Origin of the sequence: Albibacterium sp., assembly GCF_035514885.1 — a bacterium.
Lineage (GTDB): Bacteria > Bacteroidota > Bacteroidia > Sphingobacteriales > Sphingobacteriaceae > Albibacterium.
The window spans coordinates 460555-691240 of the sequence record NZ_DATJCH010000012.1; the positions used below are offsets into that span (position 1 = coordinate 460555).

Annotated in this window: 215 protein-coding genes (2 of these 215 running past the window's edge); 84 read left to right on the forward strand and 131 right to left on the reverse strand. The window is 36.0% G+C overall.

From position 1 onward, the window contains the following. The 6 genes from recC to VL047_RS05990 all read left to right on the forward strand — a co-directional run. Positions 1–2348: the 3' portion of an exodeoxyribonuclease V subunit gamma gene (gene recC / locus VL047_RS05965; protein WP_325359182.1), read on the forward strand. The gene continues 841 nt to the left of window position 1, outside the view; only the last 2348 of its 3189 coding nucleotides appear in the window; its start codon lies beyond the left edge, outside the window; its stop codon occupies positions 2346–2348. A 3-nt stretch (positions 2349–2351) separates the two neighbouring features. After that, positions 2352–5768, forward strand: coding sequence for a UvrD-helicase domain-containing protein (locus VL047_RS05970; protein WP_325359183.1), 3417 nt, complete (start codon positions 2352–2354; stop codon positions 5766–5768). A gap of 57 nt (positions 5769–5825) precedes the next feature. Beyond that, entirely contained in the window at positions 5826–6428 is a 603-nt protein-coding gene (locus VL047_RS05975; RefSeq protein WP_325359184.1) for a hypothetical protein, read from the forward strand. A gap of 138 nt (positions 6429–6566) precedes the next feature. Further along, positions 6567–7790: a nucleoside permease gene (locus tag VL047_RS05980; RefSeq protein ID WP_325359185.1), complete on the forward strand. Its 1224-nt coding sequence runs from the start codon at positions 6567–6569 to the stop codon at positions 7788–7790. A gap of 28 nt (positions 7791–7818) precedes the next feature. Then, complete coding sequence (locus VL047_RS05985) at positions 7819–9498, forward strand: GMC family oxidoreductase (RefSeq protein WP_325359186.1); 1680 nt, start codon at positions 7819–7821, stop codon at positions 9496–9498. Between the two features lie 20 nt (positions 9499–9518). After that, complete coding sequence (locus tag VL047_RS05990) at positions 9519–10085, forward strand: gluconate 2-dehydrogenase subunit 3 family protein (protein ID WP_325359187.1); 567 nt, start codon at positions 9519–9521, stop codon at positions 10083–10085. On the opposite strand, the gene VL047_RS05995 is transcribed toward VL047_RS05990, so the two are convergent. Continuing rightward, complete coding sequence (locus VL047_RS05995) at positions 10082–12181, reverse strand: cation-translocating P-type ATPase (RefSeq protein WP_325359188.1); 2100 nt, start codon at positions 12179–12181, stop codon at positions 10082–10084. The two genes, VL047_RS05990 and VL047_RS05995, sit on opposite strands and share 4 nt — an antisense overlap. A 111-nt stretch (positions 12182–12292) precedes the next feature. On the opposite strand from VL047_RS05995, the gene VL047_RS06000 reads away from it, so the two are divergent. After that, positions 12293–13138, forward strand: coding sequence for a helix-turn-helix domain-containing protein (locus VL047_RS06000; RefSeq protein WP_325359189.1), 846 nt, complete (start codon positions 12293–12295; stop codon positions 13136–13138). Here the strand turns inward: VL047_RS06000 and coaA are convergent, their stop codons facing one another. The 6 genes from coaA to VL047_RS06030 all read right to left on the reverse strand — a co-directional run bounded on the left by coaA (position 13139) and on the right by VL047_RS06030 (position 19358). Next, positions 13139–14095, reverse strand: a complete 957-nt coding sequence (gene coaA, locus VL047_RS06005) for a type I pantothenate kinase (RefSeq protein WP_325359190.1) — start codon at positions 14093–14095, stop codon at positions 13139–13141. Between the two features lie 33 nt (positions 14096–14128). Next, the gene (locus tag VL047_RS06010; protein WP_325359191.1) at positions 14129–14509 is read right to left on the reverse strand and encodes a methylglyoxal synthase; all 381 of its coding nucleotides are present in this window, start codon (positions 14507–14509) and stop codon (positions 14129–14131) included. Between the two features lie 4 nt (positions 14510–14513). Next, positions 14514–15746: a nucleoside recognition domain-containing protein gene (locus VL047_RS06015; protein WP_325359192.1), complete on the reverse strand. Its 1233-nt coding sequence runs from the start codon at positions 15744–15746 to the stop codon at positions 14514–14516. Positions 15747–15801: 55 nt separating this feature from the next. Further along, complete coding sequence (locus tag VL047_RS06020) at positions 15802–17703, reverse strand: long-chain fatty acid--CoA ligase (protein ID WP_325359193.1); 1902 nt, start codon at positions 17701–17703, stop codon at positions 15802–15804. Between the two features lie 63 nt (positions 17704–17766). Beyond that, positions 17767–18093 carry an iron-sulfur cluster assembly accessory protein gene (locus tag VL047_RS06025; RefSeq protein WP_325359194.1) on the reverse strand — a complete coding sequence of 109 codons (327 nt, stop codon included), beginning with the start codon at positions 18091–18093 and terminating at the stop codon, positions 17767–17769. 77 nt (positions 18094–18170) lie between these two features. Continuing rightward, positions 18171–19358: a cysteine desulfurase family protein gene (locus VL047_RS06030; protein ID WP_325359195.1), complete on the reverse strand. Its 1188-nt coding sequence runs from the start codon at positions 19356–19358 to the stop codon at positions 18171–18173. 85 nt (positions 19359–19443) lie between these two features. Here VL047_RS06030 and mce point away from each other — a divergent pair, with 85 nt between their 5' ends. Then, positions 19444–19857 carry a methylmalonyl-CoA epimerase gene (gene mce, locus VL047_RS06035; RefSeq protein ID WP_325359196.1) on the forward strand — a complete coding sequence of 138 codons (414 nt, stop codon included), beginning with the start codon at positions 19444–19446 and terminating at the stop codon, positions 19855–19857. Between the two features lie 2 nt (positions 19858–19859). Here the strand turns inward: mce and VL047_RS06040 are convergent, their stop codons facing one another. Next, complete coding sequence (locus VL047_RS06040) at positions 19860–21998, reverse strand: S46 family peptidase (RefSeq protein ID WP_325359197.1); 2139 nt, start codon at positions 21996–21998, stop codon at positions 19860–19862. 72 nt (positions 21999–22070) lie between these two features. Here VL047_RS06040 and VL047_RS06045 point away from each other — a divergent pair, with 72 nt between their 5' ends. Beyond that, the gene (locus VL047_RS06045) at positions 22071–23858 is read left to right on the forward strand and encodes a chloride channel protein (protein WP_325359198.1); all 1788 of its coding nucleotides are present in this window, start codon (positions 22071–22073) and stop codon (positions 23856–23858) included. Between the two features lies 1 nt (position 23859). Here the strand turns inward: VL047_RS06045 and kdsB are convergent, their stop codons facing one another. Genes kdsB through trpS form a run of 3 tightly spaced genes read right to left on the reverse strand, consistent with a single transcriptional unit; the run spans position 23860 to position 26227 of the window. Then, a complete protein-coding gene (gene kdsB / locus VL047_RS06050; protein WP_325359199.1) occupies positions 23860–24606 on the reverse strand; it encodes a 3-deoxy-manno-octulosonate cytidylyltransferase in 747 nt (248 codons plus the stop codon). A 2-nt stretch (positions 24607–24608) separates the two neighbouring features. Next, entirely contained in the window at positions 24609–25223 is a 615-nt protein-coding gene (locus tag VL047_RS06055) for a deoxynucleoside kinase (protein WP_325359200.1), read from the reverse strand. Between the two features lie 8 nt (positions 25224–25231). Beyond that, positions 25232–26227: a tryptophan--tRNA ligase gene (gene trpS, locus VL047_RS06060; protein WP_325359201.1), complete on the reverse strand. Its 996-nt coding sequence runs from the start codon at positions 26225–26227 to the stop codon at positions 25232–25234. A gap of 230 nt (positions 26228–26457) precedes the next feature. Between trpS and VL047_RS06065 the strand changes: the two genes are divergently transcribed. After that, positions 26458–27993, forward strand: coding sequence for a SulP family inorganic anion transporter (locus VL047_RS06065; protein WP_325359202.1), 1536 nt, complete (start codon positions 26458–26460; stop codon positions 27991–27993). 71 nt (positions 27994–28064) lie between these two features. Here VL047_RS06065 and VL047_RS06070 read toward each other — a convergent pair whose 3' ends face one another. Continuing rightward, positions 28065–28352, reverse strand: coding sequence for a HigA family addiction module antitoxin (locus VL047_RS06070; RefSeq protein WP_325359203.1), 288 nt, complete (start codon positions 28350–28352; stop codon positions 28065–28067). A gap of 10 nt (positions 28353–28362) precedes the next feature. Beyond that, positions 28363–28647, reverse strand: a complete 285-nt coding sequence (locus VL047_RS06075) for a type II toxin-antitoxin system RelE/ParE family toxin (RefSeq protein WP_325359204.1) — start codon at positions 28645–28647, stop codon at positions 28363–28365. A 175-nt stretch (positions 28648–28822) separates the two neighbouring features. On the opposite strand from VL047_RS06075, the gene VL047_RS06080 reads away from it, so the two are divergent. The 3 genes from VL047_RS06080 to VL047_RS06090 are packed head-to-tail and all read left to right on the forward strand — an operon-like array spanning position 28823 to position 30829. Then, a complete protein-coding gene (locus VL047_RS06080) occupies positions 28823–29740 on the forward strand; it encodes a DUF5655 domain-containing protein (protein WP_325359205.1) in 918 nt (305 codons plus the stop codon). Positions 29741–29752: 12 nt separating this feature from the next. Then, the gene (locus VL047_RS06085) at positions 29753–30262 is read left to right on the forward strand and encodes a GNAT family N-acetyltransferase (RefSeq protein ID WP_325359206.1); all 510 of its coding nucleotides are present in this window, start codon (positions 29753–29755) and stop codon (positions 30260–30262) included. Between the two features lie 54 nt (positions 30263–30316). Next, a complete protein-coding gene (locus tag VL047_RS06090) occupies positions 30317–30829 on the forward strand; it encodes a hypothetical protein (protein ID WP_325359207.1) in 513 nt (170 codons plus the stop codon). Positions 30830–30869: 40 nt separating this feature from the next. Here VL047_RS06090 and VL047_RS06095 read toward each other — a convergent pair whose 3' ends face one another. Then, on the reverse strand, positions 30870–31268 hold the full coding sequence (locus tag VL047_RS06095) for a cupin domain-containing protein (protein WP_325359208.1): 399 nt from the start codon (positions 31266–31268) through the stop codon (positions 30870–30872). Between the two features lie 414 nt (positions 31269–31682). On the opposite strand from VL047_RS06095, the gene VL047_RS06100 reads away from it, so the two are divergent. Beyond that, positions 31683–32423 carry a hypothetical protein gene (locus VL047_RS06100; protein ID WP_325359209.1) on the forward strand — a complete coding sequence of 247 codons (741 nt, stop codon included), beginning with the start codon at positions 31683–31685 and terminating at the stop codon, positions 32421–32423. 64 nt (positions 32424–32487) lie between these two features. On the opposite strand, the gene VL047_RS06105 is transcribed toward VL047_RS06100, so the two are convergent. Beyond that, positions 32488–33687 (reverse strand): endo-1,4-beta-xylanase, encoded by a 1200-nt coding sequence (locus tag VL047_RS06105; RefSeq protein WP_325359210.1) that lies wholly within the window; start codon positions 33685–33687, stop codon positions 32488–32490. A gap of 150 nt (positions 33688–33837) precedes the next feature. Between VL047_RS06105 and VL047_RS06110 the strand changes: the two genes are divergently transcribed. After that, complete coding sequence (locus tag VL047_RS06110) at positions 33838–34032, forward strand: hypothetical protein (protein WP_325359211.1); 195 nt, start codon at positions 33838–33840, stop codon at positions 34030–34032. Positions 34033–34053: 21 nt separating this feature from the next. Here VL047_RS06110 and VL047_RS06115 read toward each other — a convergent pair whose 3' ends face one another. From VL047_RS06115 to VL047_RS06150, 8 genes are all read right to left on the reverse strand, one after another. Then, the gene (locus tag VL047_RS06115) at positions 34054–34416 is read right to left on the reverse strand and encodes a VOC family protein (protein WP_325359212.1); all 363 of its coding nucleotides are present in this window, start codon (positions 34414–34416) and stop codon (positions 34054–34056) included. A gap of 219 nt (positions 34417–34635) precedes the next feature. Beyond that, the gene (locus tag VL047_RS06120) at positions 34636–35106 is read right to left on the reverse strand and encodes an SRPBCC family protein (protein ID WP_325359213.1); all 471 of its coding nucleotides are present in this window, start codon (positions 35104–35106) and stop codon (positions 34636–34638) included. A gap of 216 nt (positions 35107–35322) precedes the next feature. Continuing rightward, positions 35323–36117 (reverse strand): DJ-1/PfpI family protein, encoded by a 795-nt coding sequence (locus tag VL047_RS06125; RefSeq protein WP_325359214.1) that lies wholly within the window; start codon positions 36115–36117, stop codon positions 35323–35325. A gap of 80 nt (positions 36118–36197) precedes the next feature. Beyond that, positions 36198–36764 (reverse strand): Crp/Fnr family transcriptional regulator, encoded by a 567-nt coding sequence (locus VL047_RS06130; RefSeq protein ID WP_325359215.1) that lies wholly within the window; start codon positions 36762–36764, stop codon positions 36198–36200. Further along, positions 36757–37149 carry a hypothetical protein gene (locus VL047_RS06135; RefSeq protein WP_325359216.1) on the reverse strand — a complete coding sequence of 131 codons (393 nt, stop codon included), beginning with the start codon at positions 37147–37149 and terminating at the stop codon, positions 36757–36759. Before VL047_RS06135 ends, VL047_RS06130 begins: the two co-directional genes overlap by 8 nt. Positions 37150–37233: 84 nt before the next feature. Next, complete coding sequence (locus VL047_RS06140; protein WP_325359217.1) at positions 37234–37764, reverse strand: NAD(P)H-dependent oxidoreductase; 531 nt, start codon at positions 37762–37764, stop codon at positions 37234–37236. Positions 37765–37833: 69 nt separating this feature from the next. Further along, the gene (locus VL047_RS06145) at positions 37834–38283 is read right to left on the reverse strand and encodes a GyrI-like domain-containing protein (RefSeq protein WP_325359218.1); all 450 of its coding nucleotides are present in this window, start codon (positions 38281–38283) and stop codon (positions 37834–37836) included. 70 nt (positions 38284–38353) lie between these two features. Next, the gene (locus tag VL047_RS06150) at positions 38354–39484 is read right to left on the reverse strand and encodes a DUF2914 domain-containing protein (RefSeq protein ID WP_325359219.1); all 1131 of its coding nucleotides are present in this window, start codon (positions 39482–39484) and stop codon (positions 38354–38356) included. Between the two features lie 68 nt (positions 39485–39552). Here VL047_RS06150 and VL047_RS06155 point away from each other — a divergent pair, with 68 nt between their 5' ends. The 4 genes from VL047_RS06155 (at position 39553) to VL047_RS06170 (ending at position 41744) form a co-directional block, all read left to right on the forward strand. Further along, on the forward strand, positions 39553–39771 hold the full coding sequence (locus VL047_RS06155; RefSeq protein WP_325359220.1) for a hypothetical protein: 219 nt from the start codon (positions 39553–39555) through the stop codon (positions 39769–39771). A gap of 192 nt (positions 39772–39963) precedes the next feature. Continuing rightward, on the forward strand, positions 39964–40530 hold the full coding sequence (locus tag VL047_RS06160; RefSeq protein ID WP_325359221.1) for a Crp/Fnr family transcriptional regulator: 567 nt from the start codon (positions 39964–39966) through the stop codon (positions 40528–40530). Between the two features lie 78 nt (positions 40531–40608). Next, complete coding sequence (locus tag VL047_RS06165) at positions 40609–41349, forward strand: SDR family NAD(P)-dependent oxidoreductase (protein ID WP_325359222.1); 741 nt, start codon at positions 40609–40611, stop codon at positions 41347–41349. A gap of 254 nt (positions 41350–41603) precedes the next feature. Next, entirely contained in the window at positions 41604–41744 is a 141-nt protein-coding gene (locus VL047_RS06170; RefSeq protein ID WP_325359223.1) for a hypothetical protein, read from the forward strand. A 7-nt stretch (positions 41745–41751) separates the two neighbouring features. On the opposite strand, the gene VL047_RS06175 is transcribed toward VL047_RS06170, so the two are convergent. The 3 genes from VL047_RS06175 to dinB all read right to left on the reverse strand — a co-directional run bounded on the left by VL047_RS06175 (position 41752) and on the right by dinB (position 44394). Next, positions 41752–42246, reverse strand: coding sequence for a DinB family protein (locus tag VL047_RS06175; RefSeq protein ID WP_325359224.1), 495 nt, complete (start codon positions 42244–42246; stop codon positions 41752–41754). A 99-nt stretch (positions 42247–42345) separates the two neighbouring features. Beyond that, the gene (locus tag VL047_RS06180) at positions 42346–43287 is read right to left on the reverse strand and encodes a YafY family protein (protein WP_325359225.1); all 942 of its coding nucleotides are present in this window, start codon (positions 43285–43287) and stop codon (positions 42346–42348) included. A 12-nt stretch (positions 43288–43299) separates the two neighbouring features. Further along, positions 43300–44394: a DNA polymerase IV gene (gene dinB, locus VL047_RS06185; protein WP_325359226.1), complete on the reverse strand. Its 1095-nt coding sequence runs from the start codon at positions 44392–44394 to the stop codon at positions 43300–43302. Between the two features lie 166 nt (positions 44395–44560). Between dinB and VL047_RS06190 the strand changes: the two genes are divergently transcribed. From VL047_RS06190 to VL047_RS06200, 3 genes are read left to right on the forward strand one after another with little or no spacing between them, the layout of a single operon-like run. Beyond that, positions 44561–45676, forward strand: a complete 1116-nt coding sequence (locus tag VL047_RS06190; RefSeq protein ID WP_325359227.1) for a fatty acid desaturase family protein — start codon at positions 44561–44563, stop codon at positions 45674–45676. Positions 45677–45688: 12 nt separating this feature from the next. Then, a complete protein-coding gene (locus VL047_RS06195; protein ID WP_325359228.1) occupies positions 45689–46405 on the forward strand; it encodes a lysophospholipid acyltransferase family protein in 717 nt (238 codons plus the stop codon). 47 nt (positions 46406–46452) lie between these two features. Then, positions 46453–47205, forward strand: a complete 753-nt coding sequence (locus VL047_RS06200; RefSeq protein ID WP_325359229.1) for an ABC transporter ATP-binding protein — start codon at positions 46453–46455, stop codon at positions 47203–47205. Here VL047_RS06200 and VL047_RS06205 read toward each other — a convergent pair. Genes VL047_RS06205 through VL047_RS06225 form a run of 5 tightly spaced genes read right to left on the reverse strand, consistent with a single transcriptional unit; the run spans position 47200 to position 52502 of the window. After that, complete coding sequence (locus VL047_RS06205) at positions 47200–47343, reverse strand: hypothetical protein (RefSeq protein ID WP_325359230.1); 144 nt, start codon at positions 47341–47343, stop codon at positions 47200–47202. The two genes, VL047_RS06200 and VL047_RS06205, sit on opposite strands and share 6 nt — an antisense overlap. A gap of 14 nt (positions 47344–47357) precedes the next feature. After that, positions 47358–49184 (reverse strand): ABC transporter ATP-binding protein, encoded by a 1827-nt coding sequence (locus VL047_RS06210; protein WP_325359231.1) that lies wholly within the window; start codon positions 49182–49184, stop codon positions 47358–47360. Positions 49185–49229: 45 nt separating this feature from the next. Then, positions 49230–49898, reverse strand: a complete 669-nt coding sequence (locus tag VL047_RS06215) for a hypothetical protein (protein WP_325359232.1) — start codon at positions 49896–49898, stop codon at positions 49230–49232. Positions 49899–49942: 44 nt separating this feature from the next. Then, entirely contained in the window at positions 49943–50563 is a 621-nt protein-coding gene (locus VL047_RS06220; RefSeq protein WP_325359233.1) for a response regulator transcription factor, read from the reverse strand. Next, on the reverse strand, positions 50547–52502 hold the full coding sequence (locus VL047_RS06225) for a sensor histidine kinase (RefSeq protein WP_325359234.1): 1956 nt from the start codon (positions 52500–52502) through the stop codon (positions 50547–50549). The genes VL047_RS06220 and VL047_RS06225 overlap by 17 nt, the downstream gene beginning before the upstream one ends. Before the next feature lie 206 nt (positions 52503–52708). On the opposite strand from VL047_RS06225, the gene VL047_RS06230 reads away from it, so the two are divergent. After that, positions 52709–53299 carry a hypothetical protein gene (locus VL047_RS06230; RefSeq protein ID WP_325359235.1) on the forward strand — a complete coding sequence of 197 codons (591 nt, stop codon included), beginning with the start codon at positions 52709–52711 and terminating at the stop codon, positions 53297–53299. A gap of 45 nt (positions 53300–53344) precedes the next feature. Then, positions 53345–53884, forward strand: coding sequence for a hypothetical protein (locus tag VL047_RS06235; RefSeq protein ID WP_325359236.1), 540 nt, complete (start codon positions 53345–53347; stop codon positions 53882–53884). 124 nt (positions 53885–54008) lie between these two features. On the opposite strand, the gene VL047_RS06240 is transcribed toward VL047_RS06235, so the two are convergent. After that, positions 54009–54518, reverse strand: a complete 510-nt coding sequence (locus VL047_RS06240; RefSeq protein WP_325359237.1) for a hypothetical protein — start codon at positions 54516–54518, stop codon at positions 54009–54011. 2 nt (positions 54519–54520) lie between these two features. Next, positions 54521–55306: an SAM-dependent chlorinase/fluorinase gene (locus VL047_RS06245; protein ID WP_325359548.1), complete on the reverse strand. Its 786-nt coding sequence runs from the start codon at positions 55304–55306 to the stop codon at positions 54521–54523. Positions 55307–55476: 170 nt separating this feature from the next. Between VL047_RS06245 and VL047_RS06250 the strand changes: the two genes are divergently transcribed. Genes VL047_RS06250 through VL047_RS06265 form a run of 4 tightly spaced genes read left to right on the forward strand, consistent with a single transcriptional unit; the run spans position 55477 to position 58729 of the window. Beyond that, complete coding sequence (locus VL047_RS06250; RefSeq protein WP_325359238.1) at positions 55477–56448, forward strand: PhoH family protein; 972 nt, start codon at positions 55477–55479, stop codon at positions 56446–56448. A gap of 9 nt (positions 56449–56457) precedes the next feature. After that, entirely contained in the window at positions 56458–57414 is a 957-nt protein-coding gene (locus tag VL047_RS06255) for a phosphoribosylaminoimidazolesuccinocarboxamide synthase (RefSeq protein ID WP_325359239.1), read from the forward strand. A gap of 14 nt (positions 57415–57428) precedes the next feature. Beyond that, a complete protein-coding gene (locus VL047_RS06260; RefSeq protein ID WP_325359240.1) occupies positions 57429–57818 on the forward strand; it encodes an STAS domain-containing protein in 390 nt (129 codons plus the stop codon). Then, on the forward strand, positions 57815–58729 hold the full coding sequence (locus tag VL047_RS06265) for a ribonuclease Z (RefSeq protein ID WP_325359241.1): 915 nt from the start codon (positions 57815–57817) through the stop codon (positions 58727–58729). Before VL047_RS06260 ends, VL047_RS06265 begins: the two co-directional genes overlap by 4 nt. A gap of 2 nt (positions 58730–58731) precedes the next feature. Here VL047_RS06265 and VL047_RS06270 read toward each other — a convergent pair whose 3' ends face one another. Then, the gene (locus tag VL047_RS06270) at positions 58732–59145 is read right to left on the reverse strand and encodes an acyl-CoA thioesterase (RefSeq protein WP_325359242.1); all 414 of its coding nucleotides are present in this window, start codon (positions 59143–59145) and stop codon (positions 58732–58734) included. Positions 59146–59246: 101 nt separating this feature from the next. On the opposite strand from VL047_RS06270, the gene rpsO reads away from it, so the two are divergent. The 7 genes from rpsO to lysA all read left to right on the forward strand — a co-directional run bounded on the left by rpsO (position 59247) and on the right by lysA (position 67341). Beyond that, positions 59247–59525: a 30S ribosomal protein S15 gene (rpsO, locus tag VL047_RS06275; RefSeq protein ID WP_325359243.1), complete on the forward strand. Its 279-nt coding sequence runs from the start codon at positions 59247–59249 to the stop codon at positions 59523–59525. Between the two features lie 122 nt (positions 59526–59647). Further along, the gene (locus VL047_RS06280; RefSeq protein WP_325359244.1) at positions 59648–61774 is read left to right on the forward strand and encodes a polyribonucleotide nucleotidyltransferase; all 2127 of its coding nucleotides are present in this window, start codon (positions 59648–59650) and stop codon (positions 61772–61774) included. Positions 61775–61790: 16 nt separating this feature from the next. Continuing rightward, on the forward strand, positions 61791–62462 hold the full coding sequence (gene rpe, locus VL047_RS06285; RefSeq protein ID WP_325359245.1) for a ribulose-phosphate 3-epimerase: 672 nt from the start codon (positions 61791–61793) through the stop codon (positions 62460–62462). A gap of 205 nt (positions 62463–62667) precedes the next feature. Beyond that, entirely contained in the window at positions 62668–63735 is a 1068-nt protein-coding gene (serC, locus tag VL047_RS06290; RefSeq protein WP_325359246.1) for a 3-phosphoserine/phosphohydroxythreonine transaminase, read from the forward strand. Between the two features lie 20 nt (positions 63736–63755). Beyond that, positions 63756–64706 (forward strand): D-2-hydroxyacid dehydrogenase, encoded by a 951-nt coding sequence (locus VL047_RS06295; protein ID WP_325359247.1) that lies wholly within the window; start codon positions 63756–63758, stop codon positions 64704–64706. Between the two features lie 133 nt (positions 64707–64839). Beyond that, positions 64840–66153, forward strand: coding sequence for an aspartate kinase (locus tag VL047_RS06300; RefSeq protein WP_325359248.1), 1314 nt, complete (start codon positions 64840–64842; stop codon positions 66151–66153). Positions 66154–66168: 15 nt separating this feature from the next. Beyond that, positions 66169–67341 (forward strand): diaminopimelate decarboxylase, encoded by a 1173-nt coding sequence (gene lysA / locus VL047_RS06305; protein WP_325359249.1) that lies wholly within the window; start codon positions 66169–66171, stop codon positions 67339–67341. Positions 67342–67374: 33 nt separating this feature from the next. Here lysA and rnhA read toward each other — a convergent pair whose 3' ends face one another. Next, on the reverse strand, positions 67375–67842 hold the full coding sequence (gene rnhA / locus VL047_RS06310) for a ribonuclease HI (protein WP_325359250.1): 468 nt from the start codon (positions 67840–67842) through the stop codon (positions 67375–67377). A gap of 110 nt (positions 67843–67952) precedes the next feature. On the opposite strand from rnhA, the gene VL047_RS06315 reads away from it, so the two are divergent. Continuing rightward, entirely contained in the window at positions 67953–68525 is a 573-nt protein-coding gene (locus VL047_RS06315) for a DUF6580 family putative transport protein (RefSeq protein WP_325359251.1), read from the forward strand. A gap of 580 nt (positions 68526–69105) precedes the next feature. Here the strand turns inward: VL047_RS06315 and VL047_RS06320 are convergent. The 4 genes from VL047_RS06320 to recQ form a co-directional block, all read right to left on the reverse strand. Then, entirely contained in the window at positions 69106–69300 is a 195-nt protein-coding gene (locus tag VL047_RS06320) for a hypothetical protein (protein WP_325359252.1), read from the reverse strand. 54 nt (positions 69301–69354) lie between these two features. Next, positions 69355–70698, reverse strand: a complete 1344-nt coding sequence (gdhA, locus tag VL047_RS06325; RefSeq protein ID WP_325359253.1) for an NADP-specific glutamate dehydrogenase — start codon at positions 70696–70698, stop codon at positions 69355–69357. A 298-nt stretch (positions 70699–70996) separates the two neighbouring features. Continuing rightward, positions 70997–71812: a 3-deoxy-8-phosphooctulonate synthase gene (gene kdsA / locus VL047_RS06330; RefSeq protein ID WP_325359254.1), complete on the reverse strand. Its 816-nt coding sequence runs from the start codon at positions 71810–71812 to the stop codon at positions 70997–70999. 27 nt (positions 71813–71839) lie between these two features. After that, positions 71840–74029 (reverse strand): DNA helicase RecQ, encoded by a 2190-nt coding sequence (recQ, locus tag VL047_RS06335; protein ID WP_325359255.1) that lies wholly within the window; start codon positions 74027–74029, stop codon positions 71840–71842. A 93-nt stretch (positions 74030–74122) separates the two neighbouring features. Between recQ and VL047_RS06340 the strand changes: the two genes are divergently transcribed. After that, positions 74123–75088, forward strand: coding sequence for a KpsF/GutQ family sugar-phosphate isomerase (locus VL047_RS06340; RefSeq protein WP_325359256.1), 966 nt, complete (start codon positions 74123–74125; stop codon positions 75086–75088). Between the two features lie 60 nt (positions 75089–75148). Beyond that, positions 75149–76231, forward strand: coding sequence for a mannose-1-phosphate guanylyltransferase (locus tag VL047_RS06345; protein ID WP_325359257.1), 1083 nt, complete (start codon positions 75149–75151; stop codon positions 76229–76231). Between the two features lie 3 nt (positions 76232–76234). On the opposite strand, the gene rlmB is transcribed toward VL047_RS06345, so the two are convergent. After that, on the reverse strand, positions 76235–77002 hold the full coding sequence (gene rlmB, locus VL047_RS06350) for a 23S rRNA (guanosine(2251)-2'-O)-methyltransferase RlmB (RefSeq protein WP_325359258.1): 768 nt from the start codon (positions 77000–77002) through the stop codon (positions 76235–76237). 333 nt (positions 77003–77335) lie between these two features. On the opposite strand from rlmB, the gene dnaB reads away from it, so the two are divergent. Beyond that, a complete protein-coding gene (dnaB, locus tag VL047_RS06355) occupies positions 77336–78895 on the forward strand; it encodes a replicative DNA helicase (protein ID WP_325359259.1) in 1560 nt (519 codons plus the stop codon). Here the strand turns inward: dnaB and VL047_RS06360 are convergent, their stop codons facing one another. After that, complete coding sequence (locus tag VL047_RS06360; RefSeq protein ID WP_325359260.1) at positions 78896–79237, reverse strand: tetratricopeptide repeat protein; 342 nt, start codon at positions 79235–79237, stop codon at positions 78896–78898. Positions 79238–79297: 60 nt separating this feature from the next. On the opposite strand from VL047_RS06360, the gene VL047_RS06365 reads away from it, so the two are divergent. The 4 genes from VL047_RS06365 (at position 79298) to VL047_RS06380 (ending at position 82344) form a co-directional block, all read left to right on the forward strand. After that, positions 79298–80035 carry an electron transfer flavoprotein subunit beta/FixA family protein gene (locus VL047_RS06365; RefSeq protein ID WP_325359261.1) on the forward strand — a complete coding sequence of 246 codons (738 nt, stop codon included), beginning with the start codon at positions 79298–79300 and terminating at the stop codon, positions 80033–80035. Positions 80036–80072: 37 nt separating this feature from the next. Beyond that, positions 80073–81044, forward strand: coding sequence for an electron transfer flavoprotein subunit alpha/FixB family protein (locus VL047_RS06370; RefSeq protein WP_325359262.1), 972 nt, complete (start codon positions 80073–80075; stop codon positions 81042–81044). A gap of 77 nt (positions 81045–81121) precedes the next feature. Continuing rightward, positions 81122–81727 carry a bifunctional nuclease family protein gene (locus tag VL047_RS06375; protein WP_325359263.1) on the forward strand — a complete coding sequence of 202 codons (606 nt, stop codon included), beginning with the start codon at positions 81122–81124 and terminating at the stop codon, positions 81725–81727. A gap of 62 nt (positions 81728–81789) precedes the next feature. Further along, the gene (locus VL047_RS06380; RefSeq protein ID WP_325359264.1) at positions 81790–82344 is read left to right on the forward strand and encodes a NifU family protein; all 555 of its coding nucleotides are present in this window, start codon (positions 81790–81792) and stop codon (positions 82342–82344) included. Positions 82345–82377: 33 nt separating this feature from the next. Here the strand turns inward: VL047_RS06380 and VL047_RS06385 are convergent, their stop codons facing one another. Next, positions 82378–83556: a prolipoprotein diacylglyceryl transferase gene (locus VL047_RS06385; protein ID WP_325359265.1), complete on the reverse strand. Its 1179-nt coding sequence runs from the start codon at positions 83554–83556 to the stop codon at positions 82378–82380. Positions 83557–83665: 109 nt separating this feature from the next. On the opposite strand from VL047_RS06385, the gene VL047_RS06390 reads away from it, so the two are divergent. Then, positions 83666–83884, forward strand: a complete 219-nt coding sequence (locus tag VL047_RS06390; protein ID WP_325359266.1) for a hypothetical protein — start codon at positions 83666–83668, stop codon at positions 83882–83884. A 42-nt stretch (positions 83885–83926) separates the two neighbouring features. Here VL047_RS06390 and VL047_RS06395 read toward each other — a convergent pair whose 3' ends face one another. From VL047_RS06395 to VL047_RS06405, 3 genes are all read right to left on the reverse strand, one after another. Next, the gene (locus tag VL047_RS06395) at positions 83927–85213 is read right to left on the reverse strand and encodes a citrate synthase (RefSeq protein ID WP_325359267.1); all 1287 of its coding nucleotides are present in this window, start codon (positions 85211–85213) and stop codon (positions 83927–83929) included. A gap of 257 nt (positions 85214–85470) precedes the next feature. Beyond that, positions 85471–87702: a Tex family protein gene (locus VL047_RS06400; protein ID WP_325359268.1), complete on the reverse strand. Its 2232-nt coding sequence runs from the start codon at positions 87700–87702 to the stop codon at positions 85471–85473. 93 nt (positions 87703–87795) lie between these two features. Continuing rightward, a complete protein-coding gene (locus VL047_RS06405) occupies positions 87796–88290 on the reverse strand; it encodes a Sec-independent protein translocase subunit TatA/TatB (protein WP_325359269.1) in 495 nt (164 codons plus the stop codon). Between the two features lie 170 nt (positions 88291–88460). Between VL047_RS06405 and VL047_RS06410 the strand changes: the two genes are divergently transcribed. Continuing rightward, positions 88461–89822 carry an MATE family efflux transporter gene (locus VL047_RS06410; RefSeq protein WP_325359270.1) on the forward strand — a complete coding sequence of 454 codons (1362 nt, stop codon included), beginning with the start codon at positions 88461–88463 and terminating at the stop codon, positions 89820–89822. Between the two features lie 18 nt (positions 89823–89840). Here VL047_RS06410 and VL047_RS06415 read toward each other — a convergent pair whose 3' ends face one another. The 4 genes from VL047_RS06415 to VL047_RS06430 form a co-directional block, all read right to left on the reverse strand. Next, positions 89841–90092: a hypothetical protein gene (locus tag VL047_RS06415; RefSeq protein ID WP_325359271.1), complete on the reverse strand. Its 252-nt coding sequence runs from the start codon at positions 90090–90092 to the stop codon at positions 89841–89843. A gap of 259 nt (positions 90093–90351) precedes the next feature. Continuing rightward, the gene (locus VL047_RS06420; protein WP_325359272.1) at positions 90352–91644 is read right to left on the reverse strand and encodes a gluconate:H+ symporter; all 1293 of its coding nucleotides are present in this window, start codon (positions 91642–91644) and stop codon (positions 90352–90354) included. 3 nt (positions 91645–91647) lie between these two features. Then, positions 91648–93141: a gluconokinase gene (locus tag VL047_RS06425; protein ID WP_325359273.1), complete on the reverse strand. Its 1494-nt coding sequence runs from the start codon at positions 93139–93141 to the stop codon at positions 91648–91650. A gap of 83 nt (positions 93142–93224) precedes the next feature. Further along, a complete protein-coding gene (locus VL047_RS06430; protein WP_325359274.1) occupies positions 93225–94904 on the reverse strand; it encodes a MutS-related protein in 1680 nt (559 codons plus the stop codon). Positions 94905–95381: 477 nt separating this feature from the next. On the opposite strand from VL047_RS06430, the gene VL047_RS06435 reads away from it, so the two are divergent. Beyond that, a complete protein-coding gene (locus tag VL047_RS06435) occupies positions 95382–95666 on the forward strand; it encodes a hypothetical protein (RefSeq protein ID WP_325359275.1) in 285 nt (94 codons plus the stop codon). Here the strand turns inward: VL047_RS06435 and VL047_RS06440 are convergent. The 12 genes from VL047_RS06440 to VL047_RS06495 form a co-directional block, all read right to left on the reverse strand. Then, positions 95663–97621: a nucleoside-diphosphate sugar epimerase/dehydratase gene (locus VL047_RS06440; RefSeq protein ID WP_325359276.1), complete on the reverse strand. Its 1959-nt coding sequence runs from the start codon at positions 97619–97621 to the stop codon at positions 95663–95665. The two genes, VL047_RS06435 and VL047_RS06440, sit on opposite strands and share 4 nt — an antisense overlap. Before the next feature lie 160 nt (positions 97622–97781). Next, positions 97782–98597, reverse strand: coding sequence for an NAD(P)H-binding protein (locus VL047_RS06445; protein ID WP_325359277.1), 816 nt, complete (start codon positions 98595–98597; stop codon positions 97782–97784). Beyond that, positions 98584–99771 (reverse strand): galactokinase, encoded by a 1188-nt coding sequence (gene galK / locus VL047_RS06450; protein WP_325359278.1) that lies wholly within the window; start codon positions 99769–99771, stop codon positions 98584–98586. The genes VL047_RS06445 and galK overlap by 14 nt, the downstream gene beginning before the upstream one ends. Before the next feature lie 14 nt (positions 99772–99785). Next, positions 99786–100751: a glycosyltransferase gene (locus VL047_RS06455; RefSeq protein ID WP_325359279.1), complete on the reverse strand. Its 966-nt coding sequence runs from the start codon at positions 100749–100751 to the stop codon at positions 99786–99788. Between the two features lies 1 nt (position 100752). Next, complete coding sequence (locus VL047_RS06460; RefSeq protein ID WP_325359549.1) at positions 100753–101703, reverse strand: glycosyltransferase family 2 protein; 951 nt, start codon at positions 101701–101703, stop codon at positions 100753–100755. Positions 101704–101705: 2 nt separating this feature from the next. Then, on the reverse strand, positions 101706–102293 hold the full coding sequence (locus tag VL047_RS06465; protein ID WP_325359280.1) for a DUF4199 domain-containing protein: 588 nt from the start codon (positions 102291–102293) through the stop codon (positions 101706–101708). A 12-nt stretch (positions 102294–102305) separates the two neighbouring features. Further along, complete coding sequence (locus VL047_RS06470; protein WP_325359281.1) at positions 102306–102977, reverse strand: hypothetical protein; 672 nt, start codon at positions 102975–102977, stop codon at positions 102306–102308. A gap of 10 nt (positions 102978–102987) precedes the next feature. Continuing rightward, on the reverse strand, positions 102988–104256 hold the full coding sequence (locus VL047_RS06475; protein ID WP_325359282.1) for a dihydroorotase: 1269 nt from the start codon (positions 104254–104256) through the stop codon (positions 102988–102990). Between the two features lie 196 nt (positions 104257–104452). Further along, positions 104453–105727: a glucose-1-phosphate adenylyltransferase gene (locus VL047_RS06480; RefSeq protein ID WP_325359283.1), complete on the reverse strand. Its 1275-nt coding sequence runs from the start codon at positions 105725–105727 to the stop codon at positions 104453–104455. Beyond that, positions 105724–107142, reverse strand: a complete 1419-nt coding sequence (locus VL047_RS06485; RefSeq protein WP_325359284.1) for a glycogen/starch synthase — start codon at positions 107140–107142, stop codon at positions 105724–105726. The genes VL047_RS06480 and VL047_RS06485 overlap by 4 nt, the downstream gene beginning before the upstream one ends. A gap of 2 nt (positions 107143–107144) precedes the next feature. Then, positions 107145–109064 carry a 1,4-alpha-glucan branching protein GlgB gene (gene glgB, locus VL047_RS06490; RefSeq protein WP_325359285.1) on the reverse strand — a complete coding sequence of 640 codons (1920 nt, stop codon included), beginning with the start codon at positions 109062–109064 and terminating at the stop codon, positions 107145–107147. A 14-nt stretch (positions 109065–109078) separates the two neighbouring features. Further along, complete coding sequence (locus VL047_RS06495) at positions 109079–111529, reverse strand: glycoside hydrolase family 31 protein (protein ID WP_325359286.1); 2451 nt, start codon at positions 111527–111529, stop codon at positions 109079–109081. A gap of 364 nt (positions 111530–111893) precedes the next feature. Here VL047_RS06495 and hisG point away from each other — a divergent pair, with 364 nt between their 5' ends. The 9 genes from hisG to VL047_RS06540 are packed head-to-tail and all read left to right on the forward strand — an operon-like array spanning position 111894 to position 119996. Further along, positions 111894–112745 (forward strand): ATP phosphoribosyltransferase, encoded by an 852-nt coding sequence (hisG, locus tag VL047_RS06500; RefSeq protein ID WP_325359287.1) that lies wholly within the window; start codon positions 111894–111896, stop codon positions 112743–112745. An 18-nt stretch (positions 112746–112763) separates the two neighbouring features. Next, positions 112764–114071, forward strand: a complete 1308-nt coding sequence (gene hisD / locus VL047_RS06505; RefSeq protein ID WP_325359288.1) for a histidinol dehydrogenase — start codon at positions 112764–112766, stop codon at positions 114069–114071. A 1-nt stretch (position 114072) separates the two neighbouring features. Beyond that, positions 114073–115125, forward strand: a complete 1053-nt coding sequence (hisC, locus tag VL047_RS06510; protein ID WP_325359289.1) for a histidinol-phosphate transaminase — start codon at positions 114073–114075, stop codon at positions 115123–115125. A gap of 2 nt (positions 115126–115127) precedes the next feature. Further along, the gene (gene hisB, locus VL047_RS06515) at positions 115128–116282 is read left to right on the forward strand and encodes a bifunctional histidinol-phosphatase/imidazoleglycerol-phosphate dehydratase HisB (protein ID WP_325359290.1); all 1155 of its coding nucleotides are present in this window, start codon (positions 115128–115130) and stop codon (positions 116280–116282) included. Positions 116283–116290: 8 nt separating this feature from the next. Then, a complete protein-coding gene (gene hisH, locus VL047_RS06520; RefSeq protein WP_325359291.1) occupies positions 116291–116896 on the forward strand; it encodes an imidazole glycerol phosphate synthase subunit HisH in 606 nt (201 codons plus the stop codon). Between the two features lie 16 nt (positions 116897–116912). Then, positions 116913–117647, forward strand: a complete 735-nt coding sequence (locus tag VL047_RS06525; protein ID WP_325359292.1) for a 1-(5-phosphoribosyl)-5-[(5-phosphoribosylamino)methylideneamino] imidazole-4-carboxamide isomerase — start codon at positions 116913–116915, stop codon at positions 117645–117647. Next, entirely contained in the window at positions 117617–118408 is a 792-nt protein-coding gene (hisF, locus tag VL047_RS06530; RefSeq protein ID WP_325359293.1) for an imidazole glycerol phosphate synthase subunit HisF, read from the forward strand. The genes VL047_RS06525 and hisF overlap by 31 nt, the downstream gene beginning before the upstream one ends. Positions 118409–118430: 22 nt before the next feature. Beyond that, the gene (gene hisIE / locus VL047_RS06535; protein ID WP_325359550.1) at positions 118431–119015 is read left to right on the forward strand and encodes a bifunctional phosphoribosyl-AMP cyclohydrolase/phosphoribosyl-ATP diphosphatase HisIE; all 585 of its coding nucleotides are present in this window, start codon (positions 118431–118433) and stop codon (positions 119013–119015) included. A gap of 45 nt (positions 119016–119060) precedes the next feature. Next, the gene (locus VL047_RS06540) at positions 119061–119996 is read left to right on the forward strand and encodes a WD40 repeat domain-containing protein (RefSeq protein ID WP_325359294.1); all 936 of its coding nucleotides are present in this window, start codon (positions 119061–119063) and stop codon (positions 119994–119996) included. Here the strand turns inward: VL047_RS06540 and VL047_RS06545 are convergent. Then, positions 119977–120768, reverse strand: a complete 792-nt coding sequence (locus VL047_RS06545) for a C40 family peptidase (RefSeq protein ID WP_325359295.1) — start codon at positions 120766–120768, stop codon at positions 119977–119979. The genes VL047_RS06540 and VL047_RS06545 overlap by 20 nt on opposite strands. 83 nt (positions 120769–120851) lie before the next feature. Here VL047_RS06545 and VL047_RS06550 point away from each other — a divergent pair, with 83 nt between their 5' ends. Beyond that, on the forward strand, positions 120852–121322 hold the full coding sequence (locus VL047_RS06550; protein WP_325359296.1) for a universal stress protein: 471 nt from the start codon (positions 120852–120854) through the stop codon (positions 121320–121322). A gap of 40 nt (positions 121323–121362) precedes the next feature. Here VL047_RS06550 and VL047_RS06555 read toward each other — a convergent pair whose 3' ends face one another. Then, positions 121363–121713, reverse strand: coding sequence for a 4Fe-4S dicluster domain-containing protein (locus tag VL047_RS06555; protein ID WP_325359297.1), 351 nt, complete (start codon positions 121711–121713; stop codon positions 121363–121365). A gap of 133 nt (positions 121714–121846) precedes the next feature. On the opposite strand from VL047_RS06555, the gene VL047_RS06560 reads away from it, so the two are divergent. From VL047_RS06560 to VL047_RS06590, 7 genes are all read left to right on the forward strand, one after another. Then, positions 121847–122911 (forward strand): acyl-CoA reductase, encoded by a 1065-nt coding sequence (locus tag VL047_RS06560; RefSeq protein WP_325359298.1) that lies wholly within the window; start codon positions 121847–121849, stop codon positions 122909–122911. Positions 122912–122932: 21 nt separating this feature from the next. Then, positions 122933–123136 carry a fructose-6-phosphate aldolase gene (locus VL047_RS06565; RefSeq protein WP_325359551.1) on the forward strand — a complete coding sequence of 68 codons (204 nt, stop codon included), beginning with the start codon at positions 122933–122935 and terminating at the stop codon, positions 123134–123136. A gap of 1 nt (position 123137) precedes the next feature. After that, on the forward strand, positions 123138–123818 hold the full coding sequence (locus tag VL047_RS06570) for a cell division ATP-binding protein FtsE (RefSeq protein WP_325359299.1): 681 nt from the start codon (positions 123138–123140) through the stop codon (positions 123816–123818). 154 nt (positions 123819–123972) lie between these two features. Next, positions 123973–124578 (forward strand): nucleotide exchange factor GrpE, encoded by a 606-nt coding sequence (locus tag VL047_RS06575; protein ID WP_325359300.1) that lies wholly within the window; start codon positions 123973–123975, stop codon positions 124576–124578. Positions 124579–124586: 8 nt separating this feature from the next. Then, positions 124587–125744 (forward strand): molecular chaperone DnaJ, encoded by a 1158-nt coding sequence (gene dnaJ, locus VL047_RS06580; RefSeq protein WP_325359301.1) that lies wholly within the window; start codon positions 124587–124589, stop codon positions 125742–125744. A gap of 85 nt (positions 125745–125829) precedes the next feature. Continuing rightward, on the forward strand, positions 125830–126738 hold the full coding sequence (locus tag VL047_RS06585; RefSeq protein WP_325359302.1) for an ABC transporter ATP-binding protein: 909 nt from the start codon (positions 125830–125832) through the stop codon (positions 126736–126738). Further along, complete coding sequence (locus VL047_RS06590; RefSeq protein WP_325359303.1) at positions 126738–128054, forward strand: ABC transporter permease; 1317 nt, start codon at positions 126738–126740, stop codon at positions 128052–128054. The genes VL047_RS06585 and VL047_RS06590 overlap by 1 nt, the downstream gene beginning before the upstream one ends. Positions 128055–128075: 21 nt before the next feature. Here the strand turns inward: VL047_RS06590 and VL047_RS06595 are convergent, their stop codons facing one another. From VL047_RS06595 to VL047_RS06605, 3 genes are all read right to left on the reverse strand, one after another. Continuing rightward, positions 128076–129416, reverse strand: a complete 1341-nt coding sequence (locus VL047_RS06595; protein ID WP_325359304.1) for a dihydrolipoamide acetyltransferase family protein — start codon at positions 129414–129416, stop codon at positions 128076–128078. A gap of 105 nt (positions 129417–129521) precedes the next feature. Beyond that, entirely contained in the window at positions 129522–130769 is a 1248-nt protein-coding gene (locus VL047_RS06600; RefSeq protein ID WP_325359305.1) for a competence/damage-inducible protein A, read from the reverse strand. A gap of 27 nt (positions 130770–130796) precedes the next feature. Further along, positions 130797–133394 (reverse strand): putative LPS assembly protein LptD, encoded by a 2598-nt coding sequence (locus tag VL047_RS06605; RefSeq protein WP_325359306.1) that lies wholly within the window; start codon positions 133392–133394, stop codon positions 130797–130799. Positions 133395–133607: 213 nt separating this feature from the next. Here VL047_RS06605 and VL047_RS06610 point away from each other — a divergent pair, with 213 nt between their 5' ends. Together VL047_RS06610 and VL047_RS06615 are read left to right on the forward strand one after the other, a co-directional pair. Beyond that, positions 133608–134408 (forward strand): N-acetylmuramoyl-L-alanine amidase, encoded by an 801-nt coding sequence (locus VL047_RS06610; protein ID WP_325359307.1) that lies wholly within the window; start codon positions 133608–133610, stop codon positions 134406–134408. A 67-nt stretch (positions 134409–134475) separates the two neighbouring features. After that, positions 134476–135420 carry an MlaD family protein gene (locus VL047_RS06615; RefSeq protein ID WP_325359308.1) on the forward strand — a complete coding sequence of 315 codons (945 nt, stop codon included), beginning with the start codon at positions 134476–134478 and terminating at the stop codon, positions 135418–135420. Here VL047_RS06615 and VL047_RS06620 read toward each other — a convergent pair. Continuing rightward, positions 135394–136410 (reverse strand): D-alanine--D-alanine ligase, encoded by a 1017-nt coding sequence (locus VL047_RS06620; protein ID WP_325359309.1) that lies wholly within the window; start codon positions 136408–136410, stop codon positions 135394–135396. The two genes, VL047_RS06615 and VL047_RS06620, sit on opposite strands and share 27 nt — an antisense overlap. 142 nt (positions 136411–136552) lie before the next feature. Between VL047_RS06620 and VL047_RS06625 the strand changes: the two genes are divergently transcribed. The 6 genes from VL047_RS06625 to VL047_RS06650 all read left to right on the forward strand — a co-directional run bounded on the left by VL047_RS06625 (position 136553) and on the right by VL047_RS06650 (position 142052). Further along, complete coding sequence (locus VL047_RS06625; RefSeq protein ID WP_325359310.1) at positions 136553–137317, forward strand: PASTA domain-containing protein; 765 nt, start codon at positions 136553–136555, stop codon at positions 137315–137317. 11 nt (positions 137318–137328) lie between these two features. Further along, entirely contained in the window at positions 137329–138372 is a 1044-nt protein-coding gene (mltG, locus tag VL047_RS06630) for an endolytic transglycosylase MltG (protein ID WP_325359311.1), read from the forward strand. 1 nt (position 138373) lies between these two features. Further along, positions 138374–138781, forward strand: coding sequence for a thioesterase family protein (locus tag VL047_RS06635; RefSeq protein WP_325359312.1), 408 nt, complete (start codon positions 138374–138376; stop codon positions 138779–138781). A 6-nt stretch (positions 138782–138787) separates the two neighbouring features. Beyond that, on the forward strand, positions 138788–139777 hold the full coding sequence (locus tag VL047_RS06640) for a YihY/virulence factor BrkB family protein (protein WP_325359313.1): 990 nt from the start codon (positions 138788–138790) through the stop codon (positions 139775–139777). Between the two features lie 67 nt (positions 139778–139844). Further along, on the forward strand, positions 139845–140765 hold the full coding sequence (locus VL047_RS06645; protein WP_325359314.1) for a sugar phosphate isomerase/epimerase: 921 nt from the start codon (positions 139845–139847) through the stop codon (positions 140763–140765). A 201-nt stretch (positions 140766–140966) separates the two neighbouring features. Continuing rightward, positions 140967–142052: an acyl-CoA desaturase gene (locus VL047_RS06650; RefSeq protein ID WP_325359315.1), complete on the forward strand. Its 1086-nt coding sequence runs from the start codon at positions 140967–140969 to the stop codon at positions 142050–142052. On the opposite strand, the gene VL047_RS06655 is transcribed toward VL047_RS06650, so the two are convergent. The 5 genes from VL047_RS06655 to VL047_RS06675 are packed head-to-tail and all read right to left on the reverse strand — an operon-like array spanning position 142049 to position 147539. Beyond that, positions 142049–142372, reverse strand: coding sequence for an AtuA-related protein (locus VL047_RS06655; protein WP_325359316.1), 324 nt, complete (start codon positions 142370–142372; stop codon positions 142049–142051). The genes VL047_RS06650 and VL047_RS06655 overlap by 4 nt on opposite strands. Continuing rightward, a complete protein-coding gene (locus VL047_RS06660) occupies positions 142369–143697 on the reverse strand; it encodes an acyclic terpene utilization AtuA family protein (protein ID WP_325359317.1) in 1329 nt (442 codons plus the stop codon). The genes VL047_RS06655 and VL047_RS06660 overlap by 4 nt, the downstream gene beginning before the upstream one ends. 3 nt (positions 143698–143700) lie before the next feature. Next, positions 143701–144996, reverse strand: a complete 1296-nt coding sequence (locus VL047_RS06665; RefSeq protein ID WP_325359318.1) for a citrate:proton symporter — start codon at positions 144994–144996, stop codon at positions 143701–143703. Between the two features lie 9 nt (positions 144997–145005). Next, on the reverse strand, positions 145006–145887 hold the full coding sequence (locus tag VL047_RS06670) for an alpha/beta hydrolase (protein ID WP_325359319.1): 882 nt from the start codon (positions 145885–145887) through the stop codon (positions 145006–145008). Between the two features lie 35 nt (positions 145888–145922). Continuing rightward, positions 145923–147539, reverse strand: a complete 1617-nt coding sequence (locus tag VL047_RS06675; RefSeq protein WP_325359320.1) for a carboxylesterase/lipase family protein — start codon at positions 147537–147539, stop codon at positions 145923–145925. Between the two features lie 124 nt (positions 147540–147663). Here VL047_RS06675 and VL047_RS06680 point away from each other — a divergent pair, with 124 nt between their 5' ends. Next, complete coding sequence (locus VL047_RS06680) at positions 147664–148446, forward strand: NUDIX hydrolase (protein ID WP_325359321.1); 783 nt, start codon at positions 147664–147666, stop codon at positions 148444–148446. Here the strand turns inward: VL047_RS06680 and VL047_RS06685 are convergent. From VL047_RS06685 to VL047_RS06700, 4 genes are all read right to left on the reverse strand, one after another. After that, positions 148429–151617 carry a DUF2723 domain-containing protein gene (locus VL047_RS06685; RefSeq protein WP_325359322.1) on the reverse strand — a complete coding sequence of 1063 codons (3189 nt, stop codon included), beginning with the start codon at positions 151615–151617 and terminating at the stop codon, positions 148429–148431. The two genes, VL047_RS06680 and VL047_RS06685, sit on opposite strands and share 18 nt — an antisense overlap. Further along, a complete protein-coding gene (locus VL047_RS06690) occupies positions 151614–151961 on the reverse strand; it encodes a PadR family transcriptional regulator (protein ID WP_325359323.1) in 348 nt (115 codons plus the stop codon). The genes VL047_RS06685 and VL047_RS06690 overlap by 4 nt, the downstream gene beginning before the upstream one ends. A gap of 367 nt (positions 151962–152328) precedes the next feature. Next, the gene (locus VL047_RS06695) at positions 152329–152877 is read right to left on the reverse strand and encodes an SAM-dependent methyltransferase (protein WP_325359324.1); all 549 of its coding nucleotides are present in this window, start codon (positions 152875–152877) and stop codon (positions 152329–152331) included. Positions 152878–152922: 45 nt separating this feature from the next. Further along, positions 152923–154308, reverse strand: coding sequence for an APC family permease (locus VL047_RS06700; protein WP_325359325.1), 1386 nt, complete (start codon positions 154306–154308; stop codon positions 152923–152925). Positions 154309–154656: 348 nt separating this feature from the next. On the opposite strand from VL047_RS06700, the gene VL047_RS06705 reads away from it, so the two are divergent. From VL047_RS06705 to VL047_RS06735, 7 genes are all read left to right on the forward strand, one after another. Next, entirely contained in the window at positions 154657–155286 is a 630-nt protein-coding gene (locus VL047_RS06705) for a DUF6266 family protein (protein WP_325359326.1), read from the forward strand. An 80-nt stretch (positions 155287–155366) separates the two neighbouring features. After that, on the forward strand, positions 155367–155741 hold the full coding sequence (locus tag VL047_RS06710) for a hypothetical protein (RefSeq protein WP_325359327.1): 375 nt from the start codon (positions 155367–155369) through the stop codon (positions 155739–155741). Between the two features lie 2 nt (positions 155742–155743). Further along, positions 155744–156262, forward strand: a complete 519-nt coding sequence (locus tag VL047_RS06715; RefSeq protein ID WP_325359328.1) for a CHAP domain-containing protein — start codon at positions 155744–155746, stop codon at positions 156260–156262. A gap of 5 nt (positions 156263–156267) precedes the next feature. After that, entirely contained in the window at positions 156268–156768 is a 501-nt protein-coding gene (locus VL047_RS06720; RefSeq protein ID WP_325359329.1) for a hypothetical protein, read from the forward strand. Between the two features lie 124 nt (positions 156769–156892). After that, positions 156893–157222 carry a helix-turn-helix domain-containing protein gene (locus tag VL047_RS06725; protein WP_325359330.1) on the forward strand — a complete coding sequence of 110 codons (330 nt, stop codon included), beginning with the start codon at positions 156893–156895 and terminating at the stop codon, positions 157220–157222. Continuing rightward, positions 157219–158076, forward strand: a complete 858-nt coding sequence (locus VL047_RS06730) for a hypothetical protein (RefSeq protein ID WP_325359331.1) — start codon at positions 157219–157221, stop codon at positions 158074–158076. The genes VL047_RS06725 and VL047_RS06730 overlap by 4 nt, the downstream gene beginning before the upstream one ends. Before the next feature lie 135 nt (positions 158077–158211). Further along, the gene (locus tag VL047_RS06735) at positions 158212–159747 is read left to right on the forward strand and encodes a capsule assembly Wzi family protein (RefSeq protein WP_325359332.1); all 1536 of its coding nucleotides are present in this window, start codon (positions 158212–158214) and stop codon (positions 159745–159747) included. Positions 159748–159779: 32 nt separating this feature from the next. Here the strand turns inward: VL047_RS06735 and wecB (VL047_RS06740) are convergent, their stop codons facing one another. From wecB (VL047_RS06740) to VL047_RS06825, 18 genes are all read right to left on the reverse strand, one after another. Then, positions 159780–160868, reverse strand: coding sequence for a non-hydrolyzing UDP-N-acetylglucosamine 2-epimerase (gene wecB, locus VL047_RS06740; protein WP_325359333.1), 1089 nt, complete (start codon positions 160866–160868; stop codon positions 159780–159782). 2 nt (positions 160869–160870) lie between these two features. Then, on the reverse strand, positions 160871–161638 hold the full coding sequence (locus VL047_RS06745) for a WecB/TagA/CpsF family glycosyltransferase (RefSeq protein ID WP_325359334.1): 768 nt from the start codon (positions 161636–161638) through the stop codon (positions 160871–160873). Then, on the reverse strand, positions 161631–162143 hold the full coding sequence (locus VL047_RS06750; RefSeq protein ID WP_325359335.1) for an acyltransferase: 513 nt from the start codon (positions 162141–162143) through the stop codon (positions 161631–161633). Before VL047_RS06750 ends, VL047_RS06745 begins: the two co-directional genes overlap by 8 nt. Then, on the reverse strand, positions 162144–163403 hold the full coding sequence (locus tag VL047_RS06755) for a hypothetical protein (RefSeq protein WP_325359336.1): 1260 nt from the start codon (positions 163401–163403) through the stop codon (positions 162144–162146). Further along, entirely contained in the window at positions 163400–164446 is a 1047-nt protein-coding gene (locus tag VL047_RS06760; RefSeq protein WP_325359552.1) for an O-antigen ligase family protein, read from the reverse strand. Before VL047_RS06760 ends, VL047_RS06755 begins: the two co-directional genes overlap by 4 nt. Before the next feature lie 220 nt (positions 164447–164666). After that, positions 164667–166112: a lipopolysaccharide biosynthesis protein gene (locus tag VL047_RS06765; RefSeq protein ID WP_325359337.1), complete on the reverse strand. Its 1446-nt coding sequence runs from the start codon at positions 166110–166112 to the stop codon at positions 164667–164669. An 8-nt stretch (positions 166113–166120) separates the two neighbouring features. Continuing rightward, on the reverse strand, positions 166121–167119 hold the full coding sequence (gene pseI, locus VL047_RS06770; RefSeq protein WP_325359338.1) for a pseudaminic acid synthase: 999 nt from the start codon (positions 167117–167119) through the stop codon (positions 166121–166123). After that, positions 167109–167639: an acyltransferase gene (locus tag VL047_RS06775; protein WP_325359339.1), complete on the reverse strand. Its 531-nt coding sequence runs from the start codon at positions 167637–167639 to the stop codon at positions 167109–167111. The genes pseI and VL047_RS06775 overlap by 11 nt, the downstream gene beginning before the upstream one ends. 3 nt (positions 167640–167642) lie before the next feature. Next, positions 167643–168680 carry a hypothetical protein gene (locus VL047_RS06780; protein WP_325359340.1) on the reverse strand — a complete coding sequence of 346 codons (1038 nt, stop codon included), beginning with the start codon at positions 168678–168680 and terminating at the stop codon, positions 167643–167645. Further along, complete coding sequence (locus VL047_RS06785; RefSeq protein WP_325359341.1) at positions 168677–169867, reverse strand: ATP-grasp domain-containing protein; 1191 nt, start codon at positions 169865–169867, stop codon at positions 168677–168679. The genes VL047_RS06780 and VL047_RS06785 overlap by 4 nt, the downstream gene beginning before the upstream one ends. A 56-nt stretch (positions 169868–169923) precedes the next feature. Continuing rightward, positions 169924–171717, reverse strand: a complete 1794-nt coding sequence (locus VL047_RS06790; RefSeq protein ID WP_325359342.1) for a cytidylyltransferase domain-containing protein — start codon at positions 171715–171717, stop codon at positions 169924–169926. A gap of 14 nt (positions 171718–171731) precedes the next feature. Then, entirely contained in the window at positions 171732–172997 is a 1266-nt protein-coding gene (gene pseC / locus VL047_RS06795; protein WP_325359343.1) for a UDP-4-amino-4,6-dideoxy-N-acetyl-beta-L-altrosamine transaminase, read from the reverse strand. 21 nt (positions 172998–173018) lie between these two features. Beyond that, positions 173019–174047 (reverse strand): UDP-N-acetylglucosamine 4,6-dehydratase (inverting), encoded by a 1029-nt coding sequence (gene pseB / locus VL047_RS06800; RefSeq protein WP_325359344.1) that lies wholly within the window; start codon positions 174045–174047, stop codon positions 173019–173021. Between the two features lie 63 nt (positions 174048–174110). Beyond that, positions 174111–176450 carry a GumC family protein gene (locus VL047_RS06805; protein ID WP_325359345.1) on the reverse strand — a complete coding sequence of 780 codons (2340 nt, stop codon included), beginning with the start codon at positions 176448–176450 and terminating at the stop codon, positions 174111–174113. A gap of 34 nt (positions 176451–176484) precedes the next feature. Next, complete coding sequence (locus tag VL047_RS06810; protein ID WP_325359346.1) at positions 176485–177285, reverse strand: polysaccharide biosynthesis/export family protein; 801 nt, start codon at positions 177283–177285, stop codon at positions 176485–176487. A gap of 72 nt (positions 177286–177357) precedes the next feature. After that, positions 177358–178749, reverse strand: coding sequence for an undecaprenyl-phosphate glucose phosphotransferase (locus VL047_RS06815; RefSeq protein ID WP_325359347.1), 1392 nt, complete (start codon positions 178747–178749; stop codon positions 177358–177360). Between the two features lie 60 nt (positions 178750–178809). Beyond that, positions 178810–180459, reverse strand: coding sequence for a hypothetical protein (locus tag VL047_RS06820; protein ID WP_325359348.1), 1650 nt, complete (start codon positions 180457–180459; stop codon positions 178810–178812). A 2-nt stretch (positions 180460–180461) separates the two neighbouring features. Beyond that, the gene (locus VL047_RS06825; protein WP_325359349.1) at positions 180462–181160 is read right to left on the reverse strand and encodes a hypothetical protein; all 699 of its coding nucleotides are present in this window, start codon (positions 181158–181160) and stop codon (positions 180462–180464) included. 312 nt (positions 181161–181472) lie between these two features. Here VL047_RS06825 and VL047_RS06830 point away from each other — a divergent pair, with 312 nt between their 5' ends. Next, positions 181473–182105: a response regulator transcription factor gene (locus VL047_RS06830; protein WP_325359350.1), complete on the forward strand. Its 633-nt coding sequence runs from the start codon at positions 181473–181475 to the stop codon at positions 182103–182105. Positions 182106–182131: 26 nt separating this feature from the next. Here VL047_RS06830 and VL047_RS06835 read toward each other — a convergent pair whose 3' ends face one another. From VL047_RS06835 to VL047_RS06845, 3 genes are all read right to left on the reverse strand, one after another. Further along, positions 182132–182875, reverse strand: a complete 744-nt coding sequence (locus VL047_RS06835; RefSeq protein WP_325359351.1) for a hypothetical protein — start codon at positions 182873–182875, stop codon at positions 182132–182134. A gap of 281 nt (positions 182876–183156) precedes the next feature. After that, positions 183157–184449 carry a nucleotide sugar dehydrogenase gene (locus VL047_RS06840; RefSeq protein ID WP_325359352.1) on the reverse strand — a complete coding sequence of 431 codons (1293 nt, stop codon included), beginning with the start codon at positions 184447–184449 and terminating at the stop codon, positions 183157–183159. A 20-nt stretch (positions 184450–184469) separates the two neighbouring features. Further along, on the reverse strand, positions 184470–185459 hold the full coding sequence (locus VL047_RS06845; RefSeq protein ID WP_325359353.1) for an SDR family oxidoreductase: 990 nt from the start codon (positions 185457–185459) through the stop codon (positions 184470–184472). Between the two features lie 137 nt (positions 185460–185596). Here VL047_RS06845 and VL047_RS06850 point away from each other — a divergent pair, with 137 nt between their 5' ends. Genes VL047_RS06850 through VL047_RS06860 form a run of 3 tightly spaced genes read left to right on the forward strand, consistent with a single transcriptional unit; the run spans position 185597 to position 188501 of the window. Beyond that, positions 185597–185959, forward strand: coding sequence for an EamA family transporter (locus VL047_RS06850; RefSeq protein WP_325359354.1), 363 nt, complete (start codon positions 185597–185599; stop codon positions 185957–185959). A gap of 3 nt (positions 185960–185962) precedes the next feature. Continuing rightward, positions 185963–186889 carry a glycosyltransferase family 2 protein gene (locus VL047_RS06855; protein WP_325359355.1) on the forward strand — a complete coding sequence of 309 codons (927 nt, stop codon included), beginning with the start codon at positions 185963–185965 and terminating at the stop codon, positions 186887–186889. 28 nt (positions 186890–186917) lie between these two features. Next, positions 186918–188501, forward strand: coding sequence for a hypothetical protein (locus tag VL047_RS06860; RefSeq protein ID WP_325359356.1), 1584 nt, complete (start codon positions 186918–186920; stop codon positions 188499–188501). A 5-nt stretch (positions 188502–188506) separates the two neighbouring features. On the opposite strand, the gene rffA is transcribed toward VL047_RS06860, so the two are convergent. The 32 genes from rffA to VL047_RS07020 form a co-directional block, all read right to left on the reverse strand. Next, entirely contained in the window at positions 188507–189637 is a 1131-nt protein-coding gene (gene rffA / locus VL047_RS06865) for a dTDP-4-amino-4,6-dideoxygalactose transaminase (protein WP_325359357.1), read from the reverse strand. A 15-nt stretch (positions 189638–189652) separates the two neighbouring features. Next, positions 189653–190285 (reverse strand): acetyltransferase, encoded by a 633-nt coding sequence (locus VL047_RS06870; protein WP_325359358.1) that lies wholly within the window; start codon positions 190283–190285, stop codon positions 189653–189655. 6 nt (positions 190286–190291) lie between these two features. Then, positions 190292–190942, reverse strand: a complete 651-nt coding sequence (locus tag VL047_RS06875; protein ID WP_325359359.1) for an HAD family hydrolase — start codon at positions 190940–190942, stop codon at positions 190292–190294. Positions 190943–190948: 6 nt separating this feature from the next. Further along, complete coding sequence (locus VL047_RS06880; protein WP_325359360.1) at positions 190949–191926, reverse strand: ATP-grasp domain-containing protein; 978 nt, start codon at positions 191924–191926, stop codon at positions 190949–190951. Continuing rightward, positions 191911–192756, reverse strand: coding sequence for an NAD-dependent epimerase/dehydratase family protein (locus VL047_RS06885; RefSeq protein ID WP_325359361.1), 846 nt, complete (start codon positions 192754–192756; stop codon positions 191911–191913). The genes VL047_RS06880 and VL047_RS06885 overlap by 16 nt, the downstream gene beginning before the upstream one ends. Before the next feature lie 11 nt (positions 192757–192767). Beyond that, a complete protein-coding gene (locus VL047_RS06890) occupies positions 192768–194663 on the reverse strand; it encodes a DCC1-like thiol-disulfide oxidoreductase family protein (RefSeq protein WP_325359362.1) in 1896 nt (631 codons plus the stop codon). Positions 194664–194698: 35 nt separating this feature from the next. After that, the gene (locus VL047_RS06895; protein WP_325359363.1) at positions 194699–195370 is read right to left on the reverse strand and encodes a CatB-related O-acetyltransferase; all 672 of its coding nucleotides are present in this window, start codon (positions 195368–195370) and stop codon (positions 194699–194701) included. Between the two features lie 25 nt (positions 195371–195395). Continuing rightward, on the reverse strand, positions 195396–196757 hold the full coding sequence (locus VL047_RS06900) for a hypothetical protein (RefSeq protein ID WP_325359364.1): 1362 nt from the start codon (positions 196755–196757) through the stop codon (positions 195396–195398). 1 nt (position 196758) lies between these two features. Further along, a complete protein-coding gene (locus VL047_RS06905; protein WP_325359365.1) occupies positions 196759–198150 on the reverse strand; it encodes a lipopolysaccharide biosynthesis protein in 1392 nt (463 codons plus the stop codon). Position 198151: 1 nt separating this feature from the next. Then, positions 198152–198841: an acylneuraminate cytidylyltransferase family protein gene (locus tag VL047_RS06910; RefSeq protein WP_325359366.1), complete on the reverse strand. Its 690-nt coding sequence runs from the start codon at positions 198839–198841 to the stop codon at positions 198152–198154. 31 nt (positions 198842–198872) lie between these two features. After that, on the reverse strand, positions 198873–199922 hold the full coding sequence (locus VL047_RS06915; protein WP_325359367.1) for a nucleotidyltransferase family protein: 1050 nt from the start codon (positions 199920–199922) through the stop codon (positions 198873–198875). Continuing rightward, a complete protein-coding gene (gene neuC / locus VL047_RS06920) occupies positions 199919–201019 on the reverse strand; it encodes a UDP-N-acetylglucosamine 2-epimerase (RefSeq protein ID WP_325359368.1) in 1101 nt (366 codons plus the stop codon). The genes VL047_RS06915 and neuC overlap by 4 nt, the downstream gene beginning before the upstream one ends. 4 nt (positions 201020–201023) lie before the next feature. After that, complete coding sequence (gene neuB, locus VL047_RS06925; protein ID WP_325359369.1) at positions 201024–202043, reverse strand: N-acetylneuraminate synthase; 1020 nt, start codon at positions 202041–202043, stop codon at positions 201024–201026. Beyond that, the gene (locus VL047_RS06930; protein ID WP_325359370.1) at positions 202040–202660 is read right to left on the reverse strand and encodes an acetyltransferase; all 621 of its coding nucleotides are present in this window, start codon (positions 202658–202660) and stop codon (positions 202040–202042) included. Before VL047_RS06930 ends, neuB begins: the two co-directional genes overlap by 4 nt. Beyond that, positions 202650–203792, reverse strand: a complete 1143-nt coding sequence (locus tag VL047_RS06935) for a LegC family aminotransferase (protein WP_325359371.1) — start codon at positions 203790–203792, stop codon at positions 202650–202652. Before VL047_RS06935 ends, VL047_RS06930 begins: the two co-directional genes overlap by 11 nt. A 1-nt stretch (position 203793) precedes the next feature. After that, a complete protein-coding gene (locus VL047_RS06940) occupies positions 203794–204981 on the reverse strand; it encodes a UDP-N-acetylglucosamine 4,6-dehydratase (protein WP_325359372.1) in 1188 nt (395 codons plus the stop codon). A 10-nt stretch (positions 204982–204991) separates the two neighbouring features. After that, entirely contained in the window at positions 204992–206383 is a 1392-nt protein-coding gene (locus tag VL047_RS06945; protein ID WP_325359373.1) for a UDP-glucose 6-dehydrogenase, read from the reverse strand. An 18-nt stretch (positions 206384–206401) separates the two neighbouring features. Beyond that, entirely contained in the window at positions 206402–208897 is a 2496-nt protein-coding gene (locus VL047_RS06950; RefSeq protein WP_325359374.1) for an SLBB domain-containing protein, read from the reverse strand. A 154-nt stretch (positions 208898–209051) separates the two neighbouring features. Beyond that, positions 209052–209939: a glycosyltransferase family 4 protein gene (locus VL047_RS06955; RefSeq protein WP_325359375.1), complete on the reverse strand. Its 888-nt coding sequence runs from the start codon at positions 209937–209939 to the stop codon at positions 209052–209054. A 55-nt stretch (positions 209940–209994) separates the two neighbouring features. After that, positions 209995–210900, reverse strand: a complete 906-nt coding sequence (locus VL047_RS06960) for an NAD-dependent epimerase/dehydratase family protein (RefSeq protein WP_325359376.1) — start codon at positions 210898–210900, stop codon at positions 209995–209997. Continuing rightward, the gene (locus tag VL047_RS06965; RefSeq protein WP_325359377.1) at positions 210897–212063 is read right to left on the reverse strand and encodes a glycosyltransferase family 4 protein; all 1167 of its coding nucleotides are present in this window, start codon (positions 212061–212063) and stop codon (positions 210897–210899) included. Before VL047_RS06965 ends, VL047_RS06960 begins: the two co-directional genes overlap by 4 nt. Before the next feature lie 11 nt (positions 212064–212074). After that, the gene (locus tag VL047_RS06970; RefSeq protein ID WP_325359378.1) at positions 212075–213661 is read right to left on the reverse strand and encodes an alginate lyase family protein; all 1587 of its coding nucleotides are present in this window, start codon (positions 213659–213661) and stop codon (positions 212075–212077) included. Continuing rightward, positions 213658–214743 carry a non-hydrolyzing UDP-N-acetylglucosamine 2-epimerase gene (gene wecB / locus VL047_RS06975; protein ID WP_325359379.1) on the reverse strand — a complete coding sequence of 362 codons (1086 nt, stop codon included), beginning with the start codon at positions 214741–214743 and terminating at the stop codon, positions 213658–213660. Before wecB (VL047_RS06975) ends, VL047_RS06970 begins: the two co-directional genes overlap by 4 nt. Positions 214744–214774: 31 nt before the next feature. Then, a complete protein-coding gene (locus VL047_RS06980; protein ID WP_325359380.1) occupies positions 214775–216883 on the reverse strand; it encodes a bi-domain-containing oxidoreductase in 2109 nt (702 codons plus the stop codon). Further along, complete coding sequence (locus VL047_RS06985; RefSeq protein ID WP_325359381.1) at positions 216858–217847, reverse strand: hypothetical protein; 990 nt, start codon at positions 217845–217847, stop codon at positions 216858–216860. The genes VL047_RS06980 and VL047_RS06985 overlap by 26 nt, the downstream gene beginning before the upstream one ends. A 46-nt stretch (positions 217848–217893) precedes the next feature. Beyond that, positions 217894–218973 (reverse strand): glycosyltransferase, encoded by a 1080-nt coding sequence (locus VL047_RS06990; protein WP_325359382.1) that lies wholly within the window; start codon positions 218971–218973, stop codon positions 217894–217896. Positions 218974–219108: 135 nt separating this feature from the next. Further along, the gene (locus VL047_RS06995; RefSeq protein ID WP_325359383.1) at positions 219109–221277 is read right to left on the reverse strand and encodes a hypothetical protein; all 2169 of its coding nucleotides are present in this window, start codon (positions 221275–221277) and stop codon (positions 219109–219111) included. A gap of 55 nt (positions 221278–221332) precedes the next feature. Next, positions 221333–222598 carry a hypothetical protein gene (locus VL047_RS07000; RefSeq protein ID WP_325359384.1) on the reverse strand — a complete coding sequence of 422 codons (1266 nt, stop codon included), beginning with the start codon at positions 222596–222598 and terminating at the stop codon, positions 221333–221335. A 2-nt stretch (positions 222599–222600) separates the two neighbouring features. Continuing rightward, positions 222601–223659, reverse strand: coding sequence for a Wzz/FepE/Etk N-terminal domain-containing protein (locus VL047_RS07005; protein WP_325359385.1), 1059 nt, complete (start codon positions 223657–223659; stop codon positions 222601–222603). Between the two features lie 17 nt (positions 223660–223676). Further along, positions 223677–224801: a glycosyltransferase gene (locus tag VL047_RS07010; RefSeq protein WP_325359386.1), complete on the reverse strand. Its 1125-nt coding sequence runs from the start codon at positions 224799–224801 to the stop codon at positions 223677–223679. Beyond that, complete coding sequence (locus VL047_RS07015; RefSeq protein ID WP_325359387.1) at positions 224802–225689, reverse strand: glycosyltransferase family 2 protein; 888 nt, start codon at positions 225687–225689, stop codon at positions 224802–224804. It abuts the gene before it with no gap. A gap of 21 nt (positions 225690–225710) precedes the next feature. Next, positions 225711–226214 carry a hypothetical protein gene (locus VL047_RS07020; protein WP_325359388.1) on the reverse strand — a complete coding sequence of 168 codons (504 nt, stop codon included), beginning with the start codon at positions 226212–226214 and terminating at the stop codon, positions 225711–225713. Between the two features lie 81 nt (positions 226215–226295). Here VL047_RS07020 and VL047_RS07025 point away from each other — a divergent pair, with 81 nt between their 5' ends. Next, the gene (locus tag VL047_RS07025; protein ID WP_325359389.1) at positions 226296–227876 is read left to right on the forward strand and encodes a hypothetical protein; all 1581 of its coding nucleotides are present in this window, start codon (positions 226296–226298) and stop codon (positions 227874–227876) included. 82 nt (positions 227877–227958) lie between these two features. Here the strand turns inward: VL047_RS07025 and VL047_RS07030 are convergent, their stop codons facing one another. Together VL047_RS07030 and VL047_RS07035 are read right to left on the reverse strand one after the other, a co-directional pair. Further along, positions 227959–229392, reverse strand: coding sequence for a glycoside hydrolase family 30 protein (locus tag VL047_RS07030; RefSeq protein ID WP_325359390.1), 1434 nt, complete (start codon positions 229390–229392; stop codon positions 227959–227961). A gap of 15 nt (positions 229393–229407) precedes the next feature. Continuing rightward, on the reverse strand, positions 229408–230686 hold the 3' portion of the coding sequence (locus tag VL047_RS07035) for a RagB/SusD family nutrient uptake outer membrane protein (protein ID WP_325359391.1). The gene runs 134 nt beyond the window's last position; 1279 of the gene's 1413 nt are visible here — the last part of the coding sequence; the start codon falls outside the window, past its right edge — the gene reads right to left on this strand; its stop codon occupies positions 229408–229410.

Here is a 230686-nt window from a genome sequence, read left to right on the forward strand (position 1 = left end):
GTGTTATTCAAGATACCTTTGGTTTGTTTTTCAAGGAGGATGACTTTCTAAATGAATACGACGATAATGGTATTGAACCTGAACCTAGAAACTTATTAGGTAAGATTCAAAATGATATCTACAATAATGCTGTATCTGATGAGCGAAATAAGCTAAGTCTTAATGATATAAAGGATGGTTCCATAAGCATGAACTCATGTTATACTGCAGTTAGGGAAGTAGAAGTTTTATATAATCATCTGGTCCATCTGGTAGATCAAAATCCCGGAAGTTTATCTCCGCGAGATATTGTCGTAATGGTAAGTGATATCGATACCTATGCGCCCTATATAAAAGCTGTTTTTAGATCTGCTCCCTATACTTTCCCATTTACAATTGCTGATGAGAGCATTCAAGCAAGTGATGGATTGATTGGAACCCTCCATGCACTTCTAGCTTTAGAAGAGAGTTTTAAGGCTGAAGATATCTTGCAGTTATTGGAGTGGAGTTATATTCGTAATCGTTTTAAGATTGAGAATGTAGAGCTAATAAGAAAAGTAGTTGATGATGCTAGTATTCGGTTTGGCATAGAGGGTAATCTGTCTGATGATACTGTTCATGTAAGCTGGCTGAACGGCTTGAAGAGAGTTATATACGGTATCTGTATGAAAATGGATGATGAGTATGAGCTAAATGGATATAGTTTTTATCCCCTGGATATTGTAGAAGGAGAGCAGGCGTTCGAACTCATTCGTTTCTCTCACTTTGTAGAGATATTAATTGAAACAATCAAAGAACAGCAGAAGGATAGAACACTTATTGAATGGGGTGATTATATTTTAAGAACTGTTTCAAATCTTATTTTTCAATCTGAAGAAGAAGTTAATGATGACTATCAGTTATTGATTAATTATGTGAAAAAACTAAATCTGATTAGCGAAAATCTACAAGAGAAGATTAGTTACAATGTGTTCAAATACAATTTCCTTAGTAACATATCCGGCGAGGTACGCACTAATAATTTCGCATCGGGCGGGATTACATTTTGTTCTCTAATTCCAATGAGAAGTATCCCTTTTAAAGTAGTTGCTTTACTAGGTTTAGGCTTTGATAAATTTCCACGGAAAGAGGATCCGCTCAGCTTTAATATTATGCAGCAAGATAAGAGAAAAGGCGACAGAAATATTAAGGAAAATGATAAACATCTGTTTTTAGAAACTATCCTTTCTGCTCAAGAACATTTATACCTAAGCTATATTGGTAAGAATATAAAAGACAATAGTTTGCTGCCCCCATCTGCAATTGTGGATGAGCTGATTGACTATATTATTTCCGGAATAGAAGTTTCAGATGATTCATCTATTCGAGAGCAACTTGTTATTCAGCATCCCTTGCATAATTTTACACCACAGCCCCTGGGTACCTATAATTATCTAGCTGCTAATGAGAAACGAGGAGAGAAATTAAATTCCAGTGATTTTCATATAAAGGAAAGCTTAACATTGGAGGAGGTATCCGTAAAGGAATTAATTAATTTCTTTAAAAATCCCTTTGAATACTATTACAATAAGGTTCTGAACATATATTATAGAGAGGAACGTGTTTTATTGCCTGATACCGAGATATTCGAATTGGACGGTTTACAAGAATGGCAGATAAAGCAAGACTTCCTTTTCTTAGAACAAGAGGAATTACCAGACTATATTCAGCGTGGTATTAAAAAGGGAGGATTACCCCTAAAAAATATATCTCATACTTTATTAAGTAATATTTATGAAGCTATTGAGCCTACAAAGAAACTGTTAGAAGAATATATAAATGGTCAGGAAGAACGTAATATTCCAATCGAACTCGAAATTGAAGGGCTAATACTAACAGGTGAGATAGATAAGGTATTTGGTGATAGAATAATATTGGTCAGCTTTTCAAAGAATAGTACTAAATATCGATTAGAGTGCTATTTAAAACTGTTAATCGCTGTTGCCAGTGGATTTGAAGGTGAAGCTTATTTAATCGACGGCTTTAAAAACTGCATATATAAAACAAATTCTTCTGAACTTAATAAAGAGACAGCAAAGCTGAAATTAGCAGAATTACTCAAAGCGTTTATACAGGGACAGGAAAGTATCTTTATTTTCCATCCGAAATTTAAGAATGATCCTGATGAACTAGCTCAATTTGATGCAAAAAAGTATAAAACCATGCTAAGCAGTATTTTTGACAACTATAAAAGCCCCTGTACAGATCAATACCTAATCAATGAATATAATAATGGTTTGTTTGAAAAGGAAGAATCATATCAGGAGTATATAGATAATGCTGAAATAGTTATGGCTGAAGCTTTTAGATTATTTAAAATAAAGGAATAGCTCATGGAAACGCGAGGTCATTTAAATTTTGTAGCGTCAGATGTTCCATTGAGTGGTAGCAATTTAATTGAAGCCAGTGCTGGAACGGGTAAGACCTATTCAATTGCTATTCTTGTTCTAAGATTGATACTTGAACAAAAGCTTAGTATCAAGAAAATATTGATGGTAACTTTTACCAAAGCTGCCGTGGCAGAATTAGAAGAAAGAATCCGCTTATTTGTACGAACTGCGTATAGATGTGCCAATAAAGAGAAGATTGATGATCAGACCATTAGATTATTGGTAGAAAGATCAATTGGTCAATGGGGTGATGAAGAAGTTATTGAATTATTAAAAGAAGCAAAGTTATTGCTGGATGAGACTTCGGTAATGACCATACATAGCTTTTGTCAGAAAACGTTAAATGAGTTTGCTTTTGAAACCAACCAGCTTTTTGGTGCAGAAACCTTGCAAGATACCTCGTCTCTAATACAAGATGAGGTAAACAAGTTTTGGCGTGAAAGAATAACGACGCTTAATCCCGGTCTATTAAAGTTCTTAAACAAAGAGCGATTCAAAAAGGAGGGAGATAAGTTAAGCAGAAAAGTATTAAAGAAATTCATAGAAACCCACCTAAACGGTCAGCGATATATTGATTATGATCCACAGGTACATTATTCTTTTCCTGAAAGTGAATCAGAAGCTGTTCTTACTAAGCTACTTGCTATCGAAGAAGAGGAAAAGTTGCTTCTAGAGGATTTATACAAAGAGATTTTAGATTCAGCCAATGAACTTATCGAGCGGTGTAATTCCAATAGCTACGCACAAAAAAATGTATTGCAATATGTTCATCAGCCAGAAGCTTTTCTTAAATTCTTGAAGGAGAAATCGGGATTAGCTAATATTATAAAAGTTTTTCCAGATTGGCTTGAGAAAATTGAAGAGGCCAATGTATTTCAAAATAATATATCCAGACATGTAAGTGACACCCTCAATACACTTTACTGCTTGCTGATTCAAGATTCAATTCAACATATCATTCATCATAAGGATAAGAATAATGTTCTTTCATTTAATGATATGATTGAACAACTGCATCGATCTTTAACAAAAAAAGATAATGAGAAGTTAGTAGCCGAACTTCAAGAGAAATACAGTGCTGTTTTTATTGATGAATTTCAGGATACAGATAAACTTCAATATGAGATTTTCCGCGCAGCCTTCGGACAAAATACAACTCTTTTCTATATTGGAGATCCCAAGCAATCTATTTATGCCTGGCGGCAGGCAGATCTGAATACCTATTTCAAAGCTAGCAATGAAGTAGATACTAAATATGGAATGAATCATAATTATCGTTCCTCTGCTCCTTTAATAGAGGCGATGAATTTGTTTTTTAAACCTTCGGATGATTTTGATACGTTCTATTATCAGGGGGAGAAGGAAGGAATAGTTTACCATCATGTAGATTCTCCTGGTAATGGTAAAGGCGCGTTGCTATATACTGGCCAGATAGATTTTCCAATAACAATAATTGAAAGTAATCTTGCAGATGAACGATACCAAGCAGTAGTTGATCAAATTATACAACTATTGGACAACAACGATCATCTTATTGAGAGAAATGGCGAAAAAAGAAGAATTGAAGCTTCTGACATTGGAATTCTTGTAAGAAGTAACATTGAAGGAAAGAAAATAAAGTCCCAATTAGCTAAACGTGGCATTCCTGCCATTACTATTGATGACAGTAAAGTTCTGCAAAGCCAGGAATCAGTATATGTGTATCATCTTTTAAATGCATTTCGCGAAAGTAATATCTATACGATTAATAAAGCATTGTTGAACCCTTTAACAGGATATAACCGTATAGAGATATTGCAATTAGATCAGGATGCAGAATTAGAAAACTTTAAAAGATATGGGCTGCTATGGAAAGAAGCGGGTATTTATGTAACGCTCATGCAGTTTATTATTGATTATGGTGTTAAAAGAAGCTTATTAAATGATGCTTCAGGAAATGGCAAAAGGATTATTACTAATATATATCAACTTATAGAGATACTCCATAAAGTACAATCAAGTAAAAACTTTTCACAAACTGAATTAATAAATTGGCTTAAACGAGGCTTGGAGGGGATGAAATTAGAAGGAGATGAGTTTGAGCAAAGAATTGAAAGTGATGAGAAAGCGATTGAGATAGTTACCATTCATAAAAGTAAAGGCTTGGAATATAATATTGTCTTTGCACCATTCTTAGATTTGAAATCAAAAAATGATCGTGACTTCTGTAGCTTTAAGAATGACTCTACCGGAGAATACCTGTTTGGTATCACAGAAAACCTAAGCGATGAGTATTGTGAGATGGTTGAAAGGCAAATAGAACAGGAGAATCGACGACTTATTTATGTTGCCATAACCCGTGCTGTTTATAAATGTTATATAGGCCATCTTCCGCGCAACCAAAATACTTCTTTAAGCCCCTTTATCAAAGCGGTTCAACCTTCTGCGGAGGAAGCCCGGCTTATTAATTTTTCTCAACCAAAAGAGGCACCCCGCGATTATCAATATTCTAAGTCAGCCAAACAACAGTTATCTGTTCCCAGCTATGCAGATAAATTCATTTTGAATGAAAAATATTGGAGAAAACTAAGTTATTCCTCTTTGGCGAAAAAACCGATCTATGTTAAAAAGAAGAATGACTTAATGGATTTAAAGGACTATGAATCTTTTATTTTCAAAAAGCTACAAAAGGGCAATATAACGGGGAATCTCTTGCATCATATTTTCGAAAACATTGATTTTACAAATGATCATTCTTGGGAACGAAATGTACATGCTTCCTTAATCAGGTTTCTGCCACGGCAATTAGAAAATTATAAAGCTTCACTAATAGAGTTGATTGGAGAAGTACTACATGCAAAAATTGAAATTAATGATCAAGAATTTAGATTGTCAGAGTTAACAAAGGATAAACGTCTGAATGAATTGGAATTCGATTTTAATGTTCCCGCGTTTAATACTCAGACTTTAAATTCGCTGTCTACTACGAAGTACCCATTTAGTGTCAATTCCTATGGAGAGCTTGAGGGCATCATGAATGGGAAAATGGATTTGTTCTTTGAGCATAAAGGTTTGTTTTATATCTTGGACTGGAAGTCTAACTTTCTAGGAGACTCACTGGACTTTTATTCTAAAGAGGTTTTAGATGAAGTGATGATTGAAAACAACTATCATTTACAATACCTTATCTACACGGTAGCAGCTAAAAAATACTTAGAACAAAGAATGCCGACTTTTGATTATGAAAGTCATTTTGGCGGTGTTATCTACCTTTTTGTTAGAGGGCTCAGAAAGGACAGTAATTCGGGTATATTTGTTCGTAAGCCAGAATTAGCTCATATCAAGGATTTGGAAAACCTTTTATCATATTCATATAAATAAAGGAATTTCTATATTTAACTTCACAGTTGAATTCATCTGACTGTAAAACAATTTTTTATGAAAGGAATAATTTCATTTAGTTTAATGCTACTTATTTTAACTGGTTGCGGAGTTGGCCAGCAAGCCAAAGAAATGAAGACTTTGGCTGATTGCACCTATCAGATCGTGAAGATAAATAGTATTCATATCTCAGGAACAGATGTTCAGCAGCTGATTTCAAAAAAAGATATGAGCTTAACGAATATACCTTCCTTAGCACTGGGATTTTTAAATAAAAATATTCCATTAAAGGCGGATCTGACCATTGAGATATCAAACCCGACTAGTAATTATGCTGCTATTAATTATTTCGATTATGAAATATTAATTAACAAACAAAAGTTAATGGAAGGGTCAATAAATCAACGTATAGATGTTGCTCCCAACGGAGTTCAAGAAGTTAGATTAGAGCTTAACAAAAACATTTATGAGTTCTTGGTAAATGATACTATTAGGCATGATATCCAAGAGTTTATAGCTGGTACAAATCAATCCAAAAAGAAAACTACTATAACAGTACGCGTAAAACCCGCTATTATTATTGCTGATCAACTGGTACATTACCCTAGTTTTATTGATATCCAGCGCGAGTTTAGTAATGAGTTTCTCCTGCAATTATAGGTTTCTTTTCCAGGATAGCCAATTTAGTTCCTTTCTTAATAATTAAAAATGGGAATAAGTCTTTAGAAAAAGTAGTATATTTAATAATCAAAATAGATCAATAATCACTTAATCAAAAACCATCAATCAATTTTCTTTATGAACACAAGCATTCGCTTAAAATTATCATTCATGATGTTCCTTGAATTTTTTATTTGGGGAGCATGGTTTGTAACGCTAGGCACATTCTTATTTGGCATCTATAATGCTACAGGAACTCAAGTCGCAACAGCTTTCTTAACACAATCTTTTGGTGCAATTCTAGCACCGTTTATTATTGGAATTATTGCAGATCGTTATTTTCCGGCTCAACGTATATTTGCTGTACTACACATTGTTGGCGCACTTCTTCTTTGGTTTGCCGGACAATCCCCAACATTTGAAGGCTTTTTTCCGTTAATTTTAGTGTACATGATCTTGTTCATGCCTACATTAGCTTTAGCAAATTCAATTGCATTTAGACAAATGACCAATACCGAAAAGGAATTCCCGCCAATACGTATTCTAGGAACTGCAGGTTGGATTATCGCTGGTCTGTTAATCAGTTACCTTGCCTGGGATAGCCAAGATTCAGGTCAATTGGGAAATACTTTTAAAATGGCTGCTATTGCTTCAATGATATTGGGTTTATTCTCCTTTTCATTACCCAACACTCCACCAATGAAAAAAGGTGAGAAGATATCTATCGGAGAAATATTAGGTTTAGATGCGCTGCGTTTACTTAAAAACAGATCCTACCTGATCTTTTTTATCTCTTCTGTCGCTATTTGCATTCCTTTAGCTTTTTACTATAATTTTACCAATGCATTTTTATCTGAAGTAGGCGTAGCAGCACCAACAGCTATTCAGTCGCTCGGACAGGTATCAGAATTCTTATTTTTGCTGGTTATGCCCTTTCTTTTTGTACGCTTTGGGGTTAAGAAAATGCTCGCATTTGGTATGTTCGCATGGGTTCTTCGTTATGTATTCTTCGCTTACGGAAACGCCGACGCCGGCTATTGGATGTTAATTGGAGGAGTGGTTCTTCATGGTATTTGCTATGACTTTTTCTTCGTAACTGGTCAAATTTATACTGATAACTTAGCAGGAGACCGATTTAAATCGGCTGCTCAAGGTATGATTACATTAGCAACCTACGGTGTTGGAATGTTAATCGGATCTTTAATTTCAGGACCAATAGTAGATAATTATTTAAACAGTGATGGTACACATAACTGGCAAAGTATATGGCTAATACCGGCTGCTATTGCAGGAGTAGTTATTTTATTATTCATTGTATTTTTCCGAGACAGGAATCAGAAACAAGCAATTTTAGAAAGTTAATTATATATAATACCTAAATTATTAAATTATGGCAGATAACACGTATGATGCAATCGTAATCGGCTCTGGAATTAGTGGAGGATGGGCTGCAAAAGAATTGACAGAAAAGGGACTAAAAACAATTGTCCTGGAGAGAGGGTGGAATGTTGAACATGTTAAAGATTACCAAAATAATACAACCGATCCTTGGGAATTCCCCCATAGAGGTGGGCGTACTCAAAAAATGATAGAGGATTATCCCGTATTAAAACGTGATTACCCTCTAAATGAGAAGAATCTAAAGTTCTGGGTGAATGAGAAGGAGAGCCCTTATACAGAAGTTAAACGTTTCGACTGGTATCGTGGTTACCAAGTGGGAGGGCGTTCATTAACTTGGGGCCGTCAAAGTTACCGTTGGAGTGATTTAGATTTTGAAGCAAATGCTAAAGAGGGCATAGCCATCGACTGGCCTATACGCTACAAAGATATCGCACCGTGGTATAGTTATGCAGAAAAGTTTGCAGGAATTAGCGGAAACCGAGATGGAATTGCTGCATTACCTGATGGAGATTACATGCCTCCAATGGATATGAATGTTGTTGAGAAGGATGTATCAGAGCGCATAAAAAAACATTATAATAGCAACCGACAAATGATCATTGGTCGTACAGCAAATATTACGGTACCTCATCACGATCGTACCAATTGCCAATACCAAAACAAATGCTGGCTAGGCTGTAATTTTGGTGCTTATTTTAGTACTCAATCTGCTACCTTACCAGCTGCTGTTAAAACCGGTAATTTAACCTTGAGACCATTTTCTATAGTTACTCAAATACTTTATGATAAAGACACTAAAAAGGCAACCGGTGTAGAAGTATTAGATGCTGAAACAAACGAGACATATAAATACTATGCTAAAATTGTTTTTGTATGTGCATCTACATTTAACTCTAGCTGGGTTTTAATGAATTCTGCGACTGATGTATGGGAAGGCGGACTAGGAAGTAGCAGCGGAGAGCTAGGTCATAATGTAATGGATCATCATTTTAGATTAGGGGCAAGCGGTATAGTTGAAGGTTTTGATGATCGATATTATTATGGATCAAGACCTAATGGTGTATATATACCACGTTATCGAAATGTCGGAGACGACAAACGTGACTATTTACGCGGATTTGGATATCAAGGTTCTGCAAGCCGGAGCGGCTGGTCAAGAAACATTGCTGAAATGAATATTGGCGGTGCCTTAAAGGATGAACTAAGTGAACCAGGACCATGGTCGATAGGAATTACCGCTTTCGGTGAGATTCTACCAAATCACAATAACAAGATTACATTAGACAAGGATAAAAAGGATAAGTGGGGATTGCCAATTCTGGCAATGGATTGTGAGTTAGGTGAGAATGAATTGAAAATGAGAAAGGATATGATGGAGGATGGAAAAGAAATGTTAGAAGCTGCCGGTGTGAAAAATGTGTCCACCTTTGATTCAGGATATTATTTCGGACAAGGAATTCATGAAATGGGTACTGCTCGTATGGGTCTTGATCCTAAAACATCAGTCTTAAATAAGCATAACCAAGTTTGGGACGCTTTAAACGTATTTGTAACAGATGGTTCATGCATGGCTTCAGCGTCTGCTGTAAATCCATCTCTTACCTATATGGCATTAACAGCTCGTGCAGTAGATTATGCCGTTAGTGAATTGAAAAAACAGAATCTATAATATCCATTAAGAAAAGCATCATGAATAGAAGAGAAGCAATTAATCGGGTAGCATTAATTTTTGGTGGTACAATTATAGGTGGACAGTTATTCCTCGAAGGATGTACTCGTCCTGCCACAAAAGAAGTTGCAAGCCTATTTGAAAAAACTCAGACAGACTTCTTAGGAGACATCGCTGATACAATCCTTCCTGCAACAAAAACTCCTGGAGCCAAGGAGGCAGGAGTAGGAGAGTTTATGCCAATAATGGTACGCGACTGCTATACTGAACAAGATCAAAAAACATTTATGGAGGGTCTCTCAAAACTTGAAGAGACCTCCAATACGAAATACAGCAAGAACTTTCAACAGCTGAGTGCTGAGGAAAGAACCGCTCTATTAATTGATCTGGATAAGGAGCAACAAGAATACCACAGAAATAAGAAGGAAGATGAACCCAATCACTATTTCAGAATGATAAAAGAACTGACCATGTTAGGTTACTTTACATCTGAATTAGGTACAACCAAAGCCTTAAGATACAATCCTATCCCTGGACGGTATGATGGAAATATTCCTTATACCAAAGGAGATAGAGCTTGGGCTTAGTCCAGTCTTTTAATCTTTAAACGTAGCGAGTTACCAATAACTACCACATCAGAACATGCCATTGCCAAAGCTGCTAACATTGGGCCTAAAAAGCCCAATGCAGCTAATGGTATTGCGAAAACGTTATAAAAGAAAGCCCAGAATAAGTTCTGTTTAATCGTAATCAATGTATGCTTTCCTACCTTTAATAAGGTGATCACCGATTTAAGATCATTATTAAGCAATACAACTTTAGCAGATTGAATGGCTACCTGACTGGCATTCCCTAATGATATACCCACATCAGCCGTAGTTAAAGCAGGCGCATCGTTAATACCATCCCCAACCATCGCAGTTGTTCCCTTTTCTTTATAAGAATCAATAATATCCAGCTTTTCCTGCGGTAGTTTCTCAGCGTAAACAATTTCAATTCCCAGCTTCTTCGCTACCGATTCACATTTCTCTTTCCGGTCACCGCTTAATAGTATGGGTGTAATCTTTTGTTCTTTTAAAATATCAATCAGCTCTTTGGCATCGGACTTCAATTGATCTTCAATGGAAATTTTTACCAATAAACTATCGTTCCTTTTTAAATAGATATCAAACTCGTCATCTTCCGATCCTAAGATTTTATTAGACCCAATTTCATAGGTATTGCCATCTTTATCAGTAGCTTTTATACCTAATCCTTTAATTTCCTTTACCTCAGTAAATATAAATTTCTTTGTAACCTGATCCTGCAGTTCTTTTACCAGTGATTTTGCAATAGGATGATTAGAATAGCTCTCTAAGCCAACAACAATAGAAGCCGCTTCCTCTTTGCTTATATCAATTACATCCATTGCCTTGATATTGAAATCGCCTGTAGTTAAGGTCCCTGTCTTATCAAAAACCATATATTTCAAGTTGGCCATCTCTTCAACGGTAGCACCGCCTTTGATTAAAACACCTTTTTTTGCTCCTCTACCCAAACCTACCATTACAGCAGTTGGCGTAGCTAATCCCATAGCGCAAGGGCAGGAAATAACCAATACGGCGATGGATCGCATAATTGATTCGCCTAAATCAATATTAAAAGCAAAGTAAGCAAGAATGAAGGTAAGAGCAGAAATTCCTACTACGACGGGTACAAATATACCGGCAACCTTGTCGCCTAATCTTTGAATAGGAGGTTTCGATGATTGGGCACGTTTCATAATCTCAATAATTTGAGAAAGAACGGAGTGCTTTCCAACCTTTGTAGCACTAATTTTAATGGTTCCATGCTCAACTACTGTTCCCCCAATTACTGAATCATATTTTGTCTTTTCGACCGGCACACTTTCTCCGGTTATTAAGGACTCATTGACCGAAGCATCTCCCCATATAATATCACCATCTGCCGGTATTTTATCACCTGTATTGACCAGCAAAATATCCCCACTCTGAATCATCCTTGAGTCAATGACTTCATGTGTTTCGCCTTGAACGCGAGTAGCTTTAACCTGTTGGTATTTAAGCAAATCTTTAATTGCAGAGGTAGTTTGCGAAACAGATCTTTTCTCGAAAAGGTTTCCCAACAATACCAAAGTAATAATTACGGCTGTTGTTTCGTAGAACATGTAATTAGCACCTAACTCAAATATGGTTCCTACTAAACTATATATAAATGCAGAAGTGAATCCGATATAAATAAGAACATCCATATTGGGCATTCCATTCTTAAGTGAGTTAAACGCACTTTTTCCAAAATGCACAGTACCTAATATAAAAACAGGTAAACAAAGAGCAAGCTGGATATAAGGATTATGCAACCAATGGAATGGAAGGAACATATGCGAGAACAGAGGAATCGCGAAGAACAGACTAAAGTAAAAGCGATTCTCTACTTTGTCATAGAATTTTTCCTGCGGAACTTCTTCATGTTCATAAACCTTAAAGCCTAAGCCCTCAATATCTTTTATAATAATGGGTAGCGATGAATCCTCCGCTCCTGAAAACTTAACCTCTTCATTTGCAAAATCAACATGTATATCTTGTAGTCCTTTTTTCTCCAATAATTTATGGACAGAAAGCGCACAGTTATTACAATGCATTCCTGTCACATTTAATTCTACTAAGTCTTGTTCCTGGCTCATGATAGTCTTCTTCTAATTACAATATCAAAATTACAGCAAGCAATTCTTTATTTAGATAATAAAGTCGGGAAATAATGGTACTTTTCACGGAAATTCAGATATTTGGTTCTTATGAAAGATAAATCCATTCCAATTTATAAAAGCTCATCGAATATATTAGATGAGGATGATTTTTTCAATATAAAATGGCTTGATTTGAATATCGATTCATTGGAGAAAATCAAGAAACCGCATCGACATGACTATTTCAGTATTTATTTTTTAATTTCCGGAGAGACCATTCAGTTTATCGATTTTCATGAATATAAGGTTCAGGCCAACGCCTTAATTGTGATGCGACCAGAACAAATCCATTTCCATGTAAAGGCGAAAAATGCGAAACTCCTCCTTATTAACTTCAAAGAGCAATTCTTGATATCCTTACAGAGTAGAAACAATTGGCACGATATATTTGCAACAGATGTTATAGAGCTTGACAGCGATATCATGCATTCCTTTATGAATTTCATCAATTTAATGATTGAGGAGTACGATGAAGACTTAAAGAACAAAGAGATTCTGGCAAAATTATTCAGCGCCTTGTTAGATAAGATCTCTCTCCACCTTAAGAGAAATGATTCTCTTGAGAAAAGAAAAGAATACAACTCCATTTATAAAGGCTTTAAGCAATTGGTAACCGTTCATGCACTTGAAGAAGTCAAGGTAAGTGACTATGCTAAACGTTTATTTGTATCGCCCGGACATTTAAATGATGTAGTTAAAGAGATAACCGGAAAAAACGCAAAAACACTCATCAACGAGCAGCGTATTTTAGAAGCGAAGAGATTGTTATTCTGGACAAACACTCCAATTCGGGAGATAGCATACAAGACAGGGTTTGATGATCCGGCCTATTTTACACGATTTTTTAAGAAGTATACCGGCTTATTACCCAGTGATTTTCAGCAAAAAGACTAATTATATTTTACGGATACTAATTTGTTTAATGGAATGATTTTCATCTTTTTCAAGAATAAGATTAGCACGATAGCGGGTCGGTAAAATATTCTTCAAAAGATTCGGTTTATTGATCTCGTTCCAAATGGATGTAGCAGTGTTTACAGACTCTTCATGGTCCAGAGTAGCATATTTATGAAAATATGAATCTACCTTCTTGAAAGCTGTATCCTTTAGCGACATAAATCGGTCTACATACCATTTTAATAAGTTCTTTTCGTGTGAATGTACATAAATGGAATAGTCGAAGAAATCAGAAACGAAAATCCTTGGACCCTTATGCTTCTTAGATAGATTAACTTGCAACACATTGATTCCTTCAATGATAACAATATCCGGCGAGTCGATTAACTGATCCTGACCCTCCATAATATCATATTCAAGATGAGAATACGTAGGAGCAGAGATTTCTTTTTTGCCCGATTTAATATCAGCCAAAAACCGGATCAGCTTCCTTGTATTATAACTTTCCGGGAAACCCTTTCTGTTTAATATTCCCTTTTCTTCCAAAACGCTATTCGGATAGAGAAAACCATCGGTAGTTATCAGATCCACCTGTGGTTTATTAGGTGCTAATGAAAGCAACTTTTGCAGAACCCTCGCCGTTGTGCTCTTACCCGCTGCTACGCTACCGGCAATACCAATAATGAAAGGAAGTTTATGTGTTCTATCCTTCAAAAACCTACTTACTTCAGAATGGAGTTGTCTTGCTTCATTAATATGAATATTCAGTAAATGACTTAACGGGAAATAAATTTCCTGTATTTCCTGAAGCGTTAATGGCTCATTCAAAGCATTTAGAGAACCAATATCTTCGTTGGATAGATTATAGGATATCGATCCATTTAACTTTCTCCAGCGTTCACGTTTAATCCCAATATAGGGGGAGTATTGTTCGTTCTTATTAAATTGGATCATTATAATAAATTTGCATTTATTTAAAAGCCATATTTATAATTCACTCTGCAAACCCAGCAATATCAACTTAGCAGTACTAGGATTCGTTCCTAATGGTACATTGTGCACATCGCAAATACGCATAAGCATTTGAATATCGGGTTCATGCGGGTGCTTTCCTAGTGGATCTCTAAAGAATAGAACTGCACTTAAATCACCTACTGCAGCCATAGCCGCGATTTGCGCATCACCGCCTTTCGGACCACTTAATTTAAGTTCAACCGGCAGGTTGGTTTCAATAATTCGTTGTCCGGTTGTGCCCGTAGCTATTATATGAAATTTGTTAAGTTTATCATGATTGGCTTTAGCAAATTGAATCATCTCATCTTTTTTCCCATCATGAGCAATTAATGCAATAGTCTTTTTGTTTTCCATAGTATTATCCAAAAAATATATAAGCTACAATTATAGCAGCAATTATCCCAGCTAATTCAGCTAGAAGTGCGCAGGGTAGTGCATGCCTTGTTTTCTTAATAGCAACTGAACCGAAGTACACTGCTAAAACATAAAAAGTCGTTTCTGTAGAACCTTGAATCACACAGGCCACTCTGGAAGCAAAGTCGTCTGCACCATTAGCATTCATTAATTCAACCATTAACCCCCGGGCGCCGCTTCCGCTTAACGGTTTCATAAATGCCACCGGTAATGCCTCTACAAATCGGGTATCCGCACCAAACCAAGCTACAATTGAACTAACTCCCTCAACAAGGTAATCCATTACTCCAGCCTCTCGAAATACACCTACAGCAACTAAAATACCCACTAAATAAGGGATTATTTTTATTGCTACCTCAAAGCCTTCCTTAGCACCATCTATAAAGTTTTCATATACATTTATTTTTCGGTACATCGCCAAGGCAATAAATGATACAATGATTGCAAACAGCGTAACATTTCCTCCAACTTTTGAAATCGTACTGATTTGCTCTTGTGGCAATGTGTTAAAGTAAAATAATAAACCACCGATAAACAAGGATATACCTCCTAAATAGGCAAGAATTACTTTGTTAAATAGATTGATCTTCTGATAAATAGCTACCGTTATTAACCCTACAATGGTAGAAAAGAACGTAGCGATAAGAATAGGTATAAAAATATCAGCAGGGTCGGCCGCACCTGCTTCCTTTCTATAGGCCATGATACTAATGGGTAATAGTGTTAAACTAGAGGCATTTAACACCAAAAACATAATCTGAGCATTGGTCGCTGTCTCCTTATCAGGATTCAGTTCCTGCAATTCTTTCATAGCCTTTAAGCCTAATGGAGTAGCAGCATTATCCAATCCCAACATATTCGCTGAAAAGTTCATTAGGATAGAGCCCAAAGCAGGGTGGTTTTTAGGAATTTCAGGAAACAATTTATGAAAGAATGGACTAACGGCTTTTGAAAAGAGCTGAACCATTCCTCCCTTTTCACCAATTTTCATAATCCCTAACCAAAAGGCCATTAAGCCAATTAATCCCAATGAAATCTCTGCGGCTACTCTTGCACTATCGAATGTTCCTGTGATAATACGTTGGAATATCTCAACATCGCCAAGGAAAATAAGTTTAAATAGGGCAACGACAAATGCGATAAGAAAAAATGAGATCCAGACGTAATTTAAAGCCATATTGACGATTGAGTCAGTAAATGTAAGATTTTAATCAGCTAAATAAAATCAGATTCTAATCACTTTTATAAAGTTCATCAATTTCTTTTGCGTATTTTTTCTCAATCACTCTTCGTTTGGCTTTCATTGTAGGGGTGAGCTCTCCTTCATCAATAGAGAATGGATTGCGTTTAACCAAGAACTTTTTAATCCGTTCAAACTTAGCTAATTCGTTCGATAGCTTTGTTATATCTTCACTAAGCCAGCTGAAGATATCTGCATCTGAAATAAATTGCTCAGGCTTTTCAAAGAAATCTTTTTTGATATTGAGATTCGCCATCAAATTCTCCTGCGACGGAACTATGATGGCTGTAATATATTCTCGTTTATCACCTATTAGAAATATCTGTTCTATTTTCGGACTTTTTAGATAGGTATTTTCGACCGGAGTAGGATAGATATTTTTACCAAGCGAATTAACCAGCATATTCTTTAAACGGTCGGTAATCTGAAGGTTGCCTTTATAAAATCTTCCTATATCTCCTGTATGGAGCCAACCTTCTTTATCAATTACATTGGCTGTTTCTTCTGGCTTATTCCAATAGCCTTTCATAACACAATGTCCGCGAATGATAATTTCGCCTTCCGCACATTCAAATGAAGGATCAAAAGAATCAAAACTTTGAACGGTATAAATCTCATTCGTTTCATAGTTTTGAATTGCTATCTCAATACGAGGCACAACTCTTCCTACTGTACCGTACACTTGTCGGTCATATTCCGTGATTGATACTACAGGTGATGTTTCTGTTAAACCAAAACCTTCCAATACTTTTATACCCAAATCACCGAAAAACTCACCAACGTTTTGAGATAAGGCACCACCTCCAGAAATAAGAAATTTAAGCCTGCCGCCTGTTTTCGCTTTTATTTTACTGAATACCAGGCGTTCTGCAATACGCTGTCTTAAGAGTAAGACAGGACCTGCTTGTTTACCATTTTCCTGTACCTCCCTAAACTCTTTTCCAACTGCCAAAGCCCATGTAAATATCTTAGCTTTCATGCCGCCTCCTTGCGTGCCCCCTTGAATTGCTTTATCATGAATACGTTCTAATAAACGTGGTACACAGTTTAATACAGTAGGTCTAACCTCTTCCATGTTTTTGGCAAGCAGCTCTAAACTTTGTGCAAAAGCAATTCGACAACCGCAAGCAAAACATATATGATAAGTTGCAGTTCTTTCAAAAACATGCGAAAGAGGAAGAAAGGATAGAAATAAATCAGTTGGCTCAATAACAGGGATCAAATCCAAGCTTGCGCGAACATTATTCACAAGGTTTGAATGCGTAAGCATAACACCCTTTGGTATTCCTGTAGTTCCGGAAGTATAAATAAGGGTAGATAAATCTGATGGGATGATGGCTTCACAAGCTGCAATAATTTGCCTTTTATAATCCGGATACACCTTCTTACCCTCTTCAATAAGCGAAGAAAAAGAACTTACACCAACCTTTAAATGCGCATCTTTTACTATTTTTTCATAATCATCAAATGCTGTAATAATCCGTGTTAATGATTCACAGCTATTGACGATTTTAATAATTTTTTTCAATAGAAAATGACTCCCTACTAAAATTATTTTTGCACCACTATCATTCAAGATATATTCCGTATCATTTTCTGGAAGAGTAGGATAGATCGATACATTGATCGCACCGATTTGTTGGAGGCCTTGGTCAAAGTAAAGGTACGTCGGGCTATTTTCAATTAATAAGGCAACTCGGTCACCTTTCTGTATTCCTATTGAAATTAGGTAAGCTGAAACCGCGTTGATATACTCGTATGCAGTTTTATATGATATTTCTGTCCATTCCTGTCCAATTTTCTCCAGCAGAAAAGAATGATCTTCCGAATGGATGTTTTTAACGACATTGCGTAGCAAGTCCGGCACTGTCATTTCTGGCGTAACAGGATTCATATTTTCTATGTTTATAGGTCATTACAAACATAGAAAAAAAATAATCTAAAGAAAATTAAGGATTTAAACAGCGAAACTTTCCCCACAAGCACATGAACGAGAAGCATTCGGATTATTAAAGACGAAACCTTTACCGGTTAGTCCATCCGAAAAATCCAATTCAGTACCAGCTAAATAAAGAAAGGATTTAATATTTAATACTAGTTTGATCCCCTTATCTTCAAATACTTGGTCGTCCTTTTGTTCTTGATTGTCGAAGTCTAATTTGTATGTCAAACCTGAACAACCTCCACTATCAACGGCAACGCGAACGAAATAAGAAGGATCGTAATTCTCTTCTTTCATTACTTCTTCTACACGTTGCTTGGCTTTATCAGTAATTGTAATCATAGTTATTAAATAGTTTTACAAATATCGACATTATTTATTTAAGCAAACAATTCTTTAGTCATCCTAAAATGAAATTACTATTCAATTAATCCCCTTTTAAACAGTTGCCAGGCTGGAGATTCATCTCTAAGTTCTTTTACTTTTTGTGAAACCAGCGTAATTGCCTGATCAATTTCTTCTTTCGTATTGAATCTTCCCAAACTAAAACGCAAAGAAGCATGTGCATCGTCTTTACTGAGCCCCATTGCCAATAAAACATGCGAAGGATCCAGCGAACTTGTAGAACATGCAGAGCCAGAAGCCATAGCAATATTACCCAGACTTACCATAATATGTTCTGCCTTTAAAAATCTAAAGGTAATATTAGTTACATGCGATAATCTACTATTAGTAAGTCCATTAACACTTGTAGCTTCAAGCTCTAATAGAGATTCTTGTAAGTGATCTCTTAATATTTCCTCCCGCTTACTTTCTTCCAGCATACTCTCTTTACAAAGTAAAGCTGCAGCACCCAGGCCAACAATCCCAGGAACATTCAAGGTTCCTCCTCTCAAGCCATTCTCCTGTCCGCCACCCATCATCAAAGGCTCTAGTTGAATCCTTTTCGACTTTCTTTTTACATAAAGAGCACCCACTCCTTTAGGCCCATAGATCTTATGTGCACTGAAAGCCATCATATCGATTCCTGCATTTTTTAACGAAATAGGCAATTTACCAACCGCTTGTGTCGCATCGCAAAAGAAAAGCACTTTATTTTCTGATGCGATATCTGCAATGTCTTTAATAGGGTGAATAACACCGGTTTCATTATTAGCATACATCAATGCAATGAGAACCGTGTCTTTTCGAATGGCATTTTTTAAATCCTGTAGGTCGATATTTCCGTGATTATCTACTGCTAAATAAGTCACTTCTGCACCTTGTTTTTCAAGCGAACGACATACATCTAAGACAGCTTTATGCTCGGTTTGACAGGTGATAATATGCTTACCAATGGATTGATATCGGCTATATATGCCTTTAATGGCAATATTGATAGATTCCGTAGCTCCGGAAGTAAAGGTTATTTCCCGGTCTTCCACACCAATTAAATCTGCAACCCTTTGTCGGGCTGTTTGTACTGCTTCTGCAGCTATTAATCCAAATTTATGATTTGTACTAGAGGCGTTTCCGTAGTTTCCCGTAAGGTAAGGCATCATCTCCTGTAAAACTCTTGGGTCAATCTGTGTTGTTGCATTATTATCTAAATAAATAGAAGCTACCATCACGATTTATTTATTTTTAAAAAGATTGTGAACTTTTATATGTTAATTAAGCAAATTTGATGAATTAATTCTATTTAAAACAACGATGGAGAAAATTGAACACATAGGCATAGCCGTTAAGGATCTGGATCAAGCAATTAAGAACTACGAACAGCTATTACAAAGCCCCTGCTATAAAACTGAAACCGTTGAAAGTGAATATGTTAAAACAGCGTTCTTTAAAGTGGGAGAGAGTAAGATTGAATTGTTGCAAGCATTAAATAATGAAGGCCCTATCCATCAATTCATCGAAAAAAGGGGAGAGGGTATGCATCATATTGCCTATGAAGTAGAAGATATTAAAAAAGAAATGGCACGTCTTAAAGAAACTGGATCCCGTTTATTAAACGAGGAACCTAAAAAAGGTGCGGATGATAAATGGGTATGCTTTATTCATCCAAAAGATAATAATGGCGTGCTAACCGAGCTGGTTCAGTCGATTAGCACATCCAATTTGTAAAATCAGATACCGATTTCTTTTAATAGGAAATCAGCATGATCAATTTTATCAGCTACCCAAAGCACATAGCGTATATCAACACCAATTGAGCGACTATAGCTTTCATTCCATGCAAAATCATTAATGGTTGCATCGTAAGCACGGTCAAAGTTGACACCAATCAACTCTCCCTTAGAATTCATAATTGGCGAACCAGAATTTCCTCCGGTTGTATCCATATTGTATAAGAGGTTGACAGGTACATCGCCCAACTCTTTCATTGCATAGGGTCCGAAATCCTTAGCTTCCCAAACTTCTCTGATTTTCGAAGGGTAGCGGAAATCAGGCAGACCAAGCTGTCCTTTTTCAATAATACCACGGATTGTCGTAAATGGCTTTACATAGGTTGCATCAGCAGGAGAATATCCACGTATATAACCATAGGTTAAACGCAAGGTGCTATTAGCATCCGGAATAAAGTCCCTTTTTTGAAACTGTTCCTTCACTGCCACATAATCACCCATTAGCTGATTTAAAACACCCTCTCTTCTGTCCATTTCAGGTTTTAATGCCAATTGTTGAGTTTCAAGATCCTTCTGGAAAAGTAACAGATTATCCGAATAATCACTAAGCGACTTTGGAGATCGTAAAAGTTTAGTGAATACAAAATCCTTATCCTTTAATTTACTTTCAGATAAAGATGCATTTGCAAAAGCAATCAGATTTGATCTTTTCCCTACAGCGGTAACCGGTTGATTATTAGAAAATTTAGACGCATCCAATAGCATTTTAGTGAAGATAGCACTGTCTGCACTAAAGTTATAACTTTCATAAAGACTATTCAGAATATCTGTAAGGCGCGGTAAATTACGTTGAAATGTTTCCTCCTTGTTATCACTGCTTTCTACTGCCAATTTAAAAGCATTCAGCTGTCTTGCTACATTCAGTAAACGAGTACTTGAATAGATCTGATTAAACCATAGATCACGCTCAGCATCGCTGAAAATATCCTTATAAAGATTATCAATATCAGTCATCAGACTTCCGTATTTGCCTTTTAAGCTAGCGTCATTCTCAATAAACTGTGCCAGTGCCAAATCCTCTTCTTGTTTACTTTTAAGAAGCTCGATCGACTTTAAGCCCTTCATCTTACCGCGGTAGTTTTTCATCACGTTCGCATTGCTTTTAATACGTGTGGCCAAACTAATTTCAATTGCCCGATCATCTTTACCAGCCTTCATCATTTCGTTGTTTTGAAAATCATAAAGAGCGGCTGTGTAGGGAAGTAAGAATTTTTCCTGATATTCAATGTATTGAGCCGGACGATGTCTGAATGTTCTGCCCGGGTAGCCTAATATAAAAGCAAAATCTTCCTCTTTCACCCCATTTGGATTTACCTTTAAGAACTTCTTAGGCTTGTATGGAACATTATCAACGGAATAAGCCGCTGGTGAACCATCAGGCGCTACATAAGCACGTAGAAAAGAGAAATCTCCTGTATGTCTTGGCCATATCCAGTTATCCGTATCTCCTCCAAACTCACCTATAATTTGCTGAGGTATATATACTAAGCGTACATCTTCAATGGTTTTATATCGGAAAAGAACATAGCTCTTACCGATAAACATTTCCGATACTTCAGCCTTTATCGAAGGATCTTTTTCCTCTGCTTCTTTCGCAATATTTAAACGTTCCTGTGTAATCAGGTGAATTCTTTCAGCAGGATCTGTCGATGATTGAGCAGCTTGCAGTACCCGATTCGATACATCTTCATAACTATCCGTAATACGAATCGTTAAGCCTTGTGCTTGTATTTCATGTTCCTTTTGACGAGCTACAAAACCATTCGTTAAGTAATCGTTTTCAGGTGTACTTGCCAGGCGCACAGCACCAAAAGCACAATGATGGTTAGTAATGATTAAGCCCTCATCTGATATAAAAGAACCCGTACAGCCACCTACACGTACCAAAGCATCAACTAAACCCACCTGTCCGGGATTAAAAATATCAGTCTGACTAATTTCCAGTCCGGCTTTCTTTAAATCAACTCGATTTAAATCGCTCAAAGGAAACATTCCCTCATCCAGGAATGTAAATGAATAGGTACCAACACTTGCAAACAGTAGAAATATGACCAGTACTTTTTTACTAAAAATCTTCATAAACATTATTCAATATATTCCGTTTAATTAACTTAGCAAAGTTAACAATACATCCATAATTAAGTCGTATGAATGATTAAAGAAGCTACAGCCATTGCTAACAGGTTAAATCAGTGGAGGATACAGCGGATATCCAACAAAAATTTCTTAATAATATTAGCCGTAATAGTCGGCATTACAGGAGGTTTAGCTGCCTCTGCGCTAAAAGCACTCACCCTATATATTGCCACAATCTTACAAAACGACGTTTCTTGGGATTTCAGAGGTTATCTCTATTTGTTCTTCCCTTTAATCGGTATTATGCTAAGCGTTCTCTATGTTCGCAAGTTTATAAGGGCAAAAAAGATGGAACATGGCATTACACCCATTCTGTATTCCATCTCCAATAAATCAAGCAGAATGCCTGTGCACAATGTTTATTCGCAAATCATTACCAGTGCACTAACAGTCGGTTTTGGTGGTTCAGCAGGTTTAGAGGCACCCATTGTTGCAAGCGGTTCAGCTATCGGATCTAATATCGGACGGTTTTTCGGATTGAATTACCGTGAAGTTACCATGTTATTGGCCTGTGGTGCTGCAGCTGGAATTGCAGGAGCATTTAACAGTCCGGTAGCAGGAATGGTATTCGCCATAGAGATCCTCCTTCCTGAATTCTCAATTCCTGCCTTTATTCCTTTGTTAATTGCCGCAGCAACCTCATCTGTAGTATCCAGACTGCTGTATAGTGAACCATTATTCTATCTTGTAACCGATAGCTGGGCATTCGATGCTTTGTTCTTTTATATTCTATTAGCTCTATGCGTTGGCCTCTTTTCTGTATTTTTCAATAAATTAAATCATGCTGCCAAGGGATGGTTTCAAAAAATCAGCAATCAATATCATCGAGTTATCATCAGCGGATTGGTATTGGGAGTGATGATCTTTATATTTCCAGCTTTATATGGCGAAGGTTATCTAGCTATACAAGAATTATTGGCTGGGAAAAGTACTTCCTTATTGGGCAATAGTATATTCGCAAGCTATCAGAATATTGGCTGGCTAGTTTTTGTATATGCTCTTGTAACTGTTTTTGCAAAAGCCTATTCAACAGTAATAACCTTACATAGTGGTGGTAATGGTGGTAATTTCGGGCCTAGTTTGGTGATGGGAGGTATACTGGGTTTTGCATTTGCTTACGGCATTAATTTAACCGGACTGGTTGAATTAAGCGTTGCTAATTTCATTGTAGCAGGAATGGCAGGGGCCTTGAGCGGAATTATGCATGCACCCCTCACAGGAATATTTCTTATAGTTGAAATCACAGGAGGATATGCTTTAATGGTTCCTCTAATGATTGTTTCGGCCATTACTTATTTTATCAATAAAAGTGTCCTGAAATATTCAATATACACACAAGCTTTAGCTGAGTCTGGCGATTGGCTTCCTCATGAGGATAGAGATAAAACAGTTTTAAAAATGATGAAACTGCGTTATGTCCTGGAACGAAACTTTACCATCTTACATCCCGATGAAAAACCAATGGACAGACGCTTGGATATTCTTCATACGAAACGAAATATCTTTCCGGTAGTTGATGATAATCAAACCTTAATAGGTGTTATCTACAGCGAAAAACTCTTTGAGATATTGATAGGCGAGGCGTCGGCAGATAAAACAATGAAAGAACTTGCTCAACCTCCTCAGGATATTATACGTATTGATGCCAATATGTATGAAGTTATGCGGAAAATGGATCGTGAAGACATCTGGATACTCCCTGTAACCGATGCAAATAATAAGTATCTTGGATTTATATCTAAATCAGCAATATTCAATAAATACCGTGCCTTGTTAATGCGTTTAGGCAATTATCTGGAGTAATTTACAAGAAGTCTTTAAATTCTTTTAATGCGAGGGTGATATCATCCGGACTGTCGATACCATACGATTGATAGCTTGTTTCGGCAGTCTGAATAGAATAACCATTCTCTAACCAACGCAATTGCTCCAATGCCTCTGCCTTTTCAAGTGAAGATATTGGCAGTTGAGGTAGTTTCTGTAGAGTTTTTACGTCAAAGCCATAAATTCCGATATGCTTAAAATAAGCTTGCTTTTCCAGCCATTCATTTTCGGGAATATCTCGCTGATAAGGAATCGTATTTCTGCTGAAATACAAAGCCTTTCCATTGCTATCTATCACCACTTTAGGTGTATTGTGATTAAAGAGTTCCTGATAGCTGTCTACCTTTTTAACAAGGGTTGCTATTTCAGTTCCAGGAGTATTAAAACATGCAGCCAGTAAGTCAATTTGCTCTGGCTGTATAAACGGTTCATCTCCTTGAATATTGATAACAATGTCGGCATCCGGAAAATGATTAGCCGCTTCAGCACAGCGATCTGTTCCGCTACTATGTGTTCTGGAAGTAAGAATAACATTTCCACCAAAAGACTGTACGTGATTCGCTATTCTATCATCATCTGTAGCTACTACAGCTTCATTTAAACTCTTGGATAGCAGGCATCTTTCATACACCCGTTGAATCATTGATTTACCTGCAATATCAACCAGCGGTTTTCCGGGGAAACGACTTGAAGCATAGCGGGCGGGGATAATACCAATGATATTCATGATTAAAACAAACCGTTTATTTCTCGATTCACACTATCCAATACATAAGATAAATCGTCCGTGTTATTCTCGAAATCCAGTTTATCTTTATCGAGAACCAACAACTTCCCGCCATCATAAGAGCTAATCCATTTTTCATACTTATCGTTCAATTTCGACAAATAATCTAAACGAATACCAGCCTCATAATCGCGGCCACGTAATTGAATATTATCAACCAAGGTAGGGACAGAAGCTCTCAAATATATTAGCAGATCTGGAGGTTGAATAAACTCTAAAACACTTTCAAAAATATTGCTGTAATTCTGAAAATCGCGAGCCGTCATCAAACCCATATCATGCAGGTTTTCTGCAAAAATATAGGCATCCTCATAAATAGTACGATCTTGTATAATGTTCCTTTGCACTTTTTGAAGCTCCAGCATATGACGGAACCGACTATTCAAAAAGAAAATTTGAAGGTTAAACGACCAGCGTTTCATATCATTGTAAAAATCTTCCAGATAAGGATTATGCTCTACAGCCTCAAACTGAGGCTCATATCCCATGTGTTTAGATAACAAACGAGTAAGAGTAGTTTTACCCGCGCCGATATTTCCAACAATCGCTATATGCATGTTTTTGTTTAAAATGATTTGATGCCAATTAACTCCCGTACGTCTGATATAGTTTTTTGAGCAGAAGCCCGTGCCTTTTCAGCACCTAAATTAACTACTTTTTTAACATATTCACGATCGTTTGCAATATCATTGATCCTTGAACGCATCGGTTCTGTGGCAACAATCATGTCTTCCGCTAATTGTTTCTTAAAATCGCCGTAGCGAATCTGACAAGTATTGTATAACTCATCGAAATGAGCAACTGTATCATTCGATGAAACTACAGCCATCAAATCAAACAGATTTTGAATATAATCCGGCTTAGCTTGATTTTCAGTTGTCGGACCTGAATCTGTTACAGCTTTCATTACCTTTTTGCGGATAGCCTCTGGAGTATCCGAAAGGAAAATAGCATTTCCCTCACCTTCAGATTTACCCATCTTGCCTTTTCCATCCAGACCCGGAATCTTAACCAGTTTCTGCGTTGAACTAAAAGCATAAGGCTCTGGAAAATAATCTTGGTTATAAAGCCTGTTAAAACGATTACCAAACGTTCTGGCCATTTCTAAATGCTGTTCCTGATCTTTCCCAACAGGAACCTTCGTAGCCCGGTGTATAAGAATATCAGCCGCCATTAGTGTAGGGTAGGTCAATAAGCCTGCATTAACATTATCCGGATTTGCCCGCACTTTATCTTTAAAAGAAGCACTACGTTCAAGCTCACCCATGTAAGCATTCATATTTAAGTACAAATAAAGTTCTGTAATTTCAGGGACATCCGACTGAACGTAAATAGTTGCCTTTTCAGGATCGATTCCTGCAGCAAGGTATTCAACCACCACCTGACGAACATTTTTATGCATTTCGGCAGAAGTAGGATGTGTAGTAAGCGCATGCCAATCGGCAATAAAGAAGAAGCAGTTATAATTTTCCTGCATCTCAATGAAGTTCTTTACTGCACCATAATAATTTCCTAAGTGTAATTTCCCGGTACTCCGGATACCGCTAACGACTGTTTCCATATGGATGCGAAAATACAGATTTTAAGGAAACTTTGGGTAAGGGTGGAGGTCAATTATAATTTATTTGTATTTCAATTTTTTATTTTCCATTTCATAAACACAATATAAAAAGAATATAATTTTAATGGAACCCCTACATTTTCCAAATTTAATTTTGGTTTCTTTGTTGTGCCCGAGGATCTCACTTCAGGTATATTTTACTTTTCTTGCCAATTTAGGTACATACGTTTATGCAGAAGATAATCAATCTGTTTGATTTCAAGCAGAATATAAATTATAAAAATGAAATTCTAGCAGGTTTAACTGTCGCTATGACGATGATTCCAGAATCATTATCCTTTGCTATTCTAGCAGGTCTCTCACCTTTAACAGGATTATATGCAGCCTTTTTGATGGGTCTTGTAACAGCTATCCTGGGTGGGCGACCCGGTATGGTATCTGGTGGTGCCGGAGCAACAGTTGTAGTACTTATTGCTTTGGCTTCGTCACATGGTGTAGAATATCTATTTGCTGCTGTAGTTTTAGCTGGTATCCTCCAAATGTTGGTAGGCCTTTTTAAATTAGGCAAGTTTGTTCGCTTAATACCACATCCCGTTATGTATGGTTTTTTAAACGGTCTGGCAGTTATCATTTTTATGGCGCAAGTAGCACAATTTAAAGTAGTGCAGAACGGTATTGAAACTTGGATGCAGGGACCGACACTCTATTTGATGGCTGGCTTAACTTTGCTCACCATTGCGATTGTATTTTTACTGCCAAAATTTACTAAGGCCGTTCCAGCTTCCCTTGTAGCCATATTAGTCGTGTTTGGAATCGTTTATTTCTTCAATATAGATACAAAGAAGGTAATTGATATAGCTTCTGTAAGAGGCTCGCTACCTTCTTTTCATATACCGCAAATCCCCTTCGATATAGAGACCCTGAAAATAATCTTCCCCTATGCTTTAGTCATGGCAGGCGTTGGATTGATAGAAAGCCTCCTAACATTGAACATGGTGGATGAGATAACCAATACAAAAGGACAATCTAATAGAGAAGCTGTAGCTCAAGGTATTGCAAATATAACTAATGGTTTCTTCGGAGGAATGGGTGGTTGTGCGATGGTTGCCCAAACTTTGGTGAACATAAGTGCGGGAGCCAGAGCAAGACTTTCGGCAATTATCGGTGCTCTTACAATTTTACTGATTATTTTAGTGGGAGGTCCAGTAATTGAACAAATTCCAATGGCGGCTTTGGTTGGTGTGATGATGATGGTAGCCATCGGAACTTTTGAATGGGTAAGTTTTAGAATTATCAATAAAATGCCGCGTCATGATATCTTTATAGGTATGCTGGTAGCATTGATTATAGTACTCTTACACAATTTGGCGTTGGCGGTATTGATTGGTGTTATTATTTCGGCTTTGGTATTTGCATGGGAAAGTGCTAAAAGAATACGCGCAAGAAAGTACTTAGATGAAAATGGAATCAAACATTATGAGATTTTTGGTCCACTTTTTTTTGGTTCTATTGCTGCCTTTACAGAAAAATTCGATGTGCTGAATGACCCACAAGAAGTAATAATAGATTTTAGAGAAAGCAAGGTTGTCGATATGTCTGCGATTGAAGCTCTGAATAAAATTACGGAGAAGTATAAAAAGAAGGGTAAAAAGTTGCGTTTACGCCATTTAAGTCAAGATTGCAGACAGTTACTTAAAAATGCTGAATCGGTTATTGATGTGAATATTATTGAAGATCCTACCTATCAAGTAATGACCAATAAATAAAGATTGAATAAATATTCAATCTAATCCAATAAACGGCGATACACATGAGCAAGTGTTAAACTGGAGTTTAACTACCTACGATAAGGTTCTAGCTTAAATGTTTTAGCTTTTTCAGCAGCGATATGCAAATTATACTTTGTTTGCATATTTGCCCATATTTCGGCTGTTCCACCAAATACTAGAGATATCCGATATGCCATATCTGGAGTTATATCTGATTTTTCATGAATAATATTATTTAGCATTTGACGAGATATGCCAAGCATTTTTGCTGTTTCACCTATTTTTAATTCGTGAGCCTGAATAATTTCTTCCCTTAATATCTCACCGGGATGGATATTCCTCATCTTTCTGTCCATTTCTTTCTTTTTAGTGATAATCAATATAATCTAAATCATAAGCATGTTGGCCATCAAAGTAAAAAATAATACGATAGTTCTTATTCACTTTGATGCTCCAATAGTCTTTTAAATCGCCAGATAGTTTATGAATATTCCAATTTAGAAATACGCTAAAATCTTCTGGAACATGTTCGGCACTATCTATGATTTCAAGCATACGTTCAATACGATTCACATGTTCAGTAGGCAACTTGTTTACTTTTCCTTCTTCCCAAAGTAGTCTTAATCCTTTGTGTTTAAAGCTTTTTATCATGCTAACGATGTAAAGTGTAAATTTACACTTGTTATTTATGAAATGCAAATAATTTGGTTGTTATTACTTGTATTTAATAAGGTAATTCTTTTTTCTGTTACCCATTCCCTCGATCTTTTTTATCTAATCCGTTTAGTTGTTACATTTATAGAAGTTTAACGAAACTGGAATTAAAATGGCGATATACAAACTTGGACCACAACTTGACTTCATAAAAGAACTTTCCTTTAAACTTGAAAGGGATATTCAGAAGATTATTGAAAATAATTTGAATTCACTTTTGCACCTTGATTTTATAAAAACAGAGTTTGCGTTGCACAATTTTCGTATTGATACTCTAGCCTTTGATAGAGAGAACAAATCTTTTGTAATTATTGAATACAAGCGCGATAAAAATTTTAGCGTTATAGATCAAGGTTATGCTTACCTCTCTCTTATGTTAAATAATAAAGCTGATTTTATACTTGAATATAATGAGAGTCAACAGACCACATTAAAGAGAAGTGATGTTGATTGGACGCAGTCGAGAGTGATTTTTATTTCCCCATCCTTCACGAACTATCAGAGGGAAGCAATTAATTTTAAGGACTTACCAATTGAACTTTATGAAATAAAGCGATTTGAAAATGATACGATTTCGTTTGAACAGATTCAAAAATCAACAACAAATGAAAGCATAAAGACAATTTCGAGAAACGATAAAATTGTTGAAAATGTTAGCAAAGAAGTTAAAGTCTTTACAGAACAGGACCATTTGCAAAAAGTTGACTTTGAAACTAGAGAACTTTATGAACAGGTAAAAGAAAGGCTCATTAGTTTAGACGACAATGTAACAACACAACCTAAAAAGCAGACCATTGGGTTTAAGGTAGATAACAATATTTTCTGTGACATTGTATTGCAATGGAAAGGATTAAAAATCTATATTAATTTAAAAAGTGGCGATTTGCAAGATCAAAAACAAATAGCAAGAGACGTTTCAAATGTTGGACACTGGGGAAACGGTTCTTATGAAATTAAACTTAGCGATTTGGATGACATCGATTATGTGTTGAGTTTATTAAAGCAGTCATTAAGAAAAAATAAAAAATAGCTGTCCCAACTAATGAAAATAGAAAACAGTACTTTAAACGACATAGAGACGATCTTTGAATTTTACCATGCTGCTACAAATTATCAGAAAAGTAAGCTCGTAGTGCCTTGGCCGGACTTCGAAAGAGAAATGGTGAAGACTGAGATCTTGGAAAATCGACAATGGAAAATCATCATTGACGGCAAGATTGCCTGTGTTTGGGCAACAACATTTAGCGATCCTCAGATCTGGGAAGAGCGAAATGAAGATCCAGCTGTGTATATCCATAGAATAGCAGTCAATCCGGATTTTAGAGGGCAGAGTTTAGTTGCTAAAATCGTTGATTGGGCGAAACAGCATGCAAAAGATCATAATAAAAAGTTCATTCGCATGGATACTGTAGGAGAAAATATAGGACTTATCAGCCATTATTCAAAATGCGGTTTTGACTTTCTGGGTCTTTTAAAACTGAAGAACACTGATGAACTTCCATTACATTATCACAATGCAACAGTAAGTTTATTTCAAATAGAGATTAAATAGATTAGACTTATTAGTATTTTCAGCCAATAGATTAATACAGTCATAAATTAATACATGAACAACGAGATTTTATTTAGCGAACAACAGAGATTTAAACAGTGGTGGTTCTGGTTAATTTTTCTTGGGATTGATGCATTGTTCTTAATAGGAGTATACAAGCAAATAATTGATGGACAGCAATTTGGTGATAAGCCTATGAGTAACGAGGGACTTATCATTATTACAATCATAGTTGTTCTGCTTACCGTTGCATTTGCACTTATTAAGTTAGAAACTCAGGTAAAGCATGATGGTATCTATGTCAGGTTTTTTCCGTTTCGTATCTCTTTCAAGCATTATCCGTGGGACAGTATCTCCAGTTCATTTGTAAGGAAATACAGACCTCTTGTTGAGTATGGTGGTTGGGGAGTAAGATTTAGTGTTTTTGGAAGCGGAACGGCTTACAATGTTTCAGGTAATATAGGGTTACAACTTATATTTACCAATAAGAAGAAATTATTGATAGGTACAAAAAAGCCTGATCAATTAACTGAAGTACTTAATAAAATCGGACAACTTAAAAAGTAAATTACAATTGAAGAATTCCGAATAAAAATAATCGTTTCACTCATTCATTTGATGCTTCCCAAGCTTTATAACAATCGCTTAATTTAGGATTCTCATCAATCGTTATTGGTAAATCGTCGGTTCCTGCATAAAAAACAATGATCTCAGCAGGAGAGTCTCCTGTATTCTCACCAAAATGACAAGTATTTACTAACTCAACCAGGGCATCACCTTCTTTTAAAAGCAGCTCATTATTTTGTTCATCCACTACGGTTAATTCACCCTTTGTTAGTACGCCGGCATTGATAACCAAATGTTTGTGAATACTTAATCTAGAATGGGGAGGGATCGTTATTTTCAGAATCGTTATTTTGGGTTTCCCATCCGGATACTCTGGTAAATCATTCCCATTCCAACTTTTATTTGATTCTATTAGGGTAACTTTTTCTATCTTGTCCATACTTTGTAAATAAGTATGACAAATAATTTTACTTTTAGTTTTACTTTCAACCTCGATCTACTCAATCGAATATAGTAGTCTATATAACTGGTATGTAACATCTAAGGACCTTGTAATACATATCAGAGTTATTAGAGAATTATTCCTGTGGTATGTCTACGCTTTTTTGGCTTTTATAGCGTAGATATAGCAGTGTAATCTTTCTGTAAGTTTTCTGTAATGTAGGAGAAGGTATAGAGATGGATCGTTTAATGTACGTTCTGTTAATGGAGAACGTATATTTTAGCTGTTCCTAATCATTTAATCCTGTTGTTAATCAAATGCCCGTTTCATTAAGCAATTTTCTCACAAACTAGCCTTCCGCATATAATTCGCCAATCTTTGGTTTTGTTTCACGCATTAAATTTTAAGATTATGGCAATTATTAAGAATGGTAAAATTCATGGACGGATTGGAAACTATGTTTATCGCGTATTGAACGGACAGGAAATCATTCAATCCTACCCGCGTACGGTGAAACCTCGAAAAGGCACTATCGTGGAAAGTAAAAGATTTGGGAAAGCATCCACTCAAAGTTCAAGGGTTTTCAGATTGCTGAAATTTTTTTCTTTAAGCCTTCAAGAAGGGTCACTGTATTGTAGTATGGTTAGCTTTTTTAGAGGTAACTTCTTTTCTAAAACAGAAATCAATAAAGATCCGGCTTATGATGATTGGAACGTAGTTCCTGGTTTTGAAAGAATGGTTATTAATTCAAAAGTACAGATTAGTGATATACTTCTGGAAAATCCAAAAGTAACAATAGCTGGGGATAATTCTACAATTAGTATCGCTGAATTTAAGGCTGATCCTTCAAAAAAAAGTTTGATGAGTGATATGTCTTATTTGGGTTTCGCGTTCGCGTTAATCCATTATGATTTCGACGATGAGTATGCTGAGGTAATTCATTATTTTGAATCGGAACGTTTCAATATTTCGAAAGGATTTGAGGAACAGAATTTTGAAATCCCATTGCTCGCAGGAAAAACTCCAATTGAAAATGGTATGCTGCTTCTTGCTTTCGGATTGAGGTTGTATGTGACTCCGGAGGGCTATGGCTATTTAAATAATAAGAGCTTTAATCCTTGTGCTATATTGGGTGTTTGGTATAAGAGGTAGGGGGGAGAAGTATAATGGTTATAAACAACGAACTCCCTAATGATTAGAGAGTTCGTTGTTTTATTTAATTTGAACTAGCTTCAATAACCGCTGTGAAAGCTGGTTTTGGTTTCAGGTCTCCAGTAAATAAAAGGGCGTCTTGTCCTCTACGCCAAGATCTAGTATCGCTAATGCCCCATAAAGTAACACGATCAATAACATCTGAGTGGCGCATAAAAATCTCAAACAGTTTTCTGTATACTTCAGCTTGTTTTTCATAATTCTCTGCTGGTATAGATCTGTCGCCTTGGTTCACACCGAAAGCGCCACTATTATTCCCAGTTGCTGTTACGTCTAATTCTGTAATAGAAACTTTTAGACCAAGAGATGCGTAATTTTCAATGGCTTTTTCAACGTCTTCCAAATTGGTGTCTAAGTGCCAGTGTCCTTGAATACCAACACCAGTAATTGGAGCTCCTTCTGCGATAAGACGCTTCAATAATAACATAGAACTGGCGTGTTTACCTGTATTTTTAACGGCACCTTGCTCAATATTGTAGTCGTTATAGTAAAGATCTACATTCGGATCAGCTTCGTGAGCCCATTTAAATGCTAAGGTTAGTACTTCTGGTCCAACAACCTTATACCAGCTAAAATCTCGTAGGTTTTCTGTTGTTCCGTCACCACCATCGGCAATCGATTCATTGGCAACATCCCATCCGATAACCGAACCTTTGTAGTGTCCGGCAACAGTCATAATATGATCCTTAAGACGTTGAAGTACTACTTCGCGACTAGCTAGCTCTCCCTTGATGCTATTACGCCACATTTCAGACATAGATGGGCGAGGGGCATTGGGGTCTCTGTTTCTTGTTGGGCGTGTTGGAGGGCCAGTAACTGGTTCAGCATCTGTGTTATCTGCTTGAAAGAACCAAGGAGCTGTTTGTGAATGCCACAATAGAGTATGTCCCCAAACCTTTATGCCATTCTCCTTACACCAAGCAACCATGGCATCTGGAGATTCAAAATTATACCTGCCTTCAGAAGGGTGTATGGGTTGCGGTTTCATGGAGTTTTCAGGTGTATTAATGTCATAATGTGCTTTGACATTTGCTAACTCTGCTTCCGAAAGCCCTCTTAAATCGGTTGAAGTTCCTATGAGAAATTTACCAGCGTAGGCTTCTTTTAATGTTTTTTGTGGGTTTGTGTTGGTCTGACCGTATACTGTTGTGGAACATAGTGCCACAGCTAGTATAAAGTTTGCAATGTAATGTCTTTTACTCATGATTTTTTTACTTATGGTTTATTTGGATATATTTTACCTTTAAAGATACTTTTTTAACTTATATAAACTTGTTTTTTTTATATAAACTTGCTTTTATATAACTATTATGGATGAATTGTTGCCGACTTTTACAAGAATAAAATAAAGATTATGAAATCTGATTTCATCCACATTAAGGAAAAAAAGATAGCTTACTATACAAGGGGTAATAAACATAATGCACTCTCTGAAAATGGATTATGTGAAGTGATTGTAGATTGCGGACATTATGTGCCGGAGGAGCAACCTCAGTCCCTTTTATTGGTTTTCAAAAAGTTCTTGCAATCCGTTCATTTAGGATCGTGATAGTTGGTAGGCAGGCCACTATTAGTCAAGTTGAAAATGTGGGTTGAAAATTAAGCCAATTACATTTCCGAATGGGTCTTTCAGCGTTGCTGTCATTATTTCACCACCAACGTTGAAAGGTTTTTCATTTTCGATCGCTCCTAATTCAATAAGTCTGTCAAAAGTCTTTTGTATATCTTCTACACCCCAATACGAAACTACACTTTCAACTTTATTTAAAGTCGGATTTTCTTCCGGTTGAAGGCCTAATTCGTATCCTTTAATGTTGAAGCCGACATAATAAGGTTCGTTGAAATAGGGCTTCGTTTCAAACGCTTTTGAGTACCATTCTGTTGCTTTTTGAATGTCTCCAACTTTATAAATTGTTGTTCTAAGTCCTAACATATTTCTTGCGATTTGTTTTTCTTGTCACTTTGTTGGTGTGTGTAGGTCTTGGATTATACTAACGTTCCGCGGCTATGCGCCGGGCGGGGTTTTTACTAAAATGGTCCTTTTGGAAACGAACATTTCTCGTATCCGTAATCTGTCAACCGAAGGACGGATTACGCCTGGCGCATAGCCGTTGTTGGCGGTTCGTTGTTTTTAGTCATTAAGTTTGTCAATTTAATGTCCGTGATTAACAACTTCTTTTGGGTACTTATCTGCAATTAAATTCAAATTAATACCGTGTTCCAAATATGCTTTTAGTCCGTCCAATACAGTCGTAAACCCACCTGTACTATCTTTAATTTTATCAATAAGTTCATCGCCCTTTAAGTTAAAACCATAGTTCTTAATCACAACATAAGTCTTATCTTCTGCTATTTCTATAAATTCGAAGTCTATGGTTGTCATTGGCTCATCCCATTCTATTGTTATTTTCTTATTGGGGATTATCTTTTTTACGTGTGCATTAATTGAAATTCCGTACATCTCCCATTCCCATTTCAAAGTTTTACTTTCTTCTAATTCTCCACTTGACTTTGTGAACCAAAAATTTGTAGTGATTTTAGGGTCGATGAATGCAAGAAAAACTGTTGATACAGGTTTCCTGATTAACATTTGAGTTTCTACTGTTAGAATGTCATTTGTCATACTATTATTTTTAAAGTTTCAATTTCTTCGTTGAACCGTCCGTTATAATGACCGCCAACATCTGTATTAACGAAATCATATTTCGCCAATCAACGTTATATATGTATAGCGTTTTATTCTTAAGTAAATATATTAAAACATTGACTAGTAGAGAAATATATTAATCATTTGCAAAATAGCGAAACTATTAATAAAGTATTCTTGTTAATATGAGATTTATTCTTTCGATAAATATTCAGTTAATGCTTCTAAATATAGTTTGTTAAAGGAAGAACCAGAAAATGGATTCTGACTGGTCACTAAATTTCTGTCCTTTACCGCATAGTTTGCTTTTGGTAGTCCACTTCTATATTTTAACCCTAATCTTCTTAATCCCCTTGCTGTTTTTCTATTTTCAGGTTTTCCTTTCATGATGAAACGTTCAATAACGAACTCCTCAATGGGTGAGACCGAATTAACTTTGAAACCGATGTATGGGTTTTCATTTTTTGGAATAGTTAATATCAGACTTGGAGCGTGGCAAATAAGTCCAGTTGGTTTATTTTCCTTTGCAAAATACTTTAAAAGGATTGGTATGTTATTATCATCTTTCAAGTCTACCATTAAGCCTTGTCCACCAGGAATTATTAAGCCTATATACTCTGATTTTTTTTCGAGAGCCTTTTCAAGTGTTATTGGATTGTTAAACAAACTATTTGTCTTAGTAAATGATATTGCCTCCTTTTTTACATTTAAGCTGTTTTTCCAATATTTGTCTTGAATGCTTTCTTCATCTATTGTTGCAACTATTCCATTTGGTGTTGCGATATCTACGGTATATCCAGCTTCGGTTACCGATTTGTAGGCAAGATAAAACTCATTTAGAAAAACCCCGGTTTGTCGAAGCTTTTCTCCGTTGTTTAATTCTAAGGTATCTGCTGCACTCATTATGAATAATATCTTATTACTTTGTGCAGAAACCTTTACTGTGGCCATGGCCATAACGATAATCACGCTTATTGTTTTCTTCATTTTATCCTATTAAATTATTTTTCGTGTTAAGACAAAATTCACGAGAATAAAATTTGAAAACATTTACATAGGTAAAGATTTTACCTTTTTGCCCTTATTCGGCTCAATTGAGTTGGAGTAATACCTAGATAGGAAGCGATATGGTACTGATTAATTAGGTTTTCTAAATCAGGATGTTCTTTTTTGAAAATTTCATAGCGTTCGGTCGCTTCAAGAGTAACGAGTTCAATTTCACGTTTCTCTTTTATGGTAAATTTGTATTCTGCTAATATTCGAGCAAGACTTTCAAACTTTGGATACTCTTTATAAAGAGAGGTGAGTTGATTAAAATCAGCAAAAAAGAGTGTGCAGTCTGTTAAACACTGAATGTTAATTAGGTTTTTCTGCTTTGTTGTTATTGAGGAGTAAGCTGCAACAAAGCTTGATGGCGTGAAAAATGTTTTATTGTATTCACTTCCCGATTTATCACGAAAAAAGGCTCTTAAGACTCCGTTTGAGACAAAAGCTAATTTTGTTGAATATTCTCCTTCTTTGGCAAGATAATCAGACTTCTTCAACTGAATTTCAGAGAATAGTGAAGTGAATACTTTCATTTCACTATCTGTAAAATGGATTAAGCTTTCTAGATATATTTTTAGTTTATTCATTTTTTGAAGAACCTACATAAGTCAATATTTCAACTGTGTGCGTTCCATTAAGTCCACTTTCGTCTCTTAACCTCTGGAATTCTTTGAATGATGGAACATTCAAGATTTCAGTTTGAACTTCCTCGTTACGATAAGTAGAATAGTGAACGAATGTAGTATTATCATCTTTTGTGTAAATATTATATTCAAAAGTCGATGTATCAAGGTTTTTAAAGTCATCAAGAAATTTTTGAATATTCTTTTTGTTCTCTTCAACAAATGCTGGTTTTACCGTGTAAGTTACAATTACGTTTATCATTGTTTGCTTTGATGGGTCAAAAAATTGAGTGTTGCATAAATAGCCATTGCGAGTCCAAGCTATAAGAAGTTGGTGATTTCGAAGCACAAAGTACTATTTAACTACTGAACCGCCAATTTATTGTAGGTGCTGTTGATGTGTGTTGTTTGGGATTATACTAACGGTTGGGTTTTAGTTTATTAAATTTATTAAAGCATTTGTAAATACATATATTTTTTTTTCAGTTTCCTTGTCAGTTAAATTTCCTTGTTCGTCAAATTTTCCCTTAATTCCTTGAATTAATAAACAAGTTTCGTCTGTAAATTTTGCCATTATTGTTTTCATTATTAGTTGTAATTCTTCGTGTCCTTTTTGTCCACTTGCAGAAGCCGTTATTATTCCAATTGGTTTGTCCGAAAAAATTGTTGTCGAAATACACCATTCAATTGAGTTTTTCAGTCCACTTGGAATACTAAAAACATATTCTGGTGTACAGAAAATTATTCCGTCTGCTTTTTCAATATTTTTTCGAAATTCAATTATTTGTTTTGGTGGATTGTCCGAAAGTTCAGGGTCAAAATGGGGTAAAGTTTTTAGGTCGTTATAGATTGTCAGGTTAAATTCTTTGCTTGTCAAACTTGCGATTTTTTCAACAAGTCTTAGGTTTGAAGAAATTGAACTCGCACTTCCAATAATTGCTAAAATGTTTTTCTTGTTTGTCATTAAATTCTATATGTTTTCTGTCCTTCGTGAACTTCGGTACAATGACTGCTAACGGTTTGCGTCTTTACTTTAATTGTTTATAGAAATGAAAATGTCAATTTCTGCATTGTTCCAATCGAGACTTCTCTCATCATATACTTCAAAGTCGAAACCAAATTTCCGATTGAGATTAGAGTTCCAAATTCTTGTCCAGGCATCAGCAATACAACCTGTCATTTGACCTTTGGCAGTTTCTTTATGATAGTTTTGTTGAGGAATTATGATTTCGTCTAAACTTTTAGGTTTTTCAGTGTTTTCATCAACTTTACATCCGATGAAATATGAAAAAAGTCCATTTTCGTCCTGCTCATAATCATAGTAAACAGCATAAATAGTTTCAGAAATTTTATTCGGTATAAATCCCGCTATTTTGTTTTCTTCAAAATATTGCCATAACTCACCACAGTCTTTTCCAGATTGTCCGTTTTCGTTTTTTGTTTTTCCGTTTAGTTTTAATCCTATTAATTTAAAATTGGTCATTTTATTATTTGAATAGGTTGACATCATAATAACAATATAAGGAGATTCAAGGAATTAATATCCCTTTTGACTAAAACGTTCTTTCCTTTAAATCTATTTGTTTTGTGCTAGACCCTGAAACAATTTCAAAATCAACCACACCTAAAACAAGCTCTTCGTCTACAGTAATGACTTCTACTTTCCAGATTCCGTTCTTAACATTGTTTTTGTAGGTATATCCTCGATAGCCGCCTGTTCTGCCGCCTTTGATTTCATAGGCAATGTCTTCTACAATTTCCCAGTTTTTAGTAGTCGGGTTTAACCATTTCCAACGATGCGCAATGGCTTTTTCCAGGTTGGTAGGAGCGAAGATGGATGTGAAAATATAAACATCTTCATTTGGACGGTGTGTGAACTCCAATCGGTGGTCTCTCCAGAATATATACCATTCATCTGCCTCATAGATAACTTTGTACTTATCATTGCTTATTTCTACCTGGTGGGCAACAATACCCTCTTCCAATGCTAAGGGAACAGGAGGGATTAGTTTAAAAAAATAAAAGAAGTTTAATGTTGTATAAAGTATCAAGATCATGCTGATCATTTTCCCTAAATGAACTTCTTTGCGGGTGCTGGGACTTACTAGGTAGATAAAAATTAGTAGGCTGAAAATATAAGCTAAACTAGTAAATCCAGAGATCAGAAAAATATCTTGATTCATCTTTCTGATAAAAACGGGAATTATAAAGCTGAAAAATGTAAAGCTTAAGAAATAGAGTACGCTAAATTGCAAGTATTTATTTGAGATTCGTTTTTTCAACAATTCGTTTGCGAATAGTATAAAGACTAAAATGATGAAAAATGAAGCTGTTTTTGATAGAGAGACGCTCCTTGAGAAATAAATGACGTAGGCACTTGAAAGTGCACCAAAAGAAAATTGTATGGCTAAAGGAAGGTAGATCTCGAATCTCTCGATAAAGGTGTTTTTCCACTTTTGATCATCAGCTAAATTAAGAAGATAGATATTTACCGTTAGGAATATCATGTGGAGGCAAAGGATACTAAGATCATATATTCGATCTATTCTGCCTAGGGTCATGGTGTCAAAGATGAATCCTCCCATGAAAAATAGTACAGGTAGGTGCTTTTCATGCTTTCGAATGTATCTTCGAAATGCACTGTTTCTAAGTCGTACCAATTTTCTTTTCGTCTTTATTTCCACCGACTTAAATTAAGGTTTTTTTAATCTAATATAATTTTGGGTTTATACATAATATCTGTCTTTATTTCATGAAAATAGTTCTATCCATCCTTATTAGTTTTATATCCCTTGCAACCTACGGCCAGGTTGAAAGAGCAAGTCAATATTATCAGTTAACGTTGCACGGGAAGGCTGAAGATAATGGAAATTCTTTTCATTGTATTGATACGGCCAAGTATGCTGATATACCAGAAAGTGTTATCCAGCCAATACTCTTCTTTAAAATAGGACTTCCATATTCTGCTTGATTTTTATTGTAAGTCTTTATAAAGGCTTTTTGTGTATTTTTCTATATTTTAGTCATTGGCATTAAGTGGCAGTAGTATTTGGCCGGACATGATCACTTATCTGGTGGCTTAAATAAATCGGTAATGAGCTATCAGAAGTTGTTTTTACCAAATGGTAAATAAGCCAAAGGATATAATTTTTAACTTGCACATATGGAAGAATTAATTGGATATATTCTGCAATTTGGAAATCTTAACAAGCAGCAAATTGAACTTGTAATAAGCAAGGGACAAATCCTGCAATTAAAAAAAGAAGATTATTTTTCTGAGGCGGGCAAAATTCCAAAGGAGGTTGGATTTATAGTAGAAGGTGTTGTTCGTGGTTGTTATTACAATAATACAGGTGAAGAAATTACCCGTTGTTTCATCAGCGAAAACAGCCTTGTATGTGATTATGTCAACTTCGAGGCAGATACCTCATCTTCTGAGTACTTGCAAGCTATTACAGATTGTTGTCTTATCGTATTTTCAAAAAAGAATTGGGAAGAGCTATCCCATACTATCGTGGGTTGGGACAATATCAAGAATAAAATGGTACAGCTGTGCATGTACCAAAAGTCAAGGAAAGGCCCGGTAATTTCGCAGGACGCTACCACAAGGTATCTTGAATTTTTGGAAAATTACCCTTTATTTCCGAACCGTGTTCCATTATCATACATAGCTTCCTATTTAGGAGTAACCCAACAGTCTCTTAGCAGAATACGGAAAAACATCCGCTGATGCGCTTTTTACCATTTGGTAAATGATCCCACTGTCTAATACCTGATTTTTGTATTGAAAATTTTAAGATTACAAAATATGAAAACGGTATTAATTACAGGATCAAACAAAGGCATCGGTTTTGAAACTGCCAGACAACTTTTAGAAAAGGGATTTTTCATATTCATTGGGAGCCGTAATATTGAGAACGGTTTGGAGGCAGTTCAGAAACTTAATACGGAAGGATTTTTAAATGTCGAAGCCGTAGAACTGGATGTTACTGACCTTGCATCGGTACGTTCAGCACGGGAAGAATTAGGTAATAAGGTTTCGGTTTTGGATGTACTCATCAATAATGCAGGTATCAACGGAGGAAGCGATCCTTACACCGTACTGGAAGCCACAAGTGACGAATACATGGCTGCATTTAAAACAAATTTGGTAGGTACAGCGAACGTTACACAAGCTTTTATAGATCTGCTCAAAAAATCCTCAGAACCAAGAATAGTCAACTTGAGTACCAGCGTAGGCTCTCTTTCATTGCAAAGTAATCCGGAATGGCCTGCGTACAGCTATGCTAAATACGGAGTTTACGCAATATCAAAAGCTGCTCTTAATATGTACACAATCCAGTTAGCATATGAGTTGCGTGATACAAATTTTAAGGTAAATGCCGTTTGTCCGGGACTTACGAAAACTGACTTTACATTCTTTAATGGTGGCGAGGTCAGTGTTGCTGCCAATAGAGTAATCAAATACGTCCTGATTGATAATAATGGTCCGACCGGTAATTTCTTTAGTGAAGAAACCAATCCTGCTACAGGAGAAATTCCTTGGTAAAAGAATACGCCGACAGCACAAACCTATTTATTCTAAAGATTTTTTTTAGATATCATTCTATCAATCATAGGTAAAGAAGTTATGATAAAAAAAAAGAGGTTGAATAAATTTCAACCTCTTTTTGCGTTTCTATTAAACAATAGGGGGAGGTTACGCTCTTAGATATTGATAGACAGTATTTGTATTCAATACGTAATCACGGGGAATAACTTTGCTTCAAACCTAATTAATACAGTTGGAAACCTTATTTCAATTTGGCCGAAGGTGCCGATAAAGATGATACTGAAAAAGATGTTTATTGGAAATATCCATCGGAAGCTTTCGGCCAATATTATTATGGTGCAACGCAGGCTCTTTCTTTAATTATTACTGCTGTGAAACATAAAATTATCTGATCGTTCTTTAAAAAGATTCGTCGGCGCTTGGTCCGTAGCTTCCGGGAATCGGGATATCTAACAAGCGTAAGAATACACCAAGCTGTGCTCTGTGGTGAATAATTTGCGATAGAGACATTCTAATAATGTCTGCTTTTGTTCCTGTACTCAATATGGTATCACCATTTCTTAAAGTCCATGTTTCTGAAAATGGTTCCTCTTTGGCATTCTCCAATTGGCTTATTCCATCCGCTAAATTGTTTTCCAACTCGGCCAATAGCTCTTGGGTGGTATTAAGGTCTTTTGGTTGATAAGGGGTGCTGGCAAAATCCAGTTCAGTAGTGTTTAATGCCATGCCAACCCAAGATGGAAGGTCTGCAATATGGGTAGCTAAGCTTTTTATAGTCATACTCTTAGGATGTGGCTGCCAGCCAAATTTATCGTCTGGTATACGAGATAGCATCTCTCTTGTTGCTTTGCTTTCGTTTTTTAGTTCCTTTAAGAATACTTCAGACATTTTCATAATAAATTGTTTTTAAGTGTGATGAATTTACTTTTTTCTAATTGTACAACAAAGAAACTATGAGCTGCTGACAACCCTGTGTCAGTAGGAAAAATAATTTTATATTTTTTTTGAAATTTCTGCAATTAAATCCCGTACATCTTGTTTTAGGGAGTCGGGTGATATAATGTTTGCACCTCGGGCAAGGGTTAAATACCAGCTGGCAATACCTTTTAATGAAGCAGAAAGGAATGTCATTTCTATTCGATCGTCTTTTTCTTCTTCGGATACAAAGCCATAATAGTATTTCTGTGTAGAAAGGTATTTAGAGAGCCTTTTTTCAACACTCAGAATTACGGTTTGCAAGTTGTCCTGTTCCGATTTGATCTTTAAATACTCTTTTAAGGTAGGGTGCTGTGTTTGAAAACATTCATCTAACATTTTGAAATCGATTATTCGGTCGGCTCTAAAGGTTCTGTAATCGTTTCTTAAACGACAAAAGGCAATGAAATACCAAAAGCCATTCTGAAGGTAAATTCCAATGGTTTCAATGGGTCGGTTAGTGGTTTTTTGAGCATTTAAATCTTTATATTGTAAGGATACAAGCTTTTTTCCATTGATGGCATTTAAGATATTTTGTAGAAATTGGTTGTTACCGGATTCTTCTTGCGGATTGTTATTAAGAACAAGAATATGTGGTTCAATATCTTCAAGGTATTCTTTCTCTACGTTTCTTAGTACAGCCTTGATTTTGAATAATGCCGATGCATAAAGTTGATAGTTTTCAGCATCGGTGTACTTTTCTATAATTTTTGAAGCCATTAAAAAGGTGGTGGCTTCTTCTTTTGTAAATTGAACAGGAGGTAATCTGTATCCATCCATAATTGAATAGCCTACTCCGGCTTCTCCGATTATTGGAATGCCGGCTGCTTCTAAGCTTTTTATATCACGATAAACGGTTCTTAAACTGATTTGAAAACGGTCTGCAATCTCTTGTGCTTTTATAACACGTTTAGATTGTAGCTGAATAAGAATAGCAGTTATGCGATCTAATCGGTTCATTTTGGAATTGATTTACTTAAATAAACGTAATTGTTTGGGGTTTTTATCTATGACAATGACTTCATGAAAATTGGAAAGGGTAATTCCTAATAACCTGACTCTTTTGTCTTCGGCCGATAACTCTTTTGATAATAATTCTTTTGCTGTTTGCAGAATGATTGATAGATCACCCGTATTATGAGATAAAGATTTGCTCCGATTGATAATTGAGAAGTCATTAAAGCGAATCTTTAGGGTGATGGTACGACACTTAAGCTGATGTTTTTGCAAGCGGCTTGCTAATCTCTCAGCGATTTTTTCCAGTTCAAAATCCATATCTACTAATCGGGTTAAATCGTGCTCAAAAGTATCTTCTACGCTGATCGACTTTGTTTCTCGATTAGGCTGTACAGGCCTGTCATCAATTCCACGAACTATCCTATAATAAAAATGTCCTTGCTTACCGAAGTGTTTTACCAATTCATGTTCGCTCAACCTTTTCAGATCAGCCCCGGTATGGAGATTCATTTGTCCCATTTTGCGGGCCGTAACTTTTCCCACTCCATGAAATTTTCCAACAGGTAAAGCCTCCATAAAAGCTTCAATTTTTGAAGGCCCAATAAAGGTTATACCATCTGGTTTATTGATGTCGGAAGCAATTTTTGCTACAAATTTATTAATCGAGATGCCAGCGGAGGCTGTGAGTTGCAATTCTTCCCGGATGGCTTCCCGAATCTCTTTTGCGATATCAAGTGCAGAGCCAATACCTAATTTATCATAACTTACATCTAAATATGCCTCATCTAAGGATAGGGGTTCTATGAGATCTGTGTATCTTCTGAAGATTTCACGAATGCTACCGGATACTTTTTTATAGACGTCAAAACGAGGACGCACAAATAAAATATGCGGACAAAGACGTATTGCTTTGTGTGAAGGCATGGCTGAACGGACGCCGAAAACGCGTGCTTCATAACTAGCAGCCGCGACTACACCACGGCCCTCGGGAGAGCCACCAACAGCCAGAGGTTTGCCTCTGTATTCAGGAAAATCGCGCTGCTCTACCGATGCAAAAAATGCATCCATATCAATATGGATTATTTTACGGTAGGTTCTTTCGTCGTTCATGAATAGGTATTACTGGCTTAAAGTTGACAATAATTTAAGATTATTATCTTTTATAATTTGTATTTTTACAATACTAAATAAAAGTATGACCATTTGTAATGGATAGCACGATTTTTGCAAAATGCTTTCCAATATAATTAAAACAGTTTATTTTTAGAGATCAAGCATGGAACAAACATTTATTAGACCTACCTATCAGAAAGCCGGCCCAGATGATTTTTTTAGAAAGCTACAAAAGGAAGTTCAGGATAATGTATTAACTGATACGTCTATTCAACGCAAAAATGTTATTAAATCTGTCGGTGTATTAGTGTTTTATTTTATTCTTTACGCTTGTATATTGGTTTTTGGTAATAATACAGGGCTTCTTTTTCTTGCTTATATTTTTTTAGGTTTCTCTACCATGGTTTTGTTTATCAACGCTTTTCATGATGCGGCACATGGTGCAGTTTTTAAAAATAAAAAGCTGAATAAACGGTTTATGTATGTTTTAGAGCTGTTTGGTAGCAATAGTTACATTTGGTCTAAAAGACATTTGCTATTGCACCACCCTTATCCAAATGTTCAAAACTGGGATACTGATATCAAACAAAGTGATATTGTTCATCTCTTTCCTGAAAGTCCGATCTTAAAGATTCATAAATATCAGCATATTTATATGTGGTTTATTTATCCATTTTATACTTTAAACTGGTTGTTTAATAGAGATTTTAAAGACTTCTATGGTACGAAAGATAATTATTTAAAGCGGATACTTCGTATTCCTAAAATAGAGTACTATAAGCTTTTCGCTGCTAAAATATTCAATATTTTTTATCTGATTGTAATTCCGATTCTTGTTTTAGATCAGCCTTGGTATTTGATTTTACTGGCATGGCTGGTTATGCATATTTCGGCAAGTATGCTTGGGGTAATTGCATTAATTTCAACCCATGTTGATGAAGATGCAGTTTTTCCAATGCCACCAGAAGATGGTAAGATGAATACTACCTGGGCACTTCATCAATTAACGGTAACCAAGGATTTTAGCGCTGATAATAAACTGGCTAATTTCCTTTTTGGAGGGTTTACCCACCATGTTGCCCATCATTTGTTTCCGCATGTTGCCCATACATACTATCCTAAAATTACTCCTATTATTCGTCGCTACGCAGAAGAATATGGTTTTCCGTATACTTGTTATCCGGCGTATCAGGCAATTCGTTCGCATTATTTCTTGTTAAAAAAGAGTGGGGTAAAGGGTGGATTAAAAGAAAGTATATTTGCTCATGGTGAAATTTAGTGTGGCGTAAGAATGAAACACCTTCATAGAAGTTTCTATTTAGCGTTGGTTTTAATCTTCTTTATTTCTTTCAGGCCTGCTTTTTATTTCTTAGGGAAGAATGTCTCTAAAAATCGTTCCCGAATTATACGGTTAAGACGAACATTAGCTTCCTTAGCTTCCCGTTTTGCTGGTTTTAATTATAAATTCAGTATTGATCAACCTATTGATTGGTCTCGTAATTATATAATTTGTGCAAATCATACTTCAAATTTAGATATAACAGTGTTGATGAAGGTTTGTAAAGCTGATTTCAGCTTTATGGGTAAAGAGGAATTATTGCATAATCCGGTAACAGGATTTTTCTTCAGAACAATTGATATACCGGTTAACCGCACAAGTAAAATATCTTCTTATAAAGCATTTAAAAGAGCTAAAGAGTATCTGGATGAGGGGAAAAGCATTGCCATTTTTCCGGAAGGAGGGATATCAGATGAGTTTCCACCGGTATTACAAAAGTTTAAGAATGGAGTTTTTAAATTAGCAGTGGATGCTAATATTCCGATATTGCCGATTGTTATAGAGGATGCCTGGAAGATTTATTGGGATGATGGTGCGAAAAATGGGACTAAGCCCGGAACGGTGAAGGTACATGTTTTGAAACCCATCGAAACAGCTGGATTGAATTTAACGGCTGATGAATTACATGAAATGGTATATAAACTGTATAAAGAAAATTGGATTATTTAATTAGTAACAAATTGATCAATTAGGTATCTAACAGTAAAATAATTGAGATGACAGAGCAATCACTTATAGATATTACAGATATTGGTAGGAAGTATGTTATAGGAGCAGAAACTATTCATGCGATAAAATCAGTTTCTTTGAAAGTTAAAAAGGGCGAATTTGTAGCTTTGATGGGACCTTCCGGTTCAGGGAAATCGACTTTAATGAATATTCTGGGATGCTTGGATACACCTACGCGTGGTGAGTATTTGTTGAATAATATCCGTGTTAGTGAAATGTCAGAGGATGATTTAGCCGACGTAAGAAATAAGGAAATTGGCTTTGTGTTTCAAACGTTTAACTTACTTCCTCGTTCTACTTCTCTTGATAATGTTGCTTTACCTTTGGTATATGCCGGTGTTAGTAGAGAGGCTAGGACTCAAAGAGCACAAGCTGCACTTGAGAATGTTGGATTGGGAAATCGGGTTCATCATAAACCAAATGAGCTTTCCGGAGGTCAAAGACAAAGGGTAGCAGTTGCGCGAGCTTTAATTAATAATCCATCGATTATATTGGCCGATGAGCCTACAGGTAACCTGGATACTAAAACATCCATTGAAATAATGGGCTTATTAGAAGAAATTCACTCTAAAGGAAACACCATTATTTTGGTTACGCACGAGGAAGACATTGCTCAGCATGCACATCGTATCGTAAGGATGAGAGATGGTTTAATTGAAGATGATTATCTGAATGATTCTATTAAGCGTGTTTCACTTCGTTTAGAAGAATTAAACAATGATGAAAATACTACTTTATAAAGCGTTTTTTAATACCCAATAGCGAAAACCAAGAACTAGCTTTTGAAAGTTATTCAATGCCATAGGGTCTTTACCGGCATATCGGGGTAAAAGACTGTTATTGATCTTTAATAAAGTTTTAAAAAATAGCTTCTTCATTCTATAAATACATTTTAAGAATGAATTGGTTTGGTCTCTGTTTGTAATTCTGATAGATACTTATACATTCCCCCTTCTTGCTGAATAAGTTCCTGATGAGTTCCGCTTTCTATAACTTCACCTTCGCTGATTACGATGATTTTATCTACTTGACGAATGGTAGATAAACGGTGTGCAATGATGATGGATGTTCTGTTTTTTAATAGTTCTTCAAGTGCTTCTTGAACCAAACGTTCTGATTCTGAATCGAGAGAGGAAGTAGCTTCATCGAGAATTAAGATTGCAGGATCTTTGAGAAGTGCTCTGGCAATGGCAATTCTTTGACGCTGACCGCCAGATAATTTAACTCCCCGTTCACCGACCAATGTTTCATAACCTTCGGGAAATCCGGTAATGAAGTCGTGGGCATTAGCTCTTTTTGCAGCTTCAATGACTTCTTCTTTTGAAGCATTTAAATCTCCATAAGCAATGTTTTCGCGGATGGTTCCACCAAATAATAATACATCTTGCGGAACAATAGCAATCTGGCTTCGGATATCGGTTAATGAATAGTTTTCAGCCGGACTGCCATCGAATAATAATTGTCCGCTTTGTGGATTGTAGAACCTTAAAATTAATGAGGCTATGGTTGATTTTCCTGTACCACTTGGTCCTACAATTGCTAACTTTTCACCTGCCTTAACAGAGAAAGAAATATCCTTTAATACAGGAGATTCTAGGCGAGAAGGGTAGGAGAAGTTTATATGCTCAAAGCTTAAGTTTCCGGAAATACGTTTCCTGTCTGCACTATTAATAGGGTTGACTGAAATGTCTTCTTGCTTTTCTTCTAATAGCTCAATAACTCGTTCACTTGCACCTACGGCTTTTTGAACATTGGCATATAAATCAGGAAAGCTGCCCATAGAACCTGCTACGAACATGGAGTATAAAATATAGGTGGTTAAATCGCCAACGCTCATTTCACCATTTAATACCAATACTGAACCATACCAGATTACTCCGATTACAGCTCCGAAGATGCAGAAGATGATAAAAGAAACGAATACTCCTCGATAATTGGCGCCGCGCATAGCAATACGCACTACTTCAGTGAGCGATTTCTTGTATCTTCCTGCTTCAAAAGCTTCATTTACAAAAGCTTTTACGTTAGAAATTCCTTGTAAGGTTTCCTGAACAATGGTGTTCGATTCAGCTAACTGATCTTGTGTTTGGCGGGAGAGTTTACGGATAAAGCCTCCGAAAAATACTGCTGCAATAATCATTACAGGAAGTACTGCAAGATTTAATAAAGTAAGCTTTGGTGATACGATGATTAAGAATGCTATTCCTCCGATCATGGTGATGATTTGTCGGATCATCTCAGCCAGAGTCGTGGTCATGGTAGTCTGGATTTGTGATAAATCTGCAGACAGACGACTGTTTAGTTCACCTACCCAACGGTTTGAAAAGAAATCCATGGGTAGAGTGATGAGGTTAAAATAGGTATCGCGACGGATATCGGCAACTGACTTCTCTGATACCTCTACAAATAAGCGGATTCTGAAGAATGATATAATTGCCTGAGCAAATAGAATTATGAATGCGATATAACCAATGGTTGCTATGTTTGAAGGAAGCCAGGTGTACGTTTGTTTAGATTGCGCGGCATCTATCATTGCACCTAAAAGAGCAGGAAAAGCCAGTAAGGTTACGCTCGATAGAAAAAGGAATATCATTCCAACTATAAACTTGAATTGATACGGTTTCAGATATTTTAAAAGCTTTTTAACGCTTTTGAGATTCTCTTTGTTTAATTTGGGTTTTGGAAGTTCTTCTTTTGTGCTCGAAACGTTGCGTGCCATATATATTCATCTAATAGGCTCCAAAAATACATAATATCTATCAGTCTATTTAATTTGTTTGTAGAATGGTAAATAGGTGTTTATAATTTTTTCGCCGGGGGCATGTATAGAGACGGATGTTACTTGATCGTTATTGATTTCAAAAGCAATTCCTGAAGCTACATCGTCGATTAGTGTAATTTGTGTAGAAGATGAGGTTTCAATACCCTCAATGCTTTCTGCATTTGGGTAAGCTGTTTTTAATTCACCAAGGGTGCTTGTAGATGTGACTCCTTTTTCTGTAATAAAATTGACATGGCTTAGTCGCATAATTTGTATGGTTTTGCGCATATCTACATCTGCATCACAAACAGCATAAACATCCAGTTCCTTTTTGGGAGATCTTTTATCTAAGTGCCACATGTTCCAGCTTTTACACATGGCAGCATCTGAGCTGTCAGCCTTTCCTAATATATCGAATAATTGAGCTTGCTCTACTTCTTGTTTTAATTCAAACCTTCCCAATGACTTTCCGGCAATTACAAAAATTGTATCACTATCGGATAGCTTCAACTTAACACTGTCTACAGCTGTGTTTTGTGAGCTATCAACTTGCGATACTTCCTGTGAGTTTTGAGCTGAATTACCAGTACATCCTATAATAAATTGGGAAGATATAAGTAAAACGATTAAGAATGGGAAAGATGTTTTTATAAGGCTCATTGACTTTTTCATAATGATGTTTCTGCTAGAGAAACAAAGATTCTGCCAAGGTGCGATTAAATTAGCTTTTTTTCTAAGGCTATTCTGACCAAAACGGCTGTGTTTTTAGCATCCAGTTTTAAAAGTAGGTTTTTTCGATAGCTTTTAATGGTTTCAGGACTTAAAAATATTCGTTCGGCAATTTCACCATTTGTTAATCCTTCGGCAACCAGTTTAAGCAACTCCTGCTCACGCTGACTTAGCCATATATGTGTCTCTTTCGGACGTTTCATTAAAATGTCGATTTCATGGCTAAGAAATGTCTTGCCAGCTGCGACTGCTTGTATCCCTGCTAATATTTCTTCGGTCATAGCATTCTTAATCAGGTAACCGGAAGCACCGTTGTCGAGCATCTGCTTTACAATGCTGTACTCATTGTGAGTGGTTAGAGCTAGTATTTTTATTTCCGGAAATTGCGTTTTTATTTCCTTGCAGAAATCCAATCCGCTCATATCCGGTAAGCTTACATCTAGAAGCAATACATCCGGTTTACAAAAGCCTAAGGAGTTCCGGCAATCTGATGCACTATGCGTTACACTGACTACGGTGGCTAACCCTGACCCGGTAATCAGCCCCTGCAATCCTTCTGTGAGGATTTTATGGTCATCTACAATGGCTACCCTAATTATGTGGTTCATTTTTTGTAAGTTTTAGCTCTATATGTACTTCCGTTCCCTGACCTGATGAATATATCTCCATTTTACCCTGAAAAGCAGCCACCCGCTGGCGGATATTTTGTAAACCCATTCCTTCTTTTACATTCTGTTGGTCAAAACCCTTACCATTATCCTGTACCGTGAATGATATGCGCTTGTCTTCCTGTACCAGTTGCACATTGATCTGAGTAGACTCTGTATGTTTTAGTGCGTTGTTGACCAGTTCATGGATGCAACGATAGACCATGATTTCCAGATTGTCTGACAGGCGGGCTTCGTCTCCAAAATAATGAAAGTGCACAATCGGGATGGCAGCGCAGAAATCTGATAAAGAAACCTTCAATCCACAACGAAGAAGTGATTCGGGCATCATATGGTGTGCTACTCGACGGAGCTCTTGTATGGAATCATCCAACATGCCTAAGGCTTTTTGAAAACGAGAAACATCTACAGCCTCCAGAACGGCATTGCCTTTCACTTGTGGCAAGTTGATCTTTACCAGAGACAGCATACTGCCCAAACCATCGTGTAAGTCTCTGGCTAGTCGGGTACGTTCGGCCGTTTCGCCATCCAGTGTAGCTTGTACCGCCACGAGTTGTTTTTCCTGTTCTAATCGTTGAGTCTCTTCCTCGGCAAGTTTTCGCCGGCTGACTGCCAGACGGTAGCGTATTACAGCTAGAGCTAATGCAATGAGCAAGAGAAGACCTCCAGCCAATCCAAGCCATAAATATAGCCTTCGTTGCTTTTGCAGGGCATCGATCTGAAGTTCCTTCTTTTCGCTTTCGTATTTTACTTCCATTTCAGAAAGTGTATGATGAAAGGTTTCATTATGTTGTTCTTGGAGGGTTGTAAAAAACTGGTTTACATAATGCTCTATAGAGTCTATTTTACCTAGTCGTCCATACGCTAATGCAAGATGGATATAAGCATGTTTAGTAAGATTGGTATCCGTTGAATCTACTTGTATAACTTTTAATCCAGCAGCTATACTTTCGTTGTATTTACCTGTATAATAATATATTGCGGACAAAATAGTTGCACTTGTACTTACAAAAATGGGAAATCCGGCATCTTCGGCTAATTGTAACGATTGTTTCGCTATAGGTAGAGCCGCATCATAATCTTCATAATAATTATATGTACTTGCTAATGATGCCAAGGCTTGGTTTTCTCCATACTTATTACCTATTTCCTGATAGATTTTCAATCCCTGTTTGATTGGTTGCGCGGCTTCTTCCATGCTCTTTTCCTGACCTCGATAAATAGATCCGAGTACAGTATATATGTCGGCTAATCTAGTCTGATTCCCACTTTGTATTGCTAATTCTTCTGCCTTTGTATAATAAATTAGAGCTTGGTCGTAGTTGCTCAACATTCGATAAACACTGCCTATACCTGTATATGCTTGGCATAGTTCATAACTATCATTTAATTTTTCAAGTATGGCTGCTGATTCTTTGAAATAGCTCATCGCCAGGTCATACATATTTTGATAGCCATATAAACTACCATAAACCCTATCTATGATTGCTTCTAATTTTGTGTCTTTGAGTTTTTGTGCGATTAGCATTGCTTTGTCTAAATAAGCTTCTGCTGAATCGTAAACAGACCCCTTGATATAAGCTAAGCTCATATTTTGATAAAATAGGGCTTCCATTTTCTTATTTTCAGTTTGTATAGCTATTGCCAGGCCTGCTTTTGCATGATCTAATGATTTCTGCATATTAAAGTTCGAGTAATTGTCTGCCAGCTTCAGATATAACTCAATTTTTTCATTCTCTGTAAGCTTTTCTGAAGTTAATACTTGCTCTAGTGAGTCTGTCGACTGTCCATAGCCGATTAAAGGTAGTCCTGGCAAAATTAGGCATAAGATGATGCGTAACACGTGCCGTATGTACTTATGTATATGTTTTGTCGTCATACTGTTTATTTAATTGGCTTATTTCTAATAATATATAACAAAGATACAATGTACGTATACCTGATAAAAACCCCCTTTGGGGGGTATTGTATAAAAAGTTGTCGATTTAACTTTGCTTTCGTCATTCGGGGAAAGAGGCTGACGAGCCGACCCGGTTAGAAATTATTAAAACTAAAATAAAGAAAAACATGAAAGCAATTAAAAAAATGATGTGCCTATGCTTTATACCGCTATTTGTCACATCCTGTTCAAAAGAAGCTGACCTTGACGGTCCTGAAGGTACTGACGATTGTTTGTATAAAGTTACGATAGATGGACATACTACCCTTCCAAATCAGTTTGGCCAAGACAAAATTGTGATTACAGCGGGATCCGGAGAAGATGGTTTTGGATTTAGAATAACCCAAGCAAAAACAGACCCCAGTGAGGAGTCGGTGATGGACGTTATTGCAACTAATGGTTTTTTTAATACTAAGACGCCTGTTGGAGATTATCCTGTGAGTTTTTTTGGTGCAACATCATTTGAAACAGGTGATTATGACTATCTGCCACTTTATGGTTTTGATGAGGTGGGCGAATGGGGTAATGCAATATTTACTCTTGTAGAGAATTCTGATCAAAGAATACGTATAAAAGTATCAGGGACTGTGATGAAACAAGATAAGGTAGGAGGGGACGTTGAGGAGATAGGACTTGTTCCCGTGGAAGCAGAAATAATAGTTGGCCGTAAGCATTATGTTGAAGCTACTGTTGATGGGGCTCCAGTTGGGGGGGCTGTTTGTAAATGTCAAAATTAGAATCATCACTTTATTACTTTGTTTAACTAAATAAGTATATAAATTATGAAAAAAGCAATTTTTACCGTCTTGGTGATTTTTATCACGGGAGCTGTCTATGCACAGCAATTTCAAAATGGAACAACTATGGCAAATGCTGGTATAGGGTTAGGAACTTCTTTAGGTGGATTAGGTAAGGCGCGTCCTGCTATCTCAGTATCTGTTGATCATGGGATGTGGGATATCGGCGGCCCGGGCGTGATCAGTCTTGGTGGTTATATAGGTAATACCGGTTATAAATATAATTATCTGGGTTATACTGCTAAATGGAATTATACCATTATAGGTGCGAGAGGTGCCTATCATTATAATGGTTTTACGAATGCTCCAAAACTTGATGTTTATGGTGGAGCTATGCTTGGTTATAATATTGTTAAATACTCTTCTGATGGAGATGATGGCTCTTTAGGGAATAGTTATGGAAGCGGTTTGGGTCTTTCGGGTTTTCTAGGTGGACGGTGGTACTTCGGTGAAAACGTAGGTGCCTATGCTGAGCTGGGTTATGGAGTATCTGTATTAAATGCAGGGGTTACCTTTAAGTTCTAGCATCTAATAGTTCTTATAATCTTCTTAAACTTTACACAATAAAACCTCTGAAAGTCAGAGGTTTTATTGTGTAAAGTTTAAGAAATACTTCGCTTTCTAAATAAAATTTCTCCGAGGTTTTTCACTATGAGCGTTTTCTGTTTTTTATTAGAAAAAGAACAAGTACAATTACGAGAAGAATACTGAAAAGAGAAACAACCAGGTAACGACTTGATGTTTGTTGAAGTTGCTGGATTTTTAGCAATTGTTCTTCTTGTTTCTTTTCAAGTTTGCTGATGGTACTAATATAGCCATTGATACGCTTGGTGGATTGTTGTGCTTCGGAGGAAATAAAGGTTTTCTCCATGTCTTTATAATCTAATAATACTTTAGTTTCCTTAAATATATTATTATCAGTTCTGACAATCTCTTTTAGAATATCAATGGAGGCCTGCATATCTTTTTTTGTCTTTAAACCGAATATGCCAGTTCGAGCCTTTAAGCTTTGATCAAACTGTCCGAAGCGAGCACTGCGTTGCTCAAGCAAAGAATTTACTCGTTGACGTTGCACTTCATAGGCTAAGGTATCTTGAGCAAGAAGAGGTTGATAGCTTAATAGTACAATTGCAAAAAAGAAAAATACCTTGTAATTCATTTCTACTTTTTATTTTCGAATTCAATTCTGACAATATTATCAGTTTGTAGTCCTAATAATCCACTGGCATTTCCTTTATTGATAGCAATTTCAAGGTAATTACTAATGCCGAACAGGCAAAGCTTTTCTCCTTCAGGAACTTCGTTATAATGCCAGCTTAACTGATTGATTGTTTCGTTTCGTTTAAAATAAAGTGTGAAAGGGCGTTCTTTTTGAACTTTTGTAAATAATTCTTTATGAATATTGGTAATAACGTTTTGAAATGAATCAATATAAATTACACTTCCCTGAATCGCATCAGGTTCTACAATAGGTTCAAAAACACGACGTTGAACCAGTTCTGTAACTGGCTCGCCAATCTCTGATAGTTTGCCTCCTTTTGCTAAATGACAGGCAGCTTTTGCAAAGATATCAGTGAGTGGAAAATGAAGAAACTTTAAATCTTGAATAATGGATAGTTCTACGATTTCTTCTGGTTGATTTTCAAAAATTAATGAGAAGATTCCGTTGTCTGCACCAATAAAATAATACCCATTATATTTCAGCGCCAAATATTTAGTATTCTCATTGTAAACTGAATCGATACCAATTAAATGGACTGTCTTTTTAGGAAAATAAGGGTAGGAGTTTTTTAAAATAAAGGCAGCTTGTTGCAAATCAAATGGTGCAATATCATGAGATATATCAATGATCCTTACGGTAGGATGTAGCGTCAAGATGCTTCCTTTTAATGCAGCTTGATAGAAGTCCTTGTGTCCTAAATCAGTAGTTAAAGTAATTATACCCATCATTAAAAACGTCTCCTCAAATCCAAATTTGGTTTTAACTCATTTTTGCAAACATAAGCAGAATTATTTTGCTTTTTTTTATGCTCCATTATTAGTAATCTTGCGTAAGGAATTTGATCTGCAAAGATTCAAATTTATTACATATAATTTAGCCTTCTAAAAACATTAATTTGAGTGAAGTAAAAATTAATCTAGAACAAATTGACCCACAAATACTATGGGGTCCGGAAAATGAATATTTCAAATTAATAAGGAAATATTTTCCAAAAATAAAGATGGTTGCGCGAGGTACCAATCTTACTATCTTGGGAGATGCTAAGGAACTTGAAGAATTTAGATTGTATTTCGATGCTGTAGTGGCTCATGTTGAAAAGTATAATAATCTTACTGAAAGAGACATCGAGACGATTTATGATTCTAAAAATTCTGTAAAAGAAGTAGAGAAGAGTTCGGTAAAAAGTAAAGAGTTAGTTGCGCCCGGAGGAGGAGAGCCGATTGTTTTTGGTCCCAACGGTGTGGTTATTAAAGCAAGGACACCCAACCAGAGAAAGATGGTTGATAGTATCCAGAAGAATGATATTATTTTTGCTATTGGACCAGCAGGAACGGGTAAAACTTACACAGCTGTAGCATTGGCTGTCAGAGCTCTTAGAAATAAGGAAATTAAAAGAATTATTCTAACTCGTCCGGCGGTTGAAGCTGGAGAAAATCTTGGTTTCTTGCCTGGGGATTTAAAAGAAAAGGTAGATCCGTATTTAAGACCTCTCTATGATGCCTTGGATGATATGATTCCTGCAGAGAAACTTAAATACATGTTGGAGAACAGGGTGATTGAAGTTGCACCACTGGCATTTATGAGGGGAAGAACATTGGACAATTGCTTTGTTATTTTAGATGAAGCGCAAAATGCAACGGATATGCAGATGAAGATGTTTTTAACAAGGATGGGACCAACGGCCAAATTTATTATCACGGGAGATGTTACTCAGATAGATTTGCCAAAAAAACAACAATCAGGATTAAATACTGCTATAAAGCTGTTGGATAATATTGAAGGTATTGATGTTATTTATTTAAGTGGAAGTGATGTGGTACGGCATAAACTAGTTAAAAGTATATTATCTGCATACGGGGATATTTAACAAAATAGGATGAACGCTTTAAAAGAAACCGGTTTTAATTTCCCACGTCAAACAGCCTTTTATAAAGGGAAAGTAAGGGATGTATATACCATCGATAATAAATACCTGGCAATGGTTGTTAGCGATCGAATTTCGGCATTTGATGTCGTACTGCCACGTGCTATTCCATATAAAGGGCAAGTTTTGAATTTAATTGCTGCAAAAGCATTAAAAGCAACAGAAGATATTATTCCAAATTGGCTGATTGATGTGCCTGATCCAAATGTGAGTATCGGGCGTATTTGCATGCCCTTTAAAGTAGAGATGGTAATCAGAGGTTACCTTTCTGGACATGCATGGCGAGAGTACCAATTAGGAAAAAGAGAAGTATGTGGAGAAAAACTTCCGGATGGGTTGAGTGAAAATGATAAGTTACCGGAGCCTATTATTACTCCCACAACAAAAGCTTCGGTAGGGCATGATGAGGATATCTCTGAGAAAGAAATATTGGAGCAGGGAATTGTAAGTAAGGAAGATTATACTAAATTAGTAAAATATACAAAGGCTTTATACAAGAGAGGGACTGAGATTGCAGCAGAGCGTGGATTGATATTAGTAGACACAAAGTATGAATTTGGGAAGATAGAAGATCAGATATATTTGATGGATGAGATTCATACACCGGATTCCTCCAGGTATTTTTATGCAGATTCTTATGATAGTTTGCAAGAGAGTGGAGACCCGCAAAGACAATTATCCAAGGAGTTTGTTCGTAAATGGTTAATTGAAAATGGATTTCAGGGAAAAGACGGGCAGAGTGTGCCTTTAATGACTGATGAGGTAGTTCAATCTATTTCGGAACGGTATATCGAATTATATGAACATATAGTTGGTGAGAAATTTGACTATCCACATTCTGAAAATATTAATGAGAGAGTGGAGCAGAATATAGTAAGAGCGATAAATAAATTGGAAGATATAAAATAGAAATAAGGAGCAACATGAAATTTACAATTGATAGGCATGAGCGTTATGTGGTTTTAAAACCACATGAAAAAGTATTGGATGGGAGTGCTGCACCACAGGTTAAATCGGAGTTTATTCGAATTAATACAGATGGGCAAAGAAATATTGTTTTGGACCTCTCTGAAGTAGACGAAGTTGATTCATCAGGTTTACGCTCTGCATTAATGGCTCATAGAATGTGTAAAGCGATGGGCGGGATTTTCATTCTTGCACATGCAAATCCTGCGATTACTCAACTGATTGATATTTGTAAACTGGATGACGTGTTAGTGTCGGTACCTACAATTCAAGAAGCAGAGGATATTGTTTTTATGGAAGAGTTGGAAAAAGAATTTAGAGGGTCTTCGGCATCAGAAGAAGGATGACATTTGAATTAACGATATTAGGTAGTAATTCAGCCACGCCCGCATACGGGCGTAACCAAACATCTCAGGTATTAAATATAAATGAGAAGCTATATTTAATTGATTGTGGTGAAGGTACACAGCACCAGTTGCTTAAGTATAATATCAAGTCATCCAGAATTAAGTATATTTTCATTAGCCATTTACATGGAGATCATTATTTAGGCCTGATTGGTTTGATATCTTCTATGCATTTAATTGGGCGCAAAGAAGAATTAACGTTGTTTGGACCTCCGGAATTAAAGGAGATCATAGATCTTCATTTGCGTTATTCTGATACTAAATTACGATACCCCCTAATATTTAATGCTGTTCAACCTTTTGAGGAGCAAGTAATTTTAGAGAATGAAGATGTTAGCGTTCGAAGCTTTCCGCTTGATCATCGTATTCCATGTACTGGTTTTCGTTTTGATGAAAGACCGCGATTGGCTAAAATTAATATACAGGCAGTAAAAGCTCACGCTGTTCCTACTGAATGTTTATCACTTTTAAAGCAAGGGATTGACTGTGTCTCAGATGATGGAAAGGTTTATAAGTCTTCAGAGTTTACTTATCCGCCACCTTCGACGCGTAGCTATGCATTTTGCTCTGATACATTGGATTCTGGTAAATACCATGATTCTATCAAGGGTGTAAGTTTATTATATCATGAAGCTACGTTTTTAAATGATCTCTTGTTGCGGGCTGCGGAAACATATCATACAACAGCTTTGCAAGCAGGTATAATTGCTGAAAAGGTATTAGCAAAGAAATTGCTTATCGGTCATTTTTCAGCTCGCTACAGAAACTTGGAACCTATGGTTGATGAATGCAGGAGTGTTTTTCAGAATTCTTTTTTAGCGTTGGAAGGGACTACTTATTCTATTGATTAAAATTAAATTGAATATTTATTAATCATTTCTTGGGTTACGGGGACTGATTTTCCGGTTTTGAGGTCAATTAGTGTATAATCAAACCAGCCGTCGCACGCTGTTTTTCTTGTTTTAGTGATTTGTATTTCGAAGTTAACTCTGCATCCTTTTGAGTTTATACTTTCGATTCCTGTTTCGACCGTAAATTCCTGACCCATTGTTAATGCTCGCTTATAATCGATATGAGCAGTTCGAACTACCCATCCGTAACCGTTATTCATAAATTCTTCCATGCTCATGCCATAGCATTCATGCATTTGATCATAACGAGCAGCCATTACATAATCGAAGTAGCGACTATTATGAACATGTTGAAACATATCGATGTCATCGGGCCTGACTTTGTAGGAAGTTTTAAAACGGGAATAGATCTTCATGTCGTTAAATTAAAAAATTATAATCCAATTCATTGTAATATAAGATATATACCTTATTTTTGCATAAAATTAATTAATTACACTTTAATATTATTCAGGTAATGTATTTAAGTAAAGAGTACAAAGCGGATATTTTTAAAACATTCGCAGAATCAGAAACCAATACGGGATCTACAGAAGGACAAGTTGCCTTATTTACACATCGTATTGCTCATTTAACTGAGCATTTAAAGAAGAACAGAAAAGATTTTTCTACTCAGTTAGCACTTCAAAAATTGGTAGGTAAACGCCGTGGTTTATTAGCTTATCTTTATAAAAAAGATATTGAAAGATACCGTGCAATTATCAAAGCCTTAAAACTGAGAGATATTATTAAATAGAAATCAGGAAAATTTTGAGAAAGCCATCCCAAACGGAGATGGCTTTTTATTTTTGTAAAACACAATAAAATATATTAACAAAATACGGCTTGAAGATGAAACCGTATTACATCGAAACAAAAATGAGTTACAAAGAATTTAAAACAGCATTCGATTTAGGCGATGGTCGCCAGATTGAAATCTCTACAGGGAAACTGGCTAAACAGGCCGATGGTTCGGTTGTAGTAAAACAAGGCGATACCATGTTGTTGGCAACAGTTGTTTCTGCTAAAGAAGCTAAACCTGGAACAGATTTCTTGCCGTTATCTGTAGATTATCAAGAAAAATATGCTGCAGCTGGTCGTATACCAGGTGGATTTTTACGTCGTGAGGCACGTTTGTCTGATTATGAAATTTTAATTTCACGGTTAGTAGATAGAGCGCTTCGCCCATTATTTCCAGAAGATTACCACGCAGATACACAAGTTATGATTAGCTTAATATCTGCTGATAAAGATATAATGCCAGATGCTTTAGCTGGTTTAGCAGCTTCTGCTGCATTGGCAGTTTCAGATATTCCATTTAATGGTCCTATTTCTGAAGTGCGTGTTGCTAAGATTGACGGTCAGCTTGTTCTTAACCCGACTCTATCAGATTTAGAGCGTGCAACGTTAGAGTTTATTGTTGCTGGTTCGGCTTCTGATATTGGAATGGTTGAAGGAGAGTCTAAAGAGATTTCTGAAGAGGAAATGCTTGAGGCTATTGCTTTTGCTCATAAAGCAATTAAAGTACAAGTTCAAGCTCAGCTTGATCTTGCAGAGATGGTTGGCAAAAAAGTAAAACGTGAATATAATCATGAGCCTTCTAATCCTGAATTGCGTGAATCTATTTATGCAGCAGCTTATGATAAAGTTTACGAAATAGCTAAGCAAAGTCTTCCAAAACAAGAACGTTCGGCACAGTTTAAAGAAATTCTCTCAGGGTTTTTAACTGAAGATTTGGATGATGATACTGTTTTCTTAACTAAAAAGTATTTTCATGATGTGCAATCAGCAGCTGTTCGTAATTTAGTTCTGAATGAAGGAATTCGTTTAGACGGACGTAATTCTCGTACAGTTCGCCCAATTTGGAGCGAAGTGAATTATTTACCTGCTGCTCACGGGTCTGCTGTGTTTACACGTGGAGAAACTCAATCATTAACTTCTGTTACATTAGGAGCGAAGGATTCAGAGCAAATGATAGACGGTGCGTTTATTCATGGATACAATAAATTTATATTGCATTACAATTTCCCATCATTCTCAGTAGGCGAAGTTCGTCCTAATAGAGGTCCGGGCCGTAGAGAAGTTGGTCATGGTAATTTAGCGATGCGTTCGTTGAGACAAGTTTTACCGACCGGTGATGAGAATCCATATACAATTAGAGTCGTTTCAGATATCCTAGAATCAAATGGTTCATCATCTATGGCTACTGTTTGTGCTGGTTCATTGGCGCTTATGGATGCAGGTATAAAAATCAGTGCTCCGGTATCTGGAATTGCGATGGGTTTAATCATGGATGAGGATACAGGTAAATATGCAGTATTAAGCGATATTTTAGGAGATGAGGATCATTTAGGAGATATGGACTTTAAAGTAACAGGTACTGAAAAAGGTATTGTTGCTTGTCAGATGGATTTGAAAATAAATGGTTTGAAATGGGAAGTTCTTACTCAGGCTTTAGATCAGGCAAAAGAAGCTCGTTTGCATATTTTGGGTGAGATGAAGAAGACGTTGGTTACTCCTCGTGAAGATTATAAACCACATGCTCCTAGAATTGTTAGCTTCTCAATAGATAAAGAATTTATTGGTGCTATTATCGGACCTGGTGGTAAGATTATTCAAGAGATGCAACGTGAGACCGGTGCTACTATTTCAATTGAAGAAGTAGATGGAAAAGGTATAGTACAAGTATTTGCTGATAATAAGGCAGCTATTGATGATGCGGTTGGCCGTATTAGAACAATTGTTGCTAAGCCTGAGATTGGTGAAATCTATGAAGGTAAGGTTAAGTCAATTATGCCTTTTGGTGCATTTGTTGAAATTATGCCAGGAAAAGACGGTTTACTGCATATCTCTGAAATAGATTGGAAACGTTTAGAAACCATGGATGGCATCTTTAATGTAGGAGATGTGATTAAGGTTAAGTTACTGGACATTGACAAACAAGGTAAATTTAAATTATCTAGAAAAGTATTGATTCCGAAACCGGAAAGAGACGATTCTAAATAAGAATATCAATATTAATATGAAACATTTAATCTCTCCTTCTATTTTATCAGCAGATTTTGCTAATCTAAAAGATGATGTCGATATGATTAATCGCAGCAATGCTGATTGGTTCCATGTCGATATTATGGATGGAGTATTTGTTCCGAATATATCATTTGGCTTCCCTGTTTTATCGGCTATTAACCGGTATGCAATGAAGCCTCTTGATGTTCATTTAATGATTGTTGAACCAGATAGATACCTTCAGCAATTTAGAGATTATGGTGCTCATAATATCACCGTTCATTTCGAAGCTTGTACTCATTTGCATCGTACAATTCAAGCCATCAAGGATGTTGGTTGTAAAGCTGGTGTTGCTCTTAATCCGCATACCCCGGTTGCTATGTTGAGTGAGGTGATTGAAGATTTGGATCTTGTTTTAATAATGTCTGTAAATCCGGGCTTTGGTGGACAACAGTTCATTGAGAATACCTATCAGAAGATTCGTCAATTGAAGGCATTGGCAGCTGGCAAGAATGACAGTTTGCTTATTGAAGTAGATGGCGGTATTAATTTAGGGAACGCAGGTGAACTTCTTAGAGCTGGAACAGATGTTTTGGTTGCAGGAAATGCTATATTTTCAGCGAAGGATCCAGAAGATGCAATTGATGAATTGAAAAACATCTCAGTGTCAAATATTCGAATATAAATTGTTTTACATAACGTAATTTGAAAACGGAGGAGATTATCCTCCGTTTTTTTTTATATTCTATATTAAATCCTTTGATAAATTAGATATTTTGTATTTATCTATTTATATTTTAGTTTATTTCATAAAATTATGTTAATAATAATGATAAAATGAAAATTAATATTTAATTTTATCGCGATATTTAACTTAAATTTTACAACGAATGAAACATAATTTTGGTGCTGGACCATGTATTTTGCCTCAAGAGGTTTTTAAACAAGCTTCTGAAGCAGTAATTAACTTTAATGATACTGGCTTATCTATTTTAGAAATTTCACATCGCTCCAAAGAATTTGAGGCAGTAGTGGCCGAAACAGAATCTTTGATTCGTGATTTGCTTTCGGTACCGCAAGATTATTCTATTTTGCTATTACAAGGCGGTGCTCGTCAGCAATTTGCAATGGCTCCTATGAATTTATTAAAAGAAGGTGGAAAAAGTGCTTACCTTGATACAGGTAGTTGGGCTAGTTATGCAATAAAAGAAGCAAGAAATTTTGGATCGGTAGAGGTAGTTGCTTCAGGTAAAGACAATAATTATACAATTATTCCGAAGGAATATTCTATTCCGGTTGACGCGGATTATTTCCACTATACATCTAACAATACTATTTTTGGAACGGAACTTTTTGAGGTTCCTAATTCGCCTGTTCCTATTGTTTGTGATATGTCTTCTGACATCATGAGCCGTAAGATAGATGTTTCAAAATTTGGTTTGATATACGCAGGTGCTCAAAAAAATGTTGGACCGGCTGGGCTAACAATTGCTATTGTTAAAAATGATCTGCTTGGAAAGACCGGAAGAACCATTCCTTCTATATTCGATTATCAATCGCATATTAATGCAAAATCAATGTATAATACACCTCCTGTATTCTCGATCTATGTTGCTATGCTAAATCTTAGGTGGTTACGAGCAAAAGGTGGAATAGAAGAGATTGAAAGAGAGAATATTGTTAAATCTCGCACTTTATATGATGAAATCGAACGTAATCCGTTGTTTAGAGGCCCTGCAGCAATAGAAGATCGTTCAAGAATGAACGTTGCGTTTGTGATGGAAAATCCTCAATTGGAAAGTGAGTTTTTAGCGTTTGCGCAAAAGAGAGATTTGGTTGCTTTAAAAGGACATAGAAGTGTAGGTGGATTTAGAGCATCTTTATATAATGCATTGCCAATATCAAGTGTTCATTTGTTGGTTGATGTAATGCAGGAATTTGAAGAAAATAATAGATAATAAAAAAATAGAATTTAGAAATGAGAATACTGGCTAATGATGGAATAGATGATCGTGGTAAATTGTTACTTGAAGATGCAGGTTTTCAGGTAGATACTACTCATATTCCACAAGACGAATTAATAGAGAAATTACCTCAATATGATGTTATAACTGTACGTAGCGCAACAAAAGTTCGTAAAGAACTAATTGACGCTTGTCCGAATTTAAAGATCATTGCAAGGGGAGGGGTAGGAATGGACAATATTGATGTTCAATACGCTCGTGATAAAGGAATTGCTGTAATTAATACGCCAGCTGCATCGTCAATATCTGTGGCTGAATTAGTTTTTGCTCACTTATTTAATGGGGTACGCTTTTTATATGACTCTCAAAGAAAAATGCCTGTTGAAGGTCAGACTAACTTTGCAGGATTAAAAAAGGCTTATGCTAAAGGTGTGGAATTGCGTGGAAAGACATTAGGAGTTATAGGTTATGGTCGTATCGGGCATGAGACGGCTAAAATGGGATTGAGTTTAGGGATGAATGTAATAGTAGCAGATACTTTTCCGGTTAATACTGAAGTTTCTTTAACATTCTTTGATGGACAATCTGTAAAATTCAATGTTAAACAGGTTCCTTTGGATGAATTATTGCAAAATGCAGATTTTATAAGTCTTCATGTTCCTTTCTTAGGTAAGCCATTGATTGGTGCTGAAGAATTCTCGAAGATGAAAAACGGAGTTGGTATCGTGAATGCTTCAAGAGGTGGAATTATTGATGAAACTGCCTTATTAGATAGCTTAGATTCTGGTAAAGTTGCTTTCGCAGGTTTGGATGTGTTCGAAAATGAACCTCAACCAAATAATTTGCTATTAACGAATGCTAAAATATCTTTATCTCCACACATTGGTGCAGCTACAAACGAAGCTCAACAGCGTGTAGGAGAGGAGCTTGCAAGTTTGATTATTGCCAAACTGGCGGGTTCATAAATTAACAATATTCATAAAATTATAATTGTTCAGGTTATTTAATTAAGAAAGTTCTATATTAAATAACCTGAACTTGGTAAAATGGCTTGTCTTAATAAGCTTCATATAAGCTGGCCTTTAATATTTATATCCAATGAGAATCCTAAAATTCGGGGGAACATCCTTAGCGACTGCCGAAAGAATGAAAGCACTATATCAGATTGCAAAATCAGATAATAGACAAATCATCGTTTTATCAGCCGTTTCAGGTACTACAAATGCTTTAGTTGAAATCAGTTCAGCCTTTCAGCAAGATAAAAAGGAAGTTGCTGACTCAATAATAAAAGAATTGAGATCAAAGTATGATGCTTTTATTCAGGAATTATTTACAACGAAGGAAGGGTTGGAGAATGGAAAGGAATTAATTGACTATCATTTTAAGCTTATAAATTCTTTTTCGGGACAACAATCTACCCACATTGAGGAGAAGGTTATTCTTGCCCAGGGTGAATTACTATCTACTACTTTATTTTATTTCTATTTAACAGAAATAGGTGTTAAATCACGCCTATTACCTGCGCTTGATTTTATGAAAATAGATGAAGATAATGAACCTGATATTGATTTTATTAGGGAGAATCTTCAAGAATTGCTGGATAAAGATGAAGAGTGTCAGTTGTTCATTACGCAAGGTTTCATTTGTAGAAATTCATTCGGAGAGATAGATAACTTACGTAGAGGGGGAAGTGATTATACTGCATCTTTAATCGGTGCGGCAATTCAAGCTGATGAAGTTCAAATCTGGACTGACATCGATGGTATGCATAATAATGATCCTCGAGTTGTTAATGGAACGAAGCCCATTGAACATATTAGCTTTAACGAGGCTGCAGAGTTAGCCTATTTTGGAGCAAAAATTTTACATCCTCAAAGTGTTTTTCCAGCACAGCGTTATAATGTTCCTGTAAAGATTTTAGATACATTGGATCCATCGGCACCAGGAACTACAATTAGTGCTGAAGGTACTATAAAAGGTGGAGTACGAGCTATTGCAGCTAAAGATGGAATTACTGCTATTAATATCCATTCTTCAAGGATGTTGTTAGCTTACGGATTTTTACGTAGAGTTTTTGAGATTTTCGAACGCTACAAAACACCGATTGACATGATTACAACGTCAGAGGTGGCTATCTCATTAACAATAGATGAAACCAAACACCTGGAAGATATTAAAAAGGAACTAGAGGATTTCGGTGAGGTAGAACTTGATTATGATCAAACGATTATATGTGTAGTAGGCGATTTTAGTTCAAGTACACACGGTTATACTTCACGAGTTTTGGATGCAGTAAAACATTTGCCTGTTCGAATGATATCATATGGAGGAAGTGAATATAATATATCTCTTCTTGTAAATACAGCAGATAAAGTTGAAGCGCTCAAATCATTGCATAATCGTTTATTTTAAGGTATAGTATCAGGTATGTTTAACGATCATTTAGTAAAGGAATTTCAGAATAAAGAAACTCCGTTTTATTATTACAATATATCTTTATTAGAAGATACTCTTCAAACTGCTAAGAAGGAAGCCGATAAACATGGATTTCATGTTCACTATGCGTTAAAAGCTAATTTTAATGATAGGGTATTGAAATCAATATGTGATGTTGGTTTTGGAGCTGACTGTGTAAGTGGTAATGAGGTTTTAAAAGCTGTTGAAATTGGATTTGATGCGAGCAAAATTGTTTTTGCTGGCGTAGGTAAATCAGATAAAGAAATTATAGCAGCTCTTGATAATGATATCTTTGCTTTTAATGTTGAGTCTATTCAGGAATTAGGAGTAATAAATGAATTAGCACAAGCTAGAGGTAAGAAAGCTCGTATTGCATTGCGGATTAATCCAAACGTTGATGCACAAACGCATCATTACATAACTACCGGCTTAGAGGAAAATAAATTCGGTATAAAGATTTGGGAGTTAGATTCTTGTATTAAAGAACTAAAGGCCTTAAATAATATAGAACTGATTGGAATTCATTTCCACGTTGGTTCTCAAATTACAGATCTCAATGTTTTCAAAAGTTTGTGTGTTAAAATTAACGAATTAAACACTTGGTTTGAGGAGCGGGATTATTATTTAAAGGTATTGAATGTAGGAGGGGGGCTTGGTGTTGATTATCATAACCCTGATCAAAATAGCATTTCAGACTTTGAAGCATATTTTAATATTTTTGATCAGTTTTTAGATCGAAGAAAAGATCAGGAAGTTCACTTTGAATTGGGTAGAGCACTTGTAGCACAATGTGGAAGTTTAATTAGCAGAGTTCTATATGTGAAGACCGGCTTAAAGAAGAATTTCTTAATCCTGGATGCAGGAATGACTGAACTAATGCGTCCGGCATTATATCAAGCTTATCATAAGATAGAAAAGTTAGAAATTAAAGATTCACAAACCAACGAATCTGTGACTGCTAACTATGATATTGTTGGACCTATCTGTGAAAGTACAGACTGTTTTGCCAAAGAAGTTGTTTTACCTGAAACAAGCAGGAATGATTTAATGGCTATCCGTACGGCTGGTGCCTATGGAGAGGTAATGGCTTCCCGCTATAATTTACGTGAAGAGATTCGCTATGTTTATAGTGATGAAATATAAAATTCGATAATTATAATGGAGCAAACGAGCTTGTTATAAGAGCTTGCTTTGCTCCATTTCAAAAACAGTATCTACTTTCCAATTCAATTGGTCTTTAGATGCCTGTACTGCTAATTCATCACAACGTTCATTTTCTAAATGTCCGGCATGACCTTTAACCCAAGTAAAGCTTACCTGATGTTGTTTATATATGGCATAGAATCTTAACCATAGATCTTTATTCTTTTTCCCCGCGAATCCCTTTTTTATCCACCCATACAACCATTTCTTTTCCACAGCATCAATTATATACTTTGAATCCGAGTAAATCATTATTTGTTGATTCGGAATTTTAATAGATTCCAGAGCAACAATTACTGCTAAAAGCTCCATGCGATTATTGGTAGTTTTTCTAAAACCTTCTGAAATTTCCTTATAGTGTTGTCCTTTCCTTAAAATTGCGCCATAACCACCAGGTCCCGGATTTCCACTTGAAGCTCCATCAGTAAAAATTTCTATCATGAAGCAAAGATAATAGATAAGCTCTTAAAGAATGCCTTTATTAATAGACTTTAAATTCACCCTAATTTATATTTTTGTTATCTTTACGCATAAAAAAATAAAATACAATTATGTCGCTCGAGAAAATTAATATTAGAACTTGGATTATCTTATTTATCATCATTGGTTTTGCAGCTTTGCGTGGATTGAGTCCTGATAGGTTTGGAGAACTAGCTAATTTCACCCCGGTTGGAGCAATTGCTCTTTTTGGAGGTGCTTATATCAAGAATAAATATCAGGCATTTCTTCTTCCTTTATTGATTCTATTAGTTTCTGATGCTTTTATTAACTATGGTTATTTCGGAGAGTTCACGCTTCTTTACGAAGGGATTTTTTGGGTATATTTAAGTTTCGCCTTAATTGTTCTATTGGGCAGAACCATTCAACGTGTAAAACCAACCAGTATTCTTTTATCAGCGTTTGCAACTGTTCTTATACATTGGGTAGTAACAGATATTGGTGTATGGATAAACAATCCGGTATATGCGCAAAGTCCAGCAGGCTTTTTAGAATGCCTTGTAATGGCAATACCATTTGAGAAAAACTTTCTTGCAGGTACTCTATTATATAGTGCTGCCATGTTTGGAGGCTTCGAATTGTTGAAATCTTATTTTCCAAAACTATCGTTGGTGCGTACAGTATAAATAGTCTGAAAAGATATTAGCAGATTCTGTAAATAGTATTATAATATTTTAGAGCTGATCCTTCCTTAGGATCAGCTCTTTTTTTTATGTCCATAGTCTGGGAACGACTCCTTATAATCATCCCTTCATTGTTGACAATCTTAGTGCTTTGAATCATGGAATTCATATTGTTATGTGTTTCTTAAGCCAAGTGATTTTCTTTATCAAATTACGGATTGATAATATCCAAACTTCATTTCAAACAAACGTTATTAATGGAAGGTAGGTAGATCTATGCGAGCATTGCTGTAAGCTTAACATGCATTTCGAACAAGCTGAGAGTATTCATAATAGTGGGGAGTCTCTACATTGAACTGAGGAAGTTGTTATAAATTTGGTGAATAAGCGTACCAAATTAAATTCTGTTAGAATTATATTTAATTGTTAACCAAGATGTTATAATATTTAAATGAACTTATACGTTATGTATGACATTATATGTATTAAAAAAATAAACCCTCAAACAGAATATTGTTCTGATTGAGGGTTTATGTACATAGTTATCAATGAATTATGATAACTTATCTCTAGTTATTGTTAACTAAAACTCATGTCTATTATAGGTGTCTTTAAAAGACGTCATCATGGCCTTAAAATGAGATAAGACGTTATTGATAAAGGTTTCATCGATCAGTTGAAATACACCATTTACTCCATCTGTTACATCCAATTCAGGGATCTTGTAAGATTGTTCAAGACTCCCTTGTTCTATCTTTATTATGAATTTCTGATTCATTGAAAAGATAGTTATTTTACAATCAGGGTGAGGTAGTTCTGCAATGGTTCTCATTTATACAATTCCTTGAGCGCACATTGCTTTTGCGACTTTTATAAATCCACCAATATTAGCGCCTTTTAAATAGTTTATCTTACCCGACTCTTCTTTACCGTAATGAGTACATGTATCATGGATATCATGCATAATATGTTTTAATTTGGCATCTACTTTCTCTTCAGTCCAGCATTGTCCAATTCGATTTTGTGACATTTCTAAACCAGATACTGCTACACCACCTGCGTTTGCTGCTTTTCCAGGTGCATAAGAAATACCTGATTTTAATATTAATTTAACAGCTGCCATAGTGCAAGGCATATTTGCGCCTTCAGCAATACAGAAACATCCGTTCTTAATTAGGAAATCAGCATCTTCAGCATCCAATTCGTTCTGAGTAGCGCAGGGTAGGGCAATGTCACATGGATAAATCCAAGGGGTTTTGCCTGGTGTAAAAGTTGAATCGTATAAATCTGTATACTCTTTAAAATCTCTTGAACCTTTATTTTTTAACTTTGTAATAAAATGAATTTTATCAATCGTAAAACCATCTTTGTCGTAAAGTACACCGTCGCTGTTAGATACAGTAATAACCTTTGCACCTAAATTAACAGCTTTGATTGCTGCATATTGAGCGACGTTGCCACTACCAGAGATTGTGATAACTTTACCTTTAATAGAGATGTTTCTCTCGTAAAGCATTTGTTCTACAAAATACAGTAAGCCATAACCTGTAGCTTCAGGTCTAATTAAACTACCGCCCCAACCTGGTCCTTTCCCGGTCAAAATTCCAGTAAATTCATTTCTGATTCGCTTGTATTGTCCAAAAAGATATCCGATCTCTCTTTCTCCAACTCCAATATCTCCAGCTGGGACATCAAGGTTAGAACCAATATGGCGGCTCAATTCTGTCATAAAGCTTTGGCAGAATCGCATAATTTCTTTGTTGGATTTATTTCTTGGATCAAAATCAGAACCACCTTTACCGCCACCGAGTGGAAGTCCGGTTAAGCTGTTCTTAAAAACCTGCTCAAATGCCAGAAACTTTAATATGCTTAAGTTAACTGTAGAAGAAAAACGCAAACCGCCTTTATATGGACCAATTGCACTGTTCATCTGAACCCTAAATCCTCGATTGATTTGAATATCTCCATTATCATCTTCCCAGCAAACTCTGAAACTGATCACACGCTCTGGCTCCATTATGCGTTCTAAAATCTTTTCATCCAGAAAAGCAGGGTTATATTCTTCCATATATGGAATTATATCTTCGGCTACCTCAGTTACAGCCTGAATAAATTCCGGTTGATTAGGATTTCTTTCTTTGAGAAGTTTTATGAAAGACTTAAATTTTGGGGACATATTATTATAGTTATTTTTTGATTTTTATTTTTGTCAACAATAATAATTATAATATGCGTATTATTCAAATTTCGGGATATATTATTCGTATTATTTCAAATATGTATAGAAAAAATTGTGTAATTGGAATTTTAAGCTACGGTTATGTATAAATCGATACCTTATTTGTGTTTATAATACATATTATGTTAAATAAAAACATGATGATTATAACAAAGCAATGATTGTCATTCTCTATTGGTATGTAATTAAGTTTATACCAATTGAGTATATATTGCTTTTATTGGAATATGAAATCTTAAAGTATTGCTGATCTTATGCGAACAAGCTTCACAATCAAGCCCTCTAAGAGATCTAATTGCAGCATATTGGCTCCATCAGATTTTGCCATCGACGGTTCCGGATGTGTTTCAATAAATATTCCATCTGCCCCAACTGCTATGGCTGCTTTTGCGATCGTTTCTATAAGTTGAGGTTTTCCTCCAGTAACTCCGCTCATTTGGTTTGGTTGCTGCAATGAATGAGTACAATCCATTACTACCGGGACATCGAATGTTTGCATCTGAGGAATGGAACGGAAATCAACTATAAGATCTTGATAGCCAAATGTATTTCCTCTGTCGGTTAAAATAATTTGATTATTCCCCGACTCTTTAACCTTATCTACTGCAAAACGCATAGAATCAGCAGATAAGAATTGACCTTTCTTAATATTCACTACTTTGCCTGTTTCAGCAGCAGCGATTAATAAATTGGTTTGTCGGCATAAAAATGCCGGAATTTGTAGAACGTCTACAAATTCTGCAGCAATATTTGCTTCATGGCTTTCATGAATATCTGTTACGGTTGGAATATTAAAAGTTTCGCCAACCTTTCTTAGTATTTTTAATGCTTTTTCATCTCCAATGCCTGAAAATGAATCTATCCTAGAGCGATTTGCTTTGCGATAAGATCCTTTAAATATATATGGGATATTGTATTTATCTGTAATTTGAATAATTCTTTCTGCAATACGTAAGGCCATTTCTTCACCTTCTATTGCGCAAGGCCCTGCCATTAAAAAGAAATTACTTGAGTCTGAATTCTTAATACCTGATAAAGGATTTATTTTCATTTTTTAGTTTTTATTATATTTTTGGACTTAATTTCCCAGCTCAGACATAAATTTAATACGCATCAGTTTTATTTCTTCGAATGAATAATCATCATTTCCCAGCTCATCCAATGCAGCCTCAATGGAATCAGAATCTGCTTCTTTAAAATAGTCAAATATCTCGTTTTGACGATCTTCATCGAGTACCTCATCTATAAAATAGTTGAGGTTTAATCGTGTTCCTGAATTCACAATAGATTCTACTTCTTTCAGAATCTCCTCATATGTTATACCCTTTGCAGAAGCAATATCATCTAAACCGATTTTTCTATCAATATTTTGAATGATCGATACTTTTAATGCTGATTTATTGGCTGTACTCTTTATTATTAAGTCGACCGGGCGATCAATTTCATTCTCTTCAACATAGTTCTTAATCAAAGAAACAAATTGAGTCCCGAATTTTAATGCTTTACCTGCCCCTACTCCTTGAATTTGTTTCAATTCATCAATTGAGACAGGATAATGTATGCACATTTCTTCCAAAGAAGGATCTTGAAAAATAACAAATGGAGGTAAACCCTTTTGTTTGGCTATTTTTTTTCTTAAATCTTTTAGCATTTTAAGAAGAACTGCATCTACAGCATTTCCTCCTTCGATTGTATTACCTTCACCGGTATTCGAAGCTTTCTCCATTGTTCTGTTAAGGATAAACTTAATAGAGTATGGATTTTTCAAATATGATTTCCCTTTTTCCGTTAGCTGTAGCAGACCATAATTCTCAATGTCTTTTGAAAGAAAGTTTTCGAGTACAGCTTGTCTAAAGAACGATTTCCAATAGGAAATTCCTTCGTTCTTTCCATAGCCAAAGAAAGGATGCTCATCGTGTTTATATGAAGAGATCGGTTGGTTGTTTTGCCCCATCATTACATTGGTAATATGATGGTCATCAAATTTATCTCCCTGCTCTTGTATAAATTGTAATACCTTTAATAGAGAGTCTTCTGCTTCAAAATATGTTTTTTCAGCATTACAATTATCACACATGCAATCGCATCCTGTTGCGTCAAAATCCTCTCCAAAATAATGTAAAATTTGCTTTCTTCTACATACTGCAGATTCAGAATAATCGATCACTTCTTTTAGGATTTGAGTACCAATCTCACGCTCTGCGACAGGCTTATCTTTCATAAATTTGGTAAGCTTTTCAACATCTTTTTCAGAGTAAAAAGCTAAGCAAACCCCTTCCCCACCATCTCTTCCTGCTCTTCCTGTTTCCTGATAATACCCTTCCATACTTTTGGGTATATCATGGTGAATTACGTATCGAACATCAGGCTTGTCAATACCCATACCGAAAGCGATGGTCGCAACAATAACATCAGCACCCTCCATTAAGAATAAATCCTGTGTTTCTGCCCTCGTTTTTGCATCCAGTCCAGCATGATATGGATAAGCTCTGATTCCATTGATTTTTAGAATTTCAGCAATCTCCTCCACTTTTTTTCGGCTCAGGCAGTAAATTATACCTGATTTCCCTGCATTGTTTTTTATAAATCGAACGATTTCTTTGACAACATCAATCTTCGGCTGTACTTTATAGTATAAATTTGGGCGATTAAAAGAAGATTTAAACAGTTTAGCATCTACCATGTTCAGATTCTTACGAATATCAGATTGAACCTTTGGAGTAGCTGTTGCGGTAAGTGCGATAATTGGAATATTATCGCCTATATTATTAATTACTTGTCTTATTTTACGGTATTCAGGGCGAAAATCATGGCCCCATTCAGAAATACAATGTGCTTCATCAACTGCTACAAAAGAAACAGTTATATAGCGCAAAAATTCAATGTTCTCAGCTTTGGATAGCGATTCAGGTGCAACATACAGTAATTTTGTTTTACCATCTATTACATCCTTTTTTACTTGAGCTATTTCTGTTTTATTAAGTGACGAATTTAAGAAATGAGCGATACTTTCAGAACCTCCAAATGCGCGTAACTGATCGACCTGGTTTTTCATTAAAGCTATAAGAGGAGAAATTACAATTGCTGTGCCTTCACTCATCAGTGCTGGTAACTGATAACAGATTGATTTACCGCCCCCCGTAGGCATAATAACAAAAGTATCTCTCTTTTGCAGAATATTAGTTATGATTGCCTCTTGCTCCCCTTTAAAAGTATCAAAACCAAAAAATATTTGCAGATTATCGAATAATGATTTTTCTATTTGCATTGTTGTTCTCAAGGAAATATCTAAATATGTACATTAGATTACTCAAAATAACATATTTTTGTGTGAATTCTGTACTAAATATAAAAAAAAATTGTGAAAACTAATTCGGAAATAAAAAACATTGCTATTCATGCATTAAAAACCGAAGCAGAAGCTGTTCTAAAACTAACCGAATACATTAATGATGACTTCGTTAAGGTGGTCATTGAAATTTTAAAGATCAAAGGTAGGGTTATTATTACAGGAATTGGGAAAAGTGCTATTATAGCTCAAAAAATTGTTGCTACCATGAACTCCACCGGAACACCTGCAATCTTTATGCATGCTGCAGATGCCATACACGGTGATTTAGGTATGTTGCAATCTGATGATTTAGTTATTGCTATGTCTAAGAGCGGAAACTCACCCGAAATAAAAGTTATTATTCCCTTATTAAAACAGTCTGGTAACAAATTAATCGCAATGGTAGGCGACTTAAACTCATACCTTGCCAAACAAGCAGATTTTATATTAAACACCGCAATAGAAAAGGAAGCCTGTCCCCTCAATCTTGCTCCAACTACCAGTACAACAGCTCAATTAGCGATGGGCGATGCATTGGCCATATCATTATTGGAGTGTAGATCTTTTAGTAATACAGATTTCGCAAGATATCATCCTGGAGGATCCCTTGGAAAACAGTTATATCTGAAAGTTGGTGATTTAGCATCTCAGAATGAAAAACCCAGTGTGTTAATTAACGACTCTATTAAGAAAGTTATAGTAGAAATAACAAAAAATCGCCTGGGTGCTGCTGCTGTTTTAGAGAATAACAATATTGTCGGAATTATTACAGACGGAGATATTCGTAGAATGATCGAAAATCATGAAGATATTGCTAACTTAACTGCAAAAGATATAATGGGAACAAATCCTATTAAAATCCAGAAGGATGAACTTGCTGTAAATGCGCTGGTTCTGTTACGAAAGAACCATATCACTCAAGTAATTGTTACAGAAGGCAACCTATATGCTGGTATCGTTCACCTTCACGATTTACTTAAAGAGGGAATTATCTAATCAAAAGCTTACATTTGATTTGGAAACATTTTTATTGTCCTTACTCATTAAATAGATTCAATGAAAAATAACTTTGTGGTTATCATGGCTGGCGGAATCGGAAGTCGTTTCTGGCCTGTTAGCAAATCTTTATATCCTAAACAATTTTTAGATTTATTTGGTACCGGAAAATCTCTAATACAATCAACCTATCAGCGATTCAGTGAAATAGTCCCTACTGAAAATATATTTATAATTACCCACGAATCTCATTTAGAAATATTAAAAGAACAACTTCCGTTAGTTTCTGATAATCAGATATTAGCAGAACCAATCATGCGTAATACAGCTCCCTGTATTACCTATGCCTGCCATAAAATTAAATCAATCAATCCCGAAGCTGTCATCGTTGTATCACCCTCAGATCATTTAATTTTAGATGAAAAAAACTTTGAAGAATCAATAGTAAAAGCACTCAATACGGCAACAGAAGAAGATCGGTTGATTACATTGGGTATCAGACCATCCAGACCCGATACAGGTTATGGTTATATACAGTATCTTGATGGAAAGGCTAAGGAGGAATTCAAGAAAGTGAAAACTTTTACCGAAAAACCTAATTTAGAACTTGCAAAAACTTTCATACAGAGTGGAGACTTTTTATGGAATTCAGGTATATTTATTTGGTCTGCAAACTCTATCATAAAAGCACTGGGCAAGTATGTTTATGAGTTAAATGAGATATTCTCTGAAGGAGAAAGATACCTCAATTCTGATACAGAAAAACAGTTTATTGCCTTAGCATATCAACGCTGCCCTAATATTTCTATTGACTTTGCAGTCATGGAAAAAGCGGATAATGTATATGTTTTACCGGTTACTTTCGGATGGTCCGATTTAGGAACATGGGGATCTCTTTATGATTTGGCCGACAAAGACTTTTCCGGCAATCTTTCCATACCTTCCAAAAATGTAATGTTCTATGATTCAAAGAACTGTATGGTAAGTGTAAAGGAAGAAAAACTCGTTGTATTGCAGGGAGTTGATAATTTAATTATTGCAGAATCAGATAATGTTTTATTAATAATTCCGAGAGATCAGGAACATAACCTCAAGCAGATTCTTACCGATGTTAAATTAAAGCACGGAAGTAAATACCTGTAAAATCTACTTTTTAGTTCTTTGGCGGATTGCTTCATAAACAACTACTCCAGTAGAAACAGACACGTTTAATGAAGCTATTTCGCCAAAGAGCGGTATTTTAGCTAGGTGTTCTGATATTCGAATTAAATCATCTGAAATACCTCTCTCCTCAGATCCTAAAATTAAAACACTTGGTAAGGTATAATCCGGTTTGTAAATAGTTTCATCCGTTTTTTCTGTACATGAAATTAACTGTAAGCCAGATTCCTGTAAAAATTTAGCTGTTTTGTAAAGACTATCAACTCTACATACCGGTATTTTGAATAAGGCACCTGCAGATGTTTTTATGGCGTCAGGATTTATCTCTGCCGATCCTTTTTGAGGGACTACTATTGCATTTACACCTGCACACTCTGCAGTTCTTGCTATAGCTCCAAAATTACGAATATCGGTTACTCCATCTAACATCAGAATCAAAGGAACCTCTCCCCTTTCATAGACAAGAGGAATAATATCTTCGATGTTTTGATACGTTATCGGAGATATAATGGCAACAACTCCTTGGTGGTTCTTCCGTGTAAGCCTATTAAGCTTCTCAATCGGTACCTGTTGATAAGAGATATTACGTTCTCTGATCAATGTTTTTAATTCAATAAGTAATCCGCCATTTAAACCACGCTGAATAAATAAAGACTCTAACTCTTTACCACTTTCAATTGCTTCAATGACTGCTCGGATACCAAAAATGAATTGATTGGTCTCTCTTTTTATAGGTCTGGAAAAATCTTGCATAAATTTTGTTTTCGCTACGAAGTTACTGCATTAATTATAGGTGAACAATATTTCATTGTAATTTAAATAAAACGCAATTTAATAAACAGTCTTAAACTTATTAACATTCAAAATAAAGCTTTCAAAATAAGCTGATTGAGTACAATGTTAACATTTTATTAACAGTGAATGTTAATTACTTCCTCTATTTTCAAATGTTAAAATGCAAGATAACATCTCTGCAAAAATTAAGTGTTCATAAATGAAATAGCCAGATCGAATAAAAATTAGATATCTTTGTTTTTATAGAAAATCAATACGTTTTAGAGCATAAACCTAGTTATTTAGATATCAATGAGTACTAATGAATTTACCCCTTCATCAAACAGATTTAACAAACCTGCTTTTATTGACCGCAAATCAAAGTACTCACAGTTAACTGGCGGATTAGGTAAATTGCCTCCTCAAGCGTTGGATTTGGAAGAAGCAGTTCTTGGTGCTTTAATGCTTGAAAAAGATGCGCTTTCGGTTGTTATTGATATCTTAAAAGTAGAAACCTTTTATAGCGACGCTCATAGCAAGATATTTGAAGCCATAACCAATCTCTTTCAGAAGTCGTCACCTGTAGATATATTAACGGTAACAGCTGAACTTCGTAAAATGGGTTCCTTAGAACTAGTTGGTGGAGCTTATTATCTTACACAATTAACTGACCGGGTAGTATCTGCTGCAAATATTGAATACCATGCACGAATAATATCGCAAAAATATATTCAAAGAGAGCTAATTCAGATCTCCTCCGAGATTATCACAAAAGCTTACGATGAAACCTCCGATATATTCGATTTATTGGATAGCGCAGAAAAAAGCTTATTTGATATTGCTCAGAATAATCTACGTCGTGATACTCAGAAAATTGATGATATTATGCGTAATGCGGTAGATGCTTTAGAAAAGCTTCGCGACCGTAAGGATTCTTTGACGGGTGTTCCTTCCGGCTTTACAGCATTAGATCGAATTACTTCGGGTTGGCAACCTTCCGATCTAATTATTATCGCAGCGAGACCTGCCATGGGTAAAACAGCTTTTGTGTTAACCTGTGCTAGGAATGCGGCAGTGCAATATGATAAACCAGTTGCTGTTTTCTCCTTAGAGATGTCTTCCGTTCAGTTGGTAAATCGTCTGATTTCAGGTGAAACAGAGATAGAGCAAGAAAAGCTAAGAAAAGGTAATTTAGCCGATCATGAATGGACTCAATTGCACTCACGTATTGGTAAGTTAACAGAAGCCCCATTATTAATAGACGATACACCTGCGTTAAACGTATTTGAGTTTCGCGCAAAATGTAGAAGGCTTAAGGCACAATTTGACATCCAGATGGTGATTGTCGATTATCTTCAATTAATGCACGGAAAAGTCGATGGAAAAGGTGGAAACCGTGAACAAGAAATTGGTAGTATTTCACGAGCTTTAAAATCAGTTGCTAAAGAATTAAATATACCTGTAATTGCACTTTCTCAATTAAGCAGAGCTGTAGAAAGTCGGCCAGGAAATAGTAAACGACCTATGCTTTCAGATTTACGTGAATCAGGATCTATTGAGCAAGATGCGGATATGGTTCTATTCCTTTACAGACCAGAGTATTATGGTCTTACAGAGGATGAAAGCGGTAATAGCACCGCTGGTGTTGGAGAGGTAATTATTGCTAAGCATAGAAATGGTGAAATTGCAACAGTTCCACTCAAATTTGTCGGTAAGTACGTTAAGTTTACTGATATCGATGATGATTTTGGAACACCTGCCAGTTCCTTCTCAGCAGGAATGGCTCCTTCTCAAGAATTTAATAGTCCGGGAATCATTACACGTTCTTCCAGAATGAATGATATGAATAGTGATGAACCTTTGCCTTTCTAATTAATACTCATCATCATCCATATCCAATCCCAAGGCCATTCTATGAACTCCTTGTAGCTCTGCAAATGCATGCATATTCTTTGTCTCTTTGGCTATATTCATCCCCTTTTCATAAATTGCAATAGCCTCTTCCTTTCTATCTAACAATTCTAATAGTTTCCCCATATGATAATAGGTTCCAATATAGTCGGGGTTATTTAAAACCAGGTCCTGATAATACTTTAAAGCCAGGTCATATTGCTTCAATTTTACATTCTCTGTAGCAATTGCATATCTTATAAATGGATCGGTTGAACCACCGTTTAAAAAGTTCATTAATTGTTCTAAACGTTCTTTGCTCATTGTTCAGTCGTAGTTTTTTTTGTTAGATTTGTAAAAAAAGGAATTTTAAAAAATAACTAAATGAAAATATTAGTATGTATTAGCAGTGTTCCTGATACAACCACAAAAATAACCTTTACAAACGATAATACCGAAATGAATTCGGCAGGTGTTCAATTTATTGTAAATCCTTACGATGAAATAGCTTTAGCTAGAGCTATTGAACTAAGTGAAGGTGGAAAAGGAACAGTAACTGTGATAAATGTTGGGGAGTCTGAGACAGAACCGACTATTAGAAAGGCCCTGGCTACAGGCGCAGATGATGCAGTACGCATTAATGCGAAACCTAGAGATGCTTGGTTTGTAGCCAATCAAATTGCAAATTACGCCAAAGAAAATAACTTTGATTTAATATTAACAGGAAGAGAGTCAATCGACTATAATGGAACACAGGTTGCAGGTTTTGTTGGCGAACTAATGAATATACCTTCTGTATCCATCGCTAAGAAAATCGAACTTCAAGATCAAGTTGCTTTGGTTGACCGTGAGGTTGAAGGCGGAAAAGAAGTGCTAAGTATTTCTCTGCCATGTATAGTTGGTGTAGCCGAAGGTGTTGCAGAATCGCGCATTCCAAATATGCGGGGCATTATGTCTGCAAGAACTAAACCTTTACAGGTTCTTGAGGCTCTGGATGTAGCTGAACTTTCAAGTATCGTTAAATTTGAAACCCCACAGCCCAGAGGTGAAGTAACGTTAATAGCAGCTAATGAAACTGAAAAGTTGGTAGAGTTGTTGCACAGTAAATCACATGTTATATAGGCTTTATTAAGCATATATACGTAAATCAAAGAAGAAAATGTCTGTATTAGTATATGTAGAAAATACCGCTGGTGAATTTAAAAAATCTGTATTTGAAGTGGTTTCTTATGCCAAAGCAATTGCAGGTTTATTAAATACTGAATTAACTGCTATCTCTATTGGATCTGTTGATCCATCCAATCTGAATCTTTTGGGTCAATATGGTGCCTCAAAAATATTAAACGTTAGCTCTGAACAGTTAAAATCATTTATTAGTCACTCTTACGCATCCGTTATTGCTTCTGCAGCAAAGGATGAAAACTCTTCCGTTGTTATTCTTTCAAACTCTTTCAGTGGTAAAGGCCTGGCTCCTCGTGTTGCAGCTAAATTAGAGGCTGCCTTTGCACCGGGCGCAATAGCTCTTCCTGAAATAAGTGGCAACAATCTCATTGTTAAGAGAGTCGCCTTTTCAAGTAAAGCATTCGCTTTTACTGAATTAAAAGCAAGCAATAAGGTGATATCACTTACGCCAAATTCATTTGAACTGCAAGAGGATAAGGTTCAACCAGTGATTGTTGATTTTAATCCAGAATTAACTACGGATTTAAATACCATTATCAAAGATATTGTACGAACAACAGATAAAGTGCCTCTTGCCGATGCTGAGATTGTCGTATCAGGTGGCCGAGGCCTAAAAGGCCCTGAAAACTGGGGGTTGATAGAAGAGCTTGCCGACGTATTAGGAGCCGCTACAGCCTGTTCTAAACCAGTTTCTGATTCAGGCTGGAGGCCACATGAAGAGCATGTTGGTCAAACAGGTATATCTGTGCAGCCAAATTTGTATATTGCAATTGGTATATCTGGTGCCATTCAACACCTTGCGGGTGTTAGTGCATCGAAGACTATTGTTGTTATAAATAAAGATCCTGAAGCTCCTTTCTTTAAAGTGGCTGACTATGGAATTGTGGGTGATGCATTTGAGGTTATTCCTCAATTGATTGCGGCAATAAAATCGTATAAGGCGGGATAATATTATAAAGGAGTCTTCGGTAAATATGCTTTAATATAAATAATATTTATCGAAGATTTTTTTATTGTAAAGATTATATGGATAAAATCAAATTAGAGATTATTGGCTTATCGTATAGCCAAACCCAATCAGGTGCATATGCATTAGTTTTGGGAGAAGTGAATGGACGCAGAAGATTACCGATTATTATCGGCGGGTTTGAGGCTCAAGCTATTGCGATTGAGATTGAGAAAATGACGCCTAGCAGACCGCTAACCCATGATTTATTTAAATCATTTGCGGATACTTTTGATATTACAATCGATGAAGTATTAATATATAATCTTGTTGATGGCATTTTCTTTGCCAAGCTAATTTGTAATGATGATGGTAGAATAGTGGAGATCGATGCGCGTACATCAGATGCCATTGCCATCGCCGTTCGGTTTAATTGTCCTATCTACACATACGAATTTATTTTATCATCTGCAGGCATTATAATTGAAGGAAATGACTTTGCCTTTCTTGAAAATATGGATTCAGACCCAAAGGACCTTGGATCCAAAGATAAAGAGAGCCCTATTTCTTTTTCTACACTTTCCGATGAGGAATTAAAGGAAAAACTTAATAAAGCATTGGAAGATGAAGCCTATGAAAAGGCTGCTAAAATTCGTGATGAGATCTCGAGAAGAAAGTCTTCCTGACTTGTAGCTGACGATGCCTCGTGTTTTTTTCGTATTTTTGCATCTGATTCTATTTATAAATTATGGCTAATATTAAAGTATATACCGAAGAAACTCCCAATCCTGCTACTCGCAAATTCTTAGTAAATAAATTATTAATGAATGGTAGCTTGGATTTCCCTACTCAGGAGTCTGCACAAGTATCACCCTTTGCTAGTGAATTATATAAATTCAACTTTGTTGATGGTGTTTTCTTTGCTAGTAATTTTGTAACCGTTACAAAATCGGCTGATAGCGCTTGGGAAGATATTGAAGAAATTGTTAAAGAGTTTGTAAAAGGAGCAGTAGAGTCTGACCTAAAGGTTCAGGAGGTCGTTACCGATACGAATGTGAGCTTTGAGGGCACAGAGACTGAAATTAAAATTCAACAAATTCTTCATGATTATGTTAGACCTGCCGTTGAGCAAGATGGTGGTGCTATTCATTTCTTAAATTATAACGAAGGTACTGTTACTGTTGAACTACGTGGTTCATGCAGCGGCTGCCCTTCCTCTCTTATTACCTTGAAAGCAGGTATTGAAGGTTTATTGAAAAGAATGGTTCCTGAAGTTCAGGAAGTAGTTGCCGACTCGCTTTAATCAAGCTCTCTATTTAATCAGAGCTTTTACTTATTAATTATACTCCGGAGCCGTTGTCTCCGGATTTTTTTTAGCGTAACTTATACTCCAGAATATACCAGCTATACCTGCCAGAACCATGATTACTGAAATCATTTCTGCCTGAGTAAAGCTTAATCCAAAAGCATGATATTTTGAATTCACACGGATAAGCTCAATTGTAAAACGCTCCAATCCGCTAAAGATCAGGTAGATGGCAAACAGCATGCCTGCATACCTGATTTTCTTTCTTAAGAACCAAAGAATACCGAATAAGGCTAAGCACGCAACAAATTCGTATAAAGATGTTGGGTATACTCCTGTAGGTAATATATGGCAAAATCTACCTGTACATCCATCGATAGTAATACCAGCATCAATTACATTATGAGGAAATCTAAAAGACCATGCCCAGTCAGGAAGCCATGATAACAGGCTAGGTTTAGCGCTGGTGTTTTCAATTCCCCAGTCACCATCACCTGCCATATGACAACCCATCCTTCCTACTCCATACGCTAACATCATTCCGAGTGCTCCAACATCCAGCATATGGGCAGGTTTAATACCATGCTTATTTGTAACGTATAAAACTGCTGCACCACCACATATCAATCCACCGTAAAAAGTTAAACCACTAAATGAGAATATGCCTTCTATAGGATTAGCCATAAATTCATCCCAGTATTCCAGATTATGAAAAATCTTTGCTCCTAATAATCCAAAAACCGCTGCCCAAACCAAGGCATTCCCCATCAGCTCATAAGGATGAACAGTCTCCGTAACCTTTTTAGGTTTAACAAGTTGAGTTTTTTTCTTATCTTTCCATATCCAGTAAACAAATAAAGCGCCTAATACAAGCCCTCCTACTATATTTCCATCGCTAGAGAGTATGAAACCTTGTGGATCTTGAACGAGTTTTTGATAATTAAAAATCGCGTGGACAATCTTAAAGCCTAATAAAAATCCTAAGATACCATTCAATACTAGTTCAGTATTAGTAGCAGGCTCTCCCTCAATGCGTGTTCGTTGAAATGGCTTTATCAAACCTTCCTTTTCTTTCCGTTTAAGCTCTTTTACAAACATACTATATCCACAGGCAAATGCAATTGCAACGAACAAACCGAAAGTCTGAATAGGCAGAGGAACAAAGATTCCTGTAAGGTATTCTATGAGGTGTGATAGGGTTGGAAACATAAGGATAAAGATATAGTTTTTAATGTTAAGCAGAAAAGAGTAAAGATGATTTAACGCATTTTAAAAACATTTTTATAATGATTCTGTTAATATTTTTAATCAATCAAACATGCTTATGAAAACTTTTGGAATTATTCTTACTATTTTGGGTATTGTCATGCTCATATGGACTGGCTTTAGCTATACCAAACAAGAAAAGGTGGTAGATATTGGCCCGTTGGAAGTGAATGCTGATAAAGAAAAACAAGTTAATTGGCCATCTTATACCGGTGGTATTTTACTTGTAGCAGGAGTAGTCCTGATATTAACCGATAAAAAGAGAGCTTAATCCATAAAACAGCCCCGTTGATATTCAACGGGGCTGTTTTTATTATCGTTTTGCTAAATCAACATATTTTCTTTCTGGTTCACCCACATATATCTGACGTGGACGGCCGATTGGTTCTTTGTTATTACGCATTTCACGCCATTGAGCAATCCATCCCGGAAGTCGGCCTAATGCAAATAAAACAGTAAACATATCTGTTGGAAAGCCTAAGGCTCTGTAGATAATTCCTGAATAGAAATCAACATTTGGATAAAGCTTTCTCTCTATAAAGTAAGAGTCATTAAGTGCTGCTTCTTCAAGTTTCTTGGCAATTTCAAGAACCGGATCGTTAATCCCTAATTTATCCAATACTTCATCACATGCTTTTTTGATAATTTTTGCCCGTGGATCGAAATTTTTATACACCCGGTGGCCAAAACCCATTAAGCGGAAAGAATCGTTTTTATCTTTAGCTTTTGCTATCCACTTATCGCAATCTCCCCCATCTTCCCTAATTTTTTCAAGCATTTCAATAACAGCCTGATTAGCTCCTCCATGAAGCGGGCCCCATAAAGCAGATATTCCCGCAGAAATAGATGCAAACAAGTTTGCCTGTGATGATCCTACAATGCGAACTGTAGAGGTTGAGCAATTCTGCTCATGGTCTGCATGAAGAATCAATAAGGTATTCATGGCAGAGACCATTACCGGATCAATTTCAGTACTTTCAGTTCTTTGACCAAAGACCATGTTTAAAAAGTTGGTTACGTAATCCAGGTCATTAGAAGGATAGATTAGCGGATGGCCTAACGATTTTTTATAAATCCAGGAAACAATGGTCGGCATTTTTGCTAATAGTTGAATAACTGTTAGGTTTTCCTCCTCTTCTGTGGCATTTGCATTCAAAGATTCTGGATAAAAAGCAGATAGTGCCCCTACTAAAGCAGACAATAGACCCATTGGATGCGACTTTGATGGAAAACCATCAAAGAACTTTTTCATGTCTTCATGAATCAGTGTATGCCTTCTAACTGTCATTCGGAAAGTTTCCAACTCGTCTCCGGTTGGCAGTGTCCCGTAAATCAGTAGATAAGCAACTTCGACAAAAGTTGATTTCGAAGCTAATTCTTCAATAGCATATCCACGATAACGAAGAATACCCTTTTCACCGTCTAGAAATGTAATGGCGCTTTTGGTAGCACCTGTGTTTTTAAATCCAGGATCAAGAGTGATATAGCCTGCTTCATCACGGAGTTTTGAAATATCAATCCCTTTCTCATTCTCTGTTCCGGTAACTACAGGTAATTCTAAGTTATTTTCCCCAATTTTTAAAGAAATAGTTTCAGACATATTTAAATTCGGTTTTATACAAAAGTAATTAATTAGGTTAAAATTTATTATGCACGCATAAAATATAAATTCTAATCTGCTATAAATATTATATTGATGTTAAGATATTACTTACCAACGAATATTGTGGTCAGAACGTCTAAAAGTAGCAAAATTTAAATAAAAGACACCAATTATATTTAATTTTTATTCAGAAATTACAACTGAATTACCAAATTAACTCGTTTTATATTTTGTAGCCTTATATAAAATAAAGATTATTTAAATTTTTCCTTTAAAGCAGCCAACTTTGCCTGCATATCCAGCTGACTATCATTATTTGAACGTTTTTTAATTTTCAAAGGCTTCTTTTTTCGAATGGGTGCCGGTTCATTTCTCATGGATAAAGCAATTCTTTTACGAGCGATATCTACGCTTGTAACCCGCACCTCTACTTGCTGATTTACCTTTAAGACCTCGTTCGGATCTTTTACATATCGATTGGAAAGTTGGCTCAGGTGTACCAATCCATCTTGATGGACGCCGATGTCTACAAAAGCACCGAAATTCGTAATATTCGTAACCAATCCCGGTAAAACCATTCCTTCCTTCAAATCATCGATACCGTTTACTCCTTCTGCGAAAACAAAAGCTTCAAATTGATCCCGCGGGTCTCTCCCTGGCTTTGCCAACTCCGAAAAAATATCATTCAATGTCGGTAAACCTACTGTATCATTCACATAGTCTTGAAGTTTGATACTCTTTCTGAGCTTATCATCCTTTAATAGGTCAGAAACCGTGCTTTTAGAATCTTTTGCTATTTTTTCAACCAATGAATAGCGTTCAGGATGCACTGCACTGGCATCCAAGGGGTTTTCTGCATCCGTAATTCTAAGAAAGCCGGCAGCCTGTTCAAAAGCCTTTCCACCCAATCGAGGAACCTTTTTTAAATCCTCACGTGATTTGAAAGGGCCATTGTCATTTCTGTATGAAATGATGTTATTGGCTAAAGCAGGCCCTAAGCCTGAAACATAAGCTAGGATTTGCCTGGAAGCTGTGTTTAGTGAAACCCCCACGGCATTTACGCAGCTACTGACCGTTTCATCCAACGAAGTTTGTAATTTACTTTGATCAACATCGTGTTGATATTGACCCACACCTATTGATTTAGGATCTATTTTAACCAACTCAGCTAAAGGATCCATCAATCTTCTGCCAATTGATATAGCTCCTCTAACGGTGATGTCATAGTCAGGAAATTCCTCTCGAGCAACAGGAGATGCCGAATAAATTGAAGCTCCATTTTCATTAACCATCACTACAATGATTGAAGATGGAACAATACTCCGAATAAATGTTTCCGTTTCCCTGCCTGCAGTCCCATTACCAATAGCAATAGCCTGAATTGAAAATTTACCAATCAAATCGGTAACAATCTTTTCTGCCTCTTTTAATTTCCCTTGCCCTGTATGGGGGTATATAACACTATTATCAAGGAGTTTACCTTGTTCATCTAAACAAACAATTTTACAACCGGTACGAAAACCCGGATCTATCGCCATTAATCTTTTCTGACCTAGCGGAGCAGCCAGCAGCAATTGACGTGCGTTTTCAGTAAATACGCGTATGGCTTCATCATCGGCTTTCTGACGTGTTAATACTCGTATCTCTGTTTCAATAGAAGGTTTAATTAGTCGCTTGTAGCTATCTTGTGTGGCAAGTGCTATTTGTTTAGAGCTAACGTTATTTCCTTTCTTAAACTCTTTATTTAGTATGTCAATTGCATCCTCTTCATTAACAATTAATTCTAATTTTAATAAACCTTCTTTTTCACCACGGCGCATAGCCAGCAATCGATGCGAAGCAACGGTCTTAACCGCTTCCTTCCAGTCGAAATAGTCTTTATATTTTTGAGCGCTTTCTTCTTTTTCAGAAATTAACGTGGATTTGAATTCTCCTTTTTCATAAAAAAGCTCCCGAACCTTGGAGCGAATTGATGCATTTTCAGAAAAAAGCTCTGCCAAAATATCTCGTGCACCTTGCAAGGCATCTTCAGCAGACGCAACTTCTTTTTCTGCATCAATAAATTGGCTTGCAATCTGTACAACATCACCTTCTTCCTGTAGAAGAAGCACATCTGCCAATGGCTGCAATCCCTTCTCTCTTGCTACACTTGCCTTAGTTTTCCTTTTTGGCTTATAAGGTAGGTAAATGTCCTCCAATACACTAAGCGTTTCCGCTTCATTAAGCATCTTTATTAACTCAGGAGTCAGTTTCTGTTGTTCTTCAATAGATTTAAAGATGGCTTCCCTCCTTTTTTCAAGCTCCTGTAATTGCTTTAATAAATCTCGGATACTTGTTATTTGAACCTCATCGAGACCATTGGTCATTTCCTTTCGGTAACGTGCAATAAAAGGGATGGTTGCTCCTTCTTCAAGTAAAGAAATAGTGCTTTTTACTTGATTACCTGCCAAAGCAAGCTCTTGAGAAATTTTAGATTCGTAATTCATAAATTAAAAAAAGGGAATGAAGTCTTAATTTAGTCGAATAGAAAAGCCGAAAATAAATTCCGGCTCATCAGTATGTATAAAAGGATTTAATGCTTAATCATTTTTAGAATTCAGATCCTCTGACTTAAGAGGTTCTGCGTTATTAGTTGATTCCGGAACTTCAACTGCCGGACTTGTTGTTGCTTCGTCAGCATGAACACTGTAATCGTAATTTGGTTGGTAATGCCCATCGTATTGCGGATCATAGTTAGGATCCATTGTTGGATCATCTGCATTTGCTGCTTCTTCTGAAGAAGGTCGAACATCTTCAGTAACATCTGTCGCATTGCTGCTGGCAGGAACTGATGAGTTTTCTTCTATGGCCTTCGGTGCGGAAGTCTTTTTAACATCTTTTTCAAAATCGTTAATTTGGTCGTTAATGTCGCGTTTAATGGTTTCAGAAGCATCTTTAAACTCCCTTATACCTTTACCCAGACCACGCGCTAACTCAGGAAGTTTTTTGCCACCAAAGAGGAACAACGCAATCACGAAAATGAAAATCATTTCCTGCCCGCCAATGTTTAAAAATAAAAGAATTGAACTGTACATATTTTCTTGTGTTGGTTATTGATTGTTCAAAGTTATTATTTTTTAGTAATAATGATGAAAATATATAGGATTAATGATCGGGTTTGTAAGGGTATAAATAACCAATTTTACTTGTTGATTCCAAAGGGAATAAGATATACGTATCTTTGCCGGATTAAAAAAATCAGACATTGAAAGCATATTTCTCAAAGTACCTCCCTTATTACCGTTCTAACTTGCATTTAGCAGGGCCTATTATGATCTCTCAGTTGGGTCATACCTTGGTACATACCGCTGATAGTGTTATTGTTGGACATTTTGCAGGTACTGTTCCTTTAGCTGCTGTGTCATTGGTAAACAGTGTTTTTATGATTGTGATGGTTGTCGGCCTGGGAATAGCTTTTGGCTTAACCCCACTGATTGCTCAGGAAAATGGTCGCAATAACAAAGAAGAATGTGCCCGATTATTTTCAAACAGTATCTTTCTAAATATAATTTCCGGAGTTGTTTTATTCTTTCTGGTCTATTACGGTTCAATGGCTATGTTAACCCATCTAGATCAAGATCCAGCAGTTGTAGTTGAAGCAAAACCATATTTGCTTATCCTAAGTATTTCTATTGTTCCGATAATGATATTTAGTGCTTTTAAACAATTTGCAGAGGGATTAGGGTTTACCAGACAAGCAATGCGGATTACCATTTGGGGAAACGTATTGAATGTTATTATAGCAATTATATTTGTTAAAGGAATGTTTGGTATTAAGCCAATGGGTGTTAGCGGAGTTGGTTATGCTACACTCATAGATCGTTGTTTGATGGCCCTGGTGATGGGAGTTTATATTTTCAATTCCAAAGACTTCCGGCCATATATTAAACACTTTGTATGGAAGCAAATTGATTGGATTCGTTCTGTTAATATCTTGAAAATAGGATCACCTGTTGCTATGCAATATGTTTTTGAAATCGGAGCCTTTGCAGCTGCCTCTATCCTAGCCGGACAGCTGGGTGCTGTAGAGCAAGCAGCCCATCAAGTAGCAATTAACTTAGCAGCCATAACTTACATGGTAGCAACAGGTATTGCTTCGGCGGCAACCATTCAGGTGGGTAATAGTTTTGGGAAAAATAATTTCGATCGTCTGTTCAAATTTTCCGCTTCAAGTTATCACATCGTTTTAATTCTTATGATGTTCACGGCTATTATCTTTGTGGTATTTAATAAGCAATTGCCCTGGATATTTACAGCCGATCCAGCAGTAATTTATTTAGCTGCTCAATTACTGATTATAGCAGGCTTATTTCAACTGTTTGATGGCACTCAATCGGTTGGTTTGGGCATCTTAAGAGGCATGAGCGATGTCAATAAACCTACGTTTATCGTATTTGTTGCTTACTGGATAATCGGTTTACCCATTAGCTATTATTTAGGAATTCACCTCGGATTTGGTTTAAAGGGTATCTGGTACGGTTTAACTATTGGATTGATGACATCTTCTCTTCTACTGTTTCTTCGCTATCGCACAAGAACACGTCATCTACTTAAAGAAACTGCCTAATTATTAATCAAAGACAGTTTATTCAATGCTGTCTTGTTTTTTATCAACTGGACTTTCCAGCTTGTCCGGACTTACAATATGTCGGATTACCCAAGCTTCTTTACCCTTGTCAAGACCTCTTTCAAAGAATACTGTAAATCTTTCAATGCTTCCATCCGGGTTATTGAAATAGATTTCAAGATTAAGTTCATTCTCTGCTTCTAAATCAGCTATATTAAGCTTTGATAATTCTTCAAAGGCCTTTTTCTTTATTTCTTCATCTTTGTACATATACTAAATACAAATATTTCCACATGTTGTTTTACGGGATTGATTAATACCAAGTCTATACCTCGTATAATATCCATGAGAACTTACTAGGTTGTAGCTGCATTATGTCTACGCTAAAATATGTGAAAAAGCGTAGACATAATGCTTGGATAACGCATGAATAACTCTTTTATGGTTTACAAGGGCCGTTCAATGTATGGACCAATTAGGGAGAAAGACTATAGATACGAGCAGAAACAAGAAAATTAAATCTCAACTATTATACAAAGTGGCTTAATAACAATACGCCAAGCAGACCGAGTATGGATACCAAACTTTCCATGACGGTCCAGGTAGTAAATGTTTCCTTAAGCGAAAGGTTGAAATATTCTTTAAACATCCAGAATCCGGTATCGTTTACATGAGAGAGCATTAAACTTCCGGCCCCGACAGAAAGCACCATTAATTCGGCAGGAGCATTGGGTCCTACCAATGGTAGCACCATTCCTGATGCCGTTAAGGCAGCTACAGTGGCCGATCCCAATGTAACACGTAGTAATGCTGTAATAATCCAGGCAAGCAGCAAAGGCGATAGTTGGAAGGTCGAAGAAATCTCTTTTACAACTTCTCCAACTCCGCTATCTACTAATATTTGTTTAAAAGCACCACCAGCAGCAATAATTAAAATAATCATGGCAACACTTTTAACTCCTTCTGTACAAGATTCCATGGCTTCTGCGATGGGTATATCTTGCACAATTACAGCGATAACGACCGAAGCAAGTAAAGCAACGGTTGGGTCGGCTATGAATGCAAAAACTGTATGCAAAGTCGATTCAGGCAGAACACTGGCTCCAATGGTTCCTGCAATGATGATAAATACAGGTAATAGCGCAACCAGGAAGCTTTTAAAGGCTGAGGGTAAGCTTGTATCAGATGCAAAGGAATTCATATCAAAGCTTATTCCTTTTTCTCTTTTAATAACCAAGCGTGGAAAATAAACACCCGCTATGATTGAAATAGGAATGGTTAAAATAATTCCATACAAAAGTGTTACTCCGATATCTGCGTCTAAAATAGCTGCCAAAGCAACCGGACCAGGATGGGGTGGTAAAAAGCCATGCGTAACAGATAATGCTGCCGCCATGGGGATACCGATGTATAATTTTGGTAGTCCGGTGGCTGATGCAATTGCAAATACAAGTGGAATCAATACAACGAAACCTGCATTATAGAATAAGGGAATACCTACCAATAGACCGGTAAGCAATACTGCCCATTGGATATTATCATATCCGAACGATTTCATTAATACAGCAACGATTTTCTTAGCCGCACCGCTATCTTCAATCAGCTTGCCCATCATCGCTCCCAACGCGAGAACCATAACCATGCTCCCGAGTGTACTTCCGATTCCATTACCAATAGAATCCATCACTGTTAATACAGGCATTCCGAGGAATAAACCGGTAAGAATAGCTACGATTAGAAGGGCAATCATTGGGCTTAACTTCTTAAGAATAAGAATAAAAAGCAGTACAATGCCTAGCAGTACGATTAATAAAGACGACATAATTTAGTTATTCATTAGGTAAAACTGATGCATGGTTTCCTTTAAATTGGAATAAAGGAGTTTAAAGATGGTAAAATTCTTTGAATAAATTTCGGAGTTTACTGGGTTTGGTTTTATGGTTTTAAGGTTGCTATAATTTGAAGTTGGATATTCCTGTATTAATTTAAGAGCTTTCATGGATAAAAAAGCTGCTCCTACAGATGATGCATCTTCAGTTTGTACAACTACTAATTTCTTTTCCGTAATATCGGCAAGGGTTTGCACCCAAATATCTGACTTAACGAATCCTCCACTGATATTGATCTGCGTAATGGGTTCTGCATTTTGCTGAACGGTATCCAGAACATCTTTCATGGCATAACAAATGCCTTCTAGAACAGCTCTTGAGAAATGTTCCTGACCGTGTTGAAGCTTGATGCCAAAGAAAGTACCGCAGCTCTTGCTATCCCAAATGGGTGCGCGCTCTCCGGTTAAGTAAGGTAAAAATATTAATCCTTCGCTGCCTGCCGGTACCTCTCCTACTTGTTTGAAAAGCTCGTCGTAAGAATCCTCAGTAGGTTTACCTTGTGTAATATTCTTTAGCCACCATTGAAGAGCAATACCTCCATTATTGATGGGGCCACCGCAAATAAAGGTTTCCTTATCCAGAATATAGCTAAAGGGCATTGATTTCTCATTAGGCAACGGTCTTTTGCTGGCTATTCGAATAGCGCCACTTGTTCCTATGGTCATTACCGCTACTCCTGGTTTATTAGCCATGCTGGCTAAATTGGCTAAACAGCCATCGCTTGCACCGATTGTAAATTGAACACCAGCTTGGAGAAATTTGAGCTCAGAATTCTGATGCTCAGTTCTAAATTCTTTTGTGTAGTCGGTTGGTACCGGTTCTGATAAGATCAACTCGTCTATACCAATTAATGCTAAAGCGTTTTGATGCCAGCTTAGTTTATTAATATCGAACAAACCTGTGCAAGACGCAATGGAATAATCTACTTTATATTCCTGAAAGAGTTTGTACCAAAGATATTCTTTAATCGAGATAAATTTATAAGCTTTTTCAAGTAAGTCAGGTTGGTTTTCTTTTATCCAGATCAGCTTACATAAGGGCGACATCGCATGAAGCGGTGTGCCGGTATCCATATAAATTGCTAAACCTTCGGCAGAATGTTGAAGTCTTTGTGCTATATCTGAACTTCTGCTGTCTGCCCAGGTCATCATAAGCGACAAAGGTTTACAATCGTTATCTACGGCTAATAAGCTGTGCATCGCGCTGCTTAAACTGATGGCCATAGGTTGTGATCCTATTTTATGAATAACATCTTTAATACAGGCTAGAAATGCTTCCCATATCTGTTCAGGGTCTTGCTCGTGATAACCGGGTTTAGTAGAACTAAAGGAATAATACTGTTGGGAGGTTTCAAAAGATTCGCATTGGAGATTCACCGCTACAGCTTTAACACTGCCAGTGCCAACGTCAATTCCTAAAACATACTTCATAGTGAGGGTTTGTTCGGTGCAATATAGAGTTTTTAGGAAAAAACATAGAGGAAAACGGATTATAATTTATTAACATTCGAGGACTAACCTTTATCTATTAACGATTGCAGAGTTTTATTTGCTTCATGAATTACTCTTATGGGTAAATTACTTATTTCAAGAATTCGGATCGCATTTGTGTTTTTAAGTACACCTGATTTTATTTTATGATCGAATAATAAGTTTCCTTCAACTATCTGTTCTTCAAAATAGTATGGTTCGAACTTACTGCCGAGTAAATTAATTAATTCAACATCATGCGTCGCGACGAGAACAATGTGATTCTTTAAATCAAGATATTTCAATATGGATGAGGCAGATGCAATGCGTTCAAGTGTATTAGTACCCTTAAGAACTTCATCTAGGATAAAGAGACAGTTATCTTTGATTTCGCTATTTTCAACAAATTGAGAAATCAAATCGACTTCTGCTTTATAAGAGCTTTTTCCTTCAAGAATACTATCTCTAATTCTTAAGGAAGTGAATAAAGCCATTGAAGTTGCTTTATAAGATGTCCCAAAGCAGGTAAAGATTGTTTGAGCTAATATATTATTAATTGCAACTGTACGTAAAAAAGAGGATTTGCCAGACATATTTGACCCGGTAATAATGGCACTTTTTCCGTTGAGTTCAATGCTATTGACTATGCAATTCTTTAAAAGTGGATGATAAACATTAACTGCTTGAAGTATTTTTCCCTCTTCTATTAAAACTGGAATACATGTTTGTTCTTCACCACTTCTTAGTGAAGCTATAGAAATAACTGTATCTATATTTCCAATAAAATTAAAAAGGTTTAATAAGTCTTTGTGCCAGAGAAAAATATCATTTTGGATTTTTCTTAGCATATGAATTTCTATCAAGAAAAATGCTTTAATTAAATCCGTGATATATTTGGCTATTTGAACCGGATCGGCATCGTTTGAGAATAAATCAAAATTAATAACCCTTATTCGATTTCGAATGATTTTGCCCCTATCCAAACTTTCTTTTAAAAATCGTGTATCAAATAAGCTTTGATCAATATTTAGTTTTTCAATGTCTTTTACGGATTTAATTAATAAGCTTAATTGAGGTAAAGATACCATATAGCTAAGGAGATTGCTTTTTCCCCAAAAGTATAACCCCATATTTATGGTTATTAGAGCTATTGTTATGATAGATGCACCCGAATAAAAAGGAATTAAGAGCAAAGAGAATATAAGTAATACTGTATCCAAAACAAATAGATAGTAATAAGAATCTTTATAATAAGAAGGTGCATGAATTAATTTTGCAATTGAATAAGCCTCTGGTTTAGATAATAGAGATAATTTTTTTTGAACTTGAAATCTTAATTCAGGATTGTTAATAAAATACTTGACTTGTTTATCCAAAATATTTAATCTTTTAACATCATCTATTGGATTTAATATTTTGTTATATAAGTATTGTTGTCCGACTCTGGAGGTTGTTCTGTCAACAAATGAGAATACATCTTGAAAGTCCAGATCGTCTAAGGTTTGATCGGATAATCTATGGTATCTAACTTCGGGATTGGAAAACTTAGAAAGTAAATCAATACGCTCATAATCATAAAAATTATCCAAAGATTTTATTTTTCCCCAGTTATTAATATAGAAAGCGGCATCTTTCCTATTTTTCTTTTGAAACAATGCTCTCCTGATAATGAAGTATATTAAACAGATTACTATCAGAAAAGTTATCACATAATATTGATTCATTATAAATTTTTTTAATCAAGTCGACTGAAATTATAATTAGGTTGGTTTCTTAAGTAGTAACTCATGTGATTTAATCATCCTACTGTTGGAATTCTCGATACAATATAGAATTTTAGTAAGAGAATAAAAGGAAAATTATACATATACATTTATCAGTAAGCCTGAACAAGCTATAAGTTTAAGAGGTCTAATGATTTGGAATATTACAATATTATTATTTAGCCAACTTATAAATTAATTATATTCGAAATTAACAGTGATTAGGAATATTATGAGCACTATTTCAGCTAAGATTACTAGTTTTTGTAGTTGTTAGTTCATTTTTATCTTACATTTTCTCAGATATCCAAAGGTTATACTATGCAACGTTCTTACTTTGGTATTATCTTTAGTAATAATCTCTAATATATCTCTTCATTGACCTTAAGATGCATCTTTAGGTATCAATTTTATTGTTTAACTCTGGAACTAAACGTAATGGAAAAGGACTTTAAGGAACTACTGCGTCTTCTACAGATTAAGTCATTTAATGAATTCTTTCTCTTTGAGAATGGGAAATTGAGAAATTATCATAACCTCTATGTTTTTAAATATAAGTTAAGAAACTTTTGCGAAATGGTTTACTCAACTTCTTGTTTGACAAATGACTTCAAGATTGAAGAGGTTATTTCAGCCTTCGAAAGGCTAGCTTCGGAAATGGTTTATGAACTGAAAGATAAGCAGGAGTTATTGAAGTATATAGCTGCTCATAAAGGAGCTTAGCCTACTTCTTCAATGGATGGCGATGTGTCATCTGCATCCAGGCCCTCATAAACAGAATTCTTACTTAAAAATTCAGGAATAATTTGTTTCATAACTCGAACAGTTTCTTCATTATTATGGAGTAAATTAACCTTTAGTAATTCTTCTATTGCTTTGTTAGCTTGTTTATAGGAGTAACTCTGTACACGTGCGATATTGATCTTTTTATGATGTGTTGCTAAGGTTAGCTCGGTGGAAGCTAATAGTTCTTCATAAAGTTTTTCACCTGGGCGTAATCCACTGAATACAATCTCAATATCCTTCCCTTCTTCCAATCCTGCAAGCTGGATCATTTTTTTTGCCATATCCAGTATTTTGACAGGTTTTCCCATATCGAATACAAATATCTCTCCTCCTTTTCCCATCGTTTCTGCTTCCAGAACCAGTTGCACTGCTTCTGGTATAGTCATAAAATAACGAGTGATTTCAGGATGAGTAACAGTGATAGGGCCACCTTTTTCTATTTGTTCTCTAAAACGAGGGATAACCGAACCATTAGATCCTAAAACATTTCCAAAGCGGGTGGTTATAAAACGAGTTTTGCCGTGAGGAAAGGAATCTAGCGCCTGAGTATACATCTCTGCCAATCTTTTCGAGGCACCCATTACATTGGTCGGATTTACTGCCTTATCCGTAGATATCATTATGAATTTTTCTATATCAAACTCTACCGACAAGTCTGCAATATTTTTGGTGCCACCAACGTTCGTTGCAATAGCCTCAAAAGGGTTATTTTCCATTAACGGTACATGCTTATAAGCAGCGGCATGATAAACCACCTCTGGCCTGCATACGTCAAAAAGCTTGTGCATCCGATCATATTCCTTTACATCTGCAATAACAATTTCTACAATGGCATCCGGAAACTTCTCTTCTATCTCTAGTTGAATATTATAAAGAGGTGATTCTGCATTATCACATAATATAAGAAAGGAAGGTTTATATGAAAGTACTTGGCGAACTATTTCAGAGCCTATTGAACCTGCAGCACCTGTTACCAGAATTCGCTTACCTTTTATATGTTGTCTTACCATACTGCAGGGAATATTAATTGGTTTGCGTTGTAAAAGATCTTCGATTTGCAATTCCTTAATTTGCTTTTTAGCAACTTTTCCTGAAAGCCAGTTTTTAGATGGAGGAATTGTAAGGATCTGAATACCCAATCGCATACAACGTTCAATTACTATTTGCTTTGATTTTTGATCAAGATTTTCATTGACAATTAAGAGTTCATCTATATTTCTTTGTTTTTTAAGGCGTTCTATATCACTGAAGTGGTAGACCCTCTTTTGTTCTACATAGCTGTTGAAGCGATTATGTTCGATATCAATGAATCCTTCTATTATATAGTTCATCTCCTGATCGTTCTCTAATGCCCGCTTTACTAACAGCGCATTTTTATCGGATCCGTAGATTAAAACATGATGAGCTTTCCTGTTAGAGAAGTGTTGAACCATGGATAGATAAAATGTTTTGGCAAGCAATCTGAATATGATTAATACAGTAGAGCAAACAAATATGTTGATTATTAATAGCTGATATAATGCTTTATAATTGTCTTTGATGATATGATCTCCGAATAGTATTATCCCTCCAAAAAACAATAAGGTAACAACGAGTGTAGCGAGGAATATGTGGAGTAAGTCGGTTGTATTTGAAAAACGGAGAAGACGAGTATGTAATTTTAATAGAAAGATTATTGGTAAGGCTGATAAGTTGAAGAGAACAATGTAATAGAAATAACGCTCTAAATCAATAGAAGCAAATTCAAACCATTCAACAATAAAAAAAGAAAGTGTAAATGCGCAAGAAATAAGCACCATATCAATTAATAGAATTATTAAAGGATGAAGATGCCTATCGTTTAATAAAAAATTCTTGATTAGGTTTACATTGAAAGGAGAAAGTTTTATCATAGAATTTATTTAATACTATGTATGCTTAATCGTTAGTTAATCCGTAAGCCGATTAACAAAGTTAAAATAACTTATGTGACTGCTGAAGTATTTCATAAAAATACCTAAATATAGGTATTTTCTAAATAAATCTCAGTTATTAATTATAAGTCAAATCTTTCTATGGAATTAACTCTTCTTTAAAGATATATTTTATAAATAAAGGTAAGTTAAGGCTGTTTACAATCTTCCATTCATTTAGTTCATGAATAAAATCCGGAGCTGGTTCGTTCTCAATTTTAGAAGCATGGGTATAGAAGTCAATGCGGCTTGGATGTTGAGGTGAGCAAGCATTGTATATTTTTCCGAATGCTTCTTTTTCTAAAATCGCGTGGCTGATTCCTAAACAATCATTTAAATGAATCATGTTAACGGGGGTCAGCCCATTAGGAATAGATTCTTTTCCTTTAAAGAATCTTCCGGGATTTCTTTCGGGGCCAAATAAACCACCAAAACGGACAATCGTAATGCTAAAGTTCTTTTGAGCTAGTGCGATATTTTCTGCCAGAAGTAATGCTTTTCCTGAATCGCTGTTGGGGTTTGGGAGATCTAATTCAGTGAATTCTTTTCCCGCATTTTCATATACACCTGTAGAGCTGATAAGAATGACATGTTTTATTTTGCCATTTGTAGCTGCTTTACAAATGGCTTCAATTTTTTGTGGATATAAATTTACTTCTCCTGATTTCCTTTTTGGTGGAATGGAGATAAAAAGAACATCGCTTTGAAAGAACTGGGGGTTGTAGTTTACTTCTTCTGATGAGAAGTTAATTTGGTAGTCTTCAATTCCTGATTCTTTAAGTTTATCTAACTTTTCGCTTGATGTTGTAGAACCTTTTACGCTATACCCCTTTTCTATAAGTGATTTGGCCAAGGCTAAGCCAAACCAACCACATCCTAATATACTAACCGAGAATAGTTTATTATTTGGATTCATTTCTTGCATCTTTTAAAAGCTTTGTTCCATCAACAATGGATATTGGATATATTTTCATGGCTTTTCCCATGGCTTTTTCATAGGCAATAGCAGTACTGTTTGAGATGTTGTCAATTGCTTTGTTCTCTATCAGATTGATTGTACATCCTCCAAAGCCTCCTCCCATCATTCTTGCACCTAGAACTTCCGGATAGTCTTTTACGAAATCTACTAAGAAATCAAGTTCTTTGCAACTTACTTCGTATTCATTTTTTAATCCTTCATGCGTCTGGAACATTCTCTTTCCGAATTGTCTAAAATCTGATTCCAGGAGATCATTACAAGCGTCCTCAACGCGTTTGATTTCCTGAATGATATATTGACAACGTTTATATGTTATTGCATCAAAGGGTTTGATAAACTCATCGAGCATCGCTTGAGTAGCCTGCCTTAGGCTCGTAATTTCCGGATAGTGTTTCTGGATGAGTTGTACGCCATATTCACATTGTTGTCTTCTTTCATTATATGCCGATGAGGCCAATGAATGTTTTACCTGTGTATCGAACAGGATCAGGCTGTATTGATCAGTGTCAAAAGGGATGTATTGATGTTCATAAGATCCGCAATCCAATTTAATGAATTTGTTTTCTTTACCAAAAACACTTGCGAATTGATCCATCAAGCCACACTTTACACCTACGAATTCATTTTCTGCTTTTTGTGATATTTTAGCCAGTTCAAGAGAATTAAATCCGAGGTTAAAAAGACTATTGAAAGCATAGGCCGTTGCACACTCTACAGCAGCTGAGGAAGATAAACCAGCTCCTTGTGGTATATTGCCGCCGAAAACAATATTTACACCGCGTAATTTTTTATCGAGTTTTTGTATTTGATCAATGACTCCCAAGATATAATCAGGCCATAGTTTGTTGGAAATTTGAATAGCCGATAAGGAAGTTGCGTAGCTGTCTTGATAATCTTGAGAGAAAATATGAATTTCATCATCTTCCCGGCTTGCTATTGCTAAAAAGATGTATTTATCAATAGCCGCCGGTAGTACTAATCCGTTATTATAGTCCGTATGCTCACCAATCAGATTTATTCTTCCCGGAGAATAGAACATATCTGGAGATGAATTAAATTTTGTTTTGAAAGTCTGCTCTATATTATTTGTGATTTCAGATAGTTCAGGCATGTTTATTTTTATAATTATTTTTGTAAAATTAGCCGCTTCCAGAAGTCTTGCATAAATCCTAAACCATAAGCAGTTAGCTGAATCAATGAGGTAAATACACTTAAAAGTGCAATCTTTAGTGAATTGGTTTTTGTCCAAGCGTGAACGAACAAAAGCAGAATATATATAGCTAAGAGTAGGTTACCAAACTGTGCAATAGGGAAAGAAAGAATATTTGCAATAAGGGTTCCGAATAAGAATAAAACGAATGCTGATGGAAAAAAGTGAACGAGTTTTAATTCGCTTGGAAAATGTTTATAAATGTTAATTCTTGCTCTTCCAAAGAAATGTAACTGCTTGTAAAACTGGTTGAAATCTGTTCTTCGTTTATGAAAAACTTTAGCATCAGGAATGAGTCCGATTTTAAAGCCGGCCTTCTGTATTCGAATGCTATATTCTATGTCTTCACCTAAGCGTGTCAATTTAAAACCACCTACTTGTTCCCAGGCTTTTCTCGAAACGCCCATATTAAAGCTGCGAGGATGAAAGGTGCCTATATGCTTTTTATTACCGCGAATGCCTCCTGTAGTGAAAGGAGATGTCATGGAATAGCTAATCGCTTTTTGAATGGGGGTAAATGAGTCATGTGCTGCATCCGGACCTCCATAAGCATCTAAATAATGCTTATTCAGGTAGTCATAGACAATATTTAAATAATCAGTCGGGATCAGACAATCAGAGTCAAAGATTATAAAATAGTCTCCTTTTGCACGCTCAAATCCGTAATTTCGGGCAAAGCCCTGTCCGGCATTTTCCTTGTAAAAGTACTGAATATTGATTTTATCGGAATAGCTTTCGATAATAGATCGGGCATCCTGTTTAGAGCCATCCTCTATGATCAATACTTCAAAATTTTTGTAATCCTGCTGTTCTAATGTAAAGAGCAGTTCGTCAATTTCCTGAGGACGGTTATAAAGGGGAATAATAATTGAAAAAAACATATCAAATTACCTTTTCGATTTGATAGTTATTTCGATCAGTTGAGCTGCGTGAAACCATTTCAGCAACAAAGCCTGTTAGAAAAAGCTGAAAACCTACTATGATCGCTACTAAAGCTAAATAGAATAAGGGTTGGTCGGTTACATCACGATAAGCTGTATGAGATGAAATTGCCATGAGCTTTTGAATCAGAAGCCAAATGGTGATAAGAAAGCCTGCAAAAAAGCTCATAGCACCCATTGTACCAAAAAAATGCATAGGCCGTTTGCTGAATTTGCCAACGAAGAAGATGGATATCAAATCAAGGAAACCATTAATAAAGCGGCTCATTCCAAATTTTGTTTCGCCATATTTTCGTGGATAATGCTGAACAACCTGCTCACCTATTTTTTTGAAGCCAGCCCATTTTGCAATTACAGGGATGTAGCGGTGCATTTCTCCATACACCTCAATGTTTTTTACTACCTCTTTTCGATAAGCTTTTAATCCGCAATTGAAGTCATGCAAGTTATTTATTCCAGACATTTTGCGTGTAGCTGAATTAAATAGCTTGGTAGGAAGTGTTTTAGACAGCGGATCGTGTCGCTTCTGCTTCCACCCCGAAATCAGATCAAAGCCTTCTTCTTTTATTCTACTATACAGTTTTGGGATTTCATCCGGACTGTCTTGTAAATCAGCATCCATGGTAATGACAACATCCCCTTGCGCCATTGCAAAGCCAACATTTAATGCGGCAGACTTACCGTAATTTCTTCTAAATTTTACAGCAGTAACCGACTGAAATTTTTCTTTTAGTTTTTCAATTACAAGCCAAGAGGCATCTGTACTGCCATCGTCAATAAAAATAAGTTCATAGCTAAACTTATTTTCCCACATTACGCGGTCTATCCACTCCGTTAATTCCGGTAAGGATTCATCTTCATTAAATAGAGGTATGACAACAGAAATATTCATCATTAATCGTTCAACTCTTCGTCAGCTTGTTCTGTGCGGTAAAAAACAGGTCTGTCTTTTTTAAAGATGGCCGCCCATATCATAGCACCAATAAAATAGATAATTACTGAGAAGCCTATGCTTTTAACAATATCCATAAAAGATGGATGGAATTGCTTCACCATGGCTATCTCTGCGTCTGAAATAGCTTTATCAATAATTTCTTGGTCGTCTGTAATCCTTTCCATCAATTCAGTTGTCGCATTTAATGTCATTTCTGTAATCTTTGATTCATAGGAAGGTTCTATCCATCTTGCAAAGACTATTGAAAAGAAGAACAAAATAATTGTGGGGATAATAAAGAGTATAAAAATAGATTTTAATGCTTCACTAAAGGACCAAAAGCCTCCAATTTCCTTTCTTATTTCTAATGTGAAATATATGGCCAATCCTAAACCAATAACCAATTGAATGGCGGAGTATTTCCAGGTACCCATTAATTGAGGGCCAGCATAATAAACAAGTAAAAAGATAACCAAATTAATTGCTGTCCAGATTAAACCATATTTAATGGCCAGCGATTTTGCGGAAGTAAGGGTATTTGAATCCATTGTATTTTGAGTTTAAGATTGGTTATAAGCAATGATTAAAGCAAGGATCGCTGCATCAAAGGATTTGTTTTTGCTCGATTTTACATAACTATCAAATTGTTGTTCAGTAGGTTCTGGTTCTGAAAAGAAACACATAACCGGATAGAAAAGATCTGCAACTTCATGATCTGGATCAAGTTTTCCGGCTACAGTTGCTATTCCTTCGTAATCACTGTCTACTAAAATCTGATTTTCAATAAAAGGCTCGTAGATTCGATATTCATCCTGAAACTCATCTTCTTCTACCAATAAGAACTCTTTTAAAAAGTCATCTAATTCAGGACTTATTTTTTCGTCTTTGCATTCACGTAAATAGAGAAGAACGTTTAATAATTCTGTTCCTCGGTCAATAGTTTGATCTTCAATGCGTTCCCATTCAGGAGATTCAAGATAATCTGCTTCAAGTTTTGCAGCATCAATAGTAAAGAAGTTAATTAACAGCAAGTCAAAAAACACCTCGCGTAAATCATCGAAATGAATAAAATCATCGAATACGCGGTCTAAATATTCAACCTTTTCTAAGTAGGGTTTATCAATTTTAAAAGCTTCAAGAATACGTCTGCTAAATACATCTGATTTTTGATTGTTGGCTAAGCTATATTCGTGAATGGACGCTTTGAGTGCTTGTTCTATTTGATGATTCATGCTTGTAATTTTAAAGGATTAAAGTATTATTTTTATGTATTAATAAACTTACCTTTCCCTTTAACTCTGAATTAAAAAGAGGGTTATTAGTTGCTTTTGAGCGGTTAGACCTGCTGTCAAATATCCATAATTCATTCGGATTAATCAAAATTAGATTTGCCTGCTCACCGACTTTAAGTTGGATTGGTTCTATGTTTAGCACCTTTCGTGAGTTTATTGATAGCTTTTCTATGATTAATTCAAGCGGAAGTTTGGCTTTTAATAACATAGGTAGTACAGTTTGCAGACTAGCTATTCCAAATTCTGCTATTTCGAATTCCACCTTTTTGTATTCAATTTCGTGTGGAGTGTGTTGAGATACGATGGCATCAATGGTGCCATCCTTTAATCCTTTTATTAAGGCTATTCTATCAGCTTTTGATCGTAAAGGCGGTCTGACTTTTAAGTTGCTGTCGAATGAAATTAATTCATCGTCTGTTAGAAGCAGGTGGTGAGCAGCAACATCACAGGTAACTTTAAGACCTTTTTTCTTTGCCTTTCGAATTTGTTCTACAGCTCCCGCGGTACTAATTGTGCTGAAATGGATTGGAGAATCGTTGTATTCAACCAAAAACAGGTCGCGTGAAATCATTATTTCTTCTGCCATATCCGGATTTCCTTTCATTCCCAGATAGGTGCTCATCTCCCCTTCATTCATCTTTGTTTTTCCTGCAATTGACTTATCTTCCGAAAATGAGAAAATCAAACCGTCAAAACCTTTACTATACAATAGAGCCCTACTCATTAATCCGGCATGTTGTAAACTCCTGTCACCATCGCTAAAAGCAACAGCACCTGCTAGTTTCATGTCATACAATTCAGCAAGCTCTTTTCCTTCTCTATTTTTGGTAATAGTTCCTAAAGGATAAATATCAATAGGTGTATCTTTGGCGCTATTTACAATAAAAGCTATCTCTGAACGGCTTTGCAATGGAGGATTGGTATTGGGTTGTAAAACCACTCCTGTAAAACCTCCGGCTGCTGCCGTAGCACAACCTGTTATAAAATCTTCTTTCGTTTCAAGGCCTGGTTCTCCAAAATTTGCGTTTAAATCAAAAAAACCAGGTGCTAAATACTGACCTTCGCCAGAAATAAGCTTAGTTTCTTTGCTAGCTTTTAGTTTTCCGGGTACTTCAATGGCTTTTATAATTCCATCTTCAATTAAAACATCGGCATTTTGTTTATAGAACTTAGAATCTGGAAAAAGGATATTAGCAGATTGAATAATCAGTCTTTCCATAGGTATAGATGAAGTTTAAGGATTGAGATAATCTTGAGAAAAGGAAGGCAATAAATAATTTAGAGCTATTCCTTTCGAGAAGGAATACAGAAATTTGTTTAAGACAAAACAAAGATTGCTTTTGGATATCTTCCATTAAAGAACAAAAATACAAAATACTCGTTAATGAATAACGAATATTTTGTATTTCTCAAAATTACTTAGATCCGATAACCGTATTATTTGGCAGAATAGCCCTTTTCTTAATGACAACTACACCATCTTTAATTGTATGTGTATCAAAATCACCATCTTCTATATGCTCGCCTCCGGTAATGCGGACATCGTTTCCAATACATGCACTTTTATCAATAATTGCATTATCAATGTAGCAGCGTTCACCAACACCTACAAGTGGTCTATTAGCTTTTTGCGCGGCTAATATATCATCTAAGTTTTGATAATAATCTGAACCCATCATATAAGTATTGCGAATTACGGTTCCTTTTCCTATCCTGGAACGTACGCCTATTACTGATCGTTCAATCTTATCTGCATTGATTATGCATCCTCCTGCCACGATTACCCGATCAAGCAAACAGCCAGCATATTTTGAAGGAGGAAGCATTCGTGAACGCGAATAGATTGTATTGGAATCAAACAAGTTAAATAGAGGTATATCATCTGTTAATCCAATATTAGCTTCAAAGAAAGAATCAATATTTCCGATATCTGTCCAGTACCCATCATATTGAAAGCTGTATACGTCTGAGTGCTCAATTGCATGAGGTATTAATTCTTTACCAAAATCAAGTCCATCAGTTGTTTTTAATAAATTCAATAATTCATGCTTGTTAAATACATAAATCCCCATGGATGCCAAATATTCTCGGCCTTGTCCTTTCATGGCATCACTAACTTCAGAACTCCAATCAACTAAAAGATCACTTTTAGGTTTTTCTATAAAGGAAGTTATACGGTCATTTTCGTCTGATTTTAAAATTCCAAATGAAGTAGCGTCTTTCGCATTTACCGGAATAGTTGCTAATGTGATTTTTGCATTCTTTTCGATATGGAAATCAATCAGTTTTTGAAAATCCATTTGATAAAGCTGATCACCTGAAAGAATAAGGATATATTCATATTCATGAGCTTCTAAATACCTTCCTATTCGACGAACTGCATCTGCTGTACCTTCATACCACTTATCCCCATCATTTGTTTGTTCTGCTGCAAGAATATCGACAAAACCTTTTTCAAAGACACTAAAATTGTAGGTGTTTTTAATATGGGAGTTTAAAGAAGCTGAGTTATACTGCGTAAGGACGAAAATTCGGTTATAGCCAGCATTTAAACAATTAGAAATAGGAATATCAACCAAACGGTATTTACCTGCTATGGGCACGGCAGGCTTTGAACGCGTCAACGTTAAAGGATTTAAACGAGTTCCTCTTCCTCCCCCTAAAACAATGGATATTACACTGGGTTTCATAAGCGATTAATTAAGTTTTCATATAACTGTATATACTTCCTTGTAGAGCTTTTCCATGAATAATCAAGCTTCATGTTATCTTTTTGTAATTTATTAAATAGTTTTGAATCTTCATATAGTTTTAATCCGCGCTTTATTGCTTGAACCATGCTTCGCAAAGAGACTTCTTCAAACACAATTCCATTTGGATTTTTCTTCGACAAATCAATTACAGTATCTTTCAACCCTCCAATACTTCTAACGATGGGAACTGTGCCATAACGCATAGCATATAGTTGGTTTAAACCGCATGGCTCAACTCTGGATGGCATGATTAAAAAATCTGATGAAGCATAGATCTGGTGAGATAGTTTTTCATTGTAACCAATGATTACAGCTGTATTTCCTTTCTCGCGGAGATGAGTTAAAGCTTCCTGGATATGTATATCTCCGGATCCCAATATGATAAGGTTTATTTTACCTTTAAATTTCTGAGCTAATTCCTGAACAAAACCAGGCAGTAAATCTGCACCTTTTTCGAGTGCAAACCGTCCAATAAAGGCTAAGAGCGGTAATTCAGGATCTAAACCATACTCTTTACACAATGCTTTTTTATTGCTTTTTTTACCTGCAGTTGCTGTATTAACACTATATTTTTTACTAATAAATGGGTCTGTTTCTGGGTTCCAGATTTCTTCATCGATGCCGTTTATAATTCCATAACCTTTTCCTTTTTCGGAAAGAAAAAGACTTTCCAATCCATTAGCTTCCTTAAAAAGTTCTTTTAAATAGCCCGATGAGACTGCATTATAAGCCCAACAGCATTTAATAAGAGTTGCTAGTGGATTAATATTCCGGTCCCAATCTAATAATCCCCATTTATCGGAATCGAATGTGGGCATTAAAATCGCTTGTTGCCATCCCATCCATCCTTGATATTGAGCATTATGGATGGTGGCAAGGGTGGGTATTCCTTTTAATGATTTGAACTCTTCTGTGTTCTCGATAAAGAAAGGGACTAGACCGCTGTGGTGATCATGGCAGTGAAATAAATCTGGTGCAATATTTTGATCAACTATCCATTTAAGAAGAGCGTGCTGGAAAGCTATAAACTGGTTGCTTTCATCCGGATAGCCATATACTTCAGTACGATCTAATAATCCAGGAACCTTTATTAAGTAGATTTCAAAACCAAGGGCGTTGCTGTTTTCCTTTAAAACGGTGAACGAGTAAAATTGAGAACCTTGTTTAAACTCTGATTCATACACTTGCTCGAATTCATGATCTCTTACATAAGGTTTGTCATACCAGGGCATAATAACCGATGCCTCAATGCCCAATAGGTTTTGATATTTTGGCAATGCCCCTACTACATCACCCAAACCACCGGTTTTTGCAACAGGATAACATTCTGCGCTAATATGAAAGACCTTCATTGCTATATTATTTTTGTTTTTCGCTTTAAAATCAATCCTCCTAGTGGTGGTAATTTTATTAAAGCTGAGTGTGCATGACCCATCCATGAAGTTGGTTCACTTAGAATTGAGCCTTGGTTAACACCGGATCCGTAAAATTCAGAGTCGTCAGAATTGAGAATAACATCCCATTGACCGGCAGCAGGTAAGCCAACCCGATAATCATTGTGTGTAATGGGTGTTAAATTCAAAAGTATTAATAGATTTTCATCTGCATGATTTCCTTTTCGAAGATAAACCAGTACGGAGCTTTGAGCATCTCCATATTCTATCCATTCAAAGCCTTCCGGTCTAAAGGATATTTCATACAATGCCGGTTGATTCTTATAAATGGCGTTAAGTTTTTGAATAAATTTAAAAATACCCTGGTGTGGCTCGTATTGCATTAAATGCCAATCGAGTGATTGATTGAAGTTCCATTCAGAAGTTTGAGCAAACTCCGATCCCATAAACAATAGCTTCGTACCCGGATGTGTGTACATATATAAATAAAGTGCACGAAGGTTGGCAAATTGCTGCCAAGTATCACCAGGCATTTTATATACAAGAGATTTTTTTCCATGAACTACTTCATCATGAGAGAGTGGCAACATGAAATTTTCGGTAAAAGCATATACTGTGCTAAAAGTTATCTTTCCATGGTCATATCTTCGAAAGAGGGGATCTCCACTAAAATAATCTAAAGTATCATTCATCCATCCCATCATCCATTTCATTCCAAAACCTAATCCGTTTTGATAGGTTGGACTGCTTACACCGGTCCAGGCGGTTGATTCCTCGGCAATGGTTTGTACATCTGGAAATTCACTGTATACTGTTTCATTAAACTCTTTGAGAAATGAAACAGCTTCTAAGTTTTCTCTTCCTCCTAGCTCATTGGGCACCCATTCGCCTTCTTTTCTAGAATAATCTAGGTACAACATAGAGGCAACTGCATCTACCCTTAGTCCATCAACATGATATCTGTCTAGCCAATAAATTGCATTACTGATCAGGAAAGATCGTACCTCATTTCTTCCATAATTAAAAATGTAGGAATTCCAGTCCGGATGAAATCCTTGTTTGGGATCTGCATGTTCATATAAATGAGTTCCATCAAACTTATACAAACCATGTTCGTCTCCAGGAAAATGAGATGGTACCCAATCTAAAATTACTCCAATATTATTTAAATGCAGTTGTTCTATCAGATACATTAATCCTTGCGGTGATCCAAAACGAGCTGTTGGAGCATAAAAACCGGTTATTTGATACCCCCAAGAAGGACTGTATGGATGTTCCATAACGGGCATAAACTCCACATGGGTAAAGCCTGCATCTAAAATGTAGGGTATTAGTTTTTCGGCTATTTCGGTATAAGTTATAAACTCAGATGGATCAGATAAATTCCTCACCCAAGAACCTAAATGCATCTCATACACAGCGATGGGTGCATTCAATGCATTCTTCAGGTGCCGGACTCTCATCCAATCTTTGTCTTTCCATTCATACCAGGTAGTATTTACTATGGATGCTGTTAAAGGGGGTTTTTCCCATTGAAAGGCAAATGGATCACCTTTTTCAAGTACCTCACCAGATTTGGTGCTTATAGCATATTTATAAATTTCTCCATTTTGTACTTGAGGGATAAAGCCTTCCCAAATACCGGATTGATCCCAACGTAAAAACAATGGATGGGAAAAACGATTCCAACCATTGAAATTTCCGATGACAGAAACTGATTCTGCATTTGGAGCCCACACGGCGAAATAAGTTCCGCTTTGCTGCTCAACCTGTAGTTCATGAGCGCCAAATTTCTCGTAAAGCTTATAGTGTTTGCCTGCACGAAATAGACTGATGTCAAAATCAGAGAATTTAGAATAAGCTTGTACAGAATTTAGCATAGTGAGGGTGGTTATTATTTAAGTAGCATACTTTTAAATCTTTTTCCTATAACAATGGTACAGCCAAGTTCGTTTTGACTAAAGTCTATTATTTTATTATCAACAAGTACCGTCTTTAATTCGAAAGGTAATCCGATGATATTAACACGATATTCTTTGTATGACTCGGTATATAAACCTTCAACTTCTTGTGTAATTTCGAGGGAAGTTTCGGTACCCTTAACTGTAAATTTCTTATTTACATATCCTTGATTCTCATAATCGAATGAGTCTCCCTCATCTTCATATAAGCTTGATTCAACATGGTTGTTTGAATAAAAAATATTTAAGTCAAGGATCTCGATCGATTTCTCATTTACATATTGCATAACAGGATGTTCCGGCAATACCGTTCCGGCTTTAATAAAGATGGGCATTTTATCTAGTGGAGTTTCAAATTGATGCTCCATGCCCCCTTGTATTAAAGCATGTGTCCAGTAATCATACCAGTTGCCCTTTGGCAGGTAGATTGTTTTTTGCTGCTGGCCTGCTTCCAAAACTGGAGAAACAAGTATCTTATCACCAAATGCAAATTCTTCTTCTCTTTGCAGGTTGCTTACTTCCTCTTGTTCAAGCATAATCAGAGGCTTTAAGATTGGTGAGCCATCATGAGCATGTTGTCTGAAAACAGTATAAATATAGGGGAGTAATTTATACCTTAATTCAATAAACTTTCGGTTTATTTTTTCATATTCTTCGCCGAAGCTCCAAGGCTCCCTTTCTGCAGTATCTCCTGCTGAGTGTGCGCGCATAAATGGAGAAAACACACCAAACTGAATCCATCTTGTAAATAATTCTGCTGTAGGTTCACCGCTAAATCCACCAATATCTGTTCCGCAGAAAGGCAAGCCTGACATAGAAAGGCGTTGCAATTGTAAAGATCCTATCCTTAAATGTTCCCACGTAGCGACATTATCTCCTGTCCATACAGATGCATAACGTTGGGTGCCAGAATATGCAGCTCTGGTAATGGTAAAAGGGCGTTTATTGGGTTGAAGTTTTTTTAACCCATCATAAGTTGCCCGAACCATTTGCATTCCATAAACATTATGCGCTTTTCTATGAGATCCGCGATAGCCATCGTAATTATGACGAACATCATTTGGAAAAGTACCACGGCCGAAAACTGCAGGCTCGTTCATGTCGTTCCAAACACCAGCTACACCAGCCTCAACCAATCCTTTATAAAGATCTCCCCACCAAGTACGAACTTGCGGATTGGTGAAATCAGGAAATTGACAGCGTCCCGGCCATACATGTCCTTCCATAAAGTAATCATCTCCTCTTCGGCAGAAGTAATTGTTTTTCTTTCCTTCTTTAAATACCCAATAATTATCATCAACTTTTATTCCCGGATCGATCATTACGACAGTTTTGAAACCATCTTTTGCCAGATCTCGAATCATTCCTTTAGGGTCAGGGAAATAGCGTTTATTCCAGGTAAAACATCGATATCCTTCCATATAGTCAATATCGAGATAAAGAGCATCACAAGGAATTTGACGGTTACGGAATTGTAGTCCAAGGTCTCTTACTTTACTTTCCGGATAATAGCTCCATCGGCATTGATGATAACCTAATGCCCAGGTTGGTGGCAAATAATGAGTTCCGGTAAGACCATGATATCTTTTTATTACATCAGTCATTGATGGACCATGGATATAATAATATTGCAGCTCTCCGCCTTCTGACCAAAAGCTAGTCTGATCTGCTTTTTCGCTTGCAAAATCGAAGTAGGTTTTAAAAGTATTATCAAAGAAAATACCGTACGCTTCACCTTCATGCAATCCTAAATAAAAGGGAATACTTTTATATAACGGGTCTTGATTAAATGAGTATGAGTAGGTGTCTGAGTTCCAGTTTGTTAATCTTCTGCCTCTAAGATTAAGATGAGTAGCTTTATCTCCTAATCCAAAAAAGCCTTCATTTTCTTTTGCTTGTTTTGTGCAGTAAACGTAGTATCCTCCAAAATCCTCATTTTCTTCCCAATGCATGGGAGCATGATCCTGATTAAATATTTTTCCTTCCCTGTTTTCGAAAGAAATATGAAAGTTCTCTTTATTCAATACGCAGGTTACTGTATTGGTCTGAACGCGATAACTATCCTTATCTTCATTTAATTCATATAAATCTACATGTTGGTTGGCATCAGAAACTGCATATGAGAAGTCGGAAAGAAAGCTGGAGTTTGGTGCTAAACGGACTCTGATTATTTCATCACTTACCACTTTAACTTCTACTGTCGCTTTGTTATCATAAAAGTAGAAGCTATTATCCTTTTGAATATACTGCGTAATTTTACCTAAATAATTCTTCTCAATTTTCGGAGGATCCAATACTGGGTTATTTGTATGATGTATCTCTTCATCATATTGGTCACTTATCTTTTCCTTTAAACTTTTAGCTGCTTTAAATTCTTCCACCATACTAATTTCCTTATTTCTGTTTTCTAAATATCTTGGAACCAAATTACATTAATTACATTAGTAAACAAATCCTATTTTTTATATAATAGTACCTCGAGGTATCCTCATTTTTTATGAAGTAGTGATAAAGACAACTGCTTTTGGGAATATCTTAAAGAAAGGGAGTTTTTATTTAGATTTTTATTTGGTATTGTCTAAATTGCAATTATATTTGCAATATATAATGCTATTAATAATTACCTCCACAACATGAATTACATCTTCACAAATCACTTACATTTCCATCGCCATTGTGGCGATATAAAATAGTATGTTTCTACGTGGAGCGTAACCCCAATGTTTAATTTTATTAATAATTTATCTTTTGAAAGCATTAAAAATTGCCATACAAAAATCTGGCCGTCTAAACGAAAAATCTGTAGCACTTCTTAAAAATTGCGGATTAAACTTTGAGAACTATAAAAGTTCCCTTATAACTTCTGTTAATAATTTCCCACTTGAAATTCTATTTCTGCGCGATGATGATATTCCTGAATATGTTCAAGATGGTATTGCCGATTTGGGTATTGTTGGTGAGAATGTTATTCAAGAAAAGGAAGTTGATGTTGAATACCTTCAAAAACTTGGATTTGGGAAATGTACTTTGAAAATCGCAATCCCTAAAGGAAAGAACTACCAATCTTTGCAGGAATTAAATGGCAAATCAATTGCTACTTCTAACCCGGTAATTTTACAGAAATTTTTAACTGAGAATAAAATTGATGCAAGTATTCGCACGATCTCAGGATCTGTTGAGATATCACCGGGTTTAGGGTTGAGTGATGCTATTTGTGATATTGTATCAACAGGTGGCACTTTAAAAAGTAATGGATTGGAGCCCTTTGCAGATGTATTATCTTCGCAAGCAGTTCTAATTGGCAAAAAGGATATCAAACAAGATTCAATAGTTGAGGAGCTATTACAGAGAATCCAATCAGTTTTACGTGCCAATGAAACAAAATATGTTGTATTGAACGTAGAGCGTAAAAACCTACCATCCATTTTAAACCTTTTACCGGGTGTTAAAAGTCCTACCGTGATCCCTCTTGCAGAAGAAGGTTGGGTTGCAGTACATACCGTTATCTCTGAACAAGACTTCTGGGAAAAAATTAATACCTTAAAGTCATTTGGAGCACAAGGAATTGTGGTCATGCCCATTGAAAAGATCATTGTGTAAATTTGATAAAGGAATACTATGTTAGCGTATTTTGAATATAATCAATTAGATATTGAAGATAAAAAGAAGCTGGTATCACGTAACTCTGATTCAGATCACACGATTCAAAAAAAGGTCGAAGAAATTATTGCTGAAGTAAAAGCGAATGGTGATCAAGCCTTGAAAGCCTATGCTGAGAAGTTTGATAGGGTTTCATTAGATTCTTTGGTGATTAGTGAAGATGAAATCAACCTTCAGGCGGAAAAAGTAGATCGCAATCAAAAAAGAGCTTTAGAAATAGCTTTTAATAATATTTACATGTTTCACCGCTATCAGTTAATTAAGGAGAAGCGGGTTGAAACGACTAACGGTGTGACTTGTTGGAGGGAAAATAGACCCATTGAACGTGTCGGACTTTATATTCCCGGTGGCACAGCTGTCCTACCAAGTACATTTTTAATGTTGGCTGTTCCAGCACGAATAGCAGGTTGTAAAGAGATTGTTGTTTGTTCTCCTCCACAATCAGATGGCAAGATAAACCCCTATATTGCTTATTGTGCCCAATTGTTAAAGATCGATACTATTTATAGTGCGGGCGGAGCCCAAGCAATTGCAGCAATGGCTTATGGTACAGAAAGTATTCCTAAAGTAGATAAGATATTCGGTCCTGGAAACCAATACGTTACACAAGCAAAAACACTGGTTCAATTAAATTCCAATACGGCTATTGACATTCCTGCCGGTCCTTCAGAAGTAGTTGTTATTGGTGATGAAACGAGTAATCCGGCCTTTGTTGCTGCAGACTTGCTTGCTCAGGCAGAACATGGTAAAGATAGTCAGGCAGTTTTATTAAGTACCAGTAAAAGCCTTATCGATCAGGTACAACAAGAGTTAAGGGAACAAATAGAAGTTTTACCTCGCGCAGAAATTGCTAAAAAAGCAATTGAAAACTCGTATGCTGTATTGTTTGATTCTAAACAGGACCTTATGGTGTTCTGTAATGATTATGCTCCTGAACATCTCATTGTTTCGGTTGATGAACCTGAATCCTATAGTCGGATGATAATTAATGCCGGGTCTGTCTTTTACGGTCATTTAACTCCAGAAAGTGCGGGAGATTATGCTTCAGGAACTAACCATACTTTGCCGACAAGTGCACATGCTAAGGCTTATTCAGGTGTTTCGGTTGATTCGTTTATTAAGAAAATAACCTTTCAACAAATTAATGAAGATGGAATCCTTAACTTAGGTCCTACGATAGAAATTCTTGCAGAGATCGAAGGTTTACAGGCACATAAGAATGCAGTTAGCATACGGTTAAAACACTTACAATCAAAGAATAAATAACATGTCCAGTTTTAATATTCAGTCGATTCTTAGAGAAAACATAAAGAATCTAACTCCTTATTCAAGTGCAAGGCATGAGTTTAAAGGAAAGGCGTCTGTTTTCTTAGACGCAAATGAAAATGCTTACGGATCACCATTAGATAAAGATTTTAATCGTTACCCTGACCCTCTACAAATCAGTGTAAAAGAGGCCATTAGTAAAATTAAAGGAGTGCCTGTGGCAAATACCTTTTTGGGAAATGGCAGTGATGAAGCTATTGATATACTTATTCGTGCATTTTGCAATCCTGGTCATGATAATATCTTGATTTTACCCCCTACATATGGTATGTATGAAGTGGCAGCTGCAATTAATGATGTTGAAGTTAAGCGTGTTAATCTAAACTCAGAATATCAACTTGATTTAGATAAAATTGCAGAAAACATTGATGAGCATACCCGTATAATTTTTGTATGTTCCCCGAATAACCCAACAGGTAATTCAATATATAGAGAGGATATAGAAACATTGTTAGCGAATTTCAATGGACTTGTAGTTGTTGACGAGGCTTATATTAATTATTCTCGTCAGAAGTCATTTATTCAAGAGCTTACAGAATACGGAAACCTGGTTGTGCTTCAAACTTTATCAAAGGCTTGGGGGCTGGCGGGCTTACGTGTAGGAATAGCTTTTGCAAGTGAGGAGATTATAGAAGTGTTTAATAAAATTAAACCACCTTATAATATCAATCAATCTTCGCAGGAACTGGCGCTTAAAGGGCTTCAACAAGTCGATACGGTAAATAAATGGATTTTAGAAACTACATTGGAGCGTGATAGGCTGATTGAAAAACTGGCTGTACTCCCTTTTGTAGAGAGGATATACCCTTCGGATGCTAATTTTATTTTGGTAAAGACCCAAGATGGCCATTCTGTTTACAACTATTTGGCAGAAAGGGAAATAATTGTTCGCGATCGTTCTAAAGTTTCACTTTGTGAAGGTTGTTTACGAATTACAATTGGAACACCCGCAGAGAACGATTTGTTGATTGAGACTTTAAATAATTACAAATAAACATGTCAGAGAGTACACTTAGAAGTCAGGCTAGTAAATTATTGTTTATCGATCGTGATGGCACTTTAATTAAAGAACCTGAAGATGAGCAAATTGATAGTTTTGAGAAAATACAATTCTATCCAGAAGTTATTCAATATCTTTCACGTATTGCAAAAGAACTTGATTTTAAATTGGTTTTAGTGAGCAATCAGGATGGCTTAGGAACTGATTCTCATCCAGAGGAAGCATTCCGTCCCGTTCATGAATTAATTATAAATACATTAAAGGGAGAAGGCATCAATTTCATAGCAGAACATATTGATAAAACCTTTCCTCATGAGAATGCGCCTACTCGTAAACCGGGAACAGCATTACTTACTGAATACTTTAATTCAGAATTATATGATTTGCAGAATTCATATGTTATTGGTGATCGGGTAAATGATGTGAAATTAGCACAAAATTTAGGTGCAAAGGCAATCTGGCTAAATAATAACCCTACCCTTGGAAGCAATGAAAATGTAACAATTGACCCCGCTACTGTTGCTCTTGAAACAGGATCTTGGCAAGCTATTTATGAGTTTCTGAAATTAGGAAAGAGAAAGGCCATACATACTAGAAAGACAAATGAAACGGATATAGAGATAGAGCTTGATTTAGATGGTTCCGGAAAGTCTGACATAACAACTGGAATTGCATTCTTTGATCATATGCTGGATCAGTTGGCGCGTCACGGTGGGGTTGATCTAAAGATTTCAACTAAAGGCGATTTACATATTGATGAGCATCATAGTATTGAAGATACCGGTATTGCCTTAGGTGAAGCTTTCTTAGAAGCATTAAAAGATAAAAGAGGCTTAACTCGTTATGGATTTTACTTACCAATGGATGACTGCCTGGCGCAGGTTGCAATTGACTTTGGTGGCAGAAGCTGGATAGTATGGGAAGCGGATTTTAAACGAGAAAAGATTGGTGAAATGCCGACAGAGATGTTCTATCACTTCTTTAAGTCATTTTCAGACGCTGCTAAATGCAATCTTAATATCAAGGCTGAGGGCCAAAATGAACATCATAAAATTGAGGCTATTTTTAAAGCATTTGCAAAATCAATCAAGATGGCAATTAAACGGGATGCAGATAATATGCAATTGCCGAGTACCAAGGGCTTACTATAATTAATAAAGTGAAAGAACCTTCTTCAATTGGAATTGTTAATTACGGGGCTGGAAACATTTTCTCCTTAACCGCAGCGTTAAAGCGTCAAGGGTTAAAGTATGGAATGGTAAATAAGCCCGCTGAATTGGATAATTATGATCGCATAATTATTCCGGGTGTTGGTCATGCTGCCAAGGCAATGGAGAAATTAAAAGCAAGTGGAATGGTTGATTCCATTTTGCAATTAAAGAAACCAGTACTTGGAATTTGTTTAGGAATGCAGCTCCTGACTGACTATTCGGAAGAAGGAAATGTAGATTTGCTGAAATTAATTCCATTGAAAACTCTTAATTTTGAAAATAGAATTAATTTAAAGGTTCCACATATGGGCTGGAATACCATAAAACAAGTGAATGAATCAGAAATAATGAAAGGTATCCCTGCGGAATCATACTTTTATTTCGTACACTCGTTTTATATTGAATATAATCCTAAATTTACCGTCGCTTCTTGCAACTACGGAGCTTTATTTTCTGCTATTGTTCAGAATAAAAACTTCTATGGTGTACAGTTTCACCCTGAGAAATCAGGAGATGCAGGAGAATTAATATTAAAGAATTTTTCAACAATATAACCAATCAGGAGCATATATGTATATTATACCAGCAATAGATATTTTAGACAAAAAAGTTGTTCGTTTACGAGAGGGAAATTATAAAGATGTGACATCTTATGATGTCAGCCTTGAAGAAATGATTGAAATGTACCAGGCAAATGGGACTGAAATTATTCACGTTATTGATTTAAATGGAGCCAAAGGTGACTTTACCAATCAAAAATATCTCTTTGATATTGTAAAAAAGGTAGATATGAAGATTCAATACGGTGGTGGTATCCGCAGTATTGATATGGTAAAAAAACTAACCAGTGAGGGTATATTCAGGGTAATTGTTGGAACACAGGCAGTCACCAATCCTAGTTTTTTAGATGAACTAAGTGAGCTGAAATCTTCTGATCAAGTTATAATTGCAATTGATGTTCTAGATGAGGTCATTAAATATTCAGGTTGGATGGAAAGTTCTCCTGTTAAGTTAATTGATTATATAGATCGCTGTCTATCGCTTGGCTTTTTCCGTTTCCTTTGTACGGACATTAATAAAGATGGTAAACTTGGTGGTGCAGGAATTGAGTTGTATAAAAAATTATTAGACCACTCCCCTATTATTAAGCTTATTGCTTCCGGTGGAATAAGCTCCATGGATGATATAAAGGAACTCGCTCAGTTAAGAGTTGAATCTACGGTGGTAGGAAAAGCAATATATGAGAATCGAATCAGCATTGAAGAAATAAAAGAATGGAACCTAAGGTCACTAATAAAATTCTAGATTCTTCTACGCTTGCCAAACGCATCATTCCTTGTTTAGATGTTAAAGATGGCCGTACTGTTAAGGGTGTTAATTTTATAAATTTACGAGATGCTGGAGATCCGGTAGAACTGGCATGGCAATATTCTCAGCAAGGAGCTGATGAACTTGTGTTTTTAGATATATCAGCTACGAATGAAGGTAGAAAAACTACGCTCGACTTAGTTAAAGCAGTGGCTGAGCAGATTAATATTCCTTTCACTATTGGTGGTGGTATATCTGAATTAGCCGATGCCGATGCATTGTTAAATGCAGGTGCGGATAAAATATCTATCAATTCAGCTGCAGTTCGAAATCCGGAATTAATTAAACAATTAGCTGATGCCTTTGGAAAGCAGTTTGTTGTAGTTGCAGTAGATACCCGATCTATTGACGGACAAAATTATGTTCATTTGAATGGTGGAAGATTAAAAACAGATTTAGAAACCTCTAAGTGGATTAAAAGAGCCGAAGAATTGGGTGCAGGAGAAATCTTGCTTACCTCAATGGACTATGATGGTACTAAAAATGGATTTGATTGCGATTTATTAGGTGAGATAAACTCAAATCTTAGTATTCCTCTTATTGCATCCGGTGGTGCTGGAAATATGCAACACTTTACTGATGTATTTCAGAAGGCCAATGTGGATGCCGCATTAGCTGCTTCGGTTTTTCATTATGGAGAAATAAGTATCCCCGACTTAAAGAAAGAATTAAAAAGAAATGGAATCTGTACACGATAAAAAAAAGAAGAAAAAGGAAATCATGATTGATTTTGATAAAAGCAATGGACTGGTTCCTGTAGTTATTCAACATTTTCACACACTAGAGGTTCTTATGCTAGGCTATATGAATGCTGAAGCTTGGGAACTTACAGAGAAAACAAAAAAAGTAACCTTTTTCTCTCGTTCTAAAAACAGATTATGGACTAAAGGCGAAGAAAGTGGAAACTTCCTGGAAGTTAAATCTACTCATGTAGACTGCGACAATGATACACTTTTAATTAAAGCAAAACCTTTGGGACCGACTTGCCATACCGGTTCACGCAGTTGCTTTAACACAGAATTTAATCAAAATTTCTTATTTGAGCTAGAGGAAGTTATTAGCCAACGTTATGAATTCCCAAGCGAAGATTCTTATGTAAATAAGTTAAGGAAGAAAGGTATAACCAAAATTTCTCAAAAGGTTGGTGAAGAGGCAGTCGAAACAGTAATTGCAGCATTAAGAGAGACAGACAAGGACTTTATCAATGAATCTTCTGATTTACTGTTTCATTTATTGGTTCTATTACGGGAAAAAGAAATTTCACTTAAAAAGATTGCAAAGAACTTAGAAAGCAGACATAAATAAGCAATATCTTCGTGAACGATATTGATTCACGAAAACGATTAAATTATGTTGGAGCTTTCCGTGCAGTTGGATGCTATTTTAAGTGGTCATCAGAACCCGATATATACTGTTGAAAATGGATCTAAATCCAATCAGCTTTTAACAGCTGGAAATGATAAGGGTATTGTCCTTTGGGATTTAAATAAAATGACCTTCGATAAGGTGCTATTACCCGTTGATTCCTCCGTTTATGCTCTACATTATATTCCTTCGCTAAATTATCTTGCTATTGGAGAACGGAGTGGTAAAATAAGCATTTTTAGCTTTGATTCTCAGAAAGTAATTGAAACACTGGCCTTTCATAATAAACCAGTCTTTGATCTTAAATACTTATCAAGAAAAAATGAGTTAATTGCCTCTTCTGAAGATGGTACTGTTAGTGTATGGAGCCTGAAAACCTTTAAGAAGATCCACCACCTTGATATATCGAATCAAACTGTTCGTGTAATTGCGATTGATCCGTTGGAAGCAAACATTGCTTTTGGAACAAAAGATGCAAGGATCTATATCTTCGATGCCTATGATTACAGCTTTAAATACCTGTTAAAAGATCATACGATGCCCATAACTTCTTTGTGCTTTTCACCAGATGGGCGATATTTTCTATCTGGTGGTCGAGATGCAAAGCTTAATATATACCTTACATCTGACTTCTCCCGAATAGAGCAGATAACCGCACATATGTATACTGTATATAGCATTGCCTATCATCCAACCCTACCGATCTTCGCCACCGGTAGCCGCGATAAAAGTATCAAACTATGGGACGCTGATAATTTTAAATTATTAAAAACGGTTAGTTTTGAAAAGGGATACGATGCTCATAAGCTTTCCATTAATAAGATTGTGTGGAATAGCAATTCAAACCAGTTGATCTCTGTAGGGGATGAAAAACTGGCTTTTGTCTGGAGCGTAAATCTTACTAATGAACGAGCCTCTTAATGATTCTAAGATTATGAGTATATTTTTGATCTTCTAAAGAAAATATACCGTTTTCATCTATTTTATCGACCTTTACTTTACCCGATGAGTGTATGATTTCTGAATCATTGAGCAGAATTCCTACATGGATAATTTTGCCATCTTCGCCATCAAAAAACGCCAAATCTCCTGGAAGGGATTTTTGTAAGAAGTCAATAGTTTTTCCTTCACCTGCCTGCTGATTTGCATCTCTCGGTATCTTTATACCAAAGTGTTTATAAACCATTTGTGTAAATCCGGAGCAATCAATACCAAACATGCTGCGCCCGCCCCATAAATAAGGTGCATTTATATAAAACCGAGAAACTTCTTCTATTTCTTTACTCATATTGCGTGCATCCGGATTTATGGAAAGACCCAAAAACATGTAATCAGTTTCATCAATGGTGAATAATCCATCTTCCTGTAATAAGGGAAGAGTACTTCCTGGTAGTATATGCAACATTTCATCATGTCCGAGTCTCATCAATATTCCATGAGAGGAAAGATCGGATATGGCCTGTGTATGATGTGTTATTTCCTTATATAGATCGAAATTAATGGAAGTTACTTGCTTCGTATCTATCCAACCTTCATAATTATCATGAGCCAATCTGATTAACGACCATGATTTCTGCTCATCTAAGATCTCGAAACAGTCGCCAAACAAAATCTGAGAAGTCATTTCGCTTCTGTGCGAAGGCTCAGCACGCAGAGGTATAAGTGATAAATTACAAATTCCGTATTGTGTCATAAACTTATTTTGTGTCAAATATAAAACTACTATTTAAAACCTGATTAATCATTATTTGTTATCTTTAAATAAAATCAAAGCTTATGGATGCTATTAATAATTTTCAGAGAATCTTGATTGCCATCGACGATTCTCCTTATTCTGAAAAAGCCGCTCAGTATGGTTTTCATTTGGCACGTCTTATGGGAGCACATGTTGCTTTGTTAAACGTAATGGACCCACCCTCTTCTACTTATTCCGGGGATCCTCTTTTAGGACAGCAACCTTTGGTCATGCCTGAGATAATAGATATGCAAGAGGAAGCTTCTAAATCAGTGCTTGAACGTTATGGATCTATTTGGAATAGTGATAATGAACTTATAACCTTTAGCAAAGTAGGGAATCCAAGAGTTGAGATTTTAGCTACGGCAGATGAATGGAGAGCCGATCTAATTATATTAGGAACACATGGAAGAACGGGATTTGACCATTTTATTTCAGGAAGCGTAGCGGAAGGGGTGGCAAGACGTTCTGCATGCCCGGTTCTTATTGTGCCTAACAAAACAGACCAATAATCTTTGCTATTAGTCTATCTTGTTAGGTCGTTTTTATTATTTACTCGTTGTGTAAAAAGGCTTTCTTTGCAAGAAGCTCTTCTTCTGTTTCACGTCTATCTTCATCGTCTACGCAACAGTCAACAGGACAAACCGCTGCACATTGAGGTTCATCATGAAACCCAACGCATTCCGTACATTTGTCAGGAACTATAAAATATACTTCATCTGAGATGGCTGCATGAAGTTCGTCTGCATCTGCTGTTTTTCCATCACCAAAATCTATCATTCCCGTTAATGACGTACCATCAGAGTAGCGCCATGATTCACCAGCATCGTAAATTGCATTATTTGGACATTCCGGTTCACAAGCCCCACAGTTAATACATTCGTCTGTAATTATAATTGCCATTATTGTTCTGAGATATTGTTTAATTACTTTATTCTATCCTAAATAGAAAACCTTCTAATGCATACAATAAGTTTCCTACTTTTGTAAACAAATATAGAGTATTCTTAAGACATTCAAGTAAAAAACACATATTTTGACAAGCAATCAACGCATTGAAGCATTTGTAAATCTAGGATTTCAATTATCTAATCAAGTTCAAAATTCATCCTTAGAAAATCAAACGCTAACTGAGATCGTTCAAACATCTCAGTTTCAGAACCCTTGGTTTACACCAAAAAATGTTGAACAGGCATTACAAGCCAATCTTGCACTTTTAAATGCCGATGATCTAAGAAAATGGATTGAACCCTATTCTGCTTATTTTGAAAAGGATACTGATAAAACGGTTGGTTTAATCCTAGCAGGAAATATTCCTATGGTAGGTTTCCACGATGTATTATCGTGTTTAATAGCGGGTTTTAATGTCAAGATCAAGCCTTCTTCAGATGATAAGGTCTTGATTCCATATTTATTAAGAAAATTAATTGAAATAGAACCTGCCTTTGCATCTAAAATTGATTTGGTAGATCGATTATCCAACTTTGATTTAGTAATTGCCACCGGCAGTAATAATAGTTCACGCTACTTTGAATATTATTTTAAGAAAACACCTCATATAATCAGAAAGAACCGAAATTCAGTAGCACTTATCACCGGTCAAGAAAGTAAATCAGATCTTGAGAAACTAGGAAATGACCTGTTTGATTATTTCGGACTAGGATGTCGGAATGTTTCTAAAATATTCTTTCCCAAAGGATATGATTATTCGGTATTTTTTGAAGCAATTGAATCCTTCTCACCCATTACTAATCATTATAAATACAACAATAATTACGAATATAACAAAGCCATCTATTTGGTAAACGGAGATAAACACCTTGATAATGGTTTTTTGCTCTTAAAAGAAGATGCAAGCTTTGCCTCCCCTCTTGGTGTTGTGTTCTTTGAAGAGTACGATCAAATCGATGTTATCGAATCTTACCTAAAAGAAAATAAAGAGAGTATTCAATGCCTTGTATGCGAAGAAACCATGCAAAATTCTGCTTCAATGAAAGACCTGGATATTCCATTGATAGGCTTTGGAAAAAGTCAGTTACCGGGACTAACCGACTATGCGGATGGTGTAAATATTTTAGATTTTTTAAAGACCAATAGCTAGTTTATGGTTAACTTTGAAGATATGTACATCATTAAAGTAAAAGGCGTTGCGAAAATCCCGGATTATGTTCAATTACGTGATGATGAATTTACTTTATTAGCCTATTTTCGGGTAGACAGACCTGATAAATCATTAGATAAAATTGGGTTAGGAGACAAAAAGGATGCTATCATGCAACTCGTCAACGACATTCCTTTTGGTAAATTAACAAAATTAGAACTTTAAAATGGATCAAAACATAGTAATAACATTAAAGAATGTTGATATATATCAGCCAAAGCATTTAGTACTATCCAATGTAAACCTTCAGGTTCAATCTGGTGAATTTGTTTATCTAATAGGCCAGACAGGCTCTGGAAAAAGTAGTTTATTAAAAGTAATTTATGGCGAACTACCTATTGGAGCTGGAGAGGGAATGATAGCTGGCTTTGATCTGAAAAAGCTAAGTGAACGAGATATTCCTTTTTTACGTAGAAAATTAGGGATTGTTTTTCAAGATTTCCATCTTTTAACAGATCGTACTATTGAGAAAAACTTAGAGTTTGTTATGCGCGCTACTGGTTGGGAAGACAAGAAACTAATGAACGATCGCATGTTAGATGTGCTCGAAAAAGTTGGATTGCGCTCTAAGCTTAAAAAGATGACACATGAACTATCGGGTGGAGAACAGCAGCGGGTTGTAATTGCCAGAGCACTTCTTAACAATCCGGAAGTAATTTTAGCCGATGAGCCTACCGGAAATCTTGATCCTGATACATCGGAAGAAATTGTTCTACTTTTACGTGAAATCAGTCGCTCTGGAACTGCCATCTTGATGGCCACACATGATTATCAGATTATCAAAAATCTCCCATCTCGGATAATCAAGACACAAACTGGATCATTATTGGATAATATCACTATTTAATTATTCTGATATAAGTCATTTAGTTAGAAAATTACCTTTTTAACTGACATGTTGACGCAGAAACACAATTGGCAAAACAATTGTTGAGAATAAGTTTATGCTACATCAGATAGTATAATTGGTAATTATTAAATAAAGTAAATTAATTATTCAAATGAAAAACAAGAATCCCGAGGAACATTTGGAGAATACTAACCCTGAAGAACATTTGGAAAATAAGAAGATTATTGACGAATTAGAATCAGTAAATGAAGCTCGTTTACATAGCAAAGATGATTCAAATCCTGACAATACAGATCAATCTGATGATTTGTCGCCAGAAATATTAAAAGCAGAGCTGGAAGAAGCAAATAACAAATATTTGCGTTTGTATGCAGAGTTTGACAACTATAAGAGACGTACTTCAAAGGAGCGTATCGAACTTTTACAGACTGCTGGAAAAGAAGTTATTGGTGATCTCCTATCAACCTTAGATGATTTTGATCGTGCATTAAAGGCGATGGATTTAAGTGATAGTGTTGATTCTATAAAAGAAGGTGTAGTATTAGTATCTAAAAAACTAAAAACGACTCTTCAACAAAAAGGCCTTAAAGAAATGGAATCTATTAATCAACCATTTGATGCTGAAATCCATGAGGCGATAACTAAGATTCCTGCTCCTACTGATGATTTAAAAGGCAAAGTAGTAGACGAAATTGAAAAGGGGTACTACTTAAACGATAAGGTACTTCGTTATGCAAAAGTGGTTGTAGGTAGTTAGTATAAAAGATGTCAAAGAGAGATTATTACGATATATTGGGGGTTGCTCGTGCAGCTGATCAAGCAGAAATTAAATCAGCTTACAGAAAACTAGCAATCAAGTTTCATCCGGATAAAAATCCGGACAATCCAGAAGCTGAAGATAAGTTTAAAGAGGCAGCAGAAGCCTACGAAATATTAAGCAATCCGGAAAAGCGGAAACGTTACGATCAATTTGGCCACGCGGGTACAGGAGCTGGAAGCAGAGGTGGTTATGGTGGAGGAATGAATATGGAAGATATCTTTAGTCAGTTTGGAGATATCTTTGGTGGCGATGGTGGTAGCCCTTTCGAAAGTTTCTTTGGTGGTTCTCGTGGTGGTGGTGGACGTCGTGTTATTCGAGGAAGCAATTTGCGTATTAAAGTTAAGCTCACTCTTGAGGAGATAGCTAAAGGCGTTGAGAAGAAAATTAAGGTAAATAAAAACGTTGTTTGTAAAACTTGTGATGGCTCTGGTGCGAAAGATAAATCTTCCTTTCACACCTGTGCAACTTGTTCAGGTACAGGCTCTGTCAGACGTGTTACAAATACCATTTTAGGTCAAATGCAAACTACCAGCACCTGTCCTACCTGTAATGGAGAAGGTGTTGAAATTACTGCTAAATGTAAGGAATGTCATGGTGAAGGCTTAACTAAAGGTGAAGAAACAATTACCATCAATATTCCAGCTGGTGTAAGTGAAGGTATTCAACTTTCCATGAGTGGCAAAGGAAATGCTGCGCCTCGTGGAGGAATACCTGGAGATTTAATCATTCTTATTGAAGAAATTCCACATGAAGTTTTAAAGCGTGATGGAATTAACATCATTTATGATTTATATGTCAACTTCGTAGATGCTGCGTTAGGCACAAGTTCTGAGATACCTACAATTGATGGAAAAGCAAAAATAAAAATTGAACCGGGAACTCAAGGAGGTAAGATTCTTCGACTGAAAGGAAAGGGAATCCCAGAGGTAAATTCTTACATTAAGGGTGATCAATTAGTCTATATCAATATTTGGACGCCAAAGGCATTATCTAAAGAAGAGAAAGCTCAATTGGAAGCTCTGCGTGAATCTTCAAATTTTAAACCTCAACCGGGCAAAAATGAGAAAAGCTTTTTTGAGCGGATGAAAGAGTATTTCGAATAAATAACAAAAAAAACTTAACTCAACGTTAGGTTTTTTTTTGTAACAAATCTTTATTTAATGAATCTTACCAATAAACCTTATCCGGATGCTAGAAGTACAAGACATCGTTAAACAATATGCAAAACATCTCGCATTAGATCATGTATCATTCTCTATAAAGAAGGGAAGTATATTTGGTCTGCTAGGACCCAATGGAGCTGGAAAAACATCGTTAATTCGTATTATCAACCAAATTACCGCTCCCGATAATGGAGAAATCTTATTTAATGGTGAACCCTTAAGCGAAAAGCATATCTCTCAGATTGGCTACTTGCCAGAAGAACGTGGTCTTTATAAAAAGATGTTAATTGGAGAACAGATGCTCTATCTAGCCCAGTTAAAAGGCTTGAGCAGAGCAGACGCTGTTGAACGTATAAAACACTGGTTTGAAAAGATGGATATGGAAACCTGGTGGAATAAACGGGTGGAAGATTTAAGTAAGGGTATGCAACAAAAAGTACAATTCGTTGCCACAGTTATCCACCAGCCAGAATTAATCATCCTGGATGAGCCTTTTACCGGTTTCGATCCGGTAAATGTAGATGTGATAAAGAATGAAATCATCGACCTGAATAAAAAAGGTGCAACCATCATTTTCTCAACGCACCGTATGGAATCTGTTGAGGAATTATGCGACTCAATTGTACTTATCAATAAGTCGAAAAAAGTACTTGATGGCAAGGTTTCAGAAATTAAGAACACCTATAGGAAGCATCAGTATCTTATAAAATACAGCGATCGATTACCTTTGCTTAATCCTGAAGAGAATGAATTATTCAAGGTTTTGAATATTCAGGAACTTGAAGATGGAAATAAAGCAACCATCGAATTAGTAAATAATTATAATATCAATGATGTTTTGGGACATCTGATAAACCAGGTCCAGCTACAAGAATTTACGGAGATTATTCCTAGTATTCATGATATATTTGTAAAACAGGTTAAAGAAAACTAATGAAAAAGATATTTCTTATCATCAAGCGTGAATACCTAAGTCGTGTTAAAAAGAAATCATTTTTAATTGTCACTTTTCTTGTTCCCCTCCTGTTTCTTGGAATGTGGGGTGGTGTAATCGCTCTTTCAATACAAGATTCCGCATCTTTATCAACCATTTACGTAATTGATGATAGTGGACTTATTATTAACGATTTAAATAATACAGAAAGTCTGTCATTCGAAAAGGCAACCGGCTCTCCTACGGAAGAGAAAAGCCAATTAGGTGAAAACCAGTTTCTATTAATAATACCAGAGGATGTTTTAGAATCTCAGAAGCTGGCTCTCCTCTCCTCCCAAAAACCAAGTATATTTGTTCAAAGCGAAATAAGCAATCAGGTCAATAATATTTTACGCAAAACTTTATTGAGTAATGCAGGAATTGACTTAAAAACACTGGATAGCATCCAACCGAATGTAAAAGTAACATCCCTTGAAATTACCGAAGAAGGTGAACAGGAATCTAATGCAGGTGTCGCTATGGGAATTGGGATGTTTGCATCCATCATGATCTATCTAACTCTTTTTATCTACGGCTCACAGGTTATGCGCGGTGTTATTGAGGAAAAGAATAACCGTGTTGTAGAAATAATTATATCCTCAGTCAAACCCTTTCAATTAATGCTGGGTAAAATAGTGGGTATTGGTTTAGTTGGTTTAACACAGTTTCTTTTATGGATCGCTTTATCGGGCAGCCTTCTTACTATTGGCGGACTGATTATATCAAGTCAAATGCCTGATGCTTTCTCTGCAGAAGAGATGAGCACAATTTCCTCTTCCGTTCCTAATTCAGCAGCATTTGCACAACAAAATACACTGTTGGACGATGTGCAAGGAACGCTGGCTGGAATCGACTTTCCTTATCTGATTACCTGTTTCCTAATCTTTTTTATTGGAGGCTACTTACTCTATAGTGCTTTGTTTGCCGCCGTAGGCTCGGCTGTCGATAGCGAAACCGAGACTCAACAATTCATGCTCCCAATAACAATGCCTTTGCTTTTTACCTATATTATGTCTTTTGGTGTACTTGTCAGAGACCCCCAAGGACCGCTAGCTTTTTGGTTGAGTATGATTCCTTTTACTTCCCCCATCGGAATGATGGTTAGGGTGCCATTTGGCGTTCCTTTATGGCAATTAGGCCTATCCATTGTATTATTGATAGGTGGATTCATTTTCACAACCTGGGTTGCTTCAAGAATATACCGTGTAGGAATTTTAATGTATGGTAAAAAGGCAAGTTATAAAGAACTTATTAAGTGGTTTAAATACCGGAAATAATAAATCATTAAAAGGGAAAACTTAGCTTTCCCTTTTAATATCCCAGTTTTCTAAATACTCTGCTATTCTTTTTAAGAATTTTCCGCCCAGCGCACCATCAACAACACGATGGTCGTATGAAAGAGATAAGAACATTTTCTGACGGATAGCAATCACATCCCCTTGTTCGGTTTCCAAAACTGCAGGTTTCTTCACAATAGCCCCTAGAGCCAATATCGCAACCTGTGGTTGGTTGATGATCGGTGTTCCCATAATTGTTCCAAATGAACCTACATTGGTTACTGTAAAAGTACCTCCTTGCGTTTCATCTGGTTTTAACTTATTGATACGGGCTCTTGCTGCCATATCATTTACAACCTTCGTAATACCAACCAGGTTTAATTGATCCGCATTTCTGATAACCGGAACAATTAAATTGCCTGAAGGCAAAGCAGTTGCCATTCCTATATTAATATCACGTTTCTTGATAATCTGAGAACCATTAACCGAGATATTAATCATCGGAAAATCTCTTATGGCTTTTGCAATGGCTTCTATAAAAATGGGTGTAAAGGTAATTTTAGTTCCTTCATGCTTTTCAAATGCATTTTTAACACGGTCTCTCCAATGAACAACATTGGTCACATCGGCTTCTACAAAAGAACAAACATGAGGAGAAGTCTGAACACTTGAAACCATATGCTCTGCAATTAACTTACGCATACGATCCATTTCTATAATCTCATCTCCATCAGACATAGAACCTGTCTGAACATTAGAAACTGGTTCTGCCTTGGTGGCACTAGCAGGTCCAGACTCTGAAACCTGCGGCGAAGCAGGTACATTTCCTGATTTCGAAGCTACATAATCAAGAACATCTTGTTTTGTAACGCGGCCTTCTAAACCAGACCCTTTAACCTTTTCCAACTCTTCAGGTGTAATACCTTCTTCAGCAGCTATATTTTTTACTAAAGGAGAATAAAAACGATTAGAAGATTCTATGTCCTTTGCTTTACTTTCATTGGTTAGCAGATCCATTCCCGGAATAGAAACCTCTTTGGGCACCTTCACCTCATCTTCTATTGTTTTATTAACCAAAGATTCTTTGGATGGCAGTTCAGGTTCCGGCTCTATATCTTCATCATTAACTTCTAAAATTGCAATTACATCTCCTACCTGCGCAATTTCATTTTCTTTAAAGAGTTGTTCAAGAAGCGTTCCTGCAATAGGTGAAGGTACTTCAGAATCAACCTTATCGGTTGCTATATCTAAAACTGAATCATCAATTTCAATTGAATCCCCCGGTTGTTTGAGCCATTTAACTACAGTTGCTTCAGAAACGCTCTCCCCCATACGTGGAAGAAGTAAATTGTATTTTGCCATAAACTTAAAGATCTGTATTAATGCGAAGTTAATTAAAAATTGCAGACATTTATTTTGCAGAATATCATTTGCTATAAATATCTCCCCGCATTTTTATATTTTAAATCATTTGTTTTCTTCTCTAACTAATTTAATTAGTTGATACAAAGCATTTTTAGAAGCTCTGAGGATTGTGCCACTGCGGCTATTCTGAAAAAGATATTTTAAACTATAAGTTCCCTTAATTCCGGCAATAGCAACCCAAACGGTTCCAACTGGTTTTTCGACAGTACCGCCCTCCGGCCCTGCAATTCCGGTAATAGCAATCGAATAATCACTCCCAAGGTTCTTCTTCACCCCCTCAGCCATTTCGATAGCTGTTTGTTCACTTACTGCACCAAAATCACGGATTGTTTGTTCATTTACGCCAACAGAATCGATTTTAACCGAGTTGTCATAACTTACAATACTTCCTAAGAAAACTCTGCTACTGCCTGGAATTTCAGTAAGTAAATGAGAAACATAACCTCCCGTACAGCTTTCTGCTAATGCCAAACTAAGATTTAAAGCACTCATTTCCTCTAAAATGGTCTCTTCAAGCGATTTTTGGTTATTGTTAATACAATGTTCCTTTATTTCATCTTTAATTTCTTGAGTGAAGCCATCCAGTTCTTTTTTCAATAGTTCATGATTACTTCCCTCACCGCTCAAACGTAAACGCACCTGTACAGGGGCAGGAAGATAAGCTAATTTAATATAACTCGGTAAACGATCCTCTATATGAGCAATTCTGGATGCCAGGAAAGACTCACCAATACCTACTGTCAGAATATAGCTATGTATTAACTCTTTCCTACCTGGAAGTGATTTTATTCTGGGTATCACTTCATGCTCCATGAGGTACTTCATTTCATAAGGAACTCCAGGCATAATAGCCACATGACTATTGCCTTGCTTAATCCACATGCCAGGTGCGGTTCCTACTTTGTTAAACAGAACCTCTGCAACCTTCAAAACCTCCGCCTGCTTAATATTTTCCGGTAACATCGGCCGATCATATTTTGCAAAAATACCCTTTACATGCGTCAGCACTTCCTCATCAAAAACCAGTTCAGAGTCAAAATATTCTGATAGCGCCTGTTTCGTCAGGTCATCTTTCGTCGGGCCCAGGCCTCCTGTCATTAAAACAACTTCTGCCCTGGAGGTAGCTAAGTTCAGTGCATGGATGATTTCCATTTTATCATCCGATATTGTGCTTATATGCTTAACCTGAACACCAATTTCATTGAGCTGAGAACAGATCCAGTTAGAATTTGTATCCACTACCTGACCTATTAAAAGTTCATCACCAATAACTATGATTTCTGCACGCATAAGATTTAATTAAGAAACGAATATCTTTTAGAAGCTATTGTAATAATCATTACGTTTATTAAGCTTAAGATCTTGAAGAATAGATGCTTTCACACGTAATGTAAAGGTATAACTTCGATAAGTACCAAAGGGAATCCACCCAAAAGACATATCCCAACAATGCAAATCGCGGTAGATATTAAACTGTGTCAGGATAATTTTCTGAGCTTTAAAGTCATAACCCGTATTGTATTGTACCTTCCATTTAGGGGTTAAATTCACATCACCATACAGGTTTAATGTACTGGTAATGGAAGACACGTTCCCCGGTTTTGAATAATAGAAACTAAAGGAGGCGGCAATATTCCATGGGATCTTAAAGTCTACAAAAGCATTGGGGTCTGATGTAATACGCGCTAATTGCTGGCTTTGCTCAGGCGTCATCGTCTCCGTAGAGTTGTTCAACTCTTCAATATTCTTATTCCTGTTTTTATTTGCTTCTGAATTCAAACTGTAATCCATGGATAAACCAACATTCACCAAACGAGCTAAAACTCCATCTTTAATCGCATACTGATTAACCCGGCGCCTGCTTACTGGATCATATTGATAAGGATCAAAACTTCCGCTAAAACTCACCCCCAACTTCTGCTCAAATAAAGAGGTCCTTCCGGAGAAATTTATATTGGATAATTTAAATGAATCAGCAACAAAATTATAATTACCATTAAAAGACAAACCCTGTAATATCGGAATCTTCTTAAAACCCGTACTATCGTCGGGTGTCCGTACTTTTGCCTCAATATTATTGTCGATTGAAAACCCAATACCCATTGATTCGCCCGATCCGGGACCACCAAACACAGAGTTTTCAAAAATAGAGTACATTGCTTGGTTTCCATTAACATCTTGATATCTGCGATAGAAACCATAGCGTGCATCAGAAAAATCCGGACGGTAGTTAAAGCTCACCGATGGAGTTACAACGTGGCGTATAGCAGCTAATTTGCCTTTAAACTCCTTCATCCCATAGAATTTGGTGGAGAAACCACTTGAAAGAGAATAGTCATATGCGCGGCTAAAACCGGGTACAGTATCTATTTTCTGAACAAAACCTCCAGCCGTATTATCCAATCTCTTTCGTATTGTTTGAAGATACCAGCTCTCGGTGTAATTAACACTCGTATTAAACTGAAGGAATTTCAACGCATTTAAAGAAAGGCTTATCGGGATGTTGTGTTGAAGCCCATTTCTAAACTTCTTTAAGGTCTCACTTTTAAACAATTCCGATTCTGTAGAACTAATTGAGTTTCTTCCCTGCAAACTATAACCTACATTAATTCGCTGATACCATTTTTGTTCCCCAATCCTATCTTTCGAGTCAAAAGGATTAAAAGAAGTCATATTCAAGTTAAAGGAAGGCAGCTCCAGGAAAACTGTTCCTGCCGAAATATCTTGTCTGTGAGATAAAGACGATGTAAAGTTAAAACGTCCATCGCCAAAGATTTTACCAAAACTAATACTGGAAGACATGCTGTTACGCGTAATCTGGTCATAATCATAACTTCCACCGGCAGCAGTTTTTGAAAAGTACGAGCCTGTACCCACATTCACAGATGCACTGAAAGTTGTTCCCGGATTTGATTCCGGCCGTTTACTGTGGTTCCAGGTAATATTAAAATCCTTACTTGGCGTATTTCCCGGCGTACCTTCTACTCCGTTTCTAGTACTTGCGAAACGCAAGCTAAATCCACCGTCATATTTGTAGTTCTTTCTGTAACGGGTTCTCAGTGAGGTTTCATACGATCCTTTAGAATATAATGATCCTCTGATTTCCGCATCCCAATAATCGTTAAGACCAATGTACCAACCAATATCACGCATAAAGAACCCACGCGAATAATCCTCCCCGAAAGATGGAAACAAGAAACCCGAAGTCCGCTTATTCATTTTTGGAAAAAAGGCAAACGGAACCGTAATAAACGGCAGCGGCACATCTTCAATTACTAGATAAGCCGGCCCGGTAATTACATTCTTTTCTGTAACCAGTCCCCTGCTAATAAAAATACCAAAATGAGTATGAGGCTCAGGCAAATTACAGGTACTATAAATGGCATTTTTTATAGAAGCTTCATTAAACTCGTTCTTCTTTAATTGCTGTGCTTGTATAAATCCACCCTCTACTTCCGAAAAAGTACCGAATACTTTCCCTCGTTTACTGTCAAAATTATAGTAAAGTGAATCAGTTGTTGCTGGCGGCTCGGTTGAGGTTTTAAAAATCGGCCTGCCACGGTATTTATGATTATGATCATAAGATCCACTTGCAAAAAGCAGATGAGAGTTATTATCAATTCGAATATAGTCTGCTGTTAATTCAAAATCTTCGTATTTTATCTTCGCATTTCCGAAAAAGTGAATGACATTGTTACGATAGTCCATCCATGAAGAATCACTTGCAGCACTATTAATAGCAGAATTTAAAGCATTTGCTCTCTCCACCGGACTCCTATTTTGTGCAATAGTATCCTGTAAACCATTCGCTAATACTGTATCTTTAGCAACTAATGAGTCGGCACTGTTCGTTATTGTATCTTGTATTACAGCATTATTCGTGTCCGGTATAGCTTGTCCATATACGGTAAACACCGAAAAAAACGTTATAATGAAAATTATTTGTTGAAAAATGCTGATAATCAATTTCAAAATATGACTTTGAATAGTACTTTTGTAAAACAAACTGAAACGCCAAAATTAATGAAAATTAAGCTAGCTATTTCTTAAATCTCGATTTGCGAAAATACGATAATGCTTAACTCTATTTATTAAAATATAATAATAATACAAAATTGTTATTCCGCTATGAAAATCAAAAATACGCAACAAAAAATATTAACCATTATCTTTTTCTGTTTTCTTCTACCCTTTTTTAGTTTTAGTACCAAACAAGATATACCTGATTTTCGAATAAAAACAATCGTTATTGATGCTGGCCACGGTGGAGAAGACGGCGCAACGCGAGGAGCATTAGCACGCGAGAAAGATGTAGCCCTGCAGGTTGCCTTAAAGCTTGGAAAAAAGATTGAAAGCGAGATGAAAGATGTCAAGGTAATCTACACCCGTAAAACAGATGTTTTTGTAAAGCTGTATGAAAGAATAGCCATAGCCAATGAGAACAATGCCGATTTATTTATCTCAATTCACTGTAACTCTATGCCAAGAAGGGCTGGTAACGAACGAGTTAGTGGCACAGAGACCTTTGTTTCAGGTTTCCACAGACTAGGCGAGCAAGATGTTGCCATGCGTGAAAATGCTTCCATGCTATTAGAAGAGAATTATGAAGAGAACTACGATTTTGATCCCAGCGATCCGGAAAGCTATATTATTTTCTCTTTAATGAAAAACCAATACCGCGATCAAAGTATCAGGCTGGCAACGCTGGTTCAAGAGCAATTTGCCACTTCGGGCAGAAACAATCGTGGTGTTAAAGAGCAGGGGCTTGCCGTATTAGCGAGAGCAGGTATGCCTGCTATCCTTACAGAAATTGGCTTTATAAGTAATCCCGCTGAAGAAAGATACATGACTTCAGCTGCTGGCCAGGCAGAAATTGTAGAAAATTTAACCAATGCAATCAAAGCATATAAAAATCAGATTGAACGATAATGTAAAACATTCGGTTAAAAAGAATGTTATGACTTATGAAATATAAAACCTTTGAACAGAAACTATTTTGAAAATTAAAAACGAAACTAAAGTTGGAATCTTGGCAACTGTTGCCATTGCAATACTTGTATTAGGCTATAGTTTCTTAAAAGGAAACGATGTCTTTACTTCAGAAAATACTTTTTTTGCAGTTTATGATAGAGTCGACGGTCTAACAGTATCTAAACCCGTTTATGTAAATGGTTATCAAATAGGGCGGGTTTCCGGCCTCACATTACAACCCGATGGAACCATACTTACGGAATTTAAAATCGATAAGAAATACGAACTTCCTGAAAATACCATTGCGCGGATTGCCAGTACTGATTTATTGGGTGGCAAAGCCATTGTTTTTGATCTTGGCGACAGCAAAGCGTATGCAATAAGCGGTGCCACTCTTCAGTCTGATGTACAGAAGAATATCATGGAGCAGGTTGAACCAATTCAAAAGAAAGCAGAAGCTTTATTTGCTGTATTAGACTCTGTACTAACTTCTGTTAATAATACCATCAGTCCCGATTTTCAAAAGAATATCAACCGAAGCCTACAAAGTATCGCCAATACGTTAAACACCTTAGAAAATACCGCAATTCAGGTAGATGGAATGGTTGGAACTCAAAAATCTAAAATCTCAGGTATCCTAACAAATATGGAATCGATATCTGCTAATTTTAGTAACAATAACGAGAAGCTTACACAGATATTTACCAATCTTGAAACTGTAAGTGATAAAGCTGCCCGCTTAAACTTTGAAGAAACGATGAATAAAGCCAATCTGGCTGTTTCCGACCTTCAGTTAGCAGTGGATAATATCAATAACGGAAAAGGATCATTAGGAAAACTATTGAACGACGATGAGCTGTATCACAACCTGGAAGATGCTTCAAAAAGCCTTGATAATCTAATTATCGATGTTAAAGAAAATCCTAAAAGATACGTTCACTTCTCAATCTTTGGACGGAAGGCTAACTAAAGAGCTTTCAATCCATTCCGTGTAAAAAGCACGCTCCGTTTTCCCCGTTGCACGAATCTGCTGTGGAATAAAGCTTGTTTTTGTTTGTCCCGGTATGGTATTAATCTCTATAAAGTAGAAGTTGCCGGTTTCGTGTTCAAAAAAGAAATCGATACGAACCAAACCCTTGCAATTTAGTTTCAGGTAAATCTCCTTCACAATCCTCTCCATTCTTTCCACCTGTTCTTCATTAATTTCTGCCGGCGTAATTTCCTCAGTTAAGCCTGCTATGTATTTTGCTTTATAATCAAAGAAATCACGACTGGTAATCACTTCCGTGGCAGGAAGAACTTTCACACCGTCTTTAAAACGATAAACTCCTACGGAAAACTCCCTTCCAGAAACAAACTCCTCTACCAAAACCTGCTTTCCGGTATTTTCAGTACTGAAAGCTAAATCAACCGCCGCTTTAATATCCTGGGGTTTCTCTACTTTAGACATCCCAATACTGCTTCCTCCCCCATTTGGTTTTACAAAAATGGGCAGCTTTAGTTTATTTTCAATAATCTCTACCGCTTCCTTTTGATCCTGCTCAAACAGTTGAACAGAATTAGCCAGATACATATCTGATATACCTCTAAGAACCGCTTTCGTATAAGCCTTATTCATGGTCAGGCTTGATGTTAACGAATCGCAGCACGTATAAGGCAAGCCCAGCATTTCAAAATAACCCTGTAGCAATCCATTTTCTCCGGGCGAGCCATGAATCATCATAAATATTAAATCAAAGTGAATCTTATTCTCCTTATAATTTAAGCTAAAATCACCTTTATCAATGGGGTAAACATTGCCATCTTTGCTCTCATAAAACCAGTCACGAGGCAATATCTTTATTTTATAAACATCATAAAGTTCAGCATTCAGGCTCTCCTCAACAAAGGCTGCACTGTTGTAAGATACTTCATCTTCACCCGAATAGCCCCCACAAAGCAAGGCAATCTTTAATTTCATATATGGCAATTTTAAAAGCAAATATAGATTTATTTTACGTTCATCTTTAATATTTTGAGTAAGTTTGGAGGTGAAAAAGCCGTATTTAATCTATTGGATTAATATTTGCTAACAAAGAAGAAGATTTGTTTAAATTATCAATATGAGTAAATTTTTCCAGTACCTTGGTACTAAAACATTTAGAAGGCACCTAATTATAGCAATCGTATCGATTATTATATTTGTGACCCTAATATTCTTTGTTTTACGCAATTATACACACCATGGCGAAAAGATTATGGTTCCGGATTTAAAAAATAAATCCATTACTGAAGCCATTGGTCTTTTAGAGCAGCAAGGATTCAGATACGAGGTAGATTCTGTATACCAATCAGATGCCAGACCAGGAATTATTCTTGATCAGGATCCCATTGCAGGTTCTTTCGTAAAAGATAACCGCACCATCTATCTCACCATGATTACCTTAACCCCACCAGTAGTTGACTTCCCTGAAATACGTGAAATGACCTTCCTGGAAGCGCGTGCTTTGCTTGGTAACCTTGAACTTCGAATAGGCGATACCACCTATGTGCCAGATATTGCCCGAGATGTTGTACTGGATGTTCGCTATGGCGGTGAGGAATTAAAAGCCGGACAAGAAATTCCCAAAGGCTCCCGAATCAACTTGATTCTAGGTAACGGAATGGGCGCTTCAGAAGTACTTGTACCCAATGTTATAGGCTTAACTCTTAGCGAGGCACGCTTTGCCATTCTAGGATCTTCCTTAACCCTTGGTACAGTCAATTATATGGGTTATGTTACCGACAGCTTATCAGCACGTGTAGTAAGTCAAACACCACCGGCAGATTCTTTGCAAACCGAGATGGTGAGTGTTGGCACTGCTGTTAATCTTGCTTTAAGCAACTAGAAAGACTCCCTATGCAAAAAAAATCCATTTCTCTAAAGAAGGCAATAGTAGCTTTAGCCGTATTTGTATTTATCCTTGCAATCGGTATTGGTTTCTATGTTTATCAACGGTATTTAGCACCCAATGTAACTGATAGTCAAGCTTATTTATACATTCCTACAGGTTCAGATTTTGAAGACCTAATGAAAAACCTGGATGATAATAAGATTGTAGAAGATACTGCAACTTTCAGGTGGCTGGCAGAAAGAAAAGACTATCCGCTTAATATAAAAGCCGGTAAATATAAATTAACAGAAGGTATGAATAACCGTACCCTCATTAATCATCTAAGTATCGGGCTGCAAGAGCCCGTTAAACTGCGTTTTCAAAACATCCGCTTAAAGCAAAACTTCGCAGGTCTGTTAGCCAAGCAACTTGAACCGGACTCTCTTGCTTTTATTGAACTTTTAAATAATGATAGCCTGGCAAACGCATATGGTTTCAACCATGAAAACTTCTTTACGATGTTTATTCCAAACACCTATGAGTTTTTCTGGAATACCTCTACTGAACAATTTGTTGAAAGAATGCATAAAGAGTACAATACATTCTGGACCGAAGAAAGAAAGGCTAAAGCAAAAGCTCTTAATCTTACACCCATTGAAGTTAGTAACTTAGCTGCTATCGTAAAAGGCGAAGCCTTACATACGGATGAAATGCCTAAAATAGCCGGATTGTACCTTAACCGTTTAAAAAAGGGAATGCTTTTACAGGCCGATCCAACAGTAATCTTTGCCACTCAAGATTTTAGCATTAGGCGAGTTTTGAATGTACATTTACGCACCAATTCTCCCTATAATACTTATATCCACAAAGGATTGCCTCCCGGACCTATCATGATGCCCAGCATTGCTTCTATCGATGCTGTTTTAAATCCTCAAACGCATGATTACATTTACATGTGCGCCAAAGATGATTTTTCAGGCTATCATAACTTTGCAACTACTGTGGCTCAGCATTTAATAAATGCAAGAAAATTCCAAAAAGCACTAGATGAAAGGAATATAAAACGTTAATATGTTTAAATTTAGCTGTAATATTAGGGTACGATACGGTGAGACAGATCAAATGGGCTATGTTTATTATGGCAATTATGCCCAATATTACGAAGTTGCCCGTGTAGAAATGTTGCGTAGTTTAGGTACTTCGTATAAAGACATGGAAAACAATGGCGTCATGATGCCTGTTTTGGATTTATATTGTAAGTACATAAAACCAGGCAGATACGATGAAAACCTGACAATTACCGTTATGATTAAAGAAAAGCCAGGTATTCGTATCAAGTTCTATTATGAGATTCATAATGAGCAGCAAGAATTAATTAATATAGGAGAAACCATTTTAGTGTTTGTCAACATAGAAAAGAACAAACCCTGCCTTCCGCCGGAAGAGTTTAATAAAAAGATGGCTCCTTTTTTTACCTAGTAAAGCATGAATCGAGTTCACCAAACTTTGTTGAAATTCAAACCTTACGATTATTTTATTGAATGGACAAAAGTTGTTGTATTGCCAGGTTTTGGTTCATTGCCTTTATATACAGTAGCAGTTTTTTTCTTTCAGGAAATAGCTCGGGAATCCCTTTTAAACAAGGCATCCTCATTAGCTTATAACTTCTTGCTGGCTATTTTTCCTGCTATCATCTTCCTCTTTACCTTAATTCCTTATATCCCTGTAAAGAACTTTCAAGAGCAGTTACTTTCTTTTACAGCGCTGGTTTTGCCAGAAAATGCCTATGAAACCATCCGTACAACCGTAGAAGATATTATCATCAATCAAAACAGCGGATTGCTTTCCTTTGGTTTCATTGCAGCAGCACTCTTCGCCACCAACGGATTAACATCATTAATGCAGGCCTTCAATAAGGCATCTCTCATTACAGAAAACAGAGGCTGGATAAAACAACGCTTAGTAGCTATCGGCCTGGCTTTTATGATCGTCGTTGCTCTTACCATCGGCATGACCCTTCTTACCATATCCAGCCAAATCTTCACTTTCTTAAAAGACTTATTTGACATAGGCAACAGTTCCTGGCTCAACGTCATCATGGTAACCCGCTGGTTTATTCTGTCGGCTATTTACTTTTTCACCGTAAGCTTTGTTTATAAATACGGCCCATCTTCAGCCACCAAGTGGAAATTTTTTAGTCCGGGTGCAACATTTTCAACAATTTTAGCTATTTTCACCTTCATAGGCTTCGCCTACTACATAAACCATTTTAATACCTACAACAAATTATACGGTTCTATTGGTACTTTAATTGTAATAATGATCTGGCTATATCTAAACTCTTTAATATTATTAATCGGCTTTGAGCTAAATGCCGCCATAGAACTCTCAAAACGCAGTATCAAAATCGTAACTCCTCGTTTTAATTCATTCAAATCAGATGTACAATTAGAAGATCGTTTAAAACGTTGGTAAAACATCCCATAAACACATTAACCATTTAATACATAATTTTAGAACCATAACATTAAAAAACAATCAAATGAAAAGCAGAAAAGACTTTTTAAGACAATCAGCCATGCTTGCAGCAGGGGCTATTATTTTGCCATCATGTATGTCAGGTGGCGATAATACTTCAAAAACCCAAGACGCAAACAATGAAGCATCAGGAACAGCATCTGATCTCAATATCGGTTTGCAGCTATATACTTTAAGAGAAATCATCGGACAAGATGTTACCGGAGTAATCGGAAAAGTTGCTGCAATTGGCTACAAAGATGTTGAAAGCTACGGTTTTTCATCTACTGGTGGATATTGGGGATTAAGTCCACTAGAGTTTAAAGCACTATTAGATCAAAATAACCTGGTAAGCACCAGCGGACATTATGGTATCGAAGAATTTATCAGAACCGATAGTAAAGATGAACTTCAAGCTATCATTGAGGCTGCAAAAGTAATTGGAAACGAATATGTTACAGTTCCTTACCTTTCTGAAGACTTAAGATCACTTGACAGCTATAAAATGATTGCTGATAAGCTAAATATCGCTGCAGAAATGTGTAAAGAAGCAGGTTTAAAACTAGGATACCATAACCATGATTTTGAATTTGCAGACTTAGGAGACGGCGAAACAGCCCTTAAAATCTTTATGAAAAATACAGATCCTGCCCTGGTTCAATTTGAATTAGATCTATACTGGGCAGTTCGTTCAGGAAACGACCCTCTTGCTCTATTCAAAGAGTTTCCAGGACGTTTTGCTATGTGGCATATCAAAGACATGGATAAAACTACTCCAGGCCTTAACACCGAAATAGGAAGTGGTTCTATCGACTATAAAGCCATTTTTACAGGTGCTAAAGAATCCGGAATGAAGCATATCTTTGTAGAGCAAGAAAACTTCAGCATCGATCCATTCGAAAGCATTACCCAAAGCTTTAACTACGTAAACACAGAATTAATTTAATGTAACCTTTCTGTATATATACCCATATCTTTAAAAATAAAGGTGTGGGTATATAATATTCCTTATATTTACTATCGTGTAACGAAGGAAAAGTCACGATAGACTTTTAGGTGCCTGTTTGAGTAATTATTAAAGTTAACGCGTTAATAGATTTGCGATTCATTGTATCTCCAGGAATTACTTTAATAATAAAAAAACTATATGGCATTAAGCAACAAATTAAAGTTCAGTAATAAAAATCATTCCTCTTTTTTCACCGAAGTAAGACATAAGGTAGATCATTACTTTAAGTCCAATAATATTGAAAAAAAGGCCAATGGTGCCATGTGGACCAAAGCCATTGTTTTCCTAAGCTGCTTTATCGTATTATATTTCCTGATCATTTCCAATCTGTTCAGTCCCTTAACCATGCTGCTATTTGCCGTATTATTAGGCATAATCAGTGCGTTTATCGGATTTAATATCTGTCACGATGCCATCCATGGGGCACTTTCATCCAATTCAAAGGTTAATAAAATATTCAGTACCGTTTTCCATTTCGTAGGAGCCAATCCCTATGTTTGGAATATCACCCACAACGTAGTTCATCATACCTATACCAATATCGCCGGTCATGATGAAGACCTTGAAATAGCACCCGGACTTATCCGCCTCTCGGATGACGATAAGCTAACCAGCATGCATCGTTTCCAACATTATTATGCATTTCCATTATATTGCCTGGCTTCTTTATCCTGGGTATTTCGTAAAGATTATAAGAAGTTCTTTCAGGCAAAAGTTGGCGAGTGCATCAGTCCAAAACACCCAAGAATAGAATATTTTAACCTGTTCTTCTTTAAGTTTTTATACTATTTCCTATTCTTTGGTTTACCTGTAATCCTTACTGATATTACCTGGTGGCAAGGAATCATCGGCTTTGTTGCCCTACATTTTGCACAAGGTTTAGTAATGGGTTTGGTATTCCAATTGGCTCATGTTGTTGAGGGAACCGAGTTCCCCACTCCCGATGTAGAGGGAAATATGGAAGATGCCTGGGCAGAGCATCAAATGCGAACTACCGCCAACTTCTCTATGAAAAGCAAATCAGCAGCCTTCCTTTTAGGAGGGTTAAATCAACAGGTTGAGCATCATTTATTTCCTAAAATATGTCATATCCACTACCCTGCTATTTCAAAAATTGTTCGAGAAACTGCCCATCAATATCAACTTCCTTATATTGAGAACATCACATTCTGGGATGCCCTAAAATCTCATTATACTATTTTAAAGAAGTTTAGCGTAGCTTAATAATCATCACTAGTTTCTATTTCTAAGGAGAGCAAAGCATAGCTAAGACTTTTGCCATGTGCATCCATTCTTAAAGAAGTGGTTACGCCCCCTGCTAGTGCCTCGTAGCAAACAAATTGAAGCGAAGATATAAGGGGTAATTCAAAGCGCTTTATCTCTCCCATAACTATATTCTTTAAATGTTCCTTTACCAAATCTACTGTAACGGTTGCTTTAAGTAACTCATAATCTTCCTCTTTATAAGGGATCAATGAGAGAGTAAGTGTATTTCCTTTATCGCCAGCCCGACTATGAGCTATATCATAGAGCTTTATTTTCATGATTCTTCTATAATTACGGAATGGTATACCTCAACTCGGTTAATAAGCGTAGAGACTATTCCCACTACCTCGTTTACATATTTCCTAACCCCACCTCCACCAGCAGGTCCATTTGTATATAAAGCCTCCACTTCTTCGCCAATACGCGCAGCTTCTTCTCCTGTTTTCATTTTTCCAGCTACCCTTAACCTTATTTCATAAGGTTCCATACCGCGAATATCTGAAACAGATAATTGATGTAATGATGAACATCCAATATAATCAATCTTTAAATCAGAGACTGTCGATCCTAGGCGTTGCTTTATGATTTCTCCAGCAAGTTGAGCTCTTTGTATTGCTGAAGGCCCGGCGTATGATATTTCCCCCTCTCCTATAAATCCAGCTTTATAACCCACACTAACTTTTAAAGTCGATGGTTTATTTTTTCCACCACCGCCAGTTACTTTCACACGATCTTCACCCAGATCTGTCAAACAAACTGTAGTAAAGTCAGCAATCACATCTGGTGTATAATATTCATGAGGATCGGTTACTTCATATAATAATTGTTCTTTTGCAGTAGCCAGATCAATGTGTCCACCAGTTCCTTTAACTTTGCTGACAATGGCACTTCCATCTTCAAAAACATCTACAAAAGGATGCCCAAGTTCGCTCATATTTTCAACCAGCTTTTTTATAGGATCCGCAAAATAGCCTCCGCTAATTTGTCCGGCACATTCTAATAAATGTCCTACTACGGTTCCTTTTCCCATTAATTGCATATCATTGATATCCCAATTAAATTCATGTATTAAAGGTGCTAAAAACAGAGATGGATCTGCTACGCGACCAGTTATAATTACATTAGCATCTGTTTGTAATGCGGCCAGAATAGCGTCAGCTCCCAAATATGCATTAGCAGAAATAAGCTGTCCCGAATCCTTTAAAGGTTTATTGGTTTCAATTGCAATTTCATTTCCACTAATCAGCTCATATACATCGTCACCTATTATAGCTGCCACTTTAATTGAGATAGCTTTGCTCCTCGCTATCTCAATAACTTTTTTTAATGCTGCTATAGGATTAGCGGCACCCATATTGGTAATTAACCTGATATTGTTTTTCTTTATAATCGGTAACAATAAATCTAATCTTTTCTCCAATAGCGGATCATAACCTTTTTCAGGATCCAATGCTTTTCTTTTTTGTGCCAGAGCTATCGTACGTTCAGCTAAGCACTCTAATACAAGGTAATCAAGCTCTCCTTTTTCAGCTAAAATAACAGCCGGCTCCAATCTGTCACCAGAGAAACCAGCCCCACAACCAATCCTTACTTTCCGTTTCATTATTTAAATATTAATTGCACCTACAAGTACTGAAACCAATAAAATTACCAGCGTAACAAGAAAAGCCAATGGAATGGTTTTACGCTGATGATCACCTAAATCTACATCTGCCAACCCGATCAATAAGAAAGTAGAACCAGTTAGCGGACTTATCGGAAAACCTGTAGTCATTTGCCCGGAAATGGCTGCCCGCCCCACTTCAATTGCACTACCATTAAAATGTTCAGCCGTTGTAGCTAAAACTGGTAATATCCCAAAATAAAAAGAATCGGGATCAAACAACAAACTTGCCGGCATTGATACCAAACCAGTTGCCAAAGCCAAATTATTACCAATTACATCAGGAATATAATTCAGACCGGCTGTCGCCATGGCATTTATCATTCCTGAACCCTGTAAAATCCCAATGAAACAACCCGCTGCAAATAGTATACTAGCCATTAACAAAGCCGATTTCGCATGATCCTCAATTTTCTCTCTTTGCTTATTTACGTTCGAATAGTTAATACATAGGGCAACTGTAAAAGCCAACATGAAAATTACATGTGGCGGTAACCAAGCTGCAATCATAACTGTTATCGCTACAACAATCAACAGTATATTAGCGTACCAAACCAAACTTTCTCGTAATGATAATTTAGCATATTTGACCCTTTCTGGCATTCCAATTAACATTCCATGAGTCCAGCTAATATTCTTTCTTTCCTTTAAACCCATCACATAAGCTATGGCTAATACGGTCAATAAACCAGCCATTAATGGGATACTCATAGGAAGAAACAATTCCATCACAGGAACATTTAAAGCAGTTGCTGCACGAATAGTTGGTCCGCCCCAAGGAAGTATATTCATGGTTCCTGCCGACAAAGCAACGATCGTAGCTAAAGTAGATCTCTTCATCCCTAATTTGTCATAAACAGAAACCATCGCTGGTACGGTAATTAAAAAAGTAACTGCCCCTGAGCCATCTAAATGTACAAGCATAGCTAAAATAGCCGTTACTATAGCAATACGTACAGGGTCATTTCCAGCAATCCTTAATAATCGGGTAATGATAGGATTAAATGTTCCAGCATCCATTAAAACTCCGAAAAAAAGAATAGCGAACACAAACATCACCGCCGTTGTTGAGATTGTTTTAATACCCTCTGTAATAAAATCAGCGATTTCGGTAGTAAAACCTCCCAACAAGGCTGTAATGACAGGCACCACAATTAATGCCACCACAGGCGAAGCCTTTTTGCTAATTACTAGAACTAGCAGTAATAATATAGTTACTAGACCCAGTATAGCTAACATAAAACAGATTTAAAGAATGGTTACTCCATTTAAAGCTAAGACCTTATGAAAAAACAACATCTGATAATACAGCGCATTTTCCCAGTATTCCCAGTTATGCATACCCGGCCGCTCTATATAATCGTGTGGTGTTTTATTATCAACCAACAGTTGATGCAGATGCCGATTTGTTTCAATCAAAAAGTCATCTACTCCACAATCAAATATAATCGCTAAACCACTGGCTTTAAGCTCGTCCGACATATCAATAATCGTATGTCCAGGATAAGGAACCGCACCTTCCTTTGCGGGCCCCAGAAGTTTCACAAAGTTCTCCGCTCTTGATTTTGCAAATTCATCCGGCACTTTCCATGTTGCTGTATTAATATCCATCACTCCGCTCATACTTCCAACAGCAGAATAAAGTTCAGGATGGCGTGTTGCAATGTACATAGCACCATGCCCACCCATGGACAATCCGGCAATTATTCTACCTTTCTTATCTTTAATAGTACGATACGATGCATCAATTTGTCCAATAAGTTCCTTCGCAATAAATGTTTCATATTGACTTGAAGAATCTAAGGGGCTATCAAAATAATAACTTGCAGGACCACCATCAGGAGTTACAATGATGATATTATATTGATCGGCTAATTTATGAAGCAATTGCTTATCCGGAACAGAATTAAGCCAATCACGAAAACTACCCGTACCCCCATGCAAAAGATACAATACAGGATATGCTGATTGATTTGCCGTATACGAGTGAGGCGTCACTACTGCAGCCTTCACCATCTTCTGCATTTTCTCACTCTTCATTTCAATCGTATCGACCTTAGCGGCCATCGAGTTTAATGAATAAGCAAGACAGCAAAAAGTCAGTAAGAACAGCTTGTTAAAAAAATTCATAATTATCAATTTAGTTTTGGTTGTATTTTCTTCATTTACCGTTTACCTGATGCAATATCTAATAGTTCTTTATCATAATGATTTTTCACCTCACTTACATTGTCAAATATCATCGTACTCCCATTTGCTGAAGAATAAGCAGGCCAATTCGGTAAACCATCATGGTTTGGATTACCTGTTTTTGCAAAGTTGGTCCAGGCCTTACTCATTTTATCAGCCAGAGCCTCCGCCTGAGCGCCTCCTCCTGTCATTTCTCTCGTGCGTCCAATATTATCAAAAACAAAACCAAGTTCCATACAATGCATTGCTTTATAAACCCCGTCCAATACAGGCGATTGCCAATTAAACATATACATATAAACCGGAGCAGAAGATGAAGCCGACTTCACATCTGCCTGGCGAATAGAAAATAGCCTGAAATCGATATCTAAATCTACATAATTCGATGGGTCCTTTGCACCCGGATAAGCTTTATCCACCGCAGCCATATAAGCTTGAGCTTTATCGCCATATTTAGCTTGTAAATCAGCTTTTACTTTATCCATTGTAAGGTTTCTCAAAGTAGGATTAAAAGGTGTAAACTCATTTTTTGTAGAACCAACCAGTAAAGGAATGTCCTTTGAAAGAGCCAATGCTTCCGGTTGATCGGGCTGATAAGGAAGGAGTTCGCCATCCAGTACTGGTCCCCAACCAAAAGAACCTTCTTTACCTTCTGCTGTCCACTCTTTTTGAACCTTCGCAATCGCTCTTTTACTTGCAGCATTCAATTCCTCGTATGGAACTTTCAGAAGAGAATCTGCCTGCGATGGCTGTAAGTTAAATTCTTTCAAAACTGCCGCACTAACGCGTTCTGCCAATGCTTTATTAACAAAACCATTAATTAAATAACTACCACTTTGTACAATAGCCTTTTGGAAAAGACCTTGAGCCGCAGGAGCAGACATTAAAGTAGTAACCTTTCCACCACCGCCAGACTGTCCAAAAATAGTTACATTTGACGGATCTCCACCAAATGCAGCAATATTATCCTTTACCCATTGCAAGGCTGAGATCATGTCAGTAATACTTACATTTTCAGAGCCCTTGTATTTTTCTCCATAAGCAGTCATATCCAGAAAACCAAGTACATTCAGCCGATGGTTAATGGATACTAACACCACATCATCATTTTTAGCCAGGTTCTCACCATCATAAGAAGGAAGTTCCATAGATGAACCAGCAGTAAAACCACCACCATGTAGCCATACCATAACAGGCCGCTTTTTGCCATCATTTATTTTCTGAGTCCAGATATTCAGACTCAGGCAATCTTCATTTCTATAACCCCAGTTATGTTGAAAAGGAAACTCAATTTCATCATTTACCATATGCGTCTCATCCGTATAAGCTACTGGACCATAAGACATAGAGCTACGGATCCCCTGCCAAGAATCTGGTTTTTGAGCAACCATAAATCGTTCTGCCTTAGCATAAGGAATACCTTTAAAGGTAAATATTCCATTATTCGTGTAACCACGAACTTTACCATATTCAGTATTTACAATTGCATGATCCTTACTGACAATAAGCGGATCTGTTGATACATTTTGCCCCATTACCGATGTTCCGGTTAAAAGAATAAGGACTGAGATTGCGGTTAATTGTTTTTTCATTAGGTTATGATTAGATATTTATAAATTGGATACACTATCAAATAATATGTGTTACTTTGACACAATAATAATTAAAAGAAACTTAGCCACCTAATTTTAAAAAAAATATTTTACTTTGTGTGTTATGGAAGAAAATAATGAGATTGTCTCGTTAAAAAATGTTATTGCGAATAATTTACCATCCGTATCTATTGATCTGGTCGTATTCGGATTTCATGAAAATCACTTAAAGATACTATTATTAAAAACCCTTGATAAAGAAAACTGGACTCTCCCTGGTGGGTTTATCAAAAATGACGAGAGCCTGGATCTGGCAGCCAATCGTCTGTTATCAAGCCGGACAGGTTTAGATCAGGTTTTTCTCCAGCAATTTCATGCTTTCGGAGATCCTGATCGTACAAAACTTAATAGAAATATTGAATTCTTAAAGAAGCAATTCTCTATTGACAAACATGCAGATGAGTTTATCGAATGGATACTCAAACGTTTTATAACCATTGGTTTTTATGCCCTCGTTGAATTTACAGAGGTAAAACCCGTTCCCGATGCCTACACAATTGAGTGTCAATGGCATGATGTGCATGAACTGCCATCCCTGGTATCCGACCACCAATCCATTATAGAAACAGCCCTCAAAACTTTAAGACAACAGCTCAACTACCAGCCTATTGGTTTAAATCTACTCCCGCAAAAATTTACCATGCCCGAGCTGCAGAGCCTCTATGAAACCATTTTAGGAAAAAACCTCGACCGCAGAAACTTTCAACGTAAAATGCTCAGCTACAAAATACTTGAACGCTTACCTGTTAAACGCACCGGGGGAGCCTATAAAGCCCCTTACCTGTATAAGTTTGATAAAGAAAGCTATGAAGAAGCCCTGCAAAGCGGCCTAAAGGATTTGTGGTAGCCGATTCAGGATACCACCCGTCTTTTCATTTAATTCCTTTTGCCTATAGCCAGCTGTAATCCTTTCAAACTCTGTTAAAACATACAATCCTATTTGAACCTCGTCCCTATAGGCTAATTGAGGTTTAGTAGCAAGCGATGCTATATACTGAAGCTCCTCCGTTAAGAAATCCAATGTTGCATCAGTAACCATATTAGCTTCCTCAATTTCATTCAGCGCATATAAATTCCGAACCGTGTTTAGCTTGTTCAAAGTATCTACAATGGAGTAGTTTCTTAAAGGCAGCTGCTTCATACTTTTCCCCATTACCTGTTTTGCTTCCTTTGTTTTACCTTCAGTAATCAGGTTATTAGCCAGCGTATTGTTTAAATGCCATGTACTATTCACAACCCTTCTTGATTCCACATCCATGTATTTCGCCCTATTAAAGGCCGAAAAATCCAGTTTATTCATCACATTAGAATACATTACCTCGGTATTTGTACGCTGCGTTTTATCTATTTCTTTACCCTCATTTTTTAAAGGCAATAATCGATAGGCATATCCTTCTAAATACAAATATTCGTCTAAGCCCATATACGTATCTTCAGATACCGATGTAGCAAAATAGACAGGCCTTTCCCAATTATTATTTGCCAAAATATCAAACATAATCAAGTCCGCTTTACTTGCATAAGGCTTATTAAAGCTCCATTCCATTGCAGGCACCACATCAGATTTCTGTTCAGGGCGAATCGTATTTGTATCAATCAAGCGGTCTGCATTGATAGAGAGTTTCAATTTCCTGGCAGGTAAAAAGTTCATATAAGAACCATCAGACATCTGAACCTGATCATTTCTATTTTCAGAAGTCATCACCGCAAGCAAATCACTTAATTCCACGCTATCAGTTATCCCATAATCCACATAAGGAAAGAAATCCCTAACGCCGGCCTGATATTGTTCATGCAATAAACTAATCGGCAAAGCTTCAGATGAATTTACCTTAGCTTTCAACTGATCAATAAAAGAATCATCCTGCAAAAACTGAAGACAAATTACTCGTACATCCGTTCTTATACCCTCTACCTCTTGCGCATACCACAGCGGATAAGTATCATTATCCGCATTTGTAAATAGAATGGCATTCTCAGCACAAGAGTTCAGGTAATTCCTTGCCCATTCCAAAGCCGTCGTTTTATCAGAGCGGTCATGATCATTCCAGCCTTGTGTACCCATTAAAAATGGAACCCCAAAAAAGCAAATTACAGTCGCCGCTACCAAGCCTATCCTCTTGGTAGAATTCTTTTGAAGAAAATCTTTAACCAATAGAAAGCCAAAACCTATAAAAATCGCAAAAGCATAAAAAGATCCAGCATAAGCATAATCACGTTCGCGTACCTGCAGTGGATCCTGATTGAGATACAAGATAATGGCTATACCTGTAAAGAAAAACAAGGTAGCAATCGTAATCCCGATCTGCTTATTTCTCCTAAACAGCCAGAAAATTCCCCCGATACCCAATAAAAAAGGTAAACCATAAAACACATTATGACCCTCATTTGCAATAATACTTGGAGGAAGATCGGTTTGACTTCCCAAACGAATGGCATCCAAAGGTTTAATTCCTGTAATCCAATTACCATTTTTAATATCTCCATATCCCTGAATATCATTCTGCCTGCCAGAGAAATTCCAGAGAAAATACCGCCAATACATTACACCCACCTGCCAGGAAGCAAAGAAACCAAGGTTATCACTAAAAGTTGGCGTCTCCCCATCGCCAAGCCCCATCCATTCCTTGTAAAAATCTATATGCTGTGGTTTCTGACTGTATGTTCTCGGAAACAGTAAGTTTTTATCGTAGCTTGTTTTGTACTTATTTCCTGCAATCTCATAATCCCTTTCCCCTTTCCTATACAAGTTTCCTGTTACTTCATTATCAATGCTTTCAGCGTCAAAAGTATGACCGTACAATAAAGGAGTAGATTGATAATTCGTCCTTCCCAGATAATTATAAAGCGAATAGATATTATCTGGATTGCTTAAATTAATAGTTGGTTTGGCATTCGCACGAAGAAGAATGATGGTATAAGAGCTAAATCCCAATAGTAAAAATGCCGTGCATATTAAGCCTAAGTTAAGCTTATAATTATGCTTTCGAATAGAATACTGAATACCAAAAAACAATAAAAAGCTAAATAGGACAATGTAAAACAAAGCTCCCAATCCAAATGAAAATCCAAAAACATTAACAAAAAGAAGATCAAGTTTAAATGCTCCCAATACAAAGTATTGTATCATTCCAAACTGCACAACAGCTACAATCGCGCAACCAACCAGTAAAGCTTTAACAGTTCCCAAGGCAGTAATACCATTCGATTTACGATAATAATAAACCAATGTAATCGCCGGAATTGTCAATAGGCTCAATAAGTGTACTCCTGTTGAAAGTCCAATCATAAATGCGATGAAGATCAACCAACGATCATTTATCGCATCCTCCCATTTAAGAATAGCCCAAAAGGTAATGGCCGTAAATAAAGAAGAAAGAGCATACACTTCCGCCTCAACAGCAGAAAACCAAAAAGTATCAGAGAAAGTATAGGCCAGGGCTCCTATTACACCAGCAATGATAATACTCTTCGTTTTACTTTTAATCTTTTCATTCCTATAAGCCTTTGCCACCAAAGCCGTAATGGTCCAAAATAAAAATAAAATAGTAGCCGCGCTCGAACATGCTGCACTAAAATTAACCCAATATGCAATGTTAGAAGTCTCGCCAAAAGCAAAAAGACTAAACATCTTTCCTAGAATAAGAAAGATCGGTGCCCCCGGCTGATGGCCCACTTCCATTTTAAATGCTGCAGCAATAAATTCCCCACAATCCCAAAAACTAACAGTAGGTTCCATGCTAAGCCAATAAACAATCAAGGCAAAGAAGAACAAAGCAAAACCTACAAGCGTATTTATTCTCCGAAAATCCCTTCGCTCCTGTTCAGTATTTATCAGATCATCAAACTCAACGTCGATGCATTTCTTAACCTCTTCAATATCCAATTTATCTGAAGAAGCATTATGTTCCAAATCAGTAATAATATGGTCAAACAGCTCATCGCAATTTGATTTCACGATGGTTACCTCCTCCAGATACCTTCGTATTTCCTGTTTCTGCAAAACACTTAGTTTCATGCCATCTTAGGATTTAAATTCAGCAATAAAGCAAGATTTCCCATAAAGCTTTTCGTTTCATTCAGCTTCACTTTCACCTTTGCTCTACCCTTTTCACTAAGAGCATAATATTTGCGGGCACGATTATCCACAAGCTCTACACTCGCTGTTAACAGCCCCTCTTTTTCCAATTTATGCAGAGCCGGATATAAAGCACCCTCCGTAAGTAGAATTTCACCATTCGTGATCTCCTTAACTACTTGCGTAATTTCGTATCCATACATCCTATCATTATTCTGCAGAAGCTTCAAGATAATTATCTGAAGACTTCCTTTCAGTAATCCTTTATACTTAGTTGAATTCATACACAAATATATAATTTTATATAATATATAAGAATCTTATGTATATAGATAAAATGATACGATAGATTTAATTCCTAATTCGAAAAGGAATGGCAGGTCAAAAACACTTAAGAGTTTAGAAGATACTTAATACGCTTGAATTAATACCTCAGCAGGAATATGTAGTTTTTCTGTGAGCTTATACAAAAATGTTACCATATTGGTTACGCTATAACTTAAATAAACGTTAAGATAAATGGAACACAAAATTCACAATCCATTTATCTTAACATCCAGCCTTAAACATCCTATTTCTTAATGCGAATAGCAACATATATTGCAAATAACAATAAATCTTAGCAATGAACTATGCATTTAAATCAGCCCTTTAATTAATAACCCCTCCTTCAGGAACCGTCCAGAAGTAAATCGTAGAGCCATCAACAGTTTGCGTCTTTTCAGGCTTCCAATCTCCCATTGTAAAAGCGTGAGATACAATTCTGGTACCTGGTTTAAGTGCCAAAATTTTCGGACGCAATTTCATGTTCACATCAGGTAAAAGATACAAGGTAATCACAGAAGCTCCGCTTAAATCCGTATCAAACAGATTGGCATTTAAAAACTCTACTTTATCACTTACCCCGGCACTTTTAGCATTGGCATTCGCCTCTGCAATTCTTTGAGGATCAATATCGTATCCCTTTCCCGTTGCGCCATAATCTTTAGCAGCCGTAACAACAATCCTTCCATCACCACATCCTAAATCATACAATACATCACCAGCTTTTACATCAGCCATTTTCAGCATAGCATCAACAACTGCCTGTCTCGTTGGCACATATGGAACATCTAATGCCGGGCGGTCTTGTGCATTAGTAAGGGTAACAGTGCATACTAATAAAAGTAGGGCCCCAATTAATTTTTTTACAGATTTCATCTCATTTAATTTAAAGGTTAAAAAATATATGAATTATAATTATATCTAAACTTCCATTTCATCAATCTGATATTCCTCATTCTTAAATCTTCTCTTCTCTATTCTTTGGAATATTGTAAGAAGCAGTGCCCCAACAAATAATACAATCACACCAACCAGTGCGCCAATACCTGTATACATCAAACTTGAACACAAAAGATAAGCACTTGTTAAACAGAAAATAATAGGTGTGATCGGATATAGTGGAACACGAAAAGCTCTGTGTGCATCAGGCTCTTTTTTACGTAATATAAATAATGCAATGCCCACTAATAGGAAGAAAAACCAAAAAACAGGTGCAGTATATTCAATAATAGTTTCAAATCCGCTACGTGTAAACAAACCTAAACTTATTAATATCAAAGAGATCAACCCTTGCACCAGAAAAGCGTTCACCGGCCCCGATGTTTGACTATTCCATTTTCCAAGAAAAGATAGTACCTTAAAATCCTTACCCAATGCATAATTTGTTCTGGCTCCTGTAAAGATCGTTGCATTTGCAGATGTCAGTGCAGAAATTGCTACAATAATCCCGATAAGCCAAACACCGGTTTCTCCCCAAACAATCCTCATAAGGTCTACTGCTACCGCATCAGATTGAGCAATGCTGCTGTGTCCCAATGCCCTCAGAAATCCTATATTAATTAATAGGTAGGCTGCCGTAATGATCAATATACTGATAACCAATACCCGAACCATCTTTTTCTTCCCAGCTTTCAATTCAGCAGATATATACGCTGCCTCATTCCATCCACCGAATGTTAGAAGAACAAACACCATCGCCAAACCTAAAAAGTTGCCAGAAGTTGTGGGTGGTTCTATTACAGCAGATGTTGGTTCAACAAATTCGGGTGCAAAGATCAACCCTGCTGCAGCAATCAATAAAACACCAGCCACCTCAGTCACTGTAAATAACTTTTGCGTACCAGTCCCCAGCCTGATTCCCATAATATTAATGGCAGTAAGAATTACGACTATAAGTGCCGCATATATGACAGAAGAGAACTCTCCGAGATTGTATATCTGGCTAAAATAATCTCCGAAAATATAAGCTAGTAAGGCGATTGATCCAGTTTGAATAACACTCATTCTGGCCCAGGCAAAAAGAAAAGCGAGCTTTTTTCCATAAGCCCTGCCAATAAAGTGATAATCTCCACCGGCATTGGGAAATGCAGTGGTCAGTTCGGCATAACAAAGAGCACCAATTAAAGATACTCCGCCACCCAGTATCCAGGCAAATAAAAACAATGAATCAGAATCTGTATTGGCTGCAACTAAAGAAGGAGTCCTAAAAATCCCCGCACCAATTACAATTCCTACAATAATTGCAACGGCATCAGTAACGCTTAGCTGGTGTTTAGGTGCCACGTTTTGAGTGGTATCTTTTTCCATAATTTAGTCATATATAATTAGTATTTAAGTGTTTAACTTTTGTTCTACTAAAAATACCTATTAACAACCAAATAGTTTGATACGTAGGATTATTGTTACAATTATACGGATGTTAGAAGCACAGCTATCGTTCCCCCTCTCCTAACCCTCTACTCTTACCCAATCACCAGCACTTCTTAACTCTCCAGCGAATTCATCTTTATTCTTACCAACCAAATACAAACAAGGCTAATCAATATTCTCAAAAAATAGCCAGGCGCAATAGCCTACGATATGTTTGTTCCCAATGATTGCAAACCGGTTGCTCATTCAATTAACAAATTCATTCACATTTTAAATCTTAAAAAAATGGCAATTTATGCAAAAGGACCCTTAGGTTCATTCTCAGGAAAACTTGGAAACATCGTAGGATCAAACTGGCGCTCTATCGACTACTTAAGATCCTTACCACGACCGTCAAAGAAGGCGGCAACAGAAAAACAACTCGCACAACGTTCCAAGTTTGCACTAACAATTGATTTCCTCAGTCCCTTACGAAGCTTTATCGATATGGGTTACAACGATTCAAACCAGCAAAAGATGACAGCCTTTAACCAGGCAACCAAACATTTGCTACCAAGAATTGAAGGCCAATACCCGGATTTCATAATCCCTTATGACGAGGTAATCCTTTCAAAAGGTTCATTAAAAGGCATCACAACACAGGCGGAAATCAACCTCGATGGAGATCTGCAAATCAGCTGGGACCCATCCATCAACCCCTTATCTTCTGAAGCCGATGATCTGGTTTATATCATCATGTATAATGAAACAAACAAAGATTACTTCCTGTATCAAAACGCGACTCGCGGAGCAGGTGAAGATATCATAAACACCGAGTTCATGGGTCAGGGAGAGCTTCACATCTGGGCTACAGCAATGTCTAGTGATGGCTCAAAACGTTCAGAAAGCAAGTATTACGGATCGGTTACGCTCTAGTAACACCCTTGCATCATAAGGAGGCCCTCGCAAGAGGCCCTCCTTTTTTTTCCATTCACTCACCACTAAATTCCATCATCATGAATCAGATTCAAACAGTTTTCGACCAGTTCAACTACTTCTTCCATCAGCACAAACTAGGTTTAATGCTGATATTATCCATCCTTATATTCATTTTCTTTGGCGATACCATCCGCTGGATAGACATCACCGCAGCTCCCATTGATCTGGGCGTACTGGCCGTCATCCCCCTATCCGCCATCACCGTTATCTCCTTTATGATCTTAACCGGATGGATGATCTCCTGGCAATGGCCCGTATTAAGCGAATACCAACACGAATTCTTAGAAAAAACCTTTAAATCCCTACTATCATGGCAAAAAGCATTGATCTACTTCTCCTTTTATTTAGCAGTTTTCTATGCCTTCATATTAGCAACAGCAGCCTTTATGTAAACTTGGCAGCAGAAAACAAAGCAACACTACAAGAACAAACAACCTTAAAGCGGGCGCAAATCCGCAAAATCTATACACAGGAAATCGGCGTACGCGAAAAAACCAATAAAAACGATGGCGAACGCGTTGCCGAATACCTAAAATACACCCAGTTAAACGAAGGCTATGCCTGGTGCGCAGCCTTCGTTTCCTGGTCATTCGGCCAGGCAGGGCTACCAGAACCCCGAACGGCATGGTCTCCTTCACTATTCCCTAATAAGCGAATCATCTGGCAAAAGAATCAAAACAACTCCAACAGAAGCCTTAAAAAGCCCCAGCAGGGCGATGTCTTTGGAATCTATTACAGCAATTTAAAACGCATTGCTCATGCCGGATTCGTAGATCAATGGGATGATAAATACGTAATCACTGTTGAAGGAAATACCAACGACACAGGCAGCCGCGAAGGCGATGGCGTTTATCGCAAAAGAAGGCCTGTCAGCAGCATCTATCAAGTATCCGACTGGATCACCAAACCCTAGAAATCATGAAAAAATCTTATTTAGCAATCTTAATCTACTGCAGCTTCCTGATAAGCTGCAGTACAATCAGCAAGCAGCGCTCAGCCCAAAAATCCACAAACAATAGCGAGAGTCAATTCATAGAAACCAGCCAGCATCAGCTCGATAGCCAGGCAAGCCAGTGGCTCCAAAGCTGGTTGCAACAGCTGCAATTCAGCACAACCCTTATCCATTCCGATTCAACAATCAGCTACCTGCCAAACGGTGGCTTCCAACTCAGCCGAGGCAGCATCATCCTTACAGAATCATCGCAGCAGTCAAGCTTCAATCAAGAAAGCAAATCGAGCGAAAAGCAAGAAGGCCGCTATCTCAATCAACAAAGTACCAGCAGCCAAAAAGAACAACAAAGCAATAAGCAAAGCGAGAAAGAACGTCTACCCGCTATCCCACCTTTTTGGCTTGCCATATTCGGTATCCTGGCCCTACTATCTCCACTCCTTTTAGCTCGTTTAAACAAAAGGCACTAAAAAAGACACTTTTATATTCGTAAGTGAATATGCTCCTTTGCTGGCACAGAGGTACATAGCTATGGTCAAATCTGTGTAAAAGTATCCCACTTAAATTGTTTAACGTATAATTAAATTTTATATTATGAAAAATGCAAATTTCACTGATGAATTATCTATGCTTGTAAAGGTTCTTAACAAAGTACATCAAACTAACGAACAGATTATTAAATCTATTCTAGAAATTAAGGCACAAGAAACTGCACCAGTTTCCGTATTGCATGACCTTATTTTCATTGAAGAATTATCCGAAAAACTACGTATCAGTACCAGTACCATTTATCGCTATGTAAGCGAAGGTATTATACCGTGTAGCAGAATCGGTAACCGGCATGTATTCTTTGAAAGCGATATTAAACGCTTTCTGAAAGAAAACTACAGAAGTAATCAAATAAAAAATAATAAACAACCATGAAGAAAGGAATCTACCTGTTCTCACAGTATTCTTACCACAAAGGTGTGGAGGAAACGGGACTCTTAGAGGACGCAGAAAAAGTGTTGCAAACAATGGCAACCAAACAGCAATTGTTAAACCTATATAAAGAGGCGAAGTTAGATCCTGATTTAGTCAGGATCCTTCGCCTTTATTTTAACCTGGCCAATGAACGGACGCCTGATGAAAGTCCGTCGCCAGAAGGATTAGAATACCTCACCACACTTTGTCTCGAGATATACCATCTTTTAACCAGCAGTAGCGAGAAAGTAGACGAACTCCTGTTATTCAGGATCTTTGTTCGTTTAAACTTCAACAAAGATCAAATTATAGACTATTACACCAACAAGCTTGATAAGCTGATAGAAGACCTACCCAAGAATCGAGATCTAATAGAAGGCTATTTAATAGAATGCGATTACCCCGCTAAAAAGAACACCGCCTTTACAAGCAAAAACCACAGCCTCGGCAGAGAGATAAAAGGCCATCTCGAAGTAGCCATGAACCAGCACGATAGAAAGCTCAGCGATTATAACACCTACCCTCCAGCCGGGCTTTTCAGAACCAATGTAAGCCTTGCATTAACTATGTATTTCTTTAAACTGCTAATTAATGTCGGAATCTTTGAAATAATCGGTTCTCATACAGATTTTTGGAAAGCGCTTAGTAAGCTTATGAGAGGAAAGAATGGAAAAAGATATGATCACAAAGTTATAAAAGCCAAATTTTCAAGTAAAGATGTCAAAGATATGGAGAAAGCCACTACCTACACTAATTTAATAACTACTCAAATAACATTCGATACCGATGTATCCAATAAGGGAAGAATAAAGTAATCTAATAGATGTAGAAAATCACCCAAAATGGGTGATTTTCTACATACTCTATAGCAAGTATTAATGCTATAGAGAATTTATGAACTGTAAGTAGTATTTTAGCAGCTTTGATAGCCTATCACCAATTTATTAAAAATGATACGATCCTTGTTTACAGTTCTAGTTATTACCCTCTGCTTTCATTTACACACTTTCGCGCAAGACTCCCTCTTCCATTATGAAGTAGAAGCTCAAACAAGTGCTACTAGTAATGGCGTTGTTCCATTCTGGATGCGATCAAACCAATTTGGTTCCATACCTACAGCTGGTGTCTCGGGGAGCTTACTTGCCAGAGCCTCTAAAACCTACGATACAACAAGAAGCGATAATTGGTATGGCAAAGAAAAACTAATTGACTGGGGGGCAGGATTTGAAGGCAGAACCAACCTCGGAAAAGAATCAAACCTATCTTTGATAGAAGGCTATGGTAAAATGCGAGTGGCCATCTTTCAACTTAAAGCAGGAAGAACAAAAGATGTAATGGGACTTAATGGCGATAGCTCCCTTACTTCCGGGAATTTTGCAGTATCCAGCAATGCATTAGGAATTCCGAAGGTTGAAATTTCTATACCTCAATATTATACATTACCTATCTGGGATGGCTTGATAGCCATTAAAGGTAATTTTTCGCATGGTTGGGCTGGAAAATTTACTGTACCAACTAAAGGATTAACAAACCCCGATATCCTAGGAGATCATATTATATATCCAACTACCTATTTCCATCAAAAATCCCTATACGGTCGAATTGGTAGAGATGATTGGAAATTAAAATTACACGGAGGCTTTAATCATCATGCGATGTGGGGAAGTGAACGAGATGTTTATGGTGATCATTTTAGTCTTTCAAATCTTCAAACTTTCTTCTATATCGTAACTGGTAAAGTTTATGGGAATAATATTATTGGGCAATCTAAAATAGGAAATCAAATAGGTTCTATTGATGTAGGCATTGAATATGATTTTGAGAGTACAAACCTTCTAATTTATAGACAGAATTTCTACGATGTTGGTGCACTCTCGAAATTAGCTAATATCCGTGATGGCCTAAATGGTATTCGCTTAGAAAATAAAAGATTCAAATATTCAAATGAGAGGTCTTTTCAATGGAAAACTATTCTTTTTGAGTTTCTTTATACTAAGAACCAAGCAGGTGAACTATGGTCTAAATATACCAAATCTGGCGATGAAGATTATTATAATAATTATTATTATTATGAAGGATGGTCTTATAATGAAAAAGGTATAGGAACACCTCTTATTACAACTCAATTTGAAGCAAAAGAAGGACTTGTTAGCAATCCAGGTCAATACTTTATCAATAATAGACTTTATGCTTTTCACATCGGTTTTTCAGGTTCTGTGAAAGACTGGAATTTTATTTCTAAAACAGTGTATTCTAGAAATTTTGGAACGTATGGAACCAGTTCTATCGGTGGATCTCAAGGAGAGATAAGATATCCCCCAGTATATGGAATCTTTAAAACTGTAAATCAATTTTCAGGATACTTGGAGTTACAAAAAGAAATAAAAAAGGAATTTACTGTTGGAATAGTTGGAGCAATAGATCAAGGGCAGTTATTAGACAATTCTATAGGCTTACAATTGCGCTTAATTAAACGCTTCAAATAAATTGAAAGTAGTCTAAACAAAAAAAAGATAGCTTATGCTATCTCTAATAATTTATCTACAATTCTCTCAGCCGTTTTACCATCCCATAAATCAGGAATTCTTCCTGACTTCCAATCTCCATTAAACAGTATATCCATCGCTGGTTTTATAGCCTTCGGATTTGTACCTAAGAGCTCATTCGTCCCCATAGTACATGTTTCAGGCCGCTCAGTATTATCACGCAAAGTCATACAAGGTATATTCATTACTGTAGTTTCTTCGGTAATACCACCCGAATCAGTAATTACAGCTTTTGCATGCTTAACCAAATAATTGAATTCTAAATAACTTAGTGGTTCAATCATATATAAATTGCTTGCCTTAATACCAATATGTTCAATTATTTGTGCAGTTCTAGGATGAACGGGAAACACTAGTGGTAAACCTCTACTTTGTAATATTATTTCATCAATTAAAGTTTTCAAGTGTAACTCTTGATCAACATTTGCAGGTCTATGCAAGGTCATTACAATATATTCCTTTTCCTTTAAAGACACCTTATCCCAGACTGGTGGCTTTATAAATCGAGGCATTTGTTTTAGCAAGGTATCAATCATTGTATTGCCAACATGAAAAACATTTTCTTTCTTTATTCCTTCATTCCTTAAGTTTTCATTTGCTAGTTCAGATGTTGTAAAGAAGTAATCTGTAATGGCATCAGTTACCATCCTATTAATCTCTTCAGGCATGGTTATATCTCTTGATCTTATTCCTGCCTCTACATGAGCTACTTTAGTATTTAATTTTTTAGCAACAATACTACAGGCCATTGTTGAAGTTACATCACCAACTACAAGAACTATATCAGCAGGATTTGTCATAAGCTCTTTTTCAAAGCCAATCATTATTGCTGCTGTTTGTTCTGCTTGCGTTCCACCACCAGCACCTAAATTTGCATCCGGCTTTGGAATATCAAGCTGTTCAAAAAAATCACCACTCATTTTCTTATCATAATGCTGCCCTGTATGCACTAAGCGGAATGCAATATCTTTTTTATCAGACTGTGCTTGTTGGATTGCATGAATAATAGGTGCTATTTTCATGAAATTTGGACGAGCACCGGCAACTATTGTAATTTTCATTTTTATAATTTTTTATTAAGTCCTAATTTATATTTAATAACCATCCCAATAAATTGAGTATTTGTTATTAAATAACGTTTCCACATTCTACCAGGCTCTTGTATCACTCGGTAAAGCCATTCTAAACCGCTATTTTGCATCCATTTAGGTGCACGTTTAGTTATCCCAGCCACCACATCAAATGAGCCTCCTACTCCCATTGTAAATGGTGTATTCATAATATCTTTGTAAGCATTAATAAAGATTTCTTTTTTTGGGGAAGTAATTGCTACAAATAGAATATCAGCTTTACTATCAGCTATCTGTTTAGCAATTTCTGGTTCATCTTCTTTACTATAATAGCCATTGCGATATCCTGCAATAATGCCGGGAGAATAGATATCACTGTATTTGTCAACAACTTTTCTTACAATATCCTCTTTTGCACCAAAAAAGAAAATACGATAATTTCTCTGGTTTGCCAACTTTACTAAGTTCTCCATTAAGTCAATACCCGCTACGCGTTCAGGCAATGCTTTACCCAATAGCTTAGATGCCCATACCACAGCCTGACCATCTGCATTAATAATGTTGCAATTAATTATAGATTCTTTTAATTGAGCATCTTTCTGCATATTGGCTAACTTTGCTGCATTTACCACAACGTGTTGCAAAAAAATACGATTTTCAATACTATGGTCTATAATCGCTATAGTTTGTTCCATACTAAGCTGATGAATTGGGCAGCCAAATAGTTCAATCTTAATTATATTTAAATCTATTTTAGTCATTTCTATATTTCAATATTTTTGCAGGCACTCCTCCCACAATTGCAAAATCAGGTATATTTTTTGTTACCACGCATCCTGCTCCAATTATTACATGAGATCCTATTATAACACCAGGCAACACGACAACATTAGCGCCAATCCATACATCATTACCAATAACAACACTTTCAGCAGTTTCACCTTGAAATTGTATAGGAATATCTAAAGATGCATACTGATGATTTTTTGTATATATTTTTACATCTGGTCCCATAATCACATTATTTCCAATAATTGTGTTAGATTGAATAATACAGTTTGTTCCTAATTCTGAATAATCACCAATTTCTATAAACATCGAAACATCAGCATTTCTTTTGATCCTTATTTTTTTCCCAGCTTTATTTACAAAGTTTTTGACAAGGAATCTTCGTAAATGAGGGCTAATGATTGCATACGGACGATATATCTCAGGAGTAAACCGAAATAAAAAAATATAAAAAAAATATAAAAGTTTTCTAACCATTTACGATAATGATATTTGATTTATATTAGTAATAGGTATCATAATACTCTTATTACTTTCACAAAAAGTATTAAAGAATTGAGATTCATTTGATCCAATTAAAACATATGTTCGTTTTAAAAAATGTATTGCATCAAAATGACAAAAAGATGAAATTGATATATGTGCTATTGCTTCTGATATTAATTTCTCTGATGAAACATTTCCTTCATAATATAGTAAACAATCTGAGTTTCTTAGACATAATTCTTTAATTTCAAATGAAGCTTCTCTTTCCGAAGGATGCGGCTTGTATACTAATTTTAAATCTTTGTTTTTTAAATATTCCAAACTATCCATAATAAAATTAGAAATAGAGTCTTTATTTTGACCTTGTCCTGTATAAATCAGATATTTAAAATCAAAAGGATTTTGTTCATATTTTACAAGTTCATATTTCATTGAAGATTGATAATCTATATTAACAGGAAAATTTGACCTCTTAATCTCTTTAGCCCAGAAATCGTTGTAAACAAGTATTCTGTCAGGGAGTGGAAGTCCTTCTGTATAATGATAATTATATCCAATATGACTTTTCCCAATATGACCATGTTGGATTTCAGTTACGGGTATTAATCGTTTCTTTAATACTGCACATATGTAAGATTTAGAATAAGCAGAAACGAGATATGCTCCTTTGCACTTTTTCTGAAATGAAAAAACTATAGTATAGAAATTATACTTAATAATAAAGTCTAGATAGTATCGCAACAATTTTTGACGGCTAACTTTAATATTTAAATAGCAACACTGATTATAAGTCTCTTCAAATTTATAAAAAGCCCAAAATTTACTTAAGATTACTGATAACAAATTTGTAAATACGTTAAATACACTATCAGAAAGCACTGAATTCTCTTTATAAAAATGATCGAATTTTTTAACGTCATTAACATTGTTCAGAGTTAAAAAGACCTTGCAATACTCAATTGCGACTTTCTCATATGGGAAATATAAATCAACAACTTTATCTTGATACATTCTTAATCCCCTAGAAGATCCAAAATACATATATTCTTTATTCAGTCCTTTAAATAAGTTCAAGATATTAATCCCTATTAATTTAAGATGTTTTTTCTTATGAATTGTTTTTGAGGTGTTTTGTACAAGGTTATCAAGAAATAAATTGAACTTCACATGAATCCAAGCATTAGTATCCTTATAGCGAAATGAGTTCATAATTTTAACATTCTTTTCTAATTCGTCAAATTTCAAATTCATAACCTTATTTTACTATTTGTAAGAATCGCCAATATTGCAATTATAAATAAACCAACTCCATTAATTAGAATAGGGACACTAATACTAGCGAAAGCTATATAAAATAACAAAAGGTTTTTTGTCATTCTAACATTTATAAATGGTGTCACAGAGAGGTAATTAAATTTAGCCTTTTGAATAGTTAAGAAAAAAGCAATAATTATAATGATACCAAGACCATATTCAGCTAATAAGGATATAATAAAAACATCAAAAATAGGCCCATATGCTTGATCAAATCCTAAATAAATTCTTTCTGCAATATCTAACTCTCTGTATACATTCTGATATTGTATAGACATAATACTCCCAAAAGTACCAGGACCAGAACCAAAGGGTGCATAATAATTGAATACTTTTAACCCTGAAAAAAAGATTTGAGTTCTAACTTGGTCTTCTGTAAATGTTTGCTGATTAATCTCTCCAAAAAGTCGATCAGTTAGGAAAGGCACTATAAATATTAAAGCAATACATCCAAATTGGTAAAATGGTCTAAACTTAGATTTGATCTTAAAACTCAAAAAGAATACAATAATTAAAATACCAAATAAAATATCCTTTCTAGTAAAAGTTAGTAGTAGGAAAAGTAAGCATAAACAAGTGATCTGCAACTTGTACTTGTATATGAACAAAAATAATTTATTTACATGCTGTTTTATATTAAGTAATAAAATAATACAAAAAACGAGATATCCTGAATAGACTGTTCTTGAGAAGAAAATGCCACCTATTGTAATTCCATTAATTCCTCGCACATCCTGATTTGATCTTATATATAAATTTGGAACAATAAAATACAAAACATTTATTACAATGCTTAGAATAAACAAAATAGAAAATATACGAATAAATATCTTAAAGAATTGATATTTATATATTTTAGATTTGAGGCCAAAGTAATAAAAAACAAATAAAAACTTAGAAGTAATAAAGACCTGAATATAACTTGTTAATGGTAGTGTATTATATAATAATAAAAAAAAAGAATAAAGAAAATAAATCATCACAATAGTAGTAATAGACTTATTAGTTAAGGAGTATCTCTTGAATTTAAAAAGAACTGCGATCAAGAAATACAAACAAATTCCGTCATCAATAACACCAATAAATGGTATATTCAAATTGATTAGTGGAAGAATTAGAACACACAAAAGTAATGTCAGGTCAAACTTTACCCAATTATTTATAATCGCTAACTTACGTTTGTTTTGAATAGTTATCACTTTAGATATTAATATATTGAGGGTCGTTTATCATTTTTTTTGCTGTCTTAAAAGAACCAAGGAGATTCTCTAGATTTAAGATAATAAATAACAACAAGGGTAGTATGAAAAGCCAATTATTAACATTCAATAAAGTTAATATTAAAGCTAATAGATAAGGCAACATAATATAATGAGGGATCACTGCTTTTAATAGTAATTTCCAAGTGGAAGTTCCTTTTAAGAGCTTTATACCTGAAATGCCATTTGCTAAAACGAAAAATAGGTAAGATACCATAGTAGCTATGATTACATACTCATATGACAAGTTAAGAAACTCAACAATTATAAAAGCAACGGATAAATTAATTAAAAAAGCTACCACTGATACTATAGCAAGATTTTTCTCCTTATGTTTTGCCATTAATAGACCTTGGTAGCCAAAACCATTTGTATATAAAACTATACTCAAAACTATAAGACGAAACCCGAAAAGTGTACTATTATATGTGGGAAAAAACTGTAAGAAAACTGGAAAAAACAGTAATGATAATTGCATCAGTAAATGGGCCAGCACTATATAATCTTTCCGTAACTTTTGTATAAATCTTTCAGCTTCTTCTACCTCACTATGTGCAAATTTATTAAGCATTTTAGGTGTAATAAGGAATGTAATGGAGTTAAGCAAAAGAATAAATATATTGGCAAGAGTATAGAAAAATGTAAAGAAGCCAAACTCTTCAACAGTATAATAATGACTTATAATGGTTCTAATACTTATAATTATAAAATAAAATGAACTGGTATAGATAAACAAATAAAGTCCTTTTTCTAATAATGCTCTTATCAAAGGTTTATTCCATTGAAGATTTAGTTTTATTGGATTGTTGTATAAGTAAACTCCAAGTATCAATACATTTGCTATTACGTTTATCCATATCATAGCATATAATAATTTTTCTCCTCTAAAAAACAATGAAACTATAAGGATTGAAAGTGGTAATAATGACTGACTGAATGAAATTTCTTTTAGCTTTCCGAAAACTCTATATATATTAGAAAAAATTGTATTAAAATATTGTGTGACTACAATTATAATCAGAGGTAATATAAATTCTAGCAATCTATATTTAGACCCAATCTCCGGAAAATATAAGACAATAATAAATAAACAGCCAATAGCTGCTATCGATGTTATTAAAGTTAATAATAATCCAGAGTTACAAATCAAAGTTAATTTTTGATTATCCTGTTTATTAATTGAACCCATAACATTCAAAGAATAAGGGACACCAAAATTAACTTGTGTAAAATATTGCATAACTAAATTGAAAAACCCCCAGATTCCTAAATAAAGTGGTCCTAAGTAAACTGCAATAAATAAGGAATTAATAAATTGAATAAAATATGTACCATATCTACTTGTTAGGTAAATAACTGAAGGGCTGGCAAGTAATTTCTTAATCATTATTCTTATTATAAAAGAAAGGGATCTCCTTTTTTATAATTTCTAGGAGCAACTTTTCCTATTAACTCTTTCAAATATCTAGGAGGCATTCCATTCCCTGGCCTAACCGAACGAATATTCTTCTCTGTCAATAATTCACCTTTTTCAATATCCTCCACAACAAATAGTGAGCGTCGTCTTAATTTATTACGCTCTGTTAATGTATATGTGATTTTACCTAAAGAGTTGTAAGCATCTCTGCAAGCTTGTACCATTTCTTTAAATTCAGGGGGCTCCATAGAGAAAGCAGCATCGGGACCACCCAAATTTCTATCTAAAATGAAATGCTTTTCTACAACACGAGCACCTAAGGCTATAGCAACTACTGGAATAGTATTTCCCATAGTATGATCCGAAACTCCAACTTTAACATCAAATGTCTCCTTTAAGTTCGGAATTGTTAATAAATTAGCCATATCTGCAGTAGCCGGATATTCAGAAGTGCATTTTAATAATGTAACATCGTTATTTCCTACACTTCGACAAGTATTTACTGCTAATTCAATGTCGGAAATTGACGCTACCCCTGTAGAAATAATTATTGGTTTTCCGGTCTTTGCTACAGATTCTATTAGTGGTATATCTGTAATCTCAAAAGAAGCGATTTTATATAGTGGTACATTTATAGACTCTAAGAACTTTACACCTTCCAAATCAAAGGGAGAAGAAAAAAATACCATTCCTAAATTTTCAGCAACCTCCTTCAGTTTAGGTTGCCAATCATAAGGCATAGCTCCTTGAGAGAAAACTTCATAAGGAGTTTTACCTTTCCATAAACCATCCTTTCTTGGGCCAAAAAAGTCATTGTCAACATTTAAGGTTAAGGAGTCTGGTTTAAAGGTTTGAACTTTAACTGCATCTGCTCCTGCCAAAGCCATTGCATTTATTGTTTCTACCGCAATATCGAAATTGTTATTATGATTGGCAGACATTTCCGCAATTATAAATACATCATTCCTATTCCACATTATATTTTAATTTAAATTTTTCAATAGTATTAATTTTTTTTGCGGGACATCCACCTAGAATCGAAAATCCCTCGAATGGTTTAGTAACAACGCTACCTGCGGCTATTAATGTGCAATCTCCAATAATAACACCCGCCACAATGGAAGTATGAGCGCCTATCCAACTTCCTTTTCCAATTATAATAGGCTTAGATTCAAAGCCCCCAAATCTAAAACTATCATTTTTAAGCAAATGATTTGAAGCTGTAATTGACACAAAATTCCCAATTAACACTTCATCTTTCAATATTATTTCGCCTTGCCCTAGATATGAATTAAAACCTATATAAACATCATTGCCAACTAATAATTCATTTGGATTAAAGATAAAAGCTTGACTTCCCACCTTAAAATTTTTACCGAATCCTTTTAAATATGGCTCATATAATTTTCCTCGAGCACGATCACCATGAGGACCATCTGGTATGAAAAGCATTTTGATTTTCATAAACAGCCTTACTCTTTTCGTTATTTTTTTCATAAGTTAGGATATATAAGACATAATAGTCTCATTATAAATTCTTTCAGCACCATGAGCATCTATTATATTTTTCATATTTTTAGCCATTGTAACTCTTCTTTTATGACTTTTTAATAAATCCGCAATGGTTTCTCCAATTTCATTAAAACCTAACTCATCACCTATTCCCAAGTTGACTCCCACTCCTAAGTCTGTAAGTTGTTTTGTAATTTTATATTGTAACTTATGAATGGATATAGCGATAAAAGGTGTCTTAGTTAAACATGCTTCATATCTAGTTAAACCACCATTTAATATAATAATATCATTATTACACATCTCCTCTGCCATATTCTTTGAAGTATTCAGAAGTGTTATATTCTTCTCAAAACTCTTACACAACTCTTGAACTTCCTGATATTTAGGTGAAATAGATGATAGAATTACTGTTATTTTATAATCAGAATTTTGTATACTGTTTAAAACTTTTAACGTAAAACCATGAGGATCACTTCCACCCATGGTTATTAATATTTTATTTGCAGATTTACGCTGAATTCTTTCAATATCTTTAAATTCTTTGCGAAATGTAAAATAATCTTTACCTGACATTAATTTAAATTTACCATATCTCCCTATAATTTGTTCCTTCTTGGACAGATTAAGCGATGGAAAAAAACTTAAATGCTCATATCGATTCTTTAAATCAAATAAAAACAATGTGATGGAAACAATAAATAACGAGGGGTATCTTGCTCTAAGCCAATAAAGTCGATTATATTCAGTTTCAACTAAATCAATTATTGCTAACTGAACATTCATTACTTGCTGAATTCTTTTAATAGAAGTACTTGCTTCATTTTCATCAAAAGAAGATGTTTGGAATACTTCATATCCATTATTTCTTAATGTTTCTTGAAATGGAGAATCGTCTTTAATAAGAAAAACAACTTGGTGATTCATTGTACGAAACACATCTGCTATCACCAAGCTTCTTGATATATGTCCAAAACCTGTAATAATATCTCCGTTAGTAAAAAATATAACGCATGGTTTAATCATTCTACGTTAATCTGGATTAAATCTCTATAATATTTTACTTTTCTTTCAGCAGTTTCAACATCAACTCCGTATGCTATTATCTTTCCAATTCTATCTGTACCTTTCCTTAAAATATTTACTTCTTCATTTACCTCGGGAGTTACTTCATACTCAATTAGCTCCTTTTCATTGAACCCTTCTTGTAGAATATAATTTCTAAAAAGGCCATCAATAGGAGATTCAATTATTAAGGCTGCTATTGGTTTTTGATGTTTAAATCTTAAATCTACATTTAAGTTCATCGCATTTTTAATGGTATTTCCTACCCAATCGATTCCTGAATGATATGTTACTAATTCAGGAAGACAAGTAGCTCCTATCCTGGCTCCTACTTCGATTACTTTCACTTTCTTAGATTCATTATCTAGGATTAAATCAACATTAGCCGGACCATTTTTTATTCCTAATGCTTCAATTGCATTTCTAATATCTCTTTCTGCTTCATCTTTTTGTTCATCAGAAAGGTGAGTAAAGGGTAAAGAATGTCCAATAGGAATCATAAAAGGAGGTGAAGATATTGTATCATTATGAAGTAATACTATTTCACATTTTCCATTAACGGAGAAAGTCTGTGCACCAAACTCCAACCCTACAACATATTCTTCAACCAAAATCGACTTACCCCTTGTATACTTAAAAGCTTCATTAAATGCAAAGTCGATTTCTGAATCAGCCCCAACTTTTACGATACCTCTACTACCCGAACTATCAGGAGCTTTAATAACACATGGAAAACCAATTGAAGTCGCTGCTAATCTAGTGGAGTCTAAATTATCAACGATTTCAAAATTAGGTTGGGCGCATTGCTTAACTTTTAATCGTTTCCTTGTCTCGATTTTATTGCTACAGAAGTTTGCAACCTCATAGCTTACTCCTGTTAATCCTAAGGCATCATTGACAAACCCAATGGTAGGAACTGGCAAATCACTTTGCATAGTCATAATACCATTGATTTCATGTTTCCGAGCAATAGCCAATATTTCTTCTTTATCTAAAACATCAATAGGGTATGAATAATTGGCCAATTTCATTCCTATTGCTTCTGGATTTTTATCTACTACTATGATTTCTAAATCAAGCTCTTTCGCTCTTGTAATTGCGGGTAATTGACCAAACCCTGCACCAACTATCAAAATTTTATATTTCATCTTTTAATTACAAAAACAGGTTATTTATCCATAATAAAAATATTGTATAACAGGACCTAGATTTCTTTTTTTACTGGCAAAGTAGTGTATTTAATTATCCTGTTTATCAACTCCTTATCTGTTTTATACATCACAGCTTCATTTTTGTTCATATTAACAATTTGTTCATTGTTATCTAAAAAATCATATAACTGTTGAGTATAATCTCTTCCTAGTGATTCAAAATCAATTCTTTCATCAAGTACATTAAAGAATTTCAAATCACTTTCGTAATCTAGTGTTAATCTATAATCTCTTTGTAAAGATTCTGGTAAGGTTAATGTGTTTAAACAAAAATAAGTAGGATTGTTAATAAAATAATAAACTAAGTATTCAGAATACTTAGCATCAGGAAAATACTCTTTGGCTCTTTCTAAAGCTTCAACATTCATAATATTAACACCAAATCCAATGGGTGCACCTTTAATCGCTGTATAATCCGCACTTGATTTAAAATGGCTTTTTAATGAACAATTAAATATTTCATTTGAGATTAATGGCATATCTGCAGTTACTCTACAAACCAAGTCGAAATCATAGATTTTTGCTACATCAAGTACCCTTTGCATCACATCTTCAGGGTCACCTTGATAAAAGCCTACATCATTGCTATACGTATAATCTTTTAATATTTCATCATCAGGTAAAACGCTTGTAGCTAAGACCACTTTATCTACATTTTCTAATTTAAGAACATTTTTTATGCAATACTCTACACTAGTTAAATTGCCTATCTTTAATAAAGCTTTCTTTGGTAATCTTGTTGATTTCATCCTACAAACTACCACAATACCAATCTTAGCTTTTTTAAAATCTTCCTTTAAAAGTGTTTTTCCTGCTTCAACATCTTTTGATAGAATATATTGGGATGTAATTAATTCATTTATCTCCTTTACATTCAAACCATCTTGATTAGATCTTCTATAAATAAAATCATTTTGTAATGAAGGAATCTTGCCTTTTTTTAGATCCCTTTTTAAAATAGGTTTCATTAAGGTTTTCTCGAAATATTCAATCTCAGGTTTAATAATGAATGGTTTTTCATTTAATTCAGCATATGTATTTACTTTTTTAACCAAACTTCTAAAACCAGCTGGGGTTAGACTAGAAAAATGATCATATTTTGTTTCTCTTGTATCCAACATAACATGTTTCTCTATGATCCGCGCTCCCATCATATATGCAACCACAGGAAGCCAAATGGCATTTTCTGTGGTTCCGTCGGTATGATCAGCAAATACAAGCTCGTAGGGAAATGATTCTTTTAACTTATGGATTTTTGATAGGCCGGAATCTTCTAAACTTGTAGGATAGGCTTGAAATCCAAACTCCAAAAAGATTGTTTCAGGTTTTAATTTATTTTTAATACTAAGAATTATATGATCTATGTCTTCAATTGATTGAGCAGCAATATTAAGTATCAATTTTTTATTAGTAAGACCAATTTTACTTAAAGCATCGATTATTTCATTATTATATAAAACAGATGCTTGAAATTTAACACCGTAAATAATATCTATATTTTCCATATAGATATTAACTCCGTATGTGTCAAATATATCTAACCAGATGTCTTTAGTCTTAGACGCTTTTAATATTAGGGTCTTCCATACTTGACTATTAAAATGTAACTCTTTATATAATTCATAAGCCCTGAAATCCTTCAATGCTATTAAGTCCGGATGAAAACATTGAAATTTAATCCCAAATCCATCTTTTAAATCATCAAAAGACTCAATTAATTCATTTATGTAGTCAATATCTCCACCATGAGAATTGGCCAATTCTATTATATAATATGGTTTTTCCATTATAAAATATTGCTTTAAAGATAATAAGCTTTTATTTTTTCAATCACATAAGATTGTTCTGCATCTTCCAACGTTGGATACATCGGCAAACTAATACAATGCTTATAATAAGATTCAGCATGAGGTCGATCACCTTCCTTCCACCCAAATTGACGATAATAGGGCATTAAATGACAAGGAATATAATGAATTTGTGCAAAAATATTATTAGTTCTTAGAAAATTATATAAACCTAATCTATCTTTTACTTCAATGACATATAGATGATAAGCATGCCCTTCTATAAAACCGGATTGACCTTTTATAAATTCATCATTTTTAAATGCGTCAAAATAATTAACAGCGATTTCCTTTCTTCTAGCCAGTCCCTTATCTGCACGAGTTAATTGGCTTAGACCTAATGCAGCCTGAAAATCAGTAATTCGATAATTAAATCCTAAAGTTTGCATTTCCATGTACCAATCTGGATAAGGTGATGGAGTATCATCAATTTGAGTTAGTCGCTTTGAATGGTCATCAATACCAATGGCGAATTCTATACTATTCTGGTAATTGTTTTTATTCTTTGTAATACCGTGAGTACGAAGTTGTAATAATTTATTATACAAATCTTCATCATTGGTAGTAATCATACCGCCTTCTCCAGAAGCAATATGCTTTACTGGATGAAACGAAAAAATAGCCAAGTCAGCAGATTCTCCACTCCCACAAAGTTGGGTTTCACCCCTACTATTGATAAAATATCCTCCAGGTGCATGACATGAATCTTCAATGATCCATAGTCCATACTCATCTGCTAAATTTTTGAATAATTCTAAGTTGACTGATCTCCCCGCAAAATCGACAGGAATGATACCTTTATAAGTACCTTTTGGAGCAGCCTCTAGCAAAGACTTAACGGAATTGATATCTAATAAATAGGTATTAGGGTCAATATCGCCAAAAACAACTTCGCCACCACAATATTGAACACAATTTGCTGATGCCGCAAAAGTAATGGGTGTAGTAATAACCTTTTGACCTTTTTGAACACCTAAAGCGAGAGTTGAAAGATGTAATGCTGCTGTACCATTAGAGACCGCAACTGCGTATTTTGCACCTACATATTTGGCAAAGGCATGTTCAAATTCAACAATCTTCGGTCCTTGTGTTAGATAATCTGATTGAAGCGCATTAACTACAGCATTTATATCTTCTTGAGTTATATGTTGCTTACCATAAGGGATTAATTTGTTAGGTTTACTATCACTTAAGGTTATGTTTTTTCCTTTATAGGACATTTTTAATAAGTTTATATACTACTAATAGTTATTATCTACTTCAAACTTAGAATCCACGTGTTTACGAATTAAATTTCTTAAGCCTTCCACTGTTTCCCATTCAGTATTATCACCGGAACTATATGCAAAACCTTCAGATACTTTTTTAGCATTAAATGCTTTAACGAAATCTTCAATTGACCATTTGTGTGTAGCTGGGAGAATCGTGTAATATTTTCCTAAATCATAAGTATAAAAAGAATCAGAAGGGGTAATCATCTCTTCATGTACCTTTTCTCCTGGTCGAATACCAATAACTAAATGTTCACAGTTAGGTCCAATAGCCTTAGCAACATCCATAATTCTATAGGAAGGGATTTTTGGTATAAAGATTTCACCTCCCCATGCATTCAAAAGTGCATGCATAACCATATCTACCCCACCTTGTAATGAAATATTAAAACGAGTCATATTTACATCTGTAATTGGTAACTTTCCTTCCTTTTTTTTCTTAATAAAGAAAGGAATAACAGAGCCATTTGATCCCATTACATTCCCATAACGTACAACTGAGAAGCGAATTGGATTCCAACCAGTTATATTGTTTGCTGCTACAAATAATTTATCTGAAGCCAATTTTGTCGCACCATAAAGATTTATTGGTGCACAAGCCTTGTCTGTTGAAAGTGCTACTACACGTTGAACCCCTGTTTCCAAACAGGCATCGATTACATTTTGAGCACCATGAATATTGGTTTTAACACACTCATCGGGATTGTATTCTGCAATAGGAACATGTTTCATTGCAGCAGCGTGTATTACGCAATCTATACCTTTCATAGCACGAATTAAACGTTCCTTATCTCTTACATCTCCTATAAAATAGCGTATTTGTGGAAAGCGATTTTGCGGATAATCTTGAGCCATCTGGAATTGCTTTTGCTCATCTCGTGAAAATATAACAAGTCTTTTGATATTAGGGAATTCGGTCAGGATATGTTTAGTCAATGCTTTTCCAAGTGATCCTGTTCCACCAGTAATTAATATAGATTTATCTATTAAAGAATTCATTTATTTGATTTTTATAATATTATAATATGCATTTTAATTTTTATGGGATAAATATTTACCTACTTATCGCTTCCATATTGGCTTCTTGGCTTTTTCTTCACCATAATATCCATATCCGTATCCGTACCCATATCCGTATCCCTTATTATGATCAATATCATTCACCAGAATTGCCATTTCACCCAATTTTCTTTCTCTATTGAGATCATTAATGATGCTTAATAGATTCTTTATCGTATACCCTTGTCGGACAACATATAAAGAAAGATTAGCATACTTGCTCAATAGTTGAGCGTCGGTAACTAACCCAATCGGTGGCGCATCAATAATAATATAATCGAATTCATTTTTTAAGGTTTCAATTAACTGGTCTGTACGTTCACTTAAGATTAATTCAGAAGGATTTGGAGGAATAGGACCTGAACTAATTAAGAACAGATTATCGTTAATACCGGACGGTTGGATGATATCATTAGACTTTAATTCATCTGAAATAATATAATTGCTAAAACCAATTTTGCTTTTAGATTTCAGTTTAACTGATAAATTCGGTTTGCGTAAATCCATTTCCATAGCGACTACTTTCTTACCAGAAAAAGCAAGTACAAGAGCTAGGTTAATTGCAATGAAAGATTTTCCTTCACCACTCATGCTTGAAGTCAATAATACAACCTTCTGATCTTTAGAATTCAGATAAAACGCCAAATTTGTACGCAAAGAACGAAAACTCTCGGCAATAGCTGAACGAGATTCTTTTGTAAGCAATTCAGATTCATATTTATCGTTATGACCTATTTCTGCAATAATTGGAACTTGGGTTCTTCGCTTAATGTCTTCTTTACTTTCAATTTTTGTATTTAATAAGTCCTTCAAATAAAGAATAAAAAAAGGTATTGCTAAACCAATTGATAGGCCAATAGCTAAAGTAAGAGCTTTTTTAGGACTAATAGGAATATCCTTTGCTTTCGGCGTATCAATTATTCTACTGTTAGAAATATTAGAAGTCTTACTAATAGCTGTTTCTTCTCTTTTTTGTAAAAGAAAAACATATAGCTCTTGTTTAATTTGTTGTTGTCTTTCTAAATCTAAATATGTCCTTTCTATAGCTGGTACAGTACGAATTGCTCCTTCTAATTGGGTTACCTTCTTTAATAGATCATTTCTAGTTATCGTTAGATTAGCCTTTGTACTGTTAAGATTACCTCTGATGTCCTGTCTTAAATTGGTAAGCTGTGTATTCAAGTTAATAATGGTTGGATTATTTGTTGTTGAGCTAAGCAGATTACGATCACGTTCTAAAAGCAAGGTGTTATAACGTTCAGCAAGACCACTAAAAATTGCATCGTTTGACAACATTGCGCTAGGTATAATCCGAGGGTTATCCTTATCTGATAAATAACTTTCCATACTATTAACTATCGTTAATTGCGTTTCAATATTAGCTAAATCTTTAATGTATTGGCTTGAATTTTGTAAAAGAATCTCTGATTGCGCAGACATATCCGCTAATTGGCTTTGTTGTTTAAAGCTTTGAATATCTCCTTCTACACTTCCTAATTCTTGTCCAACCAATACTAATCGGTTTTCAATAAAAGCAATGGTGCTGTCTGCTATTGTATTTTTATCACGAAGATTACTTTGAACATATTTATCAATCAATGTATTTAAAATATCCTCCCCTCTTTTTTTTATCGGGTATTCAAAACCTAAATCAATTACCGTAACTAATTTATTGGTCACTTGAACTGTAAGCCGATTCATAAAATCGGCAACTCGGCTATCAAGACTTGATATTTCAAACAAATAGGTTTCGTCTACATAAGGTATATTAGTATTACGCTCAATTTTTATAGATCCGAATTCTGGCACTCGTATTGTCTGATTATAGGAAATGATTTCTTCAAAATCACCATTTGAAATTTCAATCTTATTATTATCAATCGATTTTAATTGAAATGTAGTGGAGATAAATAAACTATCCAAGCTCAACAATGAGACATTAAATGGCGAATCGTAAAGTTCTATATCGCGAATATTTCCCTTTCTATAGTAGGTTATATTAGCATGAAGTTCTTTTACTACCTGCTCCATTAAATTACGTGTCTTTAATATTTCTACTTCATTATCGACCGTACTTTTGACACCTATCATACCTGCAAAATCACCTAAAACAGCATTTTCTACACCAGCAGCTCCTTTTTTCTCATCGCTGACTAATATCTTTGCATTGACTTGATAAATTGGTGTACTGTAACGTAAATATGTAAACGCTATTGCTAAACCAAGAAAAGCACCAAGCACTAACCAATACCAGTTTCTTAATAATTTATTTAAAAAATCAATAACGACTTTATTATCGTCATGTGACTCTTCTTTAAAATCAAACTCTTCCCACTCGTTCATATTATTAATACTGTTTTTATTTTTAGTTTTGCTGTTATAGTCTGGATAGTGCAACGATTGCTAGTGAAGCAATTGCACTAATAATGGAAATAGTTTGTGTTCTAGCTGCATTATTTGCTGCAACCTTACCCTTACCAGGTTCTACATAAATTACATCGTTTTGCTGTAAATAGAAATAAGGCGATTTAAAGGTATCATAAGAATTCAAGTTGAAACGTATAAACTCCTTTTCTCCATCTCCGTTATCTCTAATAAGCATTACATTTTCCCTTTTGCCGTAAATAGTTAGATCTCCTGCCAAACCAATGGCATCTAATAAGGTTATCTTTTCATTAGGAACGGTATACGTTGCTGGTCTTTCTACTTCACCAATCACAGTGATTTTAAAATTAGCAAAACGTACCTGTACTGTTGGTTCTTTAAAGAACTTGGAAGCATTCTCAGTAATTAGTTGACGAGCTTGGTAGGTTGTCAAACCGGCTAACTTAATATTACCTAACATAGGTATAGCTACATTTCCATCTTTATCTACCAAAAAACCGCGGATAACTTGGTTACCAACTGTTGATGCTGAACTAGCTCCAACTGCCGGAACGGTTGACACCTGGTTAACTGCTGCAGTAGCATCTATATCAACCGTTTGTATTGTAATGCTAAGAATATCGTCTGATTGAATGGTTGGTTCATTAAACTGAGCTAACTTAACTACCTCGGCACTATCTAAAGGTAAATCATTAAAATATACGCTCTTCTTAGTTACTACACAGGAGGTGAGAAAAAGGACAAGAATAGTAGAAAGAAAAAATATCTTTGAATTGTTTTTGTATTTATACATGGATTTTTATATGGTAAATAATTGCCTGAATATGGTCGCAAATATATTAAATTTAATGAGTCAAGCTTTTATTCAGACTGCGTTTTCTTCACCGCTAAGCATATTAATTACGGTTAAAAATACAATCTTTACATCCAACATCGCAGTCCAGTTTTCCATATACCAAATATCATGAGCAACTCGTTTTTCCATTAGGGAAGGATCTTTAGTTTCACCTCGGTAACCATTAATCTGTGCCCACCCGGTTATTCCGGGTTTCATAAATTGCCTTACCATATACTTTTCAATGATCTGCCGATATTGCTCGGTATGCTTTAACATATGAGGCCTAGGTCCCACTACGCTCATGTGTCCTTGAAATACATTGAAGAATTGAGGAAGTTCATCAATACTGGTTCTACGCATAAAGCTTCCCAATTTTGTTATTCTGGCATCTCCTTTAAAGGCTTGCTGGCTATCGCTGTTCGAATTAACCCGCATGCTGCGGAACTTATAGCACCAAAAGGGGATGTTATCTTTACCACTTCTTTGTTGTTTAAACAAGACTGGTCCCGGGCTTTCTAACTTAATCAAGATCGCAATGATGGGGTAAAGCCAGCTTAGAACAAATACAATAACCAGTGAACTAAAAAATAAATCAAAAATCCTTTTCTTGAAACGATTCTCAATTTCATAGGTCGGTTCTTGACGGATGCTTAATACGGGCATTTCGCCCATAAAACTCATTTCAAAAGGAATAGTAGTATTGTTGCTTAAATCAGGGACTAATTTGATTCGGATACATTGTCTATCTGCTTCTTCCAATAAAGAAGTAGCTAAAGACATACGCTCTGGTTTTAAGGAAACATAGACTTCATTGATATTGTTAGCAGCCGCTTTTTGCAATTGACCGAAGGCTGAAGGCATTAATTCACCCTGATCATTTACCAACAAGGAATCTGAATCGGATAGAAATCCCTGAAAGGAATAGTTCTGGCCATGAGCATTAAAATACTTAGCCAATTTCTGACCACCTAAATTATTACCCATGATAGCAACCGACTTGCGAATTTTGAACTTTTTTAAAACCGTAGTTTGTAAATAAGTGCCTATAAATCGGCTCAATAAGAGACCAAGCCCCAGTAAAGGATAGAAGAATATAAATACTTTTAAGGAAAGGATGCTATTATCAATAAATACCAAGGTAATACCAAAGAAAAGAAAGTGGAAAACTGCACAACGAAAGGTACTGCGATAAAAATTCTCTAGACTATCTAAGCCTACTGCTGTGTAGAGGCCAAAAGCAAGGGCAATAACAAGCCAGGTTGAGTTTACAATTAAGAGGTAATATTTATAGAAATCCCTGATATTGATATTAAAAAGACTCGCACTTAATTCTGCCGAAATAAGAAATACAACACTTAGCAGAATGACATCAGTTAAGGCGATTAAATATTTGGAAATATAAGTATAACTGGATTGCATGGTTTATTGGAATAAGTTTACCCTGATAATGATATCAGGGTAAACTTTTAATTAATTATATTATCTAGTTTGACAAGCTTCAGTTAGCATTTCAAGGTTCGTAGCACCGGCTTTTTCGCCAATTATATCACCTGGTTTTGTACCTACTGTTCCTGAATTATCAGCAGTAACTACTTTGTTGTTTACAACTTTCACATTGTCTCCCCAAACTGCTTTGAAGTCATATTCTGCTCCGGCAGTTAACATAGAACTAGAGATAAAGCCATTTTTAACAACACCTAATAGTTTGAACTCTTTGGCATCCGTAGCTTTATAATATAGGTAGAATGTTGGAAGAACATTTAGAACCATATCATCACCAGGACAACGAACATATAGTTGCAAGGTTACCTTTGGTTTGCTAGTTGGTTCATTAAGCTGGAAGTTAAATGGAAGTGCTGTACAACCTATTGCGACAAGCTTAATACCGTAGAAGCCTTCATTAGCGGTTAAATCAACACCATTACCATCTTTAACACGAATGCTGATCAAGCCAGAAGAAACCGGTAATTGTGGAAGTGTAATGGTAGCATCTCCTTTTGTTACAGAAGCCTGAGTAGAAGAAACAACCTTTCCGCCGATAATAGCCTCAACAGTTAACGAATAAGTAATACCATCTTGCATCCATGGAGAATCTACATTAACAACAAGTGGAGTATTACATGACTGGAAGAATACACCAACCATATACCAGGTTAAGTGATCCGTATCAAAACGTGCAGTAAGATTTCCATTAACCTTCTTAACGGTTATGTTCTTTTCAAAAGTCCATTGTGCAGTACCGGTATCATAGCTGTAAATAGCTAATTGTTCGCCATCTTTAAGGGTAGCATCAGTACTTGGGTTAATGAAGTTAGGATCCAATTGAATATCAATAGTAATTGGCTTGCTAAATCTTTTTACCTGAGTATTACCCATCATAAACTCAATGTTTACCAACCCTGCAGGTACAAATGAACCAGCCTGTGCAGCACCACCACCTTCAGGTATAACGTTATTGGTTGTTAAGCTTCCACCAGGGAATACAGCAAGAGCAGTTTCTTCAGATGGATCAAATAAGGTTACTGAACTGGTTAAAGATGAACCTGTAATAACTTGACCTGCAGCATCTAAGAATTGAGTACCGCTGGCAACCTCAATATTAACAGACTGTTGACCTACGTTTCCGCTACCGACTGTAAGTACAATTGGAGTAGCAGTTGCATTATTAACCAAAGGAGTAGTCGTTACGCTTTCAACCACACCCGGAACAGGTGGATTAGCAGGTTTTAAGAGGGTAACAGTTCTAACACTTTCAAACTGTTTGTAGTTAATGGTAACTGGTACATTCTGCGTAACATAACCCGGGCCTGAAAGTACTACGGAAAATTGAACATTGTTATTGGCAGTCGGTTCAGCTTTAGGATGAACACCTAAGGCTACGATTCCTTGAGTTACGGCAAATGTTTTTTCACCGGCAAGATTATAAATTGATTCAGCATCGCGGCCACCGATGGTTACAGTAACACCACTTGGTGTATTGCCGTTGGCATCTTTAACTTGAATTAAGGTAGTATAATGAATAACATCCGTGCTAACGTTTAATTCAAAACCTTTTAAGGGGTCAGCACACTGTGAAAACAACATAGTTGAAATCAGCGCCCCAACTAATATAAAGTAAATTCTTTTCATTTTTATTTGATTTTATAGCTTAGACTTAATTGAGCAACTGGTAAGAAACGGTATTTTTTCACATTTTCTTCTACGATCTTTGCGTTTGCTTCGTTTCCATCCAACAAGTTGGTTCCAACAATGCGAACATCTGGTTTATTAAGGTAGTATGCACCTAAATTAAAATCTAAACCTATTTTCGGTCCTAAATTGAAATTCTGCAATCCCAAACCTAAATAAGGAGCCAATGAGAAATCCCAGTCGATGCTTGTTGTAAGTACACCAATATCCTCAGGAGCAACTACAATCTCTCCATATTGATAAGGTTCAGTAAGCTTGGTAACAAAAGTACCTCTTGCTTTATAGAAAAAGCCCATACCTGTACTCAATGCGAAATGTTTACCAAAGTTATCATGATCGTCAAATGGAGTCCAGTCAACCAATAAATGCACGTTTGATAAACGGGCAGTAATGTCGTTGGTAGTTTTATAGTTATTATATGTTTTCAGTACATCAGTATCGAAAGGTAAAAAGGCTGCGCCCGCGCGAAGGGCCAGGTGATTTTGAAAAGGAACTGAAAAAGTCACCCCTACTCCTTGTGTACCGGCTTGAATTCCGATAGAGCGAACATAAACAGGGTTATCTACAGTTTGACTTTTTGCTTGAGAAAAGCTTCCCAACAATACACACAATACGCTTGTTAAGTATAACAATGGTTTCATAATTATTAATTAAATACAATGATAAAAATTATCTTTTTCAACTTAGGGTTAATTAGTTAGGAGTTCGAAGGTCTGTTTAGGGGTTAAATTCATGGATTATTTCTTTATTTGCCTCAAAGCTAATTCAAAATATCAGCATTTACATCACCCAATATGGGTGATATTTAGTATCTTTATTATATATTTGTTAAGTTGATATTATATTAACTGCAAAACAACTTTTTTATTACAATTCTGATAAATAATTGTCAATAATTCCTTTGTTTATTTTATTTTGCCGAAGAAATAAAACCGAAGAAAACCTCAACAAAAATGCAGAAAAAAATTGTTATAATTGATGATAACAAATTGATCCGTGAAAGCTTAAGAATGATCCTTGAATCTGAAAAAAGATTTCAGGTGATCAACACCTACAGCGACTGCGAATCTGCTATCACCAACCTAGAACAAGACGCTCCCGATGTTATCCTATTGGATATACAGCTACCGGGCATAAGCGGCATTGAGGGTACGAAATTGATCCACAAAAAATTACCGGATTGCATTATTTTGATCATTACAGTTTCTGAAGACAGCGACCAGGTATTCAAATCACTTTGTGCCGGAGCAAGTGGTTATATCGTAAAATGCCCCAACCTGAATGTAATTAAAGAAGCTGTTGACGAAGCGCTCGCCGGTGGCGCACCCATGAGTCTGCAGATTTCAAAAATGGTGGTGGAATCTTTTCAGAAGCATGCAGGTTCTCCCCTTTCTGAAAGAGAATCGCAGGTATTGCAATCTATCTCTGAAGGCAAAAGCTATTCTAAAATTGCAGAAGACCTCTTTATCAGTAAAGAAACCGTTAAAACCCACATTAAAAACATCTACCGAAAACTGGAGGTTGTTACGAAAGAAGATGCCATACGGATTGCCCATAAGAATAAGTGGGTTCAGAGGAATTACTAAACCCACTTCATGTGCCATATAAGTAATTATCTCTTATACCAAATTCCGGATATTGCACTTGGATTAAATTCCTTGCTATTTAAATAGCCAAAGCTCTGTGATGAGGCAAAGAATCGTAACCCGAAAGCAAAGAGTAGTATTCCTTTTTCAATAGGAATTTCATTAATATTCAATGGTATGTCGAAACTCTGTGCTTCAAATCCCTTGGAGATACTGAAACGTTCTGACTCAAAATCGGAGATCTTCTGTGCCATGCCTGATTTGAAATCATAATGAATCAGCGTGAAACCATAAGCAATGTGAGAAGCCGTTTTAATAATCCTTCTTGGCTTTTTTGAAACATCAAATCCGGGAAACTGAACCTGGCATGTATCATCATTGATAGTCACATCAGGATAGTTTGTAAGAATACTGCCCGGTTGTATGTTGGAGTTTATAACCAAACGGTCAAAACCGGGAACTTCATTCCAATTATCATAACGAGAATCGTTAATGATTTCATGCTCCGAGCTAAAATTTCTCTTAAAGAACCTGATCATATCAGTATATAGTTGCACATTTATTCCATTCAAAGCAAAATCCTTCACCAATCGATAGATCCTTGAACTTTGTTTAGATATTTTCCCAAAATTCTTGCTTTCTAATAAGGTTCCTCCTCTTTGCTTCACTGATTTAGGATAAGATTGAATGATTTCTTGACCATTCAATACCCGATAAACATAATTTCCAATTCTTCCGTGGATCTTACCATTCTTAATAATTGCCATCATTTTAAAATTTAATGTGTTAAACAAAAATCAAAGATTGGCCGATTATTAGAAAAATGCTTCGTTTTGGGAATATTGATTAATAGAACGGTCATTTGACTAACAGAACGCGGGAAAACAGGCATTTGATAGAATGCCGGATAGCCTTGCTTTTACATGGTAATCTTGTTTATAAAAGCTTCTTCCGTGGTATCTTCGTTAAAAGAGCCAAAAAAGCAAAGACTCAACGGAGGAACCATTCGCTAATAACGGGATCATGTAAAGCAAGGGTAGTAGATGGTAGCTTAGAGTCTCCCGTCAGCTAATTCACCTAAAATGCCTTTCACATCATAAATAACTTTGTTCTTTTTGCATAGGGAGGTTAAGTCAAGCGATTTGAATTCATTATGAGCAACAGCTAAAACAATGGCATCGCAATCTTTTGCATTACCTAGTTCCTGGGTGCTATCCCATCCGTATTCATGCTTAACTTCAGCAGGGTTTGCCCAAGGATCGTAGATGGTGATATTGACATCATAATCTTTAAGGGCATTTAATACATCCACGACTTTGGTATTGCGGACATCGGGGCAATTTTCTTTGAAAGTAATTCCTAATACAAGTATGTTTGAGTTTTTAACAGGAATATCCTTCTTAACCATCAATTTGATTACTTCCTGGGCAACGTACTCGCCCATTCCATCGTTTAAACGACGGCCGGCTAAGATAATTTCAGGATGATAACCATGCTCTTGAGCTTTTTGAGCTAAATAATATGGATCTACACCAATACAATGTCCACCTACCAAGCCCGGTTTGAAAGGCAAGAAGTTCCATTTGGTACCTGCGGCCTCTAAGACGGCATGGGTATCAATATCTAAACGATTGAAGATTTTTGCCAATTCATTGACAAAGGCTATGTTGATATCGCGTTGAGAATTCTCAATTACTTTGGCTGCTTCCGCAACTTTAATGCTAGGTGCTAAATGCGTTCCCGCAGGAATAACAGATTTATAAAGATCATTTACTCGTTCTCCGACTTCTGGAGTAGAACCGGAAGTCACCTTTAGTATTTTCTCTACCGTACGCTCTTTATCTCCAGGATTAATACGCTCCGGAGAATAGCCTGCAAAGAAATCAACATTGAAATTCAAGCCCGATACTCGCTCAAGAACAGGAACACATTCATCTTCGGTAACACCGGGATAAACCGTTGATTCGTAAATAACGATATCTCCCTTTTTTAAAACTTTAGCAACCGTTTCGCTTGCTTTATAAAGTGGAGTAAGATCCGGACGGTTATTTTTATCGACAGGAGTTGGTACGGTTATAACATAAATATTACAATTTTCAATATCAGATAAAGTAGCAGAACAATAGAGTCCGTTTGAATCGGAAGGCTTATCAACTAAAACTGTTTTCAGTACCTCTTCAGATACTTCTAAGGTTGAATCGATACCAGTGTTCAATGCGTCGATGCGCGGCTGATTGATATCGAAGCCAATTACCGGATATTTAGTCGCAAACAAACGCGCCAAAGGCAGACCAACATATCCTAAACCAATTACAGCAATTTTAGTATCTACTAGATTGTTCATTTTATCTATATTCTTTTATGTTATTTTAAATTTTCCCAGTACCAGTTAAGCGCTTCTTTTAAGCCTTCCTGTATACTGTGTGATGGTTGATAGCCCAATAAGTTTTTTGCTTTCTCAATACTAGCCAAAGAGTGTGGAATATCTCCTGCCCTATTTTCTCCATGTGTAATGCTGATCTCGGCAATTTTAGGATCAAATTCAATCAGGTATTCCTTGAGGTACTGAGCTAATTCATTAAGCGTAGTACGATCGCCTACAGCGGTATTATAAACTGTATTAAGGGCATGGGTATTTGAGGTACTTAAAGCAAGCTCATTCATCTGAAGCACATTATCAATGTAGGTGAAATCACGCGAGTATTCGCCTGTTCCATTGATAACCGGACTTTCATAATTCATGAATTGCTTAACGAATTTTGGTATAACAGCAGCATAAGCTCCATTGGGATCTTGCTTTCTGCCAAATACATTGAAATAGCGTAAGCCTATGCATTCCAAGCCATAGGTCTTTGAAAAGACATCGGCATAGAGTTCATTAACATACTTGGTAACTGCATAAGGAGATAGTGGTTTTCCAATAACATCTTCCACCTTAGGCAGAGATTCTGAATCGCCGTAGGTTGAAGAACTCGCAGCATAAACAAATCGCTTTACCTTTGCATCTCTTGCTGCAACCAGCATATTTAAGAAGCCATTGATGTTTACATCGTTGGTTGTTACCGGATCGTTAATGGAACGAGGTACGGAACCGAGTGCCGCTTGGTGTAGAACATAGTCTACGTTTTCACAAGCATGTACGCAATCCTCCGGATTTCTGATATCTCCTTCAATCAGCGTGAATGCCGGAAGGTCTATAAAGGGCTGAATATTGTGTCGGTGACCGGTAGAGAAATTATCCAGTACTCGTACCGCATAACCTTTATTTAAGAAATATTCGCAAAGATTGGAGCCTATAAACCCTGCTCCACCCGTAATTAATATGGTCTTTTGTTCAGGTGAACTACTGTCCATTATAAATTTTGTTTTGATTAAATGGTAACAATTGAGTTGATAAATCTATGATTTGTGTTGCAAAGATATAATTTCAATTAATTAATTAATTGTTATAGCAAAATATTATTCATTAATTCATATATATTTGCCCATATATGGGATACATATACATTTTCTGTACAATCTTATTCACCATTTACGGACAGATTGTTCTTAAATGGCGACTGAACCAATTAGGTAGTTTACCCGATGGAACTACGGATAAACTCAAATTCCTTGGAAAAGCATTGCTGGATATTTATATCATTTCAGGCTTTATCAGTGCCTTTCTTGCTTCTTTGTTTTGGATGGCAGCGATGACTAAATTTGAGATAACAAAGGCATATCCTTTTATGAGTCTTTCTCCTGCTTTGGTATTTATTATTGGAATTTATTTTCTGGGAGAAACCTTTACCTGGGGTAAATTAATCGGTTTAATTTTTATTATTTTAGGAACATTAATCACTGTTAAGTTTTAAAGAATGACTTTATCCGTAGTAACGACTCTGTATAAATCGAGGAGGTTTTTAGATACCTTTTTAGTTGAGATGGTTGATGCTATCCGGAAGCTGAATATTGACGATTTTGAATTGATTTTTGTAAACGATGGTTCGCCAGATGATTCTGTAGCTTTCCTGCTGGATAAGAGAACAGAATTTCCGCAAATTGTAGTGATTGATCTGTCTCGTAACTTTGGCCATCATTATGCCATGCAGGCCGGTTTGCAATATGCGCAAGGCGATTATGTTTTTTTGATTGACAATGACTTGGAAACTCATCCGAATTTTATAATTCGTTGTTTTGAAACCATGCAAAACGGGGAAGATGTGGATGTGGTATATGGTTATCAGGAAAAAAGAAAGGGCCGGTTTATCGAAAGCCTGGGAGGACGTTTCTTTTATTGGTCGATCAATAAGATATCAGAAGTGAAAATTCCGGAGAATATCCTTTCTGAAAGACTAATGACGCAACAGTATGTTCAGAGCCTTAATTCGTTGGGCGATGCGAATTTGTTTATGGGTGGAATGATGTACTGGGCAGGCTACAATCAGATTGGTTTACCGGTTGCTAAAGGATTACGTGAAGGCGAAAGTACCTATAGTACAAGGAAGCGTTTGGAATTAATGATTCAGGCAGTTACTTCTTTTTCAGGGAAACCCTTGGAATATTTATTCTATGCGGGTTTGCTGATCACTTTTGGAAGTATACTTTCTATTATTTATTTAATAGCCAAAAAGATCATTTGGGGGGATGAGATTCAATTGGGCTGGACTTCGCTCGTTTCTATTAATATATTGATTCTGGGGATTATTTCTACTTTCTTAGGATTGATGGGAATCTACCTGTTCAAAATCTTTAAACAAGTACAAAACCGACCAAATTATATTATAAAGAAAATCTATAAGTAACCAATATATTATCTTATAAACCTAACCTATGCAAGGTAAAATAAAAACGACCGCGTACCTGCTTTTTGCTATCTCAAATTGTCTGATGCTTATCAATCCGGGTATATTCTGGGATGACTGGACGCTCTATAATATGTCTGATAAAGGCATAATGACACAATTTAATGGAAATGGAGCGGTGATTTTTGGTTATATGCATGTGCTTTTTCAAAAGTTCCCAAATCCTCCTGTCTTTTATCATCTGTTAACCTTTCTTTTACAGTTAATAAGCATTGTTTTCTTATTTAAAATTATTGATAAATGGTTTATCGCTGAAAGTAAAGAACAGAAATTTGGTTATTTTGCTGTTTTAATTTATAGTGTACTCCCATTAGGAGATGCGAAAATAGCGATGATATGCTTGCCGTTTACTTTATGCTTAACTGTTTTTATTTTGGCTGTTTATTTTCTTGTCAAATTTCAGCTAGAACATAAACCTTTAACAAGATTTTTAAGCCTGCTGTTTTTCTTCTTTTCCTTTATAATCAATTCGCTGATTGTATTTTACTTAATTCCATTTATCTGGCTTTTATATTCAAATCAAGTAAAATATATTCTTAACAATGGATTAAAGAATTTTTCTCAAGTGCTATCCATGCTATTAAAGAATACACTTAATTTTTGGGATTTCTTGTTGCTGCCTTTTGTTTTCTGGATATTTAGAGGTGTTTTCTTAGCTCCTTCACAGCAATATGCGGCATTGAATTACAATGAAATAGGATTGAATTCTTTGGTAGCAATGCCATCAAGGTTTATAAAACTTTTGACGGGATTTTTTACTACGCTGTTTCCCTTACTGACTGAAATGTTTGCAACGATTGAGTTTATTATTCTCTTTTTAATTTTAGTAGGACTTATTTTCTATTTGGTACGGAAGATTAATTTCAATTTCACTGTTTCTAAGTCTTTGCTGTTTGTTGCGCTGGTTATATTATTCTTAGGTGTTATTCCATACGTGTTAGTAAATAAATATCCTTTTTTCTCAGGCTTTGACACTCGCCATCAATTACTAATTGGTTTTGGGATCGCTCTATTATTTTGCAATCTGTTATTTCTTATTAAATCAAATGGGATTAAGAAGCTTATTTTAGCTTTATCTTTAGCCTTCTTTGTTAGTTTAAATGTGTTTATTCAGTTCAGTTATTTTAAGGGTTATTTGAAGTCCATTGCATTAGAAACTTATTTTGCTAATAACAACCCAGAGAAGGAGTTTCCACAAAGCATTTTTGTAATAGATAATACAGAAAGTTTCACACAAAAGGGGAACGTTAAAAGCTTTTATGAATATGCGGGGATACTAAAATTACATTCTGCCAAAGAAAATACGATGCTGATATGGAAAGAAGATTATCTAAAAAACATTGCTAATAATAAATTTGAACACCTACAACCCTATTTTTATCAATATAATCTTTCGAATTATCAGATGGTTGAACCAAGTGCTGCCCTAGAAATTAACTTCTCAAAAGAAGCACAACCTCGTTTTCCGGTATTTAGCTATTACAGTAGCTTTTTAAGCGGAAACTCAGATGAATTAATCAAATATTTTGATTTTAATTTAAAGCCTTTATAAGCACATTAAGCGGTTAAAATACCGATAATTCTTTCTATTTGTGAATCTTCCAATTCATAATACATGGGTAATCTGACTAAGCAGTCCGAATAATGATCTGATACAGGTAGTTGGCGGCCATCGTGTTTTTCAGTGTAAAAGGGACTGGTGTGCAGACTTAAATAATGGAAAACCGCATAAATATCATTGCTTTTTAATTTGCTTAATATTTCAGCACGCTGTTCCCCATTTTTGCAGACTATGTAGAACATATGAGCATTATTGGTCGCAAAATCAGGAACCATGGCTAACTGTATTCCTTCTTTTATTGCCCAATCTTTTAGCCCTTCGTAATATTGGTTCCAATGCTTTACCCTAACATCTTGAATGTCTTTGATATTTTCAATCTGGGCCCATAAAAAGCTTGATATCAACTCGGAAGGAAGAAAGGAAGAACCCATATCAACCCATCCGTATTTATCAACTTCGCCCCTGAAGAATGCGGAACGATTGGTTCCTTTTTCCCAAATAATTTCTGCCCGTTTTTCAAATTGAGGATCATTGATGGCCAGCATGCCCCCTTCACCCGCAATAATATTTTTGGTTTCATGGAAAGAGAAAGCTGCCAGGTGGCCAATAGAACCCAAGGCTCTTTTAATACCGTCTTTACCGGTATAAAAACTGTCAATAGCTTGGGCAGCATCTTCTATAACGAATAGCTTATGCTTGTCTGCAATAGCCATAATTTTATCCATATCACAGGCCACGCCTGCGTAATGTACCGGAATAATCGCTTTGGTTTTATCGGTAATTAATGATTCGAGGCTGTCTTCATCAATTCCCGGATGATCTTTTCTGCTGTCTGCAAATACAATTCTAGCCCCTCTCAGAACAAAAGCATTTGCCGTTGATACAAATGTGTAGGATGGCATAATAACTTCATCACCGGGTTGGATATCAATCAATATGGCTGCCATTTCCAACGCATCTGTACAAGATGTCGTTAACAAACACTTTCCAAAGCCGTATTGCTCTTTCAGAAAGTTCTGGCACTTTTGCGTATACTTCCCATTTCCCGACAGCTTACCTGTATAAACTGCATCGTATAGATAATGTGCTTCTTTTCCGGTTAAATAAGGTTTGTTAAATGGTATCATATTATTATCAGTAAATTATCTTATAAATCTTACAGGATTGCCAACGTATAAACCGCTTTGCTCAATATTTTTTATCACGACAGCTCCGCCTCCGATTTGTGTATTTTTAACGATCTTGATATTGTCTATAATGGTCGAATTGATGCCAAGAATGCAGGACTCTTCAACCTGTACGAAACCTGCAATGGCAACCCGTGGTGAGAGGAATGAATGGGCTCCGATTTTCGTATCGTGTGCAACGCAGCAACCCACGTTGATTAAGGTATTTTCACCAATCTCAACCTGCTGATCGATAATGCAACCGGGATAAATAATCACACCTTCTTTGATTTGGCTAGAAAGGTCAATGATGCTGCTTGAATGGACAAGTTTTCCGAAAGGAACCTTTCCTTTAAATTGGTCATAGAGATTCTTTTTAAATGCGAGGTGTTTATAACCAATGCCAATCAATAGTTCATCGAATAAGCCACTTTGATAGGTCTCAAGGATATTTGTACTGCCACCCAGAACAGGGATGTTGTTTATCAGCTCGCCCTTGTTTTTAAAATCATCAAAAAAACCAACAACTTCATATTGATTATCTGTTAGGGCATGATAGGCAATTTGCTGGCCTAAATCTCCTGATCCGATGATGGCTAATCTTTTCAAATCTCTTTATATAATGTTTGATAGTTCGCTTAAGGAAGCTATTCGTTTATTAAAGTAAGTAAAATTATCATCTCTGTCTACTAACCAGGCATCAATTCCCAATGATTTTGCTGGTATAACATCCAATTTCAGTGAATCACCAACATACAGTATTTTTGCTGGCTCAATAGCTAATATTTCAAGAGCACGTTGATAGAACTCAATACTGGGTTTACCTACTTTTTCCTTCTCTGAGCCGATAATGGCACTGAAGGTATTCTCTCCAAACAAAGTATCCAAATGATCCTTTAAAGAAGTATTAAAGTTGGATAGGACTGCTTTTGGAAGATTGATCGCTTTTAAGTATTCGGTATCTTCAAAAGCTTGCCAAGGAAGATAGGTACAGGCATTAAAGATATCATCTAAAAGTGTGTCGTCTGGAATAATCCCTAAAGATAGAAGAAGCTCCTTATTAAAGTTTTTATAGAATTCTGAGTTTGTACGATCCGGAAAGTGAATAATTTCAGAGATCAGTTTATGTTTTTTTCTCAACTCAGTTTGATCGATATCCTGACCATGAGCTTTTAAAACACGGATCATGTTTTCCCATAAAGCAGGTTTATGGATTAAGGTATTGGCTGCATCAAAGAGAACAACTTCGTATTTTAATTTGTCCATAATTGATTAGTAGATAAAATGTTTACTGGAATTATCGGATAAGTTTGAATTTGACTCCTGATTGGGATAGATGACATCCATCATTATACGAATAGCGACACCGTTGATAATTTTAGGCTCTGAAGGTGCTGTATTATACAGATATTCTTCCAATGTATATTTCACATCTTCAAAACCGAAATTAGATCGGATGGAATTGGTGCCTGATATGCGGCAGTTGACTTCAAAGGGCATGATTTTTCCATCTGCAGTAACGATTGACTGAAGGTTTGCACTGCCCCGAATGCTCGAATGTTGAATGATCTTCTCTAAGATATCTTTAAGTTGATCATCGTAATTTCTGTTGACACGGCATTCATTGGTTGCTCCATTATCTAATTTACGCTCAAGGTTAATAAAACCATGTAGTTTATTTTGCTTGTTTACGTAAAAAGCAGTGGTTATTTCGATTCCTTTGAAAAGTTCCTGAATCATATAGTCATCAGAGAAATCCTGATAGCTGGGCGGATTAATAGCTAAGCCCCGCGACCCTCTACCCTCTCTTGGTTTGGCTATAAACTCAGCAAATTCATTGTTATAATCAGAAGGCAGGTATGCTTTAGCAAAGGGGATATCGTGTTTTTGATGGTGGAGAAATGATTTGTATTTATCTAAATAGATTTCAGTTGTTTCTGAAGCAGATGTAGCTATGGTGCATGGAATACGATCAGCATGTTTTGCTAGATAATATACTTCATAGTCTGTTGAAGGTATGATCAGATCAATTTTTTCCTTCTCAACGATTTTGATGATTGCAGGAATAAACTCTTCTTCGTATGAAAATGGTACCAGGTGAAATTTATCACAGAGATGATTACCTGCAGAGAATTCTGTTACGTTGCAGCCTATAACCTTTATGGGCTGCTGCAATGTTCTTATATTTCGAATAATTCCCTGACCTACGTTCCCTCCGATACCGGTTACTAAAACTACTTTTTGATCCATTCAATAATCTCTTTTATTCCTTCTTCTATTGTTTTATAATTGATGATACCCAACTTCTCTTTGGTGGAAGAACTATCATAGCTAAATGATTTGGAAGTATCTTCCCCTGTTAATATCAGCTTACATGGTGTAATGTTCGCAATTCTTTCAGCAATTTCCTTATTAGAATACGATTGTTCGCTAACGGCATGGATGGTAAAATTATCATCTTGTTGGGCCGACTTTACCGCGATGCTTGCAACATCGTTTACATGAATGTAATTCTGCAGACGTTCACCCTTTCCTAATAGCTTAATTTCACCGAAAGATAAAGCATTTTCTATGATTTTAGGGAGAAAGGTAATCTTTTTCATTCCTACCCCATACATGGAAGAAATGCGTATAATGGCATAGGAAGAATGATTTTCAATGCTTCGCTCGCCCCATAATTTGCTAAGGGCATATTTCGAATAAGGTGTGGGTGCTTGTTTGGTTGAAATATCCTTTGTATTCGCTGAGTTTTCATAAACAGATACACTGGAACAGAAAACGATTCGGGATTGTGGAAATAGCTTGCTTACTTTTGCTGGTAAGAGCAGGTTCGCATGAATGAGATTTTCATCTTCGATGCTTTTATCCCCGGTAGGAATAAAGGAGCTAACCAGGTAAATGTGTTTAAAGTCTGTTCCTTCTAAACGATCAATTTCATCAACCTGTATCGCTTTGATTTCTTGTGGGATATTCTCTTTATTTCTATTGTAAATACCCGTAACATCATAAGAGCCTTTCAACTGCTTATAAATGGCTTCGCCTAAAAAACTATTGATGCCAATGATTAATGCTTTTTCCATTGTTGAATATTTTATAATTCTTCTATGTTTTTAATATCTGAAGAAAATTCTTTGTTCTTCCACTGAACAGTTCCGCCGTCTAACCAAGGGTTTGCCAGCTGTTTATGCAAGAAGTCATACTCCCATTCCGTGGGGTCTTCGTTTTTCTTGACCTTTATTAAAAATTCAGCATTGTCTAAGTTAATACCATTTTTATGTGCCCAGAAAGCCGTAAAATCACGAACGCTGTTTGCTAATATATCCTGATTAATAAGAGGCGAATTGGTTCTGAAAGTCCATTTGGCCCAATTAGGTCCAAATAAATAATTGCCCGGTGTTCCATCGGAATCAAAAATGGGTAACCAAACCTCATTTCCATTTGTTTCCTTATATACCACTGCAATGGTATGATTATACCCATTGAAATGATTATCCATAAAAAGAGCATGATGAGTAATCCCAAAAAACACTCTTGATTTTTTAGCAATTTCTCTTGCTATATCGTTACTAAATCTAACGACTTTCGTATTGGAGACTCCGATTTTCTTCTTAAATTGTTGGGTAAGAGTAGAGTTATAAGTAACAATAGCTTGCAATAGAATTAAGATTATCAAACCGATAAAAGCTCCTCGTGTTTTTAAATCTCTTAAAGTATAGTTTGTTAAGATCTTAAATTGAGCATCGCCAGCGGGTATTTCGGGCAATACATAGCCACAGTTATCTTCAGTACAACGTTCTGTGGTGCGGTTAGTAGCGATGTATTTATATATCCTTTTCCCCAAATGGTATATTCCTGGTATTCGCAAGAACCAAGATAGGGGCTTGAAGTACCAAATAGCATTGAAAACCTGAATATAGGTGTCAAGGCCAACGTAAACTTTGCCTTTATTATTTACAGAATGGATATCATCTAAGAGCTTATCCATCGGTATATTGGCTAAAGCTGAATGTTTCTTTGCATTTTCCTGTACGGTCAAAAACTCAATACGATTACCTGAATCAAAATGGTTTATGATTATGCGTGTTCGGTTACATAACGGGCATTCACCATCATAGTAAAATTGAAGTTTCTTTTTGGGCTCCTTATTTCTGTTAAAGATATTTTCCCAGAAACTAACAGGAATCATCAATAGGTAAATGGCTATTACTCCTAAGGCAAAAAAAGGAATTGGGAAACAAACTAAGATCCCTATATGAAGTCCAATTCCGATAATAAGCATGGGTACTCGCCATTTCTTTCGCCAAAACGTAAACAAAAAAATAGCTTCAAAAGCCAGTGTTAAATATCCTAAAGCAATAACAAGCACCTTAATATTGAGTAAAGGACTTATATCAACCAAAATAGCTTGAGGAAGAGATGATGGCAACCACATGCCCAAACCATTTAACCAAAGAGGAGATGTGAATTTAAAAAATACAGAATCAAAGTAAAAAAAACCTATCCCCAAAAGTACAGGAAGGTAATATGCCAATACAGAGACTGTTTGTGGCGGAATATATCGAAAACGTGTATTGGAGTACTTCAGTTTTAAAATTAAGCGATCCAGCGAAAATGTTGTGGATATTGGTAGAAATATAAACAAAAAGTTGATGATCAGATAGGAATAGAACATGTGATACTCAAAAGTGGTCGTTGTACCAATAACAGCAACTGATAAAATGTAATTTATAATGGCTGCTGTTCTGGTAAATAAGCCAAGGATTACAAATATCAGAGCACCCATCCAAAATAAAAGAACCGGCCACATTTCTATTTCGCCCGGAACTAAATAAGGAATTTTATCAAAGGTTAAATGCCTGAAATAGTAAAGCTGTATCACTTCTGCAAGAAGAACCAGCGCAAAGGCTATTCTGAATATGGCTAAACCTTTTGCGTCAATTTGCTTATCGTATAGTCGTCTAAAATTTTGGTATAATTTCTTGAACATAATTATCAATAACTAATGGTAAATATAAACAATGATCAATTATTGTATTTTATATTATTTAAGACATCCAGGTTATCTTTTAATTTATCGTCCTCCCACTCCCACCATTTAGTATCCAGCAAGGCTTCGATAACAGATTCTTCAAATCTGTATTTAATTACCTTGGCTGGTGAGCCAACGGCTATTGCATAGGGCGGAATATAACCACTAACGGTACTCCCTGCTCCAATAATAGCACCGGTAGATATATGAGCACCACTCAAAATAGCACAATTTACTCCTATCCAAACATCATGTTCAATTGTTATAGCTCCTTTTGAAACGACTTCATTTTTATAGCTTCCATTTTGTAAAAAATTTTGCTCCATAAAATAAGTACTGAATCTTTTGTAATCATGATTATATTCCTGAATTGTTACATTTCTTGCAATTGAGCAAAAATTACCAATAGAAACAGTATTTAATGCAGATCGTATAAAAATATTCGGTCCCCACAGTGAAGTATATTTGCCTATTTTAACATCTCCAATTATATCGGTGTACATGATCTTACACTTTTCACCAATATTTACAGTACCCCGTATATTACATCCCTTGACTATTGACCTAGGATCAATAACTACCCTTTTATCAATTTCATTTTGATCAAGAATTAACCTCTTTAAGTTTAGTTTCTTTAATGTATAAATAAGTATTTTTTTAAACATATTGTGCTTTATCTTGATACAACAGTTAAATATTATTTTCAATTGCTAGAATGCTTTCAAGTAAATCTTCAGTATTTTTTGTTAAAACTACTGAAGCATCCTTATTATCTACGTAATCTTTATAGATCTCTAAACCAACCTCATCAATAATTATATTTGGTGTATTTACAAGTACAGCTTCTATAATAGAACCGGAAAATTTTGATAGATGTACATAGCTTTTTTCTAATAGAACCGGAAGAGGATAATTAGTTGCTTTTGATATCTCAACTTTATCTTTACAGCCAATGCTTTCCAATTGACTTTCAATAATAGCCTGAGCATCTAACATTCGGGGGTGAAGTCTGATCCACCAGACAAATTCTTTTGGTGTTAATTTAATTGCTTCTAAGATATATTCTTCCAGTTCCTTTTCTTGTAAGGTGTATAAGATGATTTTCTGGTTTGAAAGATCCTCTTGACTAGAAAACTTCTTTAACTGGAATTCGACCCAGGGGTTTCCATAAACCTCCACATGGTGATAATTTTGGGAACCTAACCATGATTGTATATGTTTTGCGGATACCTCATCCCAGCACCAAAAGGTTTTGGGTATCATATTGGAGCCGCTATTAGGAAGATTAGTGAAGGTATACATGGAATGTAAACTACCTTGTCCGCCATGTTGAACATCGAAATTTTCAATCCCCATTGTATTGGCCATATAGTGCATGGCAAACATGCTATTATTGTAATAACATAAACCTATTATTTCTTTTGGCTGATACTTTTTAATCAGGAAAGATGAAATATCTACATATACCATTAAAGATTCTAATCTCACAGGTAGTCTTTTATAATAGGTATTTAGGTCTAAACCAGAGCGTTTTAGTATACAAGAATGAACTTCATCCCACTTAAAAAGGTTTAAATTTGCTTGGTTCTTGAACCTTCTAAATAGATTAAAGATTGTATACAGCTCACTTGCATATATTATTGATTTTTCATTCTTATAGTTCTTGTTTTTAAGAACAGGGCCATATTCATATTGAATATACTCTGTTTTATTTAAGTTCTGTATAGATGGGAAGAAATATCTGTTAATAAAATTTGATTCGAAATCAACTCGATGACCAGCTGATCCGCAGTAAAACGTAGTAACCTTTCCTTTCTTTCGGAACTTGACCTTCAGGAAATACAAAAAAGAATTACATATATTATAGATTCTGATGAGTGTGCTACTTGACTTAGATTCAGTTGACTGGTTGTTTTCTTTCTGATTAAAAAATATAAAGAAGATATCCCTTTTAATTACCGGCCATATCTCCATACCTCCATATCTCCAATCCCAAACAGGAAATGTTTTCTCTAAATAAGCCAATAGTAAAAGCACCTCTTTTCTTGTCATCCTATCGATATCTTTTTAATAAAATAACACTTAATAGTAATAATGCTACTGTTATTGCAATCTTGTATATATAGTTAACCTCAACAAAATAATAACTTATTACAGTCAACAAAATAGTTAAAAACAACCAAAGTAGCGGATAGTAATTAAGAGTTTCTGTTTCTTTGTAATCTTTCAGAAAATAGCCTGCATAACCCATATACATCAGCGCCGCAAAAGTTGTATAGGCTGCTACCTGATAGCCAAAGTATTTAATTAAAGCGAGATTCAAAAGTAGATTCATGAATCCGGCAATAAAGGTTACTTTTAATAAAACTTTTGTTTTCTCATGATAAAACAACCTGTTATTTGCTCCTAAATACATGGGCCTATAATTGTAAGCCATAATAATAATAATACCTAATGGATAGACTTGAGCCAGCTCTTCATTTTTAATTAGAAACATGAAGATCTCTTTAAGCCAGATTGACAAAATGAAAGTCATGCAAAGAAAAATGATTTGCAAAATAAAGATCAATTTTCTGGCAGCGTGTTCATCATTATCCTTATAAGTTTGGTATAGCATGGGACTAACTGCCTTTCCTGCAGCAACCCCAACTTTTTGAACAATATTGGCAACGGTATAGGCAGCATTATACTTTCCAATATCTCCTGTGTTAACTCCCACAATTTTCATGACTGCCCTATCGGATATATCTAACAGATAGGAAGAATAATAATGTGGAACTGTTGGAAGTGCAATTTTTAAAGAATTACGGATATACCGCCATTTAAAATTGAAAATGGGTTTAATTTCAAGTTTTTTATTCAACGGCCACCAATAGGATGCCTGAACAAGCATCGTTGATATACACCCGGACAAAAACCAACCCATATAGCCCAGTCTTAATACAGCAATAAAATATACGTTTAATACAATACCTAAAATACCTGCGATTACTGAACGGATTGCTATTTGGGTAGGTTGTTGTTTTAATTGATAATACATATTACCCAGCACCATAGTTGGTCCGAAGAAGACAACGGGCAATACATTCAACAGAATGATATAGAGAGCATTTTCACTTGCTTCAACCGGAATAAAGAAATATAAAAGGATGCCTAACAGTATCGCAAAAGGATAATTCCATAACATCAGGAAACCATAGATCTGCCTCCACCCCCATTTATACTGACCTGGATTCTTAAAAAAGCTATTTGAAAGTATGACGTTAAGTCCTAAATTCCCTAACACAGCTACACCTCCGGCAATGGCGGTAATGACTCCATATACACCAAAATCAATTTCGGTTAAATATTTCGTTATGATTGGCAGTGTAAAAATACTGACGATTCGAGGGATCTGAGGAGCTAACCCATATATTGCGGTATGTGAGAAAAGCTTCTTAAGCATTCTATGGGTGGGTTTTAGTCTTTAACAGGTACTCAGCATATTGGAAATCATCGATATCATCGATATCTACCGATTTGTTTTTAGGCATAATGTAAGCATAGGTTTTAGGTGTATAAAACTTGCGTTCCTCTAAAATTAATTTAGTTTTAACTACATAAATAGACCCGTTGGGAAAATAGGTTGATTGATACTCTTGTCTGTTAAATAAATCTTTACCGTCAAACAGATCGCTTATTGTACCATTCTCATCAATAAATTTATGCCAGAAAATAGGATGAGCTTCTTTTGTATAGCTGATTACGGAGTCTGCTTCTTTCGCTTGATAAAGTTTAATTGCTGACTGAATATCTCCCGACTCTCTTAATGGACTTGTTGGTTGTAAAAAAACAATTGCCTCGTATTCTTTTGAATAATGCTCTTTCAGATAATTTAAGGTATAGACGATAACATCCAACGATGATGATTTATCTCCGGCGAGGCTGTCTGGTCTTAATTCAGGAACCCAGGCACCAGCTGCTCTTGCAACATTAGCTATTTCTTCACTATCGGTTGAAACTAAAACATCTGTAATCTGAGGGCATTTTAAGGCTGCTTCAATTGCATAATTAATTAATGGCTTCCCTAATAAAGGTTTTATATTTTTATTTGGTAAGCCCTTTGAACCAGACCTTGCAGGAATTATTGCTAACATTAAAATAGATGGTTATTTTTAAAACAATAGATTAAAATTTTATGTGCTTAATGTCTTCTTGTGCCTTTTTAAAGTCCTCATGTTTACCGATATCCAACCAATATCCTGTAATGGGATAGGTTATTAGTTTCATATCTTTAGCTAACAACGTTTCCATCAACTCGGTTATATCAAAGAATTCACCTTTAGGAATCATTTCTAAAAGAGATTTCTTAATGAAATAGATACCGGCGTTTGAATAATAGGTATAGCGGGGTTTTTCTTTTAATGAGGTGGCTAAATTCTTGCCGTCAACTTCTAATACGGCATAAGGTACATCAACATGATAAGAGGTTGCAGCTACAGCCATATCAGCCCCTGAATTCTTAAAGGTGCTATAAAAATCGGCGAAATCAATGTTAGTCAGCAAATCACTGTTCATAACAAGGATATCATCGTGCTCAAAGTTATCAACCAAATGGATTGAGCCAATGGTACCCAAGGGTTTACTTTCACAAACATAGCTTATTCTAGCATTATTCCTTTCTCCATTTCCGAAATAGCTTTCTATTTGCTCGCCTAAATAGTTAATGCTTAAATTGATATTTTTGATTCCATACTGAACCAAACGATCGATATTGTACTCAATAATTGGTTTATCCCCTACTTTCAATAAAGGTTTTGGAGTATTTTCTGTTAAAGGCCTCAACCTCTTTCCTTGTCCGCCTGCCATTAAAACTCCATCTGCAGGAATAATTGTTTTTTGAATGCGGAAGTTAAGGACATCGATGATTACTTTATCTTCGTCGACAATAGGAATGATTTTGAAATGCTTATCCTTATAGCTTTCTAATACCTCCAAGGTATAATTTGTACGGGTTATATAAATGGGATTCTTTTGAATAAACTGAAGCAGGGAATCATCAAATCCGAGCCCCTTAATAAAGCCTCTTCTCAAATCTCCATCGGTCAGCGATCCTATTAAATGAAATTCACTATCCACAACAAATAAGATGGCATCTGAAGCTAATGCATCTAATTTACCTAGTGCATCTCGTACCGACTCATTTTGAGGAATTATATGTTTAATGAAATCACTCATTTGAAATTTTTTAACGTTTTTATAATGATATCTGCAGTGCCGACTTTCTTATAGATATTTTCACCGCTGTAGGTCGGTCGATTGATAACCGTTTGTACTGCTTCCTGAATCTTTAAGCTTTCAAAAGGACAGTTGATAATGTTCTGACTTTGGGCTCTTCCCTTTTGGCGGCTACCTACATTAATTACATATTTCCCGAAGGAAGCTGCTTCAATGATTCCGCTGGAGGTGTTACCCAATAGGAATTTACAGTATTGCATAGCCGCAAAATAGTTTAATTTACCAAAATTTTCTATCAGCTTTACCTGTTGAAGTCTTTTTTCATTTAACTCAAGCAACACTTTACGAAATACAGAACCAAAGGTATCGGCATTGGGCATGGTAATAACGAGCTGTATTTTTTCTGCTACCTGCAATAAGGCATTAAGCATCTCACGAGCATTCTCATAATTGCTTTCGGGAGAAACGGTTTCGGGATGAAAGGTTAACAAGGCAAAATCGCCATGGATTTGATATTTTTCACGAAAGTCCGTTTCGGAAGGGATTTCCATACTTTCCAGTTCGTCAATGGATAAGGAACCTGCTGTAACAATATTAGCTGCATTTCCTGTGAGGGATTCGATGCGTTTGGCAAAGTCATCGGTTGCAGGAAAATGCAATTGGGACGCCAATGAAATCTGATGGCGATAAATATTGTCTATGGCACCCAGGGTTGTTTCGCCACCATGTATATGTGCAAAACGAACACCAAAAGGAATACCTGCCTGTACGGCAGCAGCCATCTCAAAGCGATCTCCCAAACAAAGAACCCAGTCGTATGAGTGTTGATCCCAGAAGTCTGCGAATTTCAATACGGTTAGACCGAAAGAAGTGGCTATCGAAACTTCATCGTCATTTGTGAGCAAAGAAGTTATTTTATGAATACTATTAAAACCCGAATCTTTAATCTGATCAAGCGTATACCCGTGGAATTTAGAAAGATGAGTTCCAAAAGCAATGATTTCCAGTTCGAAAAAAGGATCTTCCTTAAGCCGATTTAATAAGGGTAAATAAATACCAAAATCTGCTCTTGAACTTGTTAATACGGCGACTCTCATAAATCTAATTTATAATTATTAAATCATCCGGGGAGAAATCACGTGTAGCTTTTTGTCCTATAATATGATCCCATAACATGGGAGAAATACCTGTACCTGGTCGCTTCACAGTTAAGTTCTCTTCAGAAAAAATATCTCCCTTGGCAATGCTTGTTTTTGCAGTAATACTTTTTCTGGCTATGGCAATGTTCTTAGTTTCTGACTCAGATGGTTCTTTCAATCCGGTTCCGGATATAGCGGCCTCGATGTTTCTAATGGCTGAAACCATGGCCTTTAATTCATTGGGTTCAAGAGAAGCCTTATGGTCAGGCCCTTCCATATTTTTATCAAGCGTAAAGTGCTTTTCAATCATGACGGCTCCCAAAGCGACTGCCGCAATGGGTACTTCAATACCCAAAGTATGATCGGAATAGCCAATGGGCGTTTTAAACTCTTCTTGAATTTGCAGCATCGCCTTTAAATTAACATCCTTCATGGGTGTAGGGTATTCGGTATTGCAGTGAAGAATGGTAATGTTTTCATTTAAGATTCCACTATCCAGGAATACGTTTAAAGCTTCACTGATCTCCACTAAGGTTGACATACCGGTAGATATGATGATCTTCTTGAAGAGCTTAGCTGCTTTTCTTAAATAAGGGAGATTAGTAATTTCACCTGAAGGGATCTTCACCATGTTCATGCCTAAGCTAAACAGGTAGTCTAATGAATCCAGATCAAAAGCTGTTGAAAAGAAATTGATGCCCTTTGAATTACAGTATTTAACTAATTGCTCGTGAGCTGATTCAGAAAGTTCAAGCTTTTGGAGCATCTCTAATTGAGATTCTGTATTGTTTTTTGTATTTTCTATTTGATAATCGGCCTTTTTGGCTTGAGTGGATACGAGTTTATTCGCTTTAAATGTCTGGAATTTAACGTAATCTACCCCAGCTTCAACTGCAGCATCAACCAGTTTAAAAGCATTCTCTATGCTTCCATTATGATTAACACCTGCTTCTGCAATAATAACTACCTTTTTATCTGTCATATGATCCTGCCTGGGTTACCGACAATGGTTTGATTATCGGCGATGTCTTTAATAATAACCGAACCAGCCCCTATAATAACATTTGTACCTATTCTCACACCTTGCTTAACTACGGCATTTGCGCCGATAAAGCTGTTATTTCCTATATGAACATTACCACTCAATACAGCTCCTGGAGCTATGTGAACACCGTTTCCCAATTTGCATTCGTGCTCAACAATGCATGAGCTATTCAATATACAAAAATTACCGATTTCAGCCAATGTATTTACAACGGCCTGCCTTGAAATAAAATTTCCGGTTCCAATGGTGATAGATTTTGAAATGGAAGCACTTGGGTGAATAACATTTATTAATTCGTTCCCATGATCGAGTATGTTAATACCCGCCCGGTTACGGATTTTATTATCTCCAATTCCTAAGATGAATTGATATTTCTCTTGCCAGCCACGAAAGTCAGAAGATTCTTCAAATCCTAAGTATGCTAATTGAAAAGGATTTCTATTCGTAATCTTTTTTTCACAATAATAACTTAAAGGTATCCCTGCGAATATAGCAGTTTCTGCAACTACTAAACCATGTCCGGAATATCCTATGATTGCTATTTTATCTGACACTGCTTGGAATGTTTACAATTCGATCTTCTAAAAACTGTGCATTCACTTGCTCATCACGCTGACAGGCAGCGTACATAGGCAAGCGAAACATTAATTGCCAAATAGGCCGGGACATTACTTTATTGGAATTCATTTCCTTTAAAAATTGCTCCCTTTCTTTTTTATCTTTCAACTCAACACACATTAACCAATAATTGGCTTCTGTGTTTGGCAGTTCGGTTCTAAATTGAATGCCCTTCTCGCTAAAGAACTTGTTATACATGCCTGCTAGTTCTCTCTTGTTTTTCAACATGCTGTCTAACTGCTCTAATTGAGCGCAAGCTAAGGCAGCATTTAAATTAGGCATCCGATAATTATATCCCAATTCATCATGAAAGAATTCATAGGGATGTGGTTTCTTTGCTGTGGTAGTCAGATACTTTCCTTTCTCACCTAAAGTTATATCGTTCGTAACAATTGCTCCTCCGCCACCACAAGTTACCGTTTTATTGCCATTAAAGGAAAAGGTACCAAACTTACCGAAGCTACCCGTATGTTTTCCTTTGTATTTGCTTCCCAAAGATTCAGCTGCATCTTCTACCAGAACAATATTCCATTGATTACAAACTTCAAGAAGTTCATCTAAATGCACGGGGAAGCCGAAAGTATGCATGGGTAGGCAAGCAGCTATTCTTCTTCCGCTTGTTTTATTATAGCATCCATCTTCACGAAGCTCGGCATGTTCTTCTAAAAAATCATTAAGAGCTTTGGGAGAAAGTCCCATAGTATCCAGGTCGACATCTACAAAAACAGGGATGGCTCCATTGTAAGCAATTGAGTTTGCAGTAGCAATGAAGGTTAAGGCTTGTGTAATAACCTCGTCGCCTGCATTGACACCTGCCAGGCGTAATGAAACCTGTATAGCTGCTGTACCATTGACCACAGCAACAGCTTTTTTTGTTCCGGTGATGCTTTCCATCATGTTTTCAAACTGATCTACATAGGCACCTACCGAGGAAACAAAGGTTGAATCGATCGTATCTATCAGGTATTTCTTTTCATTTCCCCTGAAACGTGGTTCATGTAAGGGGATGAACTCCTGGGTTTGAAAGGCATCTTGAATAAATGATATAATATCCTGAATGTGTTTCATCTTACATCTTAGAATCTAAATATTTACCGGTTTCTTTATGTCCGAAACCAGGGATCATGTAATAAAACAAATCAATAATATCCTTCTTGGTCCAAGACCTGTTTGCTTTCAACTCATTAATCTTTTCGGTGAATAAGTTTAACTTATCGTCCTCAAGTTTAAATTCATTTTTAATGATACCCAAGTTTTCAAACCGATCCATATCTAGGACTTCCTGATCTGTAAAGAACTCTTCGAAGTCCTTTTCTCCTGTTGTATCACTTGCTGTAAATAAACAAGGCCATTTTCCCTGTTGCGGTAAGGTAGCCATTAAAGACCGGGCCTCTTCTTCATCAGTGCACAGGTAAGGTTCGTAACCAAGGTTTTTGAGGTACTTAATTGCGATATCAGCAAAGGTGATTAAGTGAAGGTTTTCATTTAATTTAGGGAAAAACACATCTCTGTTTTCGCCTAATATACAAGACATTAAGCAAAGCTCGCCCGACTCTTTGGGTACAACGAAATAGCGTTTAATATCATTGGGTGCAACGAGGGGCTGGCGTTTTTGAATACGCTGATTAAAGCCATGGAGCAAAGATCCGTCTGAGAAGGCAACATTGGCAAAGCGGGCGGTAGATATGGTAATATCTTTGCTTCGCCGCATCAGAAACATCTCCATGATTCTTTTGGAAGCCCCCATCATATTTACGGGGTTTGCAGCTTTATCAGTAGAAACACAGAAGTATTTCTTTACGCCTTTATCTATTGACTGCTGTATGGTTTTATCGGTATTGAAGATATTTACCTCTATCATGCGCATTAAGGTAAAGGGATCTTTTTCGCTTCTTACATGTTTAAGTGCAGAAAGATTAAGGACATAATCGTATCGGCCATCGGCCTCTATAAAAGCATCGTATTCAACCGATCCTATATCGAGGGCGAAAGTTTGAAAATCACCATCAATATATCCAAAAGAACTTCGGATATCTCGTACCAGCTCAACCATGTTGTTTTCGCTGATATCAACTACGTGAAGCTTTTTGGGTTTTCTTTTAAATATTTCTTTGGTTACAGCCTGTCCGATTGAGCCTGCTCCACCAATGACCAGAAAACGCGAATTTGATATTTTATTCTTTAAATCATCTTCATGTTCTTTAATATCATGTTGAAAGAGCTCTTTGTCTCTCCCGATCAGATTCAGGATATTCATTGTTTTATAATTATTTTCCTATTGCAGTATATTTAAAACCGATTGCTGATAATTGATCTGCATTTAAAATGCTTCTTCCATCAAATACAAAAGCCGGTTTAATGACAGAGTCGTAAATTTTTTTCCAATCGTAGGTTTTAAACTCATCCCATTCAGTTAACACAGCAATAGCATGGGCAGATTTACAGGCTTCGTATGGATCGTTAACTACTTTAACATACTTTCTGTTTTCCTCCGGAGAGCGTGAATTCAAATAATCTAAGTCGGCATAGATTTGTTCTGCTGTAACTTTCGGGTCATATACCGTAATTTCTGCTTGCTCATGCAATAAAGAATCGGCTACATAAATAGCAGCAGACTCACGCGTATCGTTGGTATCTTTTTTAAATGCCCAACCTAAAAACGCTATTTTCTTACCGGAAACCGTATTGTATAAAGTACTTACAATATTATCAGCAAATCGGCTTTTTTGATGGTCGTTCATAATGATAACCTGTTCCCAATAATCAGCTACTTCATTTAAATCGTAGGTTTTTGCAATGTAAACCAGGTTTAAAATGTCTTTCTGAAAGCATGAACCTCCAAAACCAACAGAAGCTTTCAAGAATTTAGGGCCGATACGGCTATCCATTCCTATCGCCCTTGAGACTTCATCAACATCGGCACCGGTTACTTCACAAAGCTCGGAAATGGCATTGATGGAAGAAACACGCTGTGCCAGGAAAGCATTGGCAGTAAGTTTGGACAATTCTGATGACCAGACATTGGTTGTCAATATTCTTTCTAAGGGTACCCAACGTGCATAAACATCAACCAAAGCCTGAATGGCTTCTTTTCCTTCCTCGCTTTGTTCACCACCGATTAAAACGCGGTCCGGACTTAATAGATCCTGAACGGCGGTTCCTTCTGCTAAAAACTCAGGATTAGACAAGATTTGGAATTTCACCCCATTGCCTGTATGATCCAGGATTGCTTTTAAGGCTTGTGCCGTGCGAACAGGCAAGGTTGATTTCTCTACTACAATTTTATCGGAAGTGGCTACACGGGCAATTTGGCGGGCACATAATTCAATATACTTTAAATCGGCTGCCATCCCGCGGCCTTTACCATAGGTTTTGGTAGGAGTATTAACCGAGATAAAGATCATATCTGCTTCATCAATGGCTTTATCTACATCGGTACTGAAAAAGAGATTTTTGTTTCTTGCATTTTCTACGAGCTGAGACAGGCCGGGCTCATAGATAGGAATATTATTAACATCAGAGTCATTCCAGGCATCGATACGTGCTTGATTTAAATCTACAACGGTTACCTTAACATCCGGATTTTTGTTTGCAATTACAGTCATGGTTGGGCCGCCAACATAGCCGGCGCCAATACAACATATATTCTTTATGGTCATTTTATTTGGTGATATTATTTATTTGCTGCTGTTTATAATTGAGAAAATAACGGCGGCCATGGATGCTATGGTTGAACCAATTCCTACCCACGCCTGCGGACTGATTGATTGTCTTTCCCGGTATTCCTTCTTTGGTACAAAAACCTCTGCACCGGGCTCTATTTGAGGATAGCTACGAATTCCAAGAAAATTCTTGGTACTCTTAACTGACCCATTTGCATATACCACATAAGAACGTTTCTTTAAGGCTTGCTCTGTAAATCCACCTGCTTGTGAAATATAATATTTTAGGCCCCTACCATCTACATAAACAGCTGTTACCGGAGATAATACTTCTCCCCCGATTTTAACAGTCTGTAATTCCTTCGGTATAAAGATCACATCTCCATCTCGTAATAACAGGTTTTGCCTATCTTCCGGATTTTTAAGGATTCTTTCAAAGTTGATACCTACGTAATCATTATTTATTTTCTGCTGAAGCTCTACTTGAGATACATTTTCATTCTGATCTTGTAAAGCTGTGATGGTTTCAAGGGTTTGTTGATTATCCTCTTTTTCCATTTCAAGGGCTATCTGATCATCCCGGGTTGCTGCGGCTTGCAAAGCTACGGTGCCCGTTCTTTTAAGTGATGCGCCAGGAATATAAGCAAAAGGTGTAAAACCACCTGCCCTTCTTATAATATCTGTAATACGTTCGTCTTTATTGCTAATGGCATAATTTCCGGGATAAAGAACCTCGCCTTCGATGCGGACAGTCTTCTGTGTTTCATAACCGGGTGCCGTTCTCACGAAGACCATATCAAATGGTTGAAGAACAAAATCGGCATCTTTACCGGAGAAATTTTTATTTAAATCCACTTGAAATATCTCTGCCAGATTACCATCTTTTGATTCAACATCCACATCAGCCATTCTTCTGGATACTTCTATACGTAAAGGAGTAGCACTTTCCTTAAACCCTCCTGCTTCCAGAATCAAATCCTTGATGGTTCTGCCTTCGGCAAATGCATAGGTACCGGGATTACGTACTTCCCCATCGATCTTTAGAGAATAAGCATCTTTAAGATCGAAAATAGAAGAAATGAAAACCCGATCATCCTTTTTCAACTCAATATCCGGATCGGTTCCAGCTAAGATATTAGCAACATTAAACGTTACTTGCTCTGTTTGCAGATCGGGTTTTAATCTGGTAATATACCCAAGATTCAGAAAAGCATCTTCTTTCACTCCATCCGCCTTTTTAATTAACATAGAGAGTGTTAAACCCGGGCTTAGTTCATAATTTCCCGGACGGAAAACAGCACCACTGATGCTTACTCTATTTTCAAAGCGTTCTAATATTCTAGTGATGGTAAAGGTATCGCCGCTTTGAGGCTCATATTGACTAAACTGACTGGAAAGTAAGTCTTCAATGCGTCTTTCTTTATCGGTGTTTTTTAATACCTGAATACGATCCTGGTAGGCATATTCTGTAAAACCACCTGCATATTTTAACAGGTCATTGAAGGTTTCTCCATCCTTTAATTCGAAGAGAGCAGGTCGCTTAACCTGTCCTATCATTTCAACTCTTTTAGAATAAGGAGGTACAAAAATGACATCCTGATCCTGAAGGGTAATGTTATTTGTCAGGCTGCCATCAACTAAGAAATCATATACATCAAGAGTTGATACTACCTGTCCGTTACGAATGATACGAATATCACGCATGGTTCCATTTAAGGTCGGTCCTCCTGAAGCATAAAGTGCATTGAAAGCGGATGCTACCGATGGTAAGGTATACGTACCCGGTTTAACGACTTCACCGGTAAGAATTACTTTAATGCTCCGAATATTACTGATTGTGATATTCACATTGGTAGTACCGTCGCTAATTCCTGAATAGATACCTGATAAGCTGTTTCTTATTCTTGTACTGGCATTTTCTATGGTAGAACCCGCAACAGAAACGATTCCTACATTAGGAATATTGATATTTCCTTCCGGGCTTACGGTCAACTTATAGCTTGCTTCTGAATAACCATAAATCTCAACCATTATTTCATCTCCCGTACCAATTACATAGTTTTTTGGGGTGGCTAAATTAAGGTTGGGTTCAAATTGAGGATTAGCATTTTGGAAAAGAGAGGCGCCAAAAACCTTCGAGCGTAATTCATCCAATGCTTTATCTACCTCGGTTCTCACATCTTGATTTGTCATCTGTGTTCCTAAGGTAGTATCTTGTCGGTTAGCTGTCTGAGTAGTTGGTTTGCCTGGTGCTGGAGAGGTTTTTAACTTATCTGCTCGTAAGCGAAGTTTTGAGATTTCACTGGACGACATTCCCCTAGCGGCAGCCACTTGTTCTAATTGTGCATCGGAGAGACCAGATGCTTCTACCTGGTTTACAAAATTCCGAACCTGTGCATCGGAGAGTTCATCTACACGGATATTAGACATATCCTGAGCGTAGGAATTTTGTATGCCTGAAGCTATGAAAATAAACAATAATAGACTTAGTAATCGAAGTATTTTCCGCATATAAAGAAATCTTAATTTAGTAAACTCAATTATTTAAATAATATAACTGAATTTATATTAATAAAGTGTGTAACGAGAGCAAAGAAACGTTTTTTTTTTGTATTATCATATAACAACATACAAAGGAAAGCGTGCAATTTGCTTTAATTTTCATTTATTTTTGCATTAATTTTGGCTTTAGGAAGACATATATAATAACCAAAAAGAGTGGTGCTAAAAGAAAGGTAAGTATTGGATCAAGCCTTGATTGTATAACAAAAATACAAATCAGGATTTGGATGGTGGCATAGATCAAGGTGACTACACGATGGGGTAATTTCTGATCATTTGCCAGGATTTGATAAAAATGAAGACGGTGAGCTTCGAAGATATTTTCTCTCAACATTAATCTATGAATGATTGTTAAAACGGTATCGACCCCATAAACCGTTAAAAATAAAATATAGAGCCAGTTGTTGCTTTTCAATATAAGATCTAAAAGAAGGAAAACAATCCAACAGGCAAGGCTGATACTTCCTACATCACCCGCGAAAACCAAGGCCTTTTTTCGGAAATTAAAATATAAGAAAACAACACAGGCTAGCATTGGAAACCAGATGAGGTCAGCTTCTACAAAGGGAAATTCATAGGTATTTACATACTGAAGAGCACCAAGGATAACCAGACTATATAAACCCGTAATACCATTTATGCCATCCATAAAATTATACGCATTGATAATACCCACTACTAAAATATACAAGGCAATAATCGCCCATATCAGAAGATCGGTAAATACTTGGTCGTAAACAAAGATTAAGGTTACGGCTAGTAGATGAAAGAAGAAGCGCAACAAGCTGGAGATATTCATATTATCATCCAGAAAGCTAATGATACCAATGATCAGAACTGCAGATACAGGGAGCCAGAAGCCAGGGTGATAAAAACCTGCAAAAAGAATAGCTAAAACAAACACAATACCCCCACCGCGAATGGTCACTGTAGTATGAGAACTACGACTATTGGGCTGATCAAAGATCAAATACTTATTTGCCAATTTCATGTAGAGAAACATGCATGCAAAAAGTAATATTAAGATGAAAATATAGATCATTACATTAAGAATTTGAAAAGCTTTTAATGGTGATGGTTAATCCTTCACGTACGTTTACAGGAAGTGCTATTATGGCTAATGCTGCTTTGATCTTTTCATTGCTTACCTCATAGCTTTCTGTAAGCTTCTTTAGTCGCTCAGAATTTAATGGTAAATGAATTTTATCACCGACCTTGGCTAATTTTGTAATCAGATCGGAAGATAAAGTCCATATTTTGGCTTTTGTTTTTGAAGCCTCAGCAATTATTCGGATTACTTCTATTGTAGACAATGCTTCATCGTCTGCTAAATTATATACTCCACCAGGAATGGACTGATTGGTTAGGATGCGATTCAGGATAAACAAGAGGTTTTCAATGGATAGAAAGGAGCGTCTATTGTGAAATGCACCCAAGGGATAGGGAATTCCAAATTTTACTACTTTATACAAAAGATTAAGGTTTCCTTTATTACCCGGACCATGAATCATGCAGGGCCGTAAAATAAATAGGCGTTTCCCTTCCGGAAGTTCTTTGCTTAATAAATACTCTTCTGCTTTTAATTTTGATTGTCCGTAAGCTGTTTTTGGCTGAGGATTACTTTCTTCAGTTAATTTCCCTTCTACCGTATCTGCAACAGCTTTCACGCTGCTGAAGTAAATGAAATCCTGGATGTTGCTATCCAAAAAGCGATCAAATAGTTCTTTTGTAAGACCGTAATTGATATCGAAATACTCTTGAGGCTTACTTGTATTCCCAGTGTCGTGTGCTTTACCAGCAAGGTGTATAACTGCGTCTGCTGAAGGCAGGTTACCAGCTAAGGGTTCGCGTAAGTTTAGGGGTTGAATGGTACCTAAAGTAGTCTCTTGAAAATATTGAATAAGATTTTGACCTACAAAGCCGGTGGAACCACTGAGAAGAATATGCTTCATAAGTATTGACGGATAGATTTAGCCATTTCCTGGTTGATATTCTCTCTTTTAAATTTACGAATAAATTCAGTTCTCTCTTCGTTATGATATGTATAATTATTTAATTGCGATACCATATCATCAACATCTCCGGGAAGGAAGAGAATGACATTCGAGAGATTTTCCTTTATAAAATTATTTGCAAAGCCAGCAACGCCTGCAATAACAGGTTTATCATACGCTCCTAATTCAAACACTTTAGAAGGAAGCACTTTTTTAAAGGCATCATAATCATTGAGGTGAATGAATAAGAAATCTGAGTTTTTATAGATTTCTAATAGCTCATTTCTTTTAACAGGTTTCTTTATTTCTACATTACTTACTTTTAATGCAGCTAGCTCATCTAATAGAGCCTGTTTGGCTCCTCCATCTCCTATTATTAAGAATTGATACTTCTCACCTAATTTCTTAGCAGCCAATGGAACGATTTTACTTAGGCCCTGGCCCTCGCCGATATTGCCTGCATAGGTAATGGTTTTAACCGGACTTAATGATTTATCTGAGGGTGGCAGATTTAAAAACACATCATCAATGCCATTGGGATACGCGGAATAGTTTGGCTTCTTAAACTTCGCAAAGTACCCTTTAAAACCTCCGGATATTAAATTGATATGTGTTGCATAGTTAAATACTTTCTGTTCAATACCATTTAGTACTGGTAATACTCCACCCTTTAAAAAAGGATTTTTCAATACATCTTTTAGCGTGTCAGTAAAGATATCTCGTATATCCAGGTATAATTTAACCTTTAATTTCCGGGCAATGGAGTATCCTAAATACGCTGTAAATAAACGAGAGGAAGAAGCCACCACCAAATCATATTTCTTTCCTTTAATTAATCTCTTAGTTTCTTTAAAATAGGTTCTAAAGGATAGGACCTGATCTTTCATTCCGCTTTGATGCTTTGGAATGGCGATGCGATAAATAGTATAATTGCCTCTGTTTTCAAGTTCCGGAGCATCTGCTTCAAAGGTACTATAGCGGTTGGGTAAAGTAGTAACTACATCAATTTCTGCTTCTCCATCTACCTGTTTGGCTAATTCTTTAACAAGTGGTGAATTGCGAAAAGAGCCGGCGCATAAATCAGGTTCAAAATAAAAAGTAAGGTATAATATCTTCTTCAAATCACTAATCTTTAATCTACAAATGTAATCGTAGTTTCTAGAACTTCCTCAAAGACAACCACAATTTTCTTTGCTTGCCGGTAGTTATTATACCCGTTTGCCATATTATAGTTTTGTAAATCTATCGAAAGTGCACCTTCAAAACGAATGAAAGCTTTATCTAATATGATTAACGTTGGTTCATTATTACTTTCTTCTATCTCAATGTTAGGATGGAAGTGTAAATGAAATTCTTTTACTTTAGCCTTATCGCCCACCGCTTCATCAACGATAACGAGCTGTTTATCTTTAAACTCAAAGCTTCGTTTATGGTTAATTCCAAACTTATTATAGCCGTTATGTTCAGCAGAGAACCGATCACTTCCATCCTGGCTAATCTGAACTATAGCACGTTGGGCCACACGAAAACCACTCCATACTTGCGATTGATTTGTATTGTTGACAACGACTGTATTATGAGAGGAAGTAGACCGTTCCCTTGATCGTATCTTCCCTATTTCATAAGTGGAAGTTCCTGCTTCAACAAAGAGGGGTTGATTTTTGTAGAACAAAATGAATGATAGGGCATCTGCATGAGCATGTCCGGGTTGATAGGAAGGCCCCACTTGGCCAGCATCTACTTTACATTCGTAATTTCCTCTGTTGAAGCTACGATAGCCTGCTTCTCCTAAAGGTAAATCGATCTTGGCAAGATCTAGTTCGTCAGCATAATTTAACAGCCAATTTGTAGAATAGGCGATTCCCTCAGCACTGTCGTTAAAATGAGGGATCTCTCCACTCTTAAAACTTATTTTTTCAAGCCAAGCACGCATTTTCTCAGCTTTATGTATTAAGAAATTGTAGAAAGAGTCTTCCTTTTCCTTCCAGCCAGAATACCAGTCAATGAGTTCTAGAAGTCGAAAAAATATAATTTGGTGATACATTGGGCTTAATTCAAAATGAGCACCGTCTGAAAGTATCTGTTCGTTTAGTTCTGTTTCTAGTATTTCTCGTCCCTGTGACAGCCATGTTTTATTTGAGAAAAACGCACCTCCCATAATCAAAGCAAAACCATTCTCCATTAAGTGGTTTCCTAATATGTGATATTCTGGTCTTTTAGACAGGAAATCTAATTCAGCATAAATAAATGAATATAAAGCTTCTTCATTCAAATGATTGTGAGAAATAAAACGGATACTGTTGATAATTCGCAAAGAGGCTGGATAGGGCTCCAATGGCAATATCCCTTGGTCTAATTTCTGATAAAGGGATAGGATTAGTTCCTTTTTTGTATTAACCGATAAGTTCTCTTGCAATAAATAGTTTGCATATTGAAGATTATAATTCCACAACTTGCCATTCTCTTCATAATTCCAATCTATCCCGGATGTAAATTTAACTTTGAGATTCAAAAATTCAAATTCATTTTCAGCTAAACAAGAAATCAGTACGGGAGGTAGTTTCTTGAAAGATAAATAACACAGCTCACTTTCTGAATATGCTTTATTATAATCTGTTAATGTACCTGCTTTCCTCAATCTATACTTTAATTGATAAAATATTTGAATGGGCTTCAGGTATTTTACGGTATTGAATAGTAGTTTAATTTTTTCGATCATAGTTTTAACAATGCAGCAATAATTCGTTCTGCAGTTTTACCGTCCCATAATTCTGGGATCACTCCTTTTTTCCACTCTCCTGCTAATAACTTTTCGAACGCAGGAGGGATTGCTTTTGGATTTGTTCCTAGTAATTCATTGGTTCCTAAGGTGATGGTTTCAGGACGTTCCGTATTATCACGTAAGGTCATACATGGAATACCCATTACGGTTGTTTCCTCGGTAATTCCTCCTGAATCAGTAACAACAGCTCGCGCATTTTTAACCAAATAATTGAATTCCAGATAGCTTAATGGGTCAATTAGATATAAATTCGGTGCTTCTATACCAATATTCCGAAGTATTTTTGCCGTACGCGGGTGCACTGGAAAAACTAAGGGCAGGCCTTTTGAAGATTCAACTATCGTATTAATTAAGTCTTTCAATTGTGATTCTTGATCTACATTGGCCGGGCGATGCAAGGTCATTACAATATACTCTCTTTCCTTTAAGTTTAGCTCAGTCCAGATTTCAGGTTGCCTGAAACGACTCATTTGCTTAAGCAGGGTATCAATCATCGTATTTCCAACAAAGAAAATACGCTCCTCTTCTACCCCAATTTTCCTCAAATTTTCATTTGCAATTTCAGAAGTAGTGAAAAAGTAATTGGTGATACTATCGGTTACCAAACGATTGATTTCTTCGGGCATTGACCAATCTCCGGATCTTATTCCTGCTTCTACATGGGCCACTTTTACATTCATTTTCTGTGCCGTAATAGCACATGCCATTGTTGAAGTAACATCTCCTACTACAAGTACCAGATCAGTTGGATTTTCCTGGAGTTCTTTTTCAAAGCGAATCATAATTGCACCTGTTTGCTCTGCCTGTGTTCCTCCTCCTGCTTCTAAATTAGCATGCGGTTCCGGAATTTCTAATTGTTCAAAAAAGTCTCCCGACATTTTCTTATCATAGTGTTGACCAGTATGGATTAATCGAAAATCTATATTATTCCCCTCTGCTTTGGATTTCTGAATTGCATGGATTATTGGTGCAATTTTCATAAAATTCGGACGTGCGCCGGCTATGATTGTGACTAACATATTTTCTAGTTTATCGATGATAAATAAGTATCTACAAAGTAATCCACTTTCGTTCTTTCAAACTTTCAATGGCTGCAAAGCTTGCTTTTGTTGTATTGATAATTTCATCAAAGGGGATTAAGGCATCTCCTCCATTGATTGTTCGTTCGACCAATAGTTTAAACTGTTCTTTATGGCCTTTATCAAGCCTGGTTTTCAATTTAGAGAAACCTTTAAAGCCATAGCCTGTTGTTACTCTGAAATTATCCATAATGGCAATTCTTTCCTGAGAGTAAACCTCTACTCTTTCTTTTGAATATGCTTTTGATCCATTTGAAAAATAGTTAATTACACCTGTACTGCCGTTTTCATATTCTAAAAGAATGGATGCATTATCTGTATTCTCCTGAGGATTAAGGCCCATCGCATTCATACATACAGCTTTTACTTTACTCCCGGTAAGAAAGGTAATTAAATCTATAAAGTGACAGGCTTCACCGATGATGCGGCCACCTCCTATCTTCATATCATGAACCCACACGTTTGCAGGAATATGACCGGCATTCATAGTGGCGATTACATTCATTGGTGTATTACCTACCAGTTGCTTTATCTTTTGAATATGTGGAGAGAACCTTCTGTTAAAACCAACTGTTAATGTTTTTGAGCCATTGTATGCCTGAATGATTTCTTCAAGCTCACTTTCATTTAAAGCTAGTGGTTTTTCAACAAACACATTCTTTCCTTTCAGCAAACCTTCCGACACCATATTTGCATGCTGATTATGGCGTGTAGTAATTAGTATTAAATCAACAGCATCATCTTTTAGTATTTCTTGAAAATCGGTTGTACTTTTCGCAATACCATACTTTTTTGCCAGCGAAGTACCTGTAAGCCCACCGGCACTGGCTATAGATACTAAGTTAGCATTGGCAGCCTTTAAAACAGGCAACATAGTCATCTTTGTAAAGTTGCCTGCTCCTATTATCCCTATTCCACCTTTTCCTTTTTCAAAATTAGTTGTATTAACTAAAATTGTATTTGATGAATCACTTTCAATAGGGTATTCTAAAATAGAAGCAATTGAACTTTGGTTGCTAATATTAGCATAGATATCTTTATAATCACTTAAAGCTGTCCGTTCTGTAATGAGCGATTTGACTTCAAGCTTACCGGAAGAGATAGCTTGCAATACAGCCTCAAAATTTCTTTTTTCTGTCCAGCGTACATAAGGAAGCGGATAGTCATTTCCCTTTCTCTCATAATCTTCATCGTAACGTCCCGGGCCATAAGAACAAGATACTTGAAAAGAGAGTTCTTTCTCATAAAAATCTGCTCGGCTTATATCTAAGCCGATGACACCCACCAAAACAATTCTCCCTCTTTTTCTGCTCATTTGAGCAGCTTGAGATATAATTTCATTATTCTTGGCGGAAGCAGTAATGATTACACCATCGGCCCCTGTATTATTTGTTAATCCGAGGACGGTTTTTATAACATCTTCTCCTTCTCTGGGATTGATGCCAATGATACCTTTTGCCCTGGCTAATTCAAGCTTTCGGGAGTCAAGATCAACTCCAATAACCCGGCAACCATTGGCAGCTAAAAGTTCGGCAGTTAACAGCCCGATTAATCCCAATCCAATTACAACGATCGTTTCGCCGAATGTAGGATTACATAAACGGATACCTTGCAAACCGATTGAACCTACTACAGTAAAAGCAGCCTCTTCATCAGATACATTTTCGGGAATATACGCAACCAGGTTTTTAGGTATATTAACATATTCAGCATGCGCACCATTGGAAGCTACACGATCGCCTACATTAAATTCGCTTACGCCTGTACCTACTGCAACAACTCTACCTACATTGCAATAGCCTAAAGGCAGCGGCTCACCTAATTTATTAAAAACAGCCTCAAGGGTTGGCATTAAGCCTTCGGTTTTAATTTTATCTAATACTTGTTTTACTTTATCGGGTTGTTGACGAGCCTTGGAAATCAGGTTTGATTTACCAAATTCAACAAGCATACGTTCTGTTCCTAATGATACCAGACTTCTGGTTGTTTTAATTAAAACACAACCGTTGGAAACTTGTGGGGTCGGAATATCTTCTAATATAGTCTCTCCTGTTTTAAAGGACTGTATGATTTGCTTCATTAATAATTTTATTATACAATTTAATTAGCTCTACGGAGCCGTCAAGTTTACTTTTATCTATTAAAGGTGGTTCAATATTCTTGAACAGGATACTATAATCTCCTCTTTTGTATGTTATTACACTTTGATTTCTACTTACTACATTGGTTGCGAAGGTAAGCTTGTTATAATAAAGTGATTCTTTTATGGATAAAGAATCACCATCAGTTGATGTGTTACGAATACTGGCATCACTCAATTTTAGTACTTCGCAGAAAGAATGGGGGAAATTTAGAATTAAAATGTTCTGATTTACAGAGATCTTATTTTCAATACAATATTCATAGTAATCTCCCGATGGATCGGATATAATTAATGAAAAATCAGCTGTATTGTTGAATACCTCGATTAAATCTAAGATGCCGTATATTTCTGTGTTGTTTTTATCGTATTTAATTCCATAGGCATTGGTAGCAAAGACTTTAGAATAACGTGACCTCAGTTTATTTATCTTATTTATAATTTCCTCTGTAATCGGCTTTTCATTTATCGGAGGAATAAAAGACGAAATTTGCTGTGAATTTTTATTATGATTTAATGCAATCTTAAAGCTATTTTCATTTAAAACAATAGGGTATTTACTTAATCTGACTGATAAAAGGAGAAGTCTATTTTTGAATCCGGCATACCTACTTAAATCGCAATGATAGGTAATAATTGAATTCTTGCCAGACAACTTACTTATAAGACTGAATAGAAATTGTATATATACATTGGATGCGTGCAAATGGAAGAATTTATATTTGAATAGAGTAAGGATGATTTTAGATAAATTAGAGAGTTCCAATCTCATAAATTTATATTCAAACCCCTTGTTCTTTAGTGTATCAAGCAACCTTTGAACATGTATGGTTACTCCCCCGATAGGAGGTGGAATTTTGCCAATAATTAAGCAATCATATTTTCTGTATTCGGATTCTTCCATAATAATAAAGCAAATCTAAGCCCTACTAATGCAATAAACTCAATTTTTATTGCATTAAATTCAAATATTGAGATACAATTTGTTCTTTATTAAACAATGAATTCGCAATTTCTTTATTTGTTTTACCTATGGTCTCTAATTCTACGGAATTCAATTTGAGGACATAGGATAGAACTTTAGCTATTTCATCTGTCTTATTGGGATTGAACAAATATCTATCATTGTTGATTATCAACGGTACATCTGATACTGATGAGCAAATTACGGGCTTTCCCAATGACATGGCTTCGCAGATTGTATTTGGGAAGCCTTCATAAAAGCTAAACAAACCGATTAGATCCGCAGCCAACATTTTGCTTTTAATATCTTGGGTAGCTTTATAAAAAAAGAAATTACCTTCTAATTTATAGTTTTGTATTTTAACTACTGCTTTGCTATAGGAAGAATCGGCTTCATCGCCATACCAGTGAATGCTAAGCTTGGCTCTTTCTGCTTCTGTAAGGGTATTTACAGCTTCAATAAGTCCGCTTAAATTCTTTACCTCACGCTGGCCGGCTGCTACAAGTAAAACCAGTTTTTCATTTTCTTGTTTTGGTATCGGTTGAATATGGTCGCTATTATTTCCAATATCGACTAAGTTATAAATCACCTTTAATTTCTTCTGAGGAAGTAAGGGATTTACGCTTTTCACAATATCTCTATTTGTATTAGAGTTAGAAACTACGAAATCTGAAAGTAAATGGAACCACCTGTAGAACTTTAACTTAAACGACTCTTTAATATTAGGGTTTGCACTTCTCTCTCCTACAATTAGTTTCCATTTTCTGAATGGAAGTCCGGCTAATTCACAAATAAAGCTTGAGGCCTCTAAAAAAGATAACACAGCATCGTAATTTCCTTTGCGGATAAAGGATCGCATCTTCCAGAGACGCTTTAAATAATTGGGCTCAACAATACAATGAATATTAATATTATGTTGAAGTAATTCTTCTTTAAAAAAATCAAACTGATGGTATGTGAGAAAGGAAACGTCATGACCGACTTCATGAAATCCTTTGGCTAATTCAACTAGCTGCTTTTGTGCGCCTCCGGAACCAAGACTATCTATTACGCAAAGTATCTTCATGATCTATTCAGCGAACGATTTGTTCATTCTCAAAAAGAATATTGGTTAGGTACATTTCGTACATTTATTGGCAAAATTAATATTAAATACAATATAACAAACAAAAACGATGGAGTATAATATGAATAAGCCTTATTATTTAGAAAGCTGCTGTGTCATAATCCTACGTATGTCTTCTGCCTTTTCTTGATTAGTTGGTACCGAGAGTACTTGCAATGCTAGTCTCTTAGCAGCTGCTTCACCGAATTTCTGTTGATATTTAGTGAGAATAAAATAGTCCTCAACACCTTGTTTAAATGCCTCCCACCTTCTACTTGGTATAATAGAATTTCCTTTGTCATAAACCACATTATAGTCGCCTTGGCCGCCATCAAAATCATCCCATACAGAACTTCCAAACTGGTCGCCATAAGCCCAAAACCCTATGCCTCGAGCATTATATTGAAAGGCTTTCCATGCTAATAAACGATAACGAGAATAAGGGTCTACATTTTTTGAATCATCCATGATATCATAAATCCAGAATTCGTGGCCTTTTTTAGGCCTAATTAGGCTTAAATCATTGCTTTTTACTAACAACTGATAAACATCTGCGAGAGGTTGAACTTGTGGTAGAAACTTTTCGTAATAAATAGTTAAATATATTTTTGACTGAGGACGAACAGATTTAACCCATGTTGTGAAAGATTTGAACAATGGCAGCTCGTTCTCCCGTATTTCATCAAAGGGATATAAATAGATATCCTGATCACTAATATTATGATCTTCTAATATCTTATAAACAGTATCATACCAGGTTAGAAACTTCTTCTGCCAGGATGCTTGCATATAGTTACCAGGGCTTTTTACATAACCTCTGTGATTTATGAATAACATTACCCTATCACCTGCTCGATAGTTTTTAAGATAGTTTATTAGACTGTTGTGATTTGTCGTAATATTGTTTGGCTCTAGAATCTTGGCAGGTATCACAAAGATATTCGAATAATGATTGGCTAAATCCTGTTTAATCTGCTGTTCACGACCTTTAAAGAAAGGATAGGTATAATAGGGCCAAACATTAACATTAAAATTAAGTGTATTTTGATAGTTTTTATCAATCCCTAGATTAATGGATTGATAATCTATCACCAAAGCCTGATCATTGGAGCCCGTTAAAGATAAATTAATAGTCGCTTTACCTTCCTGACTTGATTTTAATGTAAGGATGAGGACTTTTGTTTCTCCGGGATTGAACTCTAATTTACTACTAGCAGTAATTGGCGATAATACATCAGATACATTTCTAGAACTGCGTGTATTAATTTCCTGAGTTTCATATAGAGATGTTTCTACATGATTGATTCCTTTTAATACATAAGAAGTCGATATCCTTTTGTTTTGATTGTTTTTGATCCGAACAGCAACATAATGTGTTACATTGGTTGGAGTAAGTATAAGCTTACTCTTACCCTCACTTTTGCCATTACCCCAAGGGGAAGATAAAACTTCGAGACTCAATCCTTGATTCGTGTTTTTAGATACAGATAGGCCTGAAATTAAAGATTGATATTTTTGATAAGTTTGTTGACTAGCTAAATCCTTCTCATTCAATAATTGCGATTTAATCTCATCCTTATTGATAGCATTTCCCGTTACCGAGGCGAGTTTATCAATTAATGCTCTGCGGTTTATTTCTGCTGATTTATTCTTCGCAATTATATTTTGAAGTTGACTCTTGGATAAAATGTTAGAAGATTGAAATAGACTTAATGCTTTACTTTTGCCAGTAATCGTTATTTCATCCGTAAAGAACATTCGTCCCTGTGGATTTATAACGAGTTTAATAAACTTAGCGTTGATATTAATCTTGTCGTTTTGTAATTCGACAGCTTTATATGTATTGACTGCACTTTCACTATAACCACTAATATCGCCGGCATAGCTATAGTCATTTCCATTTAAACTGGTAAAGATATTGATGTTAAGCGGCAGATATACCCCCGCTGCTTCATTCTTTGCTGTATGAATAGCTATTTTAGAAACTGAAGAAGTTTCTTGTAATTCCAGATCGATTGTTATTTGACCGTGATTTTCCCATCCTAATGTATTATTGTCCAACCATAAAATTTTATGACTTGCAAATTTCCCATCAATTAAGATAAGTGGATCTCTACTTTGTCCACTCTTTGAATAATTAGGTGCTGGAGCAACTACTGTATGCTTAATTTTTAATTTGTTTGCAGTTTGGGCAAAACATGAATATAAGCTTATAGTTATCAGTAAAAATACAATATAAAAGATTCTAAATTCTTTTGAAAGCATATTCAAAAAGGATTAAAAAGTTAAAAAACAAGATAGGTCTATAAAACCGTGCCAATTAACCTTTGACCTCTCTCATATTAAAAAATACCATCAAAGCTATGGTGGAAGTAAAGTAGAAATGAGAAAACATGGGCTCCTTATACTCTATAATCAATTGCCATAATAATAGAAAACCACATAGAACTTGAATTGAAAGTGTTTTTCCATGTGACATTACGTGGAAATACAATCGCATCATACCTGTATAAAATAACAATGCCCCAATAACACCTACAGCATAGATCATACGGATATAACCAACATCTGTCCGAATTACTCCCCAACTCGTCGGATCTCCAAATAATAAATGATTGTCATCATCCGGAAGAAAAATATAAGATTGTAAAATAGCCAATGTGTTTGATCTTCCAGAGGTACCATTAAAGTTATCTAGAAACTGATCAAATGCCCATTTTTCCCATGCTCTTATTATGATTTCTCCATCGGGTTGCAAAAGTAGGTATGTTTCTTTTATGAGAAAATAGAATAAAACAGAACCAATAGGTAGATATACTAAAAGGAGAAGACTCTTCCAATTAAACTTATCATTGATAATCAACAAAGTGTAATATGCAAAAAGAGCAACAGGTATCATAATAAAACCTGTTCTTCCAGTAAAAACTATTCCAACTATAATCCAGATCAAGCAGAAAATTATAATACGTCTATCTAATCTGGAAAGCTTAAAAGAAGTCAGGAAATAGGCTCCCATTAATAAACCGGTAGCCAAATATGCTGAAACTGATGCCCCTGAAGATTGCATTAATCCTCTAGTCCGGAAAATAGAGGTGAAATTATCTTCCGTAATATTACCCTCTAAGGGCATAATGACGAACATGAATTCTCTGTATGCAGGAAAGATGAAATTAATAAAGATAAGGATACCCTGAATACCAAAAATAAGCAGTAATAAATAAAGCAGTTGATTCAAATTTTCTTTTATAAAGAACACAGATAATATATAGGCTCCTCCGGCAATTTGAATTAGTATAAGTATGATATTAAAAAGGTTTGCCATATTATCACTACCATTAAGTAATGTTATAGTAGTGGTATACAGAGCATAAAGAACCAAAATGAAAAATGCTTTGAAAGCACTTTTATTAAAGTAAAAGACCAGTTCGTTTCTTCTTAGAATCAATAGTGCAGCAAAACATCCTGCTATTACAAAACGACTACTATTTAAAGGGAAAAATAGAAACTTTACAGAAAATATAAAAAAAAGCAACAAAAAAACATGGCCTAATTTTGTTCTTTTCCAAAAAGTTGTTTCTTCCAACATCACTATTGGTTCCTTTCAAAAAAACTTTTAACAAAAATTAGGGTTAAAGATACAAACGCACCAAGTATGATTGATAATATTATATAATTCACCAAGCGGGGTTCCGTTGGAGAAAGCTCATTAAGCTGTATCGGAGCCTCAATAATTATAAATAATGGTCGTTGGTTTTCTACTTGAATCTTTGAATTATCCAACTGTGCCAATAAACCGGAATAAGTGCTTCGGGCCTGAGAATATCTTAAATTTAACCTCTCAATTTCTAAATTAGCAATAGCTTTATTTGCGTTAACATTTCTATCTTGAGCAGCTGCAAGTGAACTCTGAAGCTGGTAAAGCTCTTGTTTCGATTTTTCTACTTCTTGCTCTAGAAAATCTGTATTGTCAATCTTATTTTCTTTGCTGTATAAATTAATGTACTCTTCTAATTTTTGGAGAACTACTTTTGCAATTTTTGCACTTGCCTCTGGATCCTGAAGTTTTACAGTAAGAACAATTGGTTTTGGAGCTTCATTGCTAAATGAAATACTTCCCCTCAATATTCCCACAGCTTGTGCGATCTCTCCACTCAGAATTAATACCGGTAAAGTTCCCGGAGAAAGCCTTGATATTTTTGATGCATTATTTGAATCAATTACATTTTTATAAACTACTTTCAAATTATTATCTTTTGATAAAGTATTGAATTGATTCTTAAAACCAAGTACCATTCGTTGTGTAAGGTAATTGGATATAAAAATGGTGTCTCCTTCAAATACGATTTTCTCTGCAACTACATCTGATAAAAAATTAGTACTAGAAAGAATGAACTCATAAGCTGATGCAGGTATCCCTGCTGATTGATTAGCGCTGATGCCTGCTAAAGAAGCCAAAGAGCCTAAACGAGAACTAGTCGATTGATCCTCATTATTAGAGACTAAGAACTCAATTGAACTTGCATATTCTTTAGGTCTAATCATATATATAAAAAGTCCTATTAGTAAAGAAACTACCATAGAGGCAATAAATAAATATTTACCTCTGAGGATTTGTTCGGTTAGTTCTTTAAATGATATTTTCTCCATAATTTCTTTAATCTATATTATAATGCACCTTCAATTAATCGCTCTGCACGCATTTTCCATGTGAATTTCTTTTCAAAATCTTGATAAGAATTCTCAGCTAATTGATTGCCTAAATCTTGATTTTTAATTAATGTACGCACTGCCTTCTCCCATTGATCTGCGTTATTATATTCTACTAAAATAGCATTATTTTCATTTAAAACTTCTCTGGTAGATGGAAGATCTGATGCAACGATAGCTTTCTTACTACTCATATATTCAAGATACTTTATTGGGTTCATATAAGGACCTTGGTCTCCTGTAACTTCACCAGGAGAAACTACTTTCTGATAGGGTGCCAAAAGAATATCACATGAATTACGGTACTTATAAACATTTGCGAATGGAACATAACCCAAAAAATAAAGGTTCTCATATTGAATTTTATCTTTCCAATATTTGATATCTTTTTCTTCACCTCCGGCAATATAGAAATCAACTTCGGGAATCCTTTTTGCCAGTTCTAAAATAATCTCTATTCCTCTTCCAGCATATAAATGGCCGAAATATCCGACTTTTACTTTATCATTTCTGCCTGGTAAAATTACCTTTTCATTTAAATCATAGATATTTGCTCCGTTATGAGCTACTATTAAGTTTTTCATATCAAACCGCGACCCTTGGAAGATATTTGATTTAAGATAGATCTCTTTTAAAGCATTTGAATTGAGAGTTATTCGTCTCAATGCAGGCAGATTTAACATTTTCCTGAAAAGCCAAGTTGTTAATCGGCCATTCTCCCAAATAGGTCCATGTGAATCAAAAGTTGTAGGAATTCCCATGAGAGATGAAATAAAACAGCCGTTCAAAAAGCGTCCAACTACATAATCAGGTTTGATTCTATTTAAAGCTCTATAAATGGCTAAGGAAAAATAAACTGTTTTACCTTTAAATGTTGAAAAAAAGAGTTTCTCAATTTTAAAATTAGGTTCCACGCCATAGAATTCAAATATTTTAGATTGATCTTCATTATTTTCCATCTTTGGCAATAAAATAGTGACGTCATGTCCCATTTTAGCTAACGCAGAGCATATATTCATTACATGTATACTATTCGCTCTTCTTGAAGGCACAATGGATTGCGCTACATAAACTATTTTCATCTATATACGATAAAGAATACTACAGATAAATCTTACTAAAACATTGTTTGAATTAAAAAAATGACGGGTTTTAGCAAGGAGATTTTTTTTCTTAATTATTTTAATATATTTTTCTGGAATATTATTAATTATACCCCAATTTAAGAGCTTTTGTGTTAATTGGTATCGGGAACTATAATTTAAATTTGCTATTCTGTTTTCTGAATGGACATATCTCATAGCAACAACATGCTTGGAGTTTCCAGGAACAAAATATCCGGAATAAGCTAAACGAATTATTAACTCCGTATCTTGATGAAGTTTTAAAGAAGTATCAAAATATCCAGTTATATTAAATAGTGACTTTTTTAAGGTAATACCATTTAAATGAGGATAAGACGATAGTCCGGATATTAAATTTTCGAAAAACAAAGTACCTTCTGCTTCAATTGAAGGATAGGTAAGATATTCATCCGATCGTTCTAAAGCAATTTTTTTCCAATTACAAAACCCTATTCTTGCCTCCTCATTTTCATACTTAGTACCAACAGGTTCATAGACAACATCTGCTGCTGAGTTTTCCTTAAATAGTTGTTCAGTGAGGCTAAATCTATTTGGTAGGAAATAATCGTCAGCATCTAGAAAAGAGATGTATTCAAATTGAGCCCTTTCAATACCTAAATTACGGCTGGCACCTGCTCCTCTATTCTCACCATTAGGATGTTGAAATAATTTCACGATGGAGTATTTATTTTCTAGTTCTTTACAAACCTCTAAGGCACCATCGGGATAAGCGTCGTCGATTAGGATTACTTCACCTATTCCTTGCTGATGAACAACAGATTCAACAGCCTTTTCGATAAAATTTACGGCATTATAAACAGGTATTATTACAGATACTTGAAACATCTATGCTTCTCACTTAGGTTTTCAAAATACAAATGATAATTGAAATCCTGCGAAGTTAGCAATTTCAGGTTTATTCCATTGCATTAATCTGATTTGAAATTCAAGCATTTTATAATGAATTCCGGCACCACCTGAATAATGCATACCAAAATCACTTGCTGGTTTCATAACAATTACCGGCCCTACAGAAGCTTGAATAAAAAACAAATTATCTGGTTTATATCGAATCCCTAACCCTAATGGGACTCCAGCAATCGGCTGCACATTATAAACAAAATACTCATCTTCAACACTTTTACCTTGCACATAGGTGTATCCAGTATTAAAAGTTACATCGTATTGTTTATTAAAAACATACTTAACACCCAAACCTGCATTTAATCCTGAAGTATAATTATTTTTTAAATCTCCTAATGGGACGAGGTATTCAGCATTCACAGAGTAACGAACTTGTGCCAAACTATGTTCTATAGGCAAATAAATCAATAAAATAACAATTACGTAATATCTAAAACTGCCTTTCATAAGCATAAGGGGTCATATTTGCAAGAACAATAACAAAAGTATATCTTTACAATGCTTAAAACAAACCATTACTGATTTTTCATGTTAAAATACCAACAACTGATTGTAGTTTGTCTGCTTTTATGCTTCGTTTCGTGTAAGAAGGACCAATTAGAACCCGAACCTATTGTACATATCGATTATAAAAAAGAAAATATCCCGGATTTTTCTTATGCCGGATATAAGCGTAGTGAATCTCCTATTCCTTTTATTAAGGAAGTGATAACGTTATCGCCTGAAGAAGGGAGAGATTATGAAAACATTCAGAATGCAATTGATGAGCTATCAAAAGCGCCGTTAATCAATGATTTTAGGGGTGCGGTATTATTAAAAGCAGGCACTTATCGCATAAATAATACCCTCATGATCAAAGCAAGTGGAGTTATACTTCGCGGAGAAGGACAAGGCGCTAATGGAACTGTTATTATTGATACTCGCACAGATAGCAAAGAAATATCATCAAAAGTAGCGGGACGAAAAGGTCAGGCCTCATTAATCATACAGGGATCTTCTCAAATTGATTATGATTACAGCCGTGAAGCCTTAATACAAACTGACTTTGTAAAAGTAGCTGCAACTTCATTTGAAATTGATAATAATCCTGGATTTTCAATAGGTGATACCGTTTCAGTAATTAAAACTACGGACGACAACTGGGTAGATGAACTGAGTATGCGTCAATTTGGATGGACAGCTGATCAATATCAAATTGGACACACTCGTGTAATCTCTGATATTCAAGGGAATACGGTTCGTCTTAATATTCCGATGGACGATCAAATAAAGGCTGTTGAAGGAGGAGGTAAAATTATTAAAATATCCTTTCCAAAACGAATATCTAATTCCGGAATTGAAAACCTTAGAATGGAATCAAGCTACGCCAGTGATGAAGATGAGCTTCATGTCTGGAATGCGATTCATTTAATTGGAGTACAAGATTGTTGGGTAAGGAATGTAACTGGATTGTATTATTCACACAGTGCAGTTGCGATTTACGGGCAATCAGACTTTAATACAGTCCAGGATTGTGCGATGTTAGAGCCTAAATCTCAGGTTCTTGGAGATCGGAGGTATACCTTTTATGTTAACTCAGGAACTGGAAATTTATTTCAACGATGCTTTTCAGACAGAGGAAGACACGACTTCGTAACATCTGCCCGTGTTTCAGGTCCTAATGTGTTTCTAGATGGCTATGCCGCTACATCACTGCATGAAATTGGTCCTCACCATCGTTGGGCCACTGGAACCTTGTATGACAATATCTATGGAGGAGTAATTGCCGCAAGAAACAGAGGGTCTGGCGGAAGTGGACATGGTTGGTCTGGAGCTTTTAATATGTTCTGGAACTGTAGGGCAGATATATCATTCAAAATTGAAAATCCACCAGGAGCCGTTAATTGGCTTATCGGCGGTATAGGAAGTGTAACCGGTGATTCTTACACAGCTAGCCTGGGACACCCAGTAGAACCAAGAAGTTTGTTTATTGAACAGTTAATCAAAAGAATTGGTTTAGCTAAAGTTAGAGACATTGTTATTGAAAAGCAATTAAACGGTTCGATCTGGTCAGATTTGAATCGATGGTCAGGAAATGATAAACCGCTAAAAACTATAACTGATCTTTAATTATTAAAAACCATTTGCTTAATAAACAAGAAAGGCTATACATTATTCATGTACAGCCTTTCTTGTTTATTCTAACTATTTCCTACCATACAAAGGTAGCAACAGAACCTGCTGCCAGCGAGGTATTAACTGCTTTTTCTTTGTCTTGGATAAAGAAGCTTTTTCTCTCTTTCGTAGTGTTAAGTACGATTAAGACTTTTTTGCCTTCGGGAGTGATAAATGCAACATTGGGTAATCCTGCTACGATGCCTGATTCTATTCTTTGCGATCCGCTTGAAACAAATTTAGATGCATGCCCAATGATATAGTAGGCAACGTTGCGGGATACATTTTGTCCGTCGATGGTTAAAGCTCCCAAACAATTTGAGCAACCACCCTGATCTGTATGTGGGTTATAATCTTTATCGGCAGCAAGGTTCCATTCTAAAACGGTTCTGCTCCAATTACGGATAGCACCAACAATCAGGTTTTCAACATGCCACTTAAGCTCGCCACCAAAATCTTGCGGTCCGCCTACCCATTGTTCGGTGAAATAGATGTTCTTATCGGGATGTGCATTATGAACTTCGCTTAAAGCATCGATACTTCCACCGTATAAATGGAAAGCAGATCCGTCAATATACTTTTTCGCCTCCGGATCATCCAGAATTGAAATAGGATAATCAGGACGATCTGCATTATGATCGTAAATTACAATCTTGGTTTTTACGCCAGCCTCTTGGAAAATAGGGCCTAATGCTGATTTAATAAATTCTGCCTGATCTTTGGCTTCCATATACATACTTGGATTATTACCTGGATGCAATGGTTCATTTTGTGGAGTTAAGGCATCAATTTTAATACCTTCAGCTTCAAACGCCTTGATATACTTCACTAAGTAATTAGCATAAGCCTTGTAATATTCTGGCTTTAAGCTCCCTCCTATGTAAGATTCATTGTCTTTCATCCAGGTTGGGGCTGTCCAGGGCGATGCCATGATTTGTATATCAGGGTTTACGGTTAAGATCATTTTCAAAACAGGGATCAGGTCTTTCTTTTCCTTTTCAATGCTGAAATGATCAAGGTTTACATCGGTTTGTCCTTTTGCAACTTCGTCGTATGTGAATAGTTCAGAAGAAAGATCAGATGCTCCTACACTGATACGCAGGTAGTTGATGCCGATGGCATCATCCTTCCGGGAAAACAGCTCTTGAATAAGCTGCTCGCGTTCTGGCGTTTGAAGGGCATTGATTAGTTCTGCACTTCCGCCACTTAATGTGAAGCCAAATCCATCAATTGCTTGATATTTCTTATTATCATCGATTTCGATGATAGTGCCTCCAGGTGCTGCAGGTGCAAAGTTTAAAGCAACATTCTGCTTTTCTAATAGTTGAGATTCATTAGCAGAAGTTAGCCAAAGGCTAACTTCTGAGTCAATAGGTTCTTCATTTGGGCCATTATTCTCACTTGTATTTTTGCAAGCTGCAAACGTGAGAATAACAGCAGCAAAGATGATTTCTTTTAAAGCAATTTTCATGTCCAAGGTTAAAGATTATAAATTAGGGTTTCTGTCTTCTTCTGCTTGAGGTATAGGCCATAACAAGTCAGCTTCGCTAATTGTATATAGTTTTTTACCTGCACCATCTGTTACCGCATTCATAATTTCTACTGCTTTGTTTGTACGAAGCAAATCGAACCAACGGTATCCTTCGAAAGCTAACTCAAGTCTGCGCTCTTTTAAAATAGCAGCACGCATACTTGTCTGACTGTTAGCAGAAGTTCCTTCTAAATCTACGCGGTTACGGATTTGATCAACCAATGGTTTTGCTTGTGCCCATCCACCACTGTTTAACTCGTTAAGAGCTTCGGCTTTTAGTAGAATGATTTCAGCCAAACGGATAAAGTAAGCATTTGCCTGATCGTCTGAACGGTATTTGTTAATATATGGATAATTATCTTTTGTCCAGAATGCATCAGACCAGGCTTCATCGCTAGAGTCTAAAAATTTGATGGAAGAGTTTTTACGAATTTCATCGCCTTCTGCATCAAAAGCTTTTACAAGGTCATTTGAAGGTGTGTTGAATCTTTTCCATCCGCTACCAACAATTACACTTGGCATCCAGTTTCCATGAGCTCCACCCCATCCGTCATATTGCATTTCCCAGATAGACTCTGAATTGTTTTCATTGGCTTTTTCAAACAAACCATCGTAGCTTCCGAACAAAGTATATCCGCTACCTAAAGTAGCATTGGCTTCTTCTAGAACTTTAGCCCAGTTAGGAGTTGGTAAAGCAGCATATACCTGTGCTAAAATTGCATGGGCAACACCTTGTGTAATGATACCTTTGTTAGGTGCAGAAGTTCTTGCATTGGCAGTTGCAAATTCAAGATCTTCAATAATTTGTGCATACACTTCATCAACCGTTGCTCTTGCAGGCTGCATTTCATTGATGTTAGCCGGTACCTTTGTTACAAGTGGAACCGGGCCCCATAAACGAACTAAATGAAAGTAGCTATAAGCTCTGATGGCTCTGGCTTCTGCCAGAATTTGGTTACGGCGATTGCCTTCATCCAATGCCGGATCTTCAATACCAGGTACATTATCAAGAACCAGGTTGGCATTCTTAATGGTGGTATATAAACCTGACCAGTCACGACCAAGGTTTCCATTAGTAGCATTGGCTTTGAACTCATCTATTTGGATATTTGCAGAGTTATCACCACCAGCATAGGCGTTGTCAGATGTAACATCACCATTGGTCATATAATCCCAGATAAAATAATCTGTATACATACCGTCGTATACTCCCTGGATTAATTTTTCAGCAGCT

What these genes read in the sequence shown, in the direction of transcription:
- VL047_RS06320 (WP_325359252.1), bottom strand. Translation starts at nt 69,300, where the DNA reads ATGAATCAGAAATTCATAATAAAGATAGAACAAGGGAGTCTTGAACAA.
- mltG (WP_325359311.1), top strand. Translation starts at nt 137,329, where the DNA reads ATGCAAAAAAAATCCATTTCTCTAAAGAAGGCAATAGTAGCTTTAGCC.
- VL047_RS06025 (WP_325359194.1), bottom strand. Translation starts at nt 18,093, where the DNA reads ATGATTACAATTACTGATAAAGCCAAGCAACGTGTAGAAGAAGTAATG.
- VL047_RS06940 (WP_325359372.1), bottom strand. Translation starts at nt 204,981, where the DNA reads ATGAATATCCTGAATCTGATCGGGAGAGACAAAGAGCTCTTTCAACAT.
- VL047_RS06260 (WP_325359240.1), top strand. Translation starts at nt 57,429, where the DNA reads ATGAAATTTACAATTGATAGGCATGAGCGTTATGTGGTTTTAAAACCA.
- VL047_RS05995 (WP_325359188.1), bottom strand. Translation starts at nt 12,181, where the DNA reads ATGAGCCAGGAACAAGACTTAGTAGAATTAAATGTGACAGGAATGCAT.
- recQ (WP_325359255.1), bottom strand. Translation starts at nt 74,029, where the DNA reads ATGCAAATAGAAAAATCATTATTCGATAATCTGCAAATATTTTTTGGT.
- VL047_RS06090 (WP_325359207.1), top strand. Translation starts at nt 30,317, where the DNA reads ATGAACAACGAGATTTTATTTAGCGAACAACAGAGATTTAAACAGTGG.
- VL047_RS06075 (WP_325359204.1), bottom strand. Translation starts at nt 28,647, where the DNA reads ATGATAAAAAGCTTTAAACACAAAGGATTAAGACTACTTTGGGAAGAA.
- VL047_RS06525 (WP_325359292.1), top strand. Translation starts at nt 116,913, where the DNA reads ATGTATATTATACCAGCAATAGATATTTTAGACAAAAAAGTTGTTCGT.
- VL047_RS06945 (WP_325359373.1), bottom strand. Translation starts at nt 206,383, where the DNA reads ATGACCATAAAGAATATATGTTGTATTGGCGCCGGCTATGTTGGCGGC.
- VL047_RS06635 (WP_325359312.1), top strand. Translation starts at nt 138,374, where the DNA reads ATGTTTAAATTTAGCTGTAATATTAGGGTACGATACGGTGAGACAGAT.
- VL047_RS06620 (WP_325359309.1), bottom strand. Translation starts at nt 136,410, where the DNA reads ATGAAATTAAAGATTGCCTTGCTTTGTGGGGGCTATTCGGGTGAAGAT.
- VL047_RS06660 (WP_325359317.1), bottom strand. Translation starts at nt 143,697, where the DNA reads ATGAAACGGAAAGTAAGGATTGGTTGTGGGGCTGGTTTCTCTGGTGAC.
- VL047_RS06425 (WP_325359273.1), bottom strand. Translation starts at nt 93,141, where the DNA reads ATGAAGTATGTTTTAGGAATTGACGTTGGCACTGGCAGTGTTAAAGCT.
- VL047_RS06200 (WP_325359229.1), top strand. Translation starts at nt 46,453, where the DNA reads ATGACAGAGCAATCACTTATAGATATTACAGATATTGGTAGGAAGTAT.
- VL047_RS06885 (WP_325359361.1), bottom strand. Translation starts at nt 192,756, where the DNA reads ATGGAAAAAGCATTAATCATTGGCATCAATAGTTTTTTAGGCGAAGCC.
- VL047_RS06095 (WP_325359208.1), bottom strand. Translation starts at nt 31,268, where the DNA reads ATGGACAAGATAGAAAAAGTTACCCTAATAGAATCAAATAAAAGTTGG.
- VL047_RS06235 (WP_325359236.1), top strand. Translation starts at nt 53,345, where the DNA reads ATGAAAAAAGCAATTTTTACCGTCTTGGTGATTTTTATCACGGGAGCT.
- VL047_RS06190 (WP_325359227.1), top strand. Translation starts at nt 44,561, where the DNA reads ATGGAACAAACATTTATTAGACCTACCTATCAGAAAGCCGGCCCAGAT.
- VL047_RS06495 (WP_325359286.1), bottom strand. Translation starts at nt 111,529, where the DNA reads ATGGTGGAAGAATTTAAAGCAGCTAAAAGTTTAAAGGAAAAGATAAGT.
- VL047_RS06745 (WP_325359334.1), bottom strand. Translation starts at nt 161,638, where the DNA reads ATGACTAAAATAGATTTAAATATAATTAAGATTGAACTATTTGGCTGC.
- hisD (WP_325359288.1), top strand. Translation starts at nt 112,764, where the DNA reads ATGTTAGCGTATTTTGAATATAATCAATTAGATATTGAAGATAAAAAG.
- VL047_RS06725 (WP_325359330.1), top strand. Translation starts at nt 156,893, where the DNA reads ATGAAAAATGCAAATTTCACTGATGAATTATCTATGCTTGTAAAGGTT.
- serC (WP_325359246.1), top strand. Translation starts at nt 62,668, where the DNA reads ATGAAACATAATTTTGGTGCTGGACCATGTATTTTGCCTCAAGAGGTT.
- VL047_RS06610 (WP_325359307.1), top strand. Translation starts at nt 133,608, where the DNA reads ATGAAAATCAAAAATACGCAACAAAAAATATTAACCATTATCTTTTTC.
- VL047_RS06295 (WP_325359247.1), top strand. Translation starts at nt 63,756, where the DNA reads ATGAGAATACTGGCTAATGATGGAATAGATGATCGTGGTAAATTGTTA.
- VL047_RS05990 (WP_325359187.1), top strand. Translation starts at nt 9,519, where the DNA reads ATGAATAGAAGAGAAGCAATTAATCGGGTAGCATTAATTTTTGGTGGT.
- VL047_RS06160 (WP_325359221.1), top strand. Translation starts at nt 39,964, where the DNA reads ATGGAAGAATTAATTGGATATATTCTGCAATTTGGAAATCTTAACAAG.
- VL047_RS06030 (WP_325359195.1), bottom strand. Translation starts at nt 19,358, where the DNA reads ATGGTAGCTTCTATTTATTTAGATAATAATGCAACAACACAGATTGAC.
- VL047_RS06990 (WP_325359382.1), bottom strand. Translation starts at nt 218,973, where the DNA reads ATGAAGATACTTTGCGTAATAGATAGTCTTGGTTCCGGAGGCGCACAA.
- VL047_RS06380 (WP_325359264.1), top strand. Translation starts at nt 81,790, where the DNA reads ATGGCTAATATTAAAGTATATACCGAAGAAACTCCCAATCCTGCTACT.
- VL047_RS06760 (WP_325359552.1), bottom strand. Translation starts at nt 164,446, where the DNA reads ATGATTTATTTTCTTTATTCTTTTTTTTTATTATTATATAATACACTA.
- VL047_RS06695 (WP_325359324.1), bottom strand. Translation starts at nt 152,877, where the DNA reads ATGAAATCTGTAAAAAAATTAATTGGGGCCCTACTTTTATTAGTATGC.
- VL047_RS06895 (WP_325359363.1), bottom strand. Translation starts at nt 195,370, where the DNA reads ATGTTTAAAAAAATACTTATTTATACATTAAAGAAACTAAACTTAAAG.
- VL047_RS06540 (WP_325359294.1), top strand. Translation starts at nt 119,061, where the DNA reads ATGTTGGAGCTTTCCGTGCAGTTGGATGCTATTTTAAGTGGTCATCAG.
- VL047_RS06010 (WP_325359191.1), bottom strand. Translation starts at nt 14,509, where the DNA reads ATGGAAAACAAAAAGACTATTGCATTAATTGCTCATGATGGGAAAAAA.
- VL047_RS06435 (WP_325359275.1), top strand. Translation starts at nt 95,382, where the DNA reads ATGGAAAAGGACTTTAAGGAACTACTGCGTCTTCTACAGATTAAGTCA.
- wecB (WP_325359333.1), bottom strand. Translation starts at nt 160,868, where the DNA reads ATGAAAATTACAATAGTTGCCGGTGCTCGTCCAAATTTCATGAAAATA.
- VL047_RS06180 (WP_325359225.1), bottom strand. Translation starts at nt 43,287, where the DNA reads ATGAACCGATTAGATCGCATAACTGCTATTCTTATTCAGCTACAATCT.
- VL047_RS06820 (WP_325359348.1), bottom strand. Translation starts at nt 180,459, where the DNA reads ATGAAAAGAATTTACTTTATATTAGTTGGGGCGCTGATTTCAACTATG.
- VL047_RS06840 (WP_325359352.1), bottom strand. Translation starts at nt 184,449, where the DNA reads ATGAACAATCTAGTAGATACTAAAATTGCTGTAATTGGTTTAGGATAT.
- coaA (WP_325359190.1), bottom strand. Translation starts at nt 14,095, where the DNA reads ATGATCCAATTTAATAAGAACGAACAATACTCCCCCTATATTGGGATT.
- lysA (WP_325359249.1), top strand. Translation starts at nt 66,169, where the DNA reads ATGTTTAACGATCATTTAGTAAAGGAATTTCAGAATAAAGAAACTCCG.
- VL047_RS06775 (WP_325359339.1), bottom strand. Translation starts at nt 167,639, where the DNA reads ATGAAAAAAATAACGAAAAGAGTAAGGCTGTTTATGAAAATCAAAATG.
- VL047_RS06910 (WP_325359366.1), bottom strand. Translation starts at nt 198,841, where the DNA reads ATGTTAGCAATAATTCCTGCAAGGTCTGGTTCAAAGGGCTTACCAAAT.
- VL047_RS06230 (WP_325359235.1), top strand. Translation starts at nt 52,709, where the DNA reads ATGATGTGCCTATGCTTTATACCGCTATTTGTCACATCCTGTTCAAAA.
- VL047_RS06735 (WP_325359332.1), top strand. Translation starts at nt 158,212, where the DNA reads ATGATACGATCCTTGTTTACAGTTCTAGTTATTACCCTCTGCTTTCAT.
- pseB (WP_325359344.1), bottom strand. Translation starts at nt 174,047, where the DNA reads ATGAATTCTTTAATAGATAAATCTATATTAATTACTGGTGGAACAGGA.
- VL047_RS06955 (WP_325359375.1), bottom strand. Translation starts at nt 209,939, where the DNA reads ATGAAATTGGCAAATAAGTATTTGATCTTTGATCAGCCCAATAGTCGT.
- VL047_RS06835 (WP_325359351.1), bottom strand. Translation starts at nt 182,875, where the DNA reads ATGATGGCAATTATTAAGAATGGTAAGATCCACGGAAGAATTGGAAAT.
- VL047_RS07030 (WP_325359390.1), bottom strand. Translation starts at nt 229,392, where the DNA reads ATGAAAATTGCTTTAAAAGAAATCATCTTTGCTGCTGTTATTCTCACG.
- VL047_RS06300 (WP_325359248.1), top strand. Translation starts at nt 64,840, where the DNA reads ATGAGAATCCTAAAATTCGGGGGAACATCCTTAGCGACTGCCGAAAGA.
- VL047_RS06475 (WP_325359282.1), bottom strand. Translation starts at nt 104,256, where the DNA reads ATGGAAAGACTGATTATTCAATCTGCTAATATCCTTTTTCCAGATTCT.
- kdsB (WP_325359199.1), bottom strand. Translation starts at nt 24,606, where the DNA reads ATGAATATCATTGGTATTATCCCCGCCCGCTATGCTTCAAGTCGTTTC.
- VL047_RS06980 (WP_325359380.1), bottom strand. Translation starts at nt 216,883, where the DNA reads ATGAAGCAAATCATACAGTCCTTTAAAACAGGAGAGACTATATTAGAA.
- VL047_RS06210 (WP_325359231.1), bottom strand. Translation starts at nt 49,184, where the DNA reads ATGGCACGCAACGTTTCGAGCACAAAAGAAGAACTTCCAAAACCCAAA.
- VL047_RS06270 (WP_325359242.1), bottom strand. Translation starts at nt 59,145, where the DNA reads ATGAAGATCTATTCCCGTTTTAAAACTTCCTACAAAGTCAGGCCCGAT.
- VL047_RS07025 (WP_325359389.1), top strand. Translation starts at nt 226,296, where the DNA reads ATGTTAAAATACCAACAACTGATTGTAGTTTGTCTGCTTTTATGCTTC.
- VL047_RS06085 (WP_325359206.1), top strand. Translation starts at nt 29,753, where the DNA reads ATGAAAATAGAAAACAGTACTTTAAACGACATAGAGACGATCTTTGAA.
- VL047_RS06065 (WP_325359202.1), top strand. Translation starts at nt 26,458, where the DNA reads ATGCAGAAGATAATCAATCTGTTTGATTTCAAGCAGAATATAAATTAT.
- VL047_RS06875 (WP_325359359.1), bottom strand. Translation starts at nt 190,942, where the DNA reads ATGGACAAATTAAAATACGAAGTTGTTCTCTTTGATGCAGCCAATACC.
- VL047_RS06360 (WP_325359260.1), bottom strand. Translation starts at nt 79,237, where the DNA reads ATGAGCAAAGAACGTTTAGAACAATTAATGAACTTTTTAAACGGTGGT.
- VL047_RS06100 (WP_325359209.1), top strand. Translation starts at nt 31,683, where the DNA reads ATGGCAATTATTAAGAATGGTAAAATTCATGGACGGATTGGAAACTAT.
- VL047_RS06935 (WP_325359371.1), bottom strand. Translation starts at nt 203,792, where the DNA reads ATGAAACACATTCAGGATATTATATCATTTATTCAAGATGCCTTTCAA.
- VL047_RS06465 (WP_325359280.1), bottom strand. Translation starts at nt 102,293, where the DNA reads ATGGATTCAAATACCCTTACTTCCGCAAAATCGCTGGCCATTAAATAT.
- VL047_RS06375 (WP_325359263.1), top strand. Translation starts at nt 81,122, where the DNA reads ATGGATAAAATCAAATTAGAGATTATTGGCTTATCGTATAGCCAAACC.
- VL047_RS06455 (WP_325359279.1), bottom strand. Translation starts at nt 100,751, where the DNA reads ATGTTTTTTTCAATTATTATTCCCCTTTATAACCGTCCTCAGGAAATT.
- VL047_RS06720 (WP_325359329.1), top strand. Translation starts at nt 156,268, where the DNA reads ATGAAAAAATCTTATTTAGCAATCTTAATCTACTGCAGCTTCCTGATA.
- VL047_RS06470 (WP_325359281.1), bottom strand. Translation starts at nt 102,977, where the DNA reads ATGAATCATCAAATAGAACAAGCACTCAAAGCGTCCATTCACGAATAT.
- VL047_RS06485 (WP_325359284.1), bottom strand. Translation starts at nt 107,142, where the DNA reads ATGAAGGTCTTTCATATTAGCGCAGAATGTTATCCTGTTGCAAAAACC.
- VL047_RS06115 (WP_325359212.1), bottom strand. Translation starts at nt 34,416, where the DNA reads ATGTTAGGACTTAGAACAACAATTTATAAAGTTGGAGACATTCAAAAA.
- VL047_RS06175 (WP_325359224.1), bottom strand. Translation starts at nt 42,246, where the DNA reads ATGAAAATGTCTGAAGTATTCTTAAAGGAACTAAAAAACGAAAGCAAA.
- hisF (WP_325359293.1), top strand. Translation starts at nt 117,617, where the DNA reads ATGGAACCTAAGGTCACTAATAAAATTCTAGATTCTTCTACGCTTGCC.
- VL047_RS06765 (WP_325359337.1), bottom strand. Translation starts at nt 166,112, where the DNA reads ATGATTAAGAAATTACTTGCCAGCCCTTCAGTTATTTACCTAACAAGT.
- VL047_RS06645 (WP_325359314.1), top strand. Translation starts at nt 139,845, where the DNA reads ATGAAAAGCAGAAAAGACTTTTTAAGACAATCAGCCATGCTTGCAGCA.
- rpe (WP_325359245.1), top strand. Translation starts at nt 61,791, where the DNA reads ATGAAACATTTAATCTCTCCTTCTATTTTATCAGCAGATTTTGCTAAT.
- glgB (WP_325359285.1), bottom strand. Translation starts at nt 109,064, where the DNA reads ATGCTAAATTCTGTACAAGCTTATTCTAAATTCTCTGATTTTGACATC.
- VL047_RS06600 (WP_325359305.1), bottom strand. Translation starts at nt 130,769, where the DNA reads ATGCGTGCAGAAATCATAGTTATTGGTGATGAACTTTTAATAGGTCAG.
- VL047_RS05985 (WP_325359186.1), top strand. Translation starts at nt 7,819, where the DNA reads ATGGCAGATAACACGTATGATGCAATCGTAATCGGCTCTGGAATTAGT.
- VL047_RS06225 (WP_325359234.1), bottom strand. Translation starts at nt 52,502, where the DNA reads ATGACGACAAAACATATACATAAGTACATACGGCACGTGTTACGCATC.
- VL047_RS06960 (WP_325359376.1), bottom strand. Translation starts at nt 210,900, where the DNA reads ATGAAGCATATTCTTCTCAGTGGTTCCACCGGCTTTGTAGGTCAAAAT.
- VL047_RS06040 (WP_325359197.1), bottom strand. Translation starts at nt 21,998, where the DNA reads ATGAAGATTTTTAGTAAAAAAGTACTGGTCATATTTCTACTGTTTGCA.
- VL047_RS06395 (WP_325359267.1), bottom strand. Translation starts at nt 85,213, where the DNA reads ATGTCTGAAACTATTTCTTTAAAAATTGGGGAAAATAACTTAGAATTA.
- mce (WP_325359196.1), top strand. Translation starts at nt 19,444, where the DNA reads ATGGAGAAAATTGAACACATAGGCATAGCCGTTAAGGATCTGGATCAA.
- VL047_RS06585 (WP_325359302.1), top strand. Translation starts at nt 125,830, where the DNA reads ATGCTAGAAGTACAAGACATCGTTAAACAATATGCAAAACATCTCGCA.
- VL047_RS06880 (WP_325359360.1), bottom strand. Translation starts at nt 191,926, where the DNA reads ATGGATCAAAAAGTAGTTTTAGTAACCGGTATCGGAGGGAACGTAGGT.
- dnaJ (WP_325359301.1), top strand. Translation starts at nt 124,587, where the DNA reads ATGTCAAAGAGAGATTATTACGATATATTGGGGGTTGCTCGTGCAGCT.
- VL047_RS06890 (WP_325359362.1), bottom strand. Translation starts at nt 194,663, where the DNA reads ATGTTCAAGAAATTATACCAAAATTTTAGACGACTATACGATAAGCAA.
- VL047_RS06240 (WP_325359237.1), bottom strand. Translation starts at nt 54,518, where the DNA reads ATGAATTACAAGGTATTTTTCTTTTTTGCAATTGTACTATTAAGCTAT.
- VL047_RS06020 (WP_325359193.1), bottom strand. Translation starts at nt 17,703, where the DNA reads ATGAATCCTGTTACGCCAGAAATGACAGTGCCGGACTTGCTACGCAAT.
- galK (WP_325359278.1), bottom strand. Translation starts at nt 99,771, where the DNA reads ATGCCTGAACTATCTGAAATCACAAATAATATAGAGCAGACTTTCAAA.
- rnhA (WP_325359250.1), bottom strand. Translation starts at nt 67,842, where the DNA reads ATGATAGAAATTTTTACTGATGGAGCTTCAAGTGGAAATCCGGGACCT.
- VL047_RS06365 (WP_325359261.1), top strand. Translation starts at nt 79,298, where the DNA reads ATGAAAATATTAGTATGTATTAGCAGTGTTCCTGATACAACCACAAAA.
- hisC (WP_325359289.1), top strand. Translation starts at nt 114,073, where the DNA reads ATGTCCAGTTTTAATATTCAGTCGATTCTTAGAGAAAACATAAAGAAT.
- VL047_RS06570 (WP_325359299.1), top strand. Translation starts at nt 123,138, where the DNA reads ATGGATCAAAACATAGTAATAACATTAAAGAATGTTGATATATATCAG.
- VL047_RS07005 (WP_325359385.1), bottom strand. Translation starts at nt 223,659, where the DNA reads ATGGAGAAAATATCATTTAAAGAACTAACCGAACAAATCCTCAGAGGT.
- VL047_RS06850 (WP_325359354.1), top strand. Translation starts at nt 185,597, where the DNA reads ATGGGATACATATACATTTTCTGTACAATCTTATTCACCATTTACGGA.
- VL047_RS06205 (WP_325359230.1), bottom strand. Translation starts at nt 47,343, where the DNA reads ATGAAGAAGCTATTTTTTAAAACTTTATTAAAGATCAATAACAGTCTT.
- VL047_RS06730 (WP_325359331.1), top strand. Translation starts at nt 157,219, where the DNA reads ATGAAGAAAGGAATCTACCTGTTCTCACAGTATTCTTACCACAAAGGT.
- VL047_RS06125 (WP_325359214.1), bottom strand. Translation starts at nt 36,117, where the DNA reads ATGAAGAAAACAATAAGCGTGATTATCGTTATGGCCATGGCCACAGTA.
- VL047_RS06970 (WP_325359378.1), bottom strand. Translation starts at nt 213,661, where the DNA reads ATGATCGAAAAAATTAAACTACTATTCAATACCGTAAAATACCTGAAG.
- VL047_RS07020 (WP_325359388.1), bottom strand. Translation starts at nt 226,214, where the DNA reads ATGAAAGGCAGTTTTAGATATTACGTAATTGTTATTTTATTGATTTAT.
- VL047_RS06145 (WP_325359218.1), bottom strand. Translation starts at nt 38,283, where the DNA reads ATGACCAATTTTAAATTAATAGGATTAAAACTAAACGGAAAAACAAAA.
- kdsA (WP_325359254.1), bottom strand. Translation starts at nt 71,812, where the DNA reads ATGAAAATAAATCCTTTATCAGGTATTAAGAATTCAGACTCAAGTAAT.
- VL047_RS06415 (WP_325359271.1), bottom strand. Translation starts at nt 90,092, where the DNA reads ATGTACAAAGATGAAGAAATAAAGAAAAAGGCCTTTGAAGAATTATCA.
- VL047_RS06055 (WP_325359200.1), bottom strand. Translation starts at nt 25,223, where the DNA reads ATGCATATAGCGATTGTTGGAAATATCGGCGCGGGTAAAACTACTCTT.
- VL047_RS06280 (WP_325359244.1), top strand. Translation starts at nt 59,648, where the DNA reads ATGAGTTACAAAGAATTTAAAACAGCATTCGATTTAGGCGATGGTCGC.
- VL047_RS06440 (WP_325359276.1), bottom strand. Translation starts at nt 97,621, where the DNA reads ATGATAAAACTTTCTCCTTTCAATGTAAACCTAATCAAGAATTTTTTA.
- hisB (WP_325359290.1), top strand. Translation starts at nt 115,128, where the DNA reads ATGTCAGAGAGTACACTTAGAAGTCAGGCTAGTAAATTATTGTTTATC.
- VL047_RS06265 (WP_325359241.1), top strand. Translation starts at nt 57,815, where the DNA reads ATGACATTTGAATTAACGATATTAGGTAGTAATTCAGCCACGCCCGCA.
- VL047_RS06480 (WP_325359283.1), bottom strand. Translation starts at nt 105,727, where the DNA reads ATGAAACCCAGTGTAATATCCATTGTTTTAGGGGGAGGAAGAGGAACT.
- VL047_RS06675 (WP_325359320.1), bottom strand. Translation starts at nt 147,539, where the DNA reads ATGAAAAAACAATTAACCGCAATCTCAGTCCTTATTCTTTTAACCGGA.
- rpsO (WP_325359243.1), top strand. Translation starts at nt 59,247, where the DNA reads ATGTATTTAAGTAAAGAGTACAAAGCGGATATTTTTAAAACATTCGCA.
- VL047_RS06575 (WP_325359300.1), top strand. Translation starts at nt 123,973, where the DNA reads ATGAAAAACAAGAATCCCGAGGAACATTTGGAGAATACTAACCCTGAA.
- VL047_RS06105 (WP_325359210.1), bottom strand. Translation starts at nt 33,687, where the DNA reads ATGAGTAAAAGACATTACATTGCAAACTTTATACTAGCTGTGGCACTA.
- VL047_RS06215 (WP_325359232.1), bottom strand. Translation starts at nt 49,898, where the DNA reads ATGAAAAAGTCAATGAGCCTTATAAAAACATCTTTCCCATTCTTAATC.
- VL047_RS06690 (WP_325359323.1), bottom strand. Translation starts at nt 151,961, where the DNA reads ATGAATTCAACTAAGTATAAAGGATTACTGAAAGGAAGTCTTCAGATA.
- VL047_RS06780 (WP_325359340.1), bottom strand. Translation starts at nt 168,680, where the DNA reads ATGATTAAACCATGCGTTATATTTTTTACTAACGGAGATATTATTACA.
- VL047_RS06015 (WP_325359192.1), bottom strand. Translation starts at nt 15,746, where the DNA reads ATGGCTTTAAATTACGTCTGGATCTCATTTTTTCTTATCGCATTTGTC.
- dinB (WP_325359226.1), bottom strand. Translation starts at nt 44,394, where the DNA reads ATGAACGACGAAAGAACCTACCGTAAAATAATCCATATTGATATGGAT.
- VL047_RS06810 (WP_325359346.1), bottom strand. Translation starts at nt 177,285, where the DNA reads ATGTATAAATACAAAAACAATTCAAAGATATTTTTTCTTTCTACTATT.
- VL047_RS06860 (WP_325359356.1), top strand. Translation starts at nt 186,918, where the DNA reads ATGCAAGGTAAAATAAAAACGACCGCGTACCTGCTTTTTGCTATCTCA.
- VL047_RS06590 (WP_325359303.1), top strand. Translation starts at nt 126,738, where the DNA reads ATGAAAAAGATATTTCTTATCATCAAGCGTGAATACCTAAGTCGTGTT.
- VL047_RS06390 (WP_325359266.1), top strand. Translation starts at nt 83,666, where the DNA reads ATGCTTATGAAAACTTTTGGAATTATTCTTACTATTTTGGGTATTGTC.
- VL047_RS06790 (WP_325359342.1), bottom strand. Translation starts at nt 171,717, where the DNA reads ATGGAAAAACCATATTATATAATAGAATTGGCCAATTCTCATGGTGGA.
- VL047_RS06855 (WP_325359355.1), top strand. Translation starts at nt 185,963, where the DNA reads ATGACTTTATCCGTAGTAACGACTCTGTATAAATCGAGGAGGTTTTTA.
- VL047_RS06195 (WP_325359228.1), top strand. Translation starts at nt 45,689, where the DNA reads ATGAAACACCTTCATAGAAGTTTCTATTTAGCGTTGGTTTTAATCTTC.
- dnaB (WP_325359259.1), top strand. Translation starts at nt 77,336, where the DNA reads ATGAGTACTAATGAATTTACCCCTTCATCAAACAGATTTAACAAACCT.
- VL047_RS06550 (WP_325359296.1), top strand. Translation starts at nt 120,852, where the DNA reads ATGGATGCTATTAATAATTTTCAGAGAATCTTGATTGCCATCGACGAT.
- VL047_RS05975 (WP_325359184.1), top strand. Translation starts at nt 5,826, where the DNA reads ATGAAAGGAATAATTTCATTTAGTTTAATGCTACTTATTTTAACTGGT.
- VL047_RS07015 (WP_325359387.1), bottom strand. Translation starts at nt 225,689, where the DNA reads ATGTTTCAAGTATCTGTAATAATACCTGTTTATAATGCCGTAAATTTT.
- VL047_RS06785 (WP_325359341.1), bottom strand. Translation starts at nt 169,867, where the DNA reads ATGAAATATAAAATTTTGATAGTTGGTGCAGGGTTTGGTCAATTACCC.
- VL047_RS06640 (WP_325359313.1), top strand. Translation starts at nt 138,788, where the DNA reads ATGAATCGAGTTCACCAAACTTTGTTGAAATTCAAACCTTACGATTAT.
- VL047_RS06220 (WP_325359233.1), bottom strand. Translation starts at nt 50,563, where the DNA reads ATGAACCACATAATTAGGGTAGCCATTGTAGATGACCATAAAATCCTC.
- rffA (WP_325359357.1), bottom strand. Translation starts at nt 189,637, where the DNA reads ATGATACCATTTAACAAACCTTATTTAACCGGAAAAGAAGCACATTAT.
- VL047_RS06805 (WP_325359345.1), bottom strand. Translation starts at nt 176,450, where the DNA reads ATGAACGAGTGGGAAGAGTTTGATTTTAAAGAAGAGTCACATGACGAT.
- VL047_RS07010 (WP_325359386.1), bottom strand. Translation starts at nt 224,801, where the DNA reads ATGAAAATAGTTTATGTAGCGCAATCCATTGTGCCTTCAAGAAGAGCG.
- VL047_RS06655 (WP_325359316.1), bottom strand. Translation starts at nt 142,372, where the DNA reads ATGAAAATAAAGCTCTATGATATAGCTCATAGTCGGGCTGGCGATAAA.
- VL047_RS06905 (WP_325359365.1), bottom strand. Translation starts at nt 198,150, where the DNA reads ATGCTTAAGAAGCTTTTCTCACATACCGCAATATATGGGTTAGCTCCT.
- VL047_RS06345 (WP_325359257.1), top strand. Translation starts at nt 75,149, where the DNA reads ATGAAAAATAACTTTGTGGTTATCATGGCTGGCGGAATCGGAAGTCGT.
- VL047_RS06755 (WP_325359336.1), bottom strand. Translation starts at nt 163,403, where the DNA reads ATGAATTTGAAATTTGACGAATTAGAAAAGAATGTTAAAATTATGAAC.
- VL047_RS06830 (WP_325359350.1), top strand. Translation starts at nt 181,473, where the DNA reads ATGCAGAAAAAAATTGTTATAATTGATGATAACAAATTGATCCGTGAA.
- VL047_RS06110 (WP_325359211.1), top strand. Translation starts at nt 33,838, where the DNA reads ATGAAATCTGATTTCATCCACATTAAGGAAAAAAAGATAGCTTACTAT.
- VL047_RS06405 (WP_325359269.1), bottom strand. Translation starts at nt 88,290, where the DNA reads ATGTACAGTTCAATTCTTTTATTTTTAAACATTGGCGGGCAGGAAATG.
- neuB (WP_325359369.1), bottom strand. Translation starts at nt 202,043, where the DNA reads ATGACAGATAAAAAGGTAGTTATTATTGCAGAAGCAGGTGTTAATCAT.
- VL047_RS06080 (WP_325359205.1), top strand. Translation starts at nt 28,823, where the DNA reads ATGGCGATATACAAACTTGGACCACAACTTGACTTCATAAAAGAACTT.
- VL047_RS06430 (WP_325359274.1), bottom strand. Translation starts at nt 94,904, where the DNA reads ATGAATCAATATTATGTGATAACTTTTCTGATAGTAATCTGTTTAATA.
- pseC (WP_325359343.1), bottom strand. Translation starts at nt 172,997, where the DNA reads ATGTCCTATAAAGGAAAAAACATAACCTTAAGTGATAGTAAACCTAAC.
- VL047_RS06670 (WP_325359319.1), bottom strand. Translation starts at nt 145,887, where the DNA reads ATGAATTTTTTTAACAAGCTGTTCTTACTGACTTTTTGCTGTCTTGCT.
- VL047_RS06000 (WP_325359189.1), top strand. Translation starts at nt 12,293, where the DNA reads ATGAAAGATAAATCCATTCCAATTTATAAAAGCTCATCGAATATATTA.
- VL047_RS06400 (WP_325359268.1), bottom strand. Translation starts at nt 87,702, where the DNA reads ATGAATTACGAATCTAAAATTTCTCAAGAGCTTGCTTTGGCAGGTAAT.
- VL047_RS06420 (WP_325359272.1), bottom strand. Translation starts at nt 91,644, where the DNA reads ATGTCGTCTTTATTAATCGTACTGCTAGGCATTGTACTGCTTTTTATT.
- VL047_RS06315 (WP_325359251.1), top strand. Translation starts at nt 67,953, where the DNA reads ATGTCGCTCGAGAAAATTAATATTAGAACTTGGATTATCTTATTTATC.
- VL047_RS06705 (WP_325359326.1), top strand. Translation starts at nt 154,657, where the DNA reads ATGGCAATTTATGCAAAAGGACCCTTAGGTTCATTCTCAGGAAAACTT.
- VL047_RS06665 (WP_325359318.1), bottom strand. Translation starts at nt 144,996, where the DNA reads ATGTTAGCTATACTGGGTCTAGTAACTATATTATTACTGCTAGTTCTA.
- VL047_RS06815 (WP_325359347.1), bottom strand. Translation starts at nt 178,749, where the DNA reads ATGCAATCCAGTTATACTTATATTTCCAAATATTTAATCGCCTTAACT.
- VL047_RS06950 (WP_325359374.1), bottom strand. Translation starts at nt 208,897, where the DNA reads ATGCGGAAAATACTTCGATTACTAAGTCTATTATTGTTTATTTTCATA.
- VL047_RS05980 (WP_325359185.1), top strand. Translation starts at nt 6,567, where the DNA reads ATGAACACAAGCATTCGCTTAAAATTATCATTCATGATGTTCCTTGAA.
- VL047_RS06165 (WP_325359222.1), top strand. Translation starts at nt 40,609, where the DNA reads ATGAAAACGGTATTAATTACAGGATCAAACAAAGGCATCGGTTTTGAA.
- VL047_RS06255 (WP_325359239.1), top strand. Translation starts at nt 56,458, where the DNA reads ATGAACGCTTTAAAAGAAACCGGTTTTAATTTCCCACGTCAAACAGCC.
- VL047_RS06245 (WP_325359548.1), bottom strand. Translation starts at nt 55,306, where the DNA reads ATGGGTATAATTACTTTAACTACTGATTTAGGACACAAGGACTTCTAT.
- VL047_RS06825 (WP_325359349.1), bottom strand. Translation starts at nt 181,160, where the DNA reads ATGAAACCATTGTTATACTTAACAAGCGTATTGTGTGTATTGTTGGGA.
- VL047_RS06155 (WP_325359220.1), top strand. Translation starts at nt 39,553, where the DNA reads ATGAAAATAGTTCTATCCATCCTTATTAGTTTTATATCCCTTGCAACC.
- VL047_RS06445 (WP_325359277.1), bottom strand. Translation starts at nt 98,597, where the DNA reads ATGAATCCAAATAATAAACTATTCTCGGTTAGTATATTAGGATGTGGT.
- VL047_RS06595 (WP_325359304.1), bottom strand. Translation starts at nt 129,416, where the DNA reads ATGGCAAAATACAATTTACTTCTTCCACGTATGGGGGAGAGCGTTTCT.
- VL047_RS06565 (WP_325359551.1), top strand. Translation starts at nt 122,933, where the DNA reads ATGTACATCATTAAAGTAAAAGGCGTTGCGAAAATCCCGGATTATGTT.
- VL047_RS06915 (WP_325359367.1), bottom strand. Translation starts at nt 199,922, where the DNA reads ATGAGTGATTTCATTAAACATATAATTCCTCAAAATGAGTCGGTACGA.
- VL047_RS05970 (WP_325359183.1), top strand. Translation starts at nt 2,352, where the DNA reads ATGGAAACGCGAGGTCATTTAAATTTTGTAGCGTCAGATGTTCCATTG.
- VL047_RS06700 (WP_325359325.1), bottom strand. Translation starts at nt 154,308, where the DNA reads ATGGAAAAAGATACCACTCAAAACGTGGCACCTAAACACCAGCTAAGC.
- VL047_RS06385 (WP_325359265.1), bottom strand. Translation starts at nt 83,556, where the DNA reads ATGTTTCCAACCCTATCACACCTCATAGAATACCTTACAGGAATCTTT.
- VL047_RS06045 (WP_325359198.1), top strand. Translation starts at nt 22,071, where the DNA reads ATGATTAAAGAAGCTACAGCCATTGCTAACAGGTTAAATCAGTGGAGG.
- VL047_RS06710 (WP_325359327.1), top strand. Translation starts at nt 155,367, where the DNA reads ATGAATCAGATTCAAACAGTTTTCGACCAGTTCAACTACTTCTTCCAT.
- gdhA (WP_325359253.1), bottom strand. Translation starts at nt 70,698, where the DNA reads ATGTCCCCAAAATTTAAGTCTTTCATAAAACTTCTCAAAGAAAGAAAT.
- VL047_RS06995 (WP_325359383.1), bottom strand. Translation starts at nt 221,277, where the DNA reads ATGCTTTCAAAAGAATTTAGAATCTTTTATATTGTATTTTTACTGATA.
- rlmB (WP_325359258.1), bottom strand. Translation starts at nt 77,002, where the DNA reads ATGCAAGATTTTTCCAGACCTATAAAAAGAGAGACCAATCAATTCATT.
- trpS (WP_325359201.1), bottom strand. Translation starts at nt 26,227, where the DNA reads ATGGAAACAGTCGTTAGCGGTATCCGGAGTACCGGGAAATTACACTTA.
- VL047_RS06545 (WP_325359295.1), bottom strand. Translation starts at nt 120,768, where the DNA reads ATGACACAATACGGAATTTGTAATTTATCACTTATACCTCTGCGTGCT.
- VL047_RS06650 (WP_325359315.1), top strand. Translation starts at nt 140,967, where the DNA reads ATGGCATTAAGCAACAAATTAAAGTTCAGTAATAAAAATCATTCCTCT.
- VL047_RS06555 (WP_325359297.1), bottom strand. Translation starts at nt 121,713, where the DNA reads ATGGCAATTATAATTACAGACGAATGTATTAACTGTGGGGCTTGTGAA.
- pseI (WP_325359338.1), bottom strand. Translation starts at nt 167,119, where the DNA reads ATGTGGAATAGGAATGATGTATTTATAATTGCGGAAATGTCTGCCAAT.
- VL047_RS07000 (WP_325359384.1), bottom strand. Translation starts at nt 222,598, where the DNA reads ATGTTGGAAGAAACAACTTTTTGGAAAAGAACAAAATTAGGCCATGTT.
- VL047_RS06460 (WP_325359549.1), bottom strand. Translation starts at nt 101,703, where the DNA reads ATGAATATTTCTGTTGTCATACCTCTATTTAATGAAGATGAATCCTTA.
- VL047_RS06140 (WP_325359217.1), bottom strand. Translation starts at nt 37,764, where the DNA reads ATGACAAACAAGAAAAACATTTTAGCAATTATTGGAAGTGCGAGTTCA.
- VL047_RS06845 (WP_325359353.1), bottom strand. Translation starts at nt 185,459, where the DNA reads ATGGACAGTAGTTCACCTGAACAAAAGACCATATTAATTACGGGTGGA.
- VL047_RS06130 (WP_325359215.1), bottom strand. Translation starts at nt 36,764, where the DNA reads ATGAATAAACTAAAAATATATCTAGAAAGCTTAATCCATTTTACAGAT.
- VL047_RS06750 (WP_325359335.1), bottom strand. Translation starts at nt 162,143, where the DNA reads ATGGTTAGAAAACTTTTATATTTTTTTTATATTTTTTTATTTCGGTTT.
- VL047_RS06070 (WP_325359203.1), bottom strand. Translation starts at nt 28,352, where the DNA reads ATGGACAGAAAGATGAGGAATATCCATCCCGGTGAGATATTAAGGGAA.
- VL047_RS06370 (WP_325359262.1), top strand. Translation starts at nt 80,073, where the DNA reads ATGTCTGTATTAGTATATGTAGAAAATACCGCTGGTGAATTTAAAAAA.
- VL047_RS06680 (WP_325359321.1), top strand. Translation starts at nt 147,664, where the DNA reads ATGGAAGAAAATAATGAGATTGTCTCGTTAAAAAATGTTATTGCGAAT.
- VL047_RS06900 (WP_325359364.1), bottom strand. Translation starts at nt 196,757, where the DNA reads ATGACAAGAAAAGAGGTGCTTTTACTATTGGCTTATTTAGAGAAAACA.
- VL047_RS06625 (WP_325359310.1), top strand. Translation starts at nt 136,553, where the DNA reads ATGAGTAAATTTTTCCAGTACCTTGGTACTAAAACATTTAGAAGGCAC.
- VL047_RS06685 (WP_325359322.1), bottom strand. Translation starts at nt 151,617, where the DNA reads ATGAAACTAAGTGTTTTGCAGAAACAGGAAATACGAAGGTATCTGGAG.
- neuC (WP_325359368.1), bottom strand. Translation starts at nt 201,019, where the DNA reads ATGAGAGTCGCCGTATTAACAAGTTCAAGAGCAGATTTTGGTATTTAT.
- VL047_RS06120 (WP_325359213.1), bottom strand. Translation starts at nt 35,106, where the DNA reads ATGACAAATGACATTCTAACAGTAGAAACTCAAATGTTAATCAGGAAA.
- wecB (WP_325359379.1), bottom strand. Translation starts at nt 214,743, where the DNA reads ATGTTAGTCACAATCATAGCCGGCGCACGTCCGAATTTTATGAAAATT.
- hisIE (WP_325359550.1), top strand. Translation starts at nt 118,431, where the DNA reads ATGATTGATTTTGATAAAAGCAATGGACTGGTTCCTGTAGTTATTCAA.
- VL047_RS06985 (WP_325359381.1), bottom strand. Translation starts at nt 217,847, where the DNA reads ATGGAAGAATCCGAATACAGAAAATATGATTGCTTAATTATTGGCAAA.